The organism is Algoriphagus sp. UBA3586 (genome assembly GCF_002376385.1).
In the GTDB taxonomy this organism is placed as follows: Bacteria; Bacteroidota; Bacteroidia; order Cytophagales; family Cyclobacteriaceae; genus Algoriphagus; species Algoriphagus ornithinivorans.
Map to the genome: position 1 here is coordinate 1 of NZ_DFMT01000050.1, position 216,802 is coordinate 216,802.

A 216,802-nucleotide genomic window follows, 5' to 3' on the forward strand; every position below is an offset into this window, starting at 1 on the left:
AACTTTCAAGCGGAAAGAGCACTATAAGCGGAAAATTTGGGTAAATTGAATTAGTCTTATTGTATATTACAAGTCCTACTGTTTATCGATCCGGTACAACCAGTATCATTGCTATTGGTACATTTTCTATTGTTGATGGATCCACTACAGGCCGCAACCCCATTTGTACATGAGCCATTTGAACCTCCTATTTCTTCTCCTTGAATGCCAAGGAGAACCATTGATTCTTGGTTGCTATCAAGCATTTTTTGCTCTAACTTTGCAACGAAATTTGTAAACTTACTTTTAGTATCCATAAAATTTAAATTTTTGATATGGTTTGCCAAAAACTTTACTTTTAGGCGTTCTGACTAAGCCTTGCTTATAGCAACCTTCTATTTGTTTCTTTATCATCCTTCTCATGTATTTTTTTTACTTTCCTATTTCCAAACTGGTAGTTAAAAGTTATGAATGCTGTTTTGTAGTATTTTATTAGTTTGCTGAAATTATAATTCTGTTTGTATTCAGAAATCCTTAAATCAGCTCTTACGAGGTCGTAACCACCAATGGAAATATTGAAATTCTTGAAATTTTTACTGATGATAACTTCAAGGGAATGTAAGCCATTGAATTCACCTCCAACAAATCTTGACCGGCTGGAATAGCCGTAATTCATTCCAAGTGAGAAATCCTTTTCCTTGCTTAAATTGATTTGGTTTTTTATTTTAAATGAATATCGACTGTTCAAAAAACCCATATCAACTCCTTGAAAACTGCCCTTTGCCTTTTCATAGGAATAGTCTAAAATGGCTGAAAGATCCCAGTTATTTTTGAAAAATCTGTTGGAGTAGATAAAATTAAAAAAGATTGCATTGGAGTTTCCGTAGTTAGCTGTGGTAGTCATAATCTCATTGCCGGGCAAGACAATATCGAATTCATTGAAAAGGTCTTTGTTTATCTCATATCCAACATCGAGCATATAATTTTCCTGGAACGAATAGTTAAAGTTAAGTTCATAGGTCAATATGGGTTTCAAGCTTGGGTTGTTAATTTTAAAAGAATTTGGTGAGGTGATATGAATAAATGGGTTTAAATGGGAATACCCCGGCCTTAGTATATAGGAACCAAAGTCAAGTGAAAACTCGTTGCTGTCGTTGAGAAGGAATAATAGTGAAAATGACGGAAATAGGTATGTGTTATCAATTTTTAGCTGTTCTGAGTCGGTCTCAGTTTTACCTTGTGCTTTGAAGTTTTCAACACGCAAGCCCAATTGTCCTTCCCATTTTTCGTTGAAAACCTTTTCAATATTGAAATACCCGGCTAAAATATCATCTTTGTATTCAAATTTATTGGTCTGCTGTGGGTCGGAAACGTAATTAGCTCCGTCAAAATCGCCAAAGAAAAAATCATTGTTTATTTTACTTCTGGTAAAAAATGCCCCAATACTAAGTATGTTGTCTTCATCAAGAAACCTTGTGTAGTCTGCTTTATAGTTTCCAATTAATGTTATGATGTCGGGGTTTTGCAAAAAACGGGTAATTTCAAGGGAGTTATCGTTTGTAATTTGGGTAAAAATATTTTGTGTATAGATATTGTTGTTGTTCTGGTATCTGTTTAGCTCAATATCTATATTACTGCCGAGGCTGTCTATTTTAATATTATAGTTTATGTTGCCTTTATATGTTGTTAAGTAATCGGGGGATTGGCTGCTAATTTCAGAATTGTAAACAGAATCCAATTGTATCGCATTAAAAGGCTTAAATATATTGGTGATTTGGTGCTTGTTGGAAATATCATTCAGTTTTGTAAAAAATTGGATGCCAATGTTTTGATTTTTACTTATTTCGTAGTTTAGGTTTAGGTTACCATTAATGTTTCTATATCTTGAAACCGAGTTGGTTTTAATTTGTGTTTGAATATCATCAGTAAGGTTATTGTAGCTGTAATCGGAACTCGCAAAGATTTTTGAATTGTCTAATGAGAGTGTTGTGGTGGTAGATATTTTACCTTTGGAATAAGACAGAAATCCATTCAGGTTTTGAGAGTTAAAATATGATTGCGAGATTGTAGAATTGACCGCCCCTCTGAGGCCTTCGTCTTCTTTTTTCGTAATGATATTTATAATACCGTTTCTTGTGGAACCATCAAAACGGCTATCAGGGGTCGTAATGATTTCGATTATTTTTATATTCTCAGAGGGAAGGGACTTCAATATGCTTAATGCCATTGAGTTGTCCTCAACTTTTCTGCCGTTAAGATAAATGGTGGCTGTGCCCTTATTCAGAATACTGATGCTGTTTTGGTTGTCAAGGTTTAGAATAGGGACAAACCTCAAAAACTCCAAAGTTGATTTGTTTTTTGCAAAAGGAGATGTGGAGGGATTTTGAATGGTGTATTTTCCTAATTCCTTTTCTATTACTGGTCGATTGCTTGCTGTGATCTCTACCCCGTCTAACTGAATAGAGCTTTCAACTTCGATTATACCAAAGTTTGTATGTTCGAGAAAGTCGTCTTCTTTTTGGTAAAGGATACTTTGTAAGTATGTTATCTGAATTGTATAATGTCCTTTGTTTACTTCAATGACAAAACTGCCTGTTTCATCGGTCAAATCTCCTTTGATAAATTCATTTTCAGATGAGAATACTGCAATTGTCGCTAATTCTATTGGGCTGCCGTCTGCATCAACAACTTGGCCGGTAATTATTATTTGAGAAAATGAAACCATAGGGAAAAATAGAAGTGATAAAATATAAAAAAGTTGTTTTTGCATATGTTTTTGTTAATTCGAAATTATTTGTAGAAATCATAAAACACAAGTAGTCAAGCTTCTAATTCATACCTAAAATTACTAGTATTATAATAGATGCTTGGGGATTTCGATTTTGTTTTTCTTTAACAACTTAATAAACTCCTCGTTTTTTGCTTTGTATATGTGGCTACAAGAATTTGATATAGGGCACAAATCATCGGGGTTTAGGTCAAGAATTTTTGACAACTTCAAACGAATTCCATCTTTTAAAGTCGTTTTTCCATTTTCTATGTCCGAGTAGGCTTTTTGGGTAATTCCCAATTTTCCGGCTACATATTCCTGTGAGTAATCAAGTTCACGTCTTTTTTTTCGTAGTGCTTCTAAACATTGCTTTTCCATAATTCTATGATTTTACTTTCCGTGTTTTATGGTTGCACACAACATCTATATATACCTAACTTCCCCTCTCCATGGCGTCTATATCCATTATCTCCGAAACCTTCGGGAACTCCAAAAAACTGCCCTTTAAGAATTTCAAGAGCTATTATACGACAGCAAACGAATGTAATCTGATAAATGGGATTGAGAATGGCTCTGGGATACATCAACTTAAAAAACCAATTTTCTGTGGACGAAAAACTTCTTACAAGAAAGTAAAAATCAAGATTAGTTCAAATAGCGGAGTGAAGAATTCCTAAAAAATTATTTACACCCAGTTTATAAGCTAAGTTTTTGAAATTAAACCGACTATAGAAAGTTACGATTGACGTATTAGGATTGACGGCGGGCAAGTTAACTCCCTTCCTTTAGATAAGACATTTTAGCGAGCCTGAATGCTGAACAATCACTCTTTCAATTGCACAATTACTCAATTACTCGATTACTCATTCCTAATAACTCAATAACCAATCACTCCCTTCCCACGATTACTCATCCCTACTAATTTCGAACGCCGAATGTCGAATATCGAAGTAAGTGCGGCTGAGTTTTCTCCATTGCTATAACAATCCATTCAAGCGGTTAACAACTATGAACACTGAACTCTGAACAAAAATTGGCTCTCTCGCCTAATAACTCAATAACCAATAACTAGCTCCCTCCTCCCAATTACACGATTACTCTCCCCACAATAATTCTATTAATCACTACCTTCGCCCCATGGCTCGACAAAATCTGGCAATACGAACAGTGATTTTTAGTATGCTTGGCAATGCTGCGCTGGCAGTAATCAAGTTTTTCTCAGGCTTCTTCGGGAATTCTTTTGCCCTTATCGCCGATGCTATTGAATCTGTCGTGGATGTATTTGCCAGTATCCTGGTCCTGATAGGAATTCGATATGCCGCAAGACCCGCTGATGATAATCATCCTTATGGGCATGGAAAAGCAGAGCCTCTTATCACTTTTTTGGTGGTTGGTTTTCTAATTGTTTCTGCCGCCACCATCGCCTACCAAGCTGTTCAAAATATCCTCACCCCCCACCCCAGTCCCAAATCCTGGACTTTATGGGTACTGGGGGCCATTATCCTTTGGAAGGAAATATCCTTTCAGTTGGTGAATAACAGGAGCAAAAAACTCAAAAGCAGTTCCCTCAAAGCCGAAGCCTGGCATCATAGAAGTGATGCGATTACTTCCGTGGCTGCTTTTATAGGAATCTTGATTGCGATTTTTGGAGGGGAAGGATTTGAAGTCGCGGATGACTATGCAGCCCTGATTGCGGTAGCCTTTATATTGTACAACTGCTACAATATCTTCCGACCTGCTTTGGGCGAGGTCATGGATGAGGATAATCATGAAGAATTAACAGAAGCAATCCGAAGAATTGCTTCCCAAGTGCAGGGAGTCAATGGAACCGAGAAGTGCTACATCCGAAAAGCCGGCATGAAATATCATGTGGACCTGCATGCCAATGTGGACGGAAATCTAACAGTAAGGGAAGGACATGATATCGCCCATCAGCTTCAGGATACTTTAAAAAGAGAAATACCTGAGTTAGGTCATGTTTTGATTCATATTGAGCCTTTCGAAATCTCCTGATGAATTTTTGATGTAGTTTATTCCTCTTGGTTTAGAGGCTATTCCATCTTATTTTCAAAATAAACTTCTAATTTTAAGCATATCCATTTTTCACCCGTGACCATTTTAAAAGGCTTAGAAAACGGCTTGAAGTACAATTAATGCAAGCTTCGGCCTTCTGTCTTCGGTCTTTAAGCCCACTTATCAAAGAGAATTTGGCTTCTGATGAATTTTAGGATGAGAAGTAATTAATGTTTACCCCAATATTATTCTGAACCCAAGCTAGCTATGAAAAATATACCCTTCTTCCTTTTACTTGCTTTGATTTTTGCTTGCAACTCAGGCAGCAACTCAAGTTCCAGCTCTTCGGAAAGCCCTTATGAAGAGAAAATTGACAGTTTGCTGTCCATTATGACTTTGGAGGAGAAAATAGGTCAAATGAACCAGTACAATGGTTTCTGGGAAATAACCGGACCCACTCCCCAAGAAGGGGCTGCGGCTATGAAGTATGAAAATCTTAGAAAGGGTTTGGTAGGCTCCATGCTCAATGTGACTGGCGTGGAAGAAGTAAGAAAAGTACAAAAAATTGCAGTAGAAGAAAGTCGTTTGGGCATACCTCTGATTATAGGCTATGATATGATTCATGGATTTCAGACCATGAGTCCCATTCCTTTGGCAGAGGCTTCAAGTTGGGATATGGAAGCCATCCGTAGATCCTCCGAAATAGGTGCCAGAGAGGCTGCCGCTGCTGGGATCAACTGGACTTTTGCTCCCATGGTAGATATTGGCAGGGATGCACGTTGGGGAAGAGTAATGGAAGGTGCTGGAGAAGATCCTTATTTGGGCGGACAGATCGCCATAGCCCGAGTGAAAGGCTATCAGGGAGAAGATCTTTCGGACCCTTTGACCTTGGCTGCCTGCGTGAAGCATTTTGCGGGATATGGTTTTTCAGAAAGCGGTAGAGATTACAATTCGGTGGATGTAGGCACCTCCACTTTGTACAATATCATTTTACCTCCTTTCAAAGCTGCTTTGGATGCCGGGGCAAGAACATTTATGAATGCATTCAATGATTTGAATGGAATTCCTGCCACTGGCAATGCTTTTTTACAAAGAGAAATACTCAAGGAAAAATGGGGATTTGATGGCTTTGTGGTTTCAGATTGGGGTTCCATCGCTGAGATGATTCCTCATGGATTCGCGATCGATAGTGCTGCTGCTGCCGCCTATGCTGTAACTGCGGGTTCGGATATGGACATGGAGTCTTATATCTATTTGAATGAATTAAAGAAGTTGGTCGAATCGGGGGAAGTTGATGAAAAGCTGATAGATGACGCTGTTCGGAGAATTCTGAGAATCAAATACGAATTAGGCTTATTTGATGATCCCAACAAGTATTGCAATGATGAAAGAGAGAAGGAGATCATTGGAAGTAAAGAGCATATTCAGGGAGTATTGGAAATGGCCAAAAAGTCCATTGTTCTGCTAAAAAATGAAGGGCAGATTCTTCCATTGAAGAAAGAGGGAATGCGAATCGCTGTGATTGGTGATCTGGCTGATGATAAGGATAGTCCGATTGGCAACTGGAGAGCAGAGGCAGTTAGCAATTCTGCTGTTTCGGTTTTAGAAGGTTTGCAAAACTACCCGGGAAACAGCTATCAATATGCGAAGGGAGCTGATTTGATCCTTGGCCCTACGGCTTTTATCACGGAAGTAAAAATCAATACCGATGACAGAAGTGGCTTTGCGGAAGCAAAAAGAGTGGCTGCCAATGCGGATATAGTTCTTTTGGTTTTGGGAGAAAATGGTTTTCAATCAGGGGAAGCAAGAAGTCGGTCTGATATTGGTTTGCCGGGACTGCAACAAGAGCTGATGGAGGAAATCCAAAAGGTTAACCCAAAATCAGTATTAGTCAACATGAGTGGTCGTCCGCTGGATTTGAGTTGGGCTGATGCAAATATCCCTGCTATCCTTCAGGTTTGGCATTTGGGAAGCCAAAGTGGCAATGCGATTGCACAAGTGCTTTTTGGAGACTATAATCCTTCCGGTAAGCTACCTATGTCATTCCCAAGATCTGTGGGACAGTTGCCCATTTATTACAACCAAAAAAGCACAGGAAGACCAACTCCTCCGGGAGGTGATGTAGTATTCTGGTCCCATTATTCTGATATCAGCAATGATCCCCTATATCCTTTCGGACATGGTTTGAGCTATAGTAACTTCACCTATTCCGGCCTGAAAGTTTCCAATGAAGGAAGAAAAGTGACTGTTTCGGTAGATGTAAAGAATGAAAGTCAGCGACCGGGTGAAGAGGTGGTTCAGCTTTATATTCATGATATCGTGGCATCGGTGACCAGACCCAACAAGGAACTGAAGGCTTTTGAAAAAACACTGATTGAAGCAGGGCAGACTCGAACAATTACTTTTGAATTGGATGAAAGTCATTTGGGTTTTTATGATAATCAGGGGAATTATATCATAGAGCCAGGAGCTTTTGACATTTATGTAGGTGGAAGTTCGAATACCAGTCTTGGGACTCAGATTTCTATTCAGTAACTGGAGTTTATAAGAAATACAGTGGAAATAAAAAAAATACGCCTGCGGCGAAATATTGGAATAGAAGATATTAACCAAGATATGCCTTCGGCGAGATTAGAGACAATCTTTTCTTTGGAAATAGAAATTAAGTTTAGGAAGAGATATACTCTAGTGACAGCTCAACTGAAAGGAAAATGAGGCACCATTAGACCACGTTCAAAATCGGCCGTCCCTATGGGACTCTTTCAATTTATTATTATCAACTTAAGAGTTCCAGAGATTAAAATCTCTGGCTGTAAGATCGATCGTCGCTTCGCGACTTTAGGTAAATCATTGGAGATTACTAGTTCCAAATAATACTGTAGGGATTTAAGCTAGGTAGTGAAAAGTCACAGGTTATTTCTACCATGCCGTAGGTATAGAAGAGAAAAATCTCGGCAATTCCAGAAAAATAAGGAAGGGTACGAAAGCGATTTTTAAAACAAAGTTGTTTTCATGAAAAAGTATAAGTCCCTCACTTGGATTAGTGTCTATTTCCTCGCTTGGAAATGTAAATTCAGTTTAGGGCTAATAACATACTCATTTAATAAAAATCCTCTTCTTCTCTCCATTTCTTTGGGTTTTTTCAAACCTTTTTGAAAGGCAGTGCTTTTAGTTTTAGGTTCACTTTATTGTGGATCTTTTTTTATTACCAAAACCTAAAAGAATTTTCAATATGATGAAAATCAACCTTGCACTCGACTGGACTCCAAACATCAATCATATCGGCTTTTTTGTAGCTCAAAATCAAGGCTTTTTTAAGGAATATGATCTGGATGTGAATTTGATCAGTCCTTCTGAAGACAATTATGCGCTCACTCCTGCCAAAAAGGTAGAATTAGGTAAAGCTGATCTGGCTCTTTGTCCTACGGAAAGCTTGATCAGCTATAGAACCAAGGAAAATAGCTTTCCTCTTTTAGGAATAGCTGCCATTTTTCAGGAGGACCTGAGTGCTATTGCTGTTCGAAAAGACAGCCATATAAATTCCCCCAAGGATTTGGATGGAAAAGTTTACGCTTCCTATGAGGCAAAGTATGAAGATGCTATTGTCAAAGAAATGGTCAAGAATGATGGTGGAAAAGGAGATTTGAAAATAAGCTATCCTGAAAAGCTAGGCATTTGGGACAGGCTGATTGAAGGAAATGCAGACTCAACCTGGATTTTTATGAATTGGGAAGGTGTAGTGGCAGAGAAAATGAAGTATGAGTTTAATTATTTCAAAATGAGTGATCACGATATCCCCTACTCCTATTCTCCTGTCATTTCGGGAAGCAGGGAGAAAATCGACTTGGAACCTGATCTCTATGCTAAATTTCTTCAAGCCAGCAAAAAGGGGTTTCTCTGGTCCAAAGAAAATCCGCAGGAAGCCATTGCCATTCTAAAAAATCACTTGGCTGAAAATGATGCCGATATAGATCTGATGAAATGCCTCAACTATTCAGCTCCTCATTTGGGCAATGAGGATTCTTGGGGAAAAATGGATTTGGATTCTGTGCAAACCTTTTTGGATTGGTTAAGAAGCAAAGGATTGGAAAAACAAGCATTTAAAAGCTCTGACTTGATTAGGATTGACTTGGTTTAGTGTCAAGTGTCCGAAGTTAGATGACCGGTGTTTGCTAGGGTTGAACTTCAATGTAATTTTTGAGCAGCAGGCAAGGTCTTTGGTCTTCCTTCTCCCATCTTCGGTCTTCTGTCTTCGGTCTCCCATCTTCCATCTTAGACCTACCTTTTAAACCATTCCATTTTTGATTCCTTGATTCTTCTCCTATTTTCGGAATCAATTCACCTATGGAAAATCACCTTAAAAGACAGCTGGGTTTGTTGGGCTTGGCAGCTACAGGAATTTGCTCCATGATAGGAGCATCTATCTATGTAGTACCCTTTATGATTCAAAGGAATGTACCCGGGATCGGGCCTTATGTAATTCCTGCATTCTTATTTGCTGCCATTCCAGCACTTTTAGCTGCTTTTGCCTATGCCATACTCAGTACGGCCATGCCTAGAGCAGGTGGTTCCTACTTGTATGCCAGCAGATCTTTACACCCCTATCTTGGATTTATCGCCAGTTTTTCCCAATGGTTTGGGCTATCTATCGTAATTGGGGTCATTGCTTATGTAGTCATCCCTTTTTTTCGGGATGTTGCATGGGCTTTGGCTTGGACTTCAGTTGCAGGTTTTCTGGAAATCGGAATAGTTAGGGTTAGCTTAGCCCTATTTCTGATTTGGTTTTTCACCTTAATCAATATCCGGGGACTTAAATTTTATGAGCGAACCCTCATCCCCTTGATGTTATTAATGTTTGCCTTAGGTGCTGTTGTTATTTTCTCAGGATTGAGTTTTGAGCATCAGGATTTTCTGCAAGCACTTTCAAAAAAAGAAAATAGAAGCATTTCCCTGATCGACGCGGATTTCAGTTGGGGTACATTTTTAACTGCGGCCGCTCTTTTATTTTCGAGCTTCATCGGCTTTGACTCCATAGCCCAGGCCGGAGGGGAGGCAAAAAACCCTTCCAAAAATTTACCTAAAGCCATAGCATTGGCCATATTGGGCGTAGGGATTTTCTACATCGCATTTACCTATGCTGTCTACCATACGGTGCCTTGGCAGTTTGTAGCCGAAGAAGCCCTGCAAAAAGATATTTCTGCAGCAGGTATTCTGAGTTATGTACTCAACCCAACTGTCGGTATCCTGATTCTCGCCGGCGCCGCCATAGCCTTATTGAATGATTTACCGGCTATGATTTTATCCGTTTCCAGACTGGTTTTTTCCTGGGCAGAGGATGGCATATTTCCCAATAAACTTTCACTGATCCACTCACAATACCAAACACCTTATGCAGCTTTAATTCTCAGCGGAATTATGGCAAGTATTGGAGTATTGGGAAGTCATTTTGCGGGGGATTTCTTTTTGGGAATAGACATTATGGTAACTTCCATGCTGATCAATTTCTTGCTGATGAGTTGTTCCCTGTTTTTCTTGCCCTTTCGAAATCCAACTTTGGCTGGAGAAATCAAAACCATCAAAAACCGAAATGTTCAAAGAATATTGGCCATTTTAGGCATGCTGTTTTTGGCAACTTTCCTCATTATCCATATTTCAAAAGATCTAAATGCTCAGGTAAGTGATTGGTACTTTCACAGTACTTGGGTCTACCTTTTGGTTTTGCTAATCGCATCTCTCTTATTCTCCTATCAATGGACACAACTGAAAAAGTCAGGAGTAGATGTAGCAAAACGATTCTCAGAATTACCTGATTAAGTCCTTTAAAAATTATGAGCAAAGAAAATAACACTATAGAACTGGCTCCCGGGTTGAATATATGTCCTGTTTTGACTGGATTATGGCAAATTGCCGATCTGGAAAGAGATGGAAACAAGGTAAATCCCCATGAAGCTGCAAAAGCTATGAAGTCCTATGCAGAAGCTGGTTTTACCACTTTTGATATGGCGGATCATTATGGTTCGGCCGAAGAAATCACCGGCACTTACATCCAAACATACGGGAAAGAAAATGCCCAATTCTTCACCAAGTGGGTACCCTCTCCCGGAAACATAAGCAAAGATCAGGTAAGGGAAGCAGTGGAAAGAGCTTTAACAAGAATGCATTCTGAGCAAATCGATCTGATGCAATTTCATGCTTGGCAATATTCACATCCTTCTTGGGTGGATTGTCTTTTTTGGTTGCAGGAGCTGAAAGAAGAAGGACTGATCAAGCATTTGGGCTTAACCAATTTCGACACCGCACATCTAAATATTGTTGTTAATTCAGGCATCAAGGTGGTTTCCAATCAGGTTTGTTATTCTCTTTTGGATCAAAGAGCTGCCGGAAAGATGACAGAACTTTGCTTGCAGCATGGAATCAAATTATTGGCCTTTGGAACCGTTGGAGGTGGATTTCTTTCAGAAAAATGGCTGGGAAAAGAAGAGCCTTTGTTGAATGATGAGCTGACTTGGTCACAGATGAAGTACAAGCGATTTGTAGATCAGATCGGTGGCTGGAATAAACTCCAGAATTTACTTCAAGTCTTGGATCAAGTAGCCAAGAAACAGGAGGTAGGCATCGCCAATGTGGCCAGCAGATATATGATGGATCAGCCGGCAGTAGGAGGAGTCATCATCGGAGCCAGACTTGGAAAAAGTGCTCACATTGAGGACAATCAAAAGCTTTTTAAACTACAAATCGAAGATCAGGACAAAGAAAAAATTAAGGAGGTCTTGAATACCTTTGATCCAATCCCTGGAGATTGTGGGGACGAGTATAGAAAACCTCCTTTTTTGACTGCTTCGGGAGACTTAAGCCATCATGTAGAGTCTTTTCCTGCCCCCTATCCTACTGTGAAAGGAAACGATGGAAGAACCAAAGCTCTTAGCGGAACGATATGGGAGGATATTGCAGGCTTTAGCAGAGCTGTGAGAAAAGGAAATCGAATCTCTGTTTCAGGTACCACGGCTACTCATGGTTCATTTGCCATGGGAGGCTTAGATCCTGCTGCCCAAACACATTTTATCATTGACAAATTGGAAGGGGCTATTCAGGCTTTGGGAGGAAAATTGGAAGATGTGATCAGAACCAGAATTTTCATCAGAAATATCTCAGATTGGGAAGCAGTGGCCAGAGCTCACGGAGAACGCTTTGCAGAGATCCAACCTACCAATACTATGGTCAAAGCGGATTTAATTGGAGATGAATATCTGGTAGAAATTGAGGCAGAAGCTGTCGTTGAGTAAAAAACCTTTATCTCTTAAGATTGGGAGTTTATTATCTTGGGAGATGTCATCCCAATTGAAATTAATTGTTGATATGAAGTTTAGGTCAGTCCGAACTGAGTCGAGGACCCTTCGACTCCCTGCCTGACGTCAGGCAGGCGCTCAGGGTGACCCTAGTAAATTCCCTTATTAAGATTTTTGACTCTTATGTTTTTGAACATATTAGTTCCTGTATTGAAAAATTTTAATTGATTTGGGAATAGTATCATGATTCAAAATAAGCAAAATGAACCCTTACATTATATTCTGCTAAAATTGAGAATTATCAAAATACCAAAAAACTTATTCCTTATGAAAAAATGCCTGCTGATTTTCGCTTTTCTATATTGCTGTAATGCACCATTATTCGCTCAATCCAAAACCGAATTGGAAGGGAAAATGACTGAGCTGACGCAGGCACTTCTCTCAGAAAACGTGGAAAAGCTCCGAGCTCTCACCTCCACACAACTGAGCTATGGACATAGCGGTGGGGTAATTGAGAGTCAAAAGGCATTTCTGAAAATATTCGAAGAGAAAATCAACGATTATGAAACTTGGGACATCAGTGAACAGGAAATCAGCTATGCCTCAGAAGATTTGGGTATTGTTAGACACTTGGTCAATGGATCCATCTGGGTTGATGGAGAACTTAGGAAACTCAATTTAGGAGTGATGCTGGTTTGGGTAAAGGAAGAAGGGGGATGGAAAATTTTGGCTCGCCAAGCATATAGAAGACCTTAAGATGAAAACAATAATTACTCAAACCTATCAATCTCCTGTGGGAGAGCTTCTCTTGGGAGTTTTCGAGGATCAACTTTGCCTTTGTGACTGGAAATACAGAAAAATGCGTCAGGCTATTGATCAGCGAATTCAAAGTGGATTAAATGTAACATATCAGGAAGGGAATCATCCTATTTTGGAAAAAGCAGTAGTCCAGTTAAATGAATACTTCAACTCCGAGAGAAAAACTTTCGAATTGCCCTTGCATTTTGTCGGGTCTGATTTTCAAAAATCGGTTTGGAATGCCTTGATTCAAATTCCTTTTGGAGAAACCAAAAGCTATTTAGCCTTATCCCAACAACTCCAAAATCCGGATGCCATTCGGGCTGTTGCCTCAGCCAATGGAGCTAATGCAATATCCATCATTGTACCTTGTCATAGAATTATAGGTTCGGATGGAAGTTTGGTAGGTTATGCAGGAGGATTGGAAGCCAAAAAGAAACTTCTCAGATTGGAAGGCATTCAGCAATTTTCCAAGCCTGGACAGATTCAGCTTTTTTGATTCCTAAAGAAAAAAAGGGAGCCTATCGACTCCCTCTTTAACCATCTCTAAACCTAATCCATTATTCCATACCCCCGCCCAAAGCTCTGTACAAGAGCGCATGGGACTGAAGTTTTGACGCTTTTAAATCTGCCAGTTCTACGGCCGATTCCAAAGCTCTGCTTTGCGCATTTATAACTTCCAGATAATTCGCATATCCCACAGTAAATAGTGTATAGGAATTATCAACTGATCTTTTTTGAACCTCTACTTCCTCTGCTTTCAATTTCATTTGGTTTTCGTAGGTTTTAATTTGATTTACCAGATCAAGAACTTCTAAGTAGGCATTTAGGGTCTTTTTCTCATATTCCAAAAAGGCGATTTTCTGATCTGCTTTGGCATACATGTACTCTTTTTGGATTTCTCTTCTATTGAAAATAGGAGCTGTCAATCCCGCGCCTAACTGGTAAGCTGTTGAAGCGGGTTGGAAAAAGAGTCTGCTAAATTCGAACGCATTGAAGCCTGCCATCCCAAACAAGGATATCGAAGGGAAAAAGGCAGATTTAGCTGCTGAAACATCCGCCTGAGAAGCCTTCAATTCCAACTCAGCAGCGCGCAAATCCGGTCTGTTTTGAAGTAAATTTGCAGGAATCCCCACGGCAAGTAGCCTAGGCATTTCTATCACTTCATTCAAATTACTTCGGGTAAGCTTTATATTTCCATCTCCTACCAATCTTGAGAGTTCATACTCCAGAGATTTCTGCACTCTTCTATTGGCTTCCAGCTTGGATTTGGAGTTGAGCAAAAGGGCCTCAAACTGATCGATTGCTAGTTGATTCGCTTTCCCTGCCATTTTTAAGTCAATCATGAGTTCAAGACCGGTTTGCTGAAGCTGAATTGACTCTCTCAATACCTGAAGCTCCTGATCCACCGCCAATAACTCATAATAGTTTTTAGCTATCTCTGCTACCAGCATGGTTCTCACAGCATGGGAAGTTTGTTCTGAAGCGAGGAAACGTGCAGTTGCTGCCTTTCTTTTACTCTTTAATTTTCCCCATACATCCAATTCCCAGCTGAAATTGGCTCCTAAGATGAAATCCTTGTATGGATTCGGAATCCTTTTATCATCCGGAATGGTTTCGGAACGGTTGGTATCCCAGTTTCCTACCCCATCCATCGTATAATCTCCAAATTTTCGCTGGGAAGCACCTGCAATTCCTGAGACGGCGGGAAAAATTGCAGCTTTTGCTGCCTTCATTCCTGCTCGGGAAGCGGTGATTCTTTCCAATGCAATTCGGTTATCCTGATTATGAACCAAGCCATGCCTAATGAGTGATTTCAGATTTTCATCCTGAAAATATTCTTCCCATTTCAGTAAGCCTATGCTTGTTCTTAGCGAATCAATACCTTCGAATGCCAGCGGCAAAGTCGGGTTCGTTTCTTTTGAGTTTTCTTTTATACTGGCACAACCTGTCACCAGCAAAAAGAATATTAAGGCAACAAAACCTAGATTTTTCATGCGAATACTTCTTGCTCAACAAGAATTTTTGGAGATGATTTAGCCTTATTAGCTTTTAATTTTGAATCGATGGTTTCGAAAACCACATAAAGCCCCGGGATCAGAAAGACTCCTATGAGCGTTCCTATCAGCATTCCTCCGGCTGCCGCCGTTCCGATTGTTCTATTTCCGATTGCCCCTGCACCGGAAGCAATGGTCAAAGGAATCAGGCCACAGATAAAGGCAAAAGAGGTCATCAGAATAGGCCTCAAACGTTCCATGCCCCCATTGATCGCGCTTTGAAGTATAGAGACGCCCTTATTTCTATTTTGAATGGCTATTTCAATGATTAGAATCGCATTCTTACCTAGCAAGCCAATAAGCATGACCAGAGAAACCTGCGCATAAATATCATTTTGTAAGCCTACCAAATAGAGAAAGAAATAGGCTCCGAATATCCCTGCCGGTAAGGACAGAATTACAGAAAGAGGAAGGAAATAGCTTTCATATTGTGCTGCCAATAGCAGGTAAACGAATACCAAACAGATGATGAATATGTAGACAGCTTGATTTCCCGAGGCAATTTGCTCTCTGGTAATTCCAGACCAGTCAATATCAAATCCTCTAGGTAAAGTTTGTAAAGCGACCTCTTCTACAGCTTTAATCGCATCTCCTGATGAGTATCCTGGTGCGGCATCACCAGAAACCAAGGCGGAAGTAAACATATTGTATCTGGTCAGCTGCTCTGGTCCATACACCCTTTCCAAACTGACAAAGTTGGAATAAGGGACCATCTCACCCTCTTTGTTTTTAGCATACATATCCAATAAAGATTCCGGTGAGGTTCTGTATTCAGGTGAAGCCTGAATCATCACCTTGTACATCATCCCGTATCGGATAAAATTGGATGCATAGTAGCTACCGATGTAACTCTGAAGCGTTTCCATAGCATCATTGACTGAGACTCCCAATTTTGCAGCTTTATCATGATCGACACTCAACAAAAACTGAGGGAAGCTTGGATCAAAGTTGGTGAAGACTCCTTCCAATTCAGGTCGATCGTTCAAGGCTTTCAGAAATTCCTCAGTAACTGTTGCCATGTTGCCTAAGTCACCGCCAGATCTATCCTGAAGTCTCATTTCAAATCCAGAAGCATTACCAAAACCAGGAACCGGAGGAGGAGCGAAAAACTGAATGTCAGCCCCTTTGATATGAGAGGTTCTTTCAGTGTATTCAGCAATTAGCTCATTGACATTTTGTTCTCTTTGATCCCAGGTTTTCAAATTGACCATTCCCATACCATAAGATGCACCTGCAGTCTCAGTCAATAAAGAGTATCCGGCCAATGTGGAAACTGTCTCCACATCTTTCATAGGAAGCAATGCTGCCTGTACCTCATCCATAATGGTGGAGGTTCTATCTACAGTTGCTCCGGGAGGTGTGGTCACATTGACGTAAATCATCCCTTGGTCCTCATTTGGAATAAAACCTGTAGGAACGATGGATAACATTCCATAAGTCAAGCCAAAGAACAAGACCAGAGAACCGTAAGTGATTGTTTTTCTACCTACAATACCTTTCAGCACACTGGCATATTTTCCAGCCAAGGCATCGTATTTTGAATTAAAGCCAAGGAAAAAACGTCCTATCAGAGACTTTTTCTCTTCTCCATGATGCATGGGTTTCAACAAAATGCTGCACAAAGCCGGAGAAAGGGTCAATGCATTAATTCCGGAAATCACGATAGCTATTGCTAGGGTTAAGGAGAATTGTCTGTAGAAAATTCCGACTGGACCGGAAAGAAAACTCACAGGAATAAACACAGCGGACATTACAAGAGTAATAGCCACAATTGCACCCCCAATTTCTTTCATTGCGGCAATTGTAGCATCTAAGGCATTGAGCTTAAGTTCATGCATCTTTACGTGAACAGCCTCCACCACTACAATGGCGTTATCCACCACTATACCGATAGCGAGCACCAATGCAAATAGAGTTAGCAAATTGATAGAAAACCCAAAGAGCTGCATGAAGAACAGGGTCCCCACCAGCGAGACCGGAACAGCTATGGCCGGAATCAAAGTGGACCTAAAGTCCTGTAAGAAGAGATAAACCACCAAGAAAACTAGAATAAATGCTTCCAATAAGGTTTTTACTACTTCATAGATAGAAGCATCCAAGAAACGGCTTACGTCATATGAAACGTTGAAACTCATCCCCGGAGGAAAGGATGAACCTTCCAGCTCCACCATTTTATCTTTGATATTGCTGATTACCTCTCTTGCATTTGATCCTGGTCTTTGTTTAATCATGATGGAGGCAGAAGGCTTACCATCCGTCATCGAAACCATGCTATATTCCAAGGCATCAAATTGAATATCTGCCACATCTTTCAGTTTCAATAATGAACCATCAGGCAAAGCCTTCAAGGTGATATTTCGATAGTCTTCTTCTTGATTAAATTTCCCAGTATACTTTAATACATATTGTAATGCTTGAGGATCTCTGTCCGAGCTGATCCCTGATTTTCCGGGTGCTGCTTCCACGTTTTGCTCACGAATCGCATCGGTTACATCTTGAGGAGAAATATCGTATGCGGCCAATCGATCCGGCTTCAACCAAATTCTCATGGCATAATCCTTCATCCCCATGATTTGGGCAAAACCCACCCCATCGATCCTCTTTAGTTCTGGAAGAATATTGATATCTGCAAAGTTGTAAACGAACTTCTCGTCCTGAGTGGAGTCAGTGGTAGTCAGGTTGAGGTAAAGCAACATACTGTTGACTTCCTTCTCTGTCTGAACTCCGGCTCGTATAACCTCCTCAGGTAATTCATCCAAGACCGTTGCCACCCTGTTTTGAACGTTTACAGCAGCTTGGTCTGGATCGGTGCCAACTTTAAAGACAATATTAATCAGGGTAATACCGTCATTGGTATTGACGGAAGTCATGTATTCCATTCCTGGAACACCGTTAATTGCTCTTTCGAGCGGAGTAGCAACAGCCTTCGCTAATACCTCGGCATTTGCGCCAGTGTATTTTGCGGTCACTGTCACTGAAGGCGGAACAATGTCCGGGAACTGGGTGATTGGCAATGAGGTAAAGGCCAACAAACCCAAGAGCGTGATAAATATAGATATCACAGTGGAGAGTATGGGTCTCCTGATAAAGAGCTCAAACATGTGGCAATAAATTAGCCGTTGCGATTAGTTAGAGGAAATCATGTCTGAGTAAACATCACCTGCAGCAATTGCCTGAGGAAGGATTTTTGCGCCATCTTGTAGCTGTTGAATTCCTTCCAAAACAATCCTGTCTCCAGGCTCAAAACCTTGAGCTATGTAATAAACACCCATCCTCTGAAGAGGCTTGAAGCTTCTCACTTTCACTACATTTTCCTTATCTACTACATAGACATAGGTAAAATCTTGTATTTCGAAAGTCGCCTTCTGAGGAATCAAGAATACATCAGTCAAATTGCTCATCATCTGGATTTTACCAGAAGCACCATGCTTGATCAATTTATCCGGGTTTGGAAAACGTACTCTGAAACCAATAGAACCGGTTTTCTCTTCAATATCGCCTTCTGTGGTTTCCAAGCGGCCCTTTTCAGGATATTTTTCTCCATCGGAAAGAATCAAAGAAAGCTTGTCGTCAAGCGATGAGAAATCGTTTCCTTCAATTTGAGTTCGCATAAAGCTGAGGTATTCACTCTCATTGACTTTATAATAAGCAAATACAGAAGAGATGTCTGTTATCGATGTCAGTAAGTCGTTTTCATTAACCAAGCTGCCGATTTTGTGAGGAATGCGATCCACGATTCCGTCAAAAGGAGCTTTTACAGTCGTATAGGAAAGCCCCATTTGGGCACCTTTTAGCTGAGCTTCAGCCTCTGCAATTTGGGATTCAGCTACAGAGAGTTTGGAATTAGCTAACTCCAGTTCTGATTTGGAGATAATATTTTTCTCCACCAGTACCAATAGCCTTTCTCTTTCGACTTTGGCTGCTTTTTCTTCAGCTTTAGCCTTCATCAAATTAGCTCTTGCTGAATTCACCAACTCATTGTATTCAGCGGATGATAGCTGAAAAAGCTTTTGGCCTTTTTTCACATGCTGACCTTCATCCACGAATATTTGATTTACAAAACCCTCTACTTTGGATCTTACTTCTACAAACTGAATCGCTTGAATATCACAGATGTATGTTTGAGGAACCTCCACTGTTTGAGGCTGCAGTTCCAAAATTGGAATAAGCGGCTCCTCTTTTTCAGTGGTATTTTTGGATTTAACTTCTGTGCAGGAATTAATACCTACAACTAATGCACTTAGAATGGTAATGGATAATAGGATTTTAGCATAAGTTTTCCCTTTGGAAAAACTTACTTGTTTTTCTGTTTTCATGATATTTTTTAGAAAATAAATGGAATAACCGGACTACACTTAGCCTGGGGAATTAGTAGGTACTTATCAAAAAATCAGGGAGCGTTGACTTCAATTGTATGCCTGAAAAGTAAATGAGGCAGGAAGTATATTTGGGTATATTCAATTTTCGCAAACTCCCCGATTTGATGGAGAATTGGAAAATAAATTTCTGCTGGGTTAAAATCTTTACATTCTCTCCAGCGCTGTGAGGAATTTACTTTTCCCTGAACTGGAGAAATATGAGGAAGAAATAAATCTTGATAGTCAAAGGATCCTTCCTGTAATTCGAAAGAGACTGGCTGTTCGCCTGATGAAATAATCCTCCCTTCCCCCTCCTGTTCGATGACAGAAAGAAGACCTGCAAAAAAGAGAAAAATCAGCGTGATCAATCTCATAAATTCAATCTAGGATTAAATGCAGTAAAATAAGGGTTCGTGAATAAAGCGGATTGAGATATTGTCTGGCCCTCTCCTCTTTCACGATGCAAAGTAAAATAGAATCCAAACAATATTTTCAAATATTTCAAAGATTATTTTTGATCGTTTGAGATTTGGCAAGAAAACGATGAATTATTAACATATACATAATTAAAAAAAGGGCATGAAAAATAAACTCGGCCTACATTTTGAAAAATAGAATTCTTTTTTGCTAGCTTCGCGGCGATAATCAGCCGATGAATTTACGGACCACTGTTGCTTCCTTAAGCATCATTTTACTCTTGTCTGTTTTGGTTCTTCTTCCGAAGAGCTTGGCAAACAATTTTCATCAAACCAGTTTTGTAAGCCATACGTCTTCCCATATTGATCAGCTTCAATTTCCATCATTGGATGGTCAGGAGTTGGTAGGGATTCAAAGTCAGGTTCAGTCCTTCCATTTTCAAAGCCAATTCAAAACTGGCTTCTTCTTATCATTTTCTTTTGCTGAAAATCAAAGACACTTCTTCCAAAGAATTGGCTTACTCTATCAGAAGGAGAAATCAATTTATTCCACCTTACCCATTTTTCTTTTCAATAGGGTTCTCAGGCTTTAGCCTATTTTTTCTCTTCTTCTAACAGCTTGAAATACGCTAGCTGTCTTCATTCTACCCTGTTTATTTCAATATTTCAATTATGAAAAAAATCATAATGCTGGCCTTGTTTTGCTATTACTCTGCAATACCAGCATCTGCTGCATTTACATCTTTATGTGACAGCATTCCTCAGGAAAATTCTAAAATCAAGGATCTTCTGTCCACCCAGATTAATGATGGAAAGTTGACTTTAAATCTTTACGGTGATTTCGGATATGTATTTGGGCCTCAAAAGACTCACACCTTTTATGATCCCATTACCCAAAATGAAGTCACTCAATACGGACGGAGAGATTTTACCAGTTACCCCTTGTATGCGAATCAATTTTCTATGTCCTATGCCTTTGTTCAGGCTCAATATGAAATTGAAAATAAATTTCGATTCCGATTGGCTTTACACTCAGGACATATTGTTGATGCCCTTTATGTGGAAGAAACCCCCTCTACCAAAATAATTCGAGAGATGGCCATTTATTACCATCTTAATCCTAAATGGGCAATTGAAGCGGGTATATTCCCTTCCTACTTCGGAGCTGAAATAGTACTGAATAAGGAAAATCTACATGCAACACGGGCATATATTGCAGATTTTACTCCCGATTATGAAGCGGGAATTAGGTTACACTACAAACCTGATCAATTCAACACATTTACCGCGATGGTTTTAAACGGCTGGCAAGTGATAAGAGAGACCAACACCACCAAAGCTTATGCTCTTACTTGGACGCTCAATAAACCCGGTAAAATAGTTGGTAACTGGAACCTGATGTTTGCTGATGAGCAGTCTTTGATGGCACCCAAACCTCTCTTCAGGCATTATCAGAATATTTATTATCGAATCTGGTTATCAAAAAGGTTGCTTATTCTACCTGTCTTAGACATCATGGTTGAGCGCAAACCAGCAGCCCAAAAAGGCTGGAATAAAGTGATAGCTCCGGCATTCTCAGCCCGTTATGCAATCAATGACAAGTTTGGCGTTGCCTCTAGGTTTGAATACATTTATGATCCAAGTAACATCATACCCGAACTCAAAACCAATACTCCCAATGGCTGGCAATCTAAGGCTACTACTCTAACTTTCGAATATTTACCTTCTAACTGGATTACTTTCAGAGCTGAAGGAAAATATGGAGTAAATAAAGATGCCGTATTCAGAGACAAATTTAATTTACCAACCAGAGCAGATTATTATGGGATAGTCAGCACTGCATTTTATTTCTAAAAAAAACACCACCACCTTTACCTTAGCCCTCATTTCTTTTGATTTGAGGGCTTTTATAATATTCCCGCTACCATAAAACCTAAATAGGTTCCCAAGGCATTTCCTAAGCTCCCTACCAAAACCCCAGGAATCAGCAGGTCAGGCCTGTCCAAACTTTCAGCAGCTGCTATGGCGGTAGTATTCCCGCCCACATTTGCTTGAGAGGCCACAGCTATTACATCCCAATCCATTTTGAATAAGGCTCCCAAACCGAAAATCACGACACCATGAATCAGCACTAGTAAGCCCACAAACAAGATTAGAGTACCTGCTAAAGATCCTACTCCCGAAAGTGCCCCCACATCACAGAGAGTTCCTATTACAGCGAGAAAAACCAGAATAAAGAAAAATCCCAAAGTATGCTTCCCGTGCAACTGCTGCACTGAGGGAAACTGTGCGAGGATCAAGGCAATGGTCGTTAAAGTGATGATTTCCGGAATTTGGGGAATATAATATTCCAAAACTCGACTAATAGCCATAGCCAAAAAGCCTAATGCTAAAATGGAAGCCAAGGAGGAAAGTGAAATAAATTCTACGCTTGGAATCTGCTGAGCCTGCTTGGCAGATTGCAGCTTTTTTCGAGGGAAAAGTTTTTGCAGATACCTCGGCAATATCAAAGTGGCAATGATCCAAGGTGTACCGATTAAGTTATCCACTACAGTAGTTGCAGCATACAAAGTTCCGTTTTCATTGACTCCATAGCTGAGGGCTACCGCATTGAAATTGATACTTCCTCCTATATAAGTGCCCGTAAACATGCCCGCCACAGCAGAAGCCATATCTCCTATTTCGGATTGAGGCTGAACCACGAACCAGGCTACAAATACTCCAATGACTGTTCCTAGTGTACCCAAACAAAACATCAATAAAAGAGGCAATCCAGCTTTCTTGATGCTTTTTAAATCGACTTCCAAAAGGGCAATAAAAATCCCTAAAGGTGCCAAATAATTGAAAACTCCATTATAAACCACATGACCACCCATGGCACTGGGAATGATACCTACATTGGATAAAATGGCACAGATTAAGATCACCAGAATGGGAGTTCCTACGGTTTTTCCCCATGAAAATCGGGTTAACCAGATTGCAAAAAAAACGGCAACACAAAGCGCTCCAGCAACAAAGAGCGGGTTTTGATTGAAAGGCATTTTTGAAAATAGGAAATTGAATTGGAATTTTCAGAACCCTTTGCAGATTCGGGGTTAGATTATCTGGTTATTCGATATAATTCCATTCGCCATTTTTGCTTTGATGATCTGGCTGGAAGACAGATGACCGAAGACCGAAGCTTCCGGAATCTGATCCTTTAGGCTGATAATAAGCCGATTTTCAACTAATTGGCAAAACCAGGTTTTAATATGGAATTATAAAGAGCAGTGCATGTTGATCTTGCTTAGGTTTACTTTAAAAAAAGTCTTTAATCAATTTGCAAACCCTGTAAACCTCCTCTTTTTTCATCCAGGGGTTCAAAGGCAAGGAAAGACATTCTTTACTTAATTTTCTTGCATTCATATAATTACCCTGATGTTCGTAAGGAACCATATCAGGCAAAATAGTAGGATAATGAATAGCTGTTCCTACCCCATGCTCTTCCAAGTATTGCTTCAAAGAATCTCTTCTTGGAGACTTGATCACAAATAAATGCATATTCGAACTTGGGTCTTGGGAATTAAAAGGCAATTCAAGGTCTGGTAAACCTGATAGTTCTTCGCAGTAAATTCCCGCAAATTCCTTTCTCAATTGCTGATGCTTGAAAAAATCCTCCAGATAAATTCTCAAAAAGGCAGCCTGCAAAGTATCCATCCGACTGTTTCTTCCCACCAAATTATGCTGATCTCTTTCTGGTTGCCCGTGATTGCTGATCAACCTTATCCGCTCCGCCAAGCCAGCATCTTGACATAAACACATACCTGCCTCTCCTAAAGCACCCAGATTTTTTGTAGGATAAAAACTCAGGCATCCTACATCCCCCCAAGTTCCGGCAAAGCTCCCATCGTAGAAAGATCCAAATGCTTGGGCTGCATCTTCAATAACTTTCAAATGATGGTGTTTGGCTTTGACCATCAAATTATTCATCTCCAGCATCTGCCCATATAAATGAACCGGGATCACAGCCTTGGTTTTTGGGGTGACGGCCTTGGTCCAGTCCTTAGCCAAGAGTCCATTTTCATCCGTATCCCAAAAGACAGGTTTAGCCCCTACCATAATCACGGCTTCCGCTGTACTTACCCAAGTCATAGCAGGAAGGATCACCTCATCCCCCGAACCTATATTCAATGCCCGAAGTGCCAATTCCAAAGCGTCGGTTCCATTGGCACAGCTTATCGCATGAGAGGTATTTAAAAATTCTTTGACTTTAGATTCAAAACTCTCCACCTCTTGACCGAAAGAATAAACTCCTCTTTTCAAAAGCTCAGCAAACTTCTCTTGCAGCTTCAGTTGAATTTCATTCGGAATCTTACTTAAATCAAGAAAGGGTATTTTCATCTAAAATCTCTGCTAATTGAGCGGATAGATATTTTCTGGAATATTGATTGGGCATGCCTTCGGATTCAGACTGCATGTTATCATCCATCAATTTCCGTAAGGCTATTTGTATCTGAACATGATCCTCATGGGAAACTACCTGAGACATTCCGGTATTTTGAAGTATTGCTGCCGAATCTCCTTTTGGATCACCCAAAGCCAAAACCGGAACTCCGATCGCTAAATATTCAAATAATTTTCCGGGAATATTCCCTTTGGCATTTTTAGTATCGGTTAAAATCAAAACCAAAGCATCTGCTTGAGCATAAAATTCAAATACCTTTTGATGGGAAACATAACCTGCAAAATCCACAATGGATTTTAGCCAAGTGTCTGCCTCCACAAATTTTTTCACTTGCTCGCTTACTTTCCCCACAAAGGTAAATTTCACTTTATCCTCAGTGGTAGAAAATTCCTCTTTCAAAGCTTTAAATAAAGGAAGTGGATTTCTGATCGCGTCGATAATTCCAGTATAGACCAAATGAAGTTCCCCTTCTTTCTTCTGCTTTGGCTGAAATCCTTTTGGTAAATCGGCAGGATCAAATCCATTGGTAAGTAATCTTACTTTTCTTTTTGAAAGCCGCTCCAAGTCCTTCTGAAAAGTAGGCGAAATGGTCAAAACCTCGTCTGCTTCTTTCAAAACAGACTCTTCCAGCTTTTGGTGCTTTTTCCGAATGTTTGGGCTCATCGGCATGGTATCCAAAAACTCCCATTCCGACCATGGGTCTCTGAAATCAGCAACCCATTTAACTCCGGTCTTGCGTTTCAATTCTCTCCCAATCAAATGCATGGAATGCGGAGGTCCTGTCGTAATGATTGCCTCAAACTGCCCTCCCTTGACTAATTCAGAGAGAAATTTCACTGATGGCTTTACCCAAAAAACTCTAGGATCAGGCACCAAAAAATTGGCTCTTAACCAGATTGCGGCCTTTTCCAGTATTCCCTTTTTCTTCTGCTCCATGATTCTGGCTGGATGCGTTTTCCCCTTTCCCCGGAGTTTATCCAGTAAGGAATAAGGTTCCCAAATCGGAAACTTCATCACTTCCAGTGATTCTGGGATTTCCTTTAGGAGAAATTCATCTTTCAGATCAAAATCGGGGTTTTCGGGAGTAAAAATGACAGGTTCCCATCCTGAATCCGGAAGGTACTTGGCAAATTTCAACCAACGCTGAACTCCAGAACCGGCACTAGGCGGCCAATAATAGGTGATAATTAAAACTCGTTTGGAAAGTTTTTGATCCATAGGAATCCGAATTTGGAAAAATTATAGGACAAAAAGAAAGGGGAAGAAATCCTCCCCCTTTCAAAATTAAAATATGTACTTGATGATGATTATTCTCCTTGTGCTAAAGAATAACCTCTCGCTCCATCAAATGTGTATAGATGCTCAGTTTTGATAAAGTCAAAGCCTAATCCTTGGATTTGCTTCAATAATTCCAACACTATATCATGAGAAATTACTCTTTGATCAGCAGTTTTAAATCTGCATCTCCAGTGATCAGTACAGAAGGTTTCCTTCATTCCCTCAGGGAATACTTTCACTCCTCTATTGGTGATCAATTGCAACTGAAGACCGTCAGCATTCGCTTTTCTTAATCTTTCTCCAATTACATTAGGGTCTCTGTTGTCCTCATCCCAATCGATGAATACGTCCACCCCGATCAATTCTTTCTTTGACTTGGTTTTAGGTGTTAGCTTGATGTTCATTGGTTCAGTCGCTTCTTTGTCGAAAGAAGCTTCAGCCATCTTCTGAGGCTTCTGACCCAATCTTTCGATTACCGCCTGAGCAAACTCCTGAGTACTTGCTTTCTTGCTGGACAAACCTTCCTGATAGATATCTCCGGTGTGGATACCATCTTCCAGAGTTCTCATCCAAGCGTTAGAGATCTTTTCAGCAATTTCAGGTTGGCCGATGTGAACCAGCATCATGATAGCACCATTCAACAAACCTGAAGGGTTTGCGATGCCCATTCCTGCGATATCAGGAGCAGAACCGTGGATCGCTTCGAACATGGCAACTTCCTCACCTACGTTAGCAGAACCGCCTAGCCCTACAGAGCCTGTAACCTGAGCTGCTACGTCGGAAATAATATCTCCGTACAAGTTCAAAGTCACGATCACATCAAAAATTTCCGGTCTTTCAGCAATCAAAGCTGTTCCGATATCGATGATTTTGTGTTCAGTCTGGATCTCAGGGTATTCTTTTGCTACCTCGTCAAATTTCTTATGGAAAAGACCATCGGCCAATTTCATGATATTGTCCTTGGTCATACATGTCACTTTCTTTCTGCCATACTTTTTAGCGTATTCAAAAGCGTAACGGATGATTTTCTCTGAACCCGGCTCAGATACCAATTTCAAAGTTTGGTAAACTTCCTGAGTCTGTCTATGCTCGATTCCCGCGTACAAATCTTCTTCATTCTCACGAATGATTACCAAGTCTGTTTTTGGGAAGTGGGTTTTAATAAATGGAGAATATGCCTTACAAGGTCTCACGTTGGCATATAGTCCAAATGACTTTCTGGTAGTCACATTCAGGGACTTAAATCCACCACCTTGAGGAGTGGTGATTGGTGACTTCAAAAATACCTTGGTCTCACGAAGTGAATCAAATGATTTAGGTTCCATACCAGAGGAAATCCCCTTTAAGTATACTTGTTCACCGATTTCAATCACATCATATTCCAGTTGCGCGCCTGCTGCATCCAGGATATTTAGTGTTGCTTTCATGATTTCTGGCCCAATACCATCACCATAGGCTACGGTGATTTTCTTTTTTGAAGACATATATATTGTGGATTTAGTTTTTATTTTACCAGTGCAAAAGTAAATAAAAAATGGCGGATGGGCCTTTGAAAATGACTAAATTAGATTGATGATATCCATAAAATCAATTTGGAATCAGATCTTGAGCCAGGAAATTTCCCAAAGGGAATTTGGGATTGAGTACCCTGCTCGTATATTTGTTTGCTACTCAAAAAATAATTTATGGGAGATTATCGAAATATTCTGACCGAGGAAAAAGAAGGAGTTCTTTACCTTACCATCAATAGAGAGGATAAAATGAATGCCCTCAACTTTGCCACCTTGGAAGAGTTGAGAGAGATTTTTGACCAAGTCATCGATGATAAAAGCATCAAAGCAGTCATCTTGACGGGCGCTGGAGAAAAGGCCTTCGTAGCAGGTGCTGACATCAGCGAAATAGCTGAATTGAATGAGGTAAATGCCAGAAAATTTGCGGAAAACGGTCAGGAAATTTTTTCCATGATAGAAAACTGCCACAAGCCTGTAATCGCCGTAACCAACGGATATACCTTGGGTGGTGGCTGTGAATTGGCTATGGCTTGTCATATGAGAATTGCTACTGCCAATGCCAAATTCGGCCAACCTGAAGTGAACTTGGGAATCATCCCGGGATACGGAGGTACACAAAGAATGACCATTTTGGTAGGCAGAGGCAAAGCCAATGAATTGATGATGACAGGAGATATGATAGGTGCAGACGAGGCCCTGAACCTCAAACTTGTCAACCATGTGCTCCCAACCAAAAATGATGCAATGGCCAAAGCCGAAGAAATCATTGGTAAAATCATGTCTAAAGCTCCTTTGGCAATCGGAATGATCGTCGACTGCGTGAATGCAGTTTATTTAGCTGAGGAAAATGGCTACCAAACTGAGGCAAATAGTTTTGCTAGATGTGTCAAATCAGGCGATTACAAAGAAGGAACAAGCGCGTTTTTAGAAAAAAGAAAGCCTGTGTTTAAGGGAGAGTAATTCCCTGACTCCCCATGAGTAATTTAAAAAAACTGGCCGGGCAAACCGCGATTTATGGACTGAGCAGCATTTTGGGCCGGTCCATTAATTTTTTACTGATCATCGTATACACCCAGTATCTCAGCAAGGAATCGCTGGGTTCATTTACAAGCATCTATGCGCTAATCGGTTTTATGAATATCGTTTTCACTTACGGAATGGAAACGAGCTTTTTTCGATTTGCCACAGGAAAAAATCTTGATTCCCATCGAGTTTATTCCAACAGCCAATCTTTACTCATTTTATCCACCTTATTATTGGGTTCGGGGCTTTATTTATTGGCTCCTTTCTTAGCTGATTGGATGGACTATCCCGGGCAAGCCTATTTATTCAGGTGGACTGCCTTGATTTTATCCTTCGATGCAATTTTAGCAATTCCATTTGCCAAACTTCGGTTGGACAACAAAGCTATTTCCTTCGCCTCTGCCAAGCTGATCAATATATTTCTCAATGTTGCGCTCAACATTGTCCTTATCATCTTATTTCCTCAATGGATCGAATCGGGTCTGATTTCCGATGGGTTCTTAGGATATAGGTTGGACTGGGGAGTGGAATATATTCTGCTTGCCAATCTCTTCGCCAATGGATTGATTATTCCTTTTGTTTGGTGGAAAGCGGGTCTTTTTTCTTTTCGACTGGAAAAAACAATACTTCAACCCATGTGGAATTATGCCCTACCCTTGCTTTTCATGGGTTTGGCTGGAGTAACCAATGAACTCGTTTCCCGATTATTGTTTGAATACATACTGCCGGAAAATTTCTACCCTGGATTGAGCAGCCGGGGAGCTGGAGGTGTTTTTGGAGCGAATTTCAAATTAGCGATCTTAATGAACCTGGTAATTCAGGCTTTTAAATACGCGGCAGAACCATTTTTCTTCAGGGAATCAGAAAACAAAAACTCTGCGGCCATCTATGCAAAAGTGATGCATGCTTTTATAATTTTCTGCAGTCTGCTGATGATTGCTATTTCTGTGAATTTATTCTGGCTCGGCCCAATGGTGCTTCGAAGTTCCGGTTATGAAGCAGGTCTATTTATTGTACCCATTTTATTGATGGGCTACTTGTTGCTGGGCATTTACTTCAACTTGTCCATTTGGTTTAAAGTCACTGATCAAACCAAGTACAGCTTTTGGATCACTCTGGCTGGAGCCTTGGTCAGCATTTTGGTAGTTTGGATTTTTGTCCCGATTTATGGGTACATGGGCGGAGCAATGAGTACCCTACTCTGCTACCTTCTGATGTGTATTCTTTGCTTTTATTTTGGGCAGAAATATTACCCCATCCCCTATCAAACGGGCAAAGGACTCTTTTACCTGATATTGGCTTTCGGCTTAAGTTACGGAGGATTCTATCTGAGCACGGATAATTCGGTTTTAGACTTTTTCATCAAAAATGCACTCATCATCCCATTTGCAGTTTTAATTTTCATTTGGGAAAAAGAAACGTTAAAAAACCTTGTAAAAAGGAGAGGCTAGAAAATTCGGGATCATTTTTTGCAAAAATTTGTTTGACAAGAGAAATCCAGAGAAAACCCGCTTTCTCTTAAGCCTTTTCGTAAAAGGCATTATGTTTGTGTTTTGATCCCATTATCCTATTATCCGTGAGTTCCAAGAAATTCCTAATTCTATATATTTCCCTATCCCTGTTTGCTTGGGATGGCTTTAGCCAGCAAAAGCTCTCCAAAAAAGAGCGCAAGCAGCAAAAAAACGAAGCTTTGGCCAGTAGATATTTTATCGAAGGCACCAAGCAGATGAATCTGGGTGATTTGGAGAAAGCCTTTTTTTACCTGCAAAAATCCGAGGAATTGAGTCCGGATGAACCTGCAATCAACTATAAAATTGCAGAGGTTTACACCAGAGCGAATCAGCCAGAAAAGGCTCTTCCATTTGCTCTCAAGGCTGTGGAACTGGACGATGAAAATAAGTACTATGCCTTGATGGTTGCTGAAATCTACACCAACCTTAAGCAACCTTTAAAAGCTGCTGATATCTTGGACAGGCTGACTGCCGATGGGGAGAGCAACCAGCAGTACAACCTGGATTTAGCCTCCATTCTATTGAATGCCGGTGAATTCGACAAAGCATTGGTAGTATTGGACAGAGCTGAGGAATATTATGGAATCATGGAGCCAATAACGGTTCAAAAACAAAGAATCTACCTCAGAAACAACAATTTAGCAAAGGCAATAGAAGAAGGAGAACGTCTAATCGAAGCCAGACCAGGAAATCCAAATTATGTCTTAGGCTTGGTAGAAATTCTTTACAATAACAATCTGGTAGATGATGCGCTAAATCTGGTCAATGAGGAAATCAGCAAATATCCCAATCAGCCAGAATTACAAATGGCTGCCCATTCTTTGTTAAAAGAGAAAGGTCAGATTCAAAAATCAAATGAATATCTCATTCGCGCATTTGCCAGTCCAGACTTGGATCCTGAAGTAAAATCCAGGGCTTTCGTTTCTATCCTCAATGAATTCAAAACTCCTGAAAGAGAAATCTTGCTTGATAGCTTAGCTGGTTTTATGATCAAAACAGAGCCCGCAAACGCTGCAATATTTGAAGCTTTGGGAGAAAGAGAGGCAAAAAACGGAAAGCAGGAAGAAGCAAGAAATTACTTTAAGCGCTCCTTAGATCTCAACGCAAAGAATGCCAAACTCCTTGAGCAAATCATCCTAGGTTCTTTTGGAGAAAACCCGGATTTCCGGGAGGCAGAAAAATACACTACTATGGGTGTGGATGAATTCCCTAAAAATCCTGAATTCTGGTTTTACGATGGGATAGTGAAATCTGCTGTGAAAAAAGATTCTGCTGCCGTTGAATCTCTAAATAAAGCTATTGAACTTAATGCCAACAAAAATCCTCAATTGGATCAGGTAGCTTTTGGCTCTTTGGCTAGCTCCCTTTATAACCTTGGGAAAAAGGATTCAGCATTTCAGTTTTTTGAAAAAGCCTTAGTGCTCAACCCCAATGATGAACAAGTCCTAAATAATTACGCCTATTTTCTCTCTTTGGAAAAAAAGGATTTGGAAAAGGCCAAGACCATGTCTGAAAAAGTAATTAAGAAATTTCCAGACAATGGCACTTTTTTGGATACGTACGCATGGGTATTGTTTCAATTAGGGGATTATGAGGGAGCTAAGAAATACATGGCTCAAGCCTTAGAATTCGAAAGCAAGCCTAGCGGAGTTATGTTGGAGCATTATGGAGATATTCTCTACCATTTAGGAGACAAAAACGAAGCGATTTCATTTTGGAAAAAAGCAGCCGACAGTCCGGAGGCTTCTGAAAAATTACCTTTGAAAATAAAAGAAGGAAAATACCATGAGTAGACTTTTGAAAATCTTTTTTCTGGGAATGGCAGTGATTTTTTTGAATGCCTGTTCCAAAAAGGTCATCCCTTTTGAGTCAGATGGAAAAATGAGTGAATTCGCTCCATCCTATGCTGAATATGATTTTATCAATGCCAAGGCAAAGGTCATCATTGAAGAAGAATCCGGAAAAATCACCCGGGGTACTTTAAGCTTGAGAGCAAAAAAGGACAGTGTGCTTTGGTTTACAATTTCTCCGGGAATGGGCATGGAAGCAGTTCGGGGATTGATTACCAATGATAAAATTCAGATCAAAGACCGAATCGGAAAGGAAGATATTAATTTGACTTTCGCGGAATTTGAAAATTTCTACGGACTGAGTCTATCACTGGATTTATTTCAAAACATGTTTTGGGCAAATCCCCCTCATCCTTTTGATTACCAGGATCGATTAGTTCGAGTTGGAAAGTCCTTTGAGTTAACTCAGGTACGAGAACAGGTCCGCTACTTTAGCAAGGTGGACGTGAATGTCGCAAAGGTTTCTGAATTGGTCAGCAATTCCTTGGATGACAGGGGAAGTTTACTGGCTAGCTATGCTTCTTTTCAGGATGTAAATGGTCAGGCTTTTCCATCGGAAGTGCTTTATAAATTGGCTTACAAGCTTCCGGAAGGAAGTCAGAACACCATCATTAATTTGGAATGGGTGTCCATCAACCCACAGTCAGAACCTTTGAGTTTCCCATTTAGATTTTAGAATCAGCATGCGTCAGCAGTTCGTTGTAGTAATTACTCTTGTTCTTTTAGCCTTTTTCTCAATGGAGGCTCTTGCTCAAACGAGCAAAACCCGGGAGGAATTGGAAAGGGAAAAAGCCGAAGTTCAGGCCAAATTGCGGGAGTTTGATGCAATTCTTAAGCAAACCGCAGCTACTAAAAAGAATACGATTGGGGAGCTAAACGCGATCACGCAGCAGTTTCAGACCCAAAACCGCTTGGTCAATACACTAGACCGGGAAGTAAAACTCCTGAATCAAGAAATCTCCACCACAGAAAGCAGAATTGCCAGCTTAGAACAGCAACTCAAAGACCTTAAAGCCGAATATGGAAGAATGGTCTACAATGCTTCCAAGTTGAATAGAAGCTTATCCATTGTAGCTTTCGTTTTTAGTTCCTCAAGTTTCAATCAACTGTATATGCGATTGAAATACCTCAAGCAATATTCTGATAGCAGAAAACAACAGGCCGAACAAATTCAAAAAGTAGCAGCAGAACTGGCGGAAATCAGAGTTGAATTAGATCTGAGAAAGTCAGACAAGGAAAAAGTATTGGCTGAGGAAAGGTTGGAAAGAGCCAAACTAGAGGAACTCCGAAAGGAACAGCAGACCATGGTCAATACACTGACCAGGAAAGAAACTTCCATTAAGAGGCAGATAACTGCTACCAAAAAGCAGCAACAGCAGTTGGAATCCATGATCAGAAAGGCAATTGAGGATGAAATCCGTCTTGCAGAAGCTGCTGCCAGAAAAGAAAACAGTAAAGCCACCAAATCAGCTGGAAGCAGCATGCCGATGACTCCGGAAGTAGCTGCGCTTTCCAGTTCTTTTGCAGGAAATAAAGGCAGACTTCCATGGCCTGTAGAAACAGGGTTTGTAACCCAGACATTTGGTGATAATCCACACCCGACTTTGAAAGGTATCACAGTGCCGAGTGATGGATTGAACATTCGTACCCAACCCAACTCTAATGTGAGAACGGTATTCGATGGAACAGTAGCCAAAGTAGCCTCCATGCCGGGCTATGGGGAAACGGTATTGATCAAGCACGGAGAGTATTATACCTTATATAGCAAGCTTAAGTCCGTTTCTGTAAAATCAGGTCAAACTGTCAAAGCAAAAGACGTAATTGGTACTGTTGCTACGGATGCAAACGGCGAAGCTGAAGTTCATTTCCAGACTTGGAAAGGTCTTCAAAAAATGGATCCAGCCACCTGGATCACATCGAAATAGCTATAAAATTCGTATATTCAAGAAAAAGATTCATAGAGTCGCAAAGCTTCTTTGTCTAAGCCGATGACAGTTATATCTTTGTGACCACATTTACCCTAAACAAATTAATCATGACAACATTGGGTTTTATTCAAAACATGGGCGGTGGCTCGATCATTTTGATCATCTTGGTCATTCTCCTATTATTTGGAGCAAAAAGAATCCCTGAATTAGCAAGAGGCCTAGGCCGCGGAATCAGAGAATTCAAAGATGCTACCAAGGATATTCAAAACGATCTCGAAGAGGGACTGAAAGACAAGAAAAAGTAATCCCTTAAGCCAATAAGCTTTGGAACGATTCATTTCATTCGAGGAAATCAAAAAATCGCTCGATAAAAAAGAGACTGATTGTCAGACGATTGTCGGTCATTATTTACAAAACATTCAGACGAAGGCGCATCTCAACGCCTTCGTCGAAGTTTATGAGCAATCCTCTTTAGAAAAAGCCAAGCAAATCGATGAGAAAATTGCCTTAGGAAAAGCGGGGAAACTTGCTGGGATGGTAATTGGTATCAAAGATGTATTGTGCTATGAAGGACATGAATCCAACGCTTCCTCAGCAATACTCAAGGGCTTCGAAGCCCAATTCACCTCCACAGCAGTTCAGAGACTCATACAGGAAGACGCCATCATCATAGGCCGTCTCAATTGTGATGAATTTGGAATGGGAAGTTCCAATGAAAACTCTGTCCATGGCAAAGTTCTTAATGCTCAAGACGAATCCCGCGTACCGGGAGGATCCTCAGGGGGGTCTGCAGTAGCTGTACAGGCGAATTTATGCACAGCTTCACTGGGAACAGATACCGGCGGTTCCGTTCGTCAACCTGCAGCATTCACAGGAGTTATAGGCATGAAGCCTACCTATTCCAGAATTTCAAGATGGGGTTTGATTGCTTATGCCTCCTCTTTCGATACAATTGGTATTTTTTCAAAGTCTGTAAAAGACAATGCCCTGATCATGGAGGTCATTGCCGGCCATGATGAGTTTGATAATACCTCCTCGAGAAAACCAATTTTCCCTTACTCTCAATTATTACATTTCGAGAAAAAGGCTAAAGTAGCTTACCTGAAAGAGACTATTGAGTCACCTGCACTACAGCCGGAAATTAAAGAGCAAACTCTCAAAGTACTGGATCAACTTAGGGAAGAAGGTCATGAGGTAGAAGAGGTTAGCTTCCCTTTGCTAGACTACATTCTTCCTACTTATTACATTTTAACCACAGCAGAAGCCAGCTCCAATCTTTCCCGTTTTGATGGGGTAAAATACGGTTACCGCAGTCCCAATGCTCATAATTTGGAAAGCATGTATAAACTGACCAGAACGGAGGGATTCGGGGAAGAAGTGAAAAGACGGATCATGTTGGGAACTTTTGTCCTCAGCGCCAGTTATTATGATGCGTACTTCACTAAAGCACAGAAAGTCAGAAGATTAATTAAAGAATATACTGAAAATCTTTTGCAGGATTTTGATTATATTTTGTTGCCGACTACGCCATCTACTGCTTTCAAATTTGGTGAGCATAGTGATGATCCTGTTGCCATGTATTTAGAAGACTTATTTACTGTGCAAGCATCCGTGTCAGGTGTTCCGGCTATCTCCATTCCAAATGGAAGAGATAAAAATGGCATGCCAATTGGACTACAAGTCATTGCAAATTCGTTTAAAGAAGCGGAGCTTTATGCATTTAGTAATTATCTAACTCAATTAACCGACTAAACCCATTCTCATGATGAAAAAGACTTTGTTCAGAACAATCACACTTTCAGTTTTTTCTTGTTTGATTTTCCTGACAAATGCTTATTCACAGGACGATGAGCTTATTGCTGCTGCTCCCTTTTCAGAAGATGATGTGCAGCCAAATTATCATTATGAATACATTCCTGACTTCACATACGATCAGATAGATAAGCGAATTAAGGCAATGAAAACCGATATGCCTTTTGAGCTGAATGATAGAATTTTTTCATTTATCCAATATTTCACGGTTAGAAATAGAGATTACACCAAAATGGTTTTGGCCAGAAAAGATCTCTTTTTCCCACTTTTTGATGCAACCATGCGCAAGCATGATATGCCTGAAGAAATAAAATACCTCTCCATCATAGAGTCGGGTTTGGATCCTCAGATTAGATCTAGGGTTGGGGCCATGGGCTTGTGGCAATTTATGCCAGCCACTGGAAGAATGTATGGAATGGATGTCAATCCTTATGTGGATGATCGCATGGATCCTGAAATGTCCACTGATGCGGCGGCAAAATACTTGAAGTCCTTGTATAGAATGTTTGGAGATTGGGAAGTAGCCATGGCTGCTTACAATTGTGGTCCCGGCAATGTAAGAAAAGCCATCAGACGATCAGGAGGAAAAAAGACATTCTGGGAAATTTACAATTACCTACCAAGAGAAACCCGCGGATACGTACCGCAGTTTCAGGCTATGCTGTACATCTTAAATCATTTGGAAGAACATAACTTTCATCTTGAAGAGCCTACCTACTCCCCTGCATATGAAAAAATCAGGTTTGATCGGGTAATGACACTGGATAAGCTGGCTGAATTGACCAACCTCTGTATCCCTGATTTGGAGAAGTTGAATCCTTCCATCAAAACCAGACAAATTCCGGAAGCCAATAGAAGCATGGCGATCCGAATCCCAAAATCGAAAGCCCTTTTTGTAAAGGAAAATCTGGCTTGGATCAGTGATTCTTTGGGTAATGCACCCCTAGATTTGGCCGCTGGAGATAAACTTATAGTACAGTCTGTGGAATCTATAGCAGAGGAAATCCAGAGAAATGGAATTACCTATCGAGTAAGATCTGGAGATGTTTTAGGAACAATTGCCAGTAGACATGGTGTGACAGTTTCTCAAATCCGAGCTTGGAATGGGATTTCCGGCAACTTGATCCGCGTCGGACAAACCCTTACACTCTACACCTCTTCGGTTTCCAACTCAGGAGGAATAGCACAGGCAAGTACCAATTCAAATGGACAAAGAACTTACACAGTGCAGCCAGGAGATTCCCTTTGGATTATTTCTAAGAGACATGCAAACCTAACAGTGGAGCAGCTCAAACGCCTGAATAATTTGAATTCAAACAATATCAAGCCAGGTCAAAAACTTATCATCGGATAATACAATTTTGATATCAGGGGCTTGAAAGCTCCGGAAACTGTTAATTTTTTTTAACAAAGGCCAAAAGATGGGCTTGCATTCAGGTTTCCGATTGGAAAGTATTTATTTTGAATCTCCCAAGAATCAAACCAAATCTGAATGAAAACCCTTTCACAAATTATAGGAATTCTTTTGCTAGGAACTTTATTGATTTCCTGCTCAAGCGAAGGAAGCAATTCCAACAGTACCAAACCTAAAGCCCGGGGTTCTATCGGGGAAATCATCTTAGTAATAGATTCTGCCAAGTATGCAGGACCTGTTGGAGATGCATTAAAAGACATTTTTGAGGCAGACTTGCCAGGCATGGTAAGATCTGAGAGCAAGTTCAAAGTAAACACCGTGGATCCACGAGCAATGACCAGAATGCTCAAAATGTCCACTAACCTCATTTATGTAACCACTTTTGATGATAGAGGCTCATCTTCTCAGGTAATCAATGCTCAGTTTTCAAAAGAGTCCAAAGAAAAGGCCCTGAATGACCCTTCATTATATTCCTTAAGAGTTGAGGATGAATATGCAGTTGGTCAGGAGGTATTATACCTTTTTGGAAATACGGAAGAGCAACTGGTAAAAAATCTAAAAAAGAACGGAGATAGATTACAGAACCTTTTCGAGGTAAGAGAAAGAGGCAGATTGGAAAAAATCATCCTAGCCAGAAAAAATACAGCTGCCAATGCAGAGGCAGAGAAAAACTTAGGGATACAGATCAATATTCCCGCTTCTTACCAAGTTGCCAAGTCTGTTCCTAACTTTTTATGGGTAAGACAGCCAACCCCTACCGCCAATCGTGCAGATATCAGCCTGTTTTTTCATGTAGAAGATTATGTCTCAGAAGAGCAGACTTTTCCGGAAAACATCCTGAAAATCAGAGACTCAGTAGCAAGAAATCATATTTTTGGCGATCCTGACGATCCTACCTCTTATGTAGTAACTGAAAAACAAATCGTTCCAGCTTTCCGAAACATGGTGATAAATGATAATTTTACCACCGAAATAAGGGCTTCTTGGAAGACCAACAACATCAGTATGGGCGGTTCTTACCTGGGTTATCTCATGGTTGATGAGAAAAAGGGTAAATTATACTACATTGAAGGCTTTGTATTTTATCCCAATGAAGTTCATCGGGACGCCCTTCGTGAAATTGAAACCATTTTGCTCAATACAGATGTAAGCTGGATTCCGGATCAAGGGGCCTAAAACCCAAATAATTCGGCTTATATGGCAATTAAAATTCGCAAGGAGGACGCACTAAATTATCACACTCAAGGTTCTCCCGGGAAAATTGAAGTAATCCCGTCCAAACCCCTTTCCAGTCAAATGGACTTGGCTTTGGCTTATTCTCCAGGAGTAGCTGAACCATGTAAGGAAATTGAGGCTGATGTAGAAAATGTCTACAAATACACGGCTAAAGGAAATCTTGTCGCTGTCATCTCAAACGGTACTGCGGTGCTGGGATTGGGAGATATTGGGCCAGAGGCTTCCAAACCGGTAATGGAAGGAAAAGGCGTTCTTTTTAAAAAATTCGCAGGAATTGACGTTTTTGACATAGAGATCAATGAAAAGGATCCAAAAAAATTAATCGAAATTATCCGATCCTTAGAGCCTACTTTCGGGGGAGTCAACCTGGAAGATATCAAGGCTCCTGAATGCTTTGAAATCGAGCAGACTCTTAAGCGGGAAATGAACATTCCTGTCATGCACGATGATCAGCATGGAACAGCAATTATTTCCGGAGCTGCACTTCTCAACGCTTTGGAAATAGTTGAAAAAGATATTTCCGAAATCAAGTTGGTGGTAAATGGTGCTGGAGCATCAGCTGTTTCCTGTACCCGATTCTACATGTCATTGGGCGTGAAGCGTGAAAACTTGGTGATGTGTGACAAAGAAGGTGTAATCCGTCAGGATAGACCAGAATTGGATGATATCAAAAAAGAATTTGCTACCCATAGAGACTTGCGCACTTTGAGTGACGCACTCGCAGGAGCAGATGTATTTTTAGGTCTTTCGGCAGGTAATATTGTATCCCAGGACCAAATCAAATTGATGGCAGCAAATCCAATTGTATTTGCGCTAGCCAACCCTGATCCGGAAATTGCCTATGATTTGGCAATTGAAGCTAGAGAGGATGTGATCATGGCTACTGGCCGATCTGACCATCCTAATCAGGTAAATAACGTATTGGGATTCCCATATATCTTCAGAGGAGCCTTGGATGTAAGGTCCACCGCCATCAATGAAGAAATGAAATTGGCAGCTGCTAAAGCAATCGCCAAGTTGGCGAAGGAGCCAGTTCCAGATATCGTGAACAAGGCTTATGGTGAAAGTAAACTAGGGTTTGGTCGATTCTATTTGATTCCAAAACCACTTGATCCAAGACTAATCACCACTATTGCACCGGCAGTAGCTAAGGCGGCAATGGACTCAGGAGTTGCTAAGAATCCAATTAAAGATTGGGCTGCTTACGAACTGGAACTACAGGAAAGAATTGGTATCGATCAGAGATTGATGTCAGTGGTTATTTCCAGAGCTAAGAAAGATCCTAAGAAAGTCGTATTCGCAGAAGCCGATAACCGCAAAATATTGAAGGCTGCCCAGATCATTCGGGATGAGAAAATAGCCAACCCGATATTGCTTGGTAACAGAGCTAAAATCTTGACTTTGATCGAGGAAAACTCATTAGATCTGCAAAATGTAACCATCATTGATCCATTGGAGGAAAGCGAGAAACTTTCTCAGTTTGCTGATATTCTATATAAAAAACGTCAGAGAAAAGGTATGACCTTGGCTGACGCTTCCAGACTGGTAACTCAAAGAAACTACTTTGGTGCCATGATGGTGGAAACTGGTTTGGCGGATGCATTCATCTCAGGTTTGACTAGAGATTATCCAAAAACCATTCTTCCATCACTTCATACAATTGGAGTTAAGGACAAAACCAAGAGAGTCGCCGGTATGTATATCATGAATACCGATAAAGGCCCTTACTTCTTTGCGGATGCAACAGTAAACCTGAATCCAACAGCGGAAGAATTGGTGGAAATCATTGGATTGACTGCAGACGCGGTTCGATTCTTCAATATTGAGCCTAGAGTTGCTGTTTTATCATACTCCAATTTTGGTTCAGCTAAAGGAGAAATCGCTGAGAAAATGGCAAAAGCAACAGCCATGGCAAAACAAAGATTCCCAGGCTTGATCATAGAAGGTGAAATGCAGGCAAACGTGGCTTTGAATGAAGAGATCCAAAGAGATGTTTATCCATTCTCCCAATTGATCAACAAAAAGGCCAATACCCTGATTTTCCCAGATTTGGGATCTGGAAATATCGCATACAAGCTTTTGGCTGAACTAGGAAATGCTGAAGCAATTGGGCCGATTTTGTTGGGTATGAACAAGCCTGTACATATTCTACAGTTAGGTAGTTCCATCCGAGAGATAGTCAACATGGTGGCTATAGCAGTAGTGGATGCACAAATTGCAGGTAGACCATGATAGATTATTTGAGAGGAAAACTGGTTTTCAAAGACCCTACCTATGTGATCATTGACGTAGGAGGAATTGGATATCACGTCAAAATTTCCCTTCAGACATACAGTAAAATCAAGGATGAGGAGCAAATCAGGCTCCTCACCTTTTTACATATTAAAGAAGACGCTCATACCCTCTACGGATTTAAAGAAGAGGATGAAAAGCGTCTTTTTTTATTGCTGATTTCTATCAATGGAGTAGGTCCAAATACCGGCTTAATGATTCTGTCATCTTTGAGCTCCGAAGAAATCGAACAGGCAATTTTAGCTGGTGATGTTGCTACCATTCAACATGTCAAAGGAATTGGTGCTAAGACCGCTCAGCGGATTATTCTTGAGTTGAAAGACAAAGTCAGCAAATCCGGATCAGATGTTTCTACTAGTTCTTTGGGATTTTTAAAATCAAGCAATAAATTACGTGAGGAGGCGTTACAAGCCTTAATTACTTTAGGTTTTCCAAAAGCGGCTGCGGAGAAAAATATCACTCAGGTGCTCAAAAAAACCACTGGAGAAATTTCTTTAGAAGATTTAATTAAAGCATCTTTAAAGACCACATAATTTAAACTTGGATTGAACTTTCGGAGGATACTGACTTTTTGCAGGGGAAGGTCTCGAGGCAGTTGGCCTGTTTGCTTCATCCTGTTTGGATTGTTTCTGAGTTTATCACCCACTCAGGCCCAACAAACAGAGGCCGACACGACACAGACTCGAATCGACTCACTCAACAAGAGACGAATGTCTCCCTCGTTTTTGCTTTGGCAAAACATGAGGACCAATCCTTTATTCCCCAGTAGGAACCCTTATTTACGTCCCTCCTCTCCTTTTTTACCGAGCCCCATCATTGATCAAAATGTAGAGGTCAAAATTGACTCTACCCTGAGATATAATATTGTAGATGAACTTGACAGTACCCGTGTTGGGAATGAACAAGAGTACGATTTTGACCAATTCTCAAAAATTCAGGAATATAAAGTCAGACAAGATTATTGGAGAAGCCGTGCTAGAGGTGGAGATGGAGAAAGTGCTGTAGAAGGAAGAGGATTGATACCTCCCCTGACAGTAAGTCCTAACTTTGACCGAATTTTTGGTGGCAGTGAAATCAACATCACTCCTACAGGTTACGTCAATCTGGATTTTGGAGCCATATTCAGAAGAATAGATAACCCTACACTTCCAATCAGGCAGCAGCGTAATGGGGGATTCAATTTTGATCAACAAATTCAAATGGCTGTCAATGGCTCTTTGGGTGAAAAAATGAAAATCGCCGCAAACTTTGACTCAAACAATTCCTTTGATTTCCAAAATCAAATGAAATTAGAGTTCAACGGCTTTGAAGAAGATATCATTCAGTCCATAGAAATCGGTAACGTTTCTATGCCGGTTCAAAATAGACTAATTCAGGGAGCTCAAAATCTATTTGGTGTTAAAACCCAAATGCAATTTGGTAGGCTAAACGTCACTGCTGTGGCATCCACTCAAAGAGGACGGAGGGATAATTTGGTGATCGATGCAAATGGTCAGGGGAGATCCTTTGAAATTCAGGCTTCCCGCTATGATGAAAACCGACACTTTTTCCTTTCTCACTTTTTTAGAGATAATTATGAGCGCTGGCTGAGAGGATTGCCTCAGGTCTTATCGGGAGTGAATATTACCAGAATTGAGGTGTATATCATGAACCGGGCAGCCAATACTGAAACCCTGAGGAATTTCGCTGCTTTCATGGATCTAGGCGAAGGACGCAGGCTTTTGAACCCAAATAATCCAAACGTAGGCCCGGGAGACCCTAATGCTCCGGCAGGAAACAGAGCTAATCAGCTTTTTGAAAATATTGCAAACAACCCATCCTTTAGACCTTTTGATACAGGTTCACGAGCTATTGAAAGTTCATTGGGGCTGAGAAAAGGTGTTGACTTCGAGCAAATCAACGGAGCCAGAAGACTGGAACAATCAGAGTATTTTTTCAATCCTCAATTAGGTTATATCTCACTTTTTAGAAGACTTCAAAATGACGAAGTCTTGGCTGTTTCTTACGAATACACCTATAATGGTCAGGTATACAAAGTCGGAGAACTAACGGAAGATTATCAGAACAGGCAGGAAGATGAGTTGATTTTCCTCAAATTATTAAGACCTGCAAGAATCAATACCCGAGTTCCAACCTGGGATTTGATGATGAAAAACGTCTATAGTCTCAATGCCAGTCAAATTTTGAGAGATGGCTTCCAACTTCAGGTGATCTATAGAGATGATAGAACAGGCTTGGACAACCCTTCCCTTTTAGAAGGCCAAAATGTAAAAGATGTCCCGCTGATTCGATTGACTGGCTTAGATAATCTCAATCCACAAAATGACCCGGCTCCAGATGGAAACTTTGATTTTGTAGAAGGACTAACGATGATTTCCAGTCGGGGACTTTTGATATTCCCCAAACTGGAACCTTTCGGCTCCAATCTTGCCTCCCAATTCCTTCCGAGTGAGGCGGTTTTGAGAGAAAAGTATGTTTACGATACGCTTTACGCTACCACCCAAGCAGATGCCGAGCTAGTTACTAGACTGAATAAATACTTTATCAAAGGTAGATTGACTGCAGGTTCGGCCAGTGAAATTCAGTTACCAGGACTGAATATTTCTCCTGGATCAGTCATTGTCATGGCTGGTAATATTCCTCTAACCGAGGGAGTGGACTTTACAATTGATTACAATGTAGGTCGACTTGTCATTATCAATAATGCGATTTTAGAATCCGGAAAGCAATTAAATATCAGCTTTGAAAAGGCAGATTTGGTTTCATTCCAGACACGAAGTTTGTTAGGTACCCGTTTGGATTACCTATTTAATGACAAGTTCAATGTTGGCGGTACATTCCTTTATCTGAATGAGAGGCCTAATGTCACCAGAATAGCTACCGGTAATGAGACTCTGAGGAATAGCCTTTGGGGATTGGATGCAAATTTCTCCGATGAGTCAAGATTCTTGACCAAGCTGGCTGATGCATTGCCATTTACTGATACCAAAGAAACATCCTTGGTTCAGATCAGTGGTGAGTTTGCGCATTTAATTCCAGGCACTTCCAACAGAGTCAATGGAGAACAAGCATCATATATTGACGATTTCGAAGCAGCAATCACTCCATTCAATTTGGGTGGCGCAGCGAACCAAAACTGGAAGCTAGCCTCCACTCCTGCCACTCCGGACAATAGATTTGATTTAAGCAATCAAACTGAAGATAATCTCGGAGCTGCTTATAGAAGAGCAAGAGTGGCTTGGTATAATATTGACAATATTTTCTACAGAGAAAATGGACCGGGAGTCCCTTCCAACATCACTCGGGAAGATCGCCGAAACCACTATGTCAGAAGAGTAGTTCCTCAGGAAATTTTCCCTCAACAGGATAGAGATGTGATCATCACACCTGAGCCGCTTTTTGAAATGGCCTATTTTCCAAGTGAAAGAGGGATGTATAATTACAACCCTAACTTAACTGCAGATGGACTTTTACCTAATCCGGAACTGAATTACGGAGGGGTAACGAGAGCCATTACCACGGAAGTGGATTTTGATAGAACCAATATAGAATATGTGGAATTCTGGCTTTTGGACCCATTTATTCAAGGTGAAAATGGACGAGTTCTGGATGGAATTTTCAATACCAATAACACCACGGGAGGAAAGCTATTCCTGAATTTGGGTGATATTTCTGAGGACATCATGAAAGATGGAAGCCATGCCTTTGAAAATGGATTGCCTGCAGATGGAGATCCTTCAGAAACCCGAATTAATGAATGGGGAAGAATTACAAGAAAACAGTTTTTGCTTCCGGCATTTGATAACTCTGAAACAGCCAGACAAAATCAGGATGTAGGATTGGATGGCTTAAAGAATGAAGATGAAGCCGCATTTTTCCAATCCAGGTTTTTGGATAGGTTGAGCGTAACTCCACAGGCTTTGAATCAAATCAGACAGGACGTTTCCGGAGATCTTTTTCAGTACTATTTGGACGAGCAGTTTGACCAAAACAATGTCAAAATCCTGGAGCGTTACAAGAAATTTAATGGTATGGAAGGAAACTCTCCAGTTACCGCCAACCAAAATTTACCTTACACCCCTTCAGGATCCAATAATCCTGACAATGAGGATTTAAATACCGATAATACCATCAACGAACTTGAAAATTATTACGAGTACGAAATAGACTTAAGACCAGGAAATCTGGAAGTAGGTCAAAACTATATCGTAGACAAAGTAACCCATACTGAGGCTGGAGAAACTGTGAATTGGTATCTCTTTAGAATTCCGGTTCGCCAGCCTGACCGCACACAGGGTGATATCACAGGATTCAAGTCTATTCGATGGATGCGTACCTATTTGACAGGGTTTAGTCAGCCAGTTGTACTTCGTATGGCTAATTTTAGAATGATTGGAAGTCAATGGAGGGTATTCCAGGAATCTCTTTTTGAGAGAGGATTTTTTGAAATTCCTGAGCCAGACAATTCCAATGTCACTGTGGATGTGGTAGGGATTGAGGAAAATTCGCAGGGAAGTGATACCCAAAGCCCTTATGTACTTCCTCCAGGAATTGTCAGAGACAGAGACAATACTTCCACTGTGGAGAGAAGATTGAATGAGCAGTCTTTGAGAGTTTGCGTGGAAGATTTAGCAGCCCGAGATGCCCGTGCAGTATTTAAAAATGTCACTTTGGATTTGGTTCAGTTTGAGCGAATCAAAATGTTCTTCCACGCGGATAGTGAAGATGCTTTGGATGGTGAATTGACGGCATTCCTGAGAATTGGAACAGATTATACAGATAACTATTATGAGATAGAAGTCCCTTTGATCATTACTCCAAAGGGAACGAGAGATCCAAGGCAGATTTGGCCACTGGAAAACGAGATTGACATTGCCATTCAAGAAATCGTGGACGTAAAAATTGAGCGGGATAATATGAGAGTTCCGCTCAATCTCCCCTACTCTAAAACAGTAAGGCAATATAAAGTGACTGTGGTAGGTCGACCTGAACTGAATCAAACCCAAGGCAGCATGATTGGGGTGAGAAATCCAGGTACCGGAGTGGGAGGAAGTAGAAGTGTTTGTATTTGGGCAAATGAATTGAGAGTAACAGGATTTACCAAATCTAATGGCTGGGCTGCCAATGCTTATATCAATGCCAAAATTGCTGACTTGGCCGTGGTTTCGGCATCCATAAGACATAATAGCATTGGCTTTGGAGGGCTGGAAACCCGTCTTTCTCAAAGAGCTAGACAGGCTACTACTCAATACGATATTTCCACCAATGTCAATGTAGACAAGCTACTTCCAGAGCAATTGGGAGTCAGCATTCCTATGTATTTCAGTGTGGAAAATTCAACCACCCGACCTGAATATGACCCATTAAATCCTGATGTGCCATTTGAATTGGCACTGAGGAAATTTGAAACTGATGATGAACGGGATGAATACAGGCAAATTGCTTTGGATCAATTAATTCGAAAAAATATAAGTTTCAATAATGTCCGAAAACTCAAATCCAATCCTGAGGCTCCGGCACGTTTTTATGATATCAGTAATTTCTCCTTTTCCTACGCTGTAGGAATGGTATCTCAAACCAACGCACAAATACAGCAATACGATTTCAAAACGAACAGGGGAAATGTTACCTATTCTTATTCACCCAAGCCTCTGAATTTCGAGCCTTTCAAAAGCTCAGGAGCTCTCAACAAACCTTACTTATCATTGATCAAAGATTTCAATCTGAACCTTTCCCCAAGTCTGATACTTGCAAGGCTGGATGTAGATAGAAGATTCCTGAGATCACAATACAGAAATGATCAATTGAGTACCAGTGGTGTGGATCCTTTATTCCAAAAGTCATTTTTCATGAATAGGTTCTACACGTTGAATTGGGATTTGACCAAAAATCTAAGGGTGGATTATACCGGCACTGTGATGGCTGTCATCGATGAACCCCAGGGAGATTTGGACACACAGGAAAAGATAGACTCAGTCCGAACCAATTTTTGGAATTTTGGAAGAAGGACGAATTATAATCATACGGTCAATCTAAACTACACCATTCCATTCTCGAAGATACCTGCTCTAGATTGGGTGCGCTCAGATTACCGATACAATACCACTTATTCTTGGCTTACTGGAGCCATAGGCCAAAGAGATACCTTGGGAAATACTATTCAAAATACCCGTGAGCAAACTATCAACGGGAAATTGGATTTAGTACGACTTTACAACAAAAACAAAAAGCTTTCAGCGCTGAACGCTCCTGCGAGACCGAGCATACCTGGCAGAAATACTGTCAATGCTGAGGATACGATTGGAACCCCTTTTACCAATAAAATATTGAAGTTACTAATGATGGTGAAGGAAGTAACTTTCAATTATGGGGTGATTGAAGGAACCTTCCTCCCAGGTTATCTTCCCAATACAGGATTATTGGGAATGGACAGGGCCTTTACCAATCCTGGGTTAGCCTTCCTCTTTGGAAGCCAAGATCCTAGAATCAGAACAGAATTAGCCATGCGGGGAGTCATGGCTCCAAGCGCCGAGTTAACCCAACCTTTCAGGCAAAATAGAGCCGTAAACATGAGATTTGGGGCTTTGGTAAGGCCTGTTCGGGATTTCACGATTACACTGAATGCTGATAAACGGGAAGTTGGGGATTACCAAGAAATATTCAGGAACTCCATGGAGAATCCGGGTGAATATTTATCTATTAGTCCTACCAGAAACATGCAGTCTTATTCTGTGACTACTATACTTCTTGGGACTAGCTTCGCAAGAGATGATGAGCGAAACAACTCAGCTATTTTCAGTCAGTTCGAATCCAATAGAGCTATTTTCAAATCCAGACTGGATGCTGCCAATCCTGCTGCCGGAGAGTATGGAATTAATGGTCAGGATGTACTAGTACCATCTTTCTTGGCTGCCTATAAAGGAAAAGATCCAAATGAGTTTGATTTGAATCCATTCCCGAAAATCCCTGTCCCTAACTGGAGAGTCAATTATACCGGTTTGTCAAGACTGAAAGGCCTGAGTGATATTTTCAGCAGCATAAATATTTCCCACGGCTATGCCTCTACTTATGATGCCAGCAATTTCTCCAATTCATTGCAATACCAACAAGGACTGGAATTATTTAACAGTTTACAGCAAACCAGATTACCTAACGAGATCAATGATGAAGGACTATTTATCCCAATCTATGTCCTCAATCAGGTAGTGCTTTCAGAAAGATTTGCTCCATTGATTGGAGTTGACTTGCTAACCAAAAACAGATTGAATATTACAGTCAACTATAATAAGGAGCGGAATTTAGGTTTGAACTTCTCCAACGCGCAAGTCACAGAGCAGCGTTCCAATGATTTTGGTATCAACATAGGCTATATCAAATCAGGAATGAAGATTCCATTTAAAATACAGGGAAGAGAAACTATCCTCAAAAATGATTTGACGCTAAGAATGGATATGAAAGTTGTGGACACGAGACAGGTGCAAAGAAAAATTGAAGAGAGCAGCACTGTCACAAATGGAAACTTGAACATTCAGATCAGACCGACGATTGGCTATGTCATCAACCAAAACCTGAATCTGACTATTTATTTTGACCGAACTATCAATGATCCACGTGTAACCACTGCATTTAAGCGAGCTTCTACAGCCTTTGGTGGACAATTAAGATTTAATTTATCTCAATAGATTTTTTAAAGAAGGGAATCATCTTATTTTTGGACTCCCTTATAAAAAATTTACCGAACATGAATTTTCCTCAAGAATTAAAGTACACCAAAGATCACGAGTGGGTGAAAATAGATGGTGATGTTGCTATCATCGGAATCACAGAATTTGCACAGTCCGAGTTGGGCGATATTGTCTATGTAGAAGTTGAAACTGTAGGAGAGACAATAGAAGCAGGAGAGGTTTTTGGAACAGTAGAAGCTGTAAAAACTGTATCTGATCTATTTATGCCATTGAGTGGTGAAATCCTTGAGTTCAATGAAGAACTGGAAAGCTCTCCTGAGTTGGTGAACGAATCACCTTATGAAAATGGCTGGATGGTCAAGGTGAAAATCAGTGGTGACCTGCCTTCTGATTTGATGAGCAGCGAGGAATACTCTGAATTAGTTGGGAAAAATTAATTCTCAATTTTGCGTTTAGTTTTTGCTATTTCCTGGTTATTGATTTTGGCAGTTGCCATGCTGACACCTGGAGATAAATTCCCTGAAATAGATGCTTTCGATTTTCAGGACAAATTAATCCATGTACTTTCATTTGCGATCTTAGCTTTTCTTTGGGCTGGCATCAGATTTCAAAAGAAAAAACAAGGGTTCCAGAAACTAAATATCCCTATTGTATTGGGTTTTGTGGTATTACCATCCTTTGCTTTTGAACTGGGACAGTTGTTTGTTCCCAACCGATCCTTTGATGTATTTGACTTGATTGTCAATCAAATAGGGGTTTTATTGGGAATATTAGCATATTTTAAGACTCTCTCCGTACAAAATCACTTGGATTAATGCATCATTATCCTTACAATTGTTAGACTGAATAAGAAATCATTTAACCTATATAATCAAACTCAACATGGAAGCAAAAAAGACTCCCAGTGCTGATTTAACCAAAAAGACAGGAATGTTCCTGAATTTGGGTTTGGCATTGGCTGTAGGAGCAACACTTGCTGCTTTCGAATGGAAGTCATTTGATGATGGTGCCTTGAAAGATCTAGGCATGACAGATGACAACTTTGAAGAGCTGCTCGATATTCCTATTACCGAACAACCACCTCCACCACCTCCACCACCAGTGGAGCAGCCTATCATCCAAGAAATTCCTGATGAGGTTGAAATCGAGGAAAAAATTGAGGTAAACTTTGACGTTGACGTTAAAGAGCAAACTGTAATCAAAGAGGTTGTCATTGCTGAAGCTCCAGTAGAGGAAAAAGCAGACGAAATCTTTGACGTGGTAGAAACTCAGCCTCAGCCACCGGGTGGTATGTCAGGCTGGAATCAGTATCTATCCAAAAATCTAAAGTACCCTACTCAAGCAAGAAGAATGGGTATCGAAGGTACAGTTATCGTAGTGTTCGTTATTAATACTGACGGTTCAATTCAAGACGTTGAAGTTTTGAGAGGAATCGGTGGCGGTTGCGATGAGGAAGCTGTTGAGGTTGTGAAAAACGCTCCTAAATGGACTCCAGGTAAGCAAAGAGGTCGTCCGGTAAGAACTCGTATGAGACTACCTATTAGATTTAAATTGAGCTAATCAATTAAATATATCAAGAAAGCCCAGCATTGTCTGGGCTTTTTTATTGCCAATTTTTGATAACTTTTAACATAGTTAATTTCTCTTAAATCACTAAATAACAGGCTTTTAATGTGTAAATTCTTTGGTAATTCATTTTTAACCACAAATCATATTACACATGGAACTGAAAAAGAACCCCAAAGCAGACGTCAAAAGGTGGTCTGGAACTTTGCTGAATTTTGGCTTGGCAACTAGCATAGGTCTGGCTCTCGCAGCATTTGAATGGAAAAGCAACCAAGGTGGACCTATCAAAGAAATCCCCAATACTCAACAAGCCTGGGAATTAATAGATATCCCACTTACCATACAAACACCTCCTCCTCCCCCGCCTAAGGCGCCGCCTGTTTTGAAGGAGCAACCCAATGACATCGAAATTGAAGACCTCCAAATTCCCATAGATATCAATACTCAGGAAACTGATAAAATCCCTGATGTAATTTTATCTGAGGGACCGCCAATAATAGACGAGGCTGATGAAATTCGAGACTTTACAGAAGTTCAAGCCTCATTCAAAGGTGGGATGGAAGCCTGGTACAAATACCTACGAGACAATTTGAAATATCCTCCACAAGCGAGGAGAATGGGCATTGAAGGAACTGTTTTGGTACGCTTTGTAATCAACAAGGATGGTTCTGTACAGGATGTAGAAATCATGAGATCAATTGGTGGAGGATGTGATGAAGAGGCTATCAAAGTAATTGAGGGTTCACCGAATTGGAATCCCGGAAAGATGGGAGGTTTACCTGTTCGCTCAAGAATGGTTATGCCAATCAAATTCAGACTGAATTAAAAAAGGGGCTTCGGCCCTTTTACTTTTTTCAAAAATGATGAAAGGGCATCTTTTATTTTTTATTTCACTTATTTTCAGGATGAATACAATTTAAGACCATGAAAAACTGTCTCATCCTTCTCTTTTTTCTAACTCTAATATCTTGTAAATCTGATAAGTATGATCTTATCATCATCAATGGTACCATTCTGGATGGAACGGGTTCGGATTCCTTTCAAGCCGATATTGGTATACTAGATGAGCGAATTGTAGAAATCGGTGACCTGAAAAATGCAGAAGCAAAAACTATCATAGATGCCTCAGGGATGGTGGTAAGTCCTGGCTTTATTGATATGCATACGCACTTGGAACCTATCATGGAAATGCCGGATGCCAAAAGTTTGATTATGCAAGGTGTTACGCTTGCATTGGGTGGGCCGGATGGAGGAGGACCTTGGCCATTCGGTTCATACCTGGATTCATTAGAGCAACTAGGAACAGGGCCAAATTTAGCTTATCTAATCGGGCATAATACCATTCGAAGAGAGGTAATGGGAAATGTCGACCAAGCCCCTACTCTTTCTCAAATGGACTCTATGAAAAACTACGTAGAGATGGCGATGAAAGAAGGTGCATTCGGAATATCCACCGGTTTAAAATATTTACCGGGCACATTTGCTAAAGTGGATGAGATCATCAGTCTTTCCAAAGTGGCTTCTTCTTATCAGGGTATTTATACATCACACCTTAGAGAAGAAGGATTAGGACTTATTGATGCTGTTCAAGAAGCGATTTTGATTTCGAAAGAAGCTGAAATCCCTGTTGTACTAACCCACCATAAAGCCATTGGAGTCAAAATGTGGGGGGCAAGCGTGAAAACACTGAGCTTGGTGGATTCCGCTAGAAAGGAAGGATTGGATATAATGATGGACCAATATCCTTATGCAGCTTCCCATACCGGAATCAGTGTATTGATTCCTAGCTGGGCCTTGGAGGGAAGCGAATTTTCCAATAGAGTGCAAGACCCCATCTTAAAAGACAGTATCAAATCAGGAATCATATTCAATATCCTGAATGACCGTGGAGGGAATGATTTGAGAAGGATCCAATTTTCAAGAGTATCTTGGAGAAAAGAATTGGAGGGTAAAACTCTACATGATTGGGCAATATTGGAAGGAATGGAGCCCACTGTGGAAAATGGAGCTGAACTGGTCATTCAAGCCCAACTAAACGGTGGAACCGGTACCATTTACCATGCAATGGACGAAGCCGACGTAGAACGAATCATGAAGCATCCTATGACGATGATTGGTTCGGATGGGAGGCTTTCACAACCTGGAGACGGACATCCTCACCCAAGAGCCTATGGAACCTTCCCAAGGATTTTGGGATACTATGTAAGGGAAAAAAACATTTTAGACCTCCCTACCGCAATCCATAAAATGACCGGACTTTCTGCTCAGAGACTGGGGATTCAAGACCGGGGAATTATCAAAAAAGGCAATTTTGCAGATTTAACCATTTTCGATCCTGAAAAGATTATTGATCGCTCCACATTTACTGACCCGCATCAATATCCTACTGGAGTTCAATTTGTTTTGGTCAACGGTCAACTTATAGTCGATCAAGGTGAGTTTCAAGACATCAGACCCGGGAAAATTCTAAGAAAGAATAAGATGGATTAATATCGCTTTCTGGGATACCGATAGAAATCGTCATTTATAATTGAGATGGAAGACAGAAGATGGCAGACAGAAGGTTGAGTGATCTTATACTTTGAGAATATACTGAACTGTATTTTCTATATACTTCCATAAGGGAAGATATCGAGAATTAAACAAATCGAACTCATAAAAAAAGGGCTTTTCAGCCCTTTATTATAATACATTCATGGATTGTTCCTTAATTTTTTCAAGTTCATCCTTCATCAATATGACGTATTGCTGTATGCCTGCATCATTCGCTTTGGAACCAATAGTATTGATTTCTCTTCCTATTTCCTGACTAATGAACCCTAATTTTTTACCCTGATTGGATTCTTCTTTTAGGCTTTTTCTGAAATATTTGAGATGGGTATCTAATCTTACTATTTCCTCATTGATATCAAGTTTTTCAAAATAGTAGATCAACTCCTGCTCAAAACGATTTTTATCGAAGTCATTTTCATCCAACCATTCTTGGAAGTGTCCTCGAATTCGCTGTTTGATTTTTTCTTTTCTCTGCCCCTCCTCTGCTTTCACTTTTTCAAGTCCTCCAGCAATAGCTTCTATGTTTTTCAACAATTTTTGCTCCAGCACCTTGCCTTCATCAGACCTAAATTCATCACATTTTGCCAATGCCTCTTCGATCACTTTTTTCACCAATGCCCATTCAGCCTCAGTGTCACTTTCATCGGTATTGGTATTTGTGATTACAGAAGGAGCCTGTAATGCTAGTTTGAATACCTCCGCAGTATTTGCTCCCACTGTCTCAGAAAGATTCTGGAACTTGGAATAATAAGCCCTAAAAAGCTCCTCGTTGATACTGACTGGGATATCAGAAGTATTTTTAGCTAAAAACTCAATTGAGATTCCTACTTTACCTCTTTCCAGGACGGCTTGAGTCAGATTTCGAATTTCCAATTCTTTATCTGAAAACTGACGGGGACTCCGAATAGACAAGTCTAGAAATTTTGAATTGAGAGACTTAACCTCAACGTGAATCATAAACTCCTCATTCTCCCATCCGGCATTTCCGAAGCCGGTCATAGATTTAATCATGTGTGGTGGTTTTAGAAATTATAGCCTAAAGTTACATAGAACTTTAAATCTTCAGCCTCATAATTTCTGATAGGTCGCGCTACATCCAGTTTAACATAGTAATTAAGGAGCACTGTGCGTAGTCCAGCTCCATAACTTTGCAACCATGGGTTATTAAAATTATTTAAAACTATAGTAAAAGGCGAACCCTCAGTGTTGATCACTTCAGTATTCTGATCATTTACCCGCTCCCATGGAGCAGACTGGTTCCATGCCGAACCTATATCATAGAATCCAACAAGCTGGAAGTTCCTGATGAAATTGGATGTGATATTTCCTCTGGTGAGATAAGAGAAAACAGGGATTCGAAGCTCTGTGGTAAAAGTAATCACCTTATTTCCCCTGATTTCATCGTAATCGTATCCTCTCAAATCCACAAAATCCGCAAATAAAATATTGGAATTTTCTACCCCGTTCGGATTTCTTACAGGCGATGCCTCTGGTCTATTGGAAGGCGGTCTGTAGAATTCATTGAAGAGCCAGTTATCCATTCCTCCGACCAAATAGGTTTGAGGATTATTGCCAAAGAATGATCCAGCATACAATCTGGAAGCCAGCACAATATTTTTATGGATTCTTTGGTAATTCCTTATATCCAAGTAAAAATTACTGAAGCTTCTGGAGGAATTATTCAAGCCTTGATAGTGCATGAAACCAACTTTACCCTTCAGACCAGTTTGAGAATATAAACCGATTTGCTGGGTCTTGTCATAAACGAATTCCGCCTTTGCACCAGCATAATTTACATCAAAGCGATTTGCTGGTGAATTGGAACCCAAAATCAGGGAATCAGAATTCAAATTGAAATACTGAGTCTTTGCAAGGAAAGGAGCGACGTATATTCTAGCGTTGACATTTAAAGGATAAGCAACTCCAGTCTCCACTTTGGAAAGAATATACTTTTGGAAAGTGATATCCCCTTCTGTGATACGGATAGATCTTCTATCAAACCTTCCTCGGAAATCAAGTCTACTTTTCAAATATTCATATTCGAAGTACAAATCCCCTCCAGACCTGAAATCCAAAGCTTGAGTTACCCCACCCTGAAAAGAATGATTATCCAATAAATCAGTCATTTTTCCATGAAGGCTTATTCCAAAACCCCTCAATGGATCGACAATAAATCGGGTATTGATATTATTCGTGAAGAATTGTGGCTCCATTCTTCTAGGTCCAGTTACCCTTTTTTGAAGACTTTGCTTTCTAAAAGATTCAAGCAGATTGACTCTGTTTTCCTGGGCATTGGCTTGCTCCAAACCTTGCTGAGGACTAGGTAATGAGTCAAATGTATAATTTTCTGTATTTACCCCATTCCCTTTCTGGAATCTTAACCTATCCAGATTAATTGAGGAAGTGGTGTTGCTGGCCACTGTGTCCATTTTCACTTCCTCCGCTGGCTTAGGAACCGTTAGCGGAGCTGTTCGCTGAACTCGGGTCGTATCTTCCTTAGGAGTCTCTAATAGCCGTCTCGCAGCTATTCTTTCGTTCAAGCTTTTTGCCTGCTCCAACTGTACTCTCGGAGTACTTGGGGTAAAGCGATCAGCTCCACTGTAATTTTGCAAGATTAGGAAGCTCTCTTTTCCATCCCGAACCGAGAATGCTATTTTATTCATTCTCGAATTGACATCGAAAGACTCTAAACTTTTATCATAACCTGATATCTGGCTTGCAACCTGATTTCCCACATTGAGTCTCATCAAGTTATTAATGCCACTCAGGTCTGATAAAAATACCACTGAGTTGCTATTGACTTTTCTAGGTCTCACATTCTTACTCAAGGCATTGGTCAGTCTGCTAATTCGAATCGTGTCTCTTACTTCCAATAAAAATAGATTATAACTATCCGGGAAATCTTTCAGATTAGTTCTTTGCTCTGCAATGGAATCAGACTTTTCGGTGAAATTAGAAGAATAAATAATGGTCGAATCATTCAAAAACATAGGGGTCAAATCATCAAACTCATCGTTTGTCAACCTTCTTCCCTGTCCTCTGGTATTAAGAGTGTAGATATCTGTTTTTCCATTAGAAATGGCTGAAAGCACCATATTTCTCCCCGTACTGTTGAAATCCAAGCTCAAAATCTGGTTGATATTTCTGAGGAAAATCTTGTCTTGGGTGCTTCCGTCAATGGAGCGCAGTCTCAATGTGGTCAATCCTCTTTTGAAAGATGCAATGGCTAGGTTAGCTGAATCTCTCCAAGCTATGACTGGGGCTCGGAAGTTAGGGTCCTGATCTTCATAGACCGCCCCACCTGTAAAAAGAGTTCGCTCGAGTCCAGAGGTAACTTCTCTTACCTGAACTTTAAACTTTCCGCCATTATTGATCACATAAGCCAAGTTCAATCCATCCGGACTGAATTTAATATCATTGATGACACCTTCTATTCTCGGAGAGGTTTCAGCAATCGCTGATTCGCTGGATATATCTTGGAAGGTCTGGGTTACCTGCTCATTGATAGTGATGTAATACTTTCGCCAATCTTCTTTGAATGTTTTGTAGTTCAAACCTACTGTATTGGCTATACTATTTTCCTCATTTCTGTTGATTCTGGAAAGATTGAGTATGCTTGAAATATACCTTCTTCCATAGCGTTCCGCTATGTAGTTCCAAACGGATTGACCTACCAAAGCCGCCTCAATGTCAGTCAATTTGAGAATTTTCGGGTTTTCTTCCTCTCTGAGATAATGTCTGATATAATCATCCATTTCTCTACTCCATCCTTTCGCTAGGTATAAAGAAATACCTTCTACATACCATTCCGGAAAGGCATTCATCAAATTAGACTGAAATGCATCAGCTACAGATGCACCATACAACATTTCTTGGATGATAACTTTGGAAGTAGCGTATATCAAGTCTTCTTTAAAAAGATCCACTTCTCCTTTGTATGCTACTTCTGCAATTAATCGACTGAAGTTAGTTTGTCCTTCTTCGCTAAACTCCTGCTTATTCAAATTAAGGTTGCTTTGCAGCAGTTCTTCAGGAGTATTGTAAATGTAAATTTTAGGCTTGGTATAGGCTACATAGCCGATCATTTGAGTGAGTCGCTGGAACTCTGACTCCAAATATTCAATAGCCATTTTGGCATTGGCGCCTCCACGATCGTAATAATAAACCTCAAAATTATTGGAGGAATAAAAGTACCATTCGAATTCCTTATGCTGCACTCGGTTTTTCCCGAAGCGTTCTTGGTCAAATTGTGCTAAAGCCATTCCGGCGCTTAGCCAGAGGCCTAAAAAAAGAATTAATCGCGTCAACTTTATTTGCATTCTATACCCAGATAATGTCTAAATATAATTAAAATACCTAGTGATCGCTACCTCACTTGGAATAGGAGTGGATCGTGTAAGGTGATTCACCATGACTTGACTGTAAAAAGGGATCAATGACACTCCTTTAGCACCAAAACCATTAAATATGTAAACGCTCTGCAAGTCAGGATGTTTTCCTAAAAAAGGTTTTCTGTCCTTCGTCGCCGGCCTAATTCCTGTCTTGTGGCTGACATATTCTTCAACTGGCAGCTGAACTAATCCAGCTAGGCGCTCAGTCAATTCATTTTTTGCCCGTTCAGTTGGCCCTTGATCCAAGTCATGCCAAGTGTAGGTAGAACCCACTCTGTGAATTCCATCGCCTAAGTGAACCCTAAACACACCTCTATTTACGATGTAATCCGGGCAAAAATCTTGCTTCACCTCTAAAATTTCTCCTTTCACCGGAGCAAATGGTAAAAAACCGAAAAATTTAGACTGATTGGCCGCCACCCCATTGCAATAAATCACAGATCTGGCCTTTAGGTCTCCATAATTCCAAAATCCTTCTTGAAATTGGAGTTGATCCTCCTGTAAATAATCCAAAATGAGGTCCTCCCCGAAATATTCACTCATGCCCTCCATGAAGGCTTTACTATCCAGCCAACCTGAATTTTTCAGCAAAACCCCACCGTATGGATCCTTTAAAAATTCAGACTGGGATTCTTGATATATTTTTTGGATGTATTTGGAAAAACCTGGATCTGCACTATTTCCCATCCATTCATTCTGTTCTTCTATGGAAAGGAAAGGCCGGTAGATATTGATCGGGCGAAGAAAGCTTTTTTTAGTAACCTGCTCCAACTCCTGATAAAAAGGTTCAATCTCTGGAAATAACTGGTCAGCATTCCATGTTTTAACCATTTTTCTCCCTGTAACGGGATTGTATAGGCCGGCAGCAATTTTGGTAGATTGATTTAAATCAGGCTGATCCAAAAGCTTGATTTTAAATCCGGCTTTCTTTAGTCTATATCCTAATGCAGAACCTGCCAAACCTTGACCTATGAGCAAAAAATCTATTTCCATAACCCAAAATAAAGGTTTTATTCCTTAATTTGTTTCAAATGGAAATACAAAAACCATGTTGAAAATTAAGCGCTTCACATTCAATCCTTTTCAGGAAAACACCTATATCATCTATGATGAAAAAGGCTCCGCTGCCATTATAGATCCTGGTTGCTATGAACCTGAAGAGAAAAAAGAATTATATGACTTTATCATTCAGGAGAATTTAAAACCTGAACTGTTACTAAATACCCATTGCCATGTAGACCATGTCTTGGGCAATGAGTGGGTTGAGCAAACGTACAGCATTCCTTTTTTGATTCATGAAAATGAGATTCCTGTTTTAAATTCGGCCAAGGTTCTTGCACGCAATTACGGATTTCCTGCCTACAGGGGAATTGAACCGGATGGATATGTGAGTCCGGGAAAGGAAATTTCGGTTGGACAGGAAGAATTACAAGTATTATTCGTTCCTGGACATGCTCCCGGTCACGTAGTGTTTTATCATCCTACCAGCAAAATCTGTATTGCAGGCGATACACTTTTTAGAGGAAGCATTGGAAGAACAGACCTTCCGGGAGGAGATCATGATTTACTTTTGGAGAAAATTAAAAGTGAGCTTTTCAGCCTGCCGGAAGATACCATCGTATATCCAGGTCACGGACCTGAAACCTCCATAGAATTTGAAAAGATTTACAACCCTTTTGTAGGTAAAAACGCGAGCTATTGAAATTTTTGAAACATATTCCTAATGGCTTAACCCTTATGAATCTCCTTTCGGGAGTGATTGGGATTAGCTTCGTCTTGAACGGAAATGTTCTTTCAGGCGCATATTTCATAGTCTTATCCGCTGTTTTCGACTTTTTCGATGGGTTTGCTGCTCGCCTATTAAAAGTTTCAGGCGAACTGGGAAAACAATTAGACTCCCTAGCGGACTGTGTATCATTTGGAGTATTGCCAGGTTTCATTTTGTTTCAACTTACTTCTGAGGCTACCAACAACACTTACTTGCCATATCTAACCTTGATCGTTCCCTTGATGTCAGCCATGCGCTTAGCAAAATTTAATATAGACACTAGACAAAGTGATCGCTTCATAGGACTTCCTACTCCAGCAAATGCTTTGTTTATCAGTACTCTGCCCTACCTAGCTAAGAAATGGTTTTTGATAGAAAACTCACTTTCCAATCCCTGGACTTTGATCATTATTGCATGGGTGTTTTCGATTTTATTAGTGAGTGAAATTCCACTGATTGCCCTGAAATTCAAGAACTTTTCGCTCTCGGATAATGTATTTAGGTTTGTGTTGATTGGATTGGGAATTATTTGTATCGCTTGGCTTGGATTGGGAGGAATTCCGATCATTATTCTTGCATACTTAGGACTCTCCTTGGCGGAAAATGCGTTGAAGACTTAATGAATTTAAATTCCAGAATATTTTTTTTCTTCCTGCTGCTAGTATGCAGTTTACCGCAAATACTTTTTGCCCAAAGCCCTTTATTCAAATTTGAAGTCACAAAAGAAGGGATTTATAAAATTAACCCTTCTCTCCTAACTCAGATTGGAGCAGCAAATTTATCAGAAGTGGCGATCTATGGATATCCTGGCTCCATACCTCAGCAATTAAACAATGAATCGCTTTCACTAAGGGAAATCCCAACTTTACTTGCTGGAAATGAACTGCTAGTCTATCTGCAAGGCCCACATGGTTTTTTTATTAATCCGGAAAATAATCTTTCTTATCAGCATCATATTTACCGTGACACACTTTCTTATTTGATAGGAAAAAAGACAAGCCCTAAACGAGTAGAGTCTATTTCCGCCAGCAGTTCAGAAGTTTCAGCTTCTACTCTTTATCAATGGTCTGCTATAAAAGGAGAAGAAAATAATCTTCTCAATTCTGGAAGAACTTGGTATTCAGCCCCAGTTTCTACGGGGAATATTCGATCTATTCCGATCAGAAAATCAGGCAATACGAACGCTGCTTGGAAAGTAAATGGGGTTATCATGGCCCAATCATTATCCAGCTCCGAGCTTAGGTTATCTGAAAGTGGACAAAGCTTTTTTTCTACACAAATAGATCCCATTCCCAATACAACTTATGGAATCAAAGGCAGAGAAAAGGCTTTTAAATCCGAGCTAAGGCCCGCAGGAAATGAGCTGAGAACCATTGAACTTGGATTAACCAGTTCAGATCCAAATGCAAGAGCCTACTTCGAGCATATTCAAATCGGAGTACCTTTTTCCACTTCCAATTTGAAATCAGGAGTTTATTTTTCATTAGAAGGATCTTCTTACACTATTTCTGATGCCAATTTAATAGTCTGGGATGTCAGTGATTTTTTCCAACCCAAATCTTTTGCCCCCAACTCAACCCGAACAATTACCTCCAAAAAAATTGCTGTAGCAAGTTCAACTGAAATTCCTTCGATTGAAAAGGTTAGTCCTATTTCATCCGAACTTCGAGCTGATACATTTTGGCCCGAATTACTGATCATCACATCCGAAGCCTTTTACTCGGAAGCTGAAAGACTCAGAACTCATAAATTGAGTATGGGTGTTTTAGCAGAGGTGGTGATTACCAAAGATATTTATGATTCCTTCGGATATGGAAATAGGGATGTGGTGGCCATTAGAGATTTTATAGCTTATCATTATCATAAAGGAGGCAACTTAAAAAATGTGCTTTTCCTGGGTAAGGGTACATTTGACTACAAATCCAAATTGGGTGGAAGACCGAATATTGTCCCCACTTACAGTAGTAGGAATAGCCTCAATCCATTGACCACCTATAGCTCTGATGATTTTTTCGGCTTAGTGCAAATGGGGCAAGGAGTCTGGGAAGAGAACCGTGAAGGAGATGAACCTATGCAGATAGGAATTGGGAGGTTACCTGTGATCAACCTCCAGGAGGCCTCTGTGCTAATCAATAAAATAATCCAATATGAATCTCAGCCTCTGTTAGGAGACTGGCATAGAAACATCTCTTTTATGGCGGATGATGCAGATAACAACATCCATTTGAGAGATGCGGAATCCCATGCTAGTTTTCTCAAGCAGAATCATCCGGCTTATTTTCAAAATAAGATCTACTTAGACAGGTTTGAGCAGGTAAGAAATGGAACTACCCAAAGATCTCCCAAAGCCAAAGAAGCCCTGAAAAAAACATTGGAAGAAGGAACCTTATTTCTGAATTATATAGGGCATGGGAATGAAACAACCTTAACTGCTGAAGAAGTCTTTCGGGTAGAAGATATCGCAAACTGGCCTCAGATGAAGCATTTGCCACTTTGGATAACTGCTACTTGTGAATTTGGAAGGCATGATAGTCCATTTCTGCGTTCATCGGCTGAGGAACTCTTAATTGCCAGAGGCAAAGGGGCAATCGGATTATTGACTACAGGTCGACCGGTTTTTAGCAGTGTTAATTTTTCTCTCAATCAAGCCTTTTTTCAAGAAGTTTTTAGAAAAGAGGGTGAGGAATTTCAAGACTTGGGCACCATTTTCAAAAACACCAAAAATCAGAGTTTGAATGGAGCTCTCAATAGAAATTTCTCACTACTAGGAGATCCCAGTATGAGATTGGCGAGACCCAATCATTCTATCCGGCTTGTTTCATTAAAGGATGAGGTAGGAAATGACATAGAACAAATAGCACCCCTTCAGGAAGTCAGCTATGAGGCAGAGATCATTAATGCTTCTCAGCAGCTAGTTTCGAGCTTTAGTGGTGAATTTGAAATTGACTACAGAGGACCTCAGCAGGCAATCAAAACGCTGGGAGATGAGAGTGCTCCTCTTGAATTCCCGGAAGAAAGTCTGATTTATTTCAAAGGGAAAGGACAAGTTAGAAATGGGAAAATTCAGGGAAAATTACTGCTACCTTCCCTTTTGGCCGAAAACTTTGAAAGCAGTAATCTCCGTATTTACGCCAAAGATGAAGAACGTGGGACAGATGCCTGGGGAATTGAAAAATTAGAGAGCGGAGGACAAGCGAAGGAACTTCAAGATGAAGAGGGACCCCAAATAGAAATACAGCTAGAAAATCAGTCCCAAGCTCCATTTCGTTTTGCATCTACAACTTTATCCGCAATAATCAGTTTTACAGATAGTTCGGGAATTGACATTACAGGATTAAGGGAAGGAAAGCAATTACTCCTAGTTATTAATGATGAGCAGGAGATTTCCCTAAACAAACTCTTTCATAGCCTATCTGGTAGCTATACAAAGGGAGAGGTCGTGATGGAAATTTCTGGATTGAAAGAAGGGAAAAACAGTCTGGAAATCAAAGCCTTTGACTTGGTAGGGAACGGAAGCACCGAGATGATAGAGGTGCTGGTTGAAGGGAGCAACAAACTTCAAATCTTGGATCAAAAAGTTTTTCCGAATCCGGCTAAAACTTTAACTAACTTTGAAATAAAGCATAATCGGGCAGGCGAAAACCTACTTATTAGGCTGGAAATAATAAATTTAGAAGGAAGGATACTATTCGCAGAAAATCAGCGTTTAGTGGAAGCCAAACAGATTATTGGGGATTTGACTTGGATTTTTTTACAAAATCAAACCAAATATCCAGCAAAAGGAACTTATATTTACAGAGTAACGCTTCAGTCAGAGCTTGACGGTTCTATGGACTTTACAAGCGGTAAAATTGTTATTGAATGAAATTAGAAGCCATTAGGAAGCAGATTGGATTACTCGCGGGAGCGTTCGTGTTAATGGGATATTCAGCTCAAGCACAGAATTCTGTTGTCATTTCCGGCCAAGACCCAGATCGGAGAGTAATTACGACAGCCGTTCCATTTTTAAATTTTGCTCCGGATTCCCGACATTCTGCCATGGGAGATGTAGGTGTAGCTACGCGTCCTGATGCTAATTCAGCTCACTGGAATAGTGGTAAACTTGCCTTCGTAGAAGACCAAATGGGTTTTTCACTCTCTTATTCACCTTGGCTGGGAAAATTGGTGAATGATATGTCCTTGAGCTATCTGACAGGTTTTTTCAAAATTGATCAAAACTCCGCTTTTGGATTTGATCTTCGCTATTTCAATATGGGTGATATCCAGTTGACTGATGGAAGAGGAAATGAACTGGGTGAATTTAACCCGAGAGATATTGCTTTAGGGGCAACTTATTCGAGAAAACTTTCTGCCAATTTGGGTTTGGGTATTTCAGCTAGATTTATTCATTCCAATCTATCTGGCAGTATATCTTCAGTTGGAGGCAGTGAAAGTAGACCTGGAGTAAGTGTTGGAACTGATGTAGGATTATACTACAGCAAGCCTATTCTTGCAGGCTCTAAAGAAGGTACGTGGTCATGGGGAGTCAACATTTCCAATATTGGTCCTAAAATCACCTATAACAGTGCAGATGATCTAGATTATATACCTACCAACTTGAGAATTGGTACGGCATACAGCATAGATATTAACGAAATGAATGCTATCACATTCGCATTGGATTTCAACAAGCTTTTAGTTCCTACTCCACCAGTATATCAAACCAATCCAGACGGTTCTCTAGCCACTGATGAAAATGGAAACTTGATCATTGCCAGAGGTAAAGACCCAAATAGAGCTTTGATCTCTGGAATGTTTGGATCCTTTGCAGATGCTCCAGATGGTTTTTCCGAAGAAATGCAGGAAGTAACCGTTTCTTTCGGTGCTGAATACACTTATAATGATAAGTTTTCTCTTCGCACAGGATATTTTTATGAAAATCCAACTAAAGGAGGAAGAAGGTATTTTACTATGGGAGTTGGATTTGACTTGAATAAACTCGGCTTTGATTTTTCTTATTTAGTCCCACAGACTCAAAACCATCCATTGGCAGAGACGTTAAGATTCTCTCTACTTTACACTATCCCCAACAATTAATTTGTGATGCTAGACAGAAGTCTTGCTCCGGAGTTTAGAATTCCGGATGATTTTGATTTGATAGAGCCTGAAAAACACATTCTCCAATCAGGAGCCAGTGTTTTTCATATGCCTACGCCCAATTTGGATGCAGTGAAAATCGAAGTAATTGGTAAAGGACAAAGAGCAAATCTTCCGCTTTCTCAAACATTGTTGCCTTCCTTTACACTTCAAATGTTGGCTGAAGGCACTCAAAAAAGAGATGCCGAACAAATCGCTAACTTTTTGGATTTTCATGCCAGTGAGATCTCTCCTATTCTTACTTTCGGGCATGAAGGCATGAGCATCCTGAGCACTAAACTCCATATTTTCGAAATACTTCCTCTTTTCCTGGAAATTATAGAGACTCCAACCTTCCCTTTGGAAATGCTGGCAAAAAGAAAATCTCAGAGAAGATTGAGTATTCAACTGGAGAAAGAAAAAACTGCATCCCGAGCTAGTCAATTGTTTAGGCAATCGCTTTTCGGAAAAAACCACCCTTATGGAGTGGAGATTGATTTCGAACATGTAGATGAAATCAAGCAAGAGCAACTTCATTTCTACTCCTCACAGCTTCTTTGGCAGAACCTGGAAATATTTGTTACTGGAAACTTCTCGAGTTCAGAATGGGAAAAGTTAATAGAATTCTTGGAGCAAATTCCGAATAGAAAAGGATTGGAACCCATTTTACTACCTCAACCTGAATCGATTGACAGCTTTCATGAAATTAGGGAAAGTGCAGTGCAGAGCAGTATCAGGGTTGGAAAATTTTCGATCCCAAAAACTCATCCCGATTTTATTCCTTTGTCAGTTTTCAATACCATTTTAGGGGGATATTTCGGATCAAGACTGATTAAAAATATCAGAGAAGACAAGGGTCATACTTATGGGATTTATTCCAGTTTGGCTGAAATTGGAGACACCAATTATTTTGTAATTGCAGCGGATGTGCAAAAAGCATTCACAGATGAGGTGATCCGGGAAATCGAACACGAAGTGCAATTATTGTGTCGGGAGCCCTTGAATCAGGATGAATTGGAGATTGTACGAAACTACCAAATCGGACAAATGCTTTCCAGATTCAGTTCTGCTTTTGATTTGATGGATAGGTTTAGAGCAGTTCACCACTCCGGCCTAGACTTAGATTTTTACCAACAAAAATTAAGCTTCTTGAAGAAGTTTACGCCAGAGGACATCCTTAAAATCGGTCAAAAGTATTTCAAGGATCAACAGCTCATCCAAGTAATTGTAGGCTAGGTTGCCCTCGCATACAGCCAAGAAAGATCCAATTTTACTTTTGTCCAAAGCTTGTAGATGCTGAAAATAGGGGTCTTCAATCCTGTTTTATTACCCAATTGAACAAGACCTTCTGCTACTTGGAAGTTTCCTGACCAGAGGGCGTGTTTCAATTCATACTGCAATCTTTTTCCCAAAGCTTTATTTTCAGAAGGAGTCCTATTCATTTCCAAAGCTTTTTCACAAACTTTCAAAGTGCTGGGCAACATCTTAGAACCATAGCGCTGGTATTGATTTCCAGACATGGAATTGTATAACTTTCTTTTCAATACACCTATATGATCAGAAAACACCAGATTATATTTTCTGGCTAATCTCAATTGGATGTCAAAATCTTCATAATATAGATCAGGATCATAGCCTCCCTCCTTTTTCAATATGGCTGCGTTGAAAACGACAGTAGGGGCACAGATAAAACTTCTTTGTAAAAGCGTCTCATAAATAATCCCTAATTCTATTACTTCTGAGAGTTCTCCGAAATTATTCCTTTTATAGAATGTATGGATGGCTCCTCCTGGCTCCAAAATATAGGCATCTGAAAATACAAAGGCTGCATGGGGATCTTTTTCTAATTCCCGGATAGAGTTGGAAATATGGTCAGGATAAAAAACATCATCTCCCGCCAGGTCTACCACATATTCCGCATCTGTTTGGAAAAGGACCTTGTTAAATAAGGCACAATAAGGCTTACTTTCATCAAGATATAAGGTGTTTACAGGGAATAAACCAGTGTATTGGGCTACCCATTCCTGAATTTTCTTCTTAGTCTGATCCTTACTTCCATTATCTATGATCAGCAGTTCTTTGTTATAATAGTCCTGCATGGCGACGCTTTCTAAGCTCTCCTTGATCCAGTCTTCATGGTTGTAAGCAATACAAATGATGACAACTTTTCCAGATTTACTCATCTTCATATGTCCTTAATCCAGATTATTTTATTGAATACATCATTTGAAAATTTTGCTTTAAAGAACATCAGGCTATGATTGGGTCCTGAATCTGTTTCCGAGGAACCAAGATCAATAAATTCTACCTTTTCATCAACAGCCAATTGAAATAGCCCCCAAAGAAGCAAGTCGCCTAAATGCTTGAATTTAGTATTGGAATCTACAGCCGAGAGATAATAATACATACTATTGCTACTCAGTTTGACAGCCAAAGAATGAGCTTGGGCGATCCCTTCATTTTTTATAGAAATCAAGAAATATCTTTCAGGGAAACTTGAGACTTTCTGAATCAGTCGGGACTCATCCAAATTTACTTGATAGCCTTTTCTTTTATTCCAAGAAACAATCTCTTGTAAGAAATTAAAGTTTTGAATAGAACTCATGCAAAGCTCTAATTTCTGATTCTTCAACTTCTTTGAAAATGAGCTTGACTCAGACTGAATGAATTTTTTCATTCTTTTGGTTCCACAGAAAAAATGATGAGCCTGAAGCTTTTCCTGGAAAAATCCTGAATGATATAGAAGATAATTGATCAGATCTGCATCTTCTGAGTAAGGTTTGGGGGCTTGAATAATTTTGACCTGCTTCACACCAAGGCTTTTCAGCTCTTCCAAAACGTAGGAAATAAACTCTTCAATCACTTGAGAGTCTAATCCTCTTTCAAGCCAAAAGCCACCCATAGGAGCTTTAGGTAAGGAAATAGCATGGTAATCAGAAGTAATCCGAAATGAAATCCAACCCTTTAGCTTGTCTTTTTTATGAATAGTAAAATCGAAAGCTTCCAGAAAATCGGCTAATACCTCTCCTGCCAAAAAATAATCTTTGGATTCAATTTGTACAGCCTCACGCTGAAATGTCACATGCTTCGTTCTATCCTGATCCAAGACTTTCAAAATATGCTAGGTCACGAATGTAATCAGACTCAGAAAACTCTCTATCAGACATGCCGAGTAAAACTGCATCAGTGCTAAATGAAGTTTTTACCCAATGCATAGGTGGCACGAAAAGCCCTTTTCCAGGTTGATCCAATGTAAAAGATTGAGCTTGTTGCCCGGGTTGATGAACTTCTACTTGAATAACTCCATGCATTGCTACCAATACCTGAGACTCTTTCCAATGCGCATGATTCCCCCGAGTTTCATTTTTCGGAACAGCAGTAATCCAAAAGCATCGCTGAATTCCTTTTGGGAATAGGTCGTTTTTTTCCCAAAAATGCAATTGCCCCCCTAGGTTCACTTTTCCTCCTAAATCGAGAATTTGTACTTTTTCCTTATTGATATGTAATTGCATTGCTCTGTTCAAGAGATCTAAAATTAAGACAATTCAAAGGGAAAAGGGATTACAATGCGTTAATTTTCTAATTTCGAAGTCTCGAATAATTTAAAACCTTGGAAGAGAATATAGAAAAAGACAGTTTTTTGACCATTGCCAAGATTTCCTCCGGGCTATATAAGGATAAAAACAGCAAATTCCATTACTATGCTTTTCCTGTTAAAACCGAGGAGGAAATCAAAGAGCAACAGGCCGAGTTGAGAAAAAAGTACTACGATGCCAGACACCATTGCTTTGCCTATGTACTGGGACGTGATGGAGATATTTTCAGGGCCTCGGATGATGGAGAACCCAATCATAGCGCTGGAGATCCTATCCTTGGGCAAATAAGATCCAATAATCTAACCAATATTTTGATCGTAGTGGTTCGGTATTTTGGAGGAACCAAACTAGGAGTAAGCGGGCTGATCCAAGCTTATAAGACCTCTGCCAGTCTGGCTATAGAAGAAAATGAAATCATAGAAGAACTGGTAAAAGAGCAAGTTCAAATCAAATTTCCCTATCCAGCTATGAACGAGGTTATGAAGCTGGTCAAGAGATTGGACTTGGAGATTTTACACCAAAAAATGGAATTAGACTGCGAGATGACCTTAGAGTTCAGGGAGAAGCTCAGGCCCTCTGTCTTAGAATTTTTAGAGGAAAGTCAGGATATTGAAATATTAGGACTTGAATAAAGAGTCCAAATACCCATCCTTTCTTAGTTTTTTGAATATCTCCAAACATGCCCAGGCATCTGTGGCTGCATATCTCTGCTGCTTCTCGGTGAGTTCCTCTGCTTCCCAATTCGAAACCTGCTCTGATTTAGATATTCTCATTCCCAAGACCATAGCGCAAAGATTTCTTACCCCCACATTGTGAAAGCCCACTTTCTTGAGTTCATCATTCAAATCGAAAAATGAATTGGGATAAAAAGAATCAGTCAACTTGCCCAATGCTTTGATGTCATCATGCACAGCAGCACCAATTTTGACGATATTTTCCTTTTCCAAAAGATTTCTGACCGAGTCCGGAAAACCCACTTCATTCAAACGAAATAGAAATGCCTGCTCTGGGGTAGAAAGCTGCAATAAAGAAACTTGATTGATGATCCCTTTTTTGAAGGATGGTTTGGTCTCGGTATCAAAACCCAACATAGGTTGATCCTCGAGAAAATCGACAACCTCCTGCACATCATCTGCCTGGTCAATCAGGTAAATTTCGCCTTCAAACTGCCCTAAAGGAAGAGCGTTTACTTCATCTTTGCTAATCCGAAATGGAATCATGCCACTAAACTTCTTCCTCCTCGTAATAATTAATACCAATGTTCAAATACCCATAAAGAATGGTCATAAATGGGCTAATAATATTAAAAAAACAATAAGGTGCATACACTAATGTAGCCACTCCCAATACCGAAGCCTGCGTTGCTCCACAAGTATTCCATGGAACCAATACAGAAGTAACAGTCGCTGAATCCTCCAACGTTCTACTCAAATTCTCAGGCTTCAATTTCCTCTTTTTGTAGACATCCGCATACATTCTACCTGGGACCAAGATCGCCAAATATTGATCTGAAGTGGTAATGTTAAAGAACACACAGGTAGCTGCGGTAGAAGCAATCAAAGACCCTACACGATGAACTTTCTGAATTACAGCCTCAGCCAATACTCTTAGCATGCCACTTACTTCCATAATACCTCCAAAGATCATCGCACAAATAATCAACCAAATGGTATTAAGCATCCCTCCCATTCCTCTGGTCACCAATAATTCATTCACTACATCATTACTGGTCACAACAGATATCTCTCCGTAAAGCGACATCATCACTGCCTTAAAACTCAAATAAGCGTACGAGCCACCTTCATCAGCAATCAAGGCTATTATTTCAGGTTGAAATATAATTGCAAATACTCCACCGAGTAGAGCTCCAACCAATAAAGCAGGAATTGCAGGTACTTTTTTCACGATTAAAACCAAAACCACCAAGGGCACTATGAATAACCAGCCGTTGATATTAAAGTTTTCCTGAATCACCTGAGAAATTGCCTTCACATCATCTACAGAGCCATTTGTCTCATAATTGAAGCCGATAATGATGAAAATGATAAATGTAATTATAATGGATGGGACAGTAGTTTTGGCCATATGCTTAATATGGGTAAATAAATCTGTACCCGCCATTGCTGGAGCTAGATTGGTTGTATCGGAAAGTGGCGACATTTTATCACCAAAATAAGCACCAGATATAATTGCGCCCGCAATAATTCCTTCCTCAAAACCCAAGGCCTTGCCAATTCCTAAAAGAGCTACACCTACTGTAGCAACAGTAGTCCAGGAACTCCCGGTAGAAACTGAAACAACAGCACTGACAATACAAGCTGCGAATAGAAATATGGTTGGGCTTAATACCTGAAGACCATAATAAATCATCGCAGGAACTATTCCTGAAATTAGCCAAGTACCGGCTAATGCACCAATAAGAAACAAAATGAGAATACTGGACATGGCCGAGCTAATGCTTTTTACCATGCCATCTTGCAAGGTTTCCCAATGGAATCCAAGTCTGTAAATAGCAACTAAGGCAGCAACTCCAGCAGATAAAATCAAGACAATTTGATTGGATCCTGACAGTCCATCCGTACCAAAAACACGGATATTGAGAACCAGCAGAACTATCAAAAAAATGAGTGGAATCAGTGCATCCAGCACTTTGGGAGCTCGAATATTCTCTTGCATTAATCAGTAATTGGTGATTGAAGTCTTGAATCTAACCAAAAAAAATCAATTCCCTTTTCTCAAAAGGTCGCTAAGTTCTTTTCCTGCCTGCCATCCTAAAGCCACTCCCATCCCTCCGAGCCTTACCCCGGCAGCTGTTTTGAGTCCTACTTGCTGTATCAATGGAGATTTTTTAGCTCCAAAAGCCATGATTCCGGTCCATTCCCTATCCCATTCAATAGTTTTTCCAGGAAAAATCACCTCTTCTGCCAATTGTATCAAATGCTTTTTGATTTTGGGATTCACCTTATTTTCGGTTGTTTTTTCCCCTTCAAAATCTACATTTCTGGCACCTCCCAATAAGAGTCTTCCATCTACTGCCCTAAAATACACGTAGCCCTTGTCCAAATGAAAACATCCCTTCCAAGGAATTTCAAACTCTAAAGGATTAGAAACCATCACCAAACCTCTTCCTGGTTCCATTTCAGACTCTTTCCAGATTTTTTTGGTAAATGCATTGGAGCAAATGGCAACCTGACCTCCGAAAAATTCAAAAAACGGATTTTCAGACTTATCAGTAGCCAATATTCTTCCAGTGTCTTTTTCAATTTCCAGTACCTCTACTCCAGTTACGATTTTGACTCCCAATTCACCAGCTAAGTTCCAAAGGCAACTTAGGTATTTGGCGGGATCCAACTCACCTTCGTATCTATTTTTCACCACCATCTTGATTTTATCTGAGAAACCCATTTTCTCAAACTTCTTGACCTTGGAGAAAACTTTTCCTCCAAAGCTTTTTTCTAGAAGTTGATTGATTTCAGGAATCTGTTCAACTGCCCCAAGCTGATCCTCTTCTATTAGTTCAAAACCTCCATTATGCTTATACGCCAAGGCCTTATCCCCAAATTCTTTCCTGATCTTTTGGAGTCCTTTATATCTTCTATTCACCAACTCCACCACCTCATCTTGGGTCATACTCCAAAAATCATCCAATATTTCTGTTAAGGATCCAAAACATGCAAAACCAGCATTTTTGGTACTGGCTCCAACCGGAAAAATTCCTCTTTCCAAAATCAAAACACTGGCTTTCGGATTTTTACGCTTGAAATGAATAGCAGTAGAAAGGCCCACAAATCCTGCCCCCACCACAATCAGATCATGATTAAAAAAGTTTTTTGACTCCCAATAGCTAAACATTTTGGTTCAGTTTATAAATTTTGAAATAGAGAATTTGTAATTTAAAATCAAAGATGAGGAAAAACCCAAATAGCTATGAGAAAAATTGATGAACTCCTGCATGAATATGGCCTTAGCCATCAGAATCCGACCAATAAATTAATTCACTGGATTTGTGTTCCGGCTATATTTTTCAGCATAGTTGGGTTGATTTTCAGCATACCTGAGGGTCCCCTTCCCGAGTACCTTCCATTATTGGGAAATTTTGCTAATTGGGCAACCATTATCCTTTTCTTAGTTTTGGTTTATTATGTAACATTATCAGCACCACTATCATTAGGAATGTTATTTTTCTCTGCTCTCTGCCTGGCTTTGGCCAACTTTCTGGACATCTTATTCCCCGGCAAGCTCTGGATGATCAGTTTGGGTATTTTCGTTATCGCCTGGATTTTTCAGTTTTATGGACATAAAGTAGAAGGAAAAAAGCCATCTTTTCTGAAAGATGTTCAATTTCTAATGATAGGCCCCGCTTGGTTGATGCATTTTATTTATAAAAAATTAGGCTTAGCCTATTGATTTGAAAGCAAAAAAGGAGCTAAAAACTCCTTTTTATTTTTTAGAGAAAATCTCACTGACACGCTGAAGTGAATTCTGATTTTTTGGAGAGTAAATACTTAACAAAATGGATTGCTTCTCTCTCGCGGTTAGTCTCCAGTTCAGGGAAGCCCTTTGCATGGTTTGTTGACTGCCTGTGAGTTCTTCGGCCTGAACCAATTCCGGGGCATATTCAAACTCAATTTTTTCCAATGGAAAAGTCATAGACTCTGCCATATAATTGAATAGAACCTCATTTTGAATGGTTTGAACATTATCCCAGTTGGAGTAAATATTTTTCAATGGGTTAAATACCTTCTCAAAAATTCGAGGGACAGGACTTTCTGGAATCTCGGTTGATTTTTCTGAATCCCTGATTGTAATCAATACTACTCCAGAGGTATTTTCAGCTATCCATTTTTGAAAAACATAAGTAAATCTCAAGGCATCCTGAATTCCAAAATTATCTGATAATCCTGTATCCATTGTCTCCATAACAGGCTCAGAAGGCAATTGCACATTGGGAGTGATAAATGGAAAGGTAGCGCTCATTCTCAATGCAGAAAGAAAGCGTATGTCTTCTGCATCCTGTTCTCTGAAAAACCGCAAGAAATCTATGCTTTGTTTTTTCTCATCCAAACCCAACTTCCCCATCATAGAAGTACCCAAATAAGACATGGAATGAGGAGAGATAACCAGCTTTCTTCCATCATTGGTTATCAAAGAAGTAACTGGTAAGAGAGGGATTTTCCCACTTTCTTCGGGTTCCTTATAGGCATGCAGCGGTTTATCCATGATGCCATCAGTATTGATATTCAACTGATTTTCAAAAGCATAGCCTCTATCCTTCAGATAACGCCTATCATTATATTTGAAATATTGATTTCTGATCAAAAGATCATTGACTAATAAGGAAAAAATAATTGGGTTGAGATTATCAGCCGACATTTGATCCAAATACAAAGAATCTGTAGGGTTGACGGAAGGATCGTCCAAGGACCTGAGGTAGATTTCTCTGAAAAAAGCCTCCCCTAGAACACCGCCAGAAGCACCTGTGAATAGCTCTGTATGTTTAATTACTTCACCATCATTGATAGCATATAAATTTTGCAAGACTGATAATGTCCAAAGTGCAGCTCGCTGACCTCCACCGCTAGCTGCAATCAAAACCATTTTTGGTTTTTCTTCTACTAGTTTTCCTTTCCAATTATCAAGGATTTTTTCTGTGTTGAGCCTATCTTTTTGCACCGTGTCTGGATGCAGGATTTCATTGAGTTTATCCAGCGTGTAGGAAGCTTTTTCTGTCTGATAATTCATCCCAAAAGCTTCATGAGGTCGATTTAGAAAAGGAAAGTTGGAGAAATAATTGGCTAATAGAATAACTGAAAAAACAATTACTGTAGCCCAACTCCTCAGCCAAAAACTGACTGCTCCTACCAACATCACCAAAATTGCAAGTAGTAAAGTTGCTGACGTGGCTGCAGGTAATTGCAGTATGGGTTCTTCTTTGAAAAAGCCTAAGAATAAAACGAAGATTATTAGAAAAATCTGAATCAGAAATAGATTGAGATGATTCTGATCAAATACCCTTAGTAATTTCCCGCTTTCAAACCTTGCAATATCCGGTCGCACAGGAACCAGTCTTAATTTGAGATTGAGATAATAGTGTACTTGACCTTTTTTGGATTTAAGGTCTTTATATCTACTCAGGACATTTGCACGGGTGAGTCTTACTTTTCGTAGGCGTTTATCTACTGAACCAGCAAACAGAATAAAAAAATCTTTATTGGTAAAGGCTATGTATCCGAAAATCAAACTATAGGACAGGATACTTCCTAAGGTAAACCCACCAAAATACCCGGCAACCTGCCACTCCGTTTGAAGATTATTCTGAAGTTGGAACTCCACAAACCTAAAGCAATAGCAGGCATAGAAAATAGTGGGAACAATGGAATTATTGACGCAGAAATGAATAAAAGGCTTATTGATAACTGCCAAAAAAGGAAACTCCCGGCTATCAATAATATAAGTTGTCATGTGATAGGCCATGGTAAAGACTGCGAATCCAATCCCCATCAACATAAAGCTCAACCAAGAAACCTCATGCAAGTATTCTGGATCCAAGAATAAAAACGGGATACCCAAAACCACTCCAAAACCTTCAAAGGTAATTGCCAATAGCAGGACCCAAACCAGGATTAAGGCCAGATTTTTCTTGAGGTGCAACAAGAAAAGTTGGATGGGAAGACTATTCCAGAATTTATCTCTCATATGACTGATAAAAGATACGTTTTTTCTTAAAAGGGAAAAAAATTAAAAATCAGCCTATTGATTATCAATTCTTTAAAATTTTCCTTTCTCAATGCCCTTTATTTTCTGCTTTCCAAATATGGCCTTTCGATCTATAACTTTTACCTTCAGGCTCAAATTAGAATGATATGAGAACTTGGTTTTTGTGCAAAGTAAAATATGCTAAAGAAAATGAGCAGGGCCTACTCAAAAATATATCTGAGCAGTACCTGGTAGATGCTGTGTCTTTTACTGAAGCTGAGGCAATTTTATACGATAGACTTGGCTCTCAGATTCGTGGCGACTTTCAGGTGACCGGAATTAGCAAAAGTAATATAGTGGATGTGTTCTTTTATGAGGATGCTGATCTTTGGCACAAGTGCAAAATCACTTACTTGGTAGCAGACGGAGAAAGTGGTAAAGAAAAAAAGGTAACCCAATATATGATAGTTACTGCTGAAGATGTCAAACAAGCATTCGATAGAATTCAGGAAAGTCTCAGCAATATGCTGGTAAGTTTCCGAGTACCTGACATCACTGAAAGCCCAATTGTAGAAGTCTTCCCTTATGAAAAAGATGAGGAACTGGCTTTGCCTCCGGGAAATTTCAAACCTCTGGAACAAGAAGCAGAGGAAGAAGATTAAAACCTCTCTTTCAAATCCCCCAAAGCCTGCCTCTGGGGGATTTATTTTTTATTTAAACAAGAGCGTCAATTTGATGCCTTACAATAAATTGGATCAAATCATCCAATGAAAACTCCGCTCGCTCACAAGCATCGGCTATATCTTCTCTACTTACCTGTGCAGCAAAAGTTTTATCCTTGAGTCGCTTTTTCACTCCTTTGACTTCCATTCCTTCATAGCCATTGGGCCTCATTAGGGAATAAGCATGAATCAAACCGCTCAATTCATCAAAGGCATAGAGCATTTTATCCATTTCTGTTTTTGGATCTACACCAAAGTATTTAGGACCATGGGAAGCAATAGCTCTGATGATTTCAGGATCAATATTTCTAGCCTCTAATTCCTCCACAATTTTATTACAATGCGTTTCGGGCCACTTTTCCCAGTCCGCGTCATGGAGTAATCCAGCCAAAAACCATTTATGCTGAACATCCTCTGAATAGGCTTTTTCTTTTGCATAAGAGCGCATCAAATGTCCTACCTGCCTCATATGAGCAATTAGTTTTTCATTTTCTACCCATGCATGCAAAAGTTCAAATGCCTCATTTTCGGAAATCACATTTCCGCTGTTTTGAGGATCTCCAAACTCAGTTCTATTTAAATTCATTGCAGAATTATTCATTTCATATACTTTTTAATGTATTTTATAATATATTTTATGTAATTTGATTTGTTTTTTATGTATTTTTGAAAATGAATCACCCCAAATCCATCCACTACTTGGCTCAATTTGCCATAAGGTCAGATTACTTGATGCAAGTAACCTTGGATAAAAATGGGATTGTATTGAATTCAGATTCAGGATTGGGACCTACCCCATCGCTTTTCGAGAAAAAAGACAGGCCTATTCAATTTGCAGATTGCTTTCTTTCTTCTGATTGGGTAAAATATGAAAATAACCGCTTAAAAGCATGGCAGAATCACCATCAATCTTTTGTGGTGAATCTTCATAAAATCTCTTACCCATCAGGGAATTTAATTAAGACCAAGTGGGAGTTTTTCTTTTTAAGCTCAGAAATAGGAACTTGTTTGGGAATAGGGCACCCTATTGAAAGCCAAAAACCTTATAACATCGGTTTGGGTGATTTCATGGACAGTGAGGACTCCGCCAATGAAATCATGGACACTATCCTTGAAGATAGACTATTGGGATTTTGGGAGTTCAACCCTTTTGAAAAATCAAATACCATTTCTTCAGGACTAGCTCAAACGCTGGGATATTCAGAAGAAGAAATTTTGTCATCTGAAAAAATCTCTTGGGAAAAACACATTCACCCGGAAGATTTCAAACAGTTAACCATTGATTTAACCAAGCATTTCAAAAGTTTTGGTAACATCCCTTTCAAACGGGAATTCAGGTTGATTTCCAAAAGAAATCAAACTATCTGGATCATGGCTTTTGGTCGGACTATTCAGTGGACCAAAGAGCATCTTCCTAAGAAAGTTCAGGGAGTGATTTTGGATATTACAGAAAAGAAAAAGCAAGAGCTTTGGTTAAAAGAGCACCATTATTTCCTCAAGGACTTGGCATTTCAGCAATCTCATACCTTAAGAGCTAAAGTGGCCAACATCATGGGGCTATTAGACGTGTTGGACATAGAGCAACAATCCATAGAGTCTAAAAGAATTGTAGAAATCATCAAGAAAGAGACTCAGCAGCTCGATCAGGCATTAAAGAAAAGTATCAAAGAGTCCGTCAATCAAAATAAAACATTTGAAAAAGAGGGAATCTCTTCCTCTTTAGACTTGGATTAGAGATTCCTTATTTTCCATTTTGCTTTGAGGTAGCCCCAAATTACTTTGGGGCTCATGCTTTTTTTCCTCTGCTCGCTTCAAGCATATCCCACATTTCCTGAGGAATCTGATCCAGATTATTAAACTCTCCAGCTCCTTTCAACCATTCTCCACCATCTATGGTCATTACTTCTCCATTGACAAATGAGCTAAAATCTGAAACGAGGTAAGCGGCCAGATTTGCCAACTCCTGATGTTCTCCAACTCTCCCAACCGGCACTTTCTTGGCAGGATCAAACTTTTTCACCAAATCCCCTGGAAGAAGTCTACTCCATGCACCCTCTGTAGGAAATGGTCCCGGGGCAATAGCATTGGATCTGATTCCATACTTGGCCCACTCCACGGCCAAAGACCTTGTCATAGCCAATACTCCGGCTTTGGCAGCTGCTGAAGGCACCACATAACCTGATCCAGTCCATGCATAGGTGGTTACAATATTCAAAAATGTTCCATTCTGCTTTTTGGCGATCCAGTCCTTTCCTGCTGTAAGGGTCACTTGTGATGTACCTTTAAGAACTATATCCAAAACCGTATTGAAAGCATTGGTGGAAAGCCGCTCCGTTGGACTGATAAAATTACCCGCGGCATTATTTAATACTACATGGATTTGCCCAAACTCTTTGGTAGCATCTTCCCACATTTTCTCCACCTGATCAATTTCCCTGACGTCACAGGCTAGTGGAAGAACCTTCCCTCCTTTCTCCTTCATCATCTCCTCAGCTGTTGCATTTAAAACATCTAGTTTTCTTGAGGTGATAATAAGATTTGCTCCTAGTTCCAAAAAATACTCACCCATAGAGCGTCCCAATCCAGTACCTCCTCCAGTGATCAAAATATTTTTCCCTTTTAATGCCCCTTCCTTGAGCATGCCTTCGTTTAAAATCATAGAAATTTTGGATTTATCTTTCTCCAAGATAAAGACTCGGCCTGGTAATTGAAAGAACATTAAGGCCGATACGAATTAAATTTTAAGATGATTTAAAAAGTTTGACTGGGCCTTTTATCATTTTCTAGTTTATAAATCAGAAAGTATCTCACGCTATGAAAATAGGCTTAAGCTTAAAAACAAATAATAAACTGATGAAACGAATTCTTTTCTGGGCGTTATTTGCAAGTATTGGATTAAGCTCCTGTCAGGATGATGTGGATAGAACTATCCAAACTAATCTTCCGGTGGAGGCGAGGCAACTTTTGGATAATTCTCTCAATATCAGCGAGTCTCTTTTTTTTGCTATCCTGCGATATGGAGATTACCAGTCTCCCAATACGATTATTCCAGGGTGTCCAACAGTTACTTTCACTGAATCCACCAGAACTGTCACCCTCAACTTTGACACAAAAATCGCTTGTGAAATCAAAAATCAAGTTGAACGAAAAGGGCAAATCATTCTTCAATACGGACTCAATTCACCTACCTCAAGGTGGACACTAACTTATCAGGATTATCAGTTTGGGGAGTTTAAATTACAGGGAGTCAGAACCTTTACTCCCAAAAGTTTGATTGAAATTCAAGAATCCTTTGAAGACCTCAGAATTATTTCAAAAAATGAAGCAGGAACAACCATCAATGGAAACTTAACTCATCAAATTTCAAGAACACTTTTTGGAATCAACACCATCAATAGTACAGGGGAAGTTACAGGAATAAACCCCGTAGGTCGATCCATCCAACTGATTTTGGATTCTCCTAGAAAATTGGAAGCGACCTGCATCAGGTCAGGAAAAGTTTATCCCCGAGCGGGAAAAGAATCTTGGAGAATCAGTAGAGAACCCGGCAAATCAGTTCTTCACTCTTTGGAATATGTGGCAAAAGACAGTTGTAAAGTAGATGCCTTTGCTCAGCTCTCCGACGGAAGAAAATTACTTCTCAATCCATAAAAAAAGCCCCGAATCACTTCGGGGCTTTGATACTTTAATTCTAACGAATTAATATCTATAGTATTCAGGCTTGAATGGTCCTTCTACTTCAACACCAATATATTTGGCTTGATCTTCAGAAAGAGTATCTAGTTCAACACCCAATTTGGAAAGGTGCAATGCAGCTACTTTCTCATCCAAATGCTTAGGAAGCACATAAACACCAGGCTTATATTCTTCATGCTTTTCCCAAAGCTCCAACTGAGCTAAGGTTTGGTTTGTGAAAGAGTTGGACATCACAAAAGAAGGGTGTCCAGTAGCACATCCCAAATTAACCAATCGGCCTTCAGCCAAAATGATCAATTCTTTTCCATCCAAATCATAAAGATCCACCTGAGGCTTGATCACATTTTTTGTGTGACCATAGTTTTTATTCATCCAAGCCATGTCGATCTCATTATCGAAGTGGCCAATGTTACAAACGATAGCCTTATCCTTCATTGCTTTGAAGTGCTCGCCAGTGATAATATCCTTATTACCGGTAGCTGTTACAACGATATCAGCTTCTTTCACAGCGTCAACCATTTTCTTCACAGCATAACCATCCATAGCAGCCTGAAGCGCACAGATCGGGTCGATTTCAGTAACAATAACTCTTGCTCCAGCACCTCTCAAAGAAGCAGCAGAACCTTTACCTACGTCACCGTATCCAGCAACAACAGCAACTTTTCCAGCCATCATCACATCAGTTGCTCTTCTGATAGCATCTACCAATGATTCCTTACAGCCGTATTTGTTGTCAAATTTAGACTTAGTAACAGAGTCATTAACGTTGATCGCAGGCATTGGAAGAGTACCATTCTTCATTCTTTCATACAATCTGTGAACACCTGTAGTGGTTTCTTCAGATAGACCTCTGATACCAGCTACAAGCTCAGGATACTGATCCAACACCATGTTGGTCAAATCGCCTCCATCATCTAAGATCATATTCAATGGCTGTCGATCTTCTCCAAAGAAAAGAGTCTGCTCAATACACCAATCGAATTCCTCAGCAGTCATTCCTTTCCAAGCATAAACTTGGATTCCAGCTGCTGCGATTGCCGCTGCAGCATGGTCCTGAGTAGAAAAAATGTTGCAAGAAGACCAAGTAACTTCAGCTCCTAGAGCAACCAAAGTCTCGATCAAGACCGCAGTTTGGATTGTCATGTGAAGACAACCTGCAATTCTAGCTCCTTTCAAAGGCTGGGAAGCACCGAATTCTTCTCTCAATGCCATCAAACCAGGCATTTCAGCTTCCGCTAATTTGATCTCTTTTCTCCCCCAATCGGCAAGAGAAATGTCTTTTACTTTATACTGAATAAATTTTTCAGACTTAATTTCTGACATAGTGATATAGTTATTTAATACAAGACGTTTTCAAAAACTTTTGCAAAGGTACCGCTTAAAACCCGGAAATTAAAATTAGGTATGATAAACCGGAAATTGAATTTCTTTGAAATCAAAATATTGATTTTCACCATTTTCCAACTCCATTTCCAACTGCCCGTTTGGCCGCACATTGACAATTTTTCCTGAGAAAGAGTCATTTTTATGGTTGAAAACTGCTTTCTCTTGAAATAGAAACAGATGGTTTAAATATTCTGTTTTCAATTCAGCCCACTTTCTCTTTTTTAAGGCTATGTAAGACTGCTCTATTTGAGTGATCAATAGCCTAAAAATCTCCTCCAGATTAAATTCTGACCCCGTAATTTTTCTCAAAGAGCTAGGACCTGATATATCAAAGTTCAATTGATTGATATTCAACCCTACTCCAACTACTGCAAACTCCCATCCTTTGCCACTGTAGGAGTTTTCAATCAACATCCCTCCTATTTTACCTTCTCCGGGCACAATGAAGTCGTTGGGCCATTTGATCTGAATAAAAGGCAAATACTCACTTAAAACTTGCCTAATCCCATTTGAAACAGCCATATTTAGAAAAAATTGTTCTGAAACATCCATAAAATTTGGGCATAAAACGAGAGAAAAAGTCAGGTTTTTACCTGGCTCCACCTTCCAGATATTTCCCCTTTGTCCTTTCCCTTGTGTTTGGTTTTCACAGATGACTATACTCCCTTCTTTGGCTTTGCCTTCCCTGACTAATTGGAATGCAATGTCATTGGTTGAGTGACAGTCTGACAGGAAATGAACATCTTTTCCCAAAAAAATGGTATTGGCAAGAATTTTATACATATGTTTTTGGTTTGCCTGATACCGATTAGATTTACAGGCATTGCAAAATTAAAATATAAATATGACAGCAGAACAGCTGAGCAAAATCATCGTCAAAGGTATGGAGGAAAAAAAAGCCTCCAATATCGTGGTGATGGATCTAAGAAAAATTAAGAATACCGTAAGCGATTTTTTTGTGATTTGCTCCGGCAACTCAGACACTCAAATCGAGGCAATTTCCGATTCTATCGAAGAAATGGCTTTCAAAGCGGGAGAATCCAGCCCTTTCAGAGTGGAAGGCAAAAGTGGTAAACAATGGATTTTGATGGACTATGTGGACGTAGTAGCTCACATATTTCTGAAGGACAAAAGAGAGTATTATGGTCTGGAGGAATTATGGGGAGATGCGAAAGTTACCCGAGTTGGTTAAAATCCCTCAAACTTTAACCAGATCAAACCGTTTTACCTTAAGTTTAGAGAATTACTTATCAATCAATGAGCGAAAATAATAAAAGCAAAAAATTTGTCCCCAAACCGCCTCAGAAGCCAAACTTCCAGCTTTGGTTAATTGTGGTAGCAGTCATGGTACTGATTGGACTTACTTGGATCAATCAGAGAGGTGCTATGGTGGACATCACTCAAAAGCGTTTTGAAGACATGTATACGGCTGGTGACGTAGCCAAGGTCATGATTGTCAAAAATATGGACAGAGTAGATATTACCCTGAAGCCAGCCGCTTTATCTAAAGAAAAATATAAAACCGAACTAGAATCGAATTCTACTTTTTTCAATCCAAATGGGCCTCATTATTCCCTACAGGTTGTTTCTTGGGATAAGTTTGCTACTGACTTTGGTGCCATGGAAGAGCAGAGACCGGACGAAGAGCGAATTGGATACTCAGTCACTACTGAAGAGAACTGGAGCAGTTGGTTTGGAAGCTTCGGCTTTCTCATTCTTTTATTCGTTTTCTTCTGGTTTATGATGCGAAGAATGGCTGGACCATCAGGCCCGGGTGGACAGATTTTCAATGTTGGAAAATCCAAAGCACAGCTTTTTGATGCAGAGAATAAAGTCAAAATCACATTTGATAATGTGGCAGGACTGGATGAGGCTAAAGAAGAGGTTCAGGAGATTGTAGAATTCCTAAAAAACCCTTCCAAATTCACCAAACTTGGAGGTAAGATCCCTAAAGGTGCTTTATTGGTAGGACCTCCGGGAACCGGTAAGACATTATTAGCAAAAGCCGTAGCTGGTGAGGCTGGTGTACCTTTCTTTACATTGTCAGGTTCTGACTTTGTTGAAATGTTCGTTGGTGTGGGTGCAGCTAGAGTTAGAGACTTATTTAAGCAAGCCAAAGAAAAGGCCCCTTGTATCATTTTCATAGATGAAATTGACGCAATCGGTAGATCCAGAGGAAAAGGTCAAATGCCAGGTTCGAATGACGAGCGTGAAAATACCTTGAACTCCCTATTGGTGGAGATGGATGGTTTTGGAACTGACACAGGAGTAATCGTTGTGGCAGCAACCAACAGACCGGATGTATTGGATAGCGCCTTATTGAGACCAGGACGATTTGACAGACAAATCTCCATTGACAAGCCGGATATTGTAGGTAGAGAAGCGATTTTCAAAGTTCACTTGAAGCCTATCAAAACATCCGATGATGTGGATCCTAAAAAACTGGCTGCTCAGACTCCGGGCTTTGCAGGAGCAGAAATCGCCAACGTTTGTAATGAAGCTGCCTTGATCGCCGCAAGAAGGAATAAAGCTGCAGTAGACATGCAGGATTTCCAGGATGCTGTGGATCGTGTAATCGGAGGTTTGGAGAAGAAAAATAAAATTATCTCTCCGGAAGAGAAGAAAATTGTAGCATATCACGAGGCTGGTCACGCTGTTGCAGGCTGGTTCTTAGAGCATGCAGACCCATTGGTGAAGGTAAGTATCGTTCCAAGAGGTGTAGCTGCTTTAGGCTATGCACAATATCTTCCTAAGGAGCAGTTCCTATATCAAACCGAGCAACTCATTGATGAGATGTGTATGACTTTGGGAGGTAGAGCTGCCGAAGAAATCATATTCGGAAAGATCTCCACCGGAGCCTTGAGCGATTTGGAAAGAATCACCAAAATGGCCTACTCTATTGTTTCTGTTTATGGAATGAATGAGAAATTAGGAAATGTTTCTTTCTATGATAGCAAGAGTGATGGCTACAAAATGACAAAGCCCTACTCTGAGGCTACCGCTGAGATGATTGATCAGGAAGTGCACAAACTGATTGAATTTGCTTATCAGCGTACTTTGGAATTATTGAGAGACAAGAGAAATGAATTGGAGACTTTGGCTAAAGAGCTTTTGGAAAAAGAAATCTTATTCCAGTCTGATCTTGAAAAACTAATCGGAAAGAGACCATTTGCCAAAGAAACTACCTATCAGGCATACACCAATAAAAAAGATTTGGTAGCTCCTGAAAGCAAAGATTCCGAACCTGAAGTCAAAGCTTCTGAATCGGAGGAAAAGGAATCAAAGGAAAAAGAATCAAATGAAACAGATTCAGTCACAGTTTCCGAAACGGATACAAAAACTGAAAAATGATTTCCAACAAAAGCCCCGTTTTAGACGGGGCTTTTTATTTTTGTTTCTGAAATCTATCTTTCCGAATGTTTTCCCATCTGCAGAATTTTTCCCTCAAAGAGAAAAAAATCTATTTCGCCTCTGATTTTCATTTGGGAGCACCGTCTTCTGAAGCAAGCAAAAGCCGTGAAAAAAAGATTATTCAATGGCTTGATTCTATTCAATCAGATGCTGCTGCTATTTTTCTGGTAGGTGATATTTTTGATTTTTGGTTCGAGTACAAAGAAGTCGTTCCCAAAGGCTTTATCCCCTTTATTTCAAAAATCCAACAACTGAGAGAAGCTGGAATACCTATCCTGTTTTTCACGGGGAATCATGACTTATGGATGAAGGACTATTTCACGGAGGAACTTGGAATCCCCGTTTATCATCATCCCATTGAGTTGATGGTCAATGATAAGACCCTATTGGTAGGTCATGGTGATGGTTTGGGACCGGGAGATCATTCTTATAAATTCTTAAAAAAGATATTTGTCAATCCTGTTGCACAGTGGCTCTTTAGATGGATTCATCCTGATTTGGGAATTAAGCTTGCAAAAGCCTGGTCTGGAAAAAGCAGGATAACCAATTCTGAAAAAGGAGAAGATCGGTTTTTGGGAGAAGAAGAGTGGCTTTGGCAATATTGCAAAGACTTAGAATCCAAAAGACATCATGATCTATACATCTTTGGGCATAGGCATCTTCCTTTGGAACTTCAAGTCGGCGATCATGCGACATATTTCAACTTAGGAGAATGGGTCAGCCAGTTCACCTATCTTGAGTTTGACGGTAGAAAGGCTGAGCTAAAAAAATTCAAAGCACCTGCAGAATATTAGTTTTTGAGTAAAGCATGCTAAATTCCTGAAATTGCATTGAAATAGGGTAAGCCATGAAATATTGCTGGATAGTTTTTTTTCTATTACCTCTGAGACTGTTTGCTCAGGAGGCAGTATTATCCAGCCCGATAGCCGATTGGGAAGTCAATCAATTGAGTTTGGTTTCCTTTGATACCAAGGATCAGATTTTTGCAAGCAATATTCAGGGAGATATTTTCCTTTTTGATTCGAAAGGAACACAAAAAAATTACTTTTCTCCTCCTCGTCAGGGACAACTGCATCAACTCGAAGCTGCTTGGACTGTGAATATTTTCACCTTTTCTTCAGACTTGCAGCAGTATAGAATCCTAGATAGGTTTTTAAATCCCCTGGCCGAAAATGGTTTTTTGCAAGTCAACGTCACCTTAGCCAAAGCAGCAACTTTAGGGAATAACAATGTGATATGGATTTGGGATGAATCTGATTTTAGCTTAAAGAGATTAGACTACCTGAGAAATACCATACTAGATTCCCAGCCTTTGAACCTAATTCTCAATTCGGAAAGCTTATCTGTCACCGAAATCAGAGAATTTAAGAATCGCCTTTTCATGAATATTTCCAGTTCGGGCGTATACGTTTTTGATAATCAAGGGAATTTTATCAAGAAATTTGATTTAAAAAATCAGGAAAGACTCTGCTACTTTCAGGAACAGTTGCTTTGGTTGGAAGATGGCATTATTTGGACTTTAAACCTACAGACTTTAGAGAAAAGACCGGCAATTCAAATACCAAATGCTGAATTTGAAGGTATACAGATTGGACAAGAATTTATGACTTTGACTCATAAAAACAGGATTCAGGTCTTCCGAGTACCACAAGAACTTAAGCAAAAGCAATAAAAAATCCCCAAAGAATAGCTCTAAGGGGATTTTTTTGGATTTGGTGGGATATAATTATCCGATTTTCACCAATTCAATATCAAAGATTAAATCTTTTCCAGCTAATTGATGGTTCGCGTCCAATGTGATTTTCTCCTCATCTACGTGAGTTACAATCACTGGCATTGGTTGACCGTTAGGCCCCTGTAGGCTTAACTGCATTCCAATTTCCGGTTTGATATCAGCAGGCACCTGAGTTTTTGGCACATCAATCATCATATCATCTCTACGCTCGCCATAAGCTTCAGCGGCAGGAATAGTTACAGTTTTTTTATCACCCACAGCCATCCCGTGAACAGCCGCATCGAATCCTTGAATCATTTGTCCTCCACCTACAGTAAAGCCAAGTGGCTCTCTCTGAACTGAAGAATCAAACACACTCCCGTCTTCTAGTTTTCCGGTGTAGTGCACTTGCACATTGTCACCTTTTTTTGCTTGCATGATAATTTATTGTTTTTGTTAAAAGACAAAGGTACAAATTATAGTTGGGGAAGGAAAGCCGAACAGTTCCGAAGCATAGTGTCCGAAATCATTATAAATATGTACACTTGCGAACACTTTTTAATGAAAAATGCTGAAATTAGGCTTAGAAGCGTATTGGCATCATTTTCCCCTATTACATGGCAAAACAGACAATCATGGAGAATCAAGATCTTGGCAAAATATTAATTATTGACGATAACGAGGACTTATTATTTGCTGCCAAAATGCTTTTAAAAAAGCATGCGAAGGAAGTGACTATTGAAAAGGATCCGAGAAGAATTCCATTTTTGATCAATAATAACAACTACGATGTAATTCTTTTGGACATGAATTTCCGGGAGGACACCACTTCTGGAAAAGAGGGATTTTTCTGGCTAAGTCAAATCAAAGAAATAGACCCCAAAGCTGTCGTAATTTTAATCACGGCATTTGGAGATGTGGAAATGGCTGTTCAGGCACTCAAAGAAGGTGCTACAGATTTTATCTTGAAGCCATGGCAAAATGAAAAACTCTTGGCCACACTTTCTGCAGCGGTTAGATTAAAAGAATCTTACAATGAAGTAGACAAGCTTCAGAAAAAGCAAAAGCAGCTTCAGTCCGATCTCAAAAAACCTTACACAGATATCATCGGGAGCAGTGCTTCGATGAAAAACATCTTTTCCATCATAGATAAGGTAGCACAAACTGATGCCAATGTCTTGATCTTAGGCGAAAACGGTACTGGTAAAGAATTGATTGCCAGAGCCATTCACGAAAGATCTCTGAGAAAGGACGAAATCTTCGTTGGAGTAGACATGGGAGCCATCACAGAAACCTTGTTTGAATCCGAGCTTTTCGGTCACAAAAGGGGCGCATTTACGGATGCAAAAGATGATAGAGCAGGTAGATTCGAGATTGCGGATAAAGGAACCCTATTCCTGGATGAAATCGGGAATTTATCCATGCCTCTTCAATCTAAATTATTGACTGTTTTGCAAAAAAGAGAGGTGACTAGAATTGGAACCAACAAGGCCATTCCGGTTGATATCCGTCTCATTTGTGCTACCAATATGCATGTGCATGAAATGGTCATGGAGAATACATTCAGACAGGATTTGCTATATCGGATCAATACAGTTGAAATTTTCCTTCCGCCTTTGAGAGAAAGACAGGATGATATACCACAATTAGCCAATCACTTCCTAAAGCAATACAGTCAAAAGTATAGAAAGGAGTTTAGCAGCTTTACTTCCTCTGCTATGGAGTTACTTCAGCGCTATCCTTGGCCTGGTAATATTCGGGAACTTCAGCATGCCATAGAAAGGGCTATCATTATGGCAGAAGGAAATCAATTAGACTCAAGAGATTTCTTCTTCCTTTCTGCCAAACCTGCCTCAGAAAAAGCTCCAGTTTCCAACACCCTGAATCTGGATGATATGGAAAGAAGTACGATTCAGCGTGCAATTGATAAAAACGGAGGTAATATTTCCAAAGCAGCAAAAGAGCTGGGCTTGACCCGTGCATCTTTGTACAGACGATTAGAAAAATATGGATTATAAAGTAGGCTTACTGGGGCGAATCGCCCTTTTAGCCGGATCACTCTTTTTTTTAGCCTATACCATTATTGATGAATGGGGAGTCTTCATGATTTCCCTTTTCATCATTATGGTGATTATTCAAATCATTTTTTTACTTCGATATTCTGAGAGTTCATTCAAAAAAGTAAGGACCTTTTTGGACAACATTAAGCAGGATAAGTATTCGCAGGTTTATCCGGTAAAATTTGACGGAACTGAAACTGATGACCTTCATATTGAATTCAATGCGATTTTGGCCAAACTCAAGGAAGATCAGGCAGAAAAAGAGGCAAATTACCAATACTTCCGCTCAGTCTTTAAGCACTTGAGCATAGGCCTGATCACTTTTGGTGAAAATGGAGAAATCCAAATCATGAATACCTCCGCCAAGAGAATTTTGAATGTGGATGAGCTCAAAAATGTTAATCAAATAGAAAACCTCAATAAAGAGCTTTTTCTGGCGATTAAAAGTTTGCGTACTGGAGGAAGTGAATTGATCAAAATCGCTCATCCCGATGGGATCATGCAGCTGTCTGTTTACGTCATTGAACTTTTGATGCGGGGAGAAAAATTCAAGTTGGTTTCCCTTCAAAACATTCAATCTGAATTGGAGGAAAAGGAAATGGAAGCATGGCAGAACTTGGTCAAGATTCTAACTCATGAAATCATGAATTCCATTGCTCCTATTTCTTCCTTAGCCGGCACACTCAAGGGCGAATTGGAAAATCAATTAGAAAAAAATGAGGGATTGAATCCTTCGGATCTGGAAGATTATTTGATGGGAATCACTACCATCGAGAAGCGCTCAGAGGGATTAATCAGCTTTGTTTCGGACTTTAGAAGCTTGGCTCATATCCCAGCTCCAAAATTTTCCAGTATCAGAATTTCTAACCTTTTTGAGCAATTGGAAACCCTGCTTCACCATCAAATACAGGCAGGCGAAATCCATCTTATCAAAGAAATTGATCCTGAAGAATTAATTCTATTTGGAGATCAAACCCAAATCGAGCAGGTGATGATCAATCTGACTCAAAATGCTATACAGGCAGTTGAGGATTCTGATGAGAAAATTATCCGTCTCAGGGCATTTATAGATGAGGCAGGAAAAATAATTATTGAGGTTTGTGACACCGGAAAAGGAATAGAGGAAGAAGCACTAGGTAAAATTTTCATTCCGTTTTTCACTACCAAAAAGAAAGGCTCGGGCATTGGTCTCTCCCTCTCCAAGCAGATTATGAGAAGACATAAGGGCAATATTCAAGTGCGCTCTACGATCGGAGAAGGAACAGTCTTCAAACTGATATTCAATGGGTAAGAATCTGATTTGTTTTGAAATATCATCTAGTTTAAAAAAGTTGATTCAAAATCATCTTTCATCCATTGATGTAACTTGGAGAATTGCCTTAATAAAATGATTTTTAACCTAACCCTAACCTCCCATGCTTGCCAAAATCAAAAGCACTTTTCTCATTATTAAAGACTGGATTCTTAAACAACTCAAAAAAATAAGCCCTGGCGATCATGCCTTCAAAGGAGCTGGGATTAGATTGATCTTTGGTTCAATGATTTTTTTCCTGATAGAAACAGTCGGGATGGTTTTAAATTTCAGGGATCCTTGGATCTTATTACTGGGTTTAGTGATCATTTTAGCTGCAACTTTAGCTGCATTCCTTTCGAACTGGTTGCTTAATAAATGGAATGAACTTCCCCGCCTTTTCAAAATTGGACTTTTCATTGCTGCCCCTCTTTTACTGGTCACAAGATTAGGGGATGAAAGGGTACTCCTTTTCTTGATACTGGTATTCGCTCTTTTGGGTGCAGGATTGGCGAGTTTGAAAAAGGGTTACTTTCCCAAACTTAGTACTCCCAAGAAAGTGGTTGTTTTTTTGGGCACTATTGTGGGTTTAGCGGGAGCAATTGCATTTATTTATTTCCTGAGTATCCGTGGTTTGGAGATGAAACCTATTATCAATGCTGGAAAGCTAGCTGAAGATAATATTCCGGTAATCGAAGCACCTTCACCAGCTGAAAAAGGTAAATATGGAATTAACTATTTTACCTATGGTTCGGGAAAGGATATCAGGAGAGAAGAATTTGCAGAAGGGGTGAGCTATCAAACTGAGTCCGTGGATGGGACGGCCTTTCTGGACAATTGGGAGGGAATTTCGGGCAAGTACAGAACTCATTATTGGGGCTTTGATTTTAAGGAATTACCGCTCAATGGAAGAGTTTGGATGCCTGAAGGAGATGGACCATTTCCTTTGGTTTTGGTAGTGCATGGTAATCATCCCATGCAAGATTTTTCTGATCCGGGCTATGATTATTTAGGTGAATTATTGGCTTCCCGAGGTTTTATTCTGGTATCTGTTGACGAAAATTTCCTAAATGGATCCTGGTCCGACTTTCCTAAAGGATTGGATAAAGAAAATGATGCAAGAGGATGGATCTTACTTGAGCATCTAAGACAATGGAAGGATTGGTCCACAAATCCTCAGCATGAGTTATATCAAAAAGTAGATTTAGATAAGTTGGCATTGATCGGGCATTCCCGAGGTGGAGAGGCAGTGGGCCATGCTGCTATGTTAAATCAGCTAGACTACTATCCTGATGATGCCAGCATCAAATTTGACTATCATTTCAATATCCAGTCTATCGTTGCAATAGCTCCGGTAGATGGGCAATACAAGCCTGGTAGCAGTTTGACCAAGTTTGAAAATGTGAGCTACTTGGGAATTCACGGTGCACAGGATGCAGATGTAGAATCATTCGATGGGGCCAAACAATATGAGCGCATTGCATTTACTGATTCGGCTTATCGATTTAAAGCAGGCATCTATATCTCTGGGGCCAACCATGGGCAGTTCAACAGCAGCTGGGGAGACAATGATATTCTAGCTACTTTTTCAGGTATCTTGAATAAGAAGCAATTAATGGATGTTGAAGATCAGGAGCGGGTAGCTGAGGTGTTTATTTCTGCTTTTTTAGAAACTACCCTGAATCAAAAAATGGAATATTTACCACTTTTTGCAGATGCTAGAAAGGGAAGAAATTGGTTACCTGAAAGTATTTATTTGAGCCAATTTGAAGATTCACGAAGTCGATTTTGGGCTGGCTATGATGAGGATTTTGAAGTGAAGACCCTTACAAAAGGAAGGCAAGCTGTTGGTAAAAACCTAAGCGTGTGGAGAGAAGGAGAAGTTATTCCTAAATATGGTTTGAAGGGCACGAGAGCGGTATTTTTAGGCTGGAACTATGAAGAATTTGGTGGAGATACTTTGGACTGGGAAGGCTTGGAAAAGCCTAAACTTCCTGACTCTGTACTTTCGGTTTATTCTATGATTTTGGATCAAAACAGCTTCCGGCCGGATTCCAGCTCGGTTTTGATTTTCTCATTGGCAGAATCAGATGAGAGTTCCAATCCCAAAAGCTCCGGAAAATGGGTGAAAAATGAGTCTAACAATGAAAATCAAAATACTGAAGAAAATAGTGAAGAAACTGATCTAGAAGATGAGGAAGAAGAAGAAGAAGAAAAGGATGATGAGAAACCGCTTCAACCATTGGATTTCAGTATTGAATTGATTGATAGCGAAGGAGAAAAAATCAGGTTTCTTTTGAGTGATTATTCTCCTTTACAGCGATTGATCAAGTCTAGAGTATTGAAAATTCAGTTTTTGGATAAGGAGGATGAGACAGAAAGTATATTTCAGTTTTATCAGTTTGACTTGAATAAATATGCTTTAAAAAATCCCTTTTTTGACCCTTCAAAACTTCAGGAAATCCACTTTATTTTCGATCAATCGGAAGCAGGAGTAGTGGTATTGGATCAGGTAGGTTTGATGCCGAGATTGGATAATTAACTTTCAAAAAATCTCTTTATAAAGGACTCTACCCAAAGAGAATCTTTCAATCCAAAAATTATAAATAACCTCAGAACAGAAAAAAATGCAACTACCACATAGGGCATTAAAATAACTTTTTGCTTTCGGTAATGCCTGAAAATCAAAAAGCAAATAATTAAAAGGAGGAGTCCGATGTTTAGAACATTCAAAATAACCGGTGGTAAAGGTAGATTTTCAGGGCTTTTGTAGATCATCATCAAGACAAGAAACATGAGTCGGACTGTTGCAGGCGGTAGTACCCAAAATACCGTAGAAATCATCCAGGCTGCATGTAAATCAGTTTTTCTGACCGAATAAATACCAGCTAAAACGGCAAATGCAAAGCCGATCATGGTCATCAATTCGGATAAGGAAGTACTGTATTTGATTGCTACTCTTGGTCCTTCATTGATATTCATATTTCCAGAAATGACCTGAATGGCTGAAATAAATACCGCTCCAGCTACAAAAACACCGAATATACCAAGCTTTCGATGGAGAGAGATTTTCTTTCTTGAAATCAGGTAAGGCTGAATTATCAAAACCCCATACCAAGTCATAGCGCTTAAACCGTGTAAATGCCAATGTAATGGCGCTTCAGAGAAGCCCAGCCAATACCTGCTAAACCCTAAAACGGTTATAAAAAATGGAATAAGAAGCCAAAGATGGGTATGAGAATAACGGTTGATTGATTGATCCACGATTAAAGAGTTTTTTAAATTACCTATTCCAAAAATCACTCACCATTTATTAAGTTAGTAAAAAATATTTCAAATATCTGAATGAGAAGGGATTACCTAATATTATCATTTTTTATTTGTTTGAAATTCATCCTCCAATGGCTGGTAGTTCATCCGGATTTTGAACTCCACCGAGATGAGTTTTTACACTTGGATCAAGCGGATCATTTAGCTTGGGGATACCTTTCTGTTCCGCCTTTCACTTCTTGGAATTCTGTAGTAATTCGATGGTTGGGAAATACTGAATTTTGGGTTCGCTTTTTCCCCGCACTTTATGGGGCATTGACTATTTGGGTGATTTGGAACTTGGTCGGGAAATTAGGAGGAGATCTTTTCGCCAAGAGTCTTAGTGCTGTGGCCTTATTATGTTCAGCTCTGATCCGACTCAATATACTCTACCAGCCTAACTCGGTAGATATCCTTTGCTGGACTTTGGTATTTTACTTTTTGGTGAGGTTAATTCGGGATCAGGATCCTAAAAACTGGTATGGAATTGCACTCAGTTTTGCTTTTGGCTTTCTGAATAAATATTCCATCGCCTTTTTAGGTTTGGGGCTTCTCTTAGGAATCCTAGCCACTCCCCAAAGAAAATTGCTCGGCAGCAGGCAGGTCTTATTTGCCATATTAATTTTCATACTTCTTATTTCTCCAAATCTCCTTTGGCAATGGAAGAATGGCTGGCCTGTACTCACCCATATGGACTATCTCAGTCGGTATCAATTGGCCAATAATTCCAGAATCGGCTTTTTGATGGAGCAATTGCTATTTTTTTATCCATCACTTTTTATCTGGATCATCGGATTTGGAGCATTGGCATTTTCAAAAAAATTCAGGGATTACAGACTTATCCCATGGACTTTTGTCTTGACCCTAGCCCTATTTACCTTCTTCAAAGCCAAAGCCTATTATGCCATCGGGCTTTATCCTGTAATCGTTGCTTTTGGAGCATTTCAGCTATCTGAATTTATCCGAAATTCATCCTTATTCAAACAAACAATCAGGCAAAATTTACTTCGTTCAGCCCTACTTATTTTACCAATTGGCTTATTTTTTCCAGCTGTTCCCCTGATCCATCCTTTTTACTCTCCTGAAAGAGTTCTTAACTCTCCTCCTGCTTATTCCAAGCTTGGTCTCAACCGATGGGAAGATGGAAAAGAGTATCCTTTACCTCAGGATTTTGCCGATATGCTGGGATGGAAGGAGATGGCCACCTTGGTAGATGAAGCTTTTGCTCAAATGCCTGAAAAAGGTCGGACAATGGTGATTTGCACCAATTACGGACAGGCTGGAGCGATTAATTTTTACACCCAAACACCAGGGTTAAAAGCCTTCACCATGAATGCGGATTATTTGTATTGGTTTGATTTGGAAGAGCCGGTGGATCATTTGATTTTGGTGAGAAGTGATTTTGAAAAACTAACTGAGGAAGAGATCAATTTTTTTGAAGAACATAGATTGATTGGTACAGTTAATCATCCCTTAGCACGAGAGAAAGGAACGACTGTACACTATCTTCGAGGAGCTAAAATCCCTGTCAACCCAATTTTGGAAGAAGAGATAAAGGAGGAGAAAAAAATGTGGGAAAGAGAAGGGAATTGAACCTTGATAATCCTGAATCTCTTCTACCCTAACCAAATCTTTTTTCATTAGTAGGCTGGAAGAAAGAAGACTGAAGCTTACAATGGGCATTCCCAATAATATTTTGAACACTATCTTATTCGAAGTACTCCTTTATGAGCAAATACTTTTTTAGGAAATAGCCAACCATGAAAAGATGTTAAAAAATTAGTAATCAACTGCTTATTAAATTATTTTTCATAGGTCTAAAAAAGTAAACTATGAAACCAATATTAGCCTTCATTGCAAGCTTTCTATTTTTATTGAATTTTGGAAAGGCACAAGATAACCATGCCCAATACGGACAGGCCCAAAATGGACAGGCCCGAAACGGACAAGCCCAAGATTTTGAATCTTTCAAGATTCGAGACAATATTGATTTAGGAGTTCCAATTGAGCCATTTTCAACATATGGCTATGGATTGAATAAAAAAACTTCCAATAGCTATCTTGATTTCCAAGTTGAGGAATTTGATTTAGTAAAAAAGCCTAAATTTTATTCTAAAGACCCCACTCAAAGAATTATTGGGTATAATGAAAACCCAATGCCCCAAATGAATTTTTCATTGCTTGCGGTTCCATTACCCGACACCAATAGCAAGATGCCGCTTCAGAAATTAGATTATTCAGAAAATCCGACACTACTAATAAAGCCTCTTTATTGAAATCGAAGACAAGGTCGAGATTTTGATATTACAGACCCCATATATCTAAATTCATGAATTTGCTCTATAAAGAATCAGAAAAATTATAAGATTAAATTAAATTTTTTCTTAGTTTACTTTTTTAACAAAAACTATTCGTTGTTATGATTCAACAATTAGATTTTTTCTTCTATTTCCGAAAAATTCAAAAAATCATTTTCGGGGTTTTTATTTCTTTAGGGCTGTTATTTCTGAATTCATGTGGAGAAAAAGAGGATCCTCTTCCTGAAGGTTTTGACTTTGTTACCGACTTTGAATTAATACCATATGACTCGGTTTTCGTGATTTGGCAGGGAACTCACGAGTTGAACCTTACACCAAAGTTTTTTGGAGCATTTGGAGATGAAATAACTTTGGAATTCAATCCTTCAATTCAATATTTCATTGATGGAAAAAAAAGTTCAAACCCTCCAAGAATACCACTTCATCAAGAAAAAGAATTTGAACTTTATGGGAAAATCGGTCGAATAAAAAGTAAAACCTTAAAAATCAGAGTAATTGATGTTGACCCAAAGACTTATGTTTCAAAGTTTAAGGCTTCAATGGCTGATTCCACAAAGGCTCCATATGCAATTTCCGGTAGATCTTTTGTGGATTTCAATGCGAGCATTTATGATTATAGGGGAAAGGAATTTCCTGAAAATGAAAAGCCTGATTATAAATTCTTTTTTGATGGTAAGGTCTTGGAGAGTCTCCATAGAGTTCCAGTTCTAAGATCAGGTGAAATTCCGTTTTGGGTAGAAATTGAGGATAAAAAAAGTGAAGTTGAAATACTTTTCTCCCGAGAACTGCCTGATCTTTCTAGGAAATATTCTTTACCAATCATTTTCCATATTATCCATTCAGGACAAGAAAAAGGAACTACAGAAAATCCCTCACAAGAAAAAATTATCGAGCTTTTGCATGAAACAAATGAATGGCTACAAGGCAGAAAAAGTTCTGGGTCGAGGAAAGGACATAATCAAGTGGACCCCAATTTAGAGTTCTTTCCAGCCTTAATTGGACCAGATGGTTTTCCTTTGCTTGAACCAGGAATCAATCGGGTTTTTTCGGAAAGAAATTCCTTCCGAAGTGGAGATGTAACAACTCATAAATACTTATTTGATAACATGTGGGACCCAAATAATTATGCCAATGTATTTATAATGAACATTGACGGCGCTGGAGGGTTTGCATTTTATCCACCTTTATCAGATGAAAAGCTATCTAGGTTTTATGGATTTACAATCGATAAGCGTTTAGATACTTTTACAATGCTTCATGAGATAGGACACTTTTTGGGTTTGCCTCATACCTTTTCTGTTGGAAAACACTGTTTGAATAGAGATGGGTTTATGGATACAGATTCTTATAACGAAGATACAAAGAAAATCAAGGGCCAATTCAAGACTAACTGTAATGGAGAATATTTTTACCCAACTAACGTGATGGACTACTTCCCCAGTGTCAGTAATAGTTTCACCTTAGATCAAGTCAATAAAATGAGATCCACAATAGATTTAGGGTATTTTTTACCAACAAATGTCAATCCAAATGGCAGAAGTCAATCAAAACCTTGGGTTCGTGGAGTATTTGATCCGGGGGTTAAACCGATTGAATAAACTGTCTAATAATAGCTTAATCTTTGAGTTCAACTCCTTCAGAGTTGTGGCGCACTAAAGCCCCCCAGTTTCACTGGGGGCTATTGAAGAGTTAAACCACTTCGTGGTTATTTGATCATTTGACCAATTCCATCCTAATGAAAAAATCCTGAAAGGATTGAATCTCTCAATAACCACGTTTGCAATCCGTCGAAAAGTAAAACGCCCTTCCATAACTTCATAAAACTAAATGGGGCAAACTTTTGTATTTTCTTGAAAATATCAACATAAAAAAAAGTGGTGCTTGCTGCAATCAACAAACACCACTAATTTCTAAGCCATTTTTAGCTTTCTTATTTCAGCTTTCTCACTTATCCTTAGGTTTATCCCTTTGCATTTCTATCATGTCCACCGGTGGCGGAGTATTATCACCCAATAGATGGCGAACGAAGTAGTCTCCCATTTTCCAGAAGAAATACTCGGTCATGTCTCCATAGCCATGTCTCTGACCAGGTAGAATCACAAATTCAAAACGCTTTCCGGCTTTGATCAAAGCATTAGCCATGCGGATAGTGCCCGCAGGATGCACATTATTATCCACATCACCGGTTGAGAGCATCAGATGCCCCTTCAAGTTTTTAGCCAAGTCAGGGTTCTTTTCAATCTGATAAACAAAGGTTGTATCACCTTTAGGTGAAATTTGTTCTTTCACTCCATGATGCTTCTCTGACCACCAACGGTTATAGATATTATTCTCATGATTTCCAGCCGAAGAAACAGCCACTTTGAATACATCTGGGTAAACCAGCATGGCGGCTGTAGACATAAAGCCTCCTCCTGAATGCCCATGGATACCTACTTTGCTTCTATCAATAAAGTCATGACGGTCTGCCAATTGCTCTAAGGCCGCTTTTTTATCAGCCAAACCATAATCTCTCAGGTTTCCATAGCCATAATTATGGTACCACTTAGAGCGTGCTGGATGTCCCCCTCTATTACCCAAGGTAACCACCACAAAACCAAACTGGGCCAACCTATCAGTTCTATCCATACTTCTGCCGAAAGACTTATTCACTGCTTCCGTTTGAGGTCCAGGATACACATATTCGATAATCGGATACTTTCGGGTTGAGTCAAAATCGAAAGGCTTAAACATGACACCATACAAATCAGTAATTCCATCATCTGCCTTGAATTTGAAAGGCTCAGGAAACTGATAGCCCGCTGCGAATAATTGACTCAAATCTGCTGTTTCAAGATCCATCACCTTGTTCCCATTTCTATCTTTCAACACAGAAACCGGCGTAGTATTCACACGGGAATAAGTATTTACAAAGAAGCTTGCATTGTCATTGATGTCGATATCATGATTGAAATCACCGGCATTTAAAAGGCTCACTGCACCACCATCCAAGCTCACGGAATAAAGATGCTCGTAGTAAGGATCCTCCCCTTTCTCGCGTCCATTGGCTACAAAGTAGAGTTTTCTGTTTTTGGCATCAACTCGTGCTGCACCAGCGGTATGGTAAGGACCGGAAGTCAATTGTCTCTTCAAAGTTCCGTCTTTTCCATACAGGTAAAAGTGTCCCCAACCATCACGTTCAGACCACCAAATCAATTCATTTCCTACCAATTCCAGCTTTTCAAAATCAATATAAGTATTGCTTCTTTCCTCAATCACTACTTCTTTTTGATTGGAAGCTAAGTTCCATCTTACCACATCCACTTTTTTCAAATCCCGGGAAGTGATAGCAAAGTAAAACTCGTTGAGATTACCCAACCATGTCGCTGGTCTGAAATCATCATCTCTAGTATTTGCCGGAGGAGTAGTAGACCATAGTGAAACAGTCTGATCCTTGAAGGTGGAAATTGGAAGTTTCTTCATTTCCATCTGATCAAAGGAGAAGTGTAAAAGTTCAGTTTGAGGCTGTTCCTTTTCACCCGGCATAGCATACTTATAGGTCTCCAAAGTTGGACGAGGATTTCGGGTGTTATGAATCACCCAAAGGTCTTTCACATCTCTTTGGTCTGTTCGAGTCATTACAAACTGCTTGCTGTCAGAGCTCCAAAGTACACCTGCCCTTTTGCGGTCATCTTTGGATTTTTCCTCTTCTACATTGTCATCACCACGACCACCCCAGCCGTATTCATAATCCTTTTCTCCATCTTCTGTGAGTTGATTTTCAACTATTGTTGAATCTTTTTCATCTTTCACCGCTTTGAGGAAATTTTCCTTATCCATCCAGTAGAGGTTGTAATTTTTCATATACACCACTTTGGAGGAATCAGGAGAGATATTGGCCCATGAAAGCCTTTTCGGATCTTTTTCCGTTTCAATTTCCGTCAACTGCTGAGTTGAAATGTTGTATAGAAAAGTGTGTACTTTTTTCTCCAAGGAGTCCTTGGAATTTTTGTTCTTTTCCTTGATTTCAGCCCAGTCTGATTTGAGGACATCCGCTGTACTTTTCACTTTGAATCGGATGGTATTTTCATCATCCATCAGTTTCAAATCATCCAATTTCAGATGCTGCCCATCGAAAGGATCCTTAACCGCACGGGTGATCTCAGCTGCAAGCTTATCCCTGTCAAACATTTCGGACTTGCTTCTTCTAACCGGATCCACCACATACCAGCGTTTCCCTTCGCTGGTTTCGTATTCGTACCAAAAACGATCTGATTTTTTCATCCAATGTGGGTTAACACTGGTGGAAAAGATCATCTTCTTTAGCTTCTCAGGTGAAAAACGAGATGCCAGTTCATAATTACCAGAGTAAACAGGCTCTTGGGCATGACTTGTAGCAAAAGCCAAAAAGAACCCAAAAGCGAGTAAAATTCTACGCATAATCTCTATAGTTTATTTTCTGACGAAACTAAAAAACAGGACTTTAAGCTACTTTACCGCTTGCGTAAAAAGGGGAAAGAAAAGCCTTTTGATCTCTCTGAGCTTCAGTCATACAGATAATTCATATTCACTTAACGGGCACTTCATATTCACCAAATAATCTTCTGGATTCATAGTAAATACTTAACAACCTAAACATGCTGGATTCAAATTGGGAGACTACCTTTCGATCAAAACAAAAGCGTGAAGACCCATTTCAAAACCATTGTTGTATCCGATGTGCATTTGGGTACCAGAGGATCCAAAGCCAAAGAAATAGCGAGATTTCTTAAGCAATACCGTTGTGAGAATCTTATACTTAATGGAGATATCATAGATGGTTGGCAGCTTAAAAAATCAGGAACATGGAAAAGAAAACACACGCGATTTTTTAATAGAATCCTTAAAATGATAGAAAATCATCAAACCAAGGTGTACTACCTACGGGGTAATCACGATGATTTTTTGGATCAAATTCTCCCCTTGCAGATTGGAAATTTATCGATCCAAACGGATATGATTTATGAAAGCCAGGGGAAAAAATATTTTATCACACATGGAGATATTTTTGACAGCATAACGACCAATCTCAGATGGATTGCCTATTTGGGTGATGTGGGATATACCTTTTTGCTATGGCTTAACCGAATTGTCAATCATTATAGATTCAAAAGAGGTCTACCCTACTTTTCACTTTCTCAATATGTCAAATCCAAGGTAAAGTCTGCAGTTTCTTACATCGATGAATATGAAAAAGAGCTTGCCAAAATGGCCAGGGCTAAAGGCTGCGATGGCATTATTTGCGGTCATATTCATAAGGCTGAGAATCGGGAAATTGATGGAGTTCATTACCTGAATTCCGGTGATTGGGTTGAGACAATGTCAGCTCTGGCTGAGGATCATGAGGGGAATTGGCAGTTGATCTACTATAACGAAATAGATTTCAAAGAAATCAGAGATCATCAAATTACCAGCTTTTTCGAAGGTGAAAGTCAAGAAGGTATTATTCCGCTTAGGCAAGTTTCCTTTGAGAATAAAAAAGACGACCTAAATCCACCAGCATTTCGATCATGAAATTTCTATTCATCGTTCAGGGAGAAGGTCGCGGCCATATGACTCAGGCTATCTCATTTTCTCAGCTTATCAGATCCCAAGGCCATGAAGTATGCGCTGTGATCCTAGGAAAAAGCAAGCGGAGAGCCATACCTGATTTTTTTAAAAGAGAAATTAATGCCCCTATCCACTGGATTCCCAGTCCAAACTTTGAAACAGATGGGAAAAATAAAAAAATCAGCCTGTCTAAAACCCTTCGAAAAAACTTTTTGAAAGCACCGATTTTCATAAATAGCCTTCGCGAGATCCATTTGATCAATCAAAGGCATCAGCCGGATGTGATTCTAAATTTTTATGACTTATTGGGGGGACTGTATGCCGGATTTTTTAGACCAAAAGCTGAGTTTTGGGTAATTGGCCATCAATATTTGATTAATCACAGTAATTATCTCTTCCCCAAAAAAAGAAAATTAGATCGGCTGCTGTACCAATTCAACACCAGATTAAGTGCTTGGACAGCCAATAAAATTCTAGCCTTGTCTTTTGAACCACTGGAGGCAAAAGGTAAAATTACAGTTGTTCCCCCGCTTCTACGAAGAGAGTTAAAGTATTTGAACCCTCATCCAGGTGACTTTTACCTCGCTTACATGGTAAACCCCGGCTATGCTGAAGACTTGATCGCATTTGCAAAGAGCAATCCTCAGATTAAAATTAAGGCCTATTGGGATAAGAAAGGAGAAAATGAAATTTTCCATCCCCGCCCTAATCTCAGCCTTCAACAAGTAAATGATCAGAAGTTTTTGGAGGATATGGCAGCTTGCAAAGGTTTGGTGTGCACAGCAGGATTCGAGTCAATTTGCGAAGCAATGTACCTGGGGAAGAAAATCATGGTCATCCCAGTAGAAGGTCAATACGAACAAGCTTGCAATGCCATTGAAATTCAGGAAAGAAAGATAGGGATAGCAGCATCAGAGTTTAATTTCAAGCTTTTAGAAAAAACAGGTATTAAGGATAAGGAAGCTGTGAAAAAATATCAAAGCTGGGTGGAAAGCTGGTCTGAGATTATTGAGAATTTGACATTAGAAAAAAGGAGCTCTCAGGTTATCTGGCCTGAAGGCTCCTTCCCTAACTCAAATCATGCATTTGGATAATTTCCTAACAAGCTAAATTTTTTCTTTCTTCAGCACTTAAATCTTCGGGCCTTTTATAAATAGTAATTCCGTCCTTCTGAAGCCTTATGAAAGGAAATTTAGCACGATCAATGCCTCTTCTTTCAATGATGGAAAGACCCATGTATCGAGTTTCTAGTTCTTTAAACTTGGATTCCATCTGCTGAATATTCGAGTAAGTCCAATTTGCAAAAATCCGATTCTCATTAGCCATAGCTTGATACTCGCTATAAAGTCTCAAATAGCTTCTAACTTCATTGCTTTGAACAGCATGGACTACATTAATTTTTGTCGAATTGCTGCTTGATGAAAAGCTAATCTGCCTAGAATTACTTTCGCTTTTATTTTTAAAAACAGGAGAAATAGTATCAGTAGGAAGTGGCTTGGGCAATTGTTTTTTCCTGTTTTCTTTAGCCTGATTATACTCTTTCTCCAATTCCAAATACAGCCTTTCTATTTCTTTCTTTACTTCAGGTTCATCCTTTTTATCAGATAATTTAAGTTTTTCATAGCGGGCATTCTTTTGAAGAAAGGCAGTGGTGGGATCAGGATACCGGGAAATATCCTTCATCCAAGTGACTCTCCGCTGGGTAAGTGTGATAGTATCTTGATTTGAACGCGGGCGGAACATTTCAGAATCTGGACCAAATTGCTCTTGGAAATAATTTTCTCGATATAGATGCACCTGATAAGGCTGAGGGAAGCGCTCAGATCTTGCATTGGGGAAAACTCTGGATTGAAATACCAGCACAAAATCTTCTGGTATGTAATTTTCGAGCTCTTGGTTGGAAATCACTTGACCATCAATCCAAACTGCATATTCATCTTTGTTTTTAAACGATTCAAATGCTTCGCTATCTGGACTTTTCTTTTGTTGGGGCTTACTCGAAAACTGTAATCGATCTTTTTCATTTTCAGAGAGCTCAAAATATCTTTTTTGAGTATAATCCATTTGCTCACTTTCAATTAGAAAGACAGCATCTCTGAAGTATCGCTCTTTTTCAATCTCCATAGGTTCAGGTTGATTAGAACTTGTGCCTCCCTGAAACTTTATTTTTCTAATATTATTTGTTGCCAGCAAATTCTGAATATCAGCAACCTCCCCCATTTTAACTTTTGGAGCAGATTTTAATTCAACAATTAGCCTTTCAGCATCATATTTTACCAACTCTTGAGTAAGCTGCTCTTTACTAATTTTATTTCCTTCCCAATAAATTTCACCCTCCTCATTCAGCTGAAGCGAAACTGTCGTAACAGATTGATTTAAGGAATTATTACTATCCTCTACACTTTCTTGAGCTAAAGAGCTAACCACAGTTTTTTCTGCAAATAGCCAAATCATGGCACCTAAAAAGACAACCAAGGAGGTCAATTTCAGGATTTTTATTCCGGGATTTGAAGACTTTTTCATCATGTCGAATCGTTTTTTGGTGAGGGAAAAATTCAAATTACTTCCGAGAGCAAAGCTTTGTCGACCCGAAAGGATAGCTAAGAGCAAGTTTTGATAATCTGAAACAGGCATTTTCTTAACCACCTGTTGATCAGCTATAAATTCATGGTTAAGTCGAATAGCCATTCTGGCTAAATAAAGCCCTGGGTGGAACCAAAGCAAAACCAGCAAAGCTTCTACGAAGAGTGTATCCCAACTGTGTTTTTGACGAACATGACATTGCTCATGCAGAAAAATTGCCTCTGGCATTCCTTCCTTTTCAAAAGGCTCTTTGGGATAAAAAATGTATTTCAAAAAGGAGAAAGGAGATATTGACTGTTTCAACAATACTAAATTTTCCTGCCTGTACACTATCTTGGGGCTGGTGCGAATCTGATTTTGAATTCGGTAAATATTCTGGATGAACCTCAACAGAAAAATTATCATTCCCAAGAAATAAACTCCCCACAATATGGTAATCCAAGAGATTTCGACCTTTTTTGTCTGATCTGGAATGGTTGAGTTTAGCTGAATGCCTTCATCTTCTTGAATAATGGATTCTAGATAAGGATTTTCCATCTCGTATTCGGAAATAACAAAAGGTTCTACAGGAACTTCCTGTTTCACTTCAATGGTCAATAGAGGGATCAAAAAAGAGGCAACGATCGCAGCTAGTAAAAAGAAACGATTGAATTGATAGAGCACCTCCCGCTGTAGAATTAGCCTATAAAACAAAAGCAAGAGCAGCAAGCAAAGTATCGATTTGAGCAAGTATTCCATCAGTCCTTTTGGTTTAATTGATCTTCTATCAGGGATTTTAGCTCTTGGAGCTCTTTTTTAGACAAATCTGTTTCTTGAGTAAAAAATGAGGCAAACTGCCCAGGAGAATCATTGAAAAAATTTTTGATCAAACCCTTGAGCTGTTTGGAAAAATAAATCTCTTTAGAAACCAGAGGAAAGTATTGCCGATTATTACCCACAGCTTTATAAGCCACATACTTTTTGTCCTGCATTCTTTTTAAAAGCGTGGAAACAGTTGTTGCAGCAGGTTTCGGTTCTGGATAAGCTTCAAGCAAATCTTTCATGAATGCCTTACCCAACTGCCATAGATAACTCATCAGTTCTTCTTCACTCTTAGATAGTTTCATATCAGAATTATTCAGATTATTCTACAAATGTAGAATTAAAACTAACTTCTACAAGTGTAGAATTGAATTTTAACAATTATTTATAATGATCTAAACTTCAAACAAATAAAATTCAGGTTTAAAAACATTTGGCTTACAGAAGCTAATTGAATTGAATTTGAAAGGAAGTAGTGCTTGGACTTTCTCAGAAAAATCAATTCAACTACCAGATACAAAACAGAAAAGCTAAATTTGAAATTAAGTCTCTGAATTATTCTAATTTCGAAACTTGCTCAACCTAGAGAACTTACATGTCAGCCGAACATAAACGATTAAAAGAGGATAGGGATTTTATAAAGCATTGGAAAAAGTGGGGACCCTATCTCACTGAGAGGCAGTGGGGAACCGTTCGGGAAGATTACAGTCCCGATGGATCTGCCTGGGAAAACGTGACCCACGATGATGCCAGAAGTAAAGCCTATCGCTGGGGAGAAGAAGGGATAGCCGGAATCTCCGATTACAAGCAGAAGCTTTGTCTTGCCTGGGCTTTTTGGAATGGCAAAGATCCTTTTATTAAAGAACGCCTTTTTGGACTTACCGGAAATCAGGGAAATCACGGAGAAGATGTCAAGGAAATCTACTATTACCTTGACTCAACTCCCACTCATTCGTACATGAAGATGCTTTATAAGTATCCTCAAGCAGAATTTCCCTATCAAAAACTCATTGAAGAAAGTAAAAGAAGGGGCAAAACTGACCCTGAATTTGAACTTATAGATACTGGAGTATTCGACGATGACAGGTACTTCGATATATTTATCGAATATGCCAAACATGATTTTGAGGATATCATCGCCAAAGCTACCATTTACAACAGAGGTCCTGAAAAAGCCACCATTTGGGTGATGCCTACCTTCTGGTTTAGAAAAACCTGGTTTACCGGGCATGAACCCTTCATGCCTAAAATCAGCTTGACCAAATCTAACAGAATTAAGGCTTTTAGCCCAAAATCAGGAAACTACTCTGTTTCCTTTGAGGGAAATCCAGATATCCGTTTTTGCGATAATGAAACCAACCGGGAGCGCTTATATGGCATCCCGAATGAAAGGAATTTCACCAAAGACGCTATCAATGACTTTGTAGTCAATGGAGATGAAAGCAAACTGAATCCAGCTTTCCATGGCACCAAGGCAGCAGCCATTTACAAACTGGAGATACCTGCAGGAGAAAGTGCCGTGGTGAATCTACGCATGCAGCATCAACTGGATGATAATCCATTAGAAGCCTGTGATCCCTGCTTGGAACAAAGAAAAAAGGAAGCGGATGAATTCTATTCAAAACTTCAGCATCGTGTAACTGATCCGGATCTTAAAAGAATTCAACGTCAGGCTTTTGCCGGGATGATGTGGTCCAAACAGTTTTACTACTATGATGTAGAACGCTGGCTGGAAGGCGATCCCGGAAGGTATGTTCCGCCAAAAGAACGAAAAAAAGGGAGAAATCATCATTGGAGGCATCTTCAAAACTATGATATCATCTCCATGCCTGATAAATGGGAGTATCCCTGGTACGCAGCATGGGACTTGGCTTTTCACTGTATTCCCATTGCCAGAATTGACCCGGAGTTTGCCAAAGATCAGCTACTCCTGCTGCTGAATGAATGGTACATGCATCCCAATGGTCAAATTCCTGCTTATGAATGGAATTTCTCAGACGTAAACCCTCCTGTGCATGCTTATGCGGTACAGCGGGTATACCAAATTGACAAAAAAGCCAATGGAGGCAAGGGTGATCAGGAATTCTTGGAGCGAGCCCTCCACAAGCTGATGCTGAATTTTACCTGGTGGGTTAATCAAAAGGACTCCGATGGGAAAAATATCTTTGAAGGTGGCTTCCTGGGATTGGATAATATCTCCCTTTTTGACAGAAGCCATGCCCAACACTATCAGGGAAAATTAGAGCAGGCTGATGCCACTTCTTGGATGGCTATGTTTTCGCTAAATATGCTCCGTATTTCTTTGGACCTGTGTGAATTCAACAAGGTGTACCAGTTCACGGCCACCAAATTCCTAGAGCACTTTTTGTATATAGCAGGGGCCATGAATAATATCTCCGCTGAACATATATCCTTATGGGATGATGATGACAGCTTCTTTTATGATATTTTCCACGTGCCTGGCAAAGAATCCAAAAAAATGAAGGTTCGCTCTATTGTAGGCTTAATTCCATTATTTGCAGTTGAACCTATCCGCGAAGATCTCTTCGATCAATTACCGGAGTTTAAGAAAAGACTGGACTTCTTTCTAAGGGAAAAACCCAAGCTAGCAGCCTTGGTTTCTAGCTGGATCCAACCTGGATACGATAAGCGAAGGCTTTTCTCCCTATTGAGAGGACACAGAATGAAGAGCGTTCTTCATAAGATGCTGGACTCAGAGGAGTTTTTGAGTGAATTTGGAATTAGATCTCTATCTAAATTCCATCAAAGGCATCCATATACCATGAAAATCAATGGGGATACTTTCTCAATCAAATACACTCCGGGAGAATCAGATACCCGAATGTTTGGAGGTAATTCCAATTGGAGAGGTCCGATCTGGTTTCCGATCAACTACCTAATCATAGAATCCTTGAAAAAGTTTGACTTCTATTATGGAGGAGATTTTTCCATTGAATATCCAACCGGTTCAGGGAATTTCATGACCATGGATTTGATAGCCAAGGAACTTTCCATGCGCTGTATCAAGATCTTTACCAAAGATGAAAATGGGCACCGACCAGTCTATGGGAATCAGCAGAAATTCCAAAACGATCCTCATTTCAAAGATTATATCCTGTTTTATGAGTACTTCCATGGAGACAATGGAAAAGGATTGGGAGCATCCCATCAAACAGGCTGGACAGGATTAGTTGCGGAGATGATCCATAAATTTTATAAAGAGAAAACACCAATAAAATATGGCGCTGCTACCCTATTTAGAAGCTAATAGAATAGAAGCGGGTTGCGATGAAGTGGGAAGAGGGTGCTTGGCTGGTCCGGTTGTAGCTGCAGCAGTAATTTTACCTGCTGATTATGAAAATCCTTGGATCAATGATTCCAAAAAACTGGGGAAATCCCAAAGGGAGGAATTGATCGAGGAAATCAAATTAAAGTCCTTAGACTGGGCTATTGCAGAAGCAACCGTCGCCGAAATAGATCAGATCAATATTTTGAATGCCTCTTTTCTTGCGATGAGCCGTGCAATAGAAATGCTGAAGGTAAAGCCTGAACATTTACTTATTGACGGCAACAGATGGAAATCTAAATTGGAATACTCTTACTCATGCATCATTAAGGGGGATGGCAAATTCGCCAGTATTGCCGCTGCATCTATTTTGGCAAAAGTTCATAGAGACCAAATGATGGAAGACTTAGCTACCTCATTTCCTCATTATGGGTGGGAAAGCAACGTAGGATACCCGACCAAGACACACAGAGAAGGAATCCAAAAGCATGGAATAAGTCCTTGGCATAGGAAAAGTTTCCAACTACTACCCCGACAATTGGATTTGGGACTCCAATGAAAAGAAAAAGCCAGCAATCATAAACTGCTGGCTTTATTTATTTTAAGGGTGATTTTACTTTTCTTTTTTCTCTATAATTCGTTCAAAGACTAATTTACCTGCTCCTGGATTTTGACTGATAGGCTGAAGCACCAGCTTATTGGCGTCAAACTCTACAATTTTTGCCTGCCTAACTTCATTACCCTCATAGATTGTCAGGATATTTTGATCATCCAATTTGACTTTGGCCTTTTTAAGTACCAATTGCTGATTTTCAAAATCTGTAAATTTCAATGAATCGCCTGCGGAAAACTGGTAAACAGTGCTTTCAAGTCTATACTGAATTCTGTATTGCATATTGGCTTGAGTTGCCGAGTCTGCATTTAAAAATTGTGGGGATTTTCTAATTCTTTCTATTCCATCAAAATAGACCAATTGCCACTTTCCAAAGAGCTCCTGTATTTGGATTTGATTGATATTCAGAAAAAAAGAAAGAATCAATGCAGGGATCAGGGTAAGACTATTCATGTCTTCATCCGTACAATTTTGTTGCCAAAATTAAATTTCCTCCTATTGAGGCACATTAACATTTAAAAATGGAATCCATTCGGAAGCTTGTCGCTCTGCGTAATCTGCCAGAAAATAAGCTAGTGTAGGCTTAAATGGAGCAGTTTTCAAGGTCAAACCTGCCTGATCCGGAGTCTTGTCTCCTTTGTTGACATTACAGCGATTACAGGCCGTTACCAGATTGGTCCAATTGGTTTTTCCTCCTTTGGATTTTGGAATTACATGGTCAATTGTAAGGTGGCGCTGACTTCCACAATATTGACACTCCCCTCTATCCCTTCTAAATAGATTGGCTCTGTTTAATAAAACCCCGCGGTAGGGAATATTTTTATATTGATTTAGCCGAATGACAGCAGGATAGGCAAAAGATCGACTTACTGTCCGGATTTCCAGGAGTTCATAGGTAGAAAGCACATTTGCCTTTTCCAAAAGGGTTAAGACCAATGCTTTTTGCACAGTTACCACCGCAACGGGAGAATGATCCAAATTCAACACCAAAACTCTCTTTTCCATACCTATACAACTACCGTTCTTGCCTCCAAAACCACTTGATGAGATTGATTGTTTTTTAAAAAAGCCTGCCACTCGTCCAAATCAGAAACTTTAATCCGATTATCCATCCAAAGGACCTCTTCCATTCCCAAGTAGATTGCAAATGAGTCTTTGGCAGTTTTTTCATCATGAAAAATAAATAAATCTCCCGGCATCGCATGATTAAATGGGATGATTCTTCCCGGTAAATGGTCTGAATACCAGTTATACCCACCAATGGAATAAATCAAGGCAAAGCCCAGCATCTCATCGAGCCCAAAAATACTTCTCCCTCCTGCTTGCCAAGGAGCATTGACATACTTCAAGGCAATATCTATCAACTGTTCCCGATCTGCTTTCAAAGCATGACTCCTGGTGGTTCCGGTAAAGCCAATATGATCCTGCCAATTGAATAATTCCAAATCAGAAAAATGGAGCCTGCTTCCGGGAAGTAGGTATAGGTTTGTGCCCAGATACTCAATGGCAGCGATGGGGCTAGTTACAATTTGATAATCCTGATTGAGGAAATTCTGATAATCACCTCCTGAAATTTCTTTTAATGATTTGGCGCTAATCCAGCCACCCATTCGGGAATCTTCATGAAAAATACGATACCAAGTTCGGCCAGAATTCACTGCCAACACCTGATAACACTCACCAAAAAGCAATTGGGTTTGGAGTGCTGAGTCTACTGTAGGTTTTCGATAAACCGGCAAGATGGTTTGCCGGCAAATTCCGAATATATCATTTAAGGGCCATTCGCTGGAGTTCTCTTTTGGCATCTTTTTCCTTCAGATCCTGTCTCTTGTCGTGTAATTTTTTACCTCGACCCAAAGCAATTTCCATTTTTGCTTTTCCACGGTCGTTGATAAATATACGAACCGGAATGATAGTAAGACCTTTTTCCTGCGACTTAGTTTCGAGTTTTTCCAGTTCTTTTTTACTTAAAAGCAACTTTCTATCTCTCACAGCCTCATGATTATAGCTTGAAGCCATAGAATATGGGGCAATATGCATTTGTCTCACGTACAGCTCCCCATCCAAAAAAATACAAAAGGCCTCAGTCAAAGACACCTTACTCTCTCGGATGGACTTGATCTCAGTGCCTTTCAGCACCATTCCAGCCACGTAGGTATCTATAAACTCAAATTGAAAGCTAGCCTTTCTGTTTTTGATATTGATATGCTTCTCAAATTTATTGACTTTGGTAGCCATATTAGATTTTCATTTTTGCTAAAGGAGTCACATCCATAGATGAAAAATCTCCTTTTAAGTATTTGTAATGGGCTGCCATGGCAATCATGGCTGCATTATCTGTACAATATTCAAATTTCGGGATAAAAATATTCCAGCCTCTTTTTGTGGCCAAATCTGTCAAAGCATTTCTCAAACCTGAATTTGCTGATACGCCCCCTGCTATAGCTACATCCTTCACGCCATATTGTTTGACCGCTGCCTTCAATTTAATCAGCAACATTTCAATTAGACTATGCTGTATACTGGCGCATAGATCATTCAGGTTTTCCTCAATGAAGGTAGGATTCTGCTGCAGTTGATCTCTCAAGAAATATAAAACCGCAGTTTTTATTCCGCTAAAAGAATAATCCAATTCAGGCATGCGAGTGATGGGAAACTCAAAAGCTTTTGGATTTCCTGACTGGGCATATTTATCGATCAAGGGCCCACCCGGATAAGGTAAACCTAGCAATTTGGCTGTTTTGTCAAATGCCTCCCCTACCGCATCATCCCTTGTCTCTCCAATGACCTGCATATCCAAATAATCTTTGACTAAGACCAATTGCGTATGCCCTCCACTGACTGTCAGACAAATAAAAGGGAAATTAGGCTTAGGGTCCTCTATGAAATGCGCCAATACGTGAGCCTGCATATGGTTGATCTCAATCAGAGGGATCTTCAAAGCATACGCCATGGATTTGGCGAAACTTACTCCCACGAGCAAAGCTCCCATGAGACCTGGACCACGGGTAAAGGCAATTGCACTGAGATCTTTTTTACCGATCCCGGAAGACTCCAAGGCCTCGTGCACCACAGGAATAATATTCTCCTGATGCGCTCTAGAGGCTAATTCGGGAACAACACCCCCATATTTTTCGTGGACTGATTGTGTGGCCACAATATTATTAAGTACTTTGCCATTTAAGATTATAGAGGCAGAAGTCTCGTCACACGAGGACTCAATTGCTAGAATAGAAATATCGTTGGTATCCATTGGAAAAGAACGCGAAAGTTACGGATTTTTTATACAAAGCCTTTCGAATACTCCTTTGGGTAATCTTAATGCTGGTGATCAGTGTCCTAGCACTGGCTTTGCTTCTCCAGACTCCCGGGGTTCAAAATTGGGCTGTCGATAAAGTAACAGGATATCTCAATAAAAATTCCCAATTCACCACCAATATTGGAAGGATCGATCTCAATTGGTGGGATGCCTTGGAAATTACTGGTTTGGAAGTAAAAGACCATCGAGACAGCATCATGCTGTCTGCTGATCGTTCATTTATTGATTTTCAACTAAAATCTCTACTTCCTCCAAACAATCCCTCTTTGGATGAGGTGAGATTGGAAAGAGCTACAGTACAATTCTTTACCCATGAGGGAGACTCATCCATGAATATTAATTTATGGCTCAGAGAATTAAATGAACTCTTCGGATCAGGTAAAAGCGGAGGATCTACCAAGTTCGGAATTGGTCAAATTGACCTAAGGAACTCCAGGTTTTCATTGGTCAATTACAACTTACCAGTCATAGAAAAAGGACTGGACTATAACCACATGCGCTTCGCTGATATTGCCATCAGTGCCTCTAAATTTTATGTGGATGGAGATGAAATTGGAGTTAATATAGGTCTTCTAACCGGTGTAGAGCAGGGCTCAGGATTGACGATCAAAGAATTGCAAACTCAACTCACATATTCTTCCGAATTTCTTGAGTTTGATAAATTAAATCTGATTACCAACCAAAGTCATATCAAGGATTTTTTAAGATTCGAATATGCTAGTCCAAGTTCTTTCTCAGATTTCATCAATAAGGTGGTGGTCATTACCCGAATGAAAGAAACAGTACTCAGTCTGGAAGATTTGCGTTTCTTTGCTCCCACACTTCCAGATATTGAGGATGCCATCATCCTGACAGGAGAGGTACAAGGACCTGTTTCAGATATAAGATCCGAGGAATTCCTCCTAAGATTAGGAAAGAAAACGGAAATATTTGGTTCATTCCAATTGGACGGCCTCCCCAATTTTGAGGAAACCTATATCAATCTTTCTCTTCAAAACTCCACCATAGAAGCTAATGATTTAGGCCCCTATTTAAGTGCTGAAATTGAGAAAGAGATTCGCAAATTTAAAACGATAAGACTCAGTGCTGATTTTGCAGGTTTGCCAAGCAGATTCACTACAGATGGACTATTTCGTACTGGCATAGGCGAATTAAACGGGCGTGTCAATTATGATCAAAAAGACGGTGTAAACTCGATAGTCTCAAAAGTTTCCATCAAAAATCTGGATCTGGGTGTCTTGGCTGAAAATCCAGAATTGCTGCAAAAAATCAGCTTAGAAGGAAATGTGAACCTAAAGGGTAAAAGCAAAGAGGATATCTTGATCGGCTTGGATGCCGTGATTTCAAAATTGGGAATTAATGGATACACCTATTCCAATATTCGAACAGATGCGAATTATGGATTGGACCTTTTTGAGGGAAACTTATCCATATCCGATCCAAATTTGAAACTGAAAGCTTCAGGAACCATCAACCTGAGAGATACCTCTGAGGCTATCAATATCCGAATGCAACTAGACACCGCCAATTTGGACCAGATGCGTTTTGCAGATGTAGCAACTTCCTTATCCGGAGATTTTGAAATTGATACCAGAGGAATCAATATTGATGTTTTGACGGGAATCATGCGCTTTAAAGATATTGCTATAGGGTATGATGGCAGATCTCTGGAATTAGGCGACTTTTTCTTTCAATCCTTATTTGCGGGAGGTACGCGAACCATGTCCCTCAACTCAGATTACATTGTGGCTGGTGCTTCTGGAAGATTTGAATTGGAGCAAATGGCAAAAGATTTACCGGTCCTTTTTAACCAATATTTAGCTATACTTTTCAAGCAAAAGCCTCCCGTTGCAGATATTGAAGAATACTTCAACAAGGAGTATAAACTGGATTTGAATATTCGTTTAATCGATATTAATCCCCTTTTAAAACTCTTTCAGCCGGACTACAGAATCTCCAAAAATACGCTGATTGAAGGAGCGTTTTATCAAACACAGGAGAATACGATTTTCAACTTTTTTACCAGTATTGACACGATTCAATACAAAAACAACATAGCCAGAAATGTCAATATTGACTTCAATACATCCAAACTTATCAATAGCGAGGATGTATTGGCTTCCTTCTACGTTTTTTCTAAATCCCAGAAAATTGGGCAGTCTCTAGATTTCAGCAATTTTGGATTCGAGGCAATTTGGAGTAATGAAGCTTTGAATTTGGACTTTGCCTTAGATCAGGACTCAACCCGGAGCAAGGCTAGAATCAAAGCCTTGGCTCAATTTACTCCTACCCAGACAAGTATCAATTTTGAACCATCTCAGCTAATAGTGCTGGATAGTGAATGGAAATTTGACCCCAATAATGAGATCAGGATTGAATCAGAAAAAATCGCTTTTGATAATGTAAGGATACAGTCTGGAAATCAAGAAATAGATTTGGAAGGTATATTCAGCTCAAATCCTGAAGATGAATTTTATCTAACTATCTCAAATGTAAATGCCAATATCCTCAACACCTTAACTCCCCAAGCTTACGAAGGAGCCATCAATGGATCGGTTACTATCTCTGCGAGTGAGGAATTTGATAGGACTTTGAAAGCCCAAATTGAAATTGATTCTTTAAGCATCAATGAAATTATTGTAGGTGATTTTGTAGCCAGTGCAGATCTGCAGCAGAATATTCTCAATCTTACTTTGGAAAATTACTTAAGTAAGAAAAAATCAATTCAAATGAGTGGTACTGTTGATCTGGACTCTCAAGAGTTTGATTTGGCGGGGGAATTACGAAATGCTGAATTAGCGATTTTCGAACCCTTCTTATCCAATTATTTATCCAATATGGGTGGGACAGTTTCGGGAGATATCCAATTAACCGGAAACGTCACCAAACCTAGGCTTTTGGGGCAGGGAAGAATTAATCAGGGCAAACTACGTGTAAATTATCTAAACGCTCTTTATCAACTGGATGGAAGCATCATTTTCGAACCGGGAGAAGTGAGCTTTGATCGTTTGGTGGCAAGGGATGTGAATGGCAACACTGCCAATCTAAACGGAGGTCTTAAATACCAAAGCCTCAATAATATCACGCTGGACATCAATGCCAGACTCAATAATTTCCAAGTATTGAATACTACTTCACGAGATAATGAGGTGTTTTATGGAACAGCCTATGTGAGCGGTACCATAGATATTCTGGGTTCAACTTCCAATCTGGATATCAATGCGAGAGCGACTAGTCAACCCAATACACGAATTTTCATTCCTTTGACCAGTAGCAATGAGCAAGTGAGTGAAGAGTATATCCACATTATCAATATTCGGGATACTGTAAGAATGCAGGGTTTATCCGATGACATTAATAGACTGAATATAGAAAATGTCCGAATGAATTTTGTGCTGGATGTAACTCCTGATGCTTACACCGAAATCATCATTGACCCAAGAACGGAAGAAAAAATCTCCGGTAGAGGAAGAGGACTTCTAACCATGAATATTGATACACAGGGAAATTTCTCTTTGAGTGGAAGTTATGAAATCACCGAAGCGACCTATAATTTCTCCCTTTACAATGTTTTGAAAAAAGAGTTTACCGTAGAACCTGGCGGAAGAATCACTTGGTATGGAGATCCATATGAAGGCGTCATGAACCTTAAAGCAAAATATACCGAGACTGTGTCTATAGCTCCTCTACTGGCTAGAAACTCCCTGCAGGATCAGCAAAGCACGAGCAATAGAAGATTTCCGGTAGAAGTAATCATGAATCTAAATGGAGAGCTCCTTTCACCGGATATCAATTTTGGGTTTGACTTCTCCCAGTTCCCTAACACGGGAGACGTACAAACAGCAATTTCATCTTTTCAGTCTAGGATCAACAACGATGAGCAGGAGATGAACCGTCAGGTTTTCTCTGTGATTATGACCCGTTCTTTCTCTCCTGAAGGCCAGTTTGCAGGGGTTAATTCATTCTCCAATAGCTTGGGACAATTACTTTCCTCCCAACTCAACTCATTCTTGGGTCAGGTAGACAAAAATTTGGAAGTCAATTTTGATTTGGCATCCTTAGATCAAAATGCGCTGGAAACTTTCCAATTGAGCGTTGCCTATACTTTCCTCGATGGAAGACTTCGGGTATCTCGAGACGGCGGATTTACGGACAATACAGGAAACGCAGATGCTGCTTCCATTATTGGAGATTGGCAAGCTGAGTACTTATTGACAGATGATGGGGTCTATAGAATCAGAATTTTCAACCGGAATAATTTCAACACCTTTACCTCACTGTCCCTTTCCAAGAATGTGAATACTTATGGTGTTTCAATTTCCCAAAACGTCTCCTTCAACTCCTTCTCTGAATTATTTCAAAAAATCACCCGAAAAAAGCAGAAAGCAGATCCCTTATATGAAGATTCTGACAATTATTTGAGATATAATCAAGATTCGGAGGAAAACTGGAAACCCATCAATTTAGACAATATTGAAGAGCGACTTGATTCTTTGAAAGAAGACAGAACCAGGCAATATTTCAGAAAAGAAGAGGAGGATCAATAAACAATTTCCCCTCAGACTTACTTTTCTAAAAAAGTACATCCATGCAAAAAATCACAATTTTCTGGTTTCGTAGAGACCTGAGACTCGAAGACAATACGGGCTTGTATTATGCTTTGCAGCAGGAAGAAAATGTATTGCCCCTTTTCATTTTTGACAGCAATATTTTAGACAAGCTGGAAGATAAACAAGATGCCCGGGTTCAGTTTATCCATGAGCAAATCACCTTAATTCAAGATGAATTAAAGGACAAAGGAAGCTCCATTTTGGTAAAACATGGGAAGCCATTAGAGGTCTATCAAGAGCTTTGCAAAGAATATTCGATTTCCTCTGTGTATACCAATCGAGATTATGAACCTTATGCTAAGGAACGCGATCAGGAGGTGGAGAAATTTTTGAAGGAAAAAGACATTGAATTTTACACATTCAAGGATCAAATGATCTTTGAACCCGGGGAGGTGTTAAATGGATCGGGAGAGTTTTATAAAGTCTTTACTCCTTACAGCAAAGTTTGGCTGGAGGAATTCAAAAAACAGAAAATAGAGCCTCTCTCCTATTTTCACTGGAAAAATCTCTATGAAACAAAACCGTTTTCACTTCCGAGTTTGGAAGATATTGGATTTGAAAAAACTGATATCCCAATTCCTTCCAATACAGTTGATAAGGATTTGATTTCTGAATACGACAAAACCCGAAACTATCCTGCAAAAGATGGTACTAGTAGATTGGGAATTCATCTTCGTTTTGGGACTATTTCCATTCGAAAGCTGGCTTTGGATGCTGCAAAGCTAAATGACACCTATCTCAATGAATTGATTTGGAGAGAGTTTTATATGACTATTTTGGCCTATAATCCTCAGGTAGTTGATAAAGCATTCAAACCCGCTTATGATCAAATTCCGTGGAGAAATAACGAGGAAGAATTTAAGGCCTGGTGTGAGGGGAAAACTGGATATCCTATTGTCGATGCCGGAATGAGGGAATTGAATCAAACAGGCTACATGCACAATAGGGTACGAATGATTGTGGCATCTTTCCTGACCAAACATTTGTTGATTGACTGGAGATGGGGTGAGGCTTACTTTGCTGCCAAATTATTGGATTATGAATTGGCCTCTAATAATGGGGGCTGGCAATGGGCTGCAGGAACCGGAACAGATGCACAGCCTTATTTCAGGGTATTCAACCCAGAGTCGCAAACTGAAAAGTTTGATAAAGATTTGAAGTATATTAAAGAATGGGTACCGGAATTTGGAACTGATAAGTATCCAAAACCGATTGTAGACCATAAATTTGCCAGGCAAAGAGCACTGGACACTTATAAAAAAGCATTGGATCAATGAATATCGGAGACCGAGTAAGATTACTACATGGCAAAGAAGAAGGGATAATCAGAAAAATATCCTCAAGTGGGAGAATAGAGGTTGAAATTGAGGATGGTTTTGTAATTCCCGCCATGAAATCTGAAGCGGTCGTCATTTCTGAAGTAGAAAAATCCTATTTTGGTGAGAGTAAAGTTCAGGAAGATTTTTCGGAAATACCTCAGGCTATTTCCGCTCCCAAAGATCAGGGAATTTATTTAGCATTTGTTCCTGTCAATGATCAAAACCTCAGCTTATATCTGATCAATGATTCGAAGCAAGATTATTTGGTTCATGTGTCTGAGGTATTCGGTAATAATCAGAGAACTCTTTTGGCAGAACAAGTTAAACCTGGGATTGCCAAAAAATTTGACGATAGACTGTTGAAAGAAATGGACGAATGGCCGGCATTTTTGCTGCGTTTTATTCCTATTCAACAAAAACTGGAAAAAGGAATTCCTCCTTTTGAAAGGCAGTTAAAAATCAAGCCAACCCAATTTTTCAAGCATTTAAGTACAGCTCCTTTTTTGAATAAATCCGCTTATTTATTCCACTTGGAACAGACTACCAAAGAACTGGATATTCGTTCCTTGAACTACGAGTTGGAGCAGCTTAATCCCAAGCCGGAGGAAAAACCAGTAACGAAGCCTGCAAGAAGCATTGACCTTCATATTGAAGAGCTGGTGGAAGATCATCATTCCATGAGTAATTCTGAGAAATTACGGATTCAGCTAGAAACATTCGAAAGGAAATTGGATCAAGCTATTCAATCCGGAATGGATGAAATCACCTTTATTCATGGAATAGGAAATGGGGTCTTGAGAAAAGAAATTCATAAGCGATTGAGTCAATTGGGAAATATTAAGTACTTTCAAGACACACAGAAAGATCAGTGGGGTTACGGAGCAACTTTAGTACGAATTTCCTAATTCATGCAGGTGAAAATCTCTCCTATTTTCCAGGCTTTTGAGCAGCAACATGCCGAGGCTAAGGAGCTATTTCTGACGCTTGGAAAACAAATTAAGTCCAAGAAAGCCATAGAACTTTACGGGAAATTAAGTTTTCTGGAAGTGTATGGGGATCTTTTGGCTAAAATCCATTTTGAAAAGGAAAGCCTGCAGTTCGATTTTTTCGCACCCTTCAGCAAGCTTCAAAAGAACCTGAGAAAAATCAATCATTTAAAGCTGGTTGAAAAAGGATTAAGGCAAAGAGAATTGAATCAGGATCTGACCTATAATTCTTATTCTACATTTGTTGACAAGCACAAAAAGGGACTTTATTCCGAAACCTTTGATATGGTAGTTGGCAGTTCCCTGAAAGTCTGGGATGAGTTTTTGGCAAAATCTCAAGAAGCCAGTAAACAAATCAAGCCTTTGACCATCAATACTGCTATCAATCAGTTAATTGAGGAAGAGTTGGAGTTTTTCCACATCAATCAAAGACAAAGACTGGACAGCAAGGCCTTGAAAGATCTTTTTGAAGGCTTGAGAAAAATTATCATGCTGGAGAATCTATTACTGTATTTGGGCTTCAATTCCATTTTTATAGACAGTATTCATGCAGAGATGGAAGGATTGAAAGAAAATCTCAAACCCTGGTATGCCAACCACTTGGAGTTACAATCCCTGACTCATTTTCTTTCAGATAAAGAAGATGTGTCTAAAAAATACATCGCATGGGTGAAAGACCTCCACGCAGAAAAAAAGAGCCTGACTTCCAAAGTTGAAAAGCAGGCTCAAAGCTTGTTTCAGAAAATTTTAGCTTAATCAGATTCTTGACAAGGCAAAAGCCAAATCATTTTTCAGATCTTCAGCATCTTCAATTCCCACACTTAAACGAATTAAAGAATCCACCAATCCTACTTTTTCTCTTTCCTCTTTAGGAATGCTGGCATGGGTCATGGTTGCAGGATGACCACATAAAGACTCTACTCCTCCCAGTGATTCTGCTAGAGAAAAAAGCTTGAAGCTTTCCATCACTTTTCTGGCGTCTTCCAGTTTATTGCCCTTAAGTGAAAATGAAATCATACCTCCAAAATCTCTCATTTGACTTTTTGCGATATCATGATTAGGATGATCTTCAAATCCAGGCCAATATACTTTTTCTACTTTCGGATGATTTTTTAAATAAGCTGCGATAGTTTTTCCATTTTGAGAATGTCGCTCCATTCTGATATGCAAGGTTTTGATTCCTCTCAATACCAGAAAACAATCTTGAGGTCCAGGAACGGCACCACATGCATTTTGGATAAAAATTAATCTCTGAGCTAATTCATCCTCATTCACCACTAAGGCTCCCATCACTACATCAGAGTGACCTCCCAAGTATTTGGTAACGGAATGCATTACGATATCAGCTCCCAAGTCCAGTGGGTTTTGCAAAAACGGGGAAGCGAAAGTATTATCCACACCCAATAACAAATTATTCCCTTTAGCCAACTTAGACAGTGCTCTCAAATCCACAATATTCATCATGGGATTGGTAGGAGTCTCAGCCCAAATCATTTTGGTATTCTCATTGATTTTTTCGGCAACCAAATCAACATTTGTCATGGGTACAAAGTGAAATTTGATCCCATACTTTTCATAAACCTTGGTAAACAAGCGGTAAGTACCACCATACAAATCACTGGTACTGATAATTTCATCCCCTGGATTAAACAGCTTGATTACAGCATCTATTGCCCCTAAGCCGGAAGAAAAACAAATTCCATGTTTTCCATTTTCCAAGGCCGCTAAATTATTTTGAAGGGCTGTTCGCGTAGGATTATGTGTACGAGAATACTCATATCCCTGATGATCGCCGGGAGACCGCTGCACATAGGTAGAGGTCTGATAAATAGGAGTCATTATAGCACCGGTAGAGGGATCAGGCTCCACACCGGAATGAATGGCTTTGGTACCGAATTTCATATGATTATAATTTGTTCTTTAATGGCCATATGGAATCCCTGCTTGCGGCAGGCAGGTCGCACAGTTTCCCCGATACATGGGGTCATCCCTGTGTGTGTCATTCTCGTCGTGCTGGATTTCATTAGATTATTTTTATTCGTTGATACAATATCCGAACAGGCTTAGGCTTTAATAAATTCCTTCCTGTATACTTGTACTGATGTGAGATAACTCTCATTAAGGGTAACCAAATATGACAAAAAAGGGCAGTATTTTCAACTTCTTTCCCGATTACCTAAAAATTTATCCTTTAGCAACTTTAAGCTGGTTATGGGTGGTAGTTTGTCCTGCTTTGGGCAGCGCATGGATCCTAAAAAATTACCAACTGCTGCTAACCTTTGATTCCCTTTCCTGGATTGGTTATTTCTTCTTTATCTTGATTGCAAGTTTGGTAATGGGACTGGCTCTTTTACCTACTACTCTAAGTGCTGTTATTAGCGGTTTCCTATTGGGCTGGACTGGATTACCCGCCATTATCCTCGCATATTCCATGGCGAATGTCATTGGGTATTATCTAGGCAAACTATTTAACTCCGGTCTCATGGAGCTATTGGAGGCCAAAAACCCTAAATTCTTATACGAATTAGAAAAAAGGAAAAGCAATGAGGGCAAATTGATTTTCTTCATTCGAATCAGTCCTGTGATTCCATTCGCCATTTCTAATTTCCTATTTGCCTCCCTTCAGGTTCCCCTTCGCAAAGTGTTGATTTATGGGATTCCAGGAATGCTTCCAAGGACCATCTTGGCCTTTTTGGCAGGAATTTTAGCCAATGACTTCTTAGGAGCGAGAGAAAAGCTGAATGATCCCATTCAAATAGGCTTTGTCCTCGTTTTTCTCCTAATCAGTATTTGGGGAATTTGGGTGAATTGGAAAAAATCTAAAGCCTAACGTAGCAAGTACATTTTGCCATAACCCTTGGTAAATCCACGATCACCAGCAGTAGGTCTGTGCTCCATGAATTGTCCATTTTTTCGGATCAAAACCCTATAAATGTACACGCCATTGGCTAATTGATCTCCAAATTCATCTTTCCCATCCCATGCGTATTCGGTAATATTATTCCCGATTCGGATGGGCCCTAACTCATCCTGCAAAATCTCCCTGACTACCTTTCCGGTCACAGTCATGATTTGAATTTTGATTTGATCCGGAACTTCCGAACCAGTCACAGTAAACACAAACCGGACACTGGTACTGAATGGATTTGGATAAGGATAGAAGTTTGAAATCTGTGACTCATTGACCACTTCAAAAGTAACCTCATAAGGCATAGGTGAGTCCTGATTCTGAACTTTGAGGGTATAGACTCCATCTTCTAAAGGACCTGGTTGGAAGGAAACTCTAAAGTCGTTTTCATCACTAGCTGGAGTCCAAGTCAAGTTAGGATTGGAGAAATTTATTCTGGCAAAATCACAGGTATCACAGTTCTTTTTCAGGAAAATATCCAGTCCCACCGTGTCTGTTTTATGCAAAAACGATTGGTCGTTTTTCAATATCGCATTGATCAAAACAGTCGGAGATACTATGTCCCCATCCATGATATATATCCCGTCAAAATTCACATCCAACAAGGACTGAGAATCATCTTCCTGAACAACAAAGTATGTTCCCACCTCGATTTGATTGTTTCTATAAGTTTGTTCTCGAAGAATTCTAGGATTGGCAAAAATCTCCAAAGTATTCTCCCCACCTTTTCCTATAGAGTTGAATTCTATGGTATGAGTAAAACTTTCTCCTGCCTTCAAAGCGGCAAACTTTTTGGAAAAGGATTCAACCTTTCTGGATTTTAGATTGGTCAGCTTCCAGTCAACTTGAATGGAATCCGGGAAGTCGTGAATAGAGACGTTTTTAAACTCGAAGTTAAAACTACCTGATTCTCCTTCTCTAAGATTTACTCGATCTTGGTTGTTTTTTAAGATTAGCGCTCCTTCAGGTACGCCCTGATAATTCACCTGCCATCTTTTTAGGTCGGCTGGAGCAGTTGAATTTGGATCATTCATCTCATACCGCAAGCGCAAATATGGATAAGACTGGGAATTGATAAATGAAAGATCTAATTGGGAGGAATTCTCATTGCTGATTAACACCTCTTCTTCGCCGTTTTCTTTAACTCCCAAAATATCAAAATAGGTCTTTTCCTGCTCATTGATCCAAGGTCTATCCTTCACTGCCTGGAAAAAGTTTTCCCATGAACTGGCAGGTCCAATTCTAGGTGTGAAAATATAGCCTTCCGTCAGATAGCCTTTCAGCTGAGATTTGAAAGAAAGAGTCTGCTTATTGGATGGCACTTCCATATTTGGATTCCCTACTATTTCCAAAGCTTCCCCTGGTTTCATCCCCTTTCTTCCATAAAGGATATAAGGATCACCAGTCTTGAGGGCACGAAGTGTAGCTTCACTTGCACCGAATTGCTTGATCAATTGATAAGCCTCCTCCGGCCAACTATCAAATGTTACATTACCAACGGAGAAAATGATGACGAAATCTCCCTGCTCCACATTATTGGTAAACTCTCTTAAAATAGTTTGCCCAGGTGAGGTAATCCAGGCATTTTGAATACTTTGAATCAATTGAGGTGGTCTTCCACAAGAGCGACCGTCCAAAATATCAAATCCAGGAACTGGTATAGGCAGGTATGGTTGAAGTGTTTTTTGCTGGAAGGTCACTAAGCCGAGGGATCCATTCGGGCAAAGTCGACTATTTGCATTATTGACGTTATCAATAATCTGAGGAACGTTATTCAGATAAAACTGAGTATTTCTAAAAGATAGAGTATCAACTGCAGAACCAACTGTAAATACTTCTACTCCAAGATTTACATCCTTGTAAACCAATTTTCTTTCAGCTTCATCGATGTTTAGATTACTCAACTGGTTTTCTGCGATTTGCTGGAAGGTTCTTTGCGTCCAGCCTTCTGGCCCATTTGGAATAAAGGAAAAGCTGGAGCTGCTCCAAGAATCGGTTTCTCCCGGTCGTGGCTCTTGGAATTTTGTTCTCCAAAAATAAGTGACTGAATCAGTACCCGGCAAAAGGTCAACTTTCCAAGTTGCCAAACCTTTAGAACTCAATCTAATCTCTTTGCGGTAAGCTGAGTTGAAATTGGAAGTCGTATCCATTTGCATGATTACGGTCCGGTCGGTAGGATTATTACCAGGCAACTGTGTGATTAAATCAATGGATTTTTGATTGACAATCCCATATTCCAGAGGGTATAGATTGAGGGTTCCACTCAAAGGAACAAATTGAGAAATGGAAATCTGATTATTGGAAAAAGACATTTCCTCCACTTCTCTGGAAGGATTAATTTCTAAGATAATTGTGTTTTCTCCAGCTGATGCAACCCCTATGTTAGGAATAGAAAAGGAAAGACTATCCACCCTACTGACAGCTGAAGTTTTTACTATTGGATAGGTAATTTCTTCTCCGGAGGGAAGTCTTCTTCGAACTTGATAAGAAATGGAATCGAAACCAACGATTCCTATATTTCTTAATACAAAATTCAATTTCAGACTATCTGAAAGAGCTGAGATGGGATCATCGTCAAAACTTTCAATCCTAGCTTCAGATTCTGTGACAAAATAATCAGGTTTATCCGCCGGAAATAAGCGCACTGCTGGATCTCCCATTAGAATCATTTGTTCCATGTGAGAATAGTTTAGCGGAGCTGTACCGTACCTGCTCACAAAAAACCTTTCCGCCTCCATTTTTATTTCTCCTACAGAACGGTAGATCTTGGTACTGTCGGCAAAGGCATTCAAATAAAAGGCATCAGAATACCTTCTTAAATACACATCTACCCCAATGGCTGAATTCGCCATGATATTAGAAGCTCCTTTATTAGGAGTGATGACCCAATCTTCACCCTGAGTATAATTGGTGCCAAAGGCGCTACCGTAATCACAGCCATTAAACAGCATTACAGGATATTTTCCTTTATTCTGATAATTGATTGTTGGGTCAGAAGCGAAACCGATATCAATATCCAAAATAGTCGGAGATCCATGTCCAAAGAAAGTCACCAAAGACCTTCCCTCATTCAAATCTCCTGTGATATCTATAACCTCTACCACACTATTGGATCGCTTTCTATAAGTGGTCACATTTCCTCCTAGAAATGGTCCTTCAGCAATTCCTTTAAACCCGTTCAAAAAATTAAAATATCGGTTCAATTCGAACTCAGAGACCCCTCCACCCAAATGAAGGATTTCTTTTTGCCATGGAGCCTCCAAGCCCAGCAAGTCCTTTTCAATCGCTTTATAAAAATAATCTTCCAGCTGTTGAGAGTCCTTCGCAGGTATTCTCCCAATTGCCATGGCCGGTAGCTCAGGGTTAGCTGGATCTAAATTGAGTGTAAAGACCACATCAGAAAAAGGATAACCACCTACCGGCACTAAATCTTGCTGAGTAAACACTGCCGGATTATTTCGATAGAAATAGGTAATACCACCCACACGAGCAGTACTGTAGATAGCCAAACCTCTTCCCGCCATCAAGATATGGGTAGGTTTATGTACAGGATAATAGGCCTTCAAAAATTCATAAAGTGCAATCGGAGATCTTTCACCATAACCAAATTGATCGTAGATATCCTCCATGATTAAGGTTAGGGTATCATAAGCACCGCCTTGAGGGGAAGCTCTATGTTCCGCATATGCTTTTAAGGGATTTTGAAAATTCTTGGAAGGTCTTTGTAAAGCTTTACTTCCTACCAAAATATAATCAGCGGCTTGGCCTAGGTAGTCTCTGAATTTGATAGGTTTTACCTCAGTTACTTTCTGGATTACATCTTCATTTTCAAGCCAGATTTTACTTTCTTTTCCTTCTACAGCAGCTTGTAAGCTCAGATTTCCTGAATTTTTCGATAAGGAAACCCGTACCGGATTAGAAGGATCTGATATTTCAACTGCCGCATAATTCCCGGCAATAGAAGAATATTGAATCTGTTGATTCCCTGCAGGATTGATTAGCAACTCTGATCCAAAATCACCAGTTCCTTTATTTTTGGAATAGCGGATTTTAGCATAAGTAATAGATATATTATCCGCAGCTTCAGGACCAATCGGAGTTACGGAAATTACGATACTCCCGTTGGCATTGAAATCCGTCATTCTGAGTGGAATTCTGGCAAAAACAGTATTAAAACCAGAAAAGTCCTGAACCCCAACCTGCCTCTGACTGGTCCCGCTAACTCCAGCCGTTATTCTGGCCCGATGAGCATTTGCCGATCTTCCTGTCAAACCAATTTCCAAATAAGGATCTCCTGATGATGCTGGGACGCCTAATTCCCCAAAAGGAACCTGGCGGGTAGCTCCTTTTGAAATCACTGAACTCATCCAGCCTTGACCCTGATCATAGCTAGAAAGGCGAAAGCCCAAGGTATAACTGATTCCAAGAGAATACTGATCGCTAAATACCTGAAGTCTTTCAGATTGATAAGACTGAATCTGTGGGGCAGTTGCTGCTGGAGTTCCCCTTACAGCCATTCGCTTACCTGGTGAATTAGCAACAGTCAAAAAGTAAGCGGTAGTATCGGTATGGGTATTAAAATACGGATTAGGGATAGGCTTGACGTCTCTATAAAGGATGGAGTCTAGCTTAGCATCATTTCTAATCCCATAAAAATCAATATAGTCTCCCTCATTGAGTCTTCCGTCCTGCTCACCTTCTATATAAATTGCCACTTCTTTTCCACGATGAAACATCCGAATATTTCGTGGGTCTGTGGTGCTAAGATTTATTCCTGCACTTTGAAGTGTTGCAGGGCTGATTCTGTAAATCCCATCCTTTGCAGTCGGAATCTTATAATAGACTTGATCATAGGAGTACCAGACACCCTGCTGCGCAAAAAGTCCCAATGCCAGGCAACTCAGGAGATATGTAAGGAACAGCTTTTTCAATAGGTCCATCCTTTAAATTTTCGAAAATCGTCCTTCATTTTTTCCAGGGAAACTTTTACGGAAAACACATGGGAATAAGGTGTCTCTGAAACATTTCCTATATCAGAAAGCGCATAGTCAATTTGGAATTTTTCACTCAGCAAAACTCCCAAACCTGCACTTGGCATCATACTCATAGACTTTTCGCCATCAAAATCTTTGATATACTGAAAGTTGCTGACACCCGCTCGCAAGAAGGCCAGCTTTTTATAGCCTAATTCCAAACCCATCTTTGGATCTATGCTCAAAAGAGAGGTAGAGATTAGCGTATTTCTCTGCCCATCAAAGGTCATATCCAAATCCACGGCAGTTAAGAGACTGAACTGTTTCCCAACTGCAAAACTATAGGTAAAGCTACTAATTGCTCGAGGCAAGGTAAGCTCGACTGAATTCACAGGAATCTCATTATTAGTCTGGGAGTAAATGTCTCTCACCAATTCCGCATTATGGGACCAGGCATTAAATGTCGTAGTGATATCCCTCAGCATTAAACCTAAAGTCAGGTTCTTTTTCACATACATTCCACCCAAATCCAAACCAAAGCCCCAGGCATTTGCGAATTTTCCTACATTTCTATGAATCACTTTTGCATTGGCGCCGACTTTGAAATGATCAGATAAATCCCTCGCATAAGTCAGGAGCAAAGCATAATCCGCCGCATTAAAAAACTGAATATTATTATAATTCAGCGCCCCATTAGCATCATAAAGAAATCGGGTATCAGGAATATCATCCACTCCAAACCTGATCAAAGAAATTGCTAATTGACTATCATTCTTGAGGGGTGTTGTGAAAGCCAGATAATCATATTGGGCAATTCCTGCAAAATATTCAGCATGCATGAGCATAGCCTCATATTGATGAGTGACACCCATCAATCCTGCGGGATTCCAATAAGCTGCTGTCACATCTCTAGTGGCAGACACTTGTGCTCCACCCATGCCCAATGCTCTGGCTCCTACTCCTATGTTCAAAAATTCATTGGAATATTTAGGGGTGAGGTCTTGGGAGAACGCCATTTCACTCTGACAACTGATTGCCAGAAGCAGGAAGAAAAAAATAAATTGAATAGTACTGTCTCCTTTCACAATCCCAAAATAACCAAATTCTTTTAGAAGCTTATAGTCCTGGAAAATAAGCATACAAATGTCCTGTATCTGTTCGCAGTCGGACACATAAATGTACGCATATTAACAAATCAAATAATCTTAAAATCATCGTCCGAAAATAATTTATTTTTTTCAACTTAAAAAATTAATTCAAAATTTGCTTATACAGCTCAAAATCGATGTTTTATTTCAATAATGCATCACCTAGGGCATCAATAAAGCAAGGAATTAGGTTATACAAGGTAGCTTAGAAAAGATTGGTATCATTTTTCATTCATATAAAAGTGTCGGGAGAATGAATTCCCGAAAAAAACCACTAATCATGAACGTCGCCAACACACAAATTCAAATGCGAAAGGGACTTCTGGAGTTATGTGTTCTTCATATAATTTCCAGAGGGGAAGTTTACACTTCTGACCTGATCGATGAGCTTACCCAAGCTCAAATGATCGTGGTGGAAGGAACCTTGTATCCCCTACTCAATCGGCTCAAAACTGCTGCTTTGGTAGAGTATCGTTGGGTGGAGTCAGAGTCCGGCCCGCCCAGAAAGTATTATTCCATTACAGAAAAAGGAAAAGACTTTCTCCAAACACTCACCGAAACTTGGGCATCTCTAGTCAATTCAACCCAAGAAATCACCTCCAAGAATTGATTAAAGTTTTGCACCGATCAGCAGACCCTAAATTGAAAAGACAATGAAAAAGACCATCAGCATCAATATTAGTGGAATCCTTTTCCACATAGAAGAAGACGGATATGATACGCTCAGAAAATACCTGGATGCAATCAATAAACATTTCTCTTCTTACAAAGACAATCAGGAAATCATCTCGGATATAGAAAACCGAATCGCGGAGATTTTCTTAAGCAACCTGAAAAACAACAAGCAGGTAATCACGGCGGAGAACGTAGATAAACTCATCGAAAAAATGGGAACTATAGCTGATTTCGTATCAGTGGAGGAAACATTGGAAGAAACAGATGAGGAAAAGGAATCTTCCAAGCAGGAGGATTTTTACAAATATGTAACTCCTCCGAATGCAGAAAAGAAAGGCTATAAGAAACTCATGAGAAATGAGCCCAAGAAAATTTTGGGTGGAGTTTGCGCCGGATTAGCAAATTATTTCTCAATCGACCCCCTTTGGACTCGATTGATAGCTATCCTTTTGCTGTTTTCAGGAAATCTTAATTTAAGATTCGATGCCTTTGATATTTTCCCATGGGATAATTTCAGATTTAACTTAGGTCTGGGCTTTTTCGCCATTGTTGCCTACATAGTATTGTGGATTATCCTCCCAGTTTCCTATGATGTAGAGGAAGATAAAAACATCAAAAAACTCTATAGAAACCCCGATGATAAAGCTTTGGGTGGGGTAGCCAGTGGATTGGCAGCCTACTTTGGCGTAGAAGTTATCTGGACTAGATTGGCTTTTGTAGTCCTAACCTTGGCAGGAGGATCTGGCGTATTGATTTATTTGATTCTATGGATCATTACTCCAGTAGCAACATCGATCACTGAAAGAATCAGGATGAAAGGTGGAGAAATTACTTTGGATAACATTGATTCTACACTAAAGGAAAACCTGAACCCGCAGCCACCCAAACCTGAATCTCAAACCAGAAAGATTCTTTTGGCGCCATTTCGTGTGTTAGGCCAAGTGATTGATGCCCTGGGCAAAGCTTTAGGTCCTTTGGGATTATTCTTTCTGGCTGTGATCCGTGTGATTTTCGGTTTGATCGTATTCTTCATAGGATTATCCCTGACTATTGCTCCTATCATTGCCTTGTCAGTGTATCTGGGAGTATTCACCACAGATGAATATCAGATCATGATGGATAATCTTCCCATAGAATTGATCTCCAATGTAATTCCTGTATGGTTGGTTGTGGGCGCATCTTTCCTACTGATTATTCCAGGCATACTTCTGATCCTTTCAGGCCTGAGTGTTTTGGTGAAAAAGAATCTGATTGGAAACAGATTTGGATTGGTAGCCTTTGCGGCTTGGATATTCTGCGTTGGAGTATGTGCCTTCCAAATCCCTAGAATCGTTGCTCAGTTCAAAGAAGAGAACAGGTACAAAACTTCTGAAACTTTGAATCCAAGTCCGGGAATTTTAATCCTTCAACTTGATCCCTTAAGTGAAGAGGCAACTTTCAATGAAGTTTCCCTAAGATTGGAAGGCACTTCTGATTCTCTTCTGGTGTTGGATCAAGAGTATTTCTCGCGTGGTAGAACGAAGGCAGAAGCAATGGAAAATGCAAAGGCTTTCCCTTACCAAGTGCAGGTAATGGATTCAGTTTTAACCTTCAGTGAGGGATTTGACATCAGCAATTTGGACAAATTCAGAGATCAAAAACTAAGGCTAGTATTGAAAATCCCATACGATAAGCCATTTATTATGGAGAGATCCGTTTTGGAAATCATCAGAAATACCTTGGGAAGAAATGGCTATAGGTCCTCAGATGTACGCTCCAATACAGTTTGGGCATTCAATGAAGCTGGACTTGTCTGCCTTACCTGCAAGGAAAATATTGAGTCAGAAGACGAGTTATTTGAGGAAGAAAAGCAAGTTGCTGACTCCCTGACCCGTGCAAAATTGGATAGCATTTCCAAAGCAAAATTTCTTCAAAACAATGAATAAAATCATTAATTATTTAAGAGAGGCATCCCAACAGATGCCTCTTTTTTTTGTAACTTCTCACAGCTAAACAATCAACCCATGGATGTAACTGTAAAATTTTTGGGAGGTGCCGGATCTGTTACCGGCTCAAAATATTTAATTGACTTAGGAGAATTTGAATTTTTGGTAGACTGTGGACTCTTTCAGGGAAGACGAGAACTTCGGGAAAGAAATTGGGATAAATTCCCCATGCCTTTGGAACAACTCGAGGCAGTAATTATCACCCATGCTCATTTGGATCATGTAGGCTATCTCCCTAGACTGGTCAAGCAAGGTTTTAAGGGTCCAATCTATTGCACTGAGGCTTCCTCAGAGCTAATTAAAATTCTGTTATTGGATTCCGGGAAACTGCAGGAAGAAGAAGCGGAATTTGCCAGAAAAAAGGGCTATTCCAGACATGATGATCCTCAACCATTATATACAGTAGAAGATGCTGAGGCCGTATTTCCCCTCTTGGTTCCCAAGCCTTTTGACCAAGCCTTTGAGATCCATCCAAAGGTGAAAGTCACTTATTTTCATGCGGGTCATATTTTAGGGGCAGCAATTACCAAAATTCTTATTAAAGGTGACAGTCAAGAGAAAAGGTTGGTATTCTCTGGTGATTTAGGACGCTTTCATGACCCACTACTTTTCCCTCCTACGCTCATCCCTAAAGCCGATATTCTCTGGATAGAATCAACTTATGGGGATAGGATAGCACCTAAGGTCAAGCCTGAAGAAGAATTAGGGTCGGCGATTCGTGATACTTTTGATCGCGGTGGATTGGTTATTATCCCTTCATTTGCTGTAGGTCGAACCCAGTTAGTTCTGTATTACCTGTTTAAATTGATGGAAAAAGGAAAAATTCCAAAAGTCCCAATTTTCCTGGACTCACCCATGGCTATTGATGCCACCAAACTCTACCTGGATTTTTCCACAGACCATCAATTAACTGCTGCATTGGAAGAGGATCAGCATCCTTTTAATCACCGACAGTTACGCTACTTCCAAAAACAAGAGCAATCTGTGTCTCTCAATGAATACAGAGGCAATGCCATTATCGTTTCCGCTTCCGGAATGGCTACTGGTGGAAGGGTTTTACACCATTTATTCCACCATCTACCTCATGAGAGAAATGGGGTCATTTTTGTGGGATTTCAGGCGGAAGGAACAAGGGGAAGAAGATTGGTAGAAGGAGAAAAATACATCACCATTTACGGAAATCAGGTTCCGGTCAATGCAAAAGTTTACCAGATCGACGGGTTATCTGCACATGCCGACCAGGAAGAACTCATGGAATGGGCCGAGGGATTCACAGAAAGACCCAAAATGACCTTTATCATACATGGTGAAGAGAAGAGTGCCGAAGTTTTGGCTGATAAATTGAAAAATGAATTAAGCTGGAATACAACTATACCGAATTATCTGGAATCTGTAGTTTTGTTTGAAGGCATTTAAATCTATATCAATATCCGCAATCTAGCCACTTAACATATTTCCTTTGCTTGACAGTTGGAAGACAGAAGACCGATGACCGAAGCTTCCGGATTCTGATCTTTTGGGCTAATAATTGGCCATATTATTCTTATTACTCGTAAGAAATCGGATATTCATTAAAACTTATAGGATTATCTGAAATCTAGCCAATGGCCAATTCTCCATTTCGAATCGAGAAGGAAGACAGTGGACCATAGCTAACCTAAATTGAATTTTAAATTTTGATTTGAAAAAATCAGAGAATCAAAAAACAATTTTAAACTGATGAAATCCAACATGCTGGGGCCGATAAACGCAGGGATGCCCCGATTTTTCGGTGAAAATACGCGACCTGCCTGCCGAAGGCAGGGATTCCATCCCGATTTTCGGGACAGGTAGTGACCTTTGAGAAACAAATCATAGAAAGATGAAAAATAAAATGTTATCCAGCCTTTTTATCATGCTTTTAGTAATACTTGCATTTTGCAAACCCATCAAACCAGAGGGTGAAGGAATCACAGGAAAAGTGACCTGGTTGGAAGGGAACCAAATGCCCATGATTGTAGAAGACGGCGAAAAACCCGAAGTAAATCCCAAAGGCGTCCCTGTTCAAAGAACCTTGATTATTTATCCAATGACAAATTTGGCTGATGCCAAAGTGGAAGGAACCCTATTTCAATCCATTTCTGGTGAGCCGATAACCACGGTAACTACTGATGAAGAAGGACGCTACCTTTTGGAGTTGGCTCCAGGTCGATATTCCATCTTCACACGGGAAGAAGATGGCCTCTTTGCCAATATTTTTGATGGGGATGGAAATATTCAGCCTGTTACCGTAAAAAAAGGAGAATGGACCTTGCTGGATATTGTGATTAATTATAAAGCAGTTTTTTGAATTTAGAAATTTGAAGTTAGAAGTCTGAAATAGTAGAGGCGAGAAGCGAGAGCCGAGAAGCCTGAAATATAAAATCAGAAGTCTGAAAAGTGTATAACCCTAAATAACGTTGACCGTTTGGGTCAAATTTATAACTAACTGTAAATCATATTTTTAAACATAAATCGAAAAAAATCTGATTTTTTTTCAAACTTGATGCAACGTTTTTTAACATCTCTACATCTACCTATTTGAAAGCTATTTGGAATGTTCAGCAGAACCAACTTTTCAGACGAACCAACATTGATTAAAGCATGCCTCAAGGGTGATCGGTCAGCCCAGCGACATCTTTATGATGTGTACTCCGGAAAGTTTCTGGCCATCTGCATCCGATATCTTAAAAATCGGGAACATGCCGAAGATGTGATGATAGAGAGCTTTATGAAGATATTCGAAAAACTACCCCAGTATCAAGCCAAGGGAAGTTTTGAAGGTTGGATGAAGCGAATTGTAGTCACTCAGGCTTTGATGACCTTGAGAAGCAATCGTCATCTGATGATGGAAGTTCATGTGGAAGAGGATGTGGAGTACGAACATCACCATTATGAAACCAAGCATCTAGAAGCTCAAGATCTGATGGAATTAGTAGAAAGCCTACCGGTAGGTTATCGAACCGTCTTCAACCTTTATGCAATTGAGGGCTATGCACATCAGGAAATTGCCGAGCTGCTAGGCATCAGTGAAAGTACTTCCAAGTCACAACTGAATAGAGCAAGGAATGTGTTGAAAGAAAAAATTGCCACCCAACAACTCAAAGAAAGGAGAATCAATGGCTAAGAAAACAGAAAATATGGATCAGCTATTTCGGGATAAACTGGAAAATCACCAGGTGAAACCGAGTAAGCTAGCTTGGGAGAGACTGGAAAACCAGCTCCCTCAAAGCAAAACCAAGCTTTCTACCTATTGGTGGGCTGCTGCAGCAGCAATCCTTCTCTTATTTACGGTGGGTTCTCTGTTCTGGCCAGCTCAAAATCCCTTAGAAGAAGAAATTCTGGCGGAAAAAGTGGAATCTTCTTCAAATGAAGAGGAAACAACTAACCAATTTCCAGTCGAGATTGAAACGACTGAGAATCCGATTGAAATCATTGAAGAAAAAGAGTCAGCTAAAATTGATAAAAGTCCTAAAAGAGAGGCTCAACCCAAAAAGAAAAATAATTCATCTTATCAGAAGCAATTAGAACCCAACAAGCAATTGATCGCTCAAAACGAAACTGCTCCTGAAAGAGAAGCAATCATTGAAAAGCCAATTACTGAACCATTAAAAGGTTTGGAGGCTGATATTCCCCAAATCAAACCTTTAGATCTGAATGCAACTGTAGCAGAACTTCAACCTACTACTGAGGAAGCTCCTGCTTATAAAGTGACCATTGTGTCTAATGGAATTAAAGAAGACAAAAACCTGATTTCCGGAATCGGAAAAAAAGTAGATCAGGTAGAAGGAATATTGGGAAAAGTGGATGAAGGATTTGCCACCTTACAAGATGCCAAAAACAGCTTATTCACCTCCCTAACGAGCAAAAAAGAAAAAGTGACCGAAAAGCCATAATTAAAAACCAACCTATTATTTAACAAAGAGCAATGGAGTCCTCGGAAACAAAGCCGCTGCATCAGGCAGCGGTACCGAGAATCCAAAAGATCGCTTAAAGACAATAAAACTATGAAAAAGTATCTGCTATTATTTTGCCTGATGGCCATGGTTCAAGTCGCTTTTGCAGCTAAACTGCCATCCCTTGATACAGAAATCAATAAGGACTCTGTCATCGTAGAATTCGGAAAATCTGGAAAGGTAGTCATCATTGTAGAAAGCAAAGAAGACTTCGAAAAGCTTAAAATGATGAACATTGATGAAATCATCAAAAGCTTGGACTTGCAGGAAAACAAAGAGACCGGAGAATTAACCATCGTTCAGATCCAGAAAAAAGACGGCAGCACCAAAGATGTGGTGAAAGTTAGAGAAGAAGGTGCTGAAACTGAAGTAAACATCGGACGGATGAGGGTACTTGTAGATGAATCTGGCCAAAATACCAAGGTGAAAATTGAATCCGGAGCTAAGAAAACAGTTGACCCTTCTTTCAAAACCAACTTTAACATTGATCTCGGTGTCAGCAACTATCTCAGCCCAGAAGGAGGGTTTCCAACATCTGACAATCCCTATGCAGTCAAAGGTTGGGGAAGCTGGAATGTGGGTTTGAACTGGATGGCTGCCCAGCGAATTTCAAAAGGTTTCTACTGGGATTTCGGATTAGGTTTTCAATTCTACAATTTCAAGTTTGAAAACAAGGACTTCCAGGCAGTTCGCGGGGATGAAATGATTGAATTTATTCAGAGAAATGATGTGGATGGATTCAAAAGCAAGATCTCTGCATCCTATATCACAGCCATGACCATGCTGGAGCTGGATTTTGGAAAAATGAATGACAATGGCAAAAAAGGACTACGCATTGCTGCAGGACCTTATGCAGGCTATAGATTAGGAGGTAGATCTAAATTCATTTACCGAGAGCTTGACGGTTCGGGAAGGAAAAAAGACAAACAGGATACCGGTCTTTACCTTCAAAACTTCCGATACGGTATCCGGGGAGAGATCGGTGTAGGAAGAGTAACTTTCTTTACCACTTACGACTTAAATACGCTTTTCCAGGATCAAAAAGGTCCTGAACTGAATCCAATTTCATTCGGAATAGTCTTTTAATCAGGGGGAGAGTCATCTCCCCCAATTACCTAACCAACTACTTATTATGAAAAATTTTCTAGCTACAATACTTGCCATTTTCATGGCATCTGGCTGGGCCTTTGCCCAAGAAACCGAATCAAAATCCATTGTTAAAACCAAAGAATTTTCCATGCTTGGAATGGAATGGACCATGAATAAATTTGAGGATGGTACCAAAGAGTGGAATTTTGAAAATGACCAAGAAACCAAAACCTATGTAAAGCCTAAGCCTTCCAAGTTTGACTCGGATTTGAATATTGATCTGGGTATTAATGTTTGGACTCCCTCAGATGATCTTCCCGCTACCAAAGCTTGGGGTTCCTGGAATGTAGGACTCAACTGGGTTGGAGATTGGAAAGCGGCTAAAAACTTTCACCTAAAAACCGGAATAGGCGTTTCTTGGTATAATTACAAACTGGAAAACCGAAACCTCATCATTGAAAAATCTCCTAACGGAATAGAGTTCAATGAGTTTACAAACGGCGTAGGCACCAAATCCAAGTTATCAGCATCCTATGCAAATCTTTCCTTGGTTCCTACTTTGATGACCAGCAATCAAAAAGTAAGAATCGGACTTGGAGGATATGCTGGTTTACGAATTGGTGGCAGAGGGAAATTCGTCTATGAGGACAATGATGGAGACAAAAATAAAATTTTCGAAAAGTCCAATCTTTATGCAAATAACCTCAGATATGGAGCTCGTGCAGAAATTGGAATTGGAGACTTTGACTTGTATTTCAATTATGACTTGAATTCCTTTTTCGAAGAAGGCAGAGGTCCTGAAACAAATGCTATCAGCTTTGGAATTATCATCAATTAAGCTGCACGCAATCCTTTATTAAAACTTAAAAACTTCAACTCATGAAAAGCTTAACCCGACTTTATCTATTGTTTGCACTCTTATTGGTGCAGAGCTATGCTTTTGCTCAGAAAGTGTTGGTAGACACCCAGAAATCCTACCCTGGGATCCGATCCATTGAAGTAGAAGGAGGCTGGCTGGATGTCAGCTATGATGGAGGAAGCTCTTCATCCGTAGATGTAGAAGCTTATCTAGAATCAGAAAATGAAAATCAAGACATCGTATTCGTGACAATTGGTGATGTTTTGAAGATTTCCTACAAAAGATCTTCCCAGATGAATTCATGGAATAGCAAATCCAAAGGCTGGATCAAGATGTCAGGGCCTGAATCCATCAAATTATCAATCCGAAACAGTTCCGGGGATTTGCAGGTAAGTCGCGTAAGCTCTGATGAAACTAGCCTCAAAGTAAGCTCAGGCAAAATTCAGGCAAATCAAATCAGAGGAGATCTAATGGTCAATGCTACATCAGGAAATATCAGGGTTGATGGGGTGAATGGCAATGTATTGGCCGGTATGACTTCCGGAAATGCAGATATTTTCAATGTAAAAGGAGATTTGCAATACAAGTCCACCAGCGGTTCATTAGACGCAAATAATGTGGAAGGAGAATTAAGCGTAAGTCTTACATCAGGAAACGCCAAACTATCCAATGTAGGTCAGTTAGGAGCTTTGAAGTTTACCTCAGGAAATATCCGTGCGGAGAATGCAGGGCTCGGACCGAATACCTCTTTTTCGGGCACTTCCGGTAATTTTAGAGTACAGACACCATCAAATCTGAATGCATACAATTATGAATTGAAGGCCTCTTCAGGGAATTTAAAGGTGGGAAAAAGCAGTAAGGGAAAGACTTTGGAAATCAATAACGGAGCCTCCTCGACTATCAAAGGTCAGATTAGCTCCGGGAATATTACCATTGAGAATTGATGTTTATAGGATTTTTAATCATAAAGAGGACTGAGATTCAGTCCTTTTTTTATGCTCTGAGGTTCACTTTTAATGATTGGGTAAAATTTCGCCATGATTAATTTAACCACATAGGGCACTGAAAATTACATGGAGAACCACGGAGTTTTAATGAGAAGACCTATAGCTTTTGTCTGGCTGATCGCCTGGCTGACGGCTAGTTAGAGAGTCGAAGCCTTTGTCACGAACTATAAACTTTGAGACTAAATAAACATCGGGAGATAGGCCTCACCAAATTGAAAAATATCCCTTCTCCGTCTTGCTGGCAAAAAACATCTTCTTCAAAATTGGCTTTAGGGCCAGCGCTGTTCAAAATTTCGATTTTAATCCGTGGGTTAAAACCCACGGCTAAAATATCTGTCGCTCCTTTGGAGCTCAACATCTAATCCAATTAAGGTAGGTCCGGAGTTACGGCATTGCTTCTTGTAAACTTTTCAGACTTCTCACTTTAAATTTCAGCCTTTGTGAGACCGCTTCGTTCCTCGCGAGAGATCATGAGACTGCTTCACCAGATCCAAAGCTTTCCCTTTATTTGGGATTACCTAAAAACTAAAAGTTAATCTTCATGATAAAAAAAGGTGACGGGTTCGCAGTGACGGGACTGCCTACTGCCACTGCCTACTTTTCTTTGCCTCTTTCATTCTTTGCGGGAGATTTATACCGCTGCGGCTCCGCGAGAGATCATGAGACTGCTTCACCCGATCCAAAGCTTTCCCTTTATTTGGGATTACCTAAAAACTCAAAGTTAATCTTCATGATAAAAAAAGGTGACGGGTTCGCAGTGACGGGACTGCCTACTGCCTACTGCCTACTACCACTGCAAACTTTTCTTTGCCTCTTCCATCCTTTGCGGGAGATTTATACCGCCGCGCCACTGCGGCTCCGCGAGAGATTATGAGATCGTTTCGCTCGAATTGACAATTTTCAGCCATCTCACTTCAAATTTCTAACTTCCCCCCTACTCCGGCCTGGATGCCTGCCTCACAATTTCAGCCTGCTCTTTATTCAGTTTAAGAAGCCGTTTTATTCTATCCGGTGTAGGTTTGGCTAAGGAATAAAAAATCAAAGTCAAAGCAAAAATCACCACATAAGTCGCATTTTCATAGAATAGCAAGCCGATAGTGCTGAGGATAGAAATCAAAAACAAAAAATAAAATCGCTGCCTAGTTGCCTGAATATAAATCTGAACTTTATCAAACAGCTCCTCATATTCAAAGGATAATTTCAGTTTTCTATGAAATATGACATATTGACCAATCAGTAAACCTATAGCCAATCCAATCAGCAAGCCATTGACAAAGTCTGGAAGCTCAGGCAGGTCAAAATTCAAATTACCTGAATTATAATACAAATACACAAAGCCAAATAATGGCAAGCTGATCACCATCAGGATCAATACCAATATTTCCAGGCCTTTATAGTCTTTTTTAAGCTGATTGTAGTTCAAGAGGCTAGCTTATTCAATGGTGATTTTGATATCATCAGTCAGTGGTCGGGACACACAGCAAAGTACATATCCAGCCGCTATTTCCTTCTCGCTCAAGCCTGCATCCTCATCCATCTTCACCTTTCCACTCAAAAGTCTACCTCTACAAGCCGTACATAAGCCACTCTGACAAGAATAAGGCATATTCAAGCCCTGCTCCAGTCCGGCTTCAAGGACAGTTTGTTCAGGATTAACGGTCACATCAAACTCCTCCCCTTCCAACATGATTTTCACATCTCGGGTGAGAATTCCGGAGTTGATTCCAGCCATGGCATTATCATGTGCCTGTTGTGCTGCCGCTGAGAAAAAGCTCTCTCTATGAATTCTCTCTTCAGGAATACCAAGTTCTTCCAAGACATTCTCCGCCGTATCCATGATTCCGTCAGGCCCACAAAGGAAATAAATCTCCTCATATCTCTGCTCGTATTCCGCTTGGGAAACAAACTCCTTGAAAGAATCAGGGTTCAATCTACCTTTTGGACCTTTCCACTCTTCTGAAGGTTGACTCAGATTATGAATGACTTTCAATCGATCCGGATTGGCTTTTTCCAAAAGGTCCAATTGTCTTTTGAAAATTATCTGCTCCTCACTTCGGCTACAATATATCAGCGTGATGATGGAGTTCGGCTCATTAACTAAGACAGATTTGAGAATACCCATGATTGGCGTGATCCCACTGCCTCCAGCCACCATGATAAAATGTCTCTGATTTTTGGAATGAAAGTCGGTGGTGAAATTCCCCAATGGCTTTAGCACATTGATAGTTTTACCGGGGTTTACTTTTTCATTCAGATAATTGGAGAAAAGTCCTCCATCGACCCTTTTAACAGAAATTCCTGGAAAGGGGTCCACAAATGGGGAGGTGCAAAGACTGTAAGATCTTCTTTGCTCTTTTCCATCAAAGTCCATGACCAAAGTCAAAAACTGACCCGGCTTGTAATCCAGAAATGGTTCTGGCTGCTCAAAATAAATACTCACTGTATCGGGAGTTTCCTTGACAACTTCACGTACCTTCAGAGGGAGATAATTGGTTTTTTTAACTTCCTCTTTTTTCTTCTTAAATAAATTGAACATTCGAGATGGGGATTCTTTGTATTCGGGTGCAAAATTAAACGCTCAGGAATCATAATTGTCCTAATCCCTGAGAAATTCACTAAGAAAACTCCAAATCGTGAAAGTAAGTTTGGAGAAATTCGATAATTATAAATTAGGAAGGGCTATTTTGAAGGTAATGAGCTAAATTGCGCCTTCAAAATTTTGGAACAACCCCAAAACCAACAGACATGGAATTGAATGCCCTGACCGCTGTCAGTTCAGTAGATGGAAGATATGCTGGAAAAACGGCTTCCTTGAGAGCTTATTTTTCAGAATTTGCCCTGATCAAATATCGAGTGCATGTAGAGGTAGAATATTTCATCGCACTTTGCGAATTACCCCTACCTCAGTTGAAAGAATTTGATCACGGATTTTTCAGCAAGTTACGGGCTATTGTTACTGAATTTTCAGAGAAAGATGCTCAAAGCATTAAGGACACTGAAAAGGTGACCAACCATGATGTGAAGGCTGTAGAGTACTTTCTGAAAGAGAAATTTGATGCTTTGGGGCTAGAGGCATATAAGGAGTTTATCCATTTTGGACTCACCTCTCAGGATATTAACAATACAGCAACTCCATTGATGCTGAAAGAGGGATTGGAGCAGGTGATTTATCCTGAATTGGAAAAGGTTCTATCCAAGCTGAAGAGCTATGTATCTGACTGGAAGGATGTTTCAATGTTGGCCAAAACCCATGGACAGCCAGCTTCCCCTACTCGTTTGGGGAAGGAAATTGAGGTATTTGTTGTCAGAGTTGAAAAGCAATTGGAGCTATTAAAGCAGGTTCCATTTTCTGCCAAATTTGGTGGGGCAACCGGAAATATGAATGCGCATCATGTAGCCTATCCTGAACTGGCTTGGAATGACTTTGCATTCAACTTCGTATCCAAGTATTTAGGCTTAGAAAGAAGTTATCCTACCACTCAAATCGAGCATTACGATAATTTGGCTGCTGTATTTGATGGCTTAAAAAGAATCAATACCGTATTGCTGGACCTTTCCAAAGACGTGTGGCAATATGTGGCCATGAATTATTTCAAGCAGAAAATCAAAGCTGGAGAAGTAGGATCTTCTGCAATGCCACACAAGGTCAATCCAATAGATTTTGAAAACGCAGAGGGTAATTTAGGAATTGCCAATGCTTTGCTGGAGCATTTAGCTGCCAAACTTCCTATTTCCAGGTTGCAGCGTGATTTGACAGATAGCACGGTACTTAGGGTAATCGGAGTTCCATTGGCACATATGCTAATTTCTTTGGAGTCTTTGAAAAAGGGATTGGGTAAATTGGAACTGAATAGAGCTGCCATTGATGCTGATTTGGAAGAAAACTGGGCAGTAGTTGCGGAAGCGATCCAAACGATTCTTCGAAGAGAAGGCTTCCCAAAACCTTATGAGGCACTGAAAGATCTTACCCGAACCAATACTAAAATCACCCAATCTTCCATAGCGGATTTTGTGGATGGCTTGCCTATTGCTGATGAATTAAAAGCGGAATTGAAGAAAATTACGCCGTTTAATTACACGGGGATTTAAAAGTGTAAAAGCTGAAGTCAGAAATCTGAAAGGATTCGCCTCTTAATCTAGGTAGCTTCACAAAAGCTCGCAGCGACGCAGCGGCGCAGATTTTAATTCTCCCGCAAAGGATTCAAGAGGCAAAGAAAAGTAGGCAGAAGCAGTTGGCAGTAGGCAGTTGGCAGTTTCTTGGAGTTGCGAGCCATTATTAAATCCGCCACCGCGAGGAACGAAGCGGTCTCATGAAGGCTGAAATTTAAAGTGAGAAGTCTGAAAAATCGTCACTGCGAGCGCAGCTTGCGGAGCGAAGCAGTCTCATGATCTCTCGCAGTGGCGCAGAGTTTAATTCTCCCGCAAAGGATTAAAGAAGCAAAGTGTTTATGAAGCTATGTTTTCTATGCTTGCTATGTGGTTTTATAAAATTTATCGCGGTAGCACACCGATTTTCTCCCTCAAAGGATTCTTGATGGAAAGATGATTTTAAAGGTATTGGAAGCAAAGGCTTCGACTCCCTGACTAACCGTCAGGCAGGCGCTCAGCCTGACAAAAACGAAAGGCTCCTTCATTAAAGCTCCGTGATCCTCCGTGCCCTCTGTGGTTTTAAAAGCTCTCGCAAAGACGCAGCGGAGCAAAATTTAGATCTCCCGCAAAGAATAAAAGACGCAAAGAAGTTGATCTGATTTGTTCTGGGAAATCTGTGCAGATCTGTGACTTTTTCTGTGGAAATCTGCGGGAAATAAAAAAGATTCAGTGACTGAAAAACATTTAAAGTTTCTCTGCCCTTCGTAAATCAAAAATCTTAAATTCCCCTATTATCCTCCTTGCTCTCTGTGGTTAAAAAAAATTCCTCATCTCCAAACCACTTCTTTCTAACTTTTTGGTAAAAAAATCTCCGCAATCATACACCTAGCGCTTCCTCCACCCAGTTTTTCTATGGTAGGAATCTGAGGACTGATAATCGTAGTATATTTCTCAATTAGCTGAATTTGCCCCACGTTTAAAGAATCATAGGCCGTTTGGGACATAACTGTAAACTTCTCTCCCCCATCATTTCCCACTTCCAGCATATTTCCAGCAAAATTAAATTTCTGCTTGGCCGTAATGGGAATCACTTTTTTACCTGCTGATGTCAAAGTCTCCTGTACTTTTCTTCTATCGGCAGCTTTGACTATACTTTCCAAACAAACCACAGCCAAATCAGAGCCAATATGCATCATTACATTGGTATGATAAATAGGGCTGCTCATCTTTCCGTCAATTTCCTGCTGAGCTTTAAAAGCAATCACTTGATAGCCCAGTATTTTCGCCAAATAATCTAAAGGTACTCTATGGGTTCGTTCAGAATAACAGGCATAAATCATTTTTGAATCATGGTCCATTACCATGCTGCCCGTTCCCTCCAAAAACTGTCCATCCTGCTCAAAAAAGCTTAAATCAATAATTTCATCCACTTTAAATCCCAATCCCATCAATTGCTCTATCAAATCTTTCCTCCGCTCCAATCGGCGGTTTGGAGAATACATGGGATAGAGAATCAATTTCCCATCAGGATGTGTACTAAACCAGTTGTTGGGAAATACAGCATCTGTTTTAATTGGCTTTTCTGTATCCTCTATGACCAATACCTTCATTCCCTGGTCTTTCAATAAGGCAACAAAGCTGTCAAACTCCTGTTGAGCCAAGGCCTTGATTTCTTCAGAACTTCGCCCATCTTGCTGTTGATAGAAATTATTCTCAGCTGTCTCCGGATTGAAACCAAAGTTGGCGGGACGCACCATCAAAATTGTAGAAGTGGTTTGCATGGCTTATTTTTTTGAAGGGTATCGATAAAGAACCGGGAGAATATTGAATCTCTTTTCACTGATGGTAAAGTAGCTTTTCATGGAAGATGAAAATGCGATTGCCTCTCCTTGAGGCTCGGGAACATAGGGTAAACTGATGGGAGTTCTAGCCAGCGTTTCAGTTAAAGACTCCCCTTCTTTTCTGATCCAATAATAGACAGCAAAGTAATTTTTAATCAAAATTTGACAGCCATCTTTTGAAATATCTCCTGCCACAGAGGATGAAAAAGGAAATTCCAGATGCTTGTCTAACTTAATTTCCTCCTTATTCCCAAATTGATCCCAGGAAAAACTGTACAGATTGTTCTTCTTATCCCTTTTGGAAACTATATACAGTCTTTTATCCAAGGGATCGAGCATCAAGGTTTCCGCATCCCTAGCTCCTCCAGGATAGTTGAGTTCTACTGAGACAGCCTTTTCCTCAATCAAAGATTGGATGACTCTAGGTTCTGGAATTCTATGAACATACACAGAAGAATATCTAGCTAAATTATCTCCTATTTCAGCTATGTAGATATAGGATTTTCCATCAGGCCCCAATCCAACAGCAATATCTTCCCAGTCCCTATTTTTGAGACCTTTCAATATGATTTTTCCAATCTCTTTGCCTAGGGAATCCAACATATAAACTGCCGCCTCTCCCCCGCTATCGGTATGAGCATAAATGAGATTAGGGTGAATATGAGAAAATGCAATCCCGCTGACTTCTTCCAAACGGGGATTTTTTAATGTGTCTACGGGAATACCCATGCTAAAATAGCGTTCAGAAACAGGAATTTCCTGAGCGAAAAGGCTATGGCTTAATCCCAATAAAAAAAGAAAGAAAATAGTAATGCGTGTACCCATAAGAAAGATCGAAATTAGCCAAAAAGGCAGGAAAAAGCAGGGAATTCAGTATTTTAGTTAGGAAACAAAGTCAAAAGTCAAGATGGATCCCCTTTTAAAGAAAATGAATTGGAAGGATGGGATGAAAATCAAGATTTGGAATCTTCCTTCAGAACTTGAGAAGTTAGAGCAGGAATGGATGGCTGCTGGCTATTTAGCTTCTGCAAATGAGAAAGCAGCATTTTTATTGGCTTTTGTCAAAAGTCAGGAAGAGATAGAGCGGGTTTTTCCAGAAATGGAAAAATTAGCCCAAGAGGACGAATTGCTTTGGATGGCCTATCCCAAAGGAAGTAGCAAGAGATACCAGGTGAAAATCAACAGAGATTCAGGCTGGGGAATATTAGGAAAGTATGATTTCGAAGGTGTGAGGCAAATCGCCATCAATGAAGACTGGTCAGCCTTACGATTTAGAAATACCAAATTTATCAAAACTCTCACTCGAAAATTCAGCACCAAGGACCAATGATCCTATAATTCACACCCAAACCTACGTCGCTCCTAAATCTGGAAAGGTAATTTATAAATTCTCTTTCCACTGGCTTGATACATGGCATTGGCCAGTGCAGGAATGTAAGGTGGAACTGGCGGCTCTCCTACCCCTGTAGGTTTCTCCATACTTTCCATGATATGCACGTGGATGTTTCGCGGAGCTTCCGGCATGCGGATAATTTTATAAGTGTCAAAATTATGCTGCTGCGCAACTCCATTTTCAAAGGTAATGGCAGAAGTAGTCGCCAAACTATGGGCAAACTGTGACCCTCCTTCAAATTGGGATCTAACTCGATCGGTATTTACTGCAATACCGCAATCCACAGCGTAATAGACATCCTCTACTCGAAGGTTTCCCGAGTTGTCTTTTTCGAGGCTAACCACACAGGCCACATAGGTCAAAAAGCTTTTATGCGCTGCAAAACCCATGATTTTGCCATTTGCCATGGATTGCTTCCAGTTAGATTTTTCTGCTACTTCTCGGATCACAGCTTTCATCCTTCCGGTATTCCATGGATAAGCATCGATTGGCTCTCCATAATTCCCGTATTCTCCTCCCACCATTTCACTTTGAAAAGTAATCTCTCTGTCTTCTCCCAAAAGAGACAAAGCATGCTCAATCGGATCCAGTCCTCTAGCTTCAGCCAATTCATCCAGCATACAATGCATGGCAAAGGCATGATGGATATTACTTACAGAGCGAAGCCAACCCACCCGAACATGCCCGGTAGATTCATGAGATTCAATTCGAATATTTGGCACATCAAAGGGAAAATCTACACAACCTAGGCCCATCTCCCCATCTGAAGGATGCAACTCATCCTTACTACCGGTAGAACCAATGGCAGGGAAAACAGTATGATGATTCCACCCTGTTAAGGCATTCGAAGAATCCAAGGAAGCGATAATCCGCTGAGCACTGTGGGAATGGTAAAAATCAAAATGAAGATCATCTTCTCTAGTCCACTGTACCCGAACGGGTGCCTGGGCCGCCTTTGAGAGCAAAGCCGCTTCGACCACATAGTCAGGCTTAGATTTACGTCCAAAACCACCTCCAAGAAGGGTTACATTTACTTTTACCAAGGAAGCATCTATATCCAGAGCCGAAGCTACAGCATCCCTCGCCCACTGGGGATGCTGTGATGGTGACCATACTTCACAGGAACCGTCAGATTTCACATGGGCAATTGCCGCCGGAGGCTCAAGGGTGGCATGAGCATAAAAGGGCGCTTCGTAAGTTCGCTCGATGACTTTGGCTGCCGAACTTTTTGCCTGAGCAAAATTCCCTCTTTCTCTTCTAACTTTCCCATTTTGACTGGTGCTCTTTACCATTTCCGCCAACTGGGCCTCAGAATTGTAATTTTGATTTTCACCCAAATCCCAGCTTACTTCCAAGGCCTCTCTACCTTTGATAGCAGACCAGGTATTGCTGGCGATGACAGCGACACCTTCCAAGGCCTTGTCCAGACCAGGGGGAAAACTGGGACCGGAAATCTTCACTACTTGTTCTACTCCCGGTACAGCCAAGGCTTTCCCATCCGAAAATGATACTACTTTTGCTCCAATGACCGGGCCTCTGAGCACTACCGCGATTTTCATATCCGGCAGATTCACATCCGCTCCGAAAACGGCCTTGCCTCGTGTAATATCTTTTAGATCATAAATAGGCACATCCTTTCCAATCAATTGGTAACTGGAAAACTCCCGGAGTTCAATGGATTCTGGGGCTGGTAGACTTGCATTCTGAAGGCTTTCTACCAAATCCCCAAATGGAATTTCCTTTCCGCTCCCGCTGTGAAAGACTTTCCCCTTTTGAGTATCACATTCTTTTGGATCAACTCCCCATTTGTTGGATGCAGCAGCTATAAGCATGGTTCTGGCTGTAGCACCGGCTTTACGCATGGGTTCGTAAAACATCCGAACCGAAAAGGATCCATCCGTATTTTGGTTTCCATATTTTTCTTCGTCTCCTTCTGCTTGGATAATCTTTATCCTTGACCAGTCAGCTCCCAATTCATCTGCCATAATCTGAGGAAGGGAAGTTCGGATACCAGTTCCCATTTCAGATCTATGAGCCACCAAAGTGACTTGATTATCTGAGCTGATGGAGATATAGGCATTGGGAGCAAAAGTGAGTGACTCACCCTTGGGACCAGAACACTGGAAATTCACACCCAATACAAAACCACCGGTAGCTAGGGTGCTGAGTTTTAAAAAATCTCTTCTGGAGGGGATAAAAACCTGACTTTGGTCTTTTGGGTTCTTTTTGAGAAAAGGAAGTTTGGGGAACATCTGAGTAGAGTTTTGGAGGGATGATTATAAGTTCTTGGCGGCAGTCTGAATGGCTGTTTTGATACGATTGTAGGTTCCACAGCGGCATAAATTTCCGGCCATACTTTGTTCGATTTCTTCTTCGGAAGGATTGGGATTCGATTGAAGCAGAGAAGCTGCATTCATGATCTGACCGGTTTGGCAATAGCCACATTGGGGTACGATATGCTCAACCCAGGCTTGTTGCAAAGGATGATCTCCATTTTCTGAAAGTCCTTCGATGGTAGTGATTTGGGCATTTCCTACTTCAGAAATAGGCAAAGAGCAGGAGCGAATAGCAGTGCCATCCAGGTGAACGGTACAGGCTCCGCAAAGCGCTTGACCGCAGCCAAATTTGGTTCCTTTCAGGTCCAGCAAATCGCGAATTACCCAAAGCAAGGGCATATCCTCCAGGGCTTCAACCGATTTTTGTTCCCCATTGATGGTCAGATTATAAGTAGGCATGGCGATGTTTTTTTTCAGGTTGAGATCAAATTATCTGATTATCCGCAATCATGCCAGTTGCCTTATTTTCTTCGCTTGACTGGTTGGAAGACCGATGACAGAAGACCGAAGTTTCCGGATTCTGATCCTTTTGGCATACAATAAGCCATATTTTTATCAATACTGGCAAGAAAACGGATATCCATATCAATTTATCAAATTTCGATTCGAATTCCTCGTACTCTTTATTTTTGTTTAGGGTAAATCAGTAGTCTCAGTATTCCTTCTCATCTCCCCAATAAAAGAAAATGGCATTTGGATGATTCAAAGTGATAAAATTCTGTCAAATCCTGTTATCATTAATAGGAATGGAAAGCAACACAGGAAATAGTAAAAAAATAAGTCCCTGAGAAAGAATCAGAAAGGGCAATAGGCTTAAAAAATCAAAGATTTTTTATTTCTAGGTTTGGAAAAAATCAAAGATGCCTCTACATTTGCAACACGTTAACCGAAAGGGATGGCGCAACCAGAAAAAATTCCTCCTTAGCTCAGTTGGTTAGAGCACATGACTGTTAATCATGGGGTCCTTGGTTCGAGCCCAAGAGGGGGAGCGAAATCAAAAAAGAGGTCAGAAACGGCCTCTTTTTTTGTTTAAAACACCTTCCAAATGGGTTTTTATAAGCTGCAGCCATTTTAAAAATCATTACTACTCCAAAATACTTTCCCATTTAAATAATTGAAAATCAATATGTAATTTCTGATTTTAGGATTTGTAGGTAGAATCAGTCTTATGTTTTAAATGGAAATAAAAAGGAGTAAAATTAAAAACCTGGAACTATAAAATATGATTCATTCCAAGTCATTTGAAAAATTTAAGTATAAGGGCACTAAAAGTGAACATTTATGATGCCTCCCTTTTAATCAGCTAGAAAATTTCACATTAATCTCTAATCATCAAACAGGAATTAAAATCATTGGATGGAAGATGGTAATGATTAATTGAAATAAAATCCAAAAAGGTCTATTCCTTTCCAGGAAAATTATCCTTAAACTTGGAAGGAAGCACTTTATAAAATTTTTGAAATGATTTTGAAAAATACTTGGGGTCTGAGAAACCAACCATGAAAGCAACCTCATTTATTTTTAAATTTCCATCTTGAATCAATTGAGCAGCCCTCTTCATACGAATCATCTGAATAAATTCATTAGGAGTTTTACCGATTAATCCTTTAAATTTTTCAAAAACCAGAGTCCGGCTAAGTCCCAATTCTTTAACTAACACCTGTACTCCAAATTCTCCATCATCCATATATTTCTCAACAATTAGGATAGCTTCTTCAAAGAACTTTTCATCAGGAGAGCTCAAACTTACCCGAGATGGTTCAAACATTAAATCCTGTGCAAGTTGGTTTTGAAGCTTTCTTCTTGTCTTTAAAAGATTCTGAATCTTTAATACCAACAAATCCAATTGAAAAGGTTTGGTAACATAATCATCTGCTCCCGATTCATAGCCCTCTATCTGATGAGCATGTGAAGTTTTTGCTGTAAGAAGGATCAAAGGAATGTGGCTGGTTTCAAGACTTGACTTTACACGTCCACAAAATTCAATTCCATCCATACCCGGCATCATCACATCTGATACAATTAGAGAAATTCCTCCTTCAATTAATAAAGAAAGTCCTTCATTCCCATCTTTTGCTATCACTACTCTAAAATGGGCTTCCAAAACAGAGCTTATTAATTCCAATAAATCAGGATTATCTTCTACTACAAGAATAGATTCTTTCAACTTCTTATCACCTTTGAAATTTCTATTTTGCTTTCGTCTATTCAACTCTTTACTTAAATGATCCGATTGTTCTTTTATCCATTCTTTCTCTAAATCTTCTCCCTGAGTAGAAGTTAATTCATGTTTTTCAAAATGTTCAAAACCTTTCAATAACCAAACAGAGAAAATAGTTTCAACTCCAGGTTTACTCGAAACAGTGATCTTTCCTCGGTGGAAATCTACCAGATTCTTTGAAAGTGCCAAACCAATTCCGGTCCCAATCTGAGCCGAAGCCCTATGATTTTTAACCTGAAAAAATCGGTCAAAAACCAATTCAAGTTGATCTTCCGGTATACCCTCTCCCGTATCTTTAATTCTTATTACCACACCATCAAGTTGTTTCCCGTTTTCCTTGGAAGGTATATTACCAGACTCTACAAAAATCTGAATAGTCCCGCCTTCAGGAGTAAACTTGAAGGAATTATAAATCAAATTAAAAAACACTTTTTCCATTTGATCAGGGTCAATCCATAATTGCTCTGATAATTCTGTTTCAAACTTTAGATCAAACTTAATTTGCTTTTGCTCAGCTACCACATCAAAAGATTTTTTGATTACACTTAAAAAATTAAATAGATTAACAGGCTTAACTGAAAGCTGCAAGTGCCCGGTTTCTTGTTTTCGAAAATCCAAGAGTTGATTTATTAAACGAAGGAGCCTACTTGCATTAGCATGGATTGAGTCCAACTGATTACGAACTGTTTCAGGAAGCTCTTTATACTTAACTAATTGATCCAAGGGGGAGTTTATTAGCATTAATGGAGTTCGAAGTTCATGAGAAATATTGGTAAAAAACCGCAGTTTCAACTGATTAATCTCCTCTTGCTTTTGCTTTTCTAGTCTCTCGAATTTAAGATCATTTCTCAGTCTTATCCGCCATGAAACAAAGGATTTAATTAAATAAGCTAAGAAAAGAAGCAAAATAAAATAAATTACAAATGCCCAAGAACTGCGATACCAAGGAGGTAAAACTATCAACCGAAATTGATTGATTGGTGAAAATGAGACATCACCTTCATAGGAGGACTTCAATAAAAAATTATATTTTCCAGGTTCGAGGTTGGCATAGTTAGCAAATCGCCGTTTTGAATCAGTTTCTATCCACTCTGGGTCGTACCCTTCAAGTTTGTAGTAATATCGAATTTTTTCCTGAGATAAATACTCCAGTGAACTGAATTCCAACTCAAATGAATTATGTAAATCATCTAACTTGATTTCACGGACATAGCTGATGCTTTGACTGATCACCGGTTTATTTAAAATCAGCTTGTTTGGAAGCGCTACTTGATTGAGTATTCTCAGTTCAGTTAAAATTGGAGCCTTTGGCGTTTGGTAAGGTTTGACCCTTTCTGGGAAAAAGGCATTAAACCCATTTATACCTCCAAAGTATAGCTTACCGCTATCATCTTTAAATGCAGCACCAAGATTAAATTCATCAGATTGAAGGCCATCGTCTTCATGATAATTTTTAAAAGTAAAATTAATAGGATCCATTGACGATAGTCCATTTACAGTACTAATCCAAAGCTGTCCACTATTATCCTCTAAAATTGCTTTTACTACATCTGATGGCAAACCATCCTTTTCCCTAAATATCTTTACAGTTCCATCTAATGGATTGATTCTATTTAGCCCTCCCCCAAAAGTTCCTACCCATATATATCCTTTTTTATCTTCTAGGATACAGGTTATAATTGAATGACTAATTTTATGACCGCTCTGTGAATCAGAATTAAAATGGGCAAAACGTCCAGTTTTTAACTCCATTTTACTAAGCCCTCCTCCATAGGTTCCTATCCACAAGTTTTCCTTTGAATCCACTAATAATGACCGAACATCATTAAAAGGGATTGTATTTGGATCATTTTCTTTATGAAAGAATTTTTTAATCTTTCCAGAATACGGATCAAACCGATTTAACCCACCGCCATTCGCAGTACCTATCCAAATGGCACCTTGGCTATCTTCCGTAATTGACCAAACCTCATTTTTGCTTAGGTCATATTCACCTGGTCCTTGTCTAAAATACCAGTATCTGTTACTAGCAGGATCATATACGGTAATCCCACCGCCATCAGTGCCAATCCAGATTTCACCATTTGATCTTTGAAAAATACTTTGAACATGATTATGAGATAAAATTCCTTCCTCACCTGCAAAAAGATATCGAAAAATATCTGAATTAGGAGCAAGATAATTCAACCCTCCATTAAATATTCCTATCCAGAGATTGCCATTTTTATCTTTTAAAATTGACTTAACCATTTTGCCTGAGAGGCCTTTTTTAAGGCTTGGATCGTATCTGTAATGCTCGAATTGTTGTTGATTGGGAGATACTTTATTTAGACCTTCACCTGAATACATCCCAAGCCATATTGAACCCGCACTATCTCTATAAATTGTATATACAGAATTTCCATTTAAACTATATGGATTATTAGGTTCGTCCTCATAGTGCAAAACCTGTCCCCCGTCCAATTGCTGAATGAATAAGCCTCTACCTAATGTTCCAACCCAAACATTTCCTTGTTCATCCTCAATAAAGCTGGTAACATTCAGATCTTTTTGCTGGGGGTCAGATCCTGCTTTGGGTAAATTAACTTCAACAAAATCTTTTTGACTTTTACTCTTGATATACAAACCAGACTTTTCTGTCCCTATCCAGAGCCTTCCTAGTCTATCTTCATAGAAAACTTTTACAGACTGCGGTGTTTGTGGAGCAATTGGAAGGGTTACAGGAGTCCAAATTTCATTTTCAAAGACAAAAGCACCTTTTTCTTGGGTTCCTGCCCATATTCTCCCCTCATTATCCTGAAATAGACTCCATACCTTGTTGTCTTTCAAATTAGAATTTTTATTATGAAAATGTCGGATCTTAATTCCTTCAGATTTCACTTTCCAGTCTGAGGAGGACTCAAAGTCAATTTTAATTGAAATGACCCCACCGCCGTTTGTACTAATCCAGATAGATTGATCATTTGCTAGAAGCATACTGGAAACCTTACCATCCTTTAGTATAATGGGGAAATTTTCATTTAAATAAATGGGGGAAAACTTTTCTCGAATTGGGTCAAAAATAGAAACTCCACCTCCCTCGGTACCAATCCAAAGTTGACCTGAAGGGTCTGAAATAATAGCTCTAATGACATTATTGTTTAAACTTAAACTATCACCGGGTTCATGACGAAATACCCTGAATTGATAGCCATCATATCGTGCCAAACCATCGTCAGTTCCCATCCATATAAACCCTAATTGATCTTGATGAATGGCCAATACCGAGTTTTGAGGAAGCCCATCTTTTGAACTGAAGTGAGTAAATTTTAAAGGCTGAACGGAGTAATTATCATTCAACCCCTTTTGCTGTGCAAGGGAATTAAAAAGAAAGCAAACAGGCAAAAACAGAAATATAAAGCAGCTTGAAATTCTCCACATTTTTCTGATCATACTAAAGACTTTGACTCCTTATCAAAGTTAATCTTTCTCCCCTATAATTTTTCCTTGATGCTGCCATTGAAGTAAATCTGTACAAAATCCTAACTAAAAACGGACGATAATCCACCAAGGCGTACGAATGGCCACTTACAAATGGACTCTCTAACTCCTCCTAAGAATTAGACCATTTTACCTTTGAAGCAGGTTTTTTGAATAAAAAAGCCTTTTATCATTTACCTACAATTCAATAAACTCAATCAGTATGAAGAACTTCGACCTCAAGCGCTTCTTATTGCTCTATTCCCTTTTGTGCATCGTTCATTTGAACTATGCTCAAGAAGTGAGAGGAATAAGCGGCCAAGTTACAGATGCCACAACGGGAGAACCTCTCCCGGGAGTCAATGTTATGATCATAGGTACTACTACAGGTACTGTTACAGATTTGGATGGGAATTTTTCCCTACAAGTATCTGAAGGAGTCAGAATCCGATTTTCTTATATCGGATACTCTACCAAAGAGCTCACTACAGGGGGCCAAAACACTTATAATATTCAACTAGAGCTTGATTCACAAAATTTAGGGGAAGTCCTAGTTATAGGTTATGGTGAGCAGTCAAGAGAGACTCTGACATCTTCAGTTTCTAAAATGGACCAGCGTGTTTTAGAAAATATCCCATTCGCCAACGCTGCATCAGCAATGCAAGGAACAGTTTCAGGAGTAAGAGTTCAAACAACAACTGGACAACCTGGAGCAGCTCCTCGTATTATTGTAAGAGGGGGAACCTCAATTAATAACCCAAATGGTGCAGAGCCTCTTTACATTATTGACGGGGTAATCCGTAACAATATGAATGACATCAACCCTGATGACATTGAATCTTTTCAAGTTTTAAAAGATGCTGCAGCAACTGCAATCTACGGTGCCAGAGGATCAAACGGTGTTGTAATCATTACCACAAAGACGGGAAAAGCGGGAAAGACTTCGGTATCCTACCGTTATACAATTGGCGTATCCGAACTTTGGAACCAATATGAAATGGCCTCGGCGAGGGATTACATATTCTTTAACCGAACAGGTATTTTGCGATTGGCAGAAAAAAACCCCCGTCAACTTTTCAGGTTAAATCAAGCTAACGGTTTTGGAATAGGTAACAATCTAAGTAACAACACTGCTTTTACTCCGCAATACCTTACTCCAGAAAACGAACATAAGCTTAATGAAGGATGGCAATCCATGCCAGACCCTGTAGACCCTAGCAAAACCATAATTTTTGATGAAGTAAACTGGCAAGATGTTCTTTTCAGACAAGCACTTACTCAAAATCACTACATCCAAGTTTCTGGAGGATCTGAAAAAGCAAGGTTTGATATGGGAATAGGTTATCTGGATAACCAGGGTGTAGCAATAAGTACGGATTTCAAACGGTTCACGGTAAGAATGAATGGTGATGTAGAAGTCAATAAAAAACTTTCAGTTTATGGAAGATTAAATTTCACGAATTCTTCGAACAATCAGGTTTTCAGTGAAAATCAAATCTTCCAAAGAGCTTTAGGTCTTCCGCCTACAGCAAAGCTAAGATATGAGGATGGCACGCTAGCTCCCGGACAAAACAGAAGCATGGGAAATCCTCTTTATCATCTAAACAGGTCTAAAGCTTTAAATGCAACCAACAGAATTACACTTTCTGCTGGAGGTATCTGGCAAATTCTTCCTGAGCTAAGCTTTGAGCCCATTGGGTCACTTTATTTTGTTCAGGGAACAAATAATTCATTTCAGAAAAGTTTCTACAATAACCCTACCCAATTCATTGATTCCAGAGAAGCTTCTTTCTCAAACTCAATCTATTGGCAAAAGCAATTTGATGGTGTTTTCACTTACACTAAATCACTTAGAGATCATAATATTCAACTAAAAGCCGGAGGGTCTTTCTATGACAGACAAAACTATTCCGCGTTTGCTTCAGGTAGAGGGGCTGCATCGGACCTGATTCCTACCCTCAATGCATCTGCTGAACCTACTGCTGTCTCTTCTTCACAATCACAACAGCGGATTATTGGTTTTTTTGGACGAGCAAATTATGATTTCAATAAAAAATACCTGTTTTCTTTATCTGCTCGTCAAGATGGAGCTTCCAACCTAGGAGCAAATAATTATTGGGGATTCTTCCCTGGAGTCTCTGCTGGATGGAATATCCATAGAGAGAACTTTTGGTCAAGAGTACCTGAACAAATCTCATCCATCAAGCTTCGTGCTAGCTATGGTGTAAATGGAAATATCGGTAATCTCTCGGATTTTCATGCTCAGGGACTTTATTCTGTAGGATCTCGCTATAATGATGGCGCGGCAATTCTCAACAACCGAATGGCGAATCAAGATCTTCGCTGGGAACGATCAAAAACATTGGACTTCGGTTTGGACATGGGGCTTTTCAATAATCGAGTCAATTTGGTTTTCGACTACTATAATCGAGTTACTGATGACCTCTTAACTAACCTTGAATTACCACAATCAACTGGATTTTCATCAATACTTACCAATCTGGGCTCCCTTCAAAATGAAGGAGTAGAACTTGAGCTCAGTGCAACCTTAATTCAAAAAGGTAATTTCTCTTGGAATACATCATTGATTGGAGCATTTAACATGAATACTATTCTAGAGCTACCTGAAAATGATAATGAAAACAACAGAATCGGTGGCATTTTAATCTATGATCCAATTACAGGTCAATATACTTGGAGAGGTGGGCTACAGGAAGGTGGTAGACTGGGGGAAATGTTTGCCTATAAATATCTGAACGTTTTTTCAACGAACGAAGATGCACAAAATGCACCTATTGATTTGCTAGTGCCAGGCTCCAATAAACAGAAATTTGGAGGAGATGTAAATTGGGCTGATTTAGACAAGAATGACACTATCGACAGTCGTGACAGAGTTTATGCAGGAAATATTTTCCCAAAATGGACTGGAGGGTTTCATAATACCATTCAATACAAACGTCTAAGCTTAAGTATAAGAACAGATTTCGCCCTTGGACATACAATATACCATGAGACCCGTGCACGATTTAACGGACAATTCCAGGGTGATATAGGAATTCTAAAGGAAACTACTAAATCCTGGCAAGAACAAGGGGACCAGACTCCTTTCCCAAGATATATGTGGGCAGATCAGCTTGCTCAAAACAACTCTTTCCGAGGAAGTACTTTCTTTCACGAAAAAGGGGACTATTTAGCTATTCGAGAAGTAACTCTTTCATACAATATTCCTCAAAGTATTTTGAAACCATTCAAAATACCATCTCTACGAGCCTATTTCACAGGAACAAACCTTCATTATTTCACCCAATATACGGGACTCAATCCAGAGGAAGGAGGAACCGACTCAGGACGATATCCGATTCCAAGAAGCTTTTTAGTGGGTGTAAATGTCAACTTCTAAATAAAGAGCAAAGAATATGAAAAATATAATTAAGTCATTAGGAAAATACGCTGTGCTTTCAGGATTCCTTTGTTTAGGGGCCAGCTGTACAGATCAACTTGAACTCACACCAGTAAGTACGATTACTGCATCTGGATTTTGGGTAAATGAAGATAATGCAAACGGGGCATTAAATGGATTGTATGTTCGATTCAGAGATGAAGTATCTAATAATTTTTTCTTTTGGGGAGAAGTTAGAAGTGAAACTCTCAGTTATGGGCTCCAAGCATCAGAAGGGAGGGAACGCTACTTTGAAAACACCCTAGACCCAACATTTGCCGGACCTACTTGGCTTCGTCTATACACAATTATTCATGATACTAATTTGATCATTAAATATGTGCCGGAAATCAAATTTAACCGAGAAGCCGATAAAAACCGTATGCTAGCTCAAGCATATACTATGAGGGCTTTTATTTATTTCACAATGGCAAGAACCTGGGGAGGTGTTCCTATTGTAACTAATCCAACAGAAGGATACGATGCTGAAACAACCTTCAGAGAGCGAGCAACGGTCAATGAAGTTTTCGATTTAATCAAATCGGACCTAGATAATGCTTTGCAATTATATCCGGATAACACTCTTTCTTCATCCAAGGCATTTTGGTCAAAACCAGCCTGTAATATGCTTAAGGGAGAAGTTTATCTTTGGACAGGTAAAAAACTTAGTGGTGGGCAAGCCGATTTCACTACTGCCCTTCAAGCTTTAACCGAAGCATCAACTGCTCCAGGATTGGGTTTACTTCCAAATTTTGATCAAATATTCAGATATCATAATAAAGGTAATGCAGAGATTCTTTTTGCTGTTCGATTCTTAGACTTGGAGTCTGGTTCAAACTATAATAGTTCTTTATATATCAGGGACGATGAAATCCCTTCAAGTATAGACCCCGAACTTGAAAAAAGAATAGGTCAGGGAGGTGGATTAAATCGCATGGCTCCATCCCAAATTTTAAGGAGCGCTTACAGCCAAGATGACCAGAGAAAGGACGCCACGTTTGCAGAGATTAATATTCCAAACCAAGACGGTACGCCTAGATATTATGGTTCCTTGGTAATGAAATACCGAGGCTTTGTAGATGCATCAGGAAGACGTTTTATAGATGATATCATCATTTATCGCTATGCGGACTTGTTACTTTTGGTTGCCGAGGCTAAAAATGCTTTAGGTCAAGATCCCTCACTAGAAATCAACAAAGTAAGAAAAAGAGCCTATGGAGAAGCTTTTGAAAATCATCAATTTGTGAACGGCTCAACGGAAGAAAACAATGAAGCCATACTTAAGGAGCGATTACTCGAGCTTGCATTTGAAGGAAAAAGATGGTGGGATTTGGTTCGATTCGATATGGCGTTTGAAAAAATCCCATCTCTACAAAACCGTTCTAATCAGCGTCATTTGGAATTATGGCCTATATCACTTAGTACTATTAGCTTGAATTCTAAAATCATCCAAAACCCCGGATATGGTAATTAGTAAATAGTTGAATTGGGTAACAAGATCAGAAAAGGACCGGCTTGTGCCGGTTCCTTTCTCTCTTAATCCTATTTCTAATAATGAAAATCACTATTTATTATAAAATTCATTCCCCCTTCTATTTGTTAATTTTTAAACCTAAGAAAAAATTCTAATGCAGTTCCAAAAAATCACAGGGCTAATGGCAGCCACATTCACCCCTTTTACTCCATCTGGAAAGCTAAATCTTGATATAATTACACTCTATGCCAAGACACTTCGAGAATCTGAAATTTCAGGAGTATTTATCAATGGAACTACTGGAGAGAATGCCTCATTGACTCATCAAGAACAAATTGATTTAATACGGGCCTGGGCACCATTTAATGATACTAATTTTAAGGTAGTCGCAATGGTTTCGGGTACAAACCAGGAACAAGGAAAAGAGCTAGCAGCTTTATGTCATCAATTAAATATATTCGGAATTGCAGCGAATGCTCCTTTTTACACAAAACCTCAATCCATTTCTCAATTGCTGAATTTTCTTAGTCCTATTGCTGCAGAAGCCCCGGACCTACCCTTTTATTTTTATCATATTCCTCAATTGACCCAAGTCAACCTTTCAATGATTGAGTTACTAAAAAATGCTCATGCATTCATCCCTTCTTTTGCGGGAATCAAGTACACCCATACTAATCTAATGGAGTTTAATCAATGCACTCGATTTGCAAAAGGAAGATATGATATTCTTTGGGGTTGGGATGAGATGCTTTTAGCCGGTCTAGCTATGGGGGCAAAAGGCGGAGTAGGAAGCACCTACAATTTTGCAGCACCACTTTACAAGAAAATCATCAAGGAGTTTCAAACCGGTAACCTGACAACAGCCAAAATTCTACAAGAGCAGTCCATAGACATAATAGCACACTATCCTAAGTTTGGAGGAGCTGCAGCGGGTAAAATTCTCATGAAACATATAGGATTAGATTTTGGGGATTTTCGATCCCCAATTCCCAAAATACCAAAAGATCAAAAAAACAAGCTAATCCAAACACTAAGTGAAAAAGGCTTATTAACAAACTTTATCCAATCCGAAGAAAATCAAATCAACCCATAATAAAACCGTGAAAAAATTACTGATTCTTCTTTTTTTGTTATTGGGTTGTGCGAAATATGGATTAGCTCAGCAAGGATTCTCGGATGCTTCTTTAGTTTGGAAGTCAATCGCAAAATTCCATAATAATATAAACTCACCACAAGAGCCAGGTTATGCAGGAATGTATGCAGGTGTTGCCCATGATATACTTATTATGGCTGGAGGAGCGAATTTTCCTGAAAATCTACCTTGGGAAGGCGGGAAAAAACATTATTCAGACCAAGTTTTCTACATGCTCCATGATGAAAGTCAAAAGGCGGAAATAAAACAATTTACCGGAAGTTTACCTCAACCAATGGCATACGGAGCATCCATTAATTTTGAGGATGGAATAATTTTGATTGGGGGAGAGAATGAAAGCGGCCTATTACGGGATGTCCTATTTCTTAAACCTGATTTAGCATCAAATCGATTTCTGATTGAATCTCTCCCAAATTTACCATGGCAAATGTCATATTTGTCAGCAGTTAAAATTGGAAAAACTCTTTATGTTCAAGGATCAACTGAAGAAAAAAAGGCTGTTTTTCTCAGTCTTGATTTGAAGAAAAAAAATGGTTTTTGGAACCAACTACCTGTATATCCAGGACCCGCTAGGACCAATGCAGGGATGGTAATTCAGACTGATGGAGAGTCTGAAAAGATTTATTTATTGGGTGGACGGCAAAAAAGAGAAAATGGGGTAAGCGATGTATTCTCTGATATCTTTTCTTTTGATCCAGGAAGCATGAAATGGAAAAAAGAGGGGAAAATGCAAGATGAGAAAGGTGTGGAGATCAAACGATCTGCCCACACATTGCTTGCTGCAGGCTCGGGTCATATTTTGATTATTGGTGGTTTAGAACCAGAACCATTTAACACCTTAGAAAGGTTAGGTAAAGAGCTTCAAAATGAAAAATTATCCCAAGAAAAACTCGACTCTTTGGTTAAGTTAAGAGATAAGCTTTTAATAAACCACTCAGGGTTTAACAAAGAAGTATTAGCTTATCATACTGTAACAGGCACTTGGACAAGATTAGAGGATCTACCATTTTCCCCACCTGCCAACTCCATCCTCATAAGCAACCAAAATGATTACTTTCTGATTTCTGGAGAAATTTCTCCGGGAATTAGAAGTCCTTGGATTCAAAAATTAAAGCTTCGAAGTGACCAATCTTTTGGATCTTTAAATTATACCATTTTGGGTCTATATTTAGGGATTTTAGTCTTGATTGGTTTCTGGGTCTCAAAAAAACAACACAATGTTTCAGATTTTTTCAAAGCAGGTGGAAGAGTTCCTTGGTGGGCTGCTGGAATAAGTGTATTTGGGACTCAACTTAGTGCCATCACTTTTATGGCAATTCCATCAAAAACTTTTGCCACCGACTGGACCTTATTTTTTTTATTGATGACTATAATAATGGTTTCTCCACTTATAATCGCCTGGTTCTTACCTTTTTACAGAAGGATGAATCTGACTACAGCCTATGAATATCTTGAGATGAGATATAATTCAACAGTAAGAATTATGGGAAGCTCTATTTATATAATCCTCCAGTTAGGCAGATTAGGCATAGTTCTTTTGCTTCCATCTCTAGCATTATCAACGGTGACAGGGATTGAAGTGGAACTATGTATTCTGTTAATGGGAATCCTTAGTATCGTTTATACAGTTTTAGGAGGAATTGAAGCTGTGATTTGGACAGATGTAATTCAAGTTGGTGTTCTTTTAGGAGGTGCTTTAATATGTTTAATATTAATGTTTTTTACAGGGAATATTTCTTGGTTGGACATTAAAACATTAGCAATTGAATCAGGCAAGACTCAAGTTTTTGATTGGAGTTTGGATTTCTCAGGCACTGCGATTTGGGTGGTATTGCTGGGAGGTTTGGCCTCTAATATTGTGCAATATGGAAGTGATCAAACGGTCATTCAACGATATCTAACTACAAAAGATGAAAAAACTGCTGCGAAAGGAATCACAGCAGGAGCTTGGATGGCATTACCGTCTGCCCTAATTTTCTTTTCAATAGGCACAGCACTTTACCTCTTTTATCTCAAAAATCCGCAAGAACTTTCTCCTGTCGTTCAAAATACCGACAGTATATTTCCTTGGTATATAGTCACACAGCTACCTGATGGAGTTTCAGGTCTCTTAATAGCAGCAGTATTTGCCGCTGCGATGTCGAGCTTGGATAGTAGTATGAATTCTGTTGCTACAGTGATTACGACTGATTTTTATCAACAAATACGTCTTAAAAAGTTACTCCCCATTAATGAGCTAGGTTTTGCTAGAACTGTTACAATCATCATTGGATCTATAGGCACCGCATTAGCTGTTTGGATGGCAAATATGGGGATTCCTTCCTTATGGGATCAGTTCAATATGCTAATAGGACTTTTTGCCGGTGGATTAGGAGGGATTTTCCTTGTTGGTATATTATCCTCCAGTGTCAATGGGAAGGGTGCAACTTATGGACTTTTAGGTAGTGCCCTTATTCAAGTCTTAGTAAAATATTACAGTCCGCTAAGTATTCATTTATATGCATTAACCGGACTGATTTCGGCCATGACATTGACTTGGATTCTGAGCAGATTTTTCACAGATCCACATCAAAAATCCAAAACTCAGTATACGCTTTCGGCTCTTAATAATAAAGTTCGAAAATCTTCAATTAGTAAAACGCAAACTGAAAACCCATTAACCGTCTAATCGTTTATGCCAAATTCCTTTCGCCATTTTGTATTTGGATTAGTAGCCATACTTCCAATGACAATATCAATAAACTGTCAAAGCCAAGATTTGCCTAAATCATCTATTCAATATCAACCGAAATATGTTCCCCTTCCACAAGGAGCATTTGTAAGTGTAGGTGTAATAAGTTGGGAAGGCAAATTACCTAGTGAAAAATTATTTCTGTCTTTAGAAATTCACGCATCTACAGCCATTGATTCTATAAAGATCATCTCTAAGATTGCTGAAAACCAAACCGAGACCTTGCTTAAAGCTGGGGAAATATTAGGTCAGCAAACGCTTGAAGTCCAATCTAACAAACTTTCAGAAATCAGTAGAGCTAATGTTTATATAAAGTTGAAAGCAACCCACGACATCAGAGACAGAGTCAGTATAGAACTCAAAACTTTGAAGACCGATAATTTGACTTTGCCTATTAAAATAACAAGAGACCTCCCTGATTTCAGAGTAGCTAATCCACTGAGAAATCACGGTGATGATGGAGTACATTCTTACCGCATTCCTGGTTTGGTTACCACCCCAAAAGGCACTTTATTGGCTGTTTACGATATCCGAAGGAATTCAAGCGTAGATCTCCAAGGAGATATAGATGTGGGATTAAGTCGTAGTAACGACGGTGGAAGATCATGGGCCCCAATGGAAGTGATAATGGATATGGGTGAATATGGAAATTTACCTGAAGATCAGAATGGGATAGGGGACCCAGCAATACTAGTTGATCATGAAACCGGTGATATTTGGGTGGCTGCTCTTTGGCTTCATGGCAAACCTGGTAAAATGGCTTGGCATTCCTCTCAGCCAGGTATTTATCCAGAGCAGACTGGACAACTAGTTTTAGTCAAATCCGAGGATGATGGAGTTACTTGGACTGAACCCATAGTAATTACCGAGCAGATTAAAGATCCAGAATGGCACCTCTTTTTCAACGGTCCGGGAAAGGGAATTACCATGAAAAACGGAACACTGGTTTTCCCAGCACAATTTAAAGACAAAGATCAAATACCACATAGTACTATAATTTTTAGCCATGATAAGGGTAGAACTTGGAAGGTTGGAACTGGAGCTAAATCCAATACCACTGAAGCTCAAGTAGTAGAACTAAAAGATGGTAGACTTATGCTAAACATGAGAGACAACCGAGGCGGAAGCCGCTCTATTGCCGTTACAAATGATCTCGGAAAAACATGGATTGAACATCCAACATCTAGGTCAGCTCTAATAGAACCAGTGTGTATGGCTAGCCTTATCCAGAACCCTAAGCAATCTGGAATGCTATTATTTTCAAACCCGGCGACAACTGAAGAAAGAAGTATGATGACGATAAAAGGAAGTTTAGATGACGGAATGACCTGGCCTGAAAATCTTCAGGTTCTCTTAGATGAAGGAAAAGGATGGGGCTATTCCTGTTTGACTTTCATTAACGAAAAAGAGGTAGGTATCCTTTATGAAAGTAGCGTTTCCAATATCACTTTTCAAGTTGTTCCAATTTCTGAAATCATCCCACTTAAATGAATTCTTACGCCAAATTTTACAGTAATGCCTTGCTCCAAAATATAATCCCATTCTGGAAAAAAAACTCCCTAGATAGAGAATTTGGAGGTTATTTCACTTGTCTTAATCAAAATGGAGATGTCTATGATACAGATAAATTTGTTTGGCTACAGGGCCGACAAGTATGGACTTTCGCAATGCTTTTTAATCAAGTGAAAAATCAACCTGATTGGCTTGAAATTTCTCAATTAGGAATTGATTTTCTCAAAAAATACGGCATGGACTCTGATGGAAATTTTTATTTTTCATTGAACCGTAGGGGAAAACCATTAGTACAACCCTATAATATCTTCTCCGATTGTTTCGCATCAATGGCTTTTGCCCAATATGGATTGGCTTCTCAAAATGAGGAAAGTATGCAACTAGCAAAAAAGACTTTTGAAAATATCCTTACTAGAAAGGAAAATCCAAAAGGGTCTTATGCCAAAAACTATCCAAAAACACGACCATTAAAGAACTTCTCACTCCCAATGATTCTAAGCAATCTGTGTCTGGAACTCGAATCTGTACTTCCTAGAGAGCTTGTAGAGAACACAATTAATCATTGTATCTATGAAGTAATGGAAGTGTTTATGGATAAAGAATCAGGTTTAATCTATGAAAACATCTTAGAAAATGGGAGTAGATGTGATTCTTTTGAAGGACGCCTGATCAATCCCGGACATGGAATTGAAGCCATGTGGTTTATGATGGATATTGCACAAAGGAGACAAGATCACCGATTGATGGAGCTCTCAATTAAGTCAGTTTTATCAATTCTTGAATATGGGTGGGATGAAGAATATGGTGGGATTTTTTACTTTTTGGATTCCAAGGGAAAACCCCCACTTAGTTTGGAGTGGGATCAAAAACTTTGGTGGGTACATTTAGAAACTTTAGTTGCTTTGGCTAAGGCATATCGGTTCAGCCGAGATCCAAAAATTCTCGGGCTCTTTGAAAAATTACACAATTATTCTTGGGATCATTTCTCAGACAAGAAAGATGGGGAATGGTTTGGGTACCTCAATAGAAAAGGAGAAGTATTGATTCCATGCAAAGGAGGAAAATGGAAGGGATGCTTTCACGTACCTCGTGCCTTCTTTCAGATTTGGAAAACTTTCGAGCTGGTTGAAAATGAAAAACAGGAGACAATTTTATCGAGATGAAAATCCTTTTAAGCTTCATTTTTAAATTTTCTTGGATTTTTCTCTTCATTTTGAAAAATGATAATAGCCTTGGATAATTGACAAAATACTCGTCAACCCTCTTTTTGTAATTAGGAGTAAATGAAAACCCCATCGTTTTCCCTATTGCCTCTATTAACCTTCAATTTGGTTTTATGAGAGCTCTAAGCTTATTCCAGCTTCCTTCTGGATTTCGACTTTAATCAATTCAATCTCGTGTCAATGACTGGTATTAGTAGATTGTATTTATATGATCAAAACGAAGGAAGTTCCTTGAAATAGATCTAGTTTAAGTGGAAATCTCGAAAATATTCTCAAGGATTTTGAAAAAAATAAATTAATAATATGAATATAAGATTATGACTATTAATTCATTGAAAGTACTTATTTCAATAAACCTTATATAGCTTTTCTTTTAAAAAAACGGTGATAATAGCATTAAATTAAGATATAACACATTGAAAATTACTTTTGTTAATTACTGGTAATCGATACCAATCCTGATGAGAGGGTTTATCAATTTTATCAAATCGTAGAGTTACGATTTTGCGATTTTGAAATTTAAATTTTTATACTTTGAAAAAATCCCAAGAAGTTTAAAATGATAGAAAAGATATTTATTTTTTGAATATATCTTAATTCTTTCGTCCCAGCTGCAGCTATTGTCAATAGGGGGAGCTTTGAAAGCCTCAAATCAGATGATTTGAGGCTTTTTGCATTTATACATTTCTGGGCGATAAGCCCTGTCTGCGACAGATTTGCTATCCCTTTGAATGAGCGAAACCATTGATATCGGGAAGACCAAAAGAGGGAGCTTTAGAAGCAATAAGATTCAATTCTGAAAGCCTTTGAACAAAAAATTAGATCGGATTGCTTTAAGTGGCGTCTAATAAAGCTTAGCTGCATTACTTTAAACTTTTTTTATTCCGCTCCTTCAGAGCTGAAACAAATACTAGTTTTAGCCTCAAATTTCTAAGAAATCTTGCTCCTTTGGAGCTGATTAATCAACCTAAAAATCAACTATCCATTTTAAACTTTTCCCCACCTTCCTTTTCCACTTCCACTATTTGTAGAAGGCAAAAAATGCTGATTCGCCATGCTACAACGAGAGACCTCAAACTCTCCAAACAGTTTATTTAGGTTAGGTGTAAGCTTTATTACAGTCTTTTAGGTAGCAAATCGTTTATAAATAACCTTAATTTTCCTCCGTATACTTTTTAAAGTTATTCAAGATTGCTTGCCAGCCATTCCTCTGCAATTCGATTGAATTCTCTGTTTCTGGATCAAAAGCCATGGTGACTTCAGTCTTCCCATCAATTTCCATGAATGAGACGGTTGCAAGCCTATCACCAAATTGATAAGTAAAGTCTCTAACTGGATTTACTTCAGTATAATTTGCATCAAAGTCAAATCCGAAACTATTGTCTTTAGCTTCCATTCTAGCAAGGTACCTACCTCCTACTCTCAAATCATTTTCGGCATGGGGACAATGCCAGCTAGGATCCGCAAAATTCCAATTTATGATATGAGCAGGGTGGGTATAATAATCCCAAACTTTTTTTATAGGAGCAGAAATAAGGGAAGAAATGATGATTTTTTTAGGTGTCATGGAAGCTTAAGTGAGAAATTAAGACTGGGACGATTTCTAGGTTAATTTAATCAAAGCTGATGAGATTAGGTGAAAAATTGTAAGATATACCAGGTCTCATCATTTCTTTTCGATTGCCTTGCAATGAAATTGGGGAAACTTCAATTTTCCATGGAAAAAGACACCATTGTCGGATTTTTTGAGCATAAAAAAACCTCCGCTAGGGTGGTTTATACTTCAATTCAAAAATTCGATCATTTATGGCCTATTTAACCTTGAAACTTTTTTTATCCCGCTCCTTTGGAGCTGAAACAAACACTAGTTTTAATTGCTAATTTCTAAGAAATCCCGCTCCTTCAGAGCTTGGCAATCAAACTGGAAAATGGGGCTAATTTTTAAATTTAAATTATTTTTCACCGCTGAGCTGCAAAGAACGCTAAGAATATCACGGAGAAAAATTATTTAACCCACAAAGAAATCATAGATCACATAGTTTAAAAAATCTGATTATCCGCAATCATGCCAGTTGCCTTATTTTCCTTGCTTGACAGGTTGGATTCTTCGACTTCGCTCAGTACAGGCGATCGATGACCCCTGCCTATCGGCAGACAGGGAAGACCCAGCCACGGTTGGCAAGCGAAGCTTTCGGATTCTGATCCTTTTAGCAGACAATAAGCCGTATTTTTATCAATACTGGTAAGAAAGCGGATATCCTTATTAAAAATACCAAAAGTTATGATGTCAGTAAGAATATAGCCAAAACAAGTACGGAATCATTTAATCCAATCTTTAATGGACATTGATTGGGTCCAAAAGGCTACTTATTAGAAAATTCGCTGCCTAATCTCACTCCTCTTCCTTAATCATTTCTGACTTCTTTTTTCGAAGTAAATACTGAACTGGCCAATCTTCATTTACACAACTGGAATCTACATATTCATAGCCTAGAAGATCAAATAAATTCAGAGCATCTATCATAGAGTTGAATTCAATCGGTCTTCCATCTGAATCTACTATGAAAGATTTTTGCAACCTGTCATCCCTTAGTCTCTGCCCAAAATCAACACTAACTCTAATTTTTGATTTGAAAGTAGACCCTACTCTTGAAAGATGAATATAAGTTGATTTAATATCTTCGAGTGCCACACCACCTACATTTTGTGCATGAGAGAGGTAGCTAAAGGAGATGATAAGTATAATCATAAGGAAAAAAGGCTTCTGCATGGTCGTTTCTTTGAGTTATTTAAATAAAAGTTGCCTACCTAGGTATCTAGGGCATGTTTATTAAACTCTCTTTTTTACTTAAGAGTTACATTAAAACCTCCTTAGAAAAACGGGCATGAGCTAGCAAACTTTGGTCTTAGATGCAGAAATTCGCCTTTAAGCTTGTCTACTTCAAGTTTTTCCTCATCCAGAAAGTTTTTAAGGTATTAGAATACTTATAATGGGGACTTTCATTAAAATAATTTAAGGTTATGCGATTTTCAAAAGCACCAAAAAGCCAAGTCATCAGGTAAAAATCTGGCTAGGTTTATTTGCTATGGATTGATTTTCCTAAATTTTTTCCAATTGCAATTCATTCTCATTTTAATATTAGTAATTAACCTTAGCAAAATAGTTTGGCTTCAAGTTGAGTTAATTCAAATAAGATGAAAAAAGCCACTCATTTCTGAGTGGCTTTTACTCTTTCATGACATGAACTTTAAATATAAAAAAGATGCAGACTTAGAGTCTATTTTTATCTTTTTCCGGAATCAGCTGTAAGAAAGCCATTGACATCAAGCCAGTGAATAAAGGCATCAAACCAACGATTGCTTGTTCTAGTTGGATTTCCCAAGCCGAATCCATGACCTCCATTTTGGTAAAGATGCAATTCAACAGGAATGCCTGCCTTGTACCAGGACTCGATTATTCCAAACTGCCCTCTAAAGAGAAAATCATCCGTAGCTATTACATTAAACATTGGAGGAGCATCTTTCGGCACTTCAACAGGCCCCATTCCCCCATAAATCGGACCTATAAATGCAAGTTTCATGGTTTGTGAGTTTAACGTGGAGTGCATAGTGAGGCCAGCACCGGCTGAAAAACCTATCATTCCTATTCTGTCTGTATCGACTCCCCACTCCTTAGCCCTACTAATAATCATGGCATAAGCAGCCTCCGCATCTTCAAGCTGGTTTGAAAGATCCATTTGGGGTAGTCTCGGGGTTTCTTTATTTTGATTTGTATCAGAAGGGGGAGCTGGTGCAGTTCGGGGACGATTCATCCATGCCGTAAAGTCATCCAGAGATTCTGGAGTGGGAAAAAGCCTGTACTTAAGTACAAAAGCAGCGATTCCCTGCTTAGCTAGTGCTTCTGCTACTTCCCAGCCTTCATTTCCCATAGAAAGCCATCTATAACCTCCTCCCGGTGCAACTATAACTGCCGCACCATTTCCTTTTCCCGGTTCAGGTAGAAATGGAGTTAGGGTTGCAGTAGTTATGTTTCTAGCCATGGGGTCGCCCCATTGGAGAAACCATGTCTCTGTGGAAGGTTGGTCAGCTACACCTCCTGTGCCCAAAGGAATGGCATTGGGTTCGGCAGGAGCCTTTAGCGGATAAATGGATCCATCTTGAGCCACAGCAGAAGAGGCATAAAAGAGGAATAATCCCAGAATAAAATTTTTAGTGAGGTTCATAGGTTTATTGGTATAGGTGGAGTACTTTTTCTTAAGAGAAACTTCTAATGTAGCTTATTTTCTAGGGAATAACCAAGGTCCAACTGAGCTCTTATCCTCTCATCCTCAGTTCTGTGGGTCGCCTGCCACATTGTCAAAATCTACTCTACTTCTTTCAATTACTTTTTTAAAATAGCCATCACCTTATAATTTCTAAAGAGAAAATTATCGGTTCCAAAAGAAGCGATTCGCTAAAAATCATAAATTAAATGTAAATAAAACTTGACTTTTGTAAAACTTACTTTACATTTGTAAAGTCAACTTTACATAAAAATCATGGAATCAATTAAACTAGAACGAAACAAACGAGTCAAAAAACTGGCTATTTGGACTTGGACCTGGGTAGCAACTATGGCGATCGCCACCTTTGGACCAGAGTTTATCTGGGATAATCACCCCTTCCTCACTCCTTTTGCCATTGTAGTCAACCTCGCAAATGGAGTATTAATGATCTTAGCGAACAGGGATTTATTCAATCATTTTGATGAACTCGAACGCAAAATTCATTTGGAAGCCATGGGAATCACACTGGGATTGGCCGTGGTAGTCGGACTGACATTTTCCCTCTTAGACCAAAAAGACATCATCCCATTTGATGCTGAGATAGGATATCTGGTCATGTTTATTGGTATCACTTACATGATTGCTATGGTGATCAATAGAAAGCGGTATCTATGAAAAATCGTATCCGGGAATTAAGAGTCGTTAAAAATATGACTCAAGAGGATTTGGCTGAAATTATTGGGGTTTCCAGACAGACGATCAATGCCATAGAAAAAGAAAAATTTGACCCCAGTTTGCCCACCGCCTTCAAACTATCCAAGCTATTTGAACTCTCCATTGAGGAAATATTTCAATATGAGGAATGAATTCGGCTATTCGTGGGGGAATTTTGAAGGCCCTTATTTCAACCTCGAATAAGCGATTAAATTATTATCCAATTCTTCAATCTCCTTATTGATGAGCTTGATCAATTCCTTGTCAGTATATACAGGGTTGGAATTGAGCTCATCATTTTCTTTGAGATAATCCAATAGCCCCAAGGCATTTGCAACATTTTTTCTGAAAATGTGGGAAATGATCCAGGAAACATCCTGTTGATACCAATTTTTCATTTCCTCGCACTGATTTTCTTCCAATAAAAAGAAGACTAAATGCTTGCTGAACTCATTCTCATAAGAAGTAATTCTAAAGTCATATTGGCCTGAATTTTCATCCTTGAAAGTGATTTTAAAATCTTTAGAAAAATCAGGTGTCCGAAGAAAGGTAATCAGCTTCTGCAAATCTGAAAAAGACAGGTGCTTTCGGAGATAAAAGAGCAGACTTTGAGGGGCTAGCGTATCCATACCGAGGTTCAGATAAACAGAGAGCCTTGAACTGATCTGGAAAAGTTTTTTGGAAGGATAATATTCCAAAATGTAGGATTTCTGGTTTTTGCTGAACTCCAACAGTTGCTGTAAGGATACCTTGGATTTATTAAACTGATCCACCATATGGGACACATTGATCCCGAATAGAAAGTATCCTTTTAATTGTCTTTTTTCATAAATAGGAGAAATCCTTATTCCCAAATGAACTTCATCCACTGCCAAATGGACCACGTTGAATTGAGGTCCTTTATTTTCTTCCAATTCAGAAATCAAGGCCCCAAACATTTCTTTCTGATTCAAGGAATCTCCTACAGTCACTCCACCAAATAGAGAAGCAAAGTTTTTGTTGAAATATAAAATAGAATAATCCTTATCGATGAAAGAGATATAGGCATTGATGGAATCAAAAATGGTACTGGAAGATTCCCTAAGATTGAGCTTTACTAGGATATTATTAGAAAGCAGGGAATAGGAAAAGTAAATGAAGATAGGAACTGAAATAGAGATCATGGGAATCTCAAACCCGACAATCAAAGGGAGCACAATTTGTCCGAGAAAGCCCAAGCTTCCTGTGATCACCAAGCCAATGAAGAAATTTCTAAAATCCTGCTTTAAGTGGGGTTTCTTTAGAAATTCCTGGTAAAACATGTAAACAGCTAGAAGAAAGCCCACTCCTATCCATAACCTTGAGATTTTAGCCATGGGGTTACCTTCAAAATCAGTCACAAAGCCATAAGAATCAGTATAGATATAGTAATCCTTCACATCGTATTTCACACATAAAAATGCTATCAGAACTGTTCCCACGATTAAGGATACCTTAAGCGTGTTGTAAATAGCGGAGTTTTTATAGAGCAACGCATAGACCAAATCATAGCAGAGATAACCTACAAACAGGATGAAAAAATAAAAGAAATCATGAAACTGATTGATGATGGCTTCTTCAGTTGCCACCCTGCAGAGCAACTCAAAGGACTGAAGAAATATGACCGCAAAAATCAGAAGTTCCAGCTTGGTCTTAAATGAAGATCGCTTCCGAACCAACCTAAGCTTAATCAAAAAGCCCAAAGAAATAATGATACTGATGACAGTAATTATTTGATAGGTTGATTGTAGAAGAATAAAAACTTTACTCATTCCGATTAAAAATCAATGGTGTTTGGAATTATAAATTCGATTCAATTTAAATATTTAGCTTCATTGAAACCCGAACTTTCTAAATCTCCCGGGCAAAGCAGAATCAATCAATTTCTATGCTCAAAAATGTTTTTTCACAACTTATCGATCAACTGGCTAAGTCATAGGGGGAAAGATTTATGAACAGTTGCAAAAAAAGAAAAACCATCCCACAACGCTGTAGGACGGTTTTTGAATTTAGAATAAATCATCACTCAGTTATGCTTTCGCCAAGCATCTTTATCAACCTAATTCCATCCTCCACCCAGAGCCTGATATAAATGCACCATAGCATTCATTTGTTGGGCTTTGGTTTCAATCAATTCCATTTTGGACTCCAATGCGTCTCGCTGAGTGAGCAGCACCTCCATATAATCCGCCCTAGCTGATCGGAAAAGGCTGGAAGAAATTGCTATGGACTCCGTTAAAGCTTGTACCTGTCTGGCTTTCAAATTGGCACTTTGCTCCAAATTGGAAATTTTTGCCATCTGATTGGAGACCTCGTAATATCCATTTAAAATACGTTGCTCGTATTCGTAGACTGCTTGCAGTTGCTTTGAATTTGCAGTTTGGTATTGAGCTTTAATAGCATTTCTATTGACTAAAGGAGCCATCAAATCACCCGCTAATCCGTAAAGCATGGACTCGGGACTTGTCAGTAAATACCTGGCATTGAAGGCTTGAAAACCCAAACCTGCTGTAATCCTGAAAGAAGGATAGAAATTGGCTCTCGCTACTTTCACGTCCAATTTGGCTGCAGCTAATTCCAGTTCAGCCTGCCTGATATCCGGTCTATTGATCAATAACTGAGAAGGAATCCCAGCCTGCACCAGCTTAGGACTGGACTCGGAAAACGAAGCTGAACTTCTCCGAATGGGCTGAGGAAATCTACCTGTTAAGAAATTAATCCGGTTTTCAGTTTCTGTGATTTCCTGTTGAATCGCGTAAATCAAACTTCTGTTTTTAGCCAATTCGGCTTCAAACCTCTTTACCGCCAACTCTGTGGCCTTTGCAGCTTCTTTTTGAAGTTTGACAGTCTCATAGGCATTTTTCTGGATTTCTATGGTCTGACTGATTATTTCCAGTTGATTATCCAAAGCCATCAATTCAAAATAAGAACTGGCGATTTCAGACACCAAATTTGTAATTAGGAAATTTCTCCCTTCCACAGTTGCTAAATATTCAAAAACAGCTGACTTTTTGGAATTCCTGAGCTTTTTCCAAACATCCAATTCCCAAGAAGCAAAAGCTCCAACCATCAAATCTGTAAATGGCTCTGGAAACTCTTTCCCTTCTTTGATTTCGGTCGTAGCTTCCAGTGCACCAAAACGGGTATATCTGCCCACTTTATCCACACCTGCTCCCCCTTGAATCGAGACGAATGGGAGATACTCTCCTTTTCTGGCCTTTATCTCATTATTGGCGATTTGAATTTCCTGCAGGAAAATATTCAACTCCTGATTTCTGCTTAAAGCAGAATCGATCAAAGCTTTCAGATTGGGGTCCTCAAAAAAAGATCTCCATGGAATTTGAGCTGAATTGATAGAGTCTCCTGATGCATTGTAAGCAAGAGGAAGTTCCTTATTTTCTTGCCTCAAAGCTGCTTCCGGAACTTTGCAGGCAAAACTCAGGAGCAGTACAAAAACGACTGCCCACAATTGAATGAAATTAGACTTCTTCATGATTGATATTGTTTTTAGACAGTAATTTTTTGATTTTCTTCAATAAAGAATTTCGGGTTCCAGAGCCCACAAAATCCTCGCTCAATGGGTTTTCATCCTCATCCCGGATTAGCTTTCTACCTTCGGCCAAGCTGCCAAATAAGAAGTAGAGCCCGGGTACAATGAGTACCCCGAAAATTGTCCCAAACAACATCCCTCCCATGGCGGAGGAGCCGATTGTCCTATTTCCGATAGCTCCAGGGCCGGTAGCTATCACCAAAGGAATCAGACCTGCTATAAAGGCAAAGGAAGTCATCAAAATAGGTCTAAACCTGACTTTAGCTCCTTCTATCGCTGCTTCTAAAACCGATGATCCCTGTTGATGCTTCTGCACCGCAAACTCCACTATCAAGACGGCATTTTTACCTAGCAAGCCCACTAGCATGATAAGGCCTATCTGTGCATAGATATCATTCGCCAAACCCATCATTTTTAGAAGTAAGAAAGATCCAAATACCCCCACAGGAAGGGAGAATATTACAGCCAAAGGAATTATGAAGCTTTCGTACTGCGCTGCTAAGACCAAGTACACGAAAATCAGTACTACAATAAAAATATAGAGTGCTTCATTTCCTCTTCTAGCCTCATCGTAGGAAAGTCCTTCCCATGCTATATCATACCCATTTGGCAGAGTTTTTTCCGCCACTTCCTGAATGGCCTGTATCGCATCCCCACTGGTGTATCCTGGAGCAGGAACTCCTTTGATAGAGGAAGAAGTATAGAGGTTGAATCGAGTGATCTCATTAGGCCCTTGCTTTTTCTCCATTTTCATAAAGGCTGAGTAAGGCACCATTTCTCCATGCTCGCTCTTGATGAAAAGATTCAGAATATCACTGGGAAGTTTTCTGTACTCAGGAGCTGATTGGGTATATACCTTGAAGAAATTTCCAAAACGGATAAATCCCTGTTCATAGGTACTACCAATCAAAACATCAAGGTTTTCCATGGCCTTACCTATTGACACTCCCTTTTGCATGGCTAATTCATTATCAATAATCAGCTCATACTGAGGATAATTGGCAGCAAAAAAAGTGAAGAGCCCTGAGAGCTCAGGCCTTTTTTTCAATTCTGTCATAAACTCCGAATTAACCTGATCAAACTCTTGATAATCCACCGTGCTGTTTTTGTCTAGCATTCTCAGAGAAAAACCATCAGATGAACCGTATCCGGGAACAGCAGGCGGTTCGAAATATTCGATTACAGCTCCCAAATCTTTGGTTTTCTCTTCCAGTTCATGAATAATTTTCCTAACAGAATGATGTCTCTGAGACCAATCTTTCAAGTTGATCAAACAAGTACCTGCATTGGAGCCTCTTCCCTCGGTTAAGATTTCATATCCTGCCAATGAGGAAACAGATTGAATTCCATCCACCTCTTCTGCAATTTCCTGAAGCTTTCTGGAAACCTCATTGGTTCTCTCCAAGGTAGATCCCGGAGGAGTTTGAATAATGGCATAAATCATCCCCTGATCCTCATTAGGGATGAACCCAGAAGGAAGTTTTTCATTGACTGCAAAAATTCCCAATCCAAATGCTATTAGAATTCCCCAAGTCACCACTCTCCTATTCACAATCAGGCGAAGTAATGAAACGTATCTTCCGGTAAGTTTTTCAAATTTTCTATTGAACCAATCCAAGAAGCGATCAACAGGAGATTTTCTTCTTGCTTTGCCATGATTGTTTTTTAAGATCATCGCGCATAAAACCGGAGTTAGGGTCAATGCAACCACACCTGATAGCACAATGGAGCTGGCCATGGTAATGGAAAACTGCCTGTAAAAGACGCCCACAGGTCCAGTCATAAAGGCCACTGGCACGAATACAGCAGTCATGATGAGGGTGATGGCAATGATTGCACCGCTGATTTCTCCCAACACTTTTTTCACAGCCTTGTAGGGAGATAGGTGTTCTTCTTCCATTTTTGCATGTACCGCCTCCACTACAACGATGGCATCATCAACCACAATTCCGATAGCCAATACCAATGCAAACAGGGTGATCAAATTGATCGTCAAACCAAAAAGCTGCATAAACACAAAGGCTCCGATCAAGGAAACGGGAACTGCAATTGCTGGAATCAAGGTGGACCTCCAGTCCCCCAAGAATAAAAAGACTACCAAGGCAACCAATATGAAGGCCTCCACCAAGGTATGCATCACTTTATCAATGGATGCATTAACAAACTTGGACACATCATAATTAATCTCATAGCTCATCCCCGGAGGAAAGTCAGATTCCATTTCCTCCAGTTTGCTTTTCACTTGCTCAATAACTTTGCTGGCATTACTTCCGATATTTTGCTTTAATACGATGGAGGCAGCTGGGTAACCATCCTTATTGGAATAGATATCGAAAAACTCACTGCCAAGCTCCACTTCGGCTATATCCTTCAGTTTGATGATTTCGCCTTCAGGATTCGCTTTTACAATAATCTCTTCGTATTCCTCAGGTTTATTGAATCTGCCTTTATAGGTTAGAACATATTCCAGAGATTGAGCCGTTTTTCCGGATGCTTGACCCAAGCGGCCCGGTCTACCGATCACACTTTGCTCATCTATGGAGGCCAATACCTCTTCGGTAGAAATATTGTAAGCTCTCATTCGGTCAGGCTTAAGCCAAACCCTCATTGCATATTGTCTACTTCCTAGGATTTGAGCCCTACCCATGCCGCTGATTCTTTGCAGTTCTGGTAGTATGTGCACATTGGCATAGTTGTACAAAAACTTCTCATCAGCATTTTTATCTGTACTGAAAAGGTTTACATACATCAGCATACTTGGCTGAATAGGGGTAATAATTACTCCTTCCCGCTGCACTAAAGGCGGGAGATTATTCATTACTTGGTCCACCCTCGTTTTGACATTGACTACAGCCGCATTGGGATCAGTTCCGGGTTCAAAAACAATCTGAATAGTTGCCTCTCCCGCACTGGTAGCATCCGAAATCAGATATTGCATCCCCTGAACTCCATTGATCGCTCTTTCCAAGGGGATAAGCGTAGACTGAACCAAAACATCTGCACTTGATCCTGGATAGGCGATGAATATATTTACCCGGGGAGGTGCAATTTCAGGAAACTGGGAAATGGGTCTGGTAGCTATGGCCAGAATACCCAGAAATACGATGGCGAGCGATATGGCTATCGCCAATACCGGTCTCTGTATAAATTTGCTAAACATTTTACCTGTGATTAAATTTTTGCTTTACTCAGCATGTAATCCGTTTAGCTCGGCTATAACCTTCTCCTGATGGATGAAATCAAATTTGATCCGCTGTTTGTTCTCTACTTTTCGGAGCCCTTCGATCAGAATTTTATCATCTTCCCCTAAATCCGGAGCAATGATATAAAGATGAGGTAGCTCGGTCAAAATCCTTATTTGTTTAGAATTAACCAGACCATCCTGATCCACAACAAAAACAAACTTTTTATCCAAAATTTCGAATGTAGCCTTTTGGGGTATTATTAAGGCATCTTCATAAATAACAGGCATTTTGATATTCCCTGTTTCTCCATGTCTAAGGATTTTCTTAGAATTCGGGAAAGTAGCCCGGAAGGCAATATTTCCTGTTTCATTATTGAAATCTGCCTCAATAGTTTCAATTTTTCCTTTTTCCTCAAACTCTTTGTTGTTAGCCATCTGCAAAATCACATTGGGTAACTTTTCCAGCGTATTAGAGGAAACATAATTGAGATATTCGGCTTCAGGCACATTGAAATAAACCCACATCTGATTGTTGTCTGATAGTGTGGTCAGGAGCTCTCCTTCATCCAGTAAACTACCCTGTCTTACCAGAAAACGCCCCATAATGCCATCAAATGGAGCTCTAATCTCTGTAAATCCAAGATGTGTTTCAGCCAGATTCAGTTCTGCTTTTGCTTTTTCAAATTTTGCCTGTGCCAAGGCCAATTCATTGGTTGAAACCACATTATTATCTGCCAGGCTTTTAGTGTTGAGATATTCAATTTCTGCAAAATTAGCCTCGGCCTTCGCACGTTGTGCTTCAGCTTTGTAGATAGATGGCATGATGCGGAACATCAATTGCCCTTTTTTTACAAATTGACCTTCATCTACATAAATATTTTGAAGGTAACCTCTTTCTAAAGCTCTTAATTCTATATGCTGTATAGAATGAATTTGGCTGACATATTCTTTGTAAATAACTGTGTCCTTTATAATTGGACTGGTAACCAAAAAAGTTGATTCTTCTTCTTTGGATTGATGATGTGAATCGCAGGCTGTTTGAAATAAAAGCGCAAACAAGCCCACAATCAATGTTAATCTATGATTATTCATGATGATTTTTCGTAAGTAATTGAGTGATGGAAATTCCACTCCGCGCATAAACATGAGACTAAGCCCAAGTCAATGCCAAGGAATGACACAAGGGTTTATTGTTTCTGATTTCCAATAGAGGTATGCTCTAATTGAGCAAGGCTTGCTCAATTGACGAAAAATCCTATATCGTCAAAACACTGTTTGACAGGTGTATTCTACAGGGAAGGGTGAATGAGAAGTTCTTATTAAACAACAAGAACTTGGTCAAATAAGCTCGGAAGCTTCCGATTAATAAGAAAAAGAAAAGAGAAGAAAGAGCAACCTGAATAAGTAAAAAGAAATGGGAGTTTTTATCCTCCGTTTCTTCTTCCACTGTCTCAGAAGTCAGATTTAAACTTCCTCTTTCTATGGAAGAATCAGGTACCAACCAAATGGCCTGATCTGACAAAGGAAGAATGGGTTCATCCAATTGAACTCCTTCCTCATTATAGGAATATTCCTGATGCTCGGGAAAAAGAAATATAGATGCAACTTGACCTATTCCGAGGGATAGGAAAATTACGAAGGCCAATAAAAATCGGAGCATCTTATTCATTACAAGACGTAAAGCTATCGGGAGTTATTTTGATTAGCAAGAAAGCAAACAGTTATTTTCTCGAAATTATAAAATCGCATTTTCATTTTGAGAAGGACCTTGATCAATTGTCAATCTGCTTAATGTCAAACTATTAAACAATTCATCCAGTTTCGTATTAAGTCTATGTCAATGGCATAAAACCTTCATACATGCGAATACCAAGTTTTTTTCATAGTCTATACACCAAGCTGCTTTCTGAAAAGACTAAGGCTAAAGGGGAAGGTTGGATTTTAGGGATTGCTATTGGAAGTTTTATCATTCATTTAATCTTAATTTTTTTAGCAGATTTAGGATTTTATGAAGTTGAGTCCGAGCTTTTCGAAAATCCTATCTCAGCGATTTATACCCCTTTCTCCTTTATTCTGGTCTATGAAGTTTATCTACTGGTTTATTTTTTACCCAAGTCATTTACTACCTACATCGGCAAACAGTATGAGATCATTTCTCTCATCATAATCCGTAGGTTATTTAAAGACCTAGCCACCTTGGAGCTCTCTTCTGATTGGTTTCAAATCAAAGATGATCTCCAATTTACCTATGACCTCCTGACATCGGTAGCTTTGTTCTTTTTGCTTTTGCTCTTTTACAAAAACAGTAAAAAGCAAGAAACGGAAGGTATCAAAACAGCCCCGTCAGCAGAACTGAAAGCTTTCATTCAATTCAAGAAATTAACTGCAACCATACTGGTTCCTATTTTATTGGGCATTGCGATTTATACCCTGGGAAGCTGGAGTACTTATATTTTATTCCCTGAAAGCAATTTGGGTACATCATTCAAAAATATCAATGCCATATTTTTTGACGAATTCTTTATGATTTTGATTATAGTCGATGTCATACTTCTACTGGCCTCTTTTTATTATACGGATGAGTTTCACAAAGTCATGAGAAACTCCGGTTTCATCGTGTCGACCATATTGATTCGCCTTTCTTTTTCAGTGGAAGGATTGATGAATAATTTTCTGATTCTGGCAGCTATTTGTTTTGGCCTGGTGATCATGGTGATTCACAATCAATATGAAAAAGCCTATCAAAACGAAAAAAAGTAACTTTTCCTCTTCTCGTAGGTTTAGTAAATGTATTTAAGCTTTTGGGGTTTTCGCTTTTAAGCTAATTCTGTTCAAGCAGATAAAATCCTATAAATCAATTTTCTAATCTTAAACATTTTTAACATGTCAAAAAAGAATGTATTAATTATCGGAGCTAATGGAATTACAGGAAGGCTGATTTGCGAAAAATTAGCAAACTCACAGGACTATCAGCCAACAGCCATGATCCGAAAAGAATCTCAGAAGGAGTTTTTTGAAAAACTGGGAGTTCCTACAGTAATGGGAGATTTGGAGAAGGACTTTTCCAGTGCCTACAAGGACATGAACTTAGTGGTATTCGCAGCAGGTTCAGGTTCCTCCACAGGAAAAGATAAAACCATTGCAGTAGATCAGGAAGGCGCTAAAAAAAGTGTGGATTTAGCTCTAGAAAACGGAATTGAAAAATATGTGATGCTGAGCTCCATGGGTGCCGGTAATCCAGACCCGGACTCCCCTATTCATTTTTATTTGGAGGCGAAGCATGAGGCAGATGAGTATTTGAAAAAATCCGGTATCTCCTACAGCATAGTCAGGCCTGGTGGTTTAACCGATGATGCTGGAAAGGGAAAAATTCAAGCGGCTTATGCTCTCAATAAAAGAGGAAAGATTTCCAGAGAAGATGTGGCAGGAACCCTTATTTATGTGCTGAATAAAAACATTGCAAGCAATTCTTCCTTTGAAATCTTGGAGGGTGAGCATTCGATTCAGGAGGCTATTGAGAATCTGTGAAACGGGGGTTAGTTATTGGTGAATAGTTATTTGTTATTAGTGAATAGGTATTAGTTATTGAGTTAATTGTTATTCAAAAATTGATAGTGACCATTGAGAATTAAACATAAAAAAAGCTGCCAAATGGCAGCTTTTTTTTAAATCTCTTGTTCCAGTTTCAGTTTCCATTGCTGTAATTCCAGCATGGCTCTTAAGCCGATAAAATGATCCTCAACCACCAGATCATCAATTCCTTTCATTCTTTCCTTGACTTGATTAATCATTTGTTGGTAGTGCTTAATCAATAAATCAATTCCGGCTTTTCTCATATGCTTTTGATTGGCATTGGGAACTGCGTGTACGTTTTGGGTCAACTTCTCAAAAGAGACTACAGGATCAACACCCAATATTGAAAGCTGCTCAGCGAAAATATCTTGCTGCGAATCCAGTTCCGCATGAAACTCGCCTGTTAGCTCATGTAAGGAATAGGCAGCAGTTCCTCGTGCATTCCAATGAACCTGTCTCACCAATCTATCTAGGCTAACCAGGTCTTCCAAAGTTTCCTGAAGTTTAGCAGTAGTAGCTGTTTGTCCGTTGACTTCCAGCACCCATGCCATCATAAAAACAAATAAAAATGTGAATCTTTTCATGTTAAAATCAATACGTTGGTTTACTTATAAAAGCCTTTTACACCCAAAATGTTTAAGAAAATTAGTTATAACATATAAAATTCCGTCAAATTATCCTTCACTCTGAGCGGTAGACAGATCAGAGTTAATTTTCTCCCTTTTTGGAAAAATTCAATTTTCTCAGGCTCAGGATTGATACATTTGAAGCATGAAACTTCTAACCCTGGCTATTACTTTTTTCTGCATAAATCAGGCTCTGGCGCAACATAGCTTTAGAGCTCAAATCAAAGACTACGAAACCAAAGATTTTCTCCCTGGGGCCAGCATTTCAATTCCAACATTGGGGATAGGAGACATTTCAGATGAGTCTGGGATGGTTCAGATTGACAATATTCCTGATGGTACCTATTTATTTGAAATCAGATTTTTAGGCTACCAACCCATACAATTCAAGCGATCTATTCCACTGGAAGCAGGAAGTGCACCGGAAATATTTTTCCTCAAACATGCTGATGAAGAACTGGAGGAATTGGTCGTTCAGTCTAATCGTAGCAGTAGAGTAATAGAAGATGTACCCACCCGGGTAGAGATTATCGCTGGCGAAGAACTGTCTGAAAAGGGCAATATGAAACCCGGAGATATTCGTATGCTTCTCAATGAAAGTACAGGTATACAAACCCAACAAACATCTGCCACCAGCTATAATTCCAGCATACGGATCCAAGGTTTGGACGGGAAATACACCCAACTGCTAAGAGATGGATTACCACTTTATTCAGGCTATTCCGGAGGCTTGAGTCTTATGCAAATTGCGCCTTTGGACTTGGCACAGGTGGAAGTCATCAAAGGATCTGCTTCCACCCTTTACGGAGGGGGAGCTATTGCCGGGCTAGTGAACCTAATTTCAAAAACTCCGGGAGAGAGTCCAGAACTTTCTTTGATGCTCAATGGAACCTCTGCGCTTGGCCTGGATGCAAGCGCCTTTTATTCGGCCAAAGGTGAAAAGTTCGGGACTACTATTTTCACTTCTTACAACAAGGGTACAGCCTATGATCCTGCAGATATTGGCCTGACAGCAATTCCGAAATTTGATAGATTTACGCTCAATCCAAAATTATTTTGGGAGGTCAATGAACGGTCTGAAATCGTAGCCGGACTGAATTTGATGACTGAAAAACGATTGGGTGGAAATGTTGACTTTATCCATGGCGAATCTGTAGCAAACCCTTATTTCGAAGAAAATCAGACTGAAAGAATATCCACCGAACTGAAATATTTTAATCAATTCGCTGATAACTCCAGGCTAACTTTTAAAAACACTTTTAGCTTTTATGATAGGAGCATTTTCATTCCAGATTATCAATTTTCTGGAAGGCAAATGCTATCCTTCAGCGAGATCAATCTTAGCACTGCCAACTCTAAAACTGAATGGATTACCGGTCTAAATCTCTGGACAGATCGCTTTACACAGCAGCAAGGGAATTTGAATCAAAATCTCGATTACACGCTAAATACCGTAGGGGCATTTGTTCAGAACATCTGGAATACATCTGAAAAATGGACTATCGAGTCTGGGTTCAGATTGGATTATCAGAAAGACTATGGCGTTTTTCCCCTTCCAAAGATTTCATTCATGTACGAACCCTCAAATGCATGGACTTTTCGATTAGGAGGAGGATTGGGTTACAAGTCCCCGACAGTCTTTACGGAAGATGCTGAGCGTCTCCAATTCAGAAATATTCTCCCAATTAATCCAAGGGAACTGGAAGCTGAAAGGTCTGGAGGAGCAAATTTTGATATTAACTACAAGGTTTCATTAGGTGAAGAACTGTCCCTGGTGATGAACAGCCTGCTATTTTATACCCGAATTCAAGACCCATTATTGCTAGTCAGAAATGGCGCTGTATTCGAATTTCAACAAAACGGAGGCTACTTCCGAACCCAAGGTCTTGAGCTGAATTTAAAATGGAATTATAAGGATTTGAAGCTATTTACGGGCTATACCTTTGCAGATGTAATCCAGAGCTTCCAAAATCAAAGCAGCCCCTATCCCCTAGTAGCCAAGCATAGGCTGAATAATGTGTTGATGTATGAGAAGCATGATAATTTTTGGATAGGATTGGAAGCTTATTACTACAGTCCACAGCTTTTGAACGATGGTGAAACAGGCAAATCTTTTTGGATTATGGGCCTGATGACAGAAAAAAAATTGGGGGAATCCTTTTCCTTATTTCTCAATTTCGAAAACTTCTTAGATACTCGACAAACCAGATTTGACACCATTTTCACAGGAAATATCAGTGATCCCCAATTCAGGGACATTTATGCTCCTGTGGATGGATTTGTAATCAATGGGGGCTTTAAGCTTTCACTTTAAGTCATAGAAAACGAGCTATTTTAATTTCAAGGAACACAAAGTCGATCTAAATTCTAATTCCTATTAAAAGTGGTCAAAAAAAATACTTTGTACCTTCAATGCGCAGTGCCTATTCAAATCTGGTCAATTCAATAATTCTAAACTTCCTTTCCTAATGAAACGCTTTTTTATACTTTTTTTCATTCTATCATTTGAACTCTCTGCTCAGACTGTCTGCGACCTTCAAAGCAGGGAAAAATTAGAAAGCACACTTGAAAACCTCTCTCAAGAAAACAATCCAAACAATCCCATCCATCTCCAAGCTATTGAGATAGGTCAGTCTTTTTTAAAAACTCCCTATGTGGAGAAAACATTGGAGGTTCCAGGTCCTGAGCAATTGGTTATCAATCTAATGGGTGTGGATTGCACTACATTTGTGGAAACTGTCCTTGGGCTCACCCGAATAAGTCAAATGGGGAAATTCAGCATGAAAAACTTTGAAGAAGAATTAGAGAAGATTCGATACAGACAAGGAGAAAACAAAGGCTATACCAGTAGACTTCATTATTTCTCAGATTGGATTTATGACAATGAGCAAAAAGGAATTGTCATGGATATGACTCAGGCAATAGGTGGGATTTCTTATACCAACAAGCCTTCATTTATGACTGAAAATCCACAGTTTTATCCCCAATTGAGTCAAAAAGCAAATGTTGATCAATTGCGCTTAATAGAATCTGCAATAGCAAAAAGGTCTTATTATTTTATTCCCAAGGACCAAATCCACTCAGTGGAAGAAAAAATTCAGTCAGGAGACATCATTGCCATCACCACTACAATCCCCAATTTGGATATGGTGCATGTGGGTTTTGCCATTGAAAAAAATGGAAGAATTCATCTTTTACATGCCAGCTCCAAAAATAAAGAAGTGGAAATCTCTGCACTTCCCCTACATGATTATCTTCAAGGAAATAGAACTCAATCCGGAATCATGGTGGGCAGACTGGTCGAGCTTTCAAAATAAAAAGCTCAAATCCTTCATGGACTTGAGCTTTCATTTCTTATTCTTATTCAACCTATTTCTCCATAATCTTTTTAAGGTTGGATAAACCAGTTTGAAAATCCTCAGCCAGCATATTTTCTATATTCATCAAGGGAATCATGACATTCATGGGGTAACTCATGCGTCCCTCAAATCCCCAGGTGACCTCTGTTTGATTAGGGCCTAAAGGTTCATAGGCCAAGTAAGCCTTGTCAGTACTTTCAAAAGGCTCGATGAATCTTAGTTCATAATCTATCCTCTCCATCTCCTTGATTGCTAAAATCTCCTGCTCTCCATGTCCTACATCAGGGTTTTCACTTTTCCATCCTGCAACAAAACCAACCGTTCCGTCTTCACCCTCATAATACTTTTCCATTTCGGGATCCATCAGCGCCCATTTGCTGAATTGATCCTGATTTTTCAGATACTTGGTAAACTCGTAAACTTCGGCAATCGGTCTTTCGATAATAATTTTTTCAACAACTTCATAATCCTTTGAGATGAAAAGAGCAGAGATCAAGGGAATCGCGATAATGATTAGGACTATAAGTCCCACATACTTTAGGATTTTCATAGTGCAAGGTGTTTGGTCTAATTAAATTTATATTTTTCTCTTTAAAAAATATAACTAGGCGATATTTAATTTTAATCAATCGAGAAAAATTCATCAATCCTAATCCTTCTTGTTTGGGGTAAGAAGACACCTTAATTCAATAGGCCAAAAAGAGTTATTGAATTTATGAATTGAACAAAAAAAAAATAAACCTGGATTCCAATCCTAAAATGTTCCACAGTAAATGACTCTTGATAAACTCGGCCCAGCTTCTAACTTAAGTGGTACTCATAATGCCTATATCCAAAATCTTTAAAAAATATTGGATAGAATGACTTAGTTTAGCAATTGTAGGAAGATCGTAACCCTCATGAACTAACCTTTCAAGGTAAATGAAAGCTCGGTGGATTACCTTTTATTTTGAAGGACTAATACAAATACATAAAAAAATGACAGTTACTATTAATCAATATAATGACGAAAAGGAAAATAAGCCTATTATAAGGATTGAATTGGAAGGAGATGCAAAAGGGTCTCAAATTGAAAAAATCAGAGAGGTTATTCCTTCTTTACTTTTACAAAACGCTAATAAATTCTATTTGGACATAAGAAAACTAACTGAATGTGACTTAGGCTTTGTTAATGAAGTAATTCATATTCATTACACTTTTGCTGAATATTCAAAGGAATTTGTTCTCCTTTATTCTAAAGGTTCTTTCTTCGAATCATGGATAAAAACTTCAGACCTGCATAAAGTATTGAAAATTTCAACAGAGCTTTAAATCCAAAATCGCTTACAACTGAATATAAAATCTCATTTTCAAGAATAGTATCTAGCAAATGAAAAAAAGTGTCATTTGAGGGTCAAACAACACTTTCATAAATTTATACTTCAAGAATTAAGCTTTGTTCACTAAATAAACAAAAGACAATTACCTTCCGAAATCATCTTCAAGCCTAACAATGTCATCTTCATCAGATGGGTTTGTTGAATCTGTATGTTGCCAGATTTCAGCTACCATTCCCCAGTCTTTCATCCCAATTAGCCTATGTCTTTCCCCTTGTTGTAATTTGATTTTATCTCCTTTTCGAAGGGTAGTAACATCTTTTTGTTCATCGGTCATACTGGTTGCCACATTTACCTGCCCATCTATACAACGCCAAATTTCAGCTCTTCTAAAATGATATTGCCAGCTAAGTCTTTTCTCGGGTGCCACCAAAAGAATTTTCGGGCTCAGCTTATCGGAAAGTTTTAAGGCCTCAAAATCCTCTTCTGGAAAAAATTGCTTGGCAAACTTTTTAGCTTGGTTTTCATTGATTACCAAAAATCCTCCCCAAGGTCTACTTCTGTCTGATTTAATTATATCAAATCCCAAATCATCCATAAGCCTTTCTGCTTTTTCAAAAATCTCTGTTGGCGTATTCATATTGTTAAATAATTATTTTTTTTCTTTGCTTCTTAAATAATTCCATCTGCTCCGTAAAGGTCCGAAAAAAGTACTTTAAAGAAGATATTACTTCAATGTTTTAAATTATTTTTTTGTCCATAGAATTGTTCGGTAATGAAACATTACGAAAAAGCTTCACATTTTAAGAAGCTAAAAATTAGACACTTAAATAAAAGGCACTTTCCTTGATAGAATAAAAGCATGCTCAACTTTCTACTTTGGTTAATCTTGCTTGTCCTATGCTGGCCCATTGCGATCATAGCTTTAATTCTCTACCCATTTGTCTGGTTGCTTTTGCTTCCATTCAAATTGCTGGGACTTGCCATAGATATTTCATTTGACTTTGTCCGAGGCATTTTTATGCTTCCATTTCGACTCTTGGGAGTGAAATAATAGATTATTCCATCTCCGACTTTCTATTTTCCAACAATTGCTTAGTCACCTCCTTATTTCCCCCACCAAACTGTTGGGTCTTTTCCAGGTGATCCAAGTATTCATTCAGATATCGCTGAGAAATCTCAGAGTTATCTCCATATTTTTTTCAAATTGATCTAATGATCGATCAGACGCAAACCCATCTCAGTTGATAAAAAAATGTATTATCAACCCTTTTAGTAAGAAAAACCTTTGAAGGTTGAGAATTGGAGATAAAAAAAATGTACAAACTAATGATTGAAAGCATTGTCCATCCGAAAAACATCCTTCGAATTGAAAACAAATTCCTAAAAACTTAAAGTATAAGACAACCCAACTTATAACCAGTTGAGTTTTAATTTTAAGCTATTAGATCAAAAATCCCTTTTTCTAAAAATCCGAGTAGCAAGATAATTCGGAACAAGCATCCATATCAACAATGCAAATGTGGCAATAAAAATGCCTGATCCACTGGAAAAGAACTGTTGGAAAAATGCCCCTGTATAACCCATTAAGGCCGAAATATCCAACTGCATCAACATGAGTATTCTTCCCAAGTCAACAGGATTTAACATAACCAATGCCAAGGTGGCTTTTTCCAGAGGATAATCGGCAAAACTGTAAATGATGTACAAGACTAAACCATCATAGACCAAGGAAAAGTAAATCCAGAGTGCCAAACTTATACCGATGGCTTTGGCTTTGTCCCTAGTAAGTACGCTCGCCAAAAATGCAAATCCTGCAAAGACTGAGCTTAGCACTACTCCAACAACCAGTAGCGTGATTAAGCTGCTATCAGCGCCCCAAAGTAGCATAGGAAGTCCAAATCCTAGCAAAATAGATAAACTCAACATAATCACAACGGCCAGGAGTTGGCTGAGAAACACATGAATCCGCTTTACCGGCTGAGCCAGCATTAATTCGATAAACTCCAGATTATTGTAAAAATGAGTAGTAGCAAAAACCGCCGAAATCAACGGAATAAATAAAATCATGATGTTCATCAGACTCAGAGAGACTTTGCTCAGATCGTCCGAAACCTGATAGATCGAAATCGCCACCAAAGCTAAAAAAACTGTATAAATGATGGCAAAGCGTGATTTCAGAATATCGTATAGCGCGTATTTGAGTAACTTAAACATGATTCAGTATCGTTTTTTTTGACTTCTTTTTCAGGGTCCACTCCATCAGCTTGGCAATGGCAGGAGAAAACTTGCACTCTCCGGTGATTTCCTTTAGCTCTTCGATGGTGTTGGAGAAAAACACCTCCCCTTCATAAATGTAAATCGCACGGTTGGTCAGCTCCTCCAAATCACTAAGGATATGGGAAGTAATCAGGATCAGCTTTCCGCGGGCCCGTTCCTTTTTGATTTTGGTCTTAAGCAGTTCCACCGCGATAGGATCGAGTCCAGCAGTAGGCTCATCCAGGATGAGAATGCTTGGGTGGAAAAGAAAAGCCAAGGCTGCAGAGACTTTTTGTCGAGTACCGCCCGAAAGAGTCCCCATTGCTTTATTTTTCATTTCCTCCAAGCCAAAGGCCTCCACAAGTTCCAAATCGTAATTTTTGATCTCAGGACGCATGTCTTTCATCATGGAAAATAGCTGCCCGATTTTTATGTTGGCTGGATAGTGCCCGATCTGAGGCATGTATCCAATCTGCTTTCGGTAGGATACATCCCCTTTGATGGACTGACTTCCTACGGTAATATCCCCACTGTCAGGAATCACCATACCGAGGATGGTTTTAATCAGTGTGGTTTTGCCGGAACCATTTGGCCCCATAAGTGCATAGCTATTACCAAGCTCAAATTCTAGATTGAACTCATTGAGCACTTGCAGTTTGCCAAATTTTTTGGATATGTTATGTACCGAAATCATAGGGTCTCATTTTAGGTGAATGATCAATCATTTCATCTGGGGTCATGGTAGGAAGGATTTTTTCCATCCTATCTAATAAGGTCACCAGAAAACTCCTCCAAAGCATAACTGATGCAGGAATTTTTTCCACAATCACACTATAAAGATTAATAGGACGAAAAGGCACATCACCGATTCTGTCTCGATTGAGATCATAACCTTCGTATTTGTCCCAGTAGTTTTCATTAAGTTGGTTGAGTACCAAGTTGCCATTCGTACTGATATCAAAGGTGTTTCTTGTGAAGTTGTTGGCTTGGAATAGATTTTGGTCACAGCTCGCCATCAGCTTGAGTGCCCAACCGTTTTCTTTGAAAGTATTTTCTTTAAAATCGATTCGGCTGCTGCCTTCCATGTAGATCCCAACTGTGTTTTTCAGAAAGACATTGCCGATCACTTTGCTGTCTGATATATCTTTCAACAAAATTCCATAGGCACTGCTTCCCCAGTTTTCTTCAAATCGGTTTTCCTGCATTGTGACGTTTTTAGTATACATGACCGCAACACCGGCTCCATTTCTTTTGAAGGTGTTTTTCAGGTAGGTATTGTCATGAGCAAACATAAAGTGAAGCCCATAGCGCATATTGCCTTGGATGAAGTTTTCCTTTGCTAGAGTATTGGTCACAAACTCGAGATAAATACCATCTCGATGACCAGAGACCTCATTTTTCTCTATCAGACTGTCCTTGCATTTCCAGAGATGAATACCGTTTCCTACTTCAAATTCCCGACTGGCCGATGCATTCACTTTATTGTTTCGGATGGTCAGATTTGAGGAGTTGGAAAAGTGTAATCCAAAAAAAGTATCCACCAAAATATTATTTTCAATGACGCAATTTTTGGAATCGAAGAACTTGATTGCCGCAGAGTCGTCCATGTTGGATTTCCCGGTTCTGATAAATTTCAGGCCCCGAATCAGTACATTTTCGGAAGCTACCAGAAAAATATTGCCTTTATTCTCACCGTCCATGACCGGGTGATTATTTCCGATTAAACTCAAAGGCTTTCGTATTTTCACTGCCGAAGCTTGATAGGTTCCGGGGGAGAAAATCAAAGTATCCCCTGCAGCTGAGCGATCTACCGCAGCTTGAATGGATTGTCCGGGCTTGAGAATGATCTTGCCTGCCTCAGCATGGATGGCGTAAAGGCACAAAGTCAAAATAAATGGAAAGATTCGGTTCATGGCTTTTCTGAGTTTGAGCATCACTTAAATTGAGTGGTTAATTCTCCCCAGGCGAGGTACACCCCACCATTTTTGACTTTATATTCTTTTAATAATTGGTAGTCCGGGAAAGCAACCACTTCAGAAGCCATGGGAGTTTTAAATTCGGGAGATTTGAGGTAATGGGCGAAATTGGCATCCAGTAAGGTGCCTGGATTCAGGTAGTCCATAACGAGTATATGTTTAAACACCTGGCCTTTTCCCTCCTCAGAATCCATATAGCCAAGCATACAGTTGACATCGTCGAAAATGAATATTTTCCCTTTTTCTGTAACCAATTCTGCCCCAAACTTTGGATCCATTAGGGTCATTTTGCAATGGTGACAAGCGTCCTGCCCTAGTACAATCGGACGCGGGTCTGCATTGCAAGCCATCAGTATCAGAATTGGGATCAGAGCAATCAATATTCGTTTCATGATCAGTTGGGTTAAATGAAAGTTTTTAATTCAGCAGGTGGATGAGATTTATTTTCCTTTCCAATCCAGGTAAACAGCCAATACCAAGAGGCCCATTCCTCCTATCAATATCCAGCTACCGGTATCAGGACCGGAATACGCCAAGAAGTTTAGAAGTTGTTTATAACCAATTAGAGGTGGCTGGTAGCTCATTCCCTCTACTTTGATAGCTGCCTTTGGGTCAAGCTCATGGCCATACTCATAGCCCCAGAGGTACATATCCACCAGAATAGCAATACCAAAGGCGGAAAGAAGCCCCAGAAAGGAGTAAATCGACCATCTTTTTCCCACTAAGAAAAAGATCAGACCTAGTCCGATCATTGCACCAATCACATACTTTAGGTAAGTGAATTCAGGAAACATCTCTACCCCGATATGCTTCATTCCGATGTAGTGGTTGACGCCGTTGATCTGGTCCACATTACCACTAAGCTGGTCGATCCAAATCTTCATATTCAGACCCTCAGGATATTGAGGAGCCCAGAGGCTAATCTGCCAAAGTGGAGTGAAATACGCAGGAATCAAAGTCAATACCGCCAGTAAAAGCAATATCCGATTGGTGAGGCTAAGGGATTTCATAATCAATTTGTGAAAATCGCCGGTGGAATCTCCACCGGCGAAAGTGGATAGTTTTATTCAGAGTCTCCGGTGGAGTATTTCAGCGAGACATTCGACCCTTTAGGCGAAACTCTCAGATAGCCTTGCATCTCTTGGTGAAGTGCAGAACAGAAGTCGGTACAGTAGAATGGGAACACCCCTACGCGATCGGGTATCCATTTCAGCGTAGAAGTCTCTCCCGGCATAATCAAGAGCTCCGCAGTATTGGCTCCTTTGATTGCAAATCCGTGAGGCACATCCCAGTCTTGCTCCAAGTTGGTGACATGGAAGTAAACCTCATCCCCTACCTGTACCCCTTCGATATTATCAGGTCGGAAGTTGGATCGGATGGAAGTCATATACACGTGTACCTGATTGCCTTTTCGCTCCACTCGGGCGTCATTAATTCCTTTGAGGGCATAAGGGCTGTGATTTTTTTCGATAGGATAGAATTTCACCTGACGGTCTTTGATCAAAGAGGCAGGAAAGGCTTCTGCATAGTGAGGCTCACCAATGGTTGGAAAGTCGAGAAGCAACTGCATTTTATCTCCCGAGATATCGTAGAGCTGAGCTGAATGGGCCAGTTCGGGACCTGTAGGTAGGTATCTGTCTTTGGTGATTTTGTTGTAAGCCACCAGATACTTACCATGAGGTTTTCCGGTAGGTCCACCTGGGATACTCAAGTGACCTACTGAATAATAGGTAGGCGCTCTATCCAGCACTTCAAGGGTTTCGATATTCCATTTCACGATCTCTGAGGACACAAACATGGATGTGTAGGCATTTCCTTTTCCATCAAATTCCGTGTGCAAAGGACCTAAACCTGGTTTTTGAACTTCGCCATGTAGTACTGATTCATATTTCAAAACCGGCATGCCCTGGATATCTCCTTCAAAATCTTTCTTTTCGATTGCGGCCAGCATTTTGGTGAATGAGAAAACTGGAATGATCGCTGCCAACTTACCTGAACCGATGATGTATTCTCCAGTTGGGTCGGTATCAGTACCATGTGGAGACTTTGGACATGGGATGAAATAAACAATGTCTTTCAACACAGTTGGGTCCAAAGTTAACACCTCCTCCATCATTGTGGAGGTAGCAGAATGGGTTTCCTCATTCCATTTGTTATGTGCATACCTTGCTTTTTTCTTGGTCCCTTTTCCCGCCTTCACATATTCTTCTGCTTTTTTCCAGTTGACCGCCATGATAAAGTCCTTATCCTTTTGAGAAGCATTCACTTCCAAAAGCGTATGGGCCATTTCGGTATTGTAGGTGGAGAAGAAGAACCACCCATGAGATTTATTTTTACCGGCTCGGGCCAAGTCAAAATTGAAAGGAGGTGCTTCAATCTGGAATGAAAGATTCATTTCTCCTGTCTCCTGATTCACCCCGATAAAGGATATATACCCTTTGAAGTTCTCCTTGTAGGAGTCAATGGACACGTCCTGATTATCCCCAACGGGCACAGAGAAACGAGTACCTGCCACTACATACTCGGTGTTTTGAGTAATAAACGGAGATGAGTGATTACCCGCAGAATTAGGGATTTCTATGATCTCCACCGTCTTGAAGCTGTTCAAATCTACCCTTGCAATCCGAGGGGTATTGTTTGCATTTCCAAATGCCCATCTAGCATCATGTTCTGCATTGGTGGTAGAAATAGCGATGTGGTGCAAATCATCCCAGGGTACGAATCCCAGAGAGGTGTTGAGCATGGGCTTGGATTGTTCCGAATATCCCCAGCCGTTTTCCGGGTGAACGGAAAAAACAGGGAGGATTTTCAATACCCGACCGGAGGGAAGACCTACGACGGACATTTGACCATTAAAACCACCAGAGACAATGTTGTAAAACTCATCATGCTGTCCTGGCGCTACATAGACCTTAGCAGCCGCATCACCTGTGATGGCACTTTGGGCTCCTTTGGGCTTACATCCGGGCGCTATTGCTGCCGCAATCAGACCTGCAGCAAGTAGCCATTTGTTTGTTTTCATTTGGATTTTAGTTTAACTGGGTTATTTCACGGCAGCATCGCGCTGGCCTGCTTTTTCTTCGTCATTTTTTCTCATAAACTCCAGAATACCTCTTGCATCATCCATGGAGATATTTTGATTTGGCATTCTGGTAAGACATTCTTCCAGAAGCTTTTGTGCTTCGGGGTCTTGGTCCAGCATCACGTCCACATTGGTAATCATATTCATGATCCATTCCGGACGACGTCGGTTGGTCACTCCTTGGAATCCTGGACCGACCAGTCGCTTGTCATTGAGCTGGTGACAGGCGGTGCACTTCATGTCCACGATAGCCTTTCCCTGGTCAGCCAAGGAGGCGTCGACGCCCGATCCGAGATCAACAGATTTTATTTCGCCTATCCCTTTGGGATCGGCAGCGGGCGCAGCGGCTTCAGCAGGGGAACCCGATTCGGAAGAGGAAGACTGAGATTCGCTTCCGCCACCACAGGAGGTCATCAGCATCGCTATGATGCCCATTGACCAAATCATTACTTTTTTCATAGTTTCGACATTGAGTTGATTAGAGTTGGGATACTTTAAGATTGATTGAGGTTGGACATATTTTTCAGAAAACAGACTGATAAAGGACAAGGCAAGACCTAAAGGGAAGAGGGCGGAAAAAACAAACAGTCCCAAGTGATACCACGAAAGGTATCCCCACTGCATCCAGACCATAGTGCCTTGCCCAAAGAGCAGAAGTTCGGTCCCCAGAAATCCTCCCAAAATGAGGCTCCATCCAATTTTGGAAGAAAGCGTAGCAGGAAGTCTGCCTTCTTCCAGGGCTAAGCCCCCTATTCCGAAAGTCATTGCTCCCAGCATAACCAGATGAAGGAAGCCGATGACATACAGTCGGATGGTATAAGAAATCACAGCAACCTCCGGAAATACCAGAAGAACCTGAAGAATTGCCTTTGCAACCAAGCTTACCAAAGCAAGAACAATCAGCATTTTGGGAAAGGGCTGAAGGAAAAGCCCGGGAAGAATCTTTATGATTTTTTGAAGAAGAAGGTAGTACGCCAAGGCTTGAATCAAAACCGCCAAGGAATTGATCCAGAAGAAGATTGGCGATGGTTCCGCCCAGGTAATTGCCAAGGCAAAAGTCAAGAATACAGAACCTATTAAAAGCCCTTGTTGAATGCTGGAAATTAAGATCTTAATACCTCTTTTTTCGGCAAAAAAAACGATTAAGCCGAGCGTACCGAGTACAAACCAAGCATTGAGCTGGAAGTGCAAAAACCACTGAATGGTCATGAAATACATTTCATGCATTCTTCCCAAAGTAGCCGTCACAGGCCCCAAAGCCCATAGGCCAAAGGTTGAGATCAGATACCCGATTAGAGACCATCGAATAAGCCGAATGCCGAGTGTGTTTTCTCTTTGTCCAAGGGTCTTCCAAAGCTTGAAGATGAATGCATAGGAAAGGAGCACAAACAAGGTGGAAAAGGAAATACTCACCACTCCATAGCCCTGCACTGGGAAGGAGAACAACATTCCGAGCAGGGAAACCAGCAAGGCGATGAATAGCCCTCCGTATTTTTTTCCAAAGTTTTCCTTTCCTTCCAGCTCAAATATCATGGTTCCGATCAGCATCATAAATCCCCATCCCAAGAGGGCTATATGAGAATGGGTATGGAGAATATGACGGTATTCGAGAACAGGGATTTCCACGATGTAAAATGCTCTCATGGTCATCCCTAAAAGCGCAGCGATCAGGAAAAATCCTACCGCCCATCGGTTCCAGATGCGAATAAAGAGCTCGTTTGGTTGTGAAATCCTCATGATATTTGAACTAATAGAACTTTGTTTATGAAGCGTTTAATTCTGAATAAAGCACCATAGCTTTTGGAAATAAAACATTGTTTTCCAAGTGGATATGGGTATGTAAATCCTGCTCAAACTCCTGCAGCATAGAAAATGCTACCCGGTAAGTTTGACAGGCATCCGCAGGAGAAGTAAAACCCTGTGTCAAGGAGTCAATTCTTCGAAAACGCTCCCCTTCTGTGTCATGCTCTTCTTCCATCGTAGATATCGGGTTTTCGATATGTCCAAAATGTGGCTTTGAAAGCGGGAAGCTGTTGGATTTGGCATCTTCCATTGCTTTGATGTAAGGGAAAAGCACAAATTCCTCCTTCTTCATATGGATGGTTAGCGCATCTGCAGCTTCGAAAAACTCCTTCCGGATTGAACTCAATTCCGGATGGCGGTCGCCATGAACCCGCTCTATTTTATCGAGATAAAATTTCAAAGCTGGAAGAGTCTCTTCCACATACTTATGATGGACACTCACAATATGGTCAATCAATTGGCTGAGAGACATTTCCTGATAGGGGCTCTGATCCGCTACTTGCATGATTACTTCGAGCTTTTCGACCACCTCTTCCAGGTTAAGCCCTCTTGTGCTGCAGGCATCGGATAGTTTGACTCCTCCTTTACAGCAGAAGTCTATTCCATATTCTGTAAATACCTTGGCAGTCCGGAAATTCTCTGCTACAATTTTGCCTACTTTTTTGTCTATGATAGTTGCCATTTGATTTAATTTTAAAGGATCTTTTTATCTTTTATATAAGTAAATTTTTTAAGTTTTCAAGAAGCTTACTCCAGTTTGAATCCCAAGTGCCATATCCCGAAGCGTAGTGGTCATCATCATACCGGTCAGGTGATCCCGGATAGCTTTGAACTTATGATGCACCGCGCAGGGATGTGACTCTGAACACTCCTGTAATCCCAGTGCACAGCCCACGAAGATCGAATCCCCGTCAATGACTTGCACAATCCTATAAAGAGTTGATTTTTTACCTAAATCGCTGATTTCAAATCCTCCATTTGGACCTTTTATAGAGAGGAGTAAGTTTTCTCTTACCAAAGTTTGGAGGATTTTAGCAGTAAAAGCTTCCGGAGAATTTATTGCAAAAGCAATGTCCTTGATGCCAGCACGCTCCTTGCCATCCGGTAAAGTGGCCAGAAAAACCATGGAATTGATTGCGTATTTACAGGCTTTGGAAAACATCTTTGCGCTAATTGATGAATCAAATGTAATGGAAAAATAATAAAAGATAAAAATATCCTGTAATATTTTTTTATTGGAAATTCGGTTTAAAAAGTTATTTCTTGAATTTCACCTCATTTGTATGTGCCCCATCATTATTAAAAACATCTTTCAAATGTTAGGAGCGGGAAGGAATTGCGGAAAACATTTCAATATTTGAAGCGATCATACTACCAAGTGAATAAAAAAAGGCAGGTATTTTTATGAATACTGCTCATCTGGCATCTCTTCATAAATCCATCATTCAATTCCTCCACACCCCCACCCTGCTTTTTAATCCTGGCTTTTTGCTCTCACCCAAATTGTCAAGAGTCTGCTTATCTCCCCGAAAAGGCTGTAAGTAATAGCTCCCGAAATAGCCTTTCCCCCTTAGCCAGGTGTTCATGACATCAAGGTGGGATGTCCTCAATTGCTCAGAATGAACTGTAGTCCGAACCTCAAAGGGAACAGAAGACGAGACCATGATTTCCAATGTTTTCTCGAAAGCCAAAAACAAATCAGAGCGGGTAACTTCCCAATACTTTTCCGGTAAAGATTTAAAATCAAGGGCCACATAGTCCAGCAAATCTTCGGTAATTAGCTGTCCAATTACCTCAGGCCGACTGCCGTTGGTGTCGATTTTCACCTCAAACCCCATCTTTTTCACCTCCCTGACAAATGGAATCAACTGAGGATGTATCGTGCATTCGCCTCCGCTGAACACCACCCCATCCAGCAAGTGACGGCGGCTTTGCAGAAATTCCCTGACATGATCCCAACTCAGCTTGCCTTTGCCAAGGACGATCTCGGGATTGTAGCAGTAGCCGCAGCGCATGTTGCAGCCGGCAAACCAAAGGATGCAAGCTGTGCGATCCGGAAAATCCAGCATAGTGAAAGGGGAGATACTGAAGACAGGTCTCCCCTTTTCCAGCCTATTCGACGAAATGGGTGCGCTGCTTGTGTTCACCTTTTTTTCCGATGTTAAAACTCTCCACGGGACGGTGATAGCCCATCACGCGGGTGTACACGAGACATTTGGTGCGCTTTTCTTCATGCTGATCGAGTAGCGCTTTGGTTTGGATCGGTTCAGTGCTGGTCTGCATAGTTTATTGGTTTTTGGTTAAGTGATTTGAGTAGATCTTCATCGCAATGCGGGCAGTATTCATGTTCGCCGTTGAGGTATCCATGTACCGGGCAAATACTGAATACCGGAGTGACGGTGATGTAAGGCAACTTGAAGTTGGAAAGCACCTTTTTCACCAAGCGGCGACAAGCCTCAGGCGAAGAGATTTTTTCCCTCATGTACAGGTGCAGCACGGTACCTCCGGTGTACTTGCATTGGAGTTCGTCCTGTAGCAACAGGGCTTCAAAAGGATCATCGGTATAGTCTACCGGGATTTGGGAGCTGTTGGTGTAATAAATGTTTTCCTCCATTCCAGCTTGGATGATTTCGGGGAAGCGTTTCTTATCCTCTTTCGCAAATCGGTAAGTGGTACCTTCTGCCGGGGTAGCCTCGAGATTATAAAGGTTGCCGGTTTCTTCCTGGAATTCTTTCATGCGATTTCGAATGTATTCGAGGAGCTCAGCGGCAAAATTTTGTCCGAAGTCGCCGGTGATATCTTCTTTTCCCTGGGAATAATTCAGAATCATTTCATTCAAACCATTCACCCCGATGGTCGAAAAGTGATTTCGGAAATGCTTCAGATATCGTTGAGTGTAAGGATAGAGCCCACGGTTGTACATTTCTTGGATGAAAACCCGCTTTTTTTCCAAAGTGGATTTGGAAATCTGCATCAGGTAGTCCAATCGCTCATAAAGTCCAGCCTTATTTCCGGAGAATAAATATCCCAAGCGTGCCATATTGATCGTCACCACCCCGATACTTCCGGTCATCTCGGCACTTCCAAAGAGTCCATTTCCACGCTTCAGCAACTCCCGTAAATCGAGTTGAAGGCGACAGCACATCGACCGAACAGCATTGGGCTTGTAGGCATTGGGGTTTTCTATCTTTTGACCATTCTCATCCACCGTATATTGACTGCCTATGAAATTTTGAAAATAAGAAGAGCCTATTTTGGCCGTATTTTCAAACAGCAAATCCGTATTGGGTCCGTACCAATCAAAGTCTTCGGTGATATTGACCGTAGGAATAGGGAAAGTGAAAGGCTGCCCATTCGCATCTCCTTCGGTCATAATCCTGTAGTAAGCCTTGTTGATCAGCTCCATTTCGGGTTGGAAATGCTTGTAAGTAAGTTCTTCCAGGGAATTCACTCCCCGCTTTCTCGCCTTTTCCATCAACAAATCAGAATCGATCCCCTGGAATAGATGCAGGTCACTCTTGGTCGGCATCTGGTCTTTCAGATCCTCGGGAACTACCCAGTCCAGTGTCACATTGGTGAAAGGCGATTGACCCCATCTCGCTGGAACATTGAGATTATAGACAAAAGAACGAATGGCTTTCTCGATCTCCTTATAATTGAGCTGGTCCTTGAATACATAAGGTGCCAAATAGGTATCAAAAGAACTGAACGCCTGTGCTCCTGCCCATTCACTTTGGAGGATACCCAGAAAATTAGCCATTTGTCCCAGGGCTTCACGAAAATGCGAGGGTGGACGGCTTTCAACCCGACCCCGGACTCCATTAAATCCTTCATTGAGTAAGCCCCTCAAGCTCCACCCTGCACAATAGCCCGTCAAGCAATCAAGATCATGAATATGTAGGTCCCCATTGCGATGAGCATAGCCTTCCTCCTTATTGTAAACCTTGTCCAACCAATAGTTGGCGATGATCTTTCCGGCCACATTGTTGACCAAGCCGGCATTGGAGTAGGAAGTATTGGCGTTGGCATTGATCCGCCAGTCAGTCTGCTGGATATATTCTTCGATTGTCTGGGTACTGTCCACATAGGTGGTGTCATCGTTGAGTCCAGCCACATGTTCACGCTGGAGTTTTCGGGTATGACGGTAGAGCATAAAGGACCGCATGACCTGAAAGTAACCCGACTGAAAAAGCTCCTTTTCGATCAAATCCTGAATCTCTTCAACCGCCCAAGTGGTCTTGGAAGCTAAATTTCTGAGAATTCGATCAAAAACTACCGAATCATAGACTTCGGATACACTATGAAAGCCTTTTTTCAGGGCGTCTTCAATCTTAAAGGAAGCAAAGGGCTCATATTCTCCATTTCTTTTGATTACATATTGTTCCATATTTCATCTTATTAAGGGATTATTTTATCCTTTAATATTGAATAAAAAGCGAGCCAACTGAAAAAAATCTGAACTAATATTCCTCAGATCCCAGCATGATATTTATCATTAATTTTTATCGAAACAAGGTACCCTCCATTCATTTTTGAAAAAATAAATTGGTTACCCTATGAAGTTGGCTAATCAAAAAGCTTTTATTTTAGTCTTAAATGACTATTTTCAAAAAAAATACCTAGAATTTTATATGCTAATGAATTCAGAATGATTTTTCACCTGCAAAATTAAAAAGTTATCTCTCAAGAGAAATCCATTGATCTTAAGTCTTAGAGATAAAAAGTTGAGAAAATTATTAAAGGACTTTTTTATCTTTTTTTAATAGATTTGTAACTTTACAAATGAACTCGGGACATCGTCCCTTTTCTTAACTTTAAAAAGAGGATAACAATATCCTTTATTATATGAAAAATATCGCAGAACTACCCATAAGCGAAATAGTCTCAAGGGATTACAGAGCTGCTCTGGTATTCCGGACTTTCGGAATAGATTTTTGTTGCAAAGGAGATCAGACAATTCAGGAGGCATGCACTCAGAAAAAGATAGACCCCCAGCTTTTGTTTGAAAAACTTGTTGAAGCATTCACCCAACCTGCTGAGGATCACTTCGATTACAAAAGTTGGCCTTTAACCCTATTGGCGAACTATATTGAAAATAAGCATCACGCCATGCTCCGGGAACGGATTCCACTAATCCGGAAATTCCTAAAGCGAGTCGTCAAGGTTCACGGCGCCCATGAACCTCAGCTCAAAAAAATCAAAGCCCTTTTTGAAGATTCCACCGAAGATTTAAAAAGACATTTACAACAGGAAGAGCTGATAGTTTTTCCGTTCATCCGCAAGATTTACACAGACGAAGAGAGAAAAAAACTGCTTTTGAGCCCAAATTTCCGGAAAATCCGAGAATTGATCTACCAATTAATGGAGGATCATGCTCAAGAAGGAGCGTGTTTGGAAGAGATTCGGAGACTTTCAAATGATTACAATCCTCCCTCCTATGCCTGCAATACCTACAAAGTAGCCTTTGCATTACTTCAGGAATTTGATGTAAATCTTCAGAAGCATATGCACTTGGAGCATAATATCTTATTCCCCGAAGCCATTTCCTTGAAGCCTGACCAGAGCATAAACTGATTGATAGAAATGATTCCCACCCCATTCAAGGCCTTCTACCTGCTCCCCTTTATTCTTTTGGGTTTGGTGGTCGGGATATCCGGAGGCTGGATCAGGCTTGGCTACCCCGCGATCCCCCTTATCGAAGCCGCAAGTCAACATGGATTGATTATGACGGGTGGATTCTTGGGAACTTTGATTTCTCTGGAGCGGGCCATGGTCATGGCAAAAAAAACATGGCTTTTGATTCCTTTCCTTACCGGGATTTCAGTTTTCGCTTTTCTCCTTGGCCTCTCTGAAGTCGGTTTGATCCTATTGACCACAGGGTCTCTCGGGCTAAGCTTGATTATGCACCTGCAAACCCTGAAGCACCCAAAATTCCACTCCGCGTTGCTGTATGGAGGCGCTGTCTCCTGGTTTATCGGCAATTTTCTTGCATGGCAGACCGGATTGATTGCGGCGGGAAGTACTTGGTGGATTGGCTTCCTCCTGTTTACTATTGTGGGCGAACGGCTTGAATTGAGCCAGTTTTTACCAGTCCCGTCCTGGTCACAAAACGCCTTAAAATCCCTCCTTGCCCTATTCACGGTGGGCTTGATCGTTCCCTTTCACGCTTGGGGCAATGAGATTATGGGAATTTCAGCCCTATTGATTGCTGCATGGTTGTTGGTTTTTGACATGGCAAAGGTGGCTTCCCGCAAAGCTGCCCAATTCCGCTATATCGGGATTGGATTACAGGTCGGATATTTATGGCTGGGGATCCATGGCTTGATTTTAATGGGATTGGGAAATCACTCCTTATACTACGACTTGATCCTTCACACCTTCTTTTTGGGATTTACTTTTTCCATGATTTGGGCACATGCTCCGATTATTTTCCCTACAATTTTCGGGATCCGGCAGACCCCTTATCATCCGGTTCTTTGGATCACTTGGACCGGTTTTCAGCTTAGTCTTTTGGGAAGAATTGTGTCTAGTATCCTCGATGAATATGAGCTGCGCAAAGTATTAGGAGTAGCGAATGGATACTTGATTTTGATTCAGTTTGTGCTGATGGCAGGAATCATTATCGGGAAAATAATGAAAGGTGGTACTTCCAGCCAATCTGGCAACAAAATTTACAGAGAAGGCAGGAAAAAGATACTTCATTGAGCTTATTTTCAGGATCCCAAGTCGTAAACCAAGTTTTCAGAAGGTAAATGATATATTTTCAAACTACTCTAGGGAATCCGAGATTTAGGACATCAATTTTTATCACATCAAGAACTTATCACCCTCTTTTGCTCGATTTCAAAAGATCTCAATTTAAATAGTCGCCCCGAGGATCGAGGATTGTCTTACTCAATCATTTAAAAAATAAGCTAATAAATTAATTTCTGAATGCATTTTCTTACTAGAATACTAGCAAATCAACCTATTAAATAGGATAAAATTATCTCGCTAAAATAGCCTAATATATATTGAGATAAATTTTCTTAAGATTTTTAAAAAATAATAAAGGATTTATTTGTCTTTTATTTTTATGGGATTTACATTTAACTGATGATTTAATAACCTTAAGCATTCAACTTTCAAAAAGATCCAAATTCTTATCTCTCTTCACTATGAAAAAGTTGCTTTATCTCCCTTCTTTGTTTCTGGCCCTGGCCGCCTGGTCTTGTGGCGGTCAGGCCACAGATAGCACAACTTCTACCGCTGAGTCTGCTCCGGGGCCTGGACAATCTGCTGTTGTGGACGATGTTTCCAATCCTAATGTGGTACAAGTAGCCATTAGCTCTGCGGATCACAGCACACTTGTCGCGGCATTGAAAGCCGCAGACTATGTAGATGCTTTGACCAATGTTGGACCATTTACAGTCTTTGCTCCCACCAACACCGCGTTTGATGAATTACCCGCCGGTACTCTAGATGATCTAGTAAAACCAGAGAATCAACGAAAACTCCGAGACATCCTCGAATACCATGTTTTACTGGGAGTTTACAAACCCGGTGATTTTGTAAATGCCAGGAATCTTGGAACAGCAGATGGCCGATCAGTCACCGTCACAGTTACCGAAGATGGAACGGTTACCATTAATGGAGCAAAAATTATCGGTACTGTCACCGCATCCAATGGTATCATCCACGTCATTGACCAAGTCCTACTTCCAAAATAGGAGACTATTTAAGAATTTTGTTAGGGTTTTTCTTGAAAGGCCGGGGTTTTGCTACTTCCGGCTTTTTTCCTTTAATAAGTGAAGGTTATATTTCGGATAAAATTATCCAATATGTTCTCCCAAGCTACTAAGTACGCTATTAAGTCCGTGATTTACATTTGGACTCAAAGTCTAGAAGACAGGAAGGTTAGTGCTAAGGAAATTGGCCAAAAAATAGGTGCTCCTGAGGCGTTTACTGCCAAAATTTTACAGAATCTCACAAAAGCCAAGATTGTGGGATCAATCAAAGGCCCTAATGGAGGCTTTTTTGCAGATGAATCCCATGCAAATTTCAATTTGAAAGACGTGGTCAAAATCGTGGATGGAGATCAGCTATTTTCGGGATGTAGCTTGGGGCTTCATAAATGCTCAGAAAAAAATCCCTGCCCACTTCATTTCGAAGTAGTAAAGGTCCGTAAAGAAATTGATATTATGCTAACCTCCAAGAGTCTCAAACACCTTGCCGTAGAAGTGATCAAGGGCCAAACCCATTTGGGAAATATAATTTGATTTTCATCGAGTAGGCCACCCGAAAATCATGCAATTTTAATTGATTAGGAGGCTAATCATTCTTCAATTAGCTGTCTTTTTTAATAATCCTTCCAGAGATTAATTGAAAATCAATTTGAGGAAGCTTAATAATATTTTATTTGGGAGCTACTTTTATGGATTAAGAAACTGCCATACTTTTTTGAATTTTCAGTTTAACTGAGGGGATATAGGATTTTTCAAAGCAAATAGCCAAAAAAGCAGCTCCCTTTTTCAGGTAAAAAGAAAAAGCCCAGATAAATTAAGTTCTGGGCTTATTAACATTTAAGTATTTAAAGTCTAAGAATGGAATTTCATTTTTTCCTATTTTCCAACAATTGCTTAGTCACCTCCTTATTTCCCCCACCAAACTGTTGGGTCTTTTCCAGGTGATCCAAGTATTCATTCAGATATCGCTGAGAAATCTCAGAGTTATCTCCATATTTTTTTCTCAAGTCATCTAACTTTTGATGTAGCTCCTTTTTCACTTGAGCATAAGCTGGATCATCATAGACATTCTGGAGTTCTTTAGGATCTTTGATCCTGTCAATTAACTCCCATTCGTCCACATCATAATAGTAGTGCGTCAGCTTGTACTCCTTGGTTACTACCGCATAATGCCTTTTAACCATATGCACAGATGGGTATTCATAATAATGATAATATACTGCATCTCTGGTCCATTTTTCATTTTCACCCTTGAGTAAAGGCAACAGACTTTCACCTTGCATATGTGAAGGAGCCGGAATTCCTGCTGCTTCGAGTAGGGTTTGAGCAAAGTCTAGATTTTGAACCATCTCATCTGACTTGGTCCCTGGCTTAACTTTTCCCGGCCAAGCCACCAACAATGGAGTTTTGAAAGACTCATCATAGACAAATCGCTTATCAAACCAACCATGCTCTCCTAGATAAAAGCCCTGATCTGAAGTGTAAACGACGATGGTATTTTCCATCAAGCCATTCTCTTCCAAATAATCCAAAACTCGACCTACGTTTTCATCAACAGCTTTGATGGTAGCCAAGTAATCCTGCATGTAACGCTGATATCTCCATCTCATCAAATCTTCCTTTGACATGGATGCATAAGTCTTTTTAAGGGAGTCAGCTATAGGTCTATAGTATTTATCCCAAGTTACTCTTTGCTCAGGATTCATTCTTCCAATTTCATTTTCCAACGCTCTCCAGTCCCAGTCCGAAGTCGGTGGAATACCCAGTTCTTTCAATACTTCCGGATAAATCTTAGAGTCACCTGCCCAGTTCATGTGCTTGAGCAAATTCATTTCCGCTTCTTTGGCAGCCCTCCCTCTTCCGGAGTAGTCATCAAACAAAGTAGCCGGTTCAGGGAATGTCCTCTGAGTAAACTCTTCTAAATGCCTTCCCGCAGGTGCCCATTCTCTGTGAGGAGCTTTATGCAGATACATTAACATAAAGGGTTGATCGGCCTTTCTTTCATTCTGAAGCCAATCTAAGGTCATATCAGTGATTACATCGGTAACATAGCCTTCCACTTCTATTTTACCCTCGTTTTTGGTAATAAATGTGGGATTATAATAAACTCCCTGTCCGGGTAGAATTTTAAACTGATCAAATCCTTTTGGATTATTCCCAAAATGAAGTTTTCCAAACATGGCAGTTTGATAACCGGCTTCATGAAAGAGTTGAGGGAATGTAACATTGGTAGTGTCAAAAGGAAAATAATTATCAACTTTTCCATTCAAATGGGAATGTAAGCCAGTCAGTATAGTAGCCCGGCTAGGTGCACAGATGGAATTTGTCACCGTAGCATTGGTGAAAAGCATTCCCATTTTTGCAATCCTATCAATATTGGGGGTTTCAATTAAATGATCGCTGTAGGCGGAAATAGCCTGATATGCATGATCATCTGACATGATGAATACAATATTGGGAGGGCCTTTTTGTTCTTCTTCAGTCTTGCAAGAACAAATACAAATCAGGATTAAAAGAAAGTAAAAGGAGGTTTGGAGCTGTTTCATAAAATTCAATGCTGGGTTCATTGTTGAATTATAAATCTAAAAAACTTATTTTCAGAACACTCTCCATTTAAATAAAAAAGCCACCATGGTTTCCCAAAGTGGCTATTTGAATATGAATTAGAAATTAGAATTTCAATCCCAAAGTCAAGTAAAAGGTTCTTCCGTCTGCCGGCATAATACCTGGCCCTGGATATCCCCCCGCTCTTCGGGTAAAATATCTTTCATCTGTTAGATTATTAACTCCCGCTTTGATAGAATGCTGCTTCCAAACATTCCAGGAGGCAGATAGATCCTGAACCTGATAGGCTGGAATCAAGCCAACTGTAGCGGTAGCGTTGGGTTCAACCGTATTGGATGCATCAGAAAAAGCTTCTCCAACATCGCTCAACTGCCAAGTCATGGAGAACTTACCCAGGTTGTAGGTTGCACCAAATCGATTGATTTTTCTCGGCGCATTTTCTACTTGGTTTCCTTCCAGATTTCTTGTTACAATCTCTCCATTGCTCACAGATGTCACTTCAAAATCTCCGTAAGTGGCGTCAATAAAGGCCAAGGAAGCGAAAAGGTGCAGGTATCCAAATCGAGAACTTTCAAAAATTGCCGTCACGGGATCAAATTCCACATAGCCTTCAAATCCACGGCTGATTGAATTTCCAAGATTGGTTCTGAATTGATAGATACTTCCATCTTGTCTACTTTGGGCAATTGTTCCAATTCTGTCCTGATAGTTGAGTTGGAAATATCCCAAATCAAATTTGACATAAGGGAAAATTGAACCTCTATAGCCTAAGTCAAAATTATATCCTCTGGAGTCCTGCAAATTTGGATCAATCACATCCGTTGTAGCCGGAGGAGTCAAATCTGAAATCAATACCGGCCTATATGCCTGAGAGAAGTTGGTGTAAAACTCTGTAGTCTTAGTGACATGGTATTCCGCTCCCAAACCCAACAGTACAAAGTTTCGAGTTCTGGTAATCGGCTCTAAAGTTTGAGGAACTCCGTTGGTCAAATTCAGCTGACCTTCCATATTAGAGCGGATATTTTCATAGCGTAGACCGGCAGTCAAGAGAAACTTATCATTGAACCTGAATACATTTTCTGCAAATGCAGCTGTATTGATGTTATTGAAGTCCAGTTGTCTTCTGAAGTCTCCTTCTTGCACGGAGAAATCCATTTCAAAGCCAGCAGTGCCTGTTCCTAGCTGCCTTCTGTCAATTGCACCATTGAAATATCGGAATCCTGTGATCAAAGTCTGTTCCTGGCCAAACAGCTCATAGTTGGTACTCATTCTCAATTCGGTTCCGTAGGTAGTGTAGAAATCTCTATCCACCTGGCGGTTACCCAAATCGTCCTCCTGATTGATCGGACGCATAAAGCCTACGGAATTTCTTTCAGCAAATGTTCCAAATGCCTTCCAATTTAACTTGGTGCTAGGTGACACGATGTATTCTGCGGAAAGGGAAGGAATAAACCAAGGAGTATTGAACCAATTTCGACTTCTGGTGCTTTGACGGGAATCCTCCTCGAATTGTGCATCAGTAACGCCTCCGGGTTGCTGAGTCTCTGTGGTCATATAGGTCATTTCATAACCCAACTTCAGACGGTTGCTGGCAGCATAATTAACCTCTAAGTGAGCATGATCTGTATTGAAAAATCCATTTTCTCTCCAGCCATCACCCCTTCTTTTTTGATAATAAGCTGTGTAATTCCATTTTCCTTCGGTTCCTCCTATGTAGTTGAAAGAACTGAAAAGCCCATAGCTTCCAATTGTATTAATTGACTCAGCAGTGAAACGGGTAGATTTATCCGGCTTTCTTAAGACAAAATTCATCAAGCCACCAAACTGAGGGCCATATTGTAAAGAAGATGCACCTCTAATGATTTCAATCTGCTCTACCACTTCCATAGGAGGTGTAAAATAAGCCTCAGGATATCCCATAGGATCAGGGGTAATATCATAGCCATTCATTCTGACGTTGAATTCCCAAGATCTATTAGGGCTTAAGCCTCGGGAGGCTACACCCAACTGAATACCTGATCCGTCATTTTCCCAGATGGACATTCCTGGAGTTTTACCAAAAATCTGACGGCTATTGTTCATCGCCAAATTGGCATTGATCTCTCCTATTTTAATGACTTCATTCTTCTTTCCCGCATTGATTCTGAAGTCAGAAACTTCAGGAAGGTTCTCTTGACCTAAGATCCCCCTGCTTGCGGAAACATTAACTTCTGATAAAAGCAAATCGCCCTCTTGAAGCGTGATATCAAACTCTTTGGTCTCCTGCTCTCCAATTGAGAATTCTTCAGACCAAGTTTGAAATCCCACTAAACTCACCATAAGGGTGTAATTTCCTTTTGGAAAATCTTTCAGCTCATATCTGCCATTTAAATCAGACTGAACCCCTCTCACTGTTCCTTCCAAAACAATTGAAGCACCACGAACCGGATTTCCATTTTCGTCAGAAATCCTTCCTTTGATCAAGTTTTTCTGTGCGAAAAGCTCTGTAGAAAACAGCAAACTGCAAATCAATAAACTGTAAACGAACCTCATCTCCTATCTTTATCTAGATTGATTTAAAATAATGATGCAAATGTAAATGCGGACGAAATCTCAAGCAATACTTATTTGGAAAAAATCTAAATAAAGATTTTAAATTAATCGTAATACTTTCATTTACAGCATATAAAATTTAATACGATTACTTAAAAGAAGAGGCCATGGCTTACCTTGGACAGTTCTATCTCGCAAATTCATTTAAATTTGACTCACCCAAAACAACCTAGATTGTGAAGAAAACTGCTCTTTTTCTTTTTCTCTCATTTTTTATTCAACACGTATTTTGTCAGGAAATTCCGGTTTTCGAGGCAGGTCAAGAAGGTCATGCCGTCTACCGTATTCCTGCCATTATTTCTTTGCCAAATGGAGATTTATTGGCCTTTGCAGAAGGCAGAGTGAATGGAACTGATGACTTTGGGGATATCAACCTGGTCATGAAAAGAAGCTTGGATGGTGGACATACCTGGTCTCCTATTCAAACATTGGTGGATTATGACAGCTTACAGGCTGGAAACCCAGCTACTGTTGTGGACATGTTTGATCCCAATTACCCTAACGGAGTCATCATCCTTTTTTACAATACCGGAAATAATCATGAATATGATATTCGGATGAATAAGGGGGTGCGGGAAGTTTGGATGATGAAATCTTACGATTTGGGAAGAACTTGGGAAACTCCAGAAAACATCACCCTGCAAGTTCACAAACCCAATAATCCAAGTTTCAATCCTGCCTATCAAAACCCGGAAGATTGGAGACATTATGCCAACACTCCGGGGCATGCATTTCAGTTTCAAGAAGGGCCTTACAAGGGAAGAATCTTTATAGCAGCCAATCATTCCAAAGGAGACCCGCAAGACAATTTTTCAGAGTATCAAGCCCACGGTTTTTTCACAGATGATCATGGCAACAGTTTTTCATTATCTGAGTCCGTAGATATTCCCGGTTCAAATGAATCTATCGCAGCAGAAATAAGCGATGGACGGATGATCATGAGCATCCGAAATCAACGTGGTGATATCCGGCAGAGGATTCTGGCCTATTCCTCAGACGGAGGGCAAACATGGGAGAATGTGCATTTTGAAGATCAGTTGCCAGATCCCGTTTGTCAGGCATCTATTTTGTCTATAGGTGAAAGAGAAGGTAAAACCATTTTAGCACATTCAAACGCCGCAGATACGGAAGAACGCAATTATTTGACTATCAAAATCAGTTATGATGAAGGCCAAACTTGGGACCATATCATTCCTGTCGACTACACCGGAGATTCTGCTCTACTACCTTGGACAGCTTATTCAGATCTGGTAAAACTCGATCAAAACAAGCTGGGCATACTCTATGAGAGAAATCAGTATCAGGAAATAATCTTTAAAATTTTGCCTTGGAGCCAAAATTTCTAAGCCATTACTGCATCTTCTTTATTAATCGGTTTGGCTTTTTTCGTCTTCTTATTTTTTCTCCCCCACCAAATTAGACATCCTGTAACTGGCAAAGAAGCTATGATTGCACTGAGGCAAAAGGCTAGGATTTTTCCAGCCAAGCCTCCTATTGCTCCTACATGAATATCATAATTCATCCTTGCCAACTTATCGCCAAATGATGCTTCTGGAAAGCGGTTCCAAATATGATCAACCGGAAGTTCTTCCATAGTGTATTGGTCAAAATACCTGTAATCCATTTTCCAATAAGTGCTGGCATCGGGATTTGCATTGGTCGCAATGGAAGCATGCTCAAATTCAGGAGGGTGAACTTCAATCCATTCAGCATTGGGATAAAGTGCTCTCATTTTGAGCCAAGCTCTATCCAATGCAGGAAGGGAATCTGTGGCAACCTGTGTGGAGTCAGACACTGGGGTATAATACTCTTGATAATCTTTACCACCTGTGCTGGCAAAATAAACTGCATCTCTAAACCATGTATATCCCCAAACCAGTCCAGTCAATGCAAAAACTAGGGCAAAAGTCAAGACGTAAAATCCAAGCACTTGATGCAGGTCATAATTCTTTCTTCTCCATCTGGCACCCCATCTAATACTGAATTTTTGGGATTTTTTCTGTTTCGATTTAGGCCACCAAAGGATTAAGCCGGAAATACACATGACTAAAAAGATCAAAGTAAACCCAGCAACCACTGGTTGACCGATCTCTGGCGGAAGCCATAAGTAAAAGTGTCCATCAAGCACTATCCTAAAGAAATCTGCAAACTCATCCTTTACTTTTAATACCTCTCCAGTGTAAGGGTTGACATAAACAAAGTAATAGTAATGCTCTTCAAAACTATAATAAATAGCCTGGGCAGCTCTTTCAGCAGTTGGGTAAAGCACTGCATGAAGATGCTTTCCCGGTAATGCCTGATCAGCCTTTTCCCAGATTTCGGTAGGATATAATACCGGTTTATCTTGAGGCTCTACAAATCGATATTCCTGGGTCAAATCCTGAATTTCAGATTGAAAGGCATAAATACAGCCTGTGACCGCAACTATAAACACCACTAGCCCGGAAGATAATCCGAGCCAGAGGTGAATTTTACCAATCCATTTTTTAAGATGCATTAGAATCTATAATTCAAGCTTAAAGAAATATTTCTCGGACTTTGAGGAGTCACTGTCGACCAACCTGTAAAGTATTTTTGATCTGTCAGATTATTGACTTTCAAGGCTAACAAATACTGAGAACCTGTATAAGAGATGGATGCATCCAACACTTGGTATGCTGGAAGTGCAAAGGTTCCAGTGTTGGCCCTATTCAGTGTCAAATGCTCACTGGCAGCATTTCCTCCGAATCCTAGTCCTAATCCTTTCAAAGATCCTTGTGTCAAAGTATAGCTGGCCCAAAAGTTCACCAACTGATCTGGTCCAGCCTGCTCAGGTCTTAAGCCCAAATAGCCATTTTCAGGATTGTCTGCTGTTACTTCGGAATGGTTTTTTGCAAAACCTGCCACCAAGTTCAGGCCTCTCAGAGGATTGGCAATCAAGCTAAATTCAAAGCCTCTACTTACCACTTCCCCTCCCTGAATAGAGTTATTAATATTGTTTGGGTCAGCCATTACCCGGTTTTTAACCAGGATATTATAATAGCTTGCAGTTGCTGAAATCTTATTTTGATACAGGTTGGTCTTCACGCCGAATTCCAACTGATTGGCTTGTTCTGGGTCAAAAGTCCGTATTCTCGGATTAGAACCGTCCGCATCACTCACTTGGGCGGGCGCGACATTGACAAAGCCATTCATATAGTTTCCGAAAATGGAAACCTTATCCTTTAAGGGTTGATACACGATCCCAAATTTGGGAGAAAGTGCAGTTTGTTCATTTCTTTCCTCCTCCGTAACCCCTTCAGTCTGATCACTGAATCTATCAACTCTCAAACTGGTCATTACTGATAAGCGAGGAAGCAGTTCTGTGACATTGGAAATGTAAGCACTGATGACCTGATTTTGCGCTGAGGAATTTCCTACAAAAGTTCCTTTCAAAATATCATCTACTCCAGCACGGGTTAAATCACCCGTATCGGCTCCTTCTGTTAGAGAAATCATTCCATTGGCTCTCCAGGCAGTGCTTCCGTCCAAGACATTGGATTGAAAGTAATCCAGGCCAATTACCGTTTTGTTTTTAAAACTGCCAAGGTTGAATTCCCCTATGAAATTTTGCTGCACATCTGTGGTGATGGTTTGCCCATTTCGATCTGAAATAAAACGAACGAAGTCATTTCCATTGGTCTGATCCCAGAGATAGTGATAGTATCCATCCGTCTTGGTGGAACTTCTGGAAAGCACAGTTTGGGAAGTCCAGTTAGGTGAAAGCTCATAGAAGGCCTGTGCCTGAATGGCATAAGATGTATTTCTGATGGACAATTCATTGCTGGTAAAAGAGCGGAAATAATTTTGCTCAAAAAGATCAATACTCTCAAATGATAATGGGGCATTTCGATTTAAGAATATCATTGGCGCATTGACTGATTCTGCATTTAAGAACTCAGTATTAATTAAAAATGTAAGCTTTTCGCTTGCCTTTAATCGGAAAGAAGGAGCTATAAAAAATGATTTTCTTCCTCCGGCATCCTGAAATGAATTTTGAGATTGATAAGCAGTATTAACTCTCATCGCAGCATCAGCTGTCAAGGGAATATTGACATCACCAGTTAACCTGTTTAACCCAAAACTTCCCGTTATAAACCCTAATTCTCCCTTGAATTGATCCATGGGCTTTTTGGTGGTAATGTTGATCAGACCTCCATAAGAAATCAAAGGACTTCCAAAGAGCGTACCGGATGGCCCCTTGATCACATCTACAGATTCTATATTAGCAGGGTCTAAACTTCCATTATTCACGCTTGGTAGTCCATTGACCATAGTAGGTTGAACAGAAAATCCTCTCATGCTATAATACTCGGTACCATCGCCCCCTCTACCGGTTGATTCCCAAAGTCGGGTCACACCTGTAGCATTTTTCATCGCTTCATTCACGCTGGTAGCAACTTGCTCTTTGAGAAGCTTGGAGGATATTGAATTATAAACCTGGGGATTTTCCAAGTCCTTGAGTGGAAGCTTGGCTATTGTAAATGCACTATCCTCATAAAATCGATTCGAAAATTGATCAGAGACTACTATTTCATCCAGATCAGTAGAGCTTTGCTGAAGCTGAAAGTTCAAGGTTAAAACCTGATCGGCACTTAATTCTATTGTTTTTTCCTGCTTTTCTGCACCTACAAAAGAAGCAAACACAGTCAGCCTTCCAGGCTCTATTCCTTTGATTTCAAAGTTTCCAAAACGATCGGTACTTGCCCCCTTGGACTTACCTTTAATTCCAACATTGACAAATTCTACACCTTGGTTATCTGAGGTGGTAACCTTCCCTTTGATAGTAGCTGTTTGTCCTAAAGCACTGATTACCATCAGGCAAACCAGACTAAAACTGAGTACAAATTTATGGTTCATGCTGTTGATTTTAATTTAACGACACAAACCTATTAATTAGACTAATTCTAAACAAGCTATTTAGAAATAATCTAAAGAAAAATAATCATTGAATTAACCTATCGAAATCCTTCCCTCTTCTTTTAAGTGCTTTTTAAAAGATTTCGAAAAAAGTAAATCTTAAAACTACCTTTTAGTAACAAATATCAATGGACTGGTAAAACTAGGGGTTAGAAATACTGCCTTTCCAGGCCCCAATTGTTGTGATGAAAAGTTATAACCTATCTCGTAGGGTGCAATTATTTTTTTTGACCATGTTCTTCCTGAATCATTTGAAGTCACCCACCTTCTGGTACATGGGCTAACAATCATGCAGGCATCGAATAGCAATACCCCTAATAAATCATCTCCTCTATGACTGATTATTTGTAGAGGATGATCTGCAACTTTCTGAATTTTACCCGTTAATCTATCCAGGCGAAGGGTTTCATTATTTCTAAAGACAAAAAACTGATTTTCATTTATCGCATAATTGAAAACATCTGTAGGTTCCGCAATCCTTCCTAAAAACCCCCAAGTCTCACCGGCATCCTCCGTAATGTAAATAGGAGCAGACAAATCAACAAGATAACCTGTATTTGAATTTTGCCAAACGATCTTTGACAGGGTGGTTTTCAGTTCAACCTCCTCCACATTTAACCAGGTTTTTCCAGAATCTTTTGTTTCGAATAATTGATTAATTCCTTCATTTTGTCCAGGTATAAATTGAACTCCAAATGCAAAGCCTTTGGTAGGTGAAATAAAAGAGATTTCATCCAATCGGATATTCCTTACAGTCCATTTTTCCCAATTTTCACCAGAATCGGTACTCCGTAAAAAATTAGTAACCACCTCTCTATTTACCTCATCCAAACTATCCAAGGCCACCCAAATATGATTCTCATCCAGAACTGCTAATTCTCTCCTATTCACCGAAGTTAAATTACCTGTTAGCTGGGAGAAATTTCTTCCTCCGTCTGTAGATTTTAAAAGTGAATTACTTAAAAAAAAGAAATTCTTCTCATTCAAAAATAGATAATCTGAATATGGACCTGAATAATTAATATCTACTTCCTTAACCTCCCAACTTACCAAAGGAAGGCCTATCGGTTCTGTTTCTTCGTCCTTTTTGCATGAAATCAAAACAACTAGGACAAGGGTAAAAATAATGTATTGCCTTTTCATGTTTAAAAATCCATCTTTTTATGAAAATAACACTTGTTCATAGCTTTACCAAATAATTATTAGTTGGAACTCTCTTTGTACAAAGTGGTCTCGAAAACAAAAAAGCACGAACTGAATTCGCGCTTTTGTAAAATATTTGATTCAAAATACCGGTGAACGGCCATTATTTTTTCACTTCAACTTTTTTAACCCTTTCAACTCTTCTTTTGTAGCTTCCTGGATGTGAACAGCATATCCTCCACCCGGTGCGGAAAATTGTTTGAGAACTGATTTAGCATCCACAGCAAACTTTTTGACTTCATAAGCCTGTGGATTGCTTTTGAAATGGGCGTCTGCTTTATCCGCATAAATTACCGCTATATAAGATTTGGATGGGTCCAGAAAATTGAAACTTACCTGCCCTGTTCTTCCTGCCATTCCATTGACATTTCCGACAAACCAATCGCCGGAATCCTTCGCTTTCCTAGCAATAGTCAAGTAATAGCCAGGTTCTGCCTCCAAATACAAACTTTTCTCCCAGTCTATAGCCACATCTTTGATAAACTGAAATGCATCAGGGAAACGGTCATAATTTTCAGGATAATCTGCTGCCATTTGAAGCGGTGAGTACATGGTTACATACAAGGCTAATTGATTAGCCAAAGTACTGTTGACATGGGATCCATTGAAAACATCCATTTCAAAAATACCCGGAGTATAATCCATTGGCCCTCCAATCTGTCTTGTAAATGGTAAAATGGTCACATGATTTGCTTTGCTACCGCCAAAAGCCTGGTATTCTGTTCCCCTGGCTGATTCGTTGGCAATCAAGTTAGGCCAGGTTCTCGCTACCCCTGTCGGTCTTACGGCCTCATGCGCATTGACCATGATTTGGTATTCAGCAGCTTTTTCTATGGCATATTGGTAATGATTGACTAGCCATTGGGAATAATGATATTCTCCTCTTGGAATGATATCTCCCACATAGCCACTCTTCACCGCCGGATATCCATAGTCTTTCATCAACTGATAGGCTTCATCCATATGTCGCTCATAATTTCTGGCGGAAGAAGAGGTCTCATGATGCATGATCATCTGCACACCTTTCGTTTTTGCATAATCCCTCACAGCATCTATATCAAAATCTGGATAGGGAGTCACAAAATCAAACACATAGTCCTTGGAATTGCCAAACCAATCTTCCCATCCAATATTCCAGCCTTCCACAAGTACTCCATCGAATCCGTGTTTTGCTGCAAAATCAATGTACTTTTTAACATTTGCAGTGGTAGCACCATGTTTGCCATTGGGTTTTACCTGAGAGTAATCAGTTACACCCAATTTGACCGCTTTTAACTCATCGGTGTATGCCCAGCTACTTTGTCCGGTAATCATTTCCCACCAAACTCCCACATATTTCATAGGCTTGATCCAAGAGGTATTTTCAATTTTGGAAGGCTCATTCAAATTATAAGTGATGCGGGATTCCAGAATTTTTGCAGCATTTTCACCCACAATAACTGTTCGCCAAGGGCTTTGAGCAGGAGTGACCAAAAAACCTTTATTGCCTTGAGAGTCGGGCGTCAAGTGGCTTTCAAAAACTAAGTCTTGATCGTTTAGATCCAAGTGCATAGCAGGGTAATCTATCAAAGCTGCCTCATGAATATTGATATATAAACCATCGGCTGACTTCATCATCAAGGCTGTCTGCACCCCTGTATCTGAAAATGGAGTTTGGGAAGCATTTGGAGTAATGGCTTCTTCCATCAAAGATCTGATTTCCGTCAACTTGGACTCCATGTAATCGTATTCCTGGGTATCATAATCTCCCGGAATCCAAAAAGCCGTATGATCTCCCGCCATTGCAAACTGTGTTCTTTCCTCCTGAACAACAAAGTGTCCCATGTTTTCCTGAACAGGAAACTCATAGCGAAAGCCCAGTCCAGTATCAAAAAGTCTAAATCTGATTTTGATTATTCTGCCGGTTTCTGTCTGCTCTAACTCTACCAAAAATTCATTGTAAAGATTTCTGATTTGGCTTTCTTCTCCCCAAACTGGATTCCAAATTTCATCTTTGGATGAGGTCTCTGAGTTTTTGATCTGAAATCCCCTCAACAAGTCGATCTCATCATTTTTCAAATCAAAGCCCAAAAGACTGGAAAGCACCACCGGCTTATTTTTGAAATTGAGCTGATAGCTAGGTTCTCCCTTATCGGTAAGAGAAAATTCCATTTGGAAATTTCCGTCTGGAGACCTGAGTACCTGTGCCTCAACAAAAAGCGAAATAAAGAATCCTGCAAGTAGCAGGAAGGTTGATTTTTTAAGCATAACAACATAAAATTTGAGCTTACAAATAAAGGATTTATCCCCTTGCCATTGTAGCAATGCCATTAAATTATTAGATTTTGAAACAAAACCCTATAGCCTACATCTATGAAAATCTGCACTTTACGAGTATCAGGCATTTTCTCCCTACTTTTCTTGACAAGCCTGATTTTAGCTTCCTGTCAAAGTCCCAAGGAAGAAGAGAAATCAAGTCCGATTTCTTCAGGAAATTTACTTCGGGATTATGTTCAAGCTCCTGATCCAACTTTTAGATACGAAATCGTCCATAGCAGCTCCGAATCAGACCATGATTACCATGTCTTAAAAATGTACTCCCAGCATTGGTTGGCTGATAGTCTAGTCGATGAAACTGAATGGTGGCATTGGGTTTCTATTGTGGTTCCAAAAAAGGTAGAACATCAAACCGGCATGATGTGGATAGGTGGCGGGGCAAGAGATACTCCTCTTCCTACTAAGGCTCCTCCACTTATTTTGGAAGCAGCAAAGCAAACAAACTCCATCACAGCGCAAATTCACAACATCCCCTTTCAGCCTCTGACCTTCGCGAATGATTCATTTGGAGAGCGATATGAAGATGCAATTATTGCATATGGTTGGAGGAAATTTTTGGAGGGTGGAGCAAAAGATGAAGATGCTATTTGGCTGGTCAGATTTCCCATGACAAAAGCAGTAAAATTGGCTATGGATGCTGTATCTGAAGTGGCAAAAGATACCTATCAGCAGGAAATCAACAACTATTTTGTAGCTGGAGCATCTAAAAGAGGATGGACCACCTGGACAACGGCTGCCACGGACTCAAGGGTAATTGCTATAGCTCCGGTTGTGATAGATCTACTGAACTTGGAGCCCTCCTTTGCACATCACTGGAGAAATTATGGTTATTGGGCACCGGCTGTCAATGATTATGTGCGGGAAGGAATCATGGACTGGATGGGTACTCCGGAATTTGGAAGACTATTAGAGTTAACTGAGCCTTATTCTTTCATCGATGAACTGACTATTCCAAAACTTCTAATCAATGCCGCGGGAGATCAGTTTTTTCAGCCTGACAGTTGGGAGTTTTATTGGAATGACTTGAAAGGAGAAAAGCACGTGCAATATGTTCCCAATTTCGGCCATGACTTATCTGAATCTGATGCCCTGCCAAATTTGATTTCTTTCTATGCCTCAGTTTTGAACCAAACACCTAGACCCACTTATAGCTGGGAGGTTCAGGAGGATAAGATCCTCATTCAAACTGACAGTACCTATTTACCAACATCGGTAAAACTTTGGTCAGCATTCAATCCCCTTTCCAGAGATTTTAGAATAGATGAATTCGGGCCTAATTGGGTAGCCGAAGAAATCAGCATGCCTGCTTCAGGAAAATTGGAAGTTATGATGAAAGAGCCGAATGAAGGGTATAGAGCGTATTTTGTAGAGCTCTCTTATACAGGTAAGAGTCCGCTCAAAGTGTCTTCCGGAGTAGAAGTTTTACCAAGAGCTTATCCATTTGAGGCTTTTACTCCCAAAAGGAAGGCTACCGCAGTGGAATAAAATCCCAACCCAAAATTTAACCGATTAACAATAAACTTTGCCAATAATATTCAAGAAGCCTTAAATTCAGATTCTCCAATCAATTTTAAACTATTAAACCTCAATTAACCAACCCATGAAAGACCCTAAAAAAACCGGTTCTGGACAGTCCCGGCGAGAGTTTATTAAAAATGCAGCCATTGCCTCTTCTTTTTTTATAGTACCTAGAAATGTACTGGGAGGAGTTGGATTTACAGCTCCTTCTGATCAACTGGTATTGGCAGCAATAGGTGCCGGAGGAAAAGGTGCCAGCGATATAGAACTTGCTTCTGTAGGAGGAAGAGAAAGAGTCATCGCTCTTTGTGACGTAGATTTTGCTGGCTCAGCCAAACGTTCAGTTGATAATTTCCCCAAAGCCAAGCTCTTTGCCGACTACAGGGAAATGCTGGATAAGATGCCTGAAATAGATGCTGTGACCATTTCTACCCCAGATCATGTGCATGGCCCTGCAGCCAAATATGCGATGGAGAGAAATAAGCATGTGTACGTGCAGAAGCCCATGACCCATAATATCCGTGAGGCCAGAATGCTGACAGAAATGGCAAGAAGCCAGAAGGTAGTTACCCAAATGGGAAATCAAGGTGGTTCCAACCCCCTATTGAAGCTGGTGCAGCAATGGATAGATGAAGATAAAATCGGTGCTATTTCCAAAGTTCAGGTTTGGACCAACCGACCTGTTTGGCCACAAGGAGGAGCTTTCCCCAAAGCAGAGCCAGGAGCGAAGCCGGATGCGCTTAATTGGGATTTATGGTTAGGGCCAGCTCCTGAGATTCCATTTACACCTAACCTTCATCCATTCAATTGGAGAGGTTGGTGGGATTACGGAACGGGCGCATTGGGCGATGTAGGATGTCATTTAATTGATATCCCGTTCAGAACTTTAGGATTGAAATACCCAACCGATGCAGAATGTAGTGTAGGCTCTGTATTTAGTCAAATGTGGACTCCGGATTACCATCCTGAGGGATGCCCTGCGTCCTCTTTCATCACCTTGCATTTTGACGCTACTCCAAAAAGTAAGTCAAAAATTGAAATGACCTGGAGCGACGGAGGTATCCGCCCTTCACATCCTGACATCATTCCTGCCAATGAGGATATTGGAGGAGCAAATTCTGCAAATGGAGTATTAATTATTGGTGAAAAAGGAATCATTTCCACCAATATCAATGATTCATCCCCATTGATGCCGAAACTCTACCTCAATGATGGAACCACAGAAATGGGACCACAGTCTGAAGAAGGTTTTGAAAGAGAATATGGCCATCAGAGACTATGGGTCGAAGCCTGTAAAGCTGGGTTTGGCAGCAAAGAACACCAAGGCTTGACTTCATCCTTTGATTATGCAGGTCCTATGACAGAAACAGTATTGATGGGTAATTTGGCCATCCGAAGCTATATGCTTCGAAAGGAAAACAGCCAGGGTAGAATGGAGTTTTTTGCCAGAAAAAAACTACTCTGGGACGGCGAAAATATGCGAATCACGAATCTGGAGGAAGCCAATCAATTTGTTGGCAGACAGTATAGAAAAGGATTTGAAGTTTAGATTTCAAGTCTAATTAAGCCCTTTCGACAGCATTCGAAAGGGCTTTTTTTATTAAGATAAATGATAAAATTAGCTTCATGAAAAATTTATACACTCGCTGGTTAATCCAATCTGTATTGGGTCTGCTTCTCACGGGAACTGGTCTCTCAATGACGATTGATGCAGGATTGCAAAAGCTTTCCGGAAATGAATGGTTTTGGTATGGAACCGCTGCTCTGATTGTATTTCAAGCAGGGCTATGTTTAGTGATTGACGGATTGAGATTTCATCCAAAATCTTCGAAATGAACGCTTCATAGTCTTATATTTCTGAAAAATTAAAACACCCAACACCATGATTAAGAAAATAAGCATAGCAATTTTGATTATACTCATTGCTATTCAATTCATTCCTTATGAAAAAAATGAGTCTGCCAATTACGAGTTTGATATTTCAAAAAGCTATAACATACCAGACAATGTGCAGACCATCTTTAAAAATGCCTGTAATGATTGCCACACCAATCAAACCATTTATCCTTGGTATAGTCAGATCGAACCTGTAGGCTATTGGTTGAATAGTCATGTAACAGATGGCAAGCGACACCTGAATTTTTCTGAATTTACCAATCGTCCATTGGCAATTCAATATCATAAATTGGAGGAGGTAGTCGAAGTAATGGAAGAAAAGGAAATGCCATTAGATTCCTATACCAATTTCGGATTACATCCCGAAGCAAATTTATCAGACGAAGAGAGGGAAATTTTAATAAACTGGGCCAAAGAGCAAATGGCTTATTTGAAAGCTACCTACCCTGCTGACAGTTTGGTTCGAAAAAGAAACTAAAAAAAAGAGGCTGTCTCATA

At 39.9% G+C, this 216,802-nt stretch carries 162 protein-coding genes and 1 tRNA gene; 90 read left to right on the forward strand and 73 right to left on the reverse strand.

Features of this window, described 5'->3' with window-relative positions:
• Window positions 1–361: 361 nt before the first annotated feature.
• Entirely contained in the window at window positions 362–2,749 is a 2,388-nt protein-coding gene (locus B2906_RS18110; RefSeq protein WP_286942158.1) for an outer membrane beta-barrel protein, read from the reverse strand.
• A gap of 84 nt (window positions 2,750–2,833) precedes the next feature.
• Entirely contained in the window at window positions 2,834–3,127 is a 294-nt protein-coding gene (locus B2906_RS18115; RefSeq protein WP_219956472.1) for a helix-turn-helix transcriptional regulator, read from the reverse strand.
• A gap of 759 nt (window positions 3,128–3,886) precedes the next feature.
• Here B2906_RS18115 and B2906_RS18120 point away from each other — a divergent pair.
• From B2906_RS18120 to B2906_RS18150, 7 genes are all read left to right on the forward strand, one after another.
• Entirely contained in the window at window positions 3,887–4,762 is an 876-nt protein-coding gene (locus B2906_RS18120; protein ID WP_219956473.1) for a cation diffusion facilitator family transporter, read from the forward strand.
• A 267-nt stretch (window positions 4,763–5,029) separates the two neighbouring features.
• Window positions 5,030–7,297 (forward strand): beta-glucosidase BglX, encoded by a 2,268-nt coding sequence (bglX, locus tag B2906_RS18125; RefSeq protein ID WP_286942160.1) that lies wholly within the window; start codon window positions 5,030–5,032, stop codon window positions 7,295–7,297.
• A 697-nt stretch (window positions 7,298–7,994) separates the two neighbouring features.
• Window positions 7,995–8,900 (forward strand): ABC transporter substrate-binding protein, encoded by a 906-nt coding sequence (locus B2906_RS18130; protein WP_286942163.1) that lies wholly within the window; start codon window positions 7,995–7,997, stop codon window positions 8,898–8,900.
• A gap of 206 nt (window positions 8,901–9,106) precedes the next feature.
• A complete protein-coding gene (locus B2906_RS18135) occupies window positions 9,107–10,576 on the forward strand; it encodes an APC family permease (protein ID WP_286942166.1) in 1,470 nt (489 codons plus the stop codon).
• A gap of 14 nt (window positions 10,577–10,590) precedes the next feature.
• A complete protein-coding gene (locus B2906_RS18140) occupies window positions 10,591–12,045 on the forward strand; it encodes an aldo/keto reductase (RefSeq protein ID WP_286942169.1) in 1,455 nt (484 codons plus the stop codon).
• 330 nt (window positions 12,046–12,375) lie between these two features.
• Window positions 12,376–12,804, forward strand: a complete 429-nt coding sequence (locus tag B2906_RS18145; RefSeq protein WP_219956478.1) for a nuclear transport factor 2 family protein — start codon at window positions 12,376–12,378, stop codon at window positions 12,802–12,804.
• Window position 12,805: 1 nt separating this feature from the next.
• The gene (locus B2906_RS18150) at window positions 12,806–13,345 is read left to right on the forward strand and encodes a methylated-DNA--[protein]-cysteine S-methyltransferase (RefSeq protein ID WP_255590356.1); all 540 of its coding nucleotides are present in this window, start codon (window positions 12,806–12,808) and stop codon (window positions 13,343–13,345) included.
• A gap of 61 nt (window positions 13,346–13,406) precedes the next feature.
• Here the strand turns inward: B2906_RS18150 and B2906_RS18155 are convergent, their stop codons facing one another.
• From B2906_RS18155 to B2906_RS18170, 4 genes are all read right to left on the reverse strand, one after another.
• Window positions 13,407–14,843, reverse strand: coding sequence for an efflux transporter outer membrane subunit (locus tag B2906_RS18155; protein WP_219956479.1), 1,437 nt, complete (start codon window positions 14,841–14,843; stop codon window positions 13,407–13,409).
• Window positions 14,840–18,004: an efflux RND transporter permease subunit gene (locus tag B2906_RS18160; protein ID WP_219956480.1), complete on the reverse strand. Its 3,165-nt coding sequence runs from the start codon at window positions 18,002–18,004 to the stop codon at window positions 14,840–14,842. The genes B2906_RS18155 and B2906_RS18160 overlap by 4 nt, the downstream gene beginning before the upstream one ends.
• A gap of 24 nt (window positions 18,005–18,028) precedes the next feature.
• Window positions 18,029–19,219 (reverse strand): efflux RND transporter periplasmic adaptor subunit, encoded by a 1,191-nt coding sequence (locus B2906_RS18165; RefSeq protein ID WP_219956481.1) that lies wholly within the window; start codon window positions 19,217–19,219, stop codon window positions 18,029–18,031.
• Window positions 19,220–19,293: 74 nt separating this feature from the next.
• Window positions 19,294–19,635: a hypothetical protein gene (locus tag B2906_RS18170; RefSeq protein WP_219956482.1), complete on the reverse strand. Its 342-nt coding sequence runs from the start codon at window positions 19,633–19,635 to the stop codon at window positions 19,294–19,296.
• Window positions 19,636–19,913: 278 nt separating this feature from the next.
• Between B2906_RS18170 and B2906_RS18175 the strand changes: the two genes are divergently transcribed.
• Window positions 19,914–20,270: a hypothetical protein gene (locus B2906_RS18175; protein WP_219956483.1), complete on the forward strand. Its 357-nt coding sequence runs from the start codon at window positions 19,914–19,916 to the stop codon at window positions 20,268–20,270.
• A gap of 79 nt (window positions 20,271–20,349) precedes the next feature.
• Window positions 20,350–21,531, forward strand: coding sequence for a porin (locus B2906_RS18180; RefSeq protein ID WP_219956484.1), 1,182 nt, complete (start codon window positions 20,350–20,352; stop codon window positions 21,529–21,531).
• A 53-nt stretch (window positions 21,532–21,584) separates the two neighbouring features.
• Here B2906_RS18180 and B2906_RS18185 read toward each other — a convergent pair whose 3' ends face one another.
• The 4 genes from B2906_RS18185 to B2906_RS18200 all read right to left on the reverse strand — a co-directional run bounded on the left by B2906_RS18185 (window position 21,585) and on the right by B2906_RS18200 (window position 26,883).
• On the reverse strand, window positions 21,585–22,718 hold the full coding sequence (locus tag B2906_RS18185; protein ID WP_219956485.1) for a DUF819 domain-containing protein: 1,134 nt from the start codon (window positions 22,716–22,718) through the stop codon (window positions 21,585–21,587).
• A 256-nt stretch (window positions 22,719–22,974) separates the two neighbouring features.
• A complete protein-coding gene (locus B2906_RS18190; protein WP_219956486.1) occupies window positions 22,975–24,057 on the reverse strand; it encodes a DegT/DnrJ/EryC1/StrS family aminotransferase in 1,083 nt (360 codons plus the stop codon).
• A complete protein-coding gene (locus B2906_RS18195; RefSeq protein WP_219956487.1) occupies window positions 24,038–25,339 on the reverse strand; it encodes a glycosyltransferase family 4 protein in 1,302 nt (433 codons plus the stop codon). Before B2906_RS18195 ends, B2906_RS18190 begins: the two co-directional genes overlap by 20 nt.
• An 89-nt stretch (window positions 25,340–25,428) precedes the next feature.
• The gene (locus B2906_RS18200) at window positions 25,429–26,883 is read right to left on the reverse strand and encodes an NADP-dependent isocitrate dehydrogenase (protein ID WP_219956488.1); all 1,455 of its coding nucleotides are present in this window, start codon (window positions 26,881–26,883) and stop codon (window positions 25,429–25,431) included.
• A gap of 201 nt (window positions 26,884–27,084) precedes the next feature.
• On the opposite strand from B2906_RS18200, the gene B2906_RS18205 reads away from it, so the two are divergent.
• The 17 genes from B2906_RS18205 to B2906_RS18285 all read left to right on the forward strand — a co-directional run bounded on the left by B2906_RS18205 (window position 27,085) and on the right by B2906_RS18285 (window position 51,717).
• Window positions 27,085–27,870 (forward strand): enoyl-CoA hydratase/isomerase family protein, encoded by a 786-nt coding sequence (locus tag B2906_RS18205; protein WP_219956489.1) that lies wholly within the window; start codon window positions 27,085–27,087, stop codon window positions 27,868–27,870.
• A gap of 14 nt (window positions 27,871–27,884) precedes the next feature.
• Window positions 27,885–29,384, forward strand: coding sequence for a lipopolysaccharide biosynthesis protein (locus tag B2906_RS18210; RefSeq protein ID WP_219956490.1), 1,500 nt, complete (start codon window positions 27,885–27,887; stop codon window positions 29,382–29,384).
• 125 nt (window positions 29,385–29,509) lie between these two features.
• Window positions 29,510–31,237, forward strand: coding sequence for a tetratricopeptide repeat protein (locus tag B2906_RS18215; protein ID WP_219956491.1), 1,728 nt, complete (start codon window positions 29,510–29,512; stop codon window positions 31,235–31,237).
• A 25-nt stretch (window positions 31,238–31,262) separates the two neighbouring features.
• A complete protein-coding gene (locus B2906_RS18220; protein ID WP_286942189.1) occupies window positions 31,263–31,970 on the forward strand; it encodes a DUF4292 domain-containing protein in 708 nt (235 codons plus the stop codon).
• Between the two features lie 7 nt (window positions 31,971–31,977).
• Entirely contained in the window at window positions 31,978–33,219 is a 1,242-nt protein-coding gene (locus B2906_RS18225; RefSeq protein ID WP_144604247.1) for a murein hydrolase activator EnvC family protein, read from the forward strand.
• Between the two features lie 110 nt (window positions 33,220–33,329).
• Window positions 33,330–33,527, forward strand: coding sequence for a twin-arginine translocase TatA/TatE family subunit (gene tatA / locus B2906_RS18230; RefSeq protein WP_091649576.1), 198 nt, complete (start codon window positions 33,330–33,332; stop codon window positions 33,525–33,527).
• A gap of 19 nt (window positions 33,528–33,546) precedes the next feature.
• Window positions 33,547–34,974 (forward strand): Asp-tRNA(Asn)/Glu-tRNA(Gln) amidotransferase subunit GatA, encoded by a 1,428-nt coding sequence (gatA, locus tag B2906_RS18235; RefSeq protein ID WP_144604246.1) that lies wholly within the window; start codon window positions 33,547–33,549, stop codon window positions 34,972–34,974.
• 10 nt (window positions 34,975–34,984) lie between these two features.
• A complete protein-coding gene (locus B2906_RS18240) occupies window positions 34,985–36,388 on the forward strand; it encodes a LysM peptidoglycan-binding domain-containing protein (RefSeq protein ID WP_286942198.1) in 1,404 nt (467 codons plus the stop codon).
• Window positions 36,389–36,526: 138 nt separating this feature from the next.
• Window positions 36,527–37,624: a DUF4837 family protein gene (locus B2906_RS18245; RefSeq protein ID WP_091649569.1), complete on the forward strand. Its 1,098-nt coding sequence runs from the start codon at window positions 36,527–36,529 to the stop codon at window positions 37,622–37,624.
• 21 nt (window positions 37,625–37,645) lie between these two features.
• Window positions 37,646–39,916 carry an NADP-dependent malic enzyme gene (locus tag B2906_RS18250; protein ID WP_144604245.1) on the forward strand — a complete coding sequence of 757 codons (2,271 nt, stop codon included), beginning with the start codon at window positions 37,646–37,648 and terminating at the stop codon, window positions 39,914–39,916.
• On the forward strand, window positions 39,913–40,509 hold the full coding sequence (gene ruvA / locus B2906_RS18255) for a Holliday junction branch migration protein RuvA (protein ID WP_091649564.1): 597 nt from the start codon (window positions 39,913–39,915) through the stop codon (window positions 40,507–40,509). Before B2906_RS18250 ends, ruvA begins: the two co-directional genes overlap by 4 nt.
• Window positions 40,510–40,716: 207 nt before the next feature.
• Complete coding sequence (sprA, locus tag B2906_RS18260; RefSeq protein ID WP_286942255.1) at window positions 40,717–47,658, forward strand: cell surface protein SprA; 6,942 nt, start codon at window positions 40,717–40,719, stop codon at window positions 47,656–47,658.
• Window positions 47,659–47,717: 59 nt separating this feature from the next.
• On the forward strand, window positions 47,718–48,098 hold the full coding sequence (gene gcvH / locus B2906_RS18265) for a glycine cleavage system protein GcvH (RefSeq protein WP_091649561.1): 381 nt from the start codon (window positions 47,718–47,720) through the stop codon (window positions 48,096–48,098).
• A gap of 9 nt (window positions 48,099–48,107) precedes the next feature.
• The gene (locus B2906_RS18270) at window positions 48,108–48,476 is read left to right on the forward strand and encodes a VanZ family protein (RefSeq protein ID WP_219956493.1); all 369 of its coding nucleotides are present in this window, start codon (window positions 48,108–48,110) and stop codon (window positions 48,474–48,476) included.
• A gap of 67 nt (window positions 48,477–48,543) precedes the next feature.
• Window positions 48,544–49,221, forward strand: a complete 678-nt coding sequence (locus B2906_RS18275) for an energy transducer TonB (RefSeq protein WP_091649556.1) — start codon at window positions 48,544–48,546, stop codon at window positions 49,219–49,221.
• Window positions 49,222–49,381: 160 nt separating this feature from the next.
• The gene (locus B2906_RS18280) at window positions 49,382–50,053 is read left to right on the forward strand and encodes an energy transducer TonB (protein ID WP_091649553.1); all 672 of its coding nucleotides are present in this window, start codon (window positions 49,382–49,384) and stop codon (window positions 50,051–50,053) included.
• Between the two features lie 98 nt (window positions 50,054–50,151).
• A complete protein-coding gene (locus B2906_RS18285; RefSeq protein ID WP_286942258.1) occupies window positions 50,152–51,717 on the forward strand; it encodes an N-acyl-D-amino-acid deacylase family protein in 1,566 nt (521 codons plus the stop codon).
• A gap of 192 nt (window positions 51,718–51,909) precedes the next feature.
• Here B2906_RS18285 and B2906_RS18290 read toward each other — a convergent pair whose 3' ends face one another.
• From B2906_RS18290 to B2906_RS18300, 3 genes are read right to left on the reverse strand one after another with little or no spacing between them, the layout of a single operon-like run.
• Entirely contained in the window at window positions 51,910–52,791 is an 882-nt protein-coding gene (locus B2906_RS18290) for a YicC/YloC family endoribonuclease (RefSeq protein ID WP_286942261.1), read from the reverse strand.
• 11 nt (window positions 52,792–52,802) lie between these two features.
• Window positions 52,803–56,099 (reverse strand): biopolymer transporter Tol, encoded by a 3,297-nt coding sequence (locus B2906_RS18295; protein ID WP_286942263.1) that lies wholly within the window; start codon window positions 56,097–56,099, stop codon window positions 52,803–52,805.
• Between the two features lie 18 nt (window positions 56,100–56,117).
• Entirely contained in the window at window positions 56,118–57,164 is a 1,047-nt protein-coding gene (locus tag B2906_RS18300) for an NAD(P)/FAD-dependent oxidoreductase (protein WP_219956497.1), read from the reverse strand.
• A gap of 55 nt (window positions 57,165–57,219) precedes the next feature.
• Between B2906_RS18300 and B2906_RS18305 the strand changes: the two genes are divergently transcribed.
• Genes B2906_RS18305 through B2906_RS18325 form a run of 5 tightly spaced genes read left to right on the forward strand, consistent with a single transcriptional unit; the run spans window position 57,220 to window position 64,290 of the window.
• Window positions 57,220–57,873, forward strand: a complete 654-nt coding sequence (locus B2906_RS18305) for an MBL fold metallo-hydrolase (RefSeq protein WP_219956498.1) — start codon at window positions 57,220–57,222, stop codon at window positions 57,871–57,873.
• Window positions 57,874–57,878: 5 nt separating this feature from the next.
• Entirely contained in the window at window positions 57,879–58,559 is a 681-nt protein-coding gene (gene pssA / locus B2906_RS18310) for a CDP-diacylglycerol--serine O-phosphatidyltransferase (protein ID WP_349678995.1), read from the forward strand.
• Window positions 58,559–61,804, forward strand: a complete 3,246-nt coding sequence (gene porU / locus B2906_RS18315) for a type IX secretion system sortase PorU (protein ID WP_286942264.1) — start codon at window positions 58,559–58,561, stop codon at window positions 61,802–61,804. Before pssA ends, porU begins: the two co-directional genes overlap by 1 nt.
• 53 nt (window positions 61,805–61,857) lie before the next feature.
• Complete coding sequence (gene porV, locus B2906_RS18320; protein ID WP_414631670.1) at window positions 61,858–63,015, forward strand: type IX secretion system outer membrane channel protein PorV; 1,158 nt, start codon at window positions 61,858–61,860, stop codon at window positions 63,013–63,015.
• Window positions 63,016–63,021: 6 nt separating this feature from the next.
• A complete protein-coding gene (locus B2906_RS18325; RefSeq protein WP_286942266.1) occupies window positions 63,022–64,290 on the forward strand; it encodes a M16 family metallopeptidase in 1,269 nt (422 codons plus the stop codon).
• On the opposite strand, the gene B2906_RS18330 is transcribed toward B2906_RS18325, so the two are convergent.
• Genes B2906_RS18330 through B2906_RS18340 form a run of 3 tightly spaced genes read right to left on the reverse strand, consistent with a single transcriptional unit; the run spans window position 64,287 to window position 66,578 of the window.
• Window positions 64,287–65,243: a glycosyltransferase family A protein gene (locus tag B2906_RS18330; protein ID WP_286942267.1), complete on the reverse strand. Its 957-nt coding sequence runs from the start codon at window positions 65,241–65,243 to the stop codon at window positions 64,287–64,289. The genes B2906_RS18325 and B2906_RS18330 overlap by 4 nt on opposite strands.
• Entirely contained in the window at window positions 65,240–66,160 is a 921-nt protein-coding gene (locus B2906_RS18335) for a hypothetical protein (protein ID WP_286942268.1), read from the reverse strand. The genes B2906_RS18330 and B2906_RS18335 overlap by 4 nt, the downstream gene beginning before the upstream one ends.
• Complete coding sequence (locus tag B2906_RS18340) at window positions 66,147–66,578, reverse strand: sugar 3,4-ketoisomerase (protein ID WP_286942269.1); 432 nt, start codon at window positions 66,576–66,578, stop codon at window positions 66,147–66,149. Before B2906_RS18340 ends, B2906_RS18335 begins: the two co-directional genes overlap by 14 nt.
• An 86-nt stretch (window positions 66,579–66,664) precedes the next feature.
• On the opposite strand from B2906_RS18340, the gene B2906_RS18345 reads away from it, so the two are divergent.
• Window positions 66,665–67,282, forward strand: coding sequence for an IMPACT family protein (locus B2906_RS18345; RefSeq protein ID WP_255590359.1), 618 nt, complete (start codon window positions 66,665–66,667; stop codon window positions 67,280–67,282).
• Here the strand turns inward: B2906_RS18345 and B2906_RS18350 are convergent.
• From B2906_RS18350 to B2906_RS18360, 3 genes are read right to left on the reverse strand one after another with little or no spacing between them, the layout of a single operon-like run.
• Window positions 67,268–67,870 (reverse strand): 3'-5' exonuclease, encoded by a 603-nt coding sequence (locus tag B2906_RS18350; RefSeq protein ID WP_219956505.1) that lies wholly within the window; start codon window positions 67,868–67,870, stop codon window positions 67,268–67,270. The genes B2906_RS18345 and B2906_RS18350 overlap by 15 nt on opposite strands.
• Window positions 67,871–67,874: 4 nt before the next feature.
• A complete protein-coding gene (gene nhaC / locus B2906_RS18355; protein ID WP_286942272.1) occupies window positions 67,875–69,326 on the reverse strand; it encodes a Na+/H+ antiporter NhaC in 1,452 nt (483 codons plus the stop codon).
• A gap of 45 nt (window positions 69,327–69,371) precedes the next feature.
• Window positions 69,372–70,502, reverse strand: a complete 1,131-nt coding sequence (locus B2906_RS18360; RefSeq protein WP_219956507.1) for an NAD(P)/FAD-dependent oxidoreductase — start codon at window positions 70,500–70,502, stop codon at window positions 69,372–69,374.
• Between the two features lie 75 nt (window positions 70,503–70,577).
• Between B2906_RS18360 and B2906_RS18365 the strand changes: the two genes are divergently transcribed.
• Complete coding sequence (locus tag B2906_RS18365) at window positions 70,578–71,057, forward strand: DUF962 domain-containing protein (RefSeq protein WP_091649499.1); 480 nt, start codon at window positions 70,578–70,580, stop codon at window positions 71,055–71,057.
• 33 nt (window positions 71,058–71,090) lie between these two features.
• Here B2906_RS18365 and B2906_RS18370 read toward each other — a convergent pair whose 3' ends face one another.
• Window positions 71,091–73,346, reverse strand: a complete 2,256-nt coding sequence (locus tag B2906_RS18370; protein WP_286942275.1) for a patatin-like phospholipase family protein — start codon at window positions 73,344–73,346, stop codon at window positions 71,091–71,093.
• Window positions 73,347–73,513: 167 nt separating this feature from the next.
• Between B2906_RS18370 and B2906_RS18375 the strand changes: the two genes are divergently transcribed.
• Window positions 73,514–74,008: a DUF4494 domain-containing protein gene (locus B2906_RS18375; protein WP_091649493.1), complete on the forward strand. Its 495-nt coding sequence runs from the start codon at window positions 73,514–73,516 to the stop codon at window positions 74,006–74,008.
• A gap of 52 nt (window positions 74,009–74,060) precedes the next feature.
• On the opposite strand, the gene B2906_RS18380 is transcribed toward B2906_RS18375, so the two are convergent.
• Entirely contained in the window at window positions 74,061–74,669 is a 609-nt protein-coding gene (locus B2906_RS18380) for an HD domain-containing protein (protein WP_286942277.1), read from the reverse strand.
• A 71-nt stretch (window positions 74,670–74,740) separates the two neighbouring features.
• Here B2906_RS18380 and B2906_RS18385 point away from each other — a divergent pair, with 71 nt between their 5' ends.
• Window positions 74,741–75,802 carry a PAS domain-containing protein gene (locus B2906_RS18385; RefSeq protein WP_286942279.1) on the forward strand — a complete coding sequence of 354 codons (1,062 nt, stop codon included), beginning with the start codon at window positions 74,741–74,743 and terminating at the stop codon, window positions 75,800–75,802.
• A gap of 52 nt (window positions 75,803–75,854) precedes the next feature.
• Here B2906_RS18385 and B2906_RS18390 read toward each other — a convergent pair whose 3' ends face one another.
• Window positions 75,855–76,727 (reverse strand): SDR family oxidoreductase, encoded by an 873-nt coding sequence (locus B2906_RS18390; RefSeq protein WP_091649725.1) that lies wholly within the window; start codon window positions 76,725–76,727, stop codon window positions 75,855–75,857.
• 194 nt (window positions 76,728–76,921) lie between these two features.
• On the opposite strand from B2906_RS18390, the gene B2906_RS18395 reads away from it, so the two are divergent.
• Window positions 76,922–77,719 (forward strand): hypothetical protein, encoded by a 798-nt coding sequence (locus B2906_RS18395; protein WP_286942281.1) that lies wholly within the window; start codon window positions 76,922–76,924, stop codon window positions 77,717–77,719.
• A gap of 48 nt (window positions 77,720–77,767) precedes the next feature.
• On the opposite strand, the gene ahcY is transcribed toward B2906_RS18395, so the two are convergent.
• Together ahcY and B2906_RS18405 are read right to left on the reverse strand one after the other, a co-directional pair.
• Window positions 77,768–79,087, reverse strand: a complete 1,320-nt coding sequence (ahcY, locus tag B2906_RS18400) for an adenosylhomocysteinase (RefSeq protein WP_091649483.1) — start codon at window positions 79,085–79,087, stop codon at window positions 77,768–77,770.
• A 75-nt stretch (window positions 79,088–79,162) separates the two neighbouring features.
• Window positions 79,163–79,933, reverse strand: coding sequence for a biotin--[acetyl-CoA-carboxylase] ligase (locus B2906_RS18405; RefSeq protein ID WP_286942284.1), 771 nt, complete (start codon window positions 79,931–79,933; stop codon window positions 79,163–79,165).
• 61 nt (window positions 79,934–79,994) lie between these two features.
• Between B2906_RS18405 and rsfS the strand changes: the two genes are divergently transcribed.
• The 4 genes from rsfS (at window position 79,995) to B2906_RS18425 (ending at window position 84,233) form a co-directional block, all read left to right on the forward strand.
• A complete protein-coding gene (rsfS, locus tag B2906_RS18410; protein ID WP_091649477.1) occupies window positions 79,995–80,342 on the forward strand; it encodes a ribosome silencing factor in 348 nt (115 codons plus the stop codon).
• A 65-nt stretch (window positions 80,343–80,407) separates the two neighbouring features.
• Entirely contained in the window at window positions 80,408–82,501 is a 2,094-nt protein-coding gene (gene ftsH, locus B2906_RS18415) for an ATP-dependent zinc metalloprotease FtsH (RefSeq protein ID WP_286942288.1), read from the forward strand.
• Between the two features lie 65 nt (window positions 82,502–82,566).
• Window positions 82,567–83,355, forward strand: a complete 789-nt coding sequence (locus B2906_RS18420; protein WP_286942291.1) for a UDP-2,3-diacylglucosamine diphosphatase — start codon at window positions 82,567–82,569, stop codon at window positions 83,353–83,355.
• Between the two features lie 53 nt (window positions 83,356–83,408).
• Window positions 83,409–84,233 carry a hypothetical protein gene (locus B2906_RS18425; RefSeq protein ID WP_219956513.1) on the forward strand — a complete coding sequence of 275 codons (825 nt, stop codon included), beginning with the start codon at window positions 83,409–83,411 and terminating at the stop codon, window positions 84,231–84,233.
• 54 nt (window positions 84,234–84,287) lie between these two features.
• Here the strand turns inward: B2906_RS18425 and B2906_RS18430 are convergent, their stop codons facing one another.
• Window positions 84,288–84,716: an FKBP-type peptidyl-prolyl cis-trans isomerase gene (locus B2906_RS18430; protein ID WP_091649466.1), complete on the reverse strand. Its 429-nt coding sequence runs from the start codon at window positions 84,714–84,716 to the stop codon at window positions 84,288–84,290.
• 194 nt (window positions 84,717–84,910) lie between these two features.
• On the opposite strand from B2906_RS18430, the gene B2906_RS18435 reads away from it, so the two are divergent.
• The 3 genes from B2906_RS18435 (at window position 84,911) to B2906_RS18445 (ending at window position 90,168) form a co-directional block, all read left to right on the forward strand.
• Entirely contained in the window at window positions 84,911–86,293 is a 1,383-nt protein-coding gene (locus tag B2906_RS18435) for a sigma-54-dependent transcriptional regulator (RefSeq protein WP_091649723.1), read from the forward strand.
• Window positions 86,283–87,626, forward strand: coding sequence for a sensor histidine kinase (locus tag B2906_RS18440; RefSeq protein ID WP_219956514.1), 1,344 nt, complete (start codon window positions 86,283–86,285; stop codon window positions 87,624–87,626). Before B2906_RS18435 ends, B2906_RS18440 begins: the two co-directional genes overlap by 11 nt.
• A gap of 124 nt (window positions 87,627–87,750) precedes the next feature.
• The gene (locus tag B2906_RS18445) at window positions 87,751–90,168 is read left to right on the forward strand and encodes a chlorophyllase/cutinase-like alpha/beta fold protein (RefSeq protein WP_286942295.1); all 2,418 of its coding nucleotides are present in this window, start codon (window positions 87,751–87,753) and stop codon (window positions 90,166–90,168) included.
• Here the strand turns inward: B2906_RS18445 and B2906_RS18450 are convergent.
• Window positions 90,165–90,890: a hypothetical protein gene (locus tag B2906_RS18450; RefSeq protein ID WP_219956516.1), complete on the reverse strand. Its 726-nt coding sequence runs from the start codon at window positions 90,888–90,890 to the stop codon at window positions 90,165–90,167. The two genes, B2906_RS18445 and B2906_RS18450, sit on opposite strands and share 4 nt — an antisense overlap.
• A 120-nt stretch (window positions 90,891–91,010) precedes the next feature.
• On the opposite strand from B2906_RS18450, the gene B2906_RS18455 reads away from it, so the two are divergent.
• The 3 genes from B2906_RS18455 (at window position 91,011) to B2906_RS18465 (ending at window position 94,851) form a co-directional block, all read left to right on the forward strand.
• Window positions 91,011–92,528 carry a glycosyltransferase family 39 protein gene (locus tag B2906_RS18455; RefSeq protein ID WP_255590360.1) on the forward strand — a complete coding sequence of 506 codons (1,518 nt, stop codon included), beginning with the start codon at window positions 91,011–91,013 and terminating at the stop codon, window positions 92,526–92,528.
• A 239-nt stretch (window positions 92,529–92,767) separates the two neighbouring features.
• A complete protein-coding gene (locus B2906_RS18460; RefSeq protein ID WP_219956518.1) occupies window positions 92,768–93,211 on the forward strand; it encodes a hypothetical protein in 444 nt (147 codons plus the stop codon).
• Between the two features lie 143 nt (window positions 93,212–93,354).
• Window positions 93,355–94,851 (forward strand): M43 family zinc metalloprotease, encoded by a 1,497-nt coding sequence (locus B2906_RS18465; RefSeq protein ID WP_219956519.1) that lies wholly within the window; start codon window positions 93,355–93,357, stop codon window positions 94,849–94,851.
• Window positions 94,852–95,197: 346 nt separating this feature from the next.
• Here the strand turns inward: B2906_RS18465 and B2906_RS18470 are convergent, their stop codons facing one another.
• Window positions 95,198–97,672 (reverse strand): S9 family peptidase, encoded by a 2,475-nt coding sequence (locus B2906_RS18470; protein WP_219956520.1) that lies wholly within the window; start codon window positions 97,670–97,672, stop codon window positions 95,198–95,200.
• 243 nt (window positions 97,673–97,915) lie between these two features.
• Here B2906_RS18470 and B2906_RS18475 point away from each other — a divergent pair, with 243 nt between their 5' ends.
• Both B2906_RS18475 and B2906_RS18480 read left to right on the forward strand, forming a co-directional pair.
• The gene (locus tag B2906_RS18475) at window positions 97,916–98,785 is read left to right on the forward strand and encodes a UDP-2,3-diacylglucosamine diphosphatase (RefSeq protein ID WP_219956521.1); all 870 of its coding nucleotides are present in this window, start codon (window positions 97,916–97,918) and stop codon (window positions 98,783–98,785) included.
• On the forward strand, window positions 98,782–99,915 hold the full coding sequence (locus B2906_RS18480; RefSeq protein WP_219956522.1) for a glycosyltransferase family protein: 1,134 nt from the start codon (window positions 98,782–98,784) through the stop codon (window positions 99,913–99,915). The genes B2906_RS18475 and B2906_RS18480 overlap by 4 nt, the downstream gene beginning before the upstream one ends.
• Before the next feature lie 4 nt (window positions 99,916–99,919).
• Here the strand turns inward: B2906_RS18480 and B2906_RS18485 are convergent, their stop codons facing one another.
• Both B2906_RS18485 and B2906_RS18490 read right to left on the reverse strand, forming a co-directional pair.
• On the reverse strand, window positions 99,920–102,142 hold the full coding sequence (locus B2906_RS18485) for a M56 family metallopeptidase (protein WP_219956523.1): 2,223 nt from the start codon (window positions 102,140–102,142) through the stop codon (window positions 99,920–99,922).
• Window positions 102,142–102,510, reverse strand: a complete 369-nt coding sequence (locus B2906_RS18490; protein WP_219956524.1) for a BlaI/MecI/CopY family transcriptional regulator — start codon at window positions 102,508–102,510, stop codon at window positions 102,142–102,144. The genes B2906_RS18485 and B2906_RS18490 overlap by 1 nt, the downstream gene beginning before the upstream one ends.
• Before the next feature lie 290 nt (window positions 102,511–102,800).
• Here B2906_RS18490 and B2906_RS18495 point away from each other — a divergent pair, with 290 nt between their 5' ends.
• Both B2906_RS18495 and B2906_RS18500 read left to right on the forward strand, forming a co-directional pair.
• A complete protein-coding gene (locus B2906_RS18495; protein ID WP_286942306.1) occupies window positions 102,801–105,473 on the forward strand; it encodes an MGH1-like glycoside hydrolase domain-containing protein in 2,673 nt (890 codons plus the stop codon).
• Entirely contained in the window at window positions 105,445–106,050 is a 606-nt protein-coding gene (locus B2906_RS18500; protein WP_219956526.1) for a ribonuclease HII, read from the forward strand. The genes B2906_RS18495 and B2906_RS18500 overlap by 29 nt, the downstream gene beginning before the upstream one ends.
• 54 nt (window positions 106,051–106,104) lie before the next feature.
• Here the strand turns inward: B2906_RS18500 and B2906_RS18505 are convergent, their stop codons facing one another.
• From B2906_RS18505 to tsaD, 5 genes are read right to left on the reverse strand one after another with little or no spacing between them, the layout of a single operon-like run.
• Window positions 106,105–106,557 carry a hypothetical protein gene (locus B2906_RS18505; RefSeq protein WP_144604205.1) on the reverse strand — a complete coding sequence of 151 codons (453 nt, stop codon included), beginning with the start codon at window positions 106,555–106,557 and terminating at the stop codon, window positions 106,105–106,107.
• 42 nt (window positions 106,558–106,599) lie between these two features.
• The gene (locus tag B2906_RS18510; RefSeq protein ID WP_219956527.1) at window positions 106,600–107,109 is read right to left on the reverse strand and encodes an HNH endonuclease; all 510 of its coding nucleotides are present in this window, start codon (window positions 107,107–107,109) and stop codon (window positions 106,600–106,602) included.
• A 2-nt stretch (window positions 107,110–107,111) separates the two neighbouring features.
• Window positions 107,112–107,909, reverse strand: coding sequence for a hypothetical protein (locus B2906_RS18515; protein WP_175557825.1), 798 nt, complete (start codon window positions 107,907–107,909; stop codon window positions 107,112–107,114).
• Complete coding sequence (smpB, locus tag B2906_RS18520; RefSeq protein ID WP_091649416.1) at window positions 107,872–108,342, reverse strand: SsrA-binding protein; 471 nt, start codon at window positions 108,340–108,342, stop codon at window positions 107,872–107,874. Before smpB ends, B2906_RS18515 begins: the two co-directional genes overlap by 38 nt.
• A 1-nt stretch (window position 108,343) precedes the next feature.
• Entirely contained in the window at window positions 108,344–109,357 is a 1,014-nt protein-coding gene (tsaD, locus tag B2906_RS18525) for a tRNA (adenosine(37)-N6)-threonylcarbamoyltransferase complex transferase subunit TsaD (RefSeq protein WP_219956528.1), read from the reverse strand.
• A 74-nt stretch (window positions 109,358–109,431) separates the two neighbouring features.
• On the opposite strand from tsaD, the gene B2906_RS18530 reads away from it, so the two are divergent.
• Genes B2906_RS18530 through B2906_RS18545 form a run of 4 tightly spaced genes read left to right on the forward strand, consistent with a single transcriptional unit; the run spans window position 109,432 to window position 117,094 of the window.
• A complete protein-coding gene (locus B2906_RS18530; protein ID WP_219956529.1) occupies window positions 109,432–113,970 on the forward strand; it encodes a translocation/assembly module TamB domain-containing protein in 4,539 nt (1,512 codons plus the stop codon).
• A gap of 41 nt (window positions 113,971–114,011) precedes the next feature.
• A complete protein-coding gene (locus B2906_RS18535; RefSeq protein ID WP_219956530.1) occupies window positions 114,012–115,310 on the forward strand; it encodes a cryptochrome/photolyase family protein in 1,299 nt (432 codons plus the stop codon).
• Window positions 115,307–116,257, forward strand: a complete 951-nt coding sequence (locus B2906_RS18540; RefSeq protein WP_219956531.1) for a Smr/MutS family protein — start codon at window positions 115,307–115,309, stop codon at window positions 116,255–116,257. Before B2906_RS18535 ends, B2906_RS18540 begins: the two co-directional genes overlap by 4 nt.
• Before the next feature lie 3 nt (window positions 116,258–116,260).
• Window positions 116,261–117,094 carry a hypothetical protein gene (locus B2906_RS18545; protein WP_219956532.1) on the forward strand — a complete coding sequence of 278 codons (834 nt, stop codon included), beginning with the start codon at window positions 116,261–116,263 and terminating at the stop codon, window positions 117,092–117,094.
• Here the strand turns inward: B2906_RS18545 and B2906_RS18550 are convergent, their stop codons facing one another.
• The gene (locus B2906_RS18550; RefSeq protein ID WP_219956533.1) at window positions 117,095–118,240 is read right to left on the reverse strand and encodes a cystathionine gamma-synthase; all 1,146 of its coding nucleotides are present in this window, start codon (window positions 118,238–118,240) and stop codon (window positions 117,095–117,097) included. It lies immediately after the preceding gene.
• A 232-nt stretch (window positions 118,241–118,472) separates the two neighbouring features.
• Between B2906_RS18550 and B2906_RS18555 the strand changes: the two genes are divergently transcribed.
• The gene (locus B2906_RS18555) at window positions 118,473–119,168 is read left to right on the forward strand and encodes a TVP38/TMEM64 family protein (protein ID WP_219956534.1); all 696 of its coding nucleotides are present in this window, start codon (window positions 118,473–118,475) and stop codon (window positions 119,166–119,168) included.
• On the opposite strand, the gene B2906_RS18560 is transcribed toward B2906_RS18555, so the two are convergent.
• Window positions 119,165–124,186, reverse strand: a complete 5,022-nt coding sequence (locus tag B2906_RS18560) for a C25 family cysteine peptidase (RefSeq protein ID WP_219956535.1) — start codon at window positions 124,184–124,186, stop codon at window positions 119,165–119,167. The genes B2906_RS18555 and B2906_RS18560 overlap by 4 nt on opposite strands.
• Window positions 124,174–125,235, reverse strand: a complete 1,062-nt coding sequence (locus B2906_RS18565; protein WP_091649718.1) for a PorV/PorQ family protein — start codon at window positions 125,233–125,235, stop codon at window positions 124,174–124,176. Before B2906_RS18565 ends, B2906_RS18560 begins: the two co-directional genes overlap by 13 nt.
• 412 nt (window positions 125,236–125,647) lie before the next feature.
• On the opposite strand from B2906_RS18565, the gene B2906_RS18570 reads away from it, so the two are divergent.
• The 9 genes from B2906_RS18570 (at window position 125,648) to B2906_RS18610 (ending at window position 134,893) form a co-directional block, all read left to right on the forward strand.
• Window positions 125,648–125,977, forward strand: coding sequence for a PadR family transcriptional regulator (locus tag B2906_RS18570; protein ID WP_091649714.1), 330 nt, complete (start codon window positions 125,648–125,650; stop codon window positions 125,975–125,977).
• Window positions 125,978–126,020: 43 nt separating this feature from the next.
• Window positions 126,021–127,967: a PspC domain-containing protein gene (locus B2906_RS18575; protein WP_286942330.1), complete on the forward strand. Its 1,947-nt coding sequence runs from the start codon at window positions 126,021–126,023 to the stop codon at window positions 127,965–127,967.
• Between the two features lie 78 nt (window positions 127,968–128,045).
• On the forward strand, window positions 128,046–129,443 hold the full coding sequence (locus tag B2906_RS18580; RefSeq protein WP_286942332.1) for an MBL fold metallo-hydrolase: 1,398 nt from the start codon (window positions 128,046–128,048) through the stop codon (window positions 129,441–129,443).
• A gap of 445 nt (window positions 129,444–129,888) precedes the next feature.
• Window positions 129,889–130,356, forward strand: a complete 468-nt coding sequence (locus B2906_RS18585; RefSeq protein WP_286942335.1) for a carboxypeptidase regulatory-like domain-containing protein — start codon at window positions 129,889–129,891, stop codon at window positions 130,354–130,356.
• A 246-nt stretch (window positions 130,357–130,602) separates the two neighbouring features.
• Complete coding sequence (locus tag B2906_RS18590; RefSeq protein ID WP_091649385.1) at window positions 130,603–131,172, forward strand: RNA polymerase sigma factor; 570 nt, start codon at window positions 130,603–130,605, stop codon at window positions 131,170–131,172.
• Window positions 131,165–131,941, forward strand: a complete 777-nt coding sequence (locus B2906_RS18595; protein ID WP_219956538.1) for a hypothetical protein — start codon at window positions 131,165–131,167, stop codon at window positions 131,939–131,941. Before B2906_RS18590 ends, B2906_RS18595 begins: the two co-directional genes overlap by 8 nt.
• A gap of 111 nt (window positions 131,942–132,052) precedes the next feature.
• On the forward strand, window positions 132,053–133,087 hold the full coding sequence (locus B2906_RS18600) for an outer membrane beta-barrel protein (RefSeq protein WP_219956539.1): 1,035 nt from the start codon (window positions 132,053–132,055) through the stop codon (window positions 133,085–133,087).
• Window positions 133,088–133,133: 46 nt separating this feature from the next.
• Window positions 133,134–133,928 carry a hypothetical protein gene (locus B2906_RS18605; RefSeq protein WP_219956540.1) on the forward strand — a complete coding sequence of 265 codons (795 nt, stop codon included), beginning with the start codon at window positions 133,134–133,136 and terminating at the stop codon, window positions 133,926–133,928.
• Window positions 133,929–133,969: 41 nt separating this feature from the next.
• Window positions 133,970–134,893, forward strand: coding sequence for a DUF4097 family beta strand repeat-containing protein (locus tag B2906_RS18610; protein WP_219956541.1), 924 nt, complete (start codon window positions 133,970–133,972; stop codon window positions 134,891–134,893).
• A gap of 997 nt (window positions 134,894–135,890) precedes the next feature.
• On the opposite strand, the gene B2906_RS18615 is transcribed toward B2906_RS18610, so the two are convergent.
• Together B2906_RS18615 and B2906_RS18620 are read right to left on the reverse strand one after the other, a co-directional pair.
• The gene (locus B2906_RS18615) at window positions 135,891–136,379 is read right to left on the reverse strand and encodes a hypothetical protein (RefSeq protein ID WP_219956542.1); all 489 of its coding nucleotides are present in this window, start codon (window positions 136,377–136,379) and stop codon (window positions 135,891–135,893) included.
• A gap of 9 nt (window positions 136,380–136,388) precedes the next feature.
• Window positions 136,389–137,492 (reverse strand): ferredoxin--NADP reductase, encoded by a 1,104-nt coding sequence (locus B2906_RS18620; protein WP_219956543.1) that lies wholly within the window; start codon window positions 137,490–137,492, stop codon window positions 136,389–136,391.
• A 209-nt stretch (window positions 137,493–137,701) separates the two neighbouring features.
• On the opposite strand from B2906_RS18620, the gene purB reads away from it, so the two are divergent.
• On the forward strand, window positions 137,702–139,045 hold the full coding sequence (gene purB / locus B2906_RS18625; protein ID WP_219956544.1) for an adenylosuccinate lyase: 1,344 nt from the start codon (window positions 137,702–137,704) through the stop codon (window positions 139,043–139,045).
• 848 nt (window positions 139,046–139,893) lie between these two features.
• On the opposite strand, the gene ctlX is transcribed toward purB, so the two are convergent.
• Window positions 139,894–140,826 carry a citrulline utilization hydrolase CtlX gene (gene ctlX / locus B2906_RS18630; RefSeq protein WP_255590362.1) on the reverse strand — a complete coding sequence of 311 codons (933 nt, stop codon included), beginning with the start codon at window positions 140,824–140,826 and terminating at the stop codon, window positions 139,894–139,896.
• Window positions 140,827–140,829: 3 nt separating this feature from the next.
• A complete protein-coding gene (locus B2906_RS18635) occupies window positions 140,830–141,711 on the reverse strand; it encodes a hypothetical protein (RefSeq protein WP_219956545.1) in 882 nt (293 codons plus the stop codon).
• 82 nt (window positions 141,712–141,793) lie between these two features.
• On the opposite strand from B2906_RS18635, the gene B2906_RS18640 reads away from it, so the two are divergent.
• The gene (locus tag B2906_RS18640; RefSeq protein WP_219956546.1) at window positions 141,794–142,216 is read left to right on the forward strand and encodes a hypothetical protein; all 423 of its coding nucleotides are present in this window, start codon (window positions 141,794–141,796) and stop codon (window positions 142,214–142,216) included.
• A gap of 32 nt (window positions 142,217–142,248) precedes the next feature.
• Here B2906_RS18640 and B2906_RS18645 read toward each other — a convergent pair whose 3' ends face one another.
• Both B2906_RS18645 and B2906_RS18650 read right to left on the reverse strand, forming a co-directional pair.
• Window positions 142,249–144,531 carry a xanthine dehydrogenase family protein molybdopterin-binding subunit gene (locus tag B2906_RS18645; RefSeq protein WP_286942345.1) on the reverse strand — a complete coding sequence of 761 codons (2,283 nt, stop codon included), beginning with the start codon at window positions 144,529–144,531 and terminating at the stop codon, window positions 142,249–142,251.
• Between the two features lie 24 nt (window positions 144,532–144,555).
• Window positions 144,556–145,014: a (2Fe-2S)-binding protein gene (locus B2906_RS18650; RefSeq protein WP_219956548.1), complete on the reverse strand. Its 459-nt coding sequence runs from the start codon at window positions 145,012–145,014 to the stop codon at window positions 144,556–144,558.
• Between the two features lie 516 nt (window positions 145,015–145,530).
• Here B2906_RS18650 and B2906_RS18655 point away from each other — a divergent pair.
• Window positions 145,531–145,604 (forward strand) — tRNA-Asn (locus B2906_RS18655).
• Between the two features lie 410 nt (window positions 145,605–146,014).
• Here the strand turns inward: B2906_RS18655 and B2906_RS18660 are convergent.
• Window positions 146,015–150,268, reverse strand: a complete 4,254-nt coding sequence (locus tag B2906_RS18660) for a hybrid sensor histidine kinase/response regulator (protein WP_286942349.1) — start codon at window positions 150,266–150,268, stop codon at window positions 146,015–146,017.
• 250 nt (window positions 150,269–150,518) lie between these two features.
• Between B2906_RS18660 and B2906_RS18665 the strand changes: the two genes are divergently transcribed.
• From B2906_RS18665 to B2906_RS18690, 6 genes are all read left to right on the forward strand, one after another.
• A complete protein-coding gene (locus tag B2906_RS18665) occupies window positions 150,519–153,695 on the forward strand; it encodes a SusC/RagA family TonB-linked outer membrane protein (protein ID WP_286942352.1) in 3,177 nt (1,058 codons plus the stop codon).
• Between the two features lie 16 nt (window positions 153,696–153,711).
• The gene (locus tag B2906_RS18670; RefSeq protein ID WP_286942354.1) at window positions 153,712–155,208 is read left to right on the forward strand and encodes a RagB/SusD family nutrient uptake outer membrane protein; all 1,497 of its coding nucleotides are present in this window, start codon (window positions 153,712–153,714) and stop codon (window positions 155,206–155,208) included.
• A gap of 181 nt (window positions 155,209–155,389) precedes the next feature.
• Window positions 155,390–156,301: a dihydrodipicolinate synthase family protein gene (locus B2906_RS18675; protein ID WP_286942356.1), complete on the forward strand. Its 912-nt coding sequence runs from the start codon at window positions 155,390–155,392 to the stop codon at window positions 156,299–156,301.
• Window positions 156,302–156,308: 7 nt separating this feature from the next.
• Complete coding sequence (locus B2906_RS18680; RefSeq protein WP_286942358.1) at window positions 156,309–159,029, forward strand: sodium:solute symporter family transporter; 2,721 nt, start codon at window positions 156,309–156,311, stop codon at window positions 159,027–159,029.
• Between the two features lie 90 nt (window positions 159,030–159,119).
• Window positions 159,120–160,583 carry a sialidase family protein gene (locus tag B2906_RS18685; protein WP_286942360.1) on the forward strand — a complete coding sequence of 488 codons (1,464 nt, stop codon included), beginning with the start codon at window positions 159,120–159,122 and terminating at the stop codon, window positions 160,581–160,583.
• Window positions 160,580–161,767 carry an AGE family epimerase/isomerase gene (locus B2906_RS18690; protein ID WP_286942362.1) on the forward strand — a complete coding sequence of 396 codons (1,188 nt, stop codon included), beginning with the start codon at window positions 160,580–160,582 and terminating at the stop codon, window positions 161,765–161,767. The genes B2906_RS18685 and B2906_RS18690 overlap by 4 nt, the downstream gene beginning before the upstream one ends.
• Before the next feature lie 1,213 nt (window positions 161,768–162,980).
• On the opposite strand, the gene B2906_RS18695 is transcribed toward B2906_RS18690, so the two are convergent.
• The 3 genes from B2906_RS18695 to B2906_RS18705 form a co-directional block, all read right to left on the reverse strand.
• On the reverse strand, window positions 162,981–163,394 hold the full coding sequence (locus B2906_RS18695) for an SRPBCC domain-containing protein (RefSeq protein ID WP_286942364.1): 414 nt from the start codon (window positions 163,392–163,394) through the stop codon (window positions 162,981–162,983).
• 825 nt (window positions 163,395–164,219) lie between these two features.
• Window positions 164,220–164,576, reverse strand: coding sequence for a hypothetical protein (locus B2906_RS18700; protein ID WP_286942367.1), 357 nt, complete (start codon window positions 164,574–164,576; stop codon window positions 164,220–164,222).
• A 535-nt stretch (window positions 164,577–165,111) separates the two neighbouring features.
• Window positions 165,112–166,050: an alpha/beta hydrolase gene (locus tag B2906_RS18705; RefSeq protein WP_286942370.1), complete on the reverse strand. Its 939-nt coding sequence runs from the start codon at window positions 166,048–166,050 to the stop codon at window positions 165,112–165,114.
• 315 nt (window positions 166,051–166,365) lie between these two features.
• Here B2906_RS18705 and B2906_RS18710 point away from each other — a divergent pair, with 315 nt between their 5' ends.
• Entirely contained in the window at window positions 166,366–166,767 is a 402-nt protein-coding gene (locus B2906_RS18710) for a hypothetical protein (RefSeq protein ID WP_286942372.1), read from the forward strand.
• Complete coding sequence (locus B2906_RS18715; RefSeq protein ID WP_286942375.1) at window positions 166,764–166,958, forward strand: helix-turn-helix transcriptional regulator; 195 nt, start codon at window positions 166,764–166,766, stop codon at window positions 166,956–166,958. The genes B2906_RS18710 and B2906_RS18715 overlap by 4 nt, the downstream gene beginning before the upstream one ends.
• A 33-nt stretch (window positions 166,959–166,991) precedes the next feature.
• Here B2906_RS18715 and B2906_RS18720 read toward each other — a convergent pair whose 3' ends face one another.
• The 5 genes from B2906_RS18720 to B2906_RS18740 form a co-directional block, all read right to left on the reverse strand.
• Window positions 166,992–168,596, reverse strand: a complete 1,605-nt coding sequence (locus tag B2906_RS18720; RefSeq protein WP_219956574.1) for a hypothetical protein — start codon at window positions 168,594–168,596, stop codon at window positions 166,992–166,994.
• Between the two features lie 287 nt (window positions 168,597–168,883).
• On the reverse strand, window positions 168,884–170,317 hold the full coding sequence (locus B2906_RS18725; RefSeq protein ID WP_219956575.1) for a TolC family protein: 1,434 nt from the start codon (window positions 170,315–170,317) through the stop codon (window positions 168,884–168,886).
• The gene (locus B2906_RS18730; RefSeq protein WP_219956576.1) at window positions 170,304–173,534 is read right to left on the reverse strand and encodes an efflux RND transporter permease subunit; all 3,231 of its coding nucleotides are present in this window, start codon (window positions 173,532–173,534) and stop codon (window positions 170,304–170,306) included. Before B2906_RS18730 ends, B2906_RS18725 begins: the two co-directional genes overlap by 14 nt.
• A 24-nt stretch (window positions 173,535–173,558) precedes the next feature.
• The gene (locus tag B2906_RS18735) at window positions 173,559–174,650 is read right to left on the reverse strand and encodes an efflux RND transporter periplasmic adaptor subunit (protein WP_286942379.1); all 1,092 of its coding nucleotides are present in this window, start codon (window positions 174,648–174,650) and stop codon (window positions 173,559–173,561) included.
• Window positions 174,651–174,813: 163 nt separating this feature from the next.
• The gene (locus B2906_RS18740; RefSeq protein WP_286942381.1) at window positions 174,814–175,218 is read right to left on the reverse strand and encodes a hypothetical protein; all 405 of its coding nucleotides are present in this window, start codon (window positions 175,216–175,218) and stop codon (window positions 174,814–174,816) included.
• Window positions 175,219–175,418: 200 nt separating this feature from the next.
• Here B2906_RS18740 and B2906_RS18745 point away from each other — a divergent pair, with 200 nt between their 5' ends.
• Window positions 175,419–176,318 carry a hypothetical protein gene (locus B2906_RS18745; RefSeq protein WP_286942383.1) on the forward strand — a complete coding sequence of 300 codons (900 nt, stop codon included), beginning with the start codon at window positions 175,419–175,421 and terminating at the stop codon, window positions 176,316–176,318.
• A gap of 123 nt (window positions 176,319–176,441) precedes the next feature.
• On the forward strand, window positions 176,442–177,086 hold the full coding sequence (locus B2906_RS18750; protein WP_286942385.1) for an SDR family oxidoreductase: 645 nt from the start codon (window positions 176,442–176,444) through the stop codon (window positions 177,084–177,086).
• Between the two features lie 137 nt (window positions 177,087–177,223).
• On the opposite strand, the gene B2906_RS18755 is transcribed toward B2906_RS18750, so the two are convergent.
• Window positions 177,224–177,715 (reverse strand): ferritin-like domain-containing protein, encoded by a 492-nt coding sequence (locus tag B2906_RS18755; RefSeq protein ID WP_286942388.1) that lies wholly within the window; start codon window positions 177,713–177,715, stop codon window positions 177,224–177,226.
• A 187-nt stretch (window positions 177,716–177,902) separates the two neighbouring features.
• Here B2906_RS18755 and B2906_RS18760 point away from each other — a divergent pair, with 187 nt between their 5' ends.
• The gene (locus tag B2906_RS18760; protein ID WP_219956581.1) at window positions 177,903–180,071 is read left to right on the forward strand and encodes a TonB-dependent receptor; all 2,169 of its coding nucleotides are present in this window, start codon (window positions 177,903–177,905) and stop codon (window positions 180,069–180,071) included.
• Window positions 180,072–180,225: 154 nt separating this feature from the next.
• Window positions 180,226–181,074 (forward strand): N-acetylmuramoyl-L-alanine amidase-like domain-containing protein, encoded by an 849-nt coding sequence (locus B2906_RS18765; protein ID WP_219956582.1) that lies wholly within the window; start codon window positions 180,226–180,228, stop codon window positions 181,072–181,074.
• 52 nt (window positions 181,075–181,126) lie between these two features.
• On the opposite strand, the gene B2906_RS18770 is transcribed toward B2906_RS18765, so the two are convergent.
• Window positions 181,127–181,666, reverse strand: a complete 540-nt coding sequence (locus B2906_RS18770) for an SRPBCC family protein (RefSeq protein ID WP_219956583.1) — start codon at window positions 181,664–181,666, stop codon at window positions 181,127–181,129.
• 428 nt (window positions 181,667–182,094) lie between these two features.
• On the opposite strand from B2906_RS18770, the gene B2906_RS18775 reads away from it, so the two are divergent.
• The gene (locus B2906_RS18775; protein WP_219956584.1) at window positions 182,095–182,427 is read left to right on the forward strand and encodes a hypothetical protein; all 333 of its coding nucleotides are present in this window, start codon (window positions 182,095–182,097) and stop codon (window positions 182,425–182,427) included.
• A 150-nt stretch (window positions 182,428–182,577) separates the two neighbouring features.
• Here B2906_RS18775 and B2906_RS18780 read toward each other — a convergent pair whose 3' ends face one another.
• Window positions 182,578–183,072 carry a phosphoheptose isomerase gene (locus B2906_RS18780; protein WP_219956585.1) on the reverse strand — a complete coding sequence of 165 codons (495 nt, stop codon included), beginning with the start codon at window positions 183,070–183,072 and terminating at the stop codon, window positions 182,578–182,580.
• A gap of 222 nt (window positions 183,073–183,294) precedes the next feature.
• Here B2906_RS18780 and B2906_RS18785 point away from each other — a divergent pair, with 222 nt between their 5' ends.
• Window positions 183,295–183,486, forward strand: a complete 192-nt coding sequence (locus tag B2906_RS18785) for a hypothetical protein (RefSeq protein ID WP_091649278.1) — start codon at window positions 183,295–183,297, stop codon at window positions 183,484–183,486.
• 395 nt (window positions 183,487–183,881) lie between these two features.
• Here the strand turns inward: B2906_RS18785 and B2906_RS18790 are convergent, their stop codons facing one another.
• From B2906_RS18790 to B2906_RS18845, 12 genes are all read right to left on the reverse strand, one after another.
• On the reverse strand, window positions 183,882–184,649 hold the full coding sequence (locus B2906_RS18790) for an ABC transporter permease subunit (RefSeq protein ID WP_091649275.1): 768 nt from the start codon (window positions 184,647–184,649) through the stop codon (window positions 183,882–183,884).
• Window positions 184,642–185,385: an ABC transporter ATP-binding protein gene (locus B2906_RS18795; protein WP_286942397.1), complete on the reverse strand. Its 744-nt coding sequence runs from the start codon at window positions 185,383–185,385 to the stop codon at window positions 184,642–184,644. The genes B2906_RS18790 and B2906_RS18795 overlap by 8 nt, the downstream gene beginning before the upstream one ends.
• The gene (locus B2906_RS18800) at window positions 185,369–186,604 is read right to left on the reverse strand and encodes a nitrous oxide reductase family maturation protein NosD (RefSeq protein ID WP_286942401.1); all 1,236 of its coding nucleotides are present in this window, start codon (window positions 186,602–186,604) and stop codon (window positions 185,369–185,371) included. Before B2906_RS18800 ends, B2906_RS18795 begins: the two co-directional genes overlap by 17 nt.
• A 20-nt stretch (window positions 186,605–186,624) precedes the next feature.
• Window positions 186,625–187,059 (reverse strand): nitrous oxide reductase accessory protein NosL, encoded by a 435-nt coding sequence (locus tag B2906_RS18805; RefSeq protein WP_091649268.1) that lies wholly within the window; start codon window positions 187,057–187,059, stop codon window positions 186,625–186,627.
• 48 nt (window positions 187,060–187,107) lie between these two features.
• A complete protein-coding gene (locus B2906_RS18810; protein WP_091649265.1) occupies window positions 187,108–187,677 on the reverse strand; it encodes a hypothetical protein in 570 nt (189 codons plus the stop codon).
• A 53-nt stretch (window positions 187,678–187,730) separates the two neighbouring features.
• Window positions 187,731–189,689, reverse strand: coding sequence for a Sec-dependent nitrous-oxide reductase (nosZ, locus tag B2906_RS18815; RefSeq protein ID WP_091649262.1), 1,959 nt, complete (start codon window positions 189,687–189,689; stop codon window positions 187,731–187,733).
• 21 nt (window positions 189,690–189,710) lie between these two features.
• Window positions 189,711–191,486, reverse strand: a complete 1,776-nt coding sequence (locus tag B2906_RS18820) for a c-type cytochrome (protein WP_091649259.1) — start codon at window positions 191,484–191,486, stop codon at window positions 189,711–189,713.
• Between the two features lie 25 nt (window positions 191,487–191,511).
• Complete coding sequence (gene ric, locus B2906_RS18825) at window positions 191,512–192,234, reverse strand: iron-sulfur cluster repair di-iron protein (protein ID WP_219956588.1); 723 nt, start codon at window positions 192,232–192,234, stop codon at window positions 191,512–191,514.
• A gap of 48 nt (window positions 192,235–192,282) precedes the next feature.
• Window positions 192,283–192,714, reverse strand: a complete 432-nt coding sequence (locus B2906_RS18830) for an RrF2 family transcriptional regulator (RefSeq protein ID WP_091649252.1) — start codon at window positions 192,712–192,714, stop codon at window positions 192,283–192,285.
• Window positions 192,715–192,997: 283 nt separating this feature from the next.
• The gene (locus B2906_RS18835) at window positions 192,998–193,699 is read right to left on the reverse strand and encodes an anaerobic ribonucleoside-triphosphate reductase activating protein (protein ID WP_255590367.1); all 702 of its coding nucleotides are present in this window, start codon (window positions 193,697–193,699) and stop codon (window positions 192,998–193,000) included.
• The gene (nrdD, locus tag B2906_RS18840) at window positions 193,665–193,835 is read right to left on the reverse strand and encodes an anaerobic ribonucleoside-triphosphate reductase (RefSeq protein ID WP_139217417.1); all 171 of its coding nucleotides are present in this window, start codon (window positions 193,833–193,835) and stop codon (window positions 193,665–193,667) included. Before nrdD ends, B2906_RS18835 begins: the two co-directional genes overlap by 35 nt.
• Complete coding sequence (locus B2906_RS18845) at window positions 193,819–195,939, reverse strand: ribonucleoside triphosphate reductase (RefSeq protein WP_219956589.1); 2,121 nt, start codon at window positions 195,937–195,939, stop codon at window positions 193,819–193,821. Before B2906_RS18845 ends, nrdD begins: the two co-directional genes overlap by 17 nt.
• A 458-nt stretch (window positions 195,940–196,397) precedes the next feature.
• Between B2906_RS18845 and ric (B2906_RS18850) the strand changes: the two genes are divergently transcribed.
• From ric (B2906_RS18850) to B2906_RS18865, 4 genes are all read left to right on the forward strand, one after another.
• The gene (gene ric / locus B2906_RS18850) at window positions 196,398–197,126 is read left to right on the forward strand and encodes an iron-sulfur cluster repair di-iron protein (RefSeq protein WP_219956590.1); all 729 of its coding nucleotides are present in this window, start codon (window positions 196,398–196,400) and stop codon (window positions 197,124–197,126) included.
• Between the two features lie 9 nt (window positions 197,127–197,135).
• The gene (locus tag B2906_RS18855) at window positions 197,136–198,257 is read left to right on the forward strand and encodes a hypothetical protein (RefSeq protein WP_219956591.1); all 1,122 of its coding nucleotides are present in this window, start codon (window positions 197,136–197,138) and stop codon (window positions 198,255–198,257) included.
• 452 nt (window positions 198,258–198,709) lie between these two features.
• A complete protein-coding gene (locus tag B2906_RS18860) occupies window positions 198,710–199,261 on the forward strand; it encodes a fasciclin domain-containing protein (protein WP_219956592.1) in 552 nt (183 codons plus the stop codon).
• A 111-nt stretch (window positions 199,262–199,372) separates the two neighbouring features.
• Window positions 199,373–199,810, forward strand: a complete 438-nt coding sequence (locus B2906_RS18865) for an RrF2 family transcriptional regulator (RefSeq protein WP_091649239.1) — start codon at window positions 199,373–199,375, stop codon at window positions 199,808–199,810.
• 332 nt (window positions 199,811–200,142) lie between these two features.
• Here B2906_RS18865 and B2906_RS18870 read toward each other — a convergent pair whose 3' ends face one another.
• Window positions 200,143–201,822 carry a sulfatase family protein gene (locus tag B2906_RS18870; protein WP_219956593.1) on the reverse strand — a complete coding sequence of 560 codons (1,680 nt, stop codon included), beginning with the start codon at window positions 201,820–201,822 and terminating at the stop codon, window positions 200,143–200,145.
• A 124-nt stretch (window positions 201,823–201,946) separates the two neighbouring features.
• Window positions 201,947–204,373 carry a TonB-dependent receptor gene (locus B2906_RS18875; protein WP_219956594.1) on the reverse strand — a complete coding sequence of 809 codons (2,427 nt, stop codon included), beginning with the start codon at window positions 204,371–204,373 and terminating at the stop codon, window positions 201,947–201,949.
• Between the two features lie 236 nt (window positions 204,374–204,609).
• Between B2906_RS18875 and B2906_RS18880 the strand changes: the two genes are divergently transcribed.
• The gene (locus B2906_RS18880; RefSeq protein ID WP_219956595.1) at window positions 204,610–205,779 is read left to right on the forward strand and encodes a sialidase family protein; all 1,170 of its coding nucleotides are present in this window, start codon (window positions 204,610–204,612) and stop codon (window positions 205,777–205,779) included.
• Here the strand turns inward: B2906_RS18880 and B2906_RS18885 are convergent.
• The 4 genes from B2906_RS18885 to B2906_RS18900 all read right to left on the reverse strand — a co-directional run bounded on the left by B2906_RS18885 (window position 205,776) and on the right by B2906_RS18900 (window position 212,821).
• Window positions 205,776–206,930, reverse strand: a complete 1,155-nt coding sequence (locus B2906_RS18885; protein WP_219956596.1) for a PepSY-associated TM helix domain-containing protein — start codon at window positions 206,928–206,930, stop codon at window positions 205,776–205,778. The genes B2906_RS18880 and B2906_RS18885 overlap by 4 nt on opposite strands.
• Entirely contained in the window at window positions 206,930–209,311 is a 2,382-nt protein-coding gene (locus B2906_RS18890) for a TonB-dependent receptor (RefSeq protein WP_286942418.1), read from the reverse strand. The genes B2906_RS18885 and B2906_RS18890 overlap by 1 nt, the downstream gene beginning before the upstream one ends.
• Window positions 209,312–209,476: 165 nt before the next feature.
• Window positions 209,477–210,514, reverse strand: a complete 1,038-nt coding sequence (locus B2906_RS18895; RefSeq protein ID WP_286942421.1) for a hypothetical protein — start codon at window positions 210,512–210,514, stop codon at window positions 209,477–209,479.
• Between the two features lie 171 nt (window positions 210,515–210,685).
• Entirely contained in the window at window positions 210,686–212,821 is a 2,136-nt protein-coding gene (locus tag B2906_RS18900) for a glycoside hydrolase family 97 protein (protein ID WP_286942423.1), read from the reverse strand.
• Between the two features lie 105 nt (window positions 212,822–212,926).
• On the opposite strand from B2906_RS18900, the gene B2906_RS18905 reads away from it, so the two are divergent.
• The 4 genes from B2906_RS18905 (at window position 212,927) to B2906_RS18920 (ending at window position 216,782) form a co-directional block, all read left to right on the forward strand.
• A complete protein-coding gene (locus B2906_RS18905; protein WP_286942426.1) occupies window positions 212,927–214,375 on the forward strand; it encodes a PhoPQ-activated pathogenicity-related family protein in 1,449 nt (482 codons plus the stop codon).
• 115 nt (window positions 214,376–214,490) lie between these two features.
• Window positions 214,491–215,957, forward strand: coding sequence for a Gfo/Idh/MocA family protein (locus B2906_RS18910; RefSeq protein ID WP_144605802.1), 1,467 nt, complete (start codon window positions 214,491–214,493; stop codon window positions 215,955–215,957).
• A gap of 77 nt (window positions 215,958–216,034) precedes the next feature.
• Window positions 216,035–216,244, forward strand: a complete 210-nt coding sequence (locus B2906_RS18915; protein WP_286942430.1) for a hypothetical protein — start codon at window positions 216,035–216,037, stop codon at window positions 216,242–216,244.
• Between the two features lie 46 nt (window positions 216,245–216,290).
• On the forward strand, window positions 216,291–216,782 hold the full coding sequence (locus B2906_RS18920; protein ID WP_286942432.1) for a heme-binding domain-containing protein: 492 nt from the start codon (window positions 216,291–216,293) through the stop codon (window positions 216,780–216,782).
• Window positions 216,783–216,802 lie beyond the last annotated feature (20 nt).

Bases quoted from the DNA above. Each gene is read 5' to 3' on its own strand.
- B2906_RS18590 (WP_091649385.1), top strand. From the start codon at position 130,603: ATGTTCAGCAGAACCAACTTTTCAGACGAACCAACATTGATTAAAGCA.
- B2906_RS18905 (WP_286942426.1), top strand. From the start codon at position 212,927: ATGAAAATCTGCACTTTACGAGTATCAGGCATTTTCTCCCTACTTTTC.
- B2906_RS18165 (WP_219956481.1), bottom strand. From the start codon at position 19,219: ATGAAAACAGAAAAACAAGTAAGTTTTTCCAAAGGGAAAACTTATGCT.
- B2906_RS18760 (WP_219956581.1), top strand. From the start codon at position 177,903: ATGAAACTTCTAACCCTGGCTATTACTTTTTTCTGCATAAATCAGGCT.
- B2906_RS18160 (WP_219956480.1), bottom strand. From the start codon at position 18,004: ATGTTTGAGCTCTTTATCAGGAGACCCATACTCTCCACTGTGATATCT.
- B2906_RS18435 (WP_091649723.1), top strand. From the start codon at position 84,911: ATGGAGAATCAAGATCTTGGCAAAATATTAATTATTGACGATAACGAG.
- B2906_RS18595 (WP_219956538.1), top strand. From the start codon at position 131,165: ATGGCTAAGAAAACAGAAAATATGGATCAGCTATTTCGGGATAAACTG.
- B2906_RS18710 (WP_286942372.1), top strand. From the start codon at position 166,366: ATGGAATCAATTAAACTAGAACGAAACAAACGAGTCAAAAAACTGGCT.
- B2906_RS18770 (WP_219956583.1), bottom strand. From the start codon at position 181,666: ATGAAAATCCTAAAGTATGTGGGACTTATAGTCCTAATCATTATCGCG.
- B2906_RS18465 (WP_219956519.1), top strand. From the start codon at position 93,355: ATGATTCAACAATTAGATTTTTTCTTCTATTTCCGAAAAATTCAAAAA.
- B2906_RS18750 (WP_286942385.1), top strand. From the start codon at position 176,442: ATGTCAAAAAAGAATGTATTAATTATCGGAGCTAATGGAATTACAGGA.
- nrdD (WP_139217417.1), bottom strand. From the start codon at position 193,835: ATGCAGACCAGCACTGAACCGATCCAAACCAAAGCGCTACTCGATCAG.
- B2906_RS18580 (WP_286942332.1), top strand. From the start codon at position 128,046: ATGGATGTAACTGTAAAATTTTTGGGAGGTGCCGGATCTGTTACCGGC.
- tatA (WP_091649576.1), top strand. From the start codon at position 33,330: ATGACAACATTGGGTTTTATTCAAAACATGGGCGGTGGCTCGATCATT.
- B2906_RS18780 (WP_219956585.1), bottom strand. From the start codon at position 183,072: ATGAATACGCCAACAGAGATTTTTGAAAAAGCAGAAAGGCTTATGGAT.
- B2906_RS18190 (WP_219956486.1), bottom strand. From the start codon at position 24,057: ATGAAAATACCCTTTCTTGATTTAAGTAAGATTCCGAATGAAATTCAA.
- B2906_RS18210 (WP_219956490.1), top strand. From the start codon at position 27,885: ATGAGTAATTTAAAAAAACTGGCCGGGCAAACCGCGATTTATGGACTG.
- B2906_RS18220 (WP_286942189.1), top strand. From the start codon at position 31,263: ATGGCAGTGATTTTTTTGAATGCCTGTTCCAAAAAGGTCATCCCTTTT.
- B2906_RS18725 (WP_219956575.1), bottom strand. From the start codon at position 170,317: ATGAAGAAGTCTAATTTCATTCAATTGTGGGCAGTCGTTTTTGTACTG.
- B2906_RS18810 (WP_091649265.1), bottom strand. From the start codon at position 187,677: ATGAAATCCCTTAGCCTCACCAATCGGATATTGCTTTTACTGGCGGTA.
- B2906_RS18275 (WP_091649556.1), top strand. From the start codon at position 48,544: ATGGAAGCAAAAAAGACTCCCAGTGCTGATTTAACCAAAAAGACAGGA.
- ftsH (WP_286942288.1), top strand. From the start codon at position 80,408: ATGAGCGAAAATAATAAAAGCAAAAAATTTGTCCCCAAACCGCCTCAG.
- purB (WP_219956544.1), top strand. From the start codon at position 137,702: ATGGAATTGAATGCCCTGACCGCTGTCAGTTCAGTAGATGGAAGATAT.
- B2906_RS18420 (WP_286942291.1), top strand. From the start codon at position 82,567: ATGTTTTCCCATCTGCAGAATTTTTCCCTCAAAGAGAAAAAAATCTAT.
- B2906_RS18145 (WP_219956478.1), top strand. From the start codon at position 12,376: ATGAAAAAATGCCTGCTGATTTTCGCTTTTCTATATTGCTGTAATGCA.
- B2906_RS18605 (WP_219956540.1), top strand. From the start codon at position 133,134: ATGAAAAATTTTCTAGCTACAATACTTGCCATTTTCATGGCATCTGGC.
- B2906_RS18555 (WP_219956534.1), top strand. From the start codon at position 118,473: ATGACAAAAAAGGGCAGTATTTTCAACTTCTTTCCCGATTACCTAAAA.
- B2906_RS18915 (WP_286942430.1), top strand. From the start codon at position 216,035: ATGAAAAATTTATACACTCGCTGGTTAATCCAATCTGTATTGGGTCTG.
- B2906_RS18170 (WP_219956482.1), bottom strand. From the start codon at position 19,635: ATGAGATTGATCACGCTGATTTTTCTCTTTTTTGCAGGTCTTCTTTCT.
- porU (WP_286942264.1), top strand. From the start codon at position 58,559: ATGAATTTAAATTCCAGAATATTTTTTTTCTTCCTGCTGCTAGTATGC.
- B2906_RS18670 (WP_286942354.1), top strand. From the start codon at position 153,712: ATGAAAAATATAATTAAGTCATTAGGAAAATACGCTGTGCTTTCAGGA.
- B2906_RS18495 (WP_286942306.1), top strand. From the start codon at position 102,801: ATGTCAGCCGAACATAAACGATTAAAAGAGGATAGGGATTTTATAAAG.
- B2906_RS18640 (WP_219956546.1), top strand. From the start codon at position 141,794: ATGGATCCCCTTTTAAAGAAAATGAATTGGAAGGATGGGATGAAAATC.
- B2906_RS18305 (WP_219956498.1), top strand. From the start codon at position 57,220: ATGTTGAAAATTAAGCGCTTCACATTCAATCCTTTTCAGGAAAACACC.
- smpB (WP_091649416.1), bottom strand. From the start codon at position 108,342: ATGGCTACCAAAGTCAATAAATTTGAGAAGCATATCAATATCAAAAAC.
- B2906_RS18885 (WP_219956596.1), bottom strand. From the start codon at position 206,930: ATGCATCTTAAAAAATGGATTGGTAAAATTCACCTCTGGCTCGGATTA.
- B2906_RS18115 (WP_219956472.1), bottom strand. From the start codon at position 3,127: ATGGAAAAGCAATGTTTAGAAGCACTACGAAAAAAAAGACGTGAACTT.
- B2906_RS18715 (WP_286942375.1), top strand. From the start codon at position 166,764: ATGAAAAATCGTATCCGGGAATTAAGAGTCGTTAAAAATATGACTCAA.
- B2906_RS18370 (WP_286942275.1), bottom strand. From the start codon at position 73,346: ATGAGAGATAAATTCTGGAATAGTCTTCCCATCCAACTTTTCTTGTTG.
- B2906_RS18295 (WP_286942263.1), bottom strand. From the start codon at position 56,099: ATGCAAATAAAGTTGACGCGATTAATTCTTTTTTTAGGCCTCTGGCTA.
- B2906_RS18620 (WP_219956543.1), bottom strand. From the start codon at position 137,492: ATGTTCAATTTATTTAAGAAGAAAAAAGAGGAAGTTAAAAAAACCAAT.
- B2906_RS18505 (WP_144604205.1), bottom strand. From the start codon at position 106,557: ATGAATAGTCTTACCCTGATCCCTGCATTGATTCTTTCTTTTTTTCTG.
- B2906_RS18745 (WP_286942383.1), top strand. From the start codon at position 175,419: ATGCGAATACCAAGTTTTTTTCATAGTCTATACACCAAGCTGCTTTCT.
- B2906_RS18240 (WP_286942198.1), top strand. From the start codon at position 34,985: ATGATGAAAAAGACTTTGTTCAGAACAATCACACTTTCAGTTTTTTCT.
- B2906_RS18665 (WP_286942352.1), top strand. From the start codon at position 150,519: ATGAAGAACTTCGACCTCAAGCGCTTCTTATTGCTCTATTCCCTTTTG.
- B2906_RS18650 (WP_219956548.1), bottom strand. From the start codon at position 145,014: ATGCCTACTTATAATCTGACCATCAATGGGGAACAAAAATCGGTTGAA.
- B2906_RS18185 (WP_219956485.1), bottom strand. From the start codon at position 22,718: ATGCCTTTCAATCAAAACCCGCTCTTTGTTGCTGGAGCGCTTTGTGTT.
- B2906_RS18485 (WP_219956523.1), bottom strand. From the start codon at position 102,142: ATGGAATACTTGCTCAAATCGATACTTTGCTTGCTGCTCTTGCTTTTG.
- tsaD (WP_219956528.1), bottom strand. From the start codon at position 109,357: ATGGATACCAACGATATTTCTATTCTAGCAATTGAGTCCTCGTGTGAC.
- B2906_RS18875 (WP_219956594.1), bottom strand. From the start codon at position 204,373: ATGAGGTTCGTTTACAGTTTATTGATTTGCAGTTTGCTGTTTTCTACA.
- B2906_RS18535 (WP_219956530.1), top strand. From the start codon at position 114,012: ATGCAAAAAATCACAATTTTCTGGTTTCGTAGAGACCTGAGACTCGAA.
- ric (WP_219956588.1), bottom strand. From the start codon at position 192,234: ATGGCAACTATCATAGACAAAAAAGTAGGCAAAATTGTAGCAGAGAAT.
- B2906_RS18440 (WP_219956514.1), top strand. From the start codon at position 86,283: ATGGATTATAAAGTAGGCTTACTGGGGCGAATCGCCCTTTTAGCCGGA.
- B2906_RS18175 (WP_219956483.1), top strand. From the start codon at position 19,914: ATGAATTTACGGACCACTGTTGCTTCCTTAAGCATCATTTTACTCTTG.
- B2906_RS18910 (WP_144605802.1), top strand. From the start codon at position 214,491: ATGAAAGACCCTAAAAAAACCGGTTCTGGACAGTCCCGGCGAGAGTTT.
- B2906_RS18545 (WP_219956532.1), top strand. From the start codon at position 116,261: ATGCAGGTGAAAATCTCTCCTATTTTCCAGGCTTTTGAGCAGCAACAT.
- bglX (WP_286942160.1), top strand. From the start codon at position 5,030: ATGAAAAATATACCCTTCTTCCTTTTACTTGCTTTGATTTTTGCTTGC.
- B2906_RS18390 (WP_091649725.1), bottom strand. From the start codon at position 76,727: ATGATTTTAAACGAAGGCATGCTCAAGGAAGGGGCATTAAAAGGGAAA.
- B2906_RS18800 (WP_286942401.1), bottom strand. From the start codon at position 186,604: ATGAACCGAATCTTTCCATTTATTTTGACTTTGTGCCTTTACGCCATC.
- B2906_RS18385 (WP_286942279.1), top strand. From the start codon at position 74,741: ATGAATCACCCCAAATCCATCCACTACTTGGCTCAATTTGCCATAAGG.
- B2906_RS18225 (WP_144604247.1), top strand. From the start codon at position 31,978: ATGCGTCAGCAGTTCGTTGTAGTAATTACTCTTGTTCTTTTAGCCTTT.
- porV (WP_414631670.1), top strand. From the start codon at position 61,858: ATGGGATATTCAGCTCAAGCACAGAATTCTGTTGTCATTTCCGGCCAA.
- B2906_RS18920 (WP_286942432.1), top strand. From the start codon at position 216,291: ATGATTAAGAAAATAAGCATAGCAATTTTGATTATACTCATTGCTATT.
- B2906_RS18845 (WP_219956589.1), bottom strand. From the start codon at position 195,939: ATGGAACAATATGTAATCAAAAGAAATGGAGAATATGAGCCCTTTGCT.
- B2906_RS18610 (WP_219956541.1), top strand. From the start codon at position 133,970: ATGAAAAGCTTAACCCGACTTTATCTATTGTTTGCACTCTTATTGGTG.
- B2906_RS18695 (WP_286942364.1), bottom strand. From the start codon at position 163,394: ATGACACCTAAAAAAATCATCATTTCTTCCCTTATTTCTGCTCCTATA.
- B2906_RS18820 (WP_091649259.1), bottom strand. From the start codon at position 191,486: ATGAGGATTTCACAACCAAACGAGCTCTTTATTCGCATCTGGAACCGA.
- ahcY (WP_091649483.1), bottom strand. From the start codon at position 79,087: ATGTCAGAAATTAAGTCTGAAAAATTTATTCAGTATAAAGTAAAAGAC.
- B2906_RS18120 (WP_219956473.1), top strand. From the start codon at position 3,887: ATGGCTCGACAAAATCTGGCAATACGAACAGTGATTTTTAGTATGCTT.
- B2906_RS18280 (WP_091649553.1), top strand. From the start codon at position 49,382: ATGGAACTGAAAAAGAACCCCAAAGCAGACGTCAAAAGGTGGTCTGGA.
- B2906_RS18405 (WP_286942284.1), bottom strand. From the start codon at position 79,933: ATGTATAAAATTCTTGCCAATACCATTTTTTTGGGAAAAGATGTTCAT.
- gcvH (WP_091649561.1), top strand. From the start codon at position 47,718: ATGAATTTTCCTCAAGAATTAAAGTACACCAAAGATCACGAGTGGGTG.
- nosZ (WP_091649262.1), bottom strand. From the start codon at position 189,689: ATGAAAACAAACAAATGGCTACTTGCTGCAGGTCTGATTGCGGCAGCA.
- B2906_RS18755 (WP_286942388.1), bottom strand. From the start codon at position 177,715: ATGAAAAGATTCACATTTTTATTTGTTTTTATGATGGCATGGGTGCTG.
- rsfS (WP_091649477.1), top strand. From the start codon at position 79,995: ATGACAGCAGAACAGCTGAGCAAAATCATCGTCAAAGGTATGGAGGAA.
- B2906_RS18375 (WP_091649493.1), top strand. From the start codon at position 73,514: ATGAGAACTTGGTTTTTGTGCAAAGTAAAATATGCTAAAGAAAATGAG.
- B2906_RS18300 (WP_219956497.1), bottom strand. From the start codon at position 57,164: ATGGAAATAGATTTTTTGCTCATAGGTCAAGGTTTGGCAGGTTCTGCA.
- B2906_RS18560 (WP_219956535.1), bottom strand. From the start codon at position 124,186: ATGGACCTATTGAAAAAGCTGTTCCTTACATATCTCCTGAGTTGCCTG.
- B2906_RS18480 (WP_219956522.1), top strand. From the start codon at position 98,782: ATGAAATTTCTATTCATCGTTCAGGGAGAAGGTCGCGGCCATATGACT.
- B2906_RS18510 (WP_219956527.1), bottom strand. From the start codon at position 107,109: ATGGAAAAGAGAGTTTTGGTGTTGAATTTGGATCATTCTCCCGTTGCG.
- B2906_RS18830 (WP_091649252.1), bottom strand. From the start codon at position 192,714: ATGTTTTCCAAAGCCTGTAAATACGCAATCAATTCCATGGTTTTTCTG.
- B2906_RS18865 (WP_091649239.1), top strand. From the start codon at position 199,373: ATGTTCTCCCAAGCTACTAAGTACGCTATTAAGTCCGTGATTTACATT.
- B2906_RS18425 (WP_219956513.1), top strand. From the start codon at position 83,409: ATGAAATATTGCTGGATAGTTTTTTTTCTATTACCTCTGAGACTGTTT.
- B2906_RS18130 (WP_286942163.1), top strand. From the start codon at position 7,995: ATGATGAAAATCAACCTTGCACTCGACTGGACTCCAAACATCAATCAT.
- B2906_RS18705 (WP_286942370.1), bottom strand. From the start codon at position 166,050: ATGAACCTCACTAAAAATTTTATTCTGGGATTATTCCTCTTTTATGCC.
- B2906_RS18325 (WP_286942266.1), top strand. From the start codon at position 63,022: ATGCTAGACAGAAGTCTTGCTCCGGAGTTTAGAATTCCGGATGATTTT.
- B2906_RS18365 (WP_091649499.1), top strand. From the start codon at position 70,578: ATGAGAAAAATTGATGAACTCCTGCATGAATATGGCCTTAGCCATCAG.
- B2906_RS18330 (WP_286942267.1), bottom strand. From the start codon at position 65,243: ATGAAGATGAGTAAATCTGGAAAAGTTGTCATCATTTGTATTGCTTAC.
- B2906_RS18290 (WP_286942261.1), bottom strand. From the start codon at position 52,791: ATGATTAAATCTATGACCGGCTTCGGAAATGCCGGATGGGAGAATGAG.
- B2906_RS18790 (WP_091649275.1), bottom strand. From the start codon at position 184,649: ATGTTTAAGTTACTCAAATACGCGCTATACGATATTCTGAAATCACGC.
- B2906_RS18140 (WP_286942169.1), top strand. From the start codon at position 10,591: ATGAGCAAAGAAAATAACACTATAGAACTGGCTCCCGGGTTGAATATA.
- B2906_RS18550 (WP_219956533.1), bottom strand. From the start codon at position 118,240: ATGAAATTCGGTACCAAAGCCATTCATTCCGGTGTGGAGCCTGATCCC.
- sprA (WP_286942255.1), top strand. From the start codon at position 40,717: ATGAGGACCAATCCTTTATTCCCCAGTAGGAACCCTTATTTACGTCCC.
- B2906_RS18540 (WP_219956531.1), top strand. From the start codon at position 115,307: ATGAATATCGGAGACCGAGTAAGATTACTACATGGCAAAGAAGAAGGG.
- B2906_RS18155 (WP_219956479.1), bottom strand. From the start codon at position 14,843: ATGAAAAATCTAGGTTTTGTTGCCTTAATATTCTTTTTGCTGGTGACA.
- nhaC (WP_286942272.1), bottom strand. From the start codon at position 69,326: ATGCAAGAGAATATTCGAGCTCCCAAAGTGCTGGATGCACTGATTCCA.
- B2906_RS18700 (WP_286942367.1), bottom strand. From the start codon at position 164,576: ATGATTATACTTATCATCTCCTTTAGCTACCTCTCTCATGCACAAAAT.
- B2906_RS18575 (WP_286942330.1), top strand. From the start codon at position 126,021: ATGAAAAAGACCATCAGCATCAATATTAGTGGAATCCTTTTCCACATA.
- B2906_RS18765 (WP_219956582.1), top strand. From the start codon at position 180,226: ATGAAACGCTTTTTTATACTTTTTTTCATTCTATCATTTGAACTCTCT.
- B2906_RS18635 (WP_219956545.1), bottom strand. From the start codon at position 141,711: ATGGGTACACGCATTACTATTTTCTTTCTTTTTTTATTGGGATTAAGC.
- B2906_RS18730 (WP_219956576.1), bottom strand. From the start codon at position 173,534: ATGTTTAGCAAATTTATACAGAGACCGGTATTGGCGATAGCCATATCG.
- B2906_RS18150 (WP_255590356.1), top strand. From the start codon at position 12,806: ATGAAAACAATAATTACTCAAACCTATCAATCTCCTGTGGGAGAGCTT.
- B2906_RS18775 (WP_219956584.1), top strand. From the start codon at position 182,095: ATGACAGTTACTATTAATCAATATAATGACGAAAAGGAAAATAAGCCT.
- B2906_RS18805 (WP_091649268.1), bottom strand. From the start codon at position 187,059: ATGAAACGAATATTGATTGCTCTGATCCCAATTCTGATACTGATGGCT.
- ctlX (WP_255590362.1), bottom strand. From the start codon at position 140,826: ATGCAAACCACTTCTACAATTTTGATGGTGCGTCCCGCCAACTTTGGT.
- B2906_RS18250 (WP_144604245.1), top strand. From the start codon at position 37,646: ATGGCAATTAAAATTCGCAAGGAGGACGCACTAAATTATCACACTCAA.
- B2906_RS18515 (WP_175557825.1), bottom strand. From the start codon at position 107,909: ATGCCAAAAGAGAACTCCAGCGAATGGCCCTTAAATGATATATTCGGA.
- B2906_RS18740 (WP_286942381.1), bottom strand. From the start codon at position 175,218: ATGCTCCGATTTTTATTGGCCTTCGTAATTTTCCTATCCCTCGGAATA.
- B2906_RS18200 (WP_219956488.1), bottom strand. From the start codon at position 26,883: ATGTCTTCAAAAAAGAAAATCACCGTAGCCTATGGTGATGGTATTGGG.
- B2906_RS18720 (WP_219956574.1), bottom strand. From the start codon at position 168,596: ATGAGTAAAGTTTTTATTCTTCTACAATCAACCTATCAAATAATTACT.
- B2906_RS18895 (WP_286942421.1), bottom strand. From the start codon at position 210,514: ATGAAAAGGCAATACATTATTTTTACCCTTGTCCTAGTTGTTTTGATT.
- B2906_RS18180 (WP_219956484.1), top strand. From the start codon at position 20,350: ATGAAAAAAATCATAATGCTGGCCTTGTTTTGCTATTACTCTGCAATA.
- B2906_RS18795 (WP_286942397.1), bottom strand. From the start codon at position 185,385: ATGATTTCGGTACATAACATATCCAAAAAATTTGGCAAACTGCAAGTG.
- B2906_RS18245 (WP_091649569.1), top strand. From the start codon at position 36,527: ATGAAAACCCTTTCACAAATTATAGGAATTCTTTTGCTAGGAACTTTA.
- B2906_RS18205 (WP_219956489.1), top strand. From the start codon at position 27,085: ATGGGAGATTATCGAAATATTCTGACCGAGGAAAAAGAAGGAGTTCTT.
- B2906_RS18195 (WP_219956487.1), bottom strand. From the start codon at position 25,339: ATGGATCAAAAACTTTCCAAACGAGTTTTAATTATCACCTATTATTGG.
- B2906_RS18460 (WP_219956518.1), top strand. From the start codon at position 92,768: ATGAAACCAATATTAGCCTTCATTGCAAGCTTTCTATTTTTATTGAAT.
- B2906_RS18855 (WP_219956591.1), top strand. From the start codon at position 197,136: ATGATTCCCACCCCATTCAAGGCCTTCTACCTGCTCCCCTTTATTCTT.
- B2906_RS18570 (WP_091649714.1), top strand. From the start codon at position 125,648: ATGAACGTCGCCAACACACAAATTCAAATGCGAAAGGGACTTCTGGAG.
- B2906_RS18445 (WP_286942295.1), top strand. From the start codon at position 87,751: ATGCTTGCCAAAATCAAAAGCACTTTTCTCATTATTAAAGACTGGATT.
- B2906_RS18500 (WP_219956526.1), top strand. From the start codon at position 105,445: ATGGCGCTGCTACCCTATTTAGAAGCTAATAGAATAGAAGCGGGTTGC.
- B2906_RS18135 (WP_286942166.1), top strand. From the start codon at position 9,107: ATGGAAAATCACCTTAAAAGACAGCTGGGTTTGTTGGGCTTGGCAGCT.
- ric (WP_219956590.1), top strand. From the start codon at position 196,398: ATGAAAAATATCGCAGAACTACCCATAAGCGAAATAGTCTCAAGGGAT.
- B2906_RS18785 (WP_091649278.1), top strand. From the start codon at position 183,295: ATGCTCAACTTTCTACTTTGGTTAATCTTGCTTGTCCTATGCTGGCCC.
- B2906_RS18565 (WP_091649718.1), bottom strand. From the start codon at position 125,235: ATGGCGTTCTCCCAAGACCTCACCCCTAAATATTCCAATGAATTTTTG.
- B2906_RS18285 (WP_286942258.1), top strand. From the start codon at position 50,152: ATGAAAAACTGTCTCATCCTTCTCTTTTTTCTAACTCTAATATCTTGT.
- B2906_RS18110 (WP_286942158.1), bottom strand. From the start codon at position 2,749: ATGCAAAAACAACTTTTTTATATTTTATCACTTCTATTTTTCCCTATG.
- B2906_RS18360 (WP_219956507.1), bottom strand. From the start codon at position 70,502: ATGTTTAGCTATTGGGAGTCAAAAAACTTTTTTAATCATGATCTGATT.
- B2906_RS18735 (WP_286942379.1), bottom strand. From the start codon at position 174,650: ATGAATAATCATAGATTAACATTGATTGTGGGCTTGTTTGCGCTTTTA.
- B2906_RS18395 (WP_286942281.1), top strand. From the start codon at position 76,922: ATGAAACGAATTCTTTTCTGGGCGTTATTTGCAAGTATTGGATTAAGC.
- B2906_RS18600 (WP_219956539.1), top strand. From the start codon at position 132,053: ATGAAAAAGTATCTGCTATTATTTTGCCTGATGGCCATGGTTCAAGTC.
- B2906_RS18490 (WP_219956524.1), bottom strand. From the start codon at position 102,510: ATGAAACTATCTAAGAGTGAAGAAGAACTGATGAGTTATCTATGGCAG.
- ruvA (WP_091649564.1), top strand. From the start codon at position 39,913: ATGATAGATTATTTGAGAGGAAAACTGGTTTTCAAAGACCCTACCTAT.
- B2906_RS18860 (WP_219956592.1), top strand. From the start codon at position 198,710: ATGAAAAAGTTGCTTTATCTCCCTTCTTTGTTTCTGGCCCTGGCCGCC.
- B2906_RS18890 (WP_286942418.1), bottom strand. From the start codon at position 209,311: ATGAACCATAAATTTGTACTCAGTTTTAGTCTGGTTTGCCTGATGGTA.
- B2906_RS18660 (WP_286942349.1), bottom strand. From the start codon at position 150,268: ATGATCAGAAAAATGTGGAGAATTTCAAGCTGCTTTATATTTCTGTTT.
- B2906_RS18690 (WP_286942362.1), top strand. From the start codon at position 160,580: ATGAATTCTTACGCCAAATTTTACAGTAATGCCTTGCTCCAAAATATA.
- B2906_RS18645 (WP_286942345.1), bottom strand. From the start codon at position 144,531: ATGTTCCCCAAACTTCCTTTTCTCAAAAAGAACCCAAAAGACCAAAGT.
- B2906_RS18900 (WP_286942423.1), bottom strand. From the start codon at position 212,821: ATGCTTAAAAAATCAACCTTCCTGCTACTTGCAGGATTCTTTATTTCG.
- B2906_RS18870 (WP_219956593.1), bottom strand. From the start codon at position 201,822: ATGAAACAGCTCCAAACCTCCTTTTACTTTCTTTTAATCCTGATTTGT.
- B2906_RS18585 (WP_286942335.1), top strand. From the start codon at position 129,889: ATGAAAAATAAAATGTTATCCAGCCTTTTTATCATGCTTTTAGTAATA.
- B2906_RS18470 (WP_219956520.1), bottom strand. From the start codon at position 97,672: ATGCGTAGAATTTTACTCGCTTTTGGGTTCTTTTTGGCTTTTGCTACA.
- B2906_RS18350 (WP_219956505.1), bottom strand. From the start codon at position 67,870: ATGATTCCATTTCGGATTAGCAAAGATGAAGTAAACGCTCTTCCTTTA.
- B2906_RS18380 (WP_286942277.1), bottom strand. From the start codon at position 74,669: ATGAATAATTCTGCAATGAATTTAAATAGAACTGAGTTTGGAGATCCT.
- B2906_RS18675 (WP_286942356.1), top strand. From the start codon at position 155,390: ATGGCAGCCACATTCACCCCTTTTACTCCATCTGGAAAGCTAAATCTT.